A 230686-nucleotide genomic window follows, 5' to 3' on the forward strand; every position below is an offset into this window, starting at 1 on the left:
CTGCGGCGGGAGTGGCTTTTGCCGGTGTGACGGTCATGGCTGTCTCGGAAAGGGGTGCCTCCGATCTGGCGGGGAATAGTCTGGCTTTTCTGATGACTTTGGGGTTTGGCGCCTCGATCGTCATTTCCAGGCGGTGGCCCGAACAGGACACGATCTTCGTCACGGCGATTGCCAGCACCATCTGCGCGGTTGCGTGCTTCGCCGTCGTGTGGTCGCAGCCAGCAGCTCTCTCTGCGCCCCACCTCGGGCAGATGGGGCTTCTGTTGCTGTTCAGTCTGAGCACGCAAAGTCTGAGCTACATATTTTTTCTGGTCGGCAGCCGGCATGTCCCCTCTTCCGATGCAGGACTGATGGCGCTGGGAGATGTCGGGCTGGCACCCTTGTGGGTGTGGCTGGCCTTTTCAGAAAAGCCCGGCACACCGGCGCTGGTCGGCGGCCTTATCGTGATGCTGTCCGTGGGGGGCTATCTGGTGTTGCAACGGGCTCGACCGCCTGTTCCTGCCATGCCCGTGGGATGAAAGAGGGTTTTTTCACCAGCTTTCTGCTGGCGATCTGCTGCGCCTTTTGTACGTTCTGATGCTTGCGGCCAGTATAACCAGTCCGTTTCAATCCGGAAGAATACACACGGGAGGCTCAGCCCCCGGGGTGTTTTCGCTGAGGGCCCTTTTGGGCATTGCTGGTCGCTTTAAAGAGCAAGCTCTTTCCGCGAGAATGTTAATTACCGGCTTGACTTTTTCTGGGCGCTTCGTAGTTCACTCCCTTCACCACCGTGAAGCTCTTCCGATCCCGAACAGGAATTTCCAAAAAGGCTTGCCGCAGAGAGTTTTTGAAAGAACCTCTAAAAGCCCGGAATTTCTCATGCGTTACGGAAACGGCAGCAGTGTTTTTGTCTATGGTCTAGCCCGATTTTTGCCTTTAGTCTCAGCTGTCGATTCGTATTTATCTTTTATTTTTCAATGAATTAATGGGCTATCGGCCTCCACATGGACCGCATACCATTGCCCCTGACTTGTGGACAAACAACTCGGTTTCCAAAGGCTCCGGCCTTTGGTGGGTTTCAGGGCAAAGCCCTGAGAAAGACGCCCGCACTTAACAACAACAGAGCCTTAGAAGCTGTTTCAAAAACTCTCTGCTGGCGATCCGACGCGCGTTTTCCTCGCTCCAATACTCATGGCCCGCATGGCCGCTTCGCTTCATTACTCAAAAAACCATGCTGGTCGCGCACACCCACAGCAACTGTCCCGCTCAGCAGAGAGCTTTTGAAACAGCTGCTTTTCTTTTTCATTCCGGCTGATCATGTCCTCAGGACGGTGTGTCTGCCCTCTGGCCCTCATGTCGTGAGAAAAAGCGATCCAGATCGTGCTGCTGCGGGGGCTGGCCGGTAAAGATTTCGACGTAGCTGGGGATACGTTTCAGGCGATTGGCGACATCTTCCTTTGTCTGTCGGGAAATATAGCCGATCTGGACAAGGTAGAGCGCATGCGCCCGCACATCGGCGTCGGTTTCGCTGAAGTCGAAACGGCGGAACATTTCGACAAGCGACTGGAGCCTCCGGGTATCGGCGGCATCCACTTCCTGAAAGATCTCGGGGGACTGCAAGGCCCAGCTGCGCACGGCGAATTCGAAGCGGGAGTCGAACAGGTTTCCGTCTATCCAGCAATCGAACACATTCAGCGTGGCTTCGACGATCGTTGCCGCGTAGGCGGAAGCCTGTTTCACGATACTGCCAGTGTTTTTCTCGCGCCAGCGGGAGATGAGCGCATCGAGAAGTTCTTCCCGGTCTTTGAAGAACCAGTAGAAGCTGGTGCGTGACAGATTCAGTTTATTGGCGAGTGGCAGGATTTTCACGGCATCGATGCCGCTTTCCAGCAGGGCTTCGCAGGCAGCATCGATCCAGAGTTCGGGTGAGCCCCGTCTGGCTCCTTCGGCGGCACTTGTCGTCATTCCTGCAGCACCTTTTTCCTTCTGCTTTGTCACGCGCAAATCCGGTTCGCACCCTCGCGCTGGAGGTATCATATCCCACAATGCGCGTATCTGTAGAACGGGCAGCCAGCAGTGGTTCTGAAATCCTGTGCTGCTATGGACTCAGGCCCATGTCGGGCGATGTTTGTGCATTGGGTTCCGGTGAGATCAAGCTGCGTGGCGCGGCAATCTGGATTCTGAAAAATCCTGTTAGCATAGTCTGTTTTCGATTTTCACGATGACAGAAGTAGCTGTCTCCGGTAGCCTGCGCCTTGATGCCGGAGACAGGGATCTGTTCTCAGAGATCCTTGGCGATCCGCAGGCCATCATAAATGGCCGCGTGGGTGTTGCGCGCCGCGACGGCGTCTCCGATGCGGAAGAGTTGGAACGATCCTTCAGGATTACGCACCACGGACTGCGGTTCGCCGCCGGTCAGCTGAGCGTGCGAGATTTCGCCAAGATTGACGGATTCCAGCTTGAGATCGAAATACAGTTCGTCGAGGGGCAGTGTGCCGTGATTGATGACCACCTGATCCACTCTGCGCTTCTTGTCCACGCCGCCATAATCACTGCCGACGGTGACGATCAGAGCGTTGCCGTCCTTCTCGACGGAGCGGATGCGGTAGGTGACGGTGAATGTCACATCCTCTTTCTGCAGGGAGCGCATGTAGGGGACGAGGTTCATGGCCATGACTTCCGGCGCGAACGAGCGGTCCGGTGTCATGATTTCGACTTTGGCTCCGGTGATGGCGATGATTTCCGCGGCCTGAAGGGCGGCATGGTCACCCGCATCGTCAAAGATGAGCACGTTTGAACCGGGTTTGACGTCGCCTGCGATGATGTCCCACGAGGAGACGACGAGTTCGTTACCGCTGGAGAGGATTTCGGTGTGCGGCATCCCGCCGGTCGCGATGATGACCACGTCGGGGTTTTCGGCTTTTACCGTTTCGGCTTCCGCCCATGTGTTGAAATGGAAGGTGACGCCGTGCTTCTCGCACTGGCTCATGCGCCAGTCGATGATGCTGATCATCTCGCGTCGGCGGGGGCTGCGTGCGGTCAGGCGGATCTGGCCGCCCGGCTTATCGGCCAGTTCGAAGACAACCACCTCGTGACCGCGCTCGGAGGCGACGCGGGCGGCTTCCAGACCGGCTGGTCCGGCACCGACGATGACGACTTTGCGACGCCTGTCCGCTTTCCGGATGGTTTGCGGCATGGTCAGTTCGCGACCGGTGGCCGCGTTGTGGATACAGAAGGCGGCGCCCCCCTGATAGATACGGTCAAGGCAGTAGTTCGCGCCGACGCAGGGGCGGATATCTTCTTCGCGTTTCTCCATGATTTTGCGCACGAGGTGTGGGTCGGTCATGTGCGCGCGGGTCATGCCGATCAGGTCCACCTTTCCGGCGGCGATCGCGTGCCGGGCTGTTGCGACATCCGGGATTTTGGCGGCGTGGAAGGTCGGGAAGCTGGTGGCGGCGCGCACTTCACCGGCGAAGTCGAGATGGGGCGCGTTGGGCATGCCCTGAATCGGGATTACATCGGTCAGGCCCGGATCGGTGTCGATATGTCCGCGCACCACGTTCAGGAAGTCGATGAGGCCGCTTTCCGTCAGCTTGCGTGAAATCTGCAGCCCTTCTTCCTTGCCGATGCCGCCTTCGAGCATCTCGTCGCCGGTATAGCGGATACCGACGATGTAATCGGGGCCGACACGTTTGCGGATTTCCTTCAACACATCGAAGGTAAATCTCATGCGGTTGTCGAGGGAGCCGCCGTAGGGGCCATCGAGTTCGTTGGTGAGCGGAGACCAGAACTGGTCCATCAGGTGGCCGTAAGCCTGGAGTTCGATGCCGTCCATGCCTGCGGCTTTCATCCGTTCGGCGGCGTCGGCGTAGTCTTTAATGATGCGCTCGATATCCCAGTCTTCCGTTTTTTTCGGGAAGGCGCGATGGGCTGCTTCGCGGTGGTGGGACGGAGCGACGACGGGCAGCCAGAATTCCTTATCCCAGCGGGTGCGTCGTCCGAGATGGGTGAGTTGGATCATCACGGCCGCGCCCTGTTCGTGCACAGCGTCTGTCAGGTCTTTCATCCACGGAACAATCTCGTCTTTATAGACAAGGAGATTGTTGAACACGGGTGGACTGTCTTTCGAGACGGCGGCCGATCCGGCGGTCATGGTCATGGCGACGCCGCCTTTGGCGCGCTCCACATGATAGGCGCGGTAACGCTCCTTCGGCATCCCCTCTTCCGGATAGGCCGGCTCATGCGCCGTGACGATGATTCTGTTTCGTAACGTCAGGTTCTTGAGCTTGTAGGGCTGAAGAAGAGGGTCATTGGACATGGCGCACTCCAGATCCGGCGGGTTCGAATCGCGCATTACCGCTGTACACAAGTGTCATCTTAACGTTCATATTAGAACGCTAATTCGACATCTGTGAATATGTTTTTTTATCGTAACGTTTTGGGGTGCACGATGGATTTCTTCAGGCCATTTCGGACCATACCGGCGGAGCAAACCCCTTCTGTCCGTTATGATATCCTGTTTTCAGAAAAGGATATTTACGAGTGGTGACGAGAACTTTCCCGTGGACCAGCTACGATGACAGGCGAAGAAACGTGCAGGCAGGAGGGGTGTTTTGCGCGCCGGTTGGGGAAAATATTTCCCCATGCACCGGTTGTTGAGGGCTGTGCGCCTTGCGAGAGAGCGGGGATAAAGACGGCGTTACATTGGCGCACGACGGAACGCGGAGGCGCACGGTGGGCCCCCGAGGCGAGTTAGGCTGCTTTTCTGAGTTTGCCCTGTCGCGAAGACGGACGAATCAGCACGAGAGATATGCAGGATGAGCCCGGACCGTTTGTGTCAGGCGTCCACGCGAGGAGGTGGCGGAGACGTGGGCGACAGAAGCCGGATAATGCCGTCGAGAATCGCGTCCGGAGACGGGGGACAACCGGGAATGGCGCAATCCACGGATGCCTGTGCCTGCAACCCGCCCAGCACCGCGTAGTTTCTGGAAAAAGGACCACCGTCGATGGCGCAGGCTCCCACCGCCAGCAGGCCCTTGGGTTGCGGCATGGTTTCCCATGCCGCTTTCACCACGGGCGCCATCATGCGGGAACAGCATCCTGTCACCAGCAGCATGTCGGCGGTGCGCGGCGAATCGGCGAAGGTGACACCGGCTTCGGCCAGCCCGTAATTGCCGGTCATGAGGGCTTCCACCTCGAGCCCGCAGGCCTCGCAGCCGCCGCTGTCTACATGAAAGAAGACCAGCGGTGTGCGGGACACGACCGGCGGCAGCGCGGGGCCGGACGGCGCGAGAAGAGAAGTGAACAACGCACGCATCAAAACGGTGGGCATCGTGACTCCCTCCCAGTTGTCCTGTCACGGAAACGGGGTGACAGCCTGTTCATTCTTACAGGTCGACGGCCGTGGCTGAAACACCGAATGAGCACCGCACACCATCAAATTCGGGAAGCGCGCATCCTGAGAGGGTGATTTCCTGCACGTCCTGCAAGACGGCGGCAGGATCTGCAATGAAGGAATGCGCCACCTGTCCGTCTTTCAGGATCACCACATGGCAGATGAGACCGTGCGGCCCTTCCACTGCGGCATAGCCTTCGCGGCGATCCATCGGCGTGCTGAGGGGGGCGAGCAGATTCAAGTCGGGGGCATCGCTTCTGGCGGCAAGCATGTCGCCGAGGGCCGCGATCATGCGCAGGCTTTCGGCGATATCCTCGAAGCGTATCCGGTTGCGGGTGGCGGCGTCGCCGTCCGTGGCGACGGGTGTGCGTATTCGCAGGGCGCTGTAGCTGTCCATCGCCTGCCTGACGTCCGCACCGCGTCCGGCGGCGCGGCCGACCGGGCCGCTGAGGGACAGATCGGCGGCCAGAGCGCGGGAGACGACGCCCTTGCCGGCAAGACCGGAAGAGAGCGGTGCGCAGGCCTGCCAGCAATCGCGGATGCGGGGAAAATCGGTCGCGCCGAACGCGGCGATTTCATCGCAGAGGGAGGCGAGCGCTTCCAGCACCATGCTGTCGCCGAGCAGGTCGCCCCCTGACAGGGCGAGGGTCACGCCACCGGGGGCGATGCAGTCCATCAGCAGGCGGCGTCCCAGTGTCGCTCCGCACACCCGCGACAGGGTTTCCCGCGCCCGATAGAGTCGCGTGGCGACGGGATCGGCCCCGGTGGCGCGGGCTGTCCGGGCCAGACAGGTGAGATGGGTATAGATGCGTTCGATTTCGCAGAGCAGGGCACGGATATGATCCGCTGCGGGTGAAATCTCCGTGCCTGTCGCCTTTTCGACGGCGGCGCTGAAGGCCCACTGGTGAGCGACCGCTGACAGGGCGCTGATCCGTCCGGCCAGTTCCGTGGCGCGGGTGAGCGTGACGCCGGCCATGCGTGAGGCCAGTCCCCGATGGGCAAAGCCGGTCAGTGTATCGACCGTGCGCACGCGCCCTTCCGCCACGCCGAGACGCATATGGATCGGGCTTTCAGGTCCGCCGGTGGCGGGACCGCGCGTGGCGAGCATGCCCTGTGCGGCGACGAGCGGATCGGGCGGCGGAAATTCCGGCATTCCAGTCGTGGTTGTGGCGGGCGGCGGCCGTTCGGTGAGTGGCGCGGTCACGGACCATGCACCGCGATCGACCAGAGGGCGGGCGTCGGATGCGTCCATCGCCTCCACGCCCCAGAGGTCGCGAATCATGCGTTCGAAGGGAGATGCTGCCCGACGGACGGCGGAGAACCCCCGGTAGCGCGGGCCGTCGAGGAGGTGAGAGGCCATGAGAGGCCGAAGGGCGGCCTCCGTTCCGGGCACGCCGTCACTGAACAGGGCGTGGACCATCGGGCCGTCACACCACAGGCCAAGAAAGATTGTGCTCTGGTCGTCCCGCAACTGTTCGACGAGGTCGTACCACGCGCTTTCGCCGAGCAGGAAGCGCCAGGGCGTGTCGGTTTTCTCACCGGCACGGATTGTCTTTCTGGCTGACGGCGCTTCGGGCTCCTGTGGCACCAGCGCGCCGCCGAAGAGGATGGGGGGGATGTTCATGAGCGGGGCTCGGGGGTGCCTGAATGAATGGGCGTCGGTTGGGTGTTCGGGCGGCTCGCCGGCACGCGGGATGGGGCAACGCGGGCTGGCGCATGGTGGGTGGCGATGAGACGGGAGACGGGACGCAGGGCCGGAAGGGCGGCGGCGATCAGCAGCAGGGTGAGCGGGAGGGATATGCCCGCCACCAGCGTCACGGCGCACAGCAGGGCGCAGAAACCGGGCAGAAGCAGCAGCCAGCGGGAAATGACGGTGGCTTTCGCGGACGTGGCAGGAGTGCCTGCGAGCCATGGGGTGGCGAGCAGTGGCCCGAGCAGGGCGAGGTCGGCGACCAGCGGATGGATAACACCTGCGGCGATGGCGGCGAGACCGAGGCTGGCCTGCGCGATGGCGTCGATCTGTCCGGCGCGAGAAAGGCGCAGGCGGAGCGTGGCCACGACCAGCGTTGCCAGCCCCAGGACAAAGAGCGTGCCTCGAAACGCGAACATGGTGGGAGGTGGCAACGGGAATGTTGCGAGAAGGGCCGCGACGGCCAGTGTCGCTGTCGCGGCGCGCAGCAGTTCCGGCGCGTTACCTGGGCGGGATGGGGACGGGTTGCCTCGGGAAAGTGCGGCGGGAAACAGGCCCGCGAGCAGGCAGAACCCGAGAGCGGCGAGGATGCCCTCTACGGTCAGGTTGGGGTGGAGGAAGCCGCTGAACACCAGCAGCGCGCCGGTTGCGGTGCGGCGGAGGGTGTTCCAGCCATTCTGGCCACGACCGGCGCCCGTATCGAGCAGGATCACTGCGAGGATAGGGGCCGAGAGCAGCATCCCTGCCCGCGCGACCGGTTCTTCCAGCAGCATGGCGAGGGACAGGAGGCCGGTTGTCCAGAACGGCACGGTGTCGCGGGCGACGAGGGCGCGGTCTTCCTCGGGCTGGGGCGGGGCGAAGCACTGCGAGACCAGTCCGGCATGAAGCAGCAGGCAGCCGATGGTGGCCAGTGGCATTTCGACCATCCAGCCGAATTCGACGCCTTCCGCTGCCGTGGCGCTGAGATAGAGCGACAGCGGCACGTTGAGGGCACTCAGGGTGAAGGACACCACGGAGAAATTGGCCGCAAGCTGGGTAAAGCGGGTGCGTGCGTCTTCCTCGCCGGTTCGGGCATCAGGCGCGAAGATGGCGATGATCGCACCGGCGAGAAACGGCCAGACGAGGCTGAGGAACAGGACGATGTCGGCAGTGATGAGCATCAGCGCGTCTCCCTGCCCTGCTCTGCGCTTCCCGGTCCTGTGGTCTCCGGCTCCACGACGCCCTCAGCAGTGCCTTCTGGCACCAGGCTTTCCTGCCTCGTTCCGCCCTGACGTGCGCTTCCCGGCACCGGAGCTTCCACCGGTGCTTTCATGCGCAGCAAAGAGAGGCGGCTTGCCAGCCATGTGCCTGCTCCTGCCAGCAGCAGGACGCACGCGCCGATCAGCCACCCGGCGTAAGGCGTGCGGATGTTGGCGGCGGTCAGGAGCAGTCCGTTGCAGGCGGTGAGAAGACCCGCGAACTGGTATCGGACGCCGGAGCGGAGGGACAGCGTGACGAGGCCGATGAAGGTCACGGCGAGAGCAACGGTGACGACGGCGGCATCCATCGGCACGAAGGGCACGGCGAGGATGGCAGGCGGCTGGAGCAGGTCCTCTGACGGCAGACTGAGGCTGGCGGCGACGAGCATGACGAGCGAGAGAGCCAGTGCGCTGGCGATGCGGGGGCGGCCTGCGGTGTCCTCGGTATAGCGGCTCAGCCACCATGCGGGCGCGACGGAGACGGTCAGCGCGGTGATGGCGGTGAACAGGATGACGGGAGGCAATGGCGTGCTGGCGCTGTGGCGCAGCAGGACGATGGAGAGCGCCGTGAGGATGCCGAGCGCGGGCGTGGCGGCGAGGCCAGCGAGAATGGTGAACAGGGCCAGCAGGGGCAACAGGGCAAGAGCGAGCGTCATGGTCTGGCGGTCTCCCGCGCAGGACCGTCCGCCTCCGCGCTGTCTGCAGGCTGGCCGGTTTCTGTCGGCATGAGGCGGGCTGCGGTCAGCAGTTGCAGGGCCAGCAAGGCAAGCAAAAGAGCTGCCGCTCCCCGGAGACGCGTGCTGGTGGCGGAGCCGATGACGAAGGCGCGGCCAGCGGCCAGCATTGTTCCGAGCAGAAAGCAGCGGACGAGCCAGCAGACCAGTCCAAGCAGGAAGGCGCCCGTGCCGCTGAGCACGGTCGGGCTGGCCGCGATCCGGGCCAGAGAGCCGGGCCATATCAGATCGCCCGCGAGGGTGAGCCATGTCAGCGCCACGATATCGCGGGTCAGCATCAGGAGGGCATCGTCGCTGCTCTGCCCATCCGCTTCGGTGTCCGCGCGTGGGGCGGGATCGACAGCAGCGAGGAGCGCGGCACCGGCAAGCACGAAAGGCGCGCCATTGACGAGCGGGTTGCTGTGACTGAGGTCGGCGAGCACGGCGGCGAGCGTGGTTGTCGCACCGGCGCTGAACAGCAGGGCCGTGATGAGAAAGAGCGTCGGCAACACCAGCGCCATAGTGACGGCGCGACCAAAGGCAGCGGCAGAGGCTTCGGCGGGTTGCGTCAGGGCGGGCAGAAGGCAGCCGGTGCGGGCAAGCACCAGAAGCAGAGCGATCAACGTGAGGTCGGACCATGACGCGGTGATGAGTCCGAGACTGAAGGCCGGGACGAGGAGGGCCGCGCAGAGAGAGGCCGCGAGTGAAAACGGGGCGACGACAGGTGTGAGGAACTGGCCGATCAGCGGCGGTGCGTCGCTGTGGTGAACGGGAGGGAGCGTGCCCCACAGGCGGGAGATGGCGAACCAGCGGCGCAGGACGGGGGGCGCGGCGATACCGGATGCGCGGGCCGAGAGGAAGCTGCGAAAGCCGCTCAGAAAGGGCGCGAGGAGGATGACGGCGAGCAGTTGCAGTCCCGTGAGGAGGATGGCGAGAGCTATCTGGGAGAATGTCATGACGGGAGAACCGTCAGACAGAGGGCGAGCGCTGCGAGAACGAGGACGAGGGCTGCGCCGTAATCCGCGAGGGGCGTGGCAAGGGCGATGAGGGTGCGGAGGCGGCGCAGGGTACGGCCCGTCCTGTGGCGCAGCCCGGCTCTCCGCCAGAATGGGAGGGTGCGAACTGGAAACAGCACCGCCTTCAGGCTGGAGGGGGCCATGTCCAGTCCGGACCAGATGAGGGGTTCACCGAACGGAAGGTGCGGTTCGCGGGTCGGCAGACCGCCGAGCCAGGGCACGGTTTCACCGGCGGTGATGCCGGGGAGGATGTCACGTCGGGCGGGCGTGGAGGAGCGTCGGGCGCGAATGGCCTGTTCCTGCAACAGGCGGATGGCCAGCAGGATGAGCAGCAGCAGGACCGTCACGCCGAGCGGCATCCACGATGAAAGACCATCGGGGCCGACGAGGGTGAAAAGAGGCGGTCGGGGCGCATCGGTTTCGCCGCCTGTCAGCCGCGTCAGGAAAGGCGTCGTGAGGCGGAGCACACCGCCCGGCACGCAGGCGGTGAGACAGGCGAACAGCAGTGTTCCGAGAACCGGGAACAGGGCGATCCATGTGGCGTCCGGGCAGGCCGCCATGCGGGGACTGCGGGCGCTTCCGAGCAGCAGCAGCGCGGTCAGCCGGAGTACGGCGAGGCCCGACAGCGCGACGATCACCCCGAGGCCCAGCAGAAAGGTCAGGGATGGCAGGGCGGCAGTGAAGCCGTCCGGCAGCAGGCCGAGCGCTGTCTCGACGAGCAGCCACAGGACGGAGAATCCACCGGTCGGAGGCAGGAGCGTCAGGGCCAGCAGGGCAACGGCGAGCAGTCCGGACAGGCGCGGTGCGAAGAGGATCAGGCCGCCGAGGCGACCGAGATGGTCGGACCCAGCGCCTTCCGTGACCAGTCCGCCCGCGCAGAGAAAGGCGGCGGCGATGGGCCAGAGAGTGATGAGGTCGAGGGTCAGGACGCTGGCAGCGGCGTGGGCTGTCAGGATGGAGCCTTCGGTCATGGCGAGCATGAGCAGGCCGAGCGCCATGATGGCGAGGGCGACTGGCAGCATGGCGAGACCGGCGATGGCGCGACTGCCCCGCGGCGTGGTCAGGGCGATGGCGATCCGGCACAGGGCGAGGCACATGCCGCCGCCCAGCAGGAGGGCTGTCATACCGGGTGTGGCGATGGTCTCGGGGCGCAGGAGGGCGCGGCAGAGCACCAGCACGCCGCAGCCTGCTTCCAGCAACGGGGCGACGGCGCAATCAGGGGTGCGGCGTCCCTCCCCTGTGGCGCACAGGAGGGCGGCCATCACGGCCATCCACGGTGACGATGCGGGCAGCGGGCCGGGCGCGCAGGCGGCGGCGAACAGGAGGGCGCGCAGGCATCCGGCGGCTGCGTTCCGGCGACCGGGCAAGGCGAGCATGAGGGCGGTGCTGCCTGTGACCATCAGGGAGGCGGGATGATCGGCGAGGGCCGCGAGGCAGGCGGCGGCGGATGCGAGCGGCAGGCGACCGCCGGGGCGCACCCAGCGCTCGGCGCAACAGCCGATGGTGGCGAAGACGATCAGGAAGAGGCTACCAGCGGAATCGAATCTGAAGCCGGGAATGGAGAAGCCCGTGGCTGAGTGGCTTTCGCTCCACGGCAGGGCCGCGAAGGCACAGGCCGCCGCGACCAGCCAGACGCTCTGGCAGGCGAGGCGCTGCTGGCCCGGCGGCAGGCCGATCCATCGCTCAGGCGTGGCCGAAAGCGCGCCCGCGAGAAGGACGGGCAACAGGATGAAAAGCGTCAGGATGGGAGAATGTCCTGGCTGGCTGGGTTCATACTTTCTTCATCGCCCAGGGCGGCGCGGCCTTGCCGGGGGCGGCGCGCTTACCAACCCACGGTTCCAGCTCAGTGAAGCTGCGGACCTTCACAGCGCCGGGCCAGAGCAGGCCCTGCGTGGCGCTGAACACGACGGCCTGACGCAAACCGAGCTTCGCACCGCCATCGGGGTATTTCTGGAGCGTGACGCCCAGTCCTCTGCCCAGAACGGGAAGCTGGTCGATCGGGAAGACAAGCAAACGCTTCTCGCCGCCATAGACCGCGACGTGATCGCCCTGCGCAGGGATGCAGAGGCGCGCGCTTTCGTCGCCCTTGAGGTTGAGAACCTGCCGCCCGCCTCGTTTTTCGGCGGCGAAATCGGCATCGGCCACGATCATGCCGCGCCCGACGCTGGAGGCGACAAGACGTTTCGTGCCCTCCTCGATGACGAACACGGAGAGAATGCTCTCGTCATTGGTGAGATCCATCAGCAGGCGCACGGGCTGGCCGTCTCCGCGCCCGCGCGGAAGGTCACCGGCGTTGACGGTGAAGGCGCGACCGTCCGTGGCGAAGAAGCAGACGCGATCCGTGCTCTGGCAGGGCAGCGCGAGGCGCAGGCTGTCGCCTTCCTTGAACTTCTGGGCGCTGGCGTCGATGCCGTGCCCTTTTATGGCGCGGACCCAGCCCTGTTCCGAAAGGATCATGGTCAGCGGTTCGCGCTCGACGAGCGTGGCGGCGGAGAGGTCGATGGGCGCAGGAGGCGCACCGAGCGTGCTGCGGCGTGCGCCAAGCGGTCCGGAACCGAAGTTCTTGCCGATCTCCTTCACCTCGGCGGCGATGCGGGACCAGCGGAGCGTCTGGTCGGCCAGCAGGGTGCGGAGCGTGTCGCGTTCGGCGGCGAGCGCGTCGTGTTCCTTGCGGATCTCAATTTCTTCCAGCCTCCGCAGGCTGCGCAGACGCATGTTGAGGACGGCTTCGGCCTGCATGTCCGTGAGGCTGAAGGTCTGCATCAGGCTGACTTTGGCGTCGTCTTCCTCGCGGATGATGCGGATCACCTCGTCGAGATTGAGATACACGGCGAGGAAGCCTGCGAGGATTTCGATGCGTTTTTCAACGGCGGCGAGGCGATGGGCGCTCCGGCGTTCCAGCACCACGAGGCGGTGGTCGAGCCATGCCTGCAACACGGACCGCAGATCGAGCACGCCGGGGGCGCGGTCCGGGCCGATGACGTTCATGTTGAGCGAGAATCGGCTTTCGAGCTGGGTGGCCCTGAACAGCGTCTCCATCAGCACTTCCGGCGCGATGGTGCGGTTTTTCGGCTCCAGCACGAGGCGGATGTCGGCGGAACTTTCGTCGCGGATATCGGCTAACAGGGGCAGTTTCTTCTGCACCAGCAGATCGGCGATCTGCTCGATCAGGCGGGATTTCTGCACCTGATAGGGGATCTCGGTGACCACCACCTGCCATGTGCCGAAACGTCCCTGCTCGACCTGCCAGCGGGACCGGATGCGGAAGCCGCCGCGTCCGGTCTCGTAGGCCTTCAGGATGGCGTCCGAATCCTCGACGATGATGCCGCCGGTGGGGAAATCCGGGCCGGGCATATGCTGGAGCAGGTCGGCGTTGGTCGCATCGCGGTTGCGGATCAGCAGCAGGGCGGCGGCGCAGATTTCACCGGCATTGTGCGGCGGAATGCTTGTGGCCATGCCGACGGCGATGCCCGCTGCGCCGTTGGCCAGCAGATTCGGGAAGGCGGCAGGCAGCACGATCGGCTCGGCGTCCTCACCGTCATAGGTGGGACGGAAATCGACGGCATCGTCGTTGATGCCTTCGAGCAGCGCCTGCGCCACCTTGGTGAGCCGGGCTTCGGTATATCGCATGGCAGCGGCGTTATCGCCGTCCACGGAGCCGAAATTGCCCTGCCCTTCCACGAGCGGGAATCGGACGGCGAAGTCCTGCGCGAGCCGCACGAGGGCCTCGTAGACCGAGGCATCGCCGTGTGGATGGTATTTACCGATCACGTCACCGACGACGCGTGCACACTTTTTAAACCCGGATGCGGGATCAAGGCGAAGCTGGTGCATGGCAAAGACGAGGCGTCTGTGCACTGGCTTGAGACCGTCCCGCACATCCGGCAACGAGCGGGACATGATGGTGGACAGTGCGTAAGCCAGATACCGCTCGCTCAATGCGTCGGCGAGCCGGGTGTCCTCAATATGGCCTTCGAACGTGTCACTCATGTCCTGTGTCCTCCGTCGTGCGCACCAATAACGGAGACACAGACTTTGGCCAACGTCCTGACCGGTTTTTCACGCAGTCCGACACTTCGCCTTGCCTCCCTGATGGCCGCGCTCGGCGGTCTTGCTGCCTGTTCACCGGCTGATCGCTACCTCCGGACCGGTGAACAACTCGCTTACAGCGGCTTCACGGCGCATGCGGCAGACACGACGGCCCGCTACGAGATGATGAATCTTCTGCCCGCCGGCATGATGACCTATCGCCCGACCAGCACGGGGCCGGTCTATCTGTATGCCGACCGCATCGGTTGCGGGTGTGTCTACATGGGCGGTCAGGCCGCGTTCATGGACTACAAGAGCAAGACTCTGACCGGAGTTCCCAGTCAGGCCGCGATGACGGCGGAAATCAACCAGCATCCCGGCTGGGACTGGACCGTGTGGTCGAGCAATGCCGATCCGGGACCGAACCAGCCCAAACACATGATCGGCGCGGAATGGTGACCGTTTAGCAGTTCTCTAACCGTCGCAGACGTGGCCCGGATCGCCAGAGTTCCAGTCGTGGCGCGCTCAGGAGACCGCTTTTCTCGCGTCGTTCTCCTTCCACGACAGGATGATCCTTGTAGAATCGTCCTGCTGCAGTGCCTCGCCAGACCAATTCCAGCAAGCCTGCGGGGAGTGTCACCCCCGCGGGTAATGCGAAGGCGGTCTGATCGGTCAGGCTGATCCCGCATGGAAGATCATTGAGGTGACAGGCCAGAGCTCCTCTGACGTCCGGGATCACCAGATACCAGCGATAATGGAGGTCCGATGGTCTGTCGCATGCACCGGTTTCGCCGGGTTGCGGGAGGATGGAACAGGTCGTTTTGGTCCGGTCTATTGTTCCCAGATCGAGTCTGTATGTCCCCTGCCCTTCGGTTCCCATGCCCTGCTCTTCCAGCGACATCCCGGTCTGGACAGGCTGCCAGCCATTGCGCGGATCTTCCGTGAATTGCCAGCCTTCCGAAAGGCTCACCGTGGGCGCATTCGGGAAGGGCATCCATTCCTGCACGCCGTCCAGTTTCCCTGTTGCGGGATCGTTGTCGGCCGGTGCGCTTTCTTGCCATTCAAGACAAAGCATTTCATGCGGGCGCATTCGGATGGCGGCGGTCTCTCCGGCGGCCAGTGTTCCCCATGAGCGTCCTGTCCAGTTGAGGGGGCCATCCTCCCTGCCAGCCTCTGCGGGGACGGGTTCCCATGCTTTCAGGTGCCGGGGATTTTCAGAGACTCCAAGCACAAGGTCACGCCACCGGCCGGTTTCATTCTGAACAGCCAGCCGGGCGCGTGCGCCCCCATCGGCAGTGTCGGACAGGCGATGCCAGGTGATGCGACCGCCGAGGGGAGGCTTCTGCTTTGCATGAACCGCGATGTTTTCGGGCTGGTCTGGCGGCGAGAGGCACGCGACGTTTCGAAGCGTCGCGGCAAGACGCCATGCCTCCGCGCCGATGGTCTCTTCGGACACACCCCGCAGCATGTTTTCCAGTGCCGTTCTATTGGTGGAGAACTCGATGTTGTCCGGGGTTTCCTGTCCGCAAAGTGGCACTAATGGCCGCTCTTTTATGGTGCTGGTCAGAATTTCGCACCCCCTCCGGGCACCGAAGGCCGACAAAGTGGTGAAGCTTGCCGCATGTTCAAGCCACCCTGCACCCGGCAGGATGACGGTCGTAATCCCGGCCTCGATCTGACCTTGCTGCAACTGGCTTTCGTCGATGATGACAAAAGGACAGCCTGCTTCATCCAGAGCCTGCGCCCATGCTCCGAATATACGCGCCGAGGCGGCATCGACCGGACCTGCCCACAGATCGGCCAGCGGATACAGGAGTGCGACAGTACGGACCGGGACGCCATCTTCCAAAAACTTTGAAACCTGCAAAAGCTCGTTTGAAAGAAGGGCCATATGCTCCCACCATGGCTGTAGATTGAAGCCGGGTGGAAAATCCTGACGGGGGTCGAACATTCCTGCTGGTGTTCTGTTCACGACGCCGGGGAGGTAGAGCGCGTGCAGCAATATACGCCGCGCGCCGCACAGGAGATGTCGCAGGGACTGTGTACGGAGGCGTGCGGGCGTGAGATCCCACTGCCCCAGCAGAGACGCCCGCCCTGCTTCGCGTCCGGTAGAGTATTGTTCGACCGTGCAGCGTGAGCGTCCGTTCGCCCGTGCGACTGAGTCGCCGAGGATCACTGAGAGCTGAGGCACATAGTCTGCGGCATCGACCGTGGTTGACTTACGGTAACGGTCCACGCCGAAGTGATCTGTTCCCGGCATCACGCGCGGGTCCATTCCTCCGAGCCCTTTGCGGGGTGACCATGCTCCGACATGCGGCAGCAGTTCGTGTCCGCTCAGCCCCACTCCATGTTCCCGGCACCACCGTGACAGCGTTCCGAAAAATGCTTCATGCATGCGCGATGAGTAGAGTCTGAAAAACTCAAGACGCAGACGCGAGGAGTCTTCGTCTTCTTCCTCCGCAAGAGCGGCAAGATGGCGCAGGCTCAGCCCGCGCGTCAATAAACTCTCGTCCCAGAGAATGCTGTTGCCGACAAAACCGCATCGCTCGGTCCAGTCCTGAAAACCGGCATAGGGGTGATCGAAGAAAAACCCTTCCGCAGTAGGCAGTGTTTCAAGAAGTGGGCCATAGACCTTATCGGCGAAGCGTTCCGCCATTTCTGGCAGAAGATAGTTCACCAGCCGTGATTGCAGGCTTCGGGCGGAGACGAGAAGCGTGATGCTTTCACCGGATACTGTTGCGGCATGCCGCTTGGGATCGCTCGGGTTCCTATCCTGCGCCTCCTCTCCAAACCACGCAGTCACCGTGCAACCCGCTTCACCCGGTTCCACGATCAGGTCGCGTGGAGACAGCACCTCGCCATTCCGCACAAAGCCCTCGACCTGCCACTCTCCCCACCTGGCATGCCCTTCTTCCTGACACCACAAGGCTCCTTCCGGTCCGAGAAAATCGAGGAAACTGGAATGTATGGAAGAAATCGTGAAAACATGCGCCTCACCTTTCGGTGCGGCTCTTCCCTTGCACCAGAAGAGATGGCGTTCGCGCAGATGATCGGCCCCTGCGACGGTCGTTCCGCCGCCATGCCCGGACATCCAGTTATATTCGTCATAAATTTCGATGGAGAGGCCAAGAGCCTGCGCCTGCCTGCCTACGAACGCGCACCGGGCCAGATAATCGGATGAAAGATAGTCACCAAGCGGCATCGACAGCCGGGCCTGCACCAGAAGACAGCCGAGACCAGCGCGCGCCGCCGATTCAAGAACGTCCTGACATTCCTGCTCATCGGGCAGATAATGCCAGAACCAGAAGGCGGCCGGGCGGAACTCGTTGTCTCCGTGCATATTCAGTCAGAGCCTCGGGTATATCCATGATGTTCAGAAGAGGGAGAAAGCCAGACCTGAATCCCGGAGGCGCCTTTTTCCAGAACGATCTCTGCCCCGCGCGGGCCGTCGGAAACGGTCAGGTCGCTGCCAGCCGAAACCGCCCGAACGACGGATGATGGGTGAACATTACCCAGAACAAGCCGACCTTCTTTTTCAGCATCATGCCGTGAAAACTGCAGAGAGATAAAAGTGTTTTCGATGCGGATCTGTGAAACGCGGCCTTGACGGGTCCATCCCAGAAGCAAGCGCCCCTCGCGTTCGATGCGCGCTTCTTCCTCGGTCATATGCAGGGTGATGGGTCCAACCGGACTTGTAACCGGCCCCAGTCGACCTGCCGTGCCGTTCCACGACACGCACCACCCATGCCAGGGGCTCATTTCCATGACATCCGATACCCCGATCAGCGGCAGCATGGCTCCCCATGACAGGAAGAGGTCTGTATCCGCCTGATCGTCGGCCAGACCGGTATCGGCGTTGTAGTTTTCTCCTGATATTCTCTTCTCTTTCCAGGAGAGATCGAACAGATCCATGCTGCTGTCAGCAAGTGACGTTGCGGCCCGATCCAGACCGTAACGCCGCAGTCCCTGCCACACGAAGTAATTCACGTTGGGCCAGATCCGCCCCCGCCAGTAAACATTGTCATGAAACGCAGGATCGTTGCGGCTGACATTCGGCAGCATGAAACGCCCGCCAAATACATCCGGGTCCATCAGGAGTGCGACCAGCTGCTCCGCCTGCTGTTCTGTCGCCGCGCCACAGATCAGGGGATAAAGTGATGTGGGACCAATGCTTTTTACAAACGTTCCCAGACCACGTTGTCGGTTGGCGAAGACATCCCGTTCCGTATCCCACAGGACTTCGGAGATGGCGCGTCGCCCCGCATCCGCCAGTGCATCGAAACGTGTGGCTTCATCCGGGCGCCCCAGTGCACGCGCCATGTTGGCCAGCATTTCGGCATCAAGTGTCAGGCAACAGTTCAATCCGAGGTCAACGGTGGACAGGCAACGTGCCTTAGGATCGTAGATGGCCTCGTCATGAGTTGGCGAATTGTCCATGCCCGTTTCATTGCATGCACCAAAGCGTGTGCCCTGATAAAGCCCATCTCCCACGTCCGATGTGCCACATGAGACCAGTCCGGTGCCGTCGGGATCGCGCATAGTGCGCCACCAGTCGTGGTTACGGACGAGATCTTCGTAGGTCCGGTCAAGCACGCTCAGTTCGCCCGTGCGCAGATAGATCATCCACATCATGAACGCGCCATTCGGCGCCTGTGTGCGATCGACCCATGCATCGTTCGACGTTACGATGCAGGCGAAATTCCCTTGTGGCGTAGCACTTGCCATCGAAACATCGATGTTTTCGCGTGATACGATCCGATCGAACAGAGAGGTCATCAGGGCCGCATAGGTCTGGTCGTTCCACCAGACGGCGAATGTTCCCAGATTCCACAGGCGACTGACGCAGGTATAACTACGGTGGTTCAGCCCATCATACAGGGTATTCCATGCCATGACGTCACGCACTGCATCGAGCGCTCCTGCGTGACGCCCTTCCTGTGTGGGCAGCATGGCAAGATCTGTGCTTTTACGAAGCGCAGCCTCTGCAAGGGTCACGGCCAGTTCTTCACTATCTGCGACAACAGCAGCGAAGCGGCAGGATGGCATCATTTCAAGATTAAAACGCAGTGCCAGAACCGGAGCTTCCACACCCCGACTTCCCTTGTAGAAATAACCATTTGTCTCGAAGTCGTCCTGAACCTCTTCCAGTGTTTCATGGGCAGTGACCTGAACGGGGGCTGTGTCCGGACGGAGCGCGACGATACGGCCCTTGATCGAAACGAGGGCTTCAGTGCCGGTCCAGCGCACCTTGCTGCCATCATCGGCAGACAGGCAGAGCGACACCCAGTAACGCAGGCCCCATTCGCCGCTTCTGGTGAGTTTCCATTCCCCCACCACTGCACGAGGTTCCGGTTTGGAACAGGAAAAGTCGATACCAGTTCCTGCAAAGTTCGTCGAAAACTCGACAAGGCTTCCATCCATCGCATGACGACCGAATGTCATGTCTTTTCCGCCAGCCAGCGTGGTGGCGGCTTTCAGTTTCGTCGAATAGAGGATCGGGGTTATGCGCACACCCAACGGCAGGAACACCATCGCGGCCGGGTGGTCGGACCATGTATTCCATGCGCGCGCCATGGGCATGTTTCCGTTAATCAGCATGGTTATTTTCCACTCACCCAGTTCTGCCGATCCGCGCCAGTGCGGTCACAAGTCCGTCGATTTGTGGTTCATGGCTCAGGCTCCATGACAATGTATCGTAAATTCCAAGAAACGACTGACGTCCTCGTGCCAGAAGATCGGCTGCATCCGATTGACTCATGGCCTCTTCACACACCAGCCACTCTACGAGACTCTCTTCAGCTCCGGCGAGTTCGAGGACTGCACTCATTGGTGTTTCAGGCGTCACCAATGGCGCATCCATTGTCAGAAGATCTGGCATAACTGTCGTGCTCAGCCTGATGTCGCGTGAGGATGCACCGACATCAATCATGATAGGGCTGTCTGAAAGCTGCCAGTCCTGCTGCAGGATATCGAAATAGGCAAAATCACGGAAGGAAAGAGTCAGTTCGATCCGGCGTCTTTCCCCTGCTTCCAGAGACATGCTGCCAAATTCACGCAAAACCCGCAGAGGGTATGTCATCCGCTGCTCACGTTTTCCTGTATCATGGCGGTGCACGTAGAGTTGCCATACTTCCCGCCCGGCGACTGTCCCCTCATTGGCAATGGAAAAGCTTATCTTGACTGTTTGTTCGCGGCCCTCTCCACTCTGCTCCATGGCCAAGTCATTATAAGAAAACTTTGTGTAGGACAGGCCAAATCCGAATGGGTAGGCTGGTTCCACTTTCCTGCGATCAAACCAGCGATAGCCGACAAAGATGCCCTCCCGATACAGATGCTGCCCCTGTTCACCGGGCCATCCCAGAGCAGCCGGACAGTCTTCCTCGTGCTGAGGCCAGCTTGTCGTCAGTTTTCCTGATGGACACCGATCACCAGACAGAAGCGCCGTGATGGCCTGCCCGAACCCCTGCCCGGCATAACCCGCGAGCATTATGGCTGCTGCATCGTTGCGCCAGGGCAACAGCACTGCATCCGGTGCGATCACCACCGCAATCGCATCCACATCGCCTTTCCGCAGACGCGCCATCAACGCATCATGGGCAGGAAGCAAAGAGAGGTTTTTCCGGTCCGCATCCTCTCCCGATTCTGCCTTTGGGGCGCTGACAAAAACAACAACCGTTTCCGCCAGAGAGGCCAGTTTCACGGCTTCTTTTTCGCGTTCGATCGATGCCGTGCCATCTTCCATCCAGCCCGGTGCATACCAGATTTCGCGTTCAGGAAAGCGCTCACGCAGGCAGGCCAGGGGTTCGTCTACCCGCCATGCCGTCACGGCAGCACTGCCCGCCCCCTGTATCTGGGGCAGAAGTGCATCTGTCCCCACCACGAGAACTGCACCGCCTTCGTCTTTCAGAGGCAGAATACCGTCTTCATTCCGCAACAGCACGCAGCCTTCTGCCGCCCCCCGCACTGCCAGCGCATGATGGGACGGATAATCCGGAACAGGAGCAGCCTCTTCCGTCTTACGCGCCTCATCGATACGCACGATAAGTTCCAGCATCCGTCGGCATGATTCATCGACTGACGCCATCGGCACTGTCCCGGCGGCAAGGGCATTGGCCAATCTGGTCTGCCGCGCTTTGCTCAGGGGCATATCAAGATCGCAGCCTGCCAGCAAAGCCGCCGGGCGATCACGAATGGCATGCCAGTCGGATACCACCAGCCCGTCGTACCCCCATTGATGACGCAATACATCATTGAGCAACCACGGGTATTCCGAAGCCTGCTGGCCATTGAGGCGATTATAGGCTGTCATGACCGTCCATGGATCAGACTTTTTTATGACGCGCTCGAATACTGCCAGATAGACCTCCCGCAACGCCCGCTCTTCCACCACCGAATTCATTGTAATCCGCTCGGTTTCGGAGTTGTTGCAGGCCAGATGTTTGAGCGAGGCCGCCACACCACAGCTTTGCAGACCCCGAATGAATCCCGCGGCCATATCAGCGGACAGGACCGGATCTTCGCTGTAATACTCGAAGCTTCGTCCGGCGAGTGGCATGCGCCGGATGTTCACTCCCGGCCCCAGCAACACGTCCACGCCGCGTGCACGGCATTCCTTTGCGAGTGCGCACCCGACCTCATGCATGAACGCCTGATTCCAGCTTGCCGCCAGAACCGACGCGGCAGGGAAACAGGTGGCGGGATAACTTGCCCCCAGCAGGGCTGTTCCCGTTTGCTCGGTCTTGCGGCCGGTCTCCACCAGCGCGAAAAAAGCGTCGGTGTCATCTTCTGTTGGCGCCGACGTTTCAGGAGGACGCACCACCCGAAGACCGTTTGAACCATCCGCCATGCGAAGAGAGCGAACTTCAAGCCGTTCGATTGCCTGGGTATGAAACAATCCGGCTCCGGAAATGAGAGCCAGTTTTTCCAGCAGGGTCATTTCCGTCAGAGTGCGCTCTATCCATCCGGTCATTGTTTCAATCCTCTGGAATGATTAGGGCTTCTGCCGAGTTGCTCATCGTTGTCGCTGCTGACACCGGGGGATAAAGCTGGATCACAATGATCGACAGCAACCCGACGCAGAATGGAACGCCCAAAAAACCGAACGTGATTGCGTGTCTGGCGGCTTCGCTCTGGATCGCCGCATGGCCGTCGTAACCACCCCATGCAAGAAGCGCCGCGACCAGGAATCCGCCAAGAGCCCACGCACTTTTTCCGGCAAAGCTGTTCATCGAATACGCAATTCCTGCGGCGCGCACACCTGTCAGCACGGCTCCGATATCGATCGCTTCGGCCAGCATCGTGTAAAATACGGGGAGCGCTATTCCATCGAAAAAGCATACCAGTCCGAATAATCCTATCAAAAGCCACGCAGTGTTCGGTGCCATCCAGAACAGGATAAGACCCGTCATGGAGCAGGCATATCCCAGCGTGATCGCAGGTTTCCAGCCGAGACGGGGGGCCACGAATGACGATACGAACACGCCCGTGGCCTTTGTCACGCCCATGACTGAAATCAGCAGGCCACCAAAGGCTGCATCACGCCCCAGAACATGCTCGGCATAATAAATTGCAAAACCATAGAAAGATGTAAGATCGATATAAAACAGGCTGAGTGCGAGGGTAACCACGACCCATGCCCGGTTTTGCAGCAGAGACCGCAGTGTCACCTTCAGGGGCAGCCTGTCCGGAGCCAGCGCTATGCGCTCACGACAGACCCATGAAGGCACCATGGCCACCACAGCGCCTGCGGCGGCAACCAGCCCGATACCGGCCATATATCCGAAATGGGCAATGGCTGGCGGCACGAGGCTGCCCACCAGAAAGGTTCCGAGGGTCGCGCCGACCATGCGATAGGTTGAGAGTGACAGGCGGTCATCTGACCGTTCGCTCATTGTATTTGGAAGAAGTCCATATGGAACAATGAAGAACGAAAATATGATACCCATTGCCAGATAACTGACCCAGGCCCAGATGAGTTCACCGGTAGCACCGGAGAATGGACGAGCGAAACAGGCGCAAAGAGAGAGGGCCAGCGGCACGGCAAACCAGTGCACGTAAGGCATGACGCGCCCGGAGAACAGCCCGCGCCGGTCGATAATCAACCCCACCACCGGATCGGAAAAACTGTGCACGATCCGCGCCACGAGCATCAGCATGGCGAGTTGTCCTGCCGCCATGCCCACGACATCGGTATAAAAATGAATCAGATAGGAGCCGGTGATTCCAAACATCCCGTTGCCGACGAGATCACCTAGACCGAAAGCCATTCGCTCCTTCAGCGGCAGACTGTGTTTCCCCCCACCCGGCCGCTTGCCGTCGGCTTCAGTCATCCCAGTTCACCCTGCTCAATATCCCGCCATCTTCTGGCCCAGACGCACTCACACGAAGCCTTTATGGGCGCCAGGACCATGAGCCACTCTCTCCACAACCATGCATCAGTTTACCTTGTTCTGGCAGTGGAAAAGATAAATCAGAAATCCGCCCTGACACCACCAAAGAACTGCCTTGGCGCACCGACCACAAGAGACTGGTAGTCGCCGGACAATGGATTACCGCCATCGTCTCCCGCCATGATCAGATATTTCTGACCTGTCAGATTGGTGATATTGAACGTCAGTTGAAGATTGGCTGCTGGCCCGATACGCCCGAAATCATACCGCGCTCCAAAATTGACTAGCCAATACGTTGGCAGTTTCGTGTCGTTGGTATAGCTGAAGTAACGTGTGCCGATGTAAGAGGCATCTATGTGAAAATCGGCTTTTCCCCACTGATAATCAGCAGATGATTTATACATAAACACAGGATAGTTTACGACATGCTTTCCCTGAACGGCATAGGTCACCCCCTCCTCCGTCACATTATTATCATATGTGGAGTGATTATAGCTGACGGAGTTGAAAATACTCAAATTCTTTAGAGGACGGATCGTCACTGATGAGTCGACACCGTTCATTGTCACGCCGCCCAGATTGGTGACCGTGGTTTGGGGATTCTGCTGACTTCCAGCAACCATCGCGCCCAGACGGTTCGAGAAATCGACGTGATAACCACTCACGCCTGCGTCCACATAATGACTATTAAAGCGGTATCCGACCGAATAAGCCCAGTTGGATTCAGGCTTGAGAGTTTTGCGAGCCAGATCGAACGCAGCCTGCGAAACAGCAAAGGGTGAGGCAGAGAGGTGGTAACCGCTCTCAGGATAAGCACGCATGTTGCGCGACACATCGAAATACAGTTCGTGATGGGATAAAAACCGCCAGTTAGCACTGAAATGCGGCAGAAAAGCCCCGAAAGTTGTAAGTCCGACACCACCTGCCAGAGCATCCGTTCCGGTGTAGGGCTCGTAGTTTCCGGTTTCAGAAACATGTGTTGTGCTCAGCATGGATTTGAAACCAGCATGCAACGACAGATTGTCGATCGGCCTGTAAGTATCCTCAATGAATGTCTGAAACGTATTCGTATTGTAAGTCTGCCCCCAGAGATGCGCAAAAGCATCCCGCCATTTACGGAACGGGTTAGGGGTGATTGTTTCTCCGTCGGCGAGGACAGGATCGTTATAGGCATACATGTTCGAAATATATTTATTGTTTTCATACCACAGGCCTGCGCGGATATGGTGTCGGGCCACATCATATGTAACTGCCGAAGTCAGGCCATACCTGTGAATTGCCGGCTGTTTAACAATTTCTGAAAGTGGCGCGCCATTGGCCGATGCCAGCCAGGGGCTGCTCCACTGCGTCGCAGCTTCCTGTCCGTGGCCATACACGACACTATCCCAATAAAGTTTGGGAGCCATTTTGAAATGAAAATTCAGGCCGCCGAGATAATCCGTTGTGGTTGTCGTACCAGCATAATACGCAACGTCTTTTGGGTCGCTGGTCAGGTTTTCGCCGTGTTTATAAATACCCTGCGCGATCTGATAAGCACGACGGTAGTCCGGGTATGTATTCGAAACGTTATAGCCGAGAACACGAACCATCTCGAGTGATTCAGCCTGGTAATTGTATTGCGACAGATCAGAGTAGTCAAAGAACAGAGACACCCGACTTTCTTCGCGTATCGGCTGCACGAGTTTGAAGTTCACCTGCTGCAGGAACTGATCTCCCTGCCCCTTCCAAAGCTGCGTGTCGTTACGCATGTATGAGGCGTAAAACTTCGTACCAGAGCTATTCAGTTTACCACTGTCAAAACGTATAAACGTGTGCACCGATCCATTGCTTCCTCCTGTCTGGGCAAGTGTTCCACCCAGCTTGTCTTTCGGATCGGATGAGTAAATCCGGATAGCGCCCCCGAGACTATTTGTACTCGGCATATCAAGCGCACCGGCGCCCTGGGAAACATCCATGCTTCCAACATTTTCCGAGGAGATCGCCTCGACCGTATTCAGTCCGTTGTAGTTACGGTAGACTGATTCACCCAGCGGAATACCATCAAGAGCGAAACCGATCTGGTTCTGTGAAAACCCATGCATATAAAGTTTTACGCCACCGGTATCCACGCCCTGCGGATCATCCGATTGAAAAAGGATACCCGGCTGTCTTTCAAGAATTTTCAAAACCGATGTTCCTGCAACGGCTGATTTAAATTCTTTTGATGAGATAACAGTCGTAGATCCCCTCGTCACATGCCTGGCCGCCCTCACCGACATCCCCTCGACAGCACCCGCCATGACATGCGTGCGGGCTGCTTTCGCTTTCGTCGATTTACTGGGGACAGCCTGTACCTGCGCCATCGAAGAATCAGTTACTTTTGGTTTATGGGCATGTACGGACTGCGCGGCTGCTACGGATGTGCCGCTCAGAAACGTAACACTGGCCAGCAAGGAAACTCGTTTCATTTTCCACTCCGGAAGAGGATAAATGCACACCAGAAAGCGTTAGATAATAGTGACTTACAGGCAAAGGAGGTTTTACCAGAAGCTATGCGCTTTGGATATGGGTCCATCCGGCTGACTGCAACCCATAGCTACCAATCCCATTACGGATTCGCAATAATAAAATCGCGTGCACACCCCTTATTTGAAACTTCAGGCCCCACCAAATATAAAATCTTGTTGTTTTTGCTGCATTTTCTGCTGAAAAAAACATGCCCATGCGCACCGAGGTGGATCAGCGTCATGCGCTAACAGTCTGCGCTGCGCTTACCTCCTCGGGACAAGAGGCACTCCCGCCTACCCCTGTCCGAACCAAATCATTTTATAGCTGAAATATACAAGTACTTTCTGGCATTATGCTTTTTCGGCAGCAGACACTCCGCATTACCGACAGAGAAAAAGAACATTTTGTCATGAGTACGCGATATTCATTCACACCAAGATAAAACATCGCAATCAGGTGACGCACGAGAGACATTCAGCGTGTCAAACGGTCTATCGCATGAGTGCGAACCACCAAGATCAGACAACCCATTTCGGAAAGAATAAGATATAATTTTCATGATATTTTCCTTCATCTCTGGAATTTACCATGCAAAAACAGGAGACTTTGATATCCGTTGAACCGACACAAAGGCTTCTTTCCATGACGCTGAACCATAATCTGCCCGGTTCACTGCAGCCATTCGCACAGAAATTACAGGCCGTACGCAAGGCTGAAAGTGCCCCCATTTCGTCTCTTGCCGCTTCTCTCGTACCTGAGACGAAAGAGGCAGCCTATGCTGTGCAAAACTTTGTCGCATCTTCCATGGGTCCCGTGAAAGGTTGGAAGGTGGGAGCAAGTGACGCGCTCGCAGAACCCTCGGCAGCCCCTCTGCATGGAGAGACGCTGTTCAGCGATGGCGCGGTGATCGCGGCTGACTTCTTCCGCCATCGGGGCGTAGAGGTCGAGTTTGCCTACCGGTTTGATCGCGCAGTTGGCGCGGACATCACCCGCGAGACCGTGCTTGCAGCGGTGGGCAGCGTGCATCCGGCCATAGAGATTGTGGATACGCGTTTCGCCCAGCCTGCCTCGCAGGCACCGCTGGCGCATATGGCGGACCAGCAGAGTCATGGCGCATTGATTCTGGGGCCAGCTTTTACCGACTGGACGGCGTTTGATCCCTCCCATGAGCATTTTGTGATGCGGGTGGATCACCGCCGTGTTTCGGAACAGGTGGGCGGCAACGCAGCCGGAGATCTCTCACGTCTGCTTGTATGGCTGGCGGGACATGCAGCCGCCCGCGGCATGCCGATTGAGGCGGGCACTGTGGTGACGACCGGATCGCTGTCGGGGGCATTTTTCGTGCCGCACCGGACACATGTGAACGTGCGGTTCTACACGCTGGGTGAAGTGTCAGTGTTTCTGGCGTGAGAGGTTCACTCAGCCTGAAGTGACTGCACCATATCGGCCAGCCTGATCCGGGCTGCGGGCAGCGACCGGTGAATCGGGCCGAACACATCTCGCGTAAGAAAATGGCCTGTCAGGCGGAGACCGTCGCGCCATTCATCAGGTGTGCCTGTTGCTTCGGCAGTCAGCAGGAAAGGCGGTAGGGGCAGCAGCCGGTCGGCCCATGCGCCTGCCCCCGCCCCCGAGACGGCGCGTCCTGTTCGGGGAGAGACATAGATCAGGTCTTCGGTCTGACCGGTGACGGCACAGCAGGACACATCCAGCGCGAAGCCGAGATCACGGAGCAGGATCGTTTCCCAGCGGATGACGATGGATATTTCACTGGCGACGTCTGTGGTGCCGAGCATAGCCAGCACCTGTGCGCTGTCCTGACACAGGCCGGGATACGGCTCGCTCTCCGCGAGGGCGCTGTCGGCCACGGCGCAAAGAGAGGTCAGGCACGCGAGACTTTCCCGCGAGGACAGGGCGCGGGCGGCGTTCGGGGCCGCCAGTTCGCCTGCGACGGTGCCCAACTGACCGGGAACGCGGGCACGCCAGTGGGCCTGCACGAGGTTTCCGGGCTGCCATGTTGCGGCGTTACGGCGACCGAAGCCGCCCTTCACCAGCCCGTGCGTGACACCCTGAGCGGGTGAGAAGAGATGCACGAGCGCGTCCGCCTCTCCGAACAGGACGGCAGACAGAACAAGGGCGGGTGCTTCCCATTCAAGGGATGCCCCGCCCTCCTTCATTTCCGAACGATCCGGACCTTAGCCGCCTGCGGCCTTGGCGACTTCACTGGCGAAATCGTTTTCTTCCTTCTCGATGCCTTCGCCGAGCTGGAAGCGGTCGAAACCGATCAGCTTGACGCCAGCCTTGTCAAGAACGGCCTTCACGCGGCTCTCGCCGTCATGCACCCAGACCTGCTCCAGAAGAACGACTTCCTCGTAGAACTTGCGGATACGGCCGTCGATCATCTTCTCGACGATGGCTTCCGGCTTACCCGAGGCCAGAGCCTGCTCCTTGAGCACGGTGCGCTCACGCGCAACGGCTTCCGGATCAATGCTGCTCACATCGAGGGAGGCCGGACGGGTGGCTGCGATGTGCATGCCAACCTGACGGCCCAGCGCTTCGATGGCGTCGCTCTCGGACGGTGCTTCGATAGCGGCGAGAACGCCGATCTTCCCGAGGCCCGGCTTCAGGGCGCCGTGGATGTAGGTGGCGACAACGCCGGACGGCACTTCCAGAACGCGGGCACGACGGATCGACATGTTCTCGCCGATCGTGGCGATCAGATGCGTCAGTTCGTCGGCAACCGTGCGGCCAGAGGCAACCACAGCAGCCTTGATCTTCTCGAGATCGTCACCGACCTTGAGGGCTGCCTTGGCGATGTCCTCGACGAAACCCTGGAAGGCTTCATTACGGGCAACGAAGTCGGTCTCGGCGTTAACCTCGACCATCGCGGCGCGCTTACCTTCGGAAACGACACCGACGAGACCTTCGGCCGTCACACGCCCGGACTTCTTCGCAGCGGCGGCGAGACCCTTCTTGCGCAGCCAGTCAATGGCGGTTTCGATATCGCCGGCGGTCTCGTTCAGCGCCTTCTTGCAGTCCATCATGCCTGCACCGGTCTTCTCGCGAAGCTCTTTTACGAGCGCAGCTGTGATTTCCGCCATGATTCTCTCTCCACAATAGCAGCAAGCACGTCACCCTGCGGGACGTGCTTGCTGTCTTTTTTCAGGGGAGGTCTGCCAGCTTACGCCAGCAGGTCTCCTTATCCCTTGATCAGCCAGCCTCGGCAGGAGCCGGAGCGGGTTCCGCCGCCGGAGCCGGGGCTGGAGCTGCTTCAGCAGCCGTTTCCGTTGCCACGACTTCGGTGACCGGAAGCTCTTCGGCAGCGCCGATGTCACGACCCGATGCGCTCATCTCGGCGGAGATGCCATCCAGCACAGCGCCGGAGATGAGGTTGCAATACAGCTCGATCGCACGAATGGCGTCATCGTTACCCGGAATTGGGTAGGTCACGCCCTCGGGGTTCGAGTTGCTGTCGAGGATGGCGACGACGGGGATGCCGAGCTTCGTGGCTTCCTCAATCGCGAGCTTCTCTTTCGTCGTGTCGATGACGAACAGGATGTCGGGCAGGCCGCCCATGTCCTTGATGCCGCCGAGTGAACGATCAAGCTTATCCTTCGTGCGGGTCAGCTCGAGGATTTCTTTCTTCGTCAGACCCTGCGTCTCACCGTTCAGCATCTCTTCGATCTGGCGAAGGCGCTTGATGGAGCCCGTAATGGTCTTCCAGTTCGTCAGCATGCCGCCGAGCCAGCGATGGTTGACGTAATACTGGCCGCAACGCTGAGCGGCTTCGGCAACCATATCGGACGCGGCGCGCTTCGTGCCGACGAACAGCACACGACCACCACCGGCGACGGTGTCACGGACAACCTTCAGGGCGCGATCCAGCAGGACGACGGTCTGCTGCAGATCGATGATGTGGACCTGATTGCGGATGCCGAACAGATACGGCGCCATCCGCGGGTTCCAGCGGCGGGTGTGGTGACCAAAGTGGACGCCAGCCTCAAGGAGCTGACGCAGTGTGAAATCGGGCATCGCCATGATGCAAAATCCTTGCGTTCCGGTTGTTCCTCCGCAGCGCGCCAAATCCGTGAAAACGGACACCAGTGCGGACGCTGCGTGTGAAGTCCTGTGTCACGTGACTCAGGCAAGGCGGGGTATGGCTATTTTCCGGGAGAAAATCAACCCCGGCCTGCTTTCGGGCGGGGTGACCAGAGCAGGCGGTCAGGCTTCGGATGTTTCCGTAAGACCGCAGCGCACGAGCAGTTCGCGCAGGTTACGCACGACAGGGAACACCTCGACATTGTGGTCGCCGCCGAGTTCTTCCCAGGCTTTCTGCTCCATTTCCACGATTTCCTTGTCCTCAAGGAAAATGCGGTTGGTGAAGATGCCCAGAACCGGCCACGCGATATCGAGCAGGAATTTCCATTTCGGGCGCATGACCGAGAGCAGGCCGTAGCTCTGGGTAATCATCTCGTCCTTGCCGAGCGGGACATAGGCCACCCACAGATCCATGACGAGATCGCCGTCCTTGTCGCGGATTTCGAGCGTCTGGTACGGATAGGTCGTGCGGATCGTGACGATCTCCTCGATCGGCTGATCCTTCACGTCGATACTCTTGTCGTGCTTACCGAAGATCAGCCGCTCGGCCAGAGGCTGGTCACCGCCCTTGCGGGCGAAGCTATAGCGGGCCTCGACAAAATTCTCGCCCTTGTCCTGTCCGAGGAAACGGGCGGTGATCTGGCCCATCTGCTTCCGGTGCAGGAACTGATGGTTCATGTCCATCAGGTTCTCATGCATGAACGAATAGTGACAATTGACCAGCGGATCGAAATGGCGAGTCTTGAAGGCGGGATTTTCGGACTGGCAGGGCACCGGCACGGGGATTTTTTCCGCCAGTTCCGGATCACCGGGGAAAATGAACACCAGCCCCCCTCTTTCCCGGCAGGGATAGGTCTTCACGCCCCGCCCAACGCCGGGTCGGTTCAGGTAAGGCACCGTGACGCAGGAGCCTTTCCGGTCGAACGACCAGCCGTGATAGCAGCAGCGCACGACGTCACCATCGACGCGTCCCTTGCTGAGCGGCACCTGCCGGTGGGCGCAGCGATCTTCCAGCGCATAGATCGGCGCTCCGTTATCGGGCCGCACGATGACGATGGGGTCGCCTGCGAACCGGGTGCCGAACGCTTTGCCCGTTTTCACTTTTTCGGACCAGGCGACGGGATACCAGAAGTCGCGGTTCAGTTTGACGCGGCGCAGATCGGGCCCGGTGGGCTTGTAGAGATCGCTCGTGACGGCGGGAATGTCTCGCCCGTCCTTTCGGGGGACTTCCACCTTCTGCTCGTCCTGGCTCTCCTGCTGCGTCAACATATCGCGTTCTCTCCCGTCGCACTCAAAACACGGCAAACGCCATGCGGTTGCCGTATCCGTCGGAGATGACCAGTTACCCGGTTTCCCCTGACAGCACACACTTACATAAGGAAAAGAATCGAATCATGATGAGACAAAGGCAAGCCACAGGCGTGCATGGCAGTCCGGCCACGCTGGCTCGATGCCTTGATCTGCCTCAAGCCGGTGCGTGGAGGCTGGCGGCCCTTACTCCGGGTCCGACGAAAGGCCGTAGATTGTGTATTGCTGCAGCATGTGAGCGGTAGGGTACTGGTCAATGACCGTTCCACTGCTGTTGTAGGTTTCCACCACCACGATGCCCAGCGCGGGATTGATGTGAGACGCCGGATTGACGACGGGCGGGGCGTTCAGCCCTGTGGCTGTCGCCGATGCCTTTGTAGAGGTGAGCGTCTGGCTGGCGCTTGCCTGTGCGGCGTTTGTGCTGGCGGTGAGGCCCGTAACGGAGGGGGTATTGCCTGAAACAATAGTCGAGATATCCATCACACATCTCCGCGGACACTCTAGGATAAGACCTCTTCTGTTTCATTTTTTAGACAAAAATGCAACCAAAAGTTGCATCACGATATCTCGATACCCGCCACGCCTGAAACGGTCTTGAGGGCCTGCCCCACCACCGGGCTGATGCGGTAGCCGTGACGCAGACGCATCTCGATCTCCTGCGTGTCGGAAATACGAGGCAGCAGGATGACTTTCCCGCGCCCCCCCTGCTGTCGGGAGAGGATGGCCTGAAGGCCGCTGATGGCCTCGACGCTTTCCACCCAGACCCGCATCTCGCCACCCGACTGATTGGCCATTTCCTCCAGTTCCGCCACATCGCTGGCGGTGATGCGGAGGGCCTCGCCTTCAAGTTTCAAGTCGGCGGTGACTAGCACAGCTCGACCCGCGACGAGGATTTCCCGCACGCGGCCGAGCACTTCAGAGAACAGTGTGACCTCGCAACTGCCGCTGGCGTCGGACAGGCGCAACCATGCCATCTTGCTGCCGCTGCGGGTCGGGCGTTCCTTGCGATCCACCACGCAGCCCGCGATCTTCACGCGCGTCACGCCGCCTTCTGCCGCCGTCATGAGGTTGGACATCGGCACGACGCCGAGGCGACGCATCAGCGGGCGATAGGAATCGAGCGGATGACCGGTCATGTGGAAGCCGATCGCATCTGCTTCGTACGACAGTTTTTCGAACTCGGGCCAGTCGGACTCTCTGGACAACAGAAGCGGTTCAGGCTCGGCGCCCCCACCGAACAGGCCGCCTTGCCCACTACTCACTTCCTGCACCCGGGCATGGGCGCGCTTGAGGATCGTCTCGATGGCGCTGAACACGCGGGCCCGGTTCGGTTCCATCGCATCGAAGGCGCCAGCGCGGGCGAGATTTTCAAGCTGCATCTTGTTGAGGTTTTTCGGGTCCACGCGGGCGCAGAAATCCGCCAGATCACGAAACGCCTTGTCACCACGCGCCTGCATCAGTCCCTGCATGGCGGCGAAGCCGACCTTTTTCACGGCAGCCAGCGCGTAGCGGATGGCGAGCGTGTCGTCCTCCTGCTTTTCGACCTTGAAATCCGCATCCGATTTATTGATGTCGGGCGGCAGGACGCGGATGCCAAGACGCTCGGCTTCCTGACGCAGGGCGGCGAGCTTGTCGGTCCGTTCCCGCGCAAGAGACATGCAGGCCGCGAGGAAGGAAACCGGGTAGTTCGCCTTCATCCATGCGGTTTGATACGACACCAGCGCGTAGGCTGCCGCATGAGATTTATTGAAGCCGTAATCGGCAAACTTCGCCATAAGGTCGAAGACTTCGACGGCCTTGTCTTTGGGGATGCCGCGTCCTGTCGCGCCCTCCGTGAAGATTTCCCGCTGCGTGTCCATCTCGGAGCGGATCTTCTTGCCCATCGCGCGACGAAGGAGGTCGGCTGAGCCTAGGCTGTACCCTCCCATCTTCTGGGCGATCTGCATGACCTGTTCCTGATAGACCATGATGCCATAGGTCTCTTCCAGGATCTCGCGGATTTCCTCGTGCGGCGGCTCCCAGGCCTCTCCGTGCTTACGGCGGCAGTAATCGGGGATGTTAGCCATTGGGCCCGGACGGTAGAGCGCCACGGCGGCGATGAGGTCTTCCAGCCGGGTCGGGCGCATCTGCTTGAGGACGTCCCTCATGCCCGCGCCTTCGAACTGGAACACGCCCGCCGTGTCGCCACGCGCCAGCATTTCGTAAGTCCGCTTGTCGTCGAGCGGAATTTTCGCCAGATCGACCTCGATGCCGAGGCCCTTCAGGAAACGCACGCCGCGCTGAAGGATGGTCAGCGTGGTCAGGCCGAGGAAGTCGAACTTCACCAGCCCGGCCTGCTCGACATATTTCATATTGAACTGCGTGACGAGCATGTCGCTCTTCGGATCACGATAAAGCGGCACAAGATCGACAAGTTTCCGATCGCCGATCACGACGCCCGCGGCATGGGTAGAAGCGTGGCGATACAGTCCCTCAAGCTGCTGCCCGATCTCCATCAGACGGCGCAACGCCTCGTCCGTGTCACGCATTTCCTGAAGTTTCGGCTCGCCGTCTATGGCTTCCTTCAGGGTTGTCGGTTTTGCCGGGTTATTGGGGATCAGTTCCGCAACCCGGTTGACCATGCCATATGGCAGACCAAGCACACGGCCGACGTCACGGACGGCAGCTCGTGCCTGCAACTTTCCGAAGGTGATGATCTGCGCCACCCGATCGCCACCATATTCACGGCGAACATAGGAAATCACCTCGTCGCGGCGGTCCTGACAGAAATCGATATCGAAGTCAGGCATCGAGACGCGTTCCGGGTTGAGGAAGCGTTCGAACAGCAGGTTGAAGGGGAGCGGATCGATGTCGGTGATGGTCAGCGCGTACGCGACGAGCGAGCCTGCGCCAGAACCACGCCCCGGCCCCACGGGGATGTCATGCGACTTGGCCCACTGGATGAAGTCCGCAACGATCAGGAAGTAACCCGGAAATCCCATGCGGGAGATGATGTCGAGTTCGAATTCCAGACGCTCTGAGTAGGTGGCGCGGGTTTTCTCGTCGGCGCTGATGGCGGCGAGCCGGTGCTGCAACCCTTCACGGGCCATGGCGCGGACGGTTTCGTCCTCGTTCGAGCCTTCATGGACCTTTGGACAAACCGGCAGCAGCGGCTTACGGGTTTCGACCTTGATGGCGCAGCTTTTCGCTATAGCGAGCGTGTTGTCGCAGGCGTCCGGCAGGTCGGCGAACAGTTGCCGCATGGCGGAGGGTGGCTTGAACCAGCACTCAGGCGAGACGCGCCACCGGTCCTTTTCCGCCATTGTCCGGCTCTGCGCGATGCAGATCAGCGCGTCGTGCGCTTCGTGCATGGCGCGGGTGGGAAAGAAGCACTCGTTGGTGGCGACGATGGGCAGGCGCATCCTGTCGGCCAGCGCCAGCACGCCGGGTTCGACGGCTTCTTCGATGGACAGGCCGAACCGGTTGAGTTCCACGACGAGGTTGTCCCCGAACGCTTCGTGCAGGCGTGCGAGCCATGTTTCCGCCTGCTCCTGCTGCCCTTCCGCCAGCATCTGGTAGAGCGGGCCGCGTATGCCGCCGGTGAGCAGGAACAGGCCTTTGCTGCGTTCGCAGAGCAGGTCGAGATTGACGGAGGGATCGGCGGCATCGCCTTCGAGGAATCCTGCCGAGGAGAGGAACTGGAGGTTGGCGAGACCTTCGGCATCGCGGGCCAGCAGGACGATGGGCTCGGATGTGGCGGAAGGCCGGTCGTCACGCGGCGGCAGGCCGATCTGGCATCCCATGATCGGCTGCACGCCCTTCCCGGAGCAGTATTGCGAGAATTCGAGGCCGCCGAAGAGGTTGCCGGTGTCGGTTATGGCGACGGCGGGCATGTCCATGCCTCGGGCGAGGGCGACCAGTTCCGGGATTCGGATGGCGCCCTGACTGAGGGAATAGGCGGAGTGGACGCGGAGATGGACGAAATCGGCGTGCGGCATGGGCGGGACGATAGCACACAGGCTGGGGTGGTGGGGAGCGGTGGATTTAAAGGGGATTATGGGGTTGCGGGTCTGTCAGGTCATCGACCGGGAAGGCAGGCGGACCTTTCAGGGACAGAACAAAAAATGGACATGCGAGGCAGAAATATTCCTGCCTAGAGTCACCTGATGTGAAGACACAAAACCCCAACTGTGAATGGATAATATTTATATCCAATACTATCCATTTACAGGTATTGTCACAACCGCTCCCGGATTACTGGACGTCTTTGATAACTCAAGGAGTATCTGAAGCATCGTAAAGGCTAGCTTGCTGTCATAATCGTTTTTCTGAATCCAGAAATATTTGTCGTCATAGAAAGTATCAACAAAGGTGTTATCCGGTTTTTGGTTCCCCACCAGAATCGTGACAATAGGTTTTGTTTCTCTCCCGACCAGTATTATGGAAGGCAATGTCTCGCCAGAGGCTATATCATCCTGGGGAATATTGATCTGGTAGGCGATCTGTCCAAGAACACCCAATATTGTTCGTGTAAGAAGATGGATTTGTCCTGGAGCGGCCTCTCCGGCACCGTAGATGACTTCCACGCGATTGTCATTTTGAGGCATATCAAAAAAATGACGGGTTTCATAAACGATATCTGAAAGATAAGGGTCTTTTGTCGAGGAGATGGTTAGAAATACCCGGTCTATGGGTGGCCGCTTTCCTGTTACTTCCGGGCTGTGTTCAAGCTGAATACCGAGAAGTCCTGCGATCTGCAGCAGTCGGAGATCATGGATCAGCTGGAAGAATTCAGGCGATCCTTTCCCTACATCGCCCCCGATAGCGCCAGCATTATTGATGGCATTGACAGACTGAACAGCCAGACGAAACAGGACATCAATGGGCAGCCCGCCCATGGCAAGTGGTAACAGGCTTCCCGGCGGCAGGGGGCGGAGAAAGCTCTGGGCATAGGCATCCCCGGAAACGGGCTGAAACGTGAAGGTGGGGCTTTCCTGCAACTGCATGGATGTTCCACCCGTCGGCCTTACGGGAATGGCTCCGGACGTAACGCCTATATTGAAGCCTCTCTGGAGCTGGTAGCCCGCAATCAACTGTGTCGTATCCAGAAAACTCGGCGTATCCGCATAGCGCAGGCGAACGACATTCAGCAAAGTCTGCTGTTTGCCAGAGTCACTGACGGCTCGGGAATAATCATTTCCATCCTGCCGCAAATTCTGGGGACCGAGGTGATAGCACCCCCCCAAACTCAGCAGGGCGCACAGAGACAAGCGACTGAATAAACGCTTTGCTCTCCGCCGGTCATTCATACGATGCTTCATTCCCATATTATGCAGTAATATCATTGTGTATTAATCGCCTTGTCTCAAATACAAAAAATACATTAAGAGAAAACCAATCTGCCCTTCGCTTCTTTCTTCCACGGTCAATGGAATATCTCTCATTGCCTATCCCGTCCACGCTGCATACAGGCAGTCGGACAGCTCTATCAACAGTCCTGCTGGGGCCAGACTCACCTTGAACGGATATTTAATCCCGGTGGCAAGCTGTTCTATTTAATAATATTTCCATGCAGGCTCTGAATATCATTTCTTGCGCCTGTCGTGGTTTGATCTGCCTACCCCTCTCCCTCGCCAGTGGCAGCCCGGTCAGTCTGCGTTTTGTCGCTGGCTATCGGTCAGGACCACCAACGGGAGTTACATCCCCTACAGGCCGGAAGGCTGAACCTGTGTAGCGAGATTTCCTCCCGTCCCTTTCAATGATCCTCACGGGGCAACACGCTGACTCCCGTCAGCAGCGCAGCGTCTCCCGATCTGCATTAGATGAGTCCGAAACGGAACTTCTTGATTTCCACTATGACGATCATCACGCACGAATAAAAAACTCACCGAAGAGACCGTGCACTTTCGTCGCGCTCCAGAAGCTGGGGACCATCGTTCCGGACTGAATTGACGACGGCGCTTACCGGGTAGCATTCCAGCGTGTCGCTTGTTTCAGGACGCAGGAGAGCTTGAGCGTCACGAGTTTCGCCCCCCAGCCAGAGAGGCCAGTCTGCTTGCCTCACGGCGACAGGCATCCGGTCGTGGATGGGCCGCATGAGCGCATCGGCCTGCGTGGTGATGATGAGAAACGTCCGAATCAGTTCGCCCTCGTGCTCCCAGCTTTCCCATAGACCTGCGAGTGCAATCGCCCCGCCACCCTTGTGACGGAACGCCCAGGGTTGTTTGGGAGAAGAGCCGCGCTGCCACTCATAATAGGCTGAGGCTGGGACAAGAGCGCGACGAGCAGCGAAAGCTGAACGAAACATTGGGGATGAAGCAACCGTTTCCGCGCGGGCATTGATCGGCTGTCGTCCGACTTCCTTCGACCAGTGCGGGATAAGTCCCCATTGCAAAAGATCAAGATGACACTGTCCGGTTTCGTGCCTCAGCCGCACGATCGGGGCTTTTTGCGAGGGAGCGATGTTCCAAGATGGCTCCCAGTTGGGGAGCGGTCCGGTTGTGCCGAACAGTTCCCGCATCAGGTCCACGGGCATGGCATTGGCGAAGCGCCCACACATGCGCTGTCTCCGCTTGAAAAGTCTTTCCCCTTCCCTGCTCCGTTTTCCGACAACCTTCAAGAACTATCGGAGAAAAGCGGCAGGAGGGTCTTCCTCCTGCCGTAAGCGGGAAAGTTCTGTCAGTTCTGCTTCGGGCAGAACAGCACGCGCAGGGACCGGACACCCTGCGCGCCGTGAATCAGCACGCCTTCGATATCCGCCGTCGCTGATGGCCCCGTCTGAAAAACAGCGTAATTATGCTCACGAAATTCCGGACGACGGTAGGCATTGTGCAGGTTGGCCACGATCTGCGCAGGATCAAGCAGCACAATCAGATGCTGCGGCAGATAACCAGCCGTGTTGACGATCAGCTCGTCATCCGTGAGGCAGAGGGAGCCTGTTTCGGCTACACCAAAAGCCGCCCGAACCACGCCGATTTCCACGTCAGACAGTGAACGCGGGTCCATGTCCGGAAGGATCTGCCGGATCTGAAGCGACGGATCGCCATGCAGTTCCGGGACACAGGTGGCGATGATGCCCTTCCCTGCCACGGCAGAACGCAATGCCGAGAGGGAGTCGAGGCCCTGCGGGTCGAGAACCGCCCCCCCCATCTTGACGAGCATCTCAGAAAAAGCGGGCACCAGATCGGAGGGCGCTTTTTCATCGAAAAGCGGCACCTCCGGCAGCGGCGGCTGAATGTTCGGACGGTTGGCGCGGATGGCGGCGAAGATGGCCGCGCGGCTGTCTGTGCTGCTCATCACTTCTTCTTCCCGTTCACGCCGCGAGTGCGCTTATACCACTGATGGAATGTTTCCTTTGGTATGTGAGGCATTTCACGACCACGAGTCCACGTGTTCATCTTGTTGTAGATGACGAAGCGCGGCAGATACCGCAGGGCGCTGTCGGCCATCGGCAGGCTGGCGCGATACAGCTTTGGCGACGCCAGAAGCATCCCGGCGGCTTTCATCATGGTCTTCTTGAAGGCGGGGATTTCGTGAGTCTCGGCGAGAACCTGACGCCAGCTTGCGATCTGCTCGTGAATATTGATCTTCACCGGGCAGACATTCGTGCAGCTTCCGTTCATGGTCGAAGAGAACGGCAATGTCGAATATTTGTGGCGGTTGAAGGTCGGGTCGATAATGAGGCCGATGGGACCAGCGTAAGTCGCGCCGTAGCTGAGACCACCGGAACGGCGGAACACCGGACAGGTGTTCATGCACGCGCCGCAACGGATGCATTTCAGCGAGGTCCAGAACTTTTCCATGCCGAGACGTTCGGTCCGGCCATTATCGACAATGACGATGTGCATCTCGGCGCCACGACGCGGACCGCGAAAATGCGAGGTGTACTGGGTTATCGGCGAACCGAGAGCGCTGCGGGACAGCATCCGCACGAACACGGCGAGCGTGTTCAGGTTCGGGATGATCTTCTCGATGCCTACGGAGACGATATGCAGGCCGGTAGTGTTGGCCGACAGATCGGCGTTGCCTTCATTGGTGCACACGACGACCGAGCCTGTTTCGGCCACGGCGAAGTTACACCCGGTCATGCCTGCATCGGCGTTCAGGATCAGCGGTCGCGTATGCTCGCGCTGCTGCTCGGTCAGATAGCTGACATCCGAATTATTCGGATCAGAACCGATGGTTTTCGAGAACACCTCGGCCACGTCTGTCCGCAGTTTGTGGACGGCGGGCACGACGACGTGGCTTGGATTCTCGTTGTCGAGCTGCTGGATACGCTCGCCGAGATCGGTTTCGACGACGTCCACACCCGCTTCGGCCATCGCTTCGCGGAAGCCGCACTCCTCGGTGAGCATGGACTTGCTCTTGATGAGGCGTTTGGCGTTCTTCGAGCGCAGGATTCCGGCCACGATGCTGTTGTGCTCGGCGGCATCTTTCGCCCAGCGGACCTTGACGCCATTGGCCGTGGCGTTCTTCTCGAACTGCTCAAGATAGGTATCGAGATGCGTCAGCGTGTGCGTCTTGATGTCGGAGGCGAGTTGGCGAAGCTCTTCCCACTCTTCGATCGTATCCTTCTGGCGATCGCGCTTCTGTCGCAGATCCCACAGGCGCTGGTCGTGCATGGCCAGATGCTCGGGCGCGGCCATGAAGCGCTTCGCGGCTTCTTCCTGATCGATCGGACGGTTGCCCCGGACGACCGCGCCTCGTGGCTGCGGTTCCGGCCCACGCGGCGGCATGGTGACGGAGGCGCCCGCGCCGTGCGTCAGGCTGGCGGGGGCACCATCGTTCGTGCGGCCTGCAGGCGTGGTCGGCGCGTCCTGATGCTCGAGACTCATACCGGCTCTCCGTTCAGGATCTGCGCGATGTGGATGTATTTCGTCGGCAGATTGAGGCGTTTCGCACAGCCTTCCTGATGCATCATGCAGGAACTGTCGGACGACGTGACGTATTCCGCACCGGCGCGCGCCTGATCGCGGGCCTTGTCCTGCCCCATGCGGGCGGAGATGGCTTCCTCGAACACTGAGAACGTGCCGCCGAAGCCGCAGCATTCATCCGGGCGGGTGATATCGACCAGTTCCAGCCCCTTCACCATGCCGAGCAGGTCACGCGGCTTGGAGAATGTCTTCTCACGGAGTTCGGTCATGCTGGCGATGTTCAGGCCGCGCAGGGCGTTGCAGTTATTGTGCAGCGCAACCTTGTGCGGGAACTCGGCCCACGGGAACCCGTCCACCTTCAGCACGTCGTGGAGAAATTCGACAAGTTCGTAGGTCTGTGTGCGGACATGCTTCACGTCATCGGTCTGCTCGACGGCGTCGAAATTGTTGCGGACGTGGTTCACGCAACTGCCGGATGGTCCGACGATGTAGTCGTAATCCTTGAAGTTGCGAACGAAGAGTTCCTCCGTCGCCTTCGATTCCTTGTGGCAGCCGGTATTGGTCATCGGCTGGCCGCAGCAGGTCTGGTCGAACGGATAATCGACCTCGCACCCGAAGCGCTCCAGCAGTTCCAGAGTCGCCTGCCCGACCTCGGGGTGAAACGCATCGACGTAACACGGAACAAACAACCCAACTCGCATGAACGCTTCCTCGTAGTGGCGGGGACCGGTCTGGCCGATCTCCCTCCGTCATTTCATGGTGCCCGGAATGCCCTGATCTCACAGGACTGTCGAGGCCAGAACCTGTCTTTGCGGGCCGACCTTCCAGCGGCCCGGAAACCGGAAGGGAAGCAGGGTGTGGCTGACCCGCTTTTGCTGTCAAATCACTAAAACAGGCCGACTGTTCCGTGAGTTTCCATCCAGACGACTTCGCCCCGACCTGAGGCCGGGGCGAGCCGTTCACTGAGCGGGTATGGCTCAGTTTTTCTGGGCAGGACGGCTGTTGGCCTTGGCGACCTTCTTGCCCCACTGGACCAGCATGTCGGTGCAGTCCTCGGTGGCAATGTGACACTCGATGAAGGTCGGGCCTTTCTTGTTGGCCTTGGCTTTCTCGATGGCGTCCGCCAGTTCCGCGCCGGTATGGGCATGCAGACCGAGACCGTGACCGTCCTCGGCGTTAAACGCCTTGATGAGACCGGCATAGTCCCAGTTCTTGATGTAGTTGTACGGGCCGTCATGGATCTTGATCTCGATGACGTAGCCACGGTTGTTCACGAGGAACACGATGACCGGCACTTCATACCGGATCATCTGCGCGACTTCCTGCGCCGTAAGCTGGAAGGAACCGTCACCAACCATCAGGATATGCTGACGGTCGGGTGAACCGATCGCATTGCCGAGAGCCGCCGGAACCGACCAGCCGATGGAGCCCCACTGCATTTCCGTCTCGACACGTGCGCCGCTGGGAAGGTTCATGCGGACGGCATTGAACCAGCTATCGCCGGTCTCGGCGGTGATGGTGGTGTTGCCATCGACCATGGCGTTGATCTGGCGCGTCATTTCGTCGTTGGTCAGCGGCACCGTCGGAGCAGTTTCCGGAATCCCGACCGGCGTGTAGGTCGTATTCTCGACCGTAGCCGGACGGCTCGGGGCCTTCTCGGACAGGGCGGCAATGAATGCCCCAAGGTGGAAGCCGGTGAAGCTCTGGCCGTCAACCGTGACTTCGGCGATATCGGCGATCAGGGCCTGCGATGCGGGTGGCTTCGACTGCCAGCCCACCGTTGCATAATCATTGAAGATCGGGGCGAGGCAGATCACGCCATCGGCCTTCTCGACGAGTTCCTGAGCGCCGGGGGAACTGACTTCACCCCAGTAAACGCCACGGAACGCCTTGTGTCCTTCGGGGAAGAAGCTCTTGGCTGCGCTCATCACTGTAACGGCACACCCGATACGATCGGCGAGCGCCACGATCGGTTCCAGTGAGCCTAGCGTGCGGACACGGCTGCCCACGAGGATGACGACGTTCTTGCGTGTTTCGATGAACGTGCAGGCGGCCTTCACGGCGGCGGTGAGGCTGGCCTTGTCGGGTGCCGTTTCGGCCAGCAGGCTGCCGACTGATGCCGGACGAACGCACTCGGCGGAGGCCAGATTGCACGGGATTTCAATGTAGCAGGGCTTGCGCGTGCGCAGCGCCGTGCGGATGGCGTGGTCGATCTGTGATGGTGCGTTCTCGGCAGACAGGATCACTTCCGTCGCACAGGTGACCTGACGGAAGATTTCGGCCTGATAGCCGTAGTTCGAGTTACCGATCGTATGATGCAGGATGTGGCCGGAGCCCTGATCGTTGGTGTTCGGGCCACCGGAGACGAAAATCACCGGCAGGCTCTCGGCATAGGCGGAGCCGATGGCGTTAATGGCTGACAGCGCGCCGACATTGAAGGTGACGACCATGGCCGCAGCACCGTTGGCGCGGGCGTAACCCTCAGCCGTGTAGCCGCAGTTCAGCTCGTTGCAGCTATAGAGCTGTTTCGTGGACCCTTCTTCAAGAAGCTGGTCGAGCAGGACGAGGTTGAAGTCTCCGGCGACGGCGAAATGGTCTTTCAGGCCGATCTGGCCCAGACGCTCGGAAAGGTAATGGCCGACGGTATATGGCTTGGTCATGGAAACGCCCCTTTTCAGGAAATGCCGGGATCGGTCCGGCTGCCTGGTTGGGCTTACTGTGATCTCTTGCTTTTCCAGTGACCACTATATGGAAACACCGCAATCCATATCTCTGAGATATGGGTCACGGTGTTTTTGCAGGATAATCTGGAACGCTCAGACCTTGTTCACGGAAGCGTCATAGATCTTGTTGATCATCTTGCTGAGTGTGGCGTCGAACTCCGCATCCGAGCTACCGGCCTGAAGACCGGCGAGCAGGGCGCGGGAGAAGCTGGCGATCATGCCGTGGTTCTGCTTAAGGCGCGTGCAGGCCTCATCGAGCGGGTAACCGCCCGAGAGGGCGACGAGGCGCTCCATGCGCGGGTGCTTGACGATATCGGCATACAGGTCGGCCACTTCGGGAATCGTGACTTTCAGCATGACCTTGTAGTCGCCCGGCATGGTGTCGAGCGCCTTCAGGACTTCGTCACGGAGAATGGCTTCGGCACCCTTCTTGTCCGGGCTCTTCACCAGTACTTCCGGCTCGAGGATCGGCACCAGACCGTGGGAGGCGACCTGATGGCCGATCTCGAACTGCTGCTTCACGATGGCGGCGATGGCTTCGGGGTTCGGCAGGTTGATGACCGAGCGCTCTTTCGTGCCATAGATGCCGAGTTTCGCGGCGCGGGCGAGGAGCGTGTCGAGACCCGGATTCGGCTTCATCAGACGGACGCCGTTCACTTCGTCCTCAAGACCTTTGTCGATCTTGAGGAACGGCACCACGCCGCGATCTTCCCACAGATAGGCCGGAACCGACTTGCCTTTGGCCTCGCCGTCCATCGTGCGCTCGAAAAGGATCGCGCCGATGACCTTGTCGCCGGAGAAGCTGGGAGCGGTGATGATCCGGACGCGCATCTCGTGGATGAGACGGAACATATCCTCGTCCGACGAATAGGCGGTCTCGGGGACGCCGTAAGCCTTGAGGGCGCCGGGGGTCGAGCCGCCGCTCTGGTCGAGCGCCGCGATGAAGCCAGCCTTTTCCGATATCTGGCTTTTCATACGGTCGATGGACATTTTTCTACCCTTTATTGCTTCAACCTATGGTGCGCGCCTGGGAACGCACATGCAGCCGACCTCGAACTCGCCCCCGCCCTGCGCCGCAATGACGGGAATGCCGTTTCCGCCCTGCCCGGTTCATCAGCCCCGTGTGTGGCGGAGTCTCCGGAGAACGGAAATCCGTGTGGCCCAAATCCAGACTGCGCGACATTTACACGCTGCGACCGGATCCGCCACCTCCGCTTTGAGAAGAGCATGTGAAAAAAATTGGAAACGCCAGCATTGCGGCATTTCCCGTCACTTCGATGGCAGCATGAGGTCGGTCAGGGCGGCGGAGGGCTGGGTCTCCGGCATCAGCATGGGTGGTTTTTTCGGGATGAGCCGCCAGCCCACCACCAGCAGTATGACAAAGACGGGGCTCGCCGCGATCGTGATGGTTCCGGCCGGATAATCGCACCCTATCAGCACGAGGACGCCGCCGAGAAAGACCAGCGTGATATAGGATGTGAACGGCGCACCGGGCATTTTGTAGGTGGGGGCTGGAAATTCGCCTCGTGCCACGGCCCGGCGGTAGGCGATCTGGCTCATCAGGATGATGGCCCATGTAGCGATGATGCCGATGGCGGCGAAGCTGAGGACGATTTCGAAGATTTCCTGCGGCACGACGTAATTCAGGGCGACGCCGACGAGATAGAACGCCACCGTCAGCAGGATTCCGGCATAAGGCACGGAGTGGCTGTTCATCGCCGCCAGAAAGCGTGGGGCCGAGCCGCCGAGTGCGAGGGCACGGAGCACGCGGCTGGTGGAATAGACGCCGGAATTCAGGCTGGAAAGCGCGGCAGTGAGCACGATGAGGTTCATCACGCTGTCGGCGTAGGGCACGCCGAGCGCGTTGAAGAAGGTCACGAACGGACTCTCGCCGGCATGATAGGCGGTCCAGGGCAGCAGGCAGACGAGCAGCACCACGGACCCGATATAGAAGATGGCGATGCGCCAGATGACGCTGTTGATGGCGCGGGGCAGGATCTCGCGGGGATTTTCGCACTCCCCGGCCGCTGTGCCGATGAGTTCGATCCCCGAATAGGCGAAGACGACCCCCTGTGTGATGGCGAGTGCGGCGAACACACCATGTGGAAAGAAGCCGCCATTGTCGGTGATGAGATGAAATCCTGTCTCGTGGCCACCGACCGGCATGCCGCTGCCGAGGATGACGGTTCCTGCGATGAGGAACACGATCAGGGCCAGCACCTTGATGAGCGAGAACCAGAACTCCATCTCGCCGAAATATTTCACGCCGATGAGGTTCATGCCTGTGACGACGCACAGCGCCGCGAGGGCGAGCACCCACTGGGGCACGGGCGCGAAGGCGCTCCAGAAATGCATGTAGAGTGCTACGGCCGTGATATCGGCGATGCCGGTCATGGCCCAGTTGAGGAAGGAGGTCCAACCGGCGACGTAAGCGGCCTTGTCGCCAAGAAACTCGCGGGCGTAGGACACGAAGCTGCCGCTGCTCGGGCGATGCATGGCGAGTTCGCCGAGTGCGCGCAGGATAAGGAAGGCGAAGACCCCGCAGACGGCATAGACGATGGCGAGCGACGGCCCCCCAACCTGAAGGCGGCTGCCAGCGCCGAGGAAGAGACCGGTCCCGATGCAGCCGCCGATGGCGATCATCTGCATCTGCCTGCGACCAAGACCCTTGTGATATCCTTCGTCGGTGACGTTACCTGCGGGAGATGTAATGCTCATTCCGTCCTTGATCCGCCTTCTCCGTAAGGATGTCCGTTATCCATAATGGTTCGGAAACGAAATGTTGTCCATGCAAAATAGGGAGCCCGTTTCGAGGACTTCTCTTCTCGCAACCGGGCAGTGGCAGCGAACGGTTGGTAGATTTTGATGCCCGTGATGTGACGAGCGCATTCCACGAAGCGGGCGATGTGGGAACGTTTTCCTGCTTCCTGCGCTATCCGCACATCAGAGATGGAAAGACGCTGACTTTTACTTATCAGGCCAGAGGCGGAACACCCTTGTCAGACGTGAGCCGTTCGCCTCGTCCTGTGCGCTATACCTTCCCGCAACTCCATGTCCGGTTGCCATATCATCGAGCGCCTCCCTCAAGACATGCTTGTTGCGCCTCCCCACCAACGTCGTGGGGTGTTCCGGCACTTTCGAAAGGCAGCCTTGTGATGAGCCGCCGTGATGGTCGGCAGCCAGAGGCCTCGCATCGTAGTGAGCTTCTCGATTGCAGCAACCGGGGGCAGCGCGTTTTGGGCTGCTTTCAAGACACCCTGCATTTCTCTGGCTCATGGAAGCACCAGAAGAAGCTGTTTCATTCCTCATTCTTCCGTCAGAGGGAAGGAAACATTTGACGATCACTCAAACGGAACATAACATGAACACATCATGAAACGCACCTTCTCCGAAAGACTGGCGATTCTGTCTGACGCCGCCAAATACGATGCGTCCTGCGCCTCGAGCGGCTCGGATCGGCGCGGGGCTGCCAAAGGAAAGGAAAAGGGGCTGGGATCAACCGAGCGGAGTGGCATCTGCCACACATGGACGCCAGACGGGCGCTGTGTCTCGCTGCTCAAGATCCTGATGACGAATTTCTGCATCTATGACTGCGCCTACTGCATCAATCGCGTATCCTCCGGAGTGGAACGGGCGCGCTTCTCGGTTGAGGAAATTGTCTGGCTGACGCTGGAGTTTTACAGACGCAACTATATCGAGGGACTCTTCCTGTCCTCCGGCATCATCCGGTCTTCCGATTATACGATGGAAGAGATGGTTCGGATCGCGAAGGTTCTCCGACTGGACAAGGGATTTCGCGGATATATCCACCTCAAGGCGATCCCGGACGCCTCTCCAGAGCTTCTGGCCGAAGCCGGGCTTTATGCGGACCGCCTTTCCATCAATGTCGAGATGCCGACTGAGCGCGGACTGAACCAGTATGCGCCGGAAAAAGATGCTGCCGGCATCCGGTCGGCCATGGGGCATATGCGCCAGCGCATGGATGCCGCGAAGGAAAAAGCACCTTCAGGAAAGCGGCCAGCACGGTTCGCGCCGGGTGGACAAAGCACCCAGATGATCGTGGGCGCCGATGCGGCGACGGATCAGGATATTCTGTCGAGCAGTTCCGCACTTTATTCGGATTATCGGCTGAGGCGGGTCTATTACTCGGCGTTCAGCCCCATCCCACATGCGTCCGAGGCACTTCCGGCGCAGCGCCCTCCTCTCCTCCGCGAGCATCGGCTGTATCAGGCGGACTGGCTTTTCCGTTTCTATGGGTTTCAGTTTCAGGAAATCACGGAATCGCGTCCAGACGGAATGCTGGATCTGGATGTTGATCCCAAGCTGTCATGGGCGCTGGACAACCGGCATGTCTTTCCGGTGGAAGTGAACCGGGCACCGCGTGAACTGCTGCTTCGTGTTCCCGGTCTTGGCCCCCGCTCGGTGACGGCATTGCTTTCGGCCCGTCGGCACAAGCTCATCCGGCTGGATGATCTGGAGCGGCTGCGCGTGAGTTTACGGAAAGTAAGGCCGTTCATCACCACCCCGGACTGGAAACCGGTGAAACTTCTGGATCGTCTGGATCTGAAGGCCCTGTTCGCACCGCCACCAAAGCAGCTTTCCCTGCTGTGAAGGAGTATCGCGTTTCACTCCCGGCCGATGCGTCCTTCGCGCTCTGGCGGGATCATGCGCGGGCATTTCTGGGGGCTGGCGTTCCGCCGTCTCTGGTGATCTGGGAATGCCCATCCGGACAAGATGATCTGTTTTCCATGTCTGAAACACCGTTATTGCCGGTTCGCGCCAGCGGAGGCCGCGTGACGCGCGACTGCCTGCATCTGCTGGAGACGGTCCTGTGCCATGAAAGTGTGGAGCGGTTCGATCTGGCTTATCGCATCCTCTGGCGCAGCAGGACGGAACGGGCGCTGCTGCGCACAGTCACCGATCCGGACATGATTCTGGCCCGACGGATGTGCCATCAGATCCGGCATGACGTTCACAAGATGAAAGCCTTTGTGCGGTTCCGGGAAAGAACGCCGGAGGGCAGCAATACGCGGCATTTCGTGGCGTGGTTCGAGCCGGAACACCATGTGCTAGAGCGTGTTGCGTCCTTTTTCGCACGGCGGTTCACGGACATGAACTGGATCATCCTCACACCCCGAGGTTCCATCGGCTGGGATGGCGAGACGTGCGTGGTCACGCGGGAGATCTGCTCACGGGAGATCGTGGAGGATGAGACGGAAGCTTTGTGGAAGACCTATTACCGCTCGATTTTCAATCCTGCGCGCGTAAAAGTGAAGGCCATGCGGTCCGAAATGTCGCCGAAATACTGGAAAAATCTGCCGGAGACCGAGCTGATTCCGGAAATGCTGGCGGAGGCGGCAAGGAAAGTCTGGTGAGGGTGGGCAGCCGGAAGGTTATGGAATAACATTGAACACAAATGCCTGATGATCTTACCACTTCCCCGCTCTCGTTTCCGGCTGATATCGAGGCGCTTCTTACGCGTGCGGAGGCGCTGTGCGTAAAGCGGCACGTAAAGCTGACAGCGCTGCGACGGCAGATTCTGGGCCTGATGCTTGAAGCAAAGGCGCCGCTCGGAGCGTATGATCTTTTACAACGGTTGCAGGCCGTTCAGGGGAATGCCGCGCCGCCGACCGTTTACCGCACGCTGGAATTCCTGATGGAGTTCGGGCTGATCCACAAGATCGAACGGCTTTCGGCATTTGTCCCCTGCACGCATACGCTGGGACGGTCCCCCTGCCACGATCATGATGCGGACTGCATTCACGCCAGCCAGTTCCTGATCTGTCGCACCTGCTCCAGTGTGACGGAACTGGAAGATCCGGCCATTCTGTCGGCGATCAAAGCTGCCTCAAAAGACGCGGGATTCAGAATTCACCACTCGACTGTCGAGGTGGAAGGTCTCTGCAGCCGGTGCGCCGCGGCTGCCGCCTGAGGCAGGCTGGGCTCTCCAGATTGTTGCCTGTTTTGCGGGAAGGCACGGCGAGTAAAGAGTTGCGGTTACCAATACTTTACAGAATTAGGAGGCTTTTCGCCTCCGTTTTTCTGAAAAACGATGCGCAGGGGAACACATAACGCTCCCCTGCGCTGTCCTTACAGTCCGAGAGAGGCCTTGACCGCTGGCAAAGCCGTTGCGCCGTCAAGAGTCGTGACCCCGTCGAGCCATTTGTCCAGAACTTCCGGGTGGGTTTTAAGCCAGTCCTTTGTCGCTTTGGCAGGCTGGGTGTGCGTATCGGCGATTGTCGTCATCATCTCGTTTTCCTGAGCGATGCTGAAATTCAGCTGCTTGAGAAAATGAGCGACATTCGGACATTTCGCTGCATAGCCACTGGCGGCAATCGTGTTGACGGTGGCGGACGCACCGAACTGTTTGTCGCCGCCACTCAGATAAGTCAGATGGAAACGCATGTTCATGGGATGCGGCTCCCATGCGAGGAACACAATCGGTTTCTGTGCGGAGATGGCGCGGGAAACCTGGGACAGCATCCCCTGCTCGCTGCTCTCGTTCAGGTGGAATTTCCCGAGGCTGAAATCATTGCTCTTGATCATGCCGAGAACGATCTTGTTGCCGTCGTTTCCGGACTCGATGCCATAGATCGTATTGTTGAGCTTGGAACCCCAGCCTGCGATGTCCTTGAAGTCAGTCAGACCTGCTTTCGAGACGTAATCAGGCACAGCGAGCGTGTAGCGCGCGCCGGACAGACTTTCACTCAGCCGCTCCACCTTGCCGCGCTTGAGATAGGGATCGATGTAGGAAGCGCCAGAGGGTTCCCAGTCGCTGAGGAACACGTCCAATTGATGATTTTCGAGGGACAGATAAGCGACCGAGAGCGTGACCATCGTCAGCTTCGTCTTGTAACCCATACCGGCGAGAACGTTCATGGCGACGCCATTGGTCACGGCGGCGTCGGACCAGCCGACATCGCCGAAGCGTACCATCTGACAGGATGCAGGGTCCGCAGCCTGAGCGGGCAGAACCCGCAGGCCGAGACCAAGGAAAACCATCGAGGCGAGAAGTTTCTTCTTCATACCTTTATACATCCTTTTTCGATTGGCGCCCTGTCGTAAGCAAGTATGAAACCAGCTCCGCCCATTACGCAATAACAACAACCTCATATCAGGCCGCCTACTCCTGCCCGGACAGGCGGCGGGAAACCGTTCACGCGCGTCTCATGCCGCGCGAACAACTCCTGTAATTGCGGCGATCATGTCTTCATCGTCGCACAATCCGACGATCTGCCCGGCGTCCGTGATCAGGACCGGCATGCCGCTTTTCTGACGCAGCACCGCGACCGTGTTCAGGGTAGCGGAGGACGGCACGCAATAAACATGCCCGGGCACCACGGAGAGCAGGTCTACCTCCCCAATTTCCGGATTTTCGAGGGCGATTTCCAGCCCGTCCGCATTACGGATCGTGGCTGTCAGCGGATTGAAGAAATAATGCCCCCGGACATCCAGCTGGATGTTGTCGCTGTCCCAGCGCGGACAGGCGTCGAGCGGACGCATGACGCTGGCGGCGTTGATCAGCGGCAGCGGATTCATGTGCCGCACGAAGTCGCGGACATAATCATTCACCGGCGAGGAGATGATTTCCTGTGGGGAACCGGCCTGAATAATCCTCCCCTCGCGCATGATGGCGATATGACTGCCGATGCGCAGGGCTTCGTCGATATCGTGGCTGACAAACAGGATGGTTTTCCGAAGGCGCTTCTGGAGGTCGAGCAGTTCGTCCTGCAGCTTGCGACGGATCAGCGGGTCGAGGGCGGAAAACGGCTCATCCATGAGGAGGATGTCGGCGTCGGTGGCAAAGGCGCGGGCCAGCCCGACACGCTGCTGCATACCGCCGGACAGTTCCGAGACATACGAGTTCGCCCAGCGGTTGAGGCCGACGAGTTCGAGCTTCTCATCGGCGATCTTGCGGCGGGCATTCGGTGTAAAGCCGCGAAGTTCCAGACCGAAGGCGACATTTTCGCGAACCGTGCGCCAGGGAAGCAGCCCGAACTGCTGGAACACCATGGTGACGCGCGTGCGGCGCATGTCACGCAGCGTCTCATCGTCGCAGGAGGCGACATCGACGAAGGCCGTGCCGTTGCCGATCTCCACACTGCCGCGTGTCACACGGTTGAGGCGATTAGCGGCGCGCAGGAGGGTGGACTTTCCCGAACCCGACAGACCCATCAGAACGCTGATTTCACCACGGTGAATCTCGAGACTGGCGTTCGCCACACCGACGGTCACACCGAGCTCGGAGGCGATCTGCTCGCGGGTCCCTCCTTCGTCGAGACGTTTGACGGCCTGTGCCAGAGCGGTCTGTGAATTATGGCGATGAAAGAGGATATCGACATTGCGGAACGCGAGGGCAGCACTTCCGGTACGGGGGGCCGTCGTGGGGGTTTCCATCGTGACGTCCTCGCTCAATGGGTTTTCTTACGGCAGAGCCGGTCGAGAATGATGGCGACCAGCACGATGGCGAGGCCGGATTCAAACCCGGTGTCGATCTGAACCGTGTTCAGGGCGCGGACGACAGGAACACCTAGTCCACCGGCACCGACGAGGGCGGCGATGACCACCATCGACAGGCTGAGCATGATGCACTGGCTGAGGCCCTCGCGGATCATCGGCAGGGCGGCGGGCACCTCCACTTTCCACAGGCGCTGGCGGGGTGTGGCCCCGAACGCGTCCCCCGCTTCGAGCAGGGCGCGCGGCACGGAGGAAATGCCGAGCTGGGTCATGCGGATCGGGGCTGGAATGGCGAACACGACGGTCGAAATGGTGCCGGGAACGGTGCCGAGGCCGAACAGGATCAGGGTCGGAATGAGATAAACGAAGGTGGGCAGGGTCTGCATCAGGTCGAGCACGGGATGCAGACCCCGGGCAAGCCAGGGGCGGTGCGCGGAGGCGATGCCGATGGGCACGCCGATGAGCATGCAGGTGACGGTGGAGAAGAAGATAAGCGACAGGGTCGCCATCGTATCTTCCCAGTAACCCTGATTGATGATGAACAGCAGTCCGAAGGCGACGAGGGCGCATGGCGCGATGGCCCGTTTCCAGAACCAGACGCCGACGGTGAGAAGTGCTACGAACAGGACGGATGGAATGGAAATCAGCAGATTAGTGAACCCGTCGGCGCATGAGCCGATCACGTCGCTGAGAGCGTTGAAGAACCCCTGGCAGTGATCTCTGATCCAGTCGACAGCGGAGGACGCGGCCGCGCCCACAGGAATTTTATGTGAGGTAATCCATTCTTCGACGCCGTTCATTGCTTTCACTTCACGATCTGGAAATTTCGGGCCTGGCCAGGGCGAGCGATAGAGCCGTGTGAATCTTTGTGACCGCCGCGACTTCCGGAACAGGCAAGCGATGCTGACATCCGGGTCTCCCCTCCACTTTCAGTTCGATATCGCAACATGTCCAGCATCTGTTTCGAAATAGCCGCCTCATTCGCCTGTCGGAAATCAGCAGATATGGATGATGCGAGAGTTCATTTCGGCCATGACCCCAGACCGCCTTCATCATTGCGGGTCTGGAACAGACAAGAATTGATTTATTCCGACATCGGATTGGATAGAGACGCCTTTTCGAACAGAATGAGCACTCAGGACATTGAATGAGCGGTCAATTTCCACTCACTTGATCTGAGGACTATATTTTTTCTTATAAAAACACGCTTATCCGCCAGAAACTCTTCCGCTTGACGGCAGTTGCATTTCTGTGGACATTTCTTTTCCGTTTCGACATAAGCGCCCCGTTAAATGGTCATTCAATGCCTTGTCCGGAGCAAATGATGCAGCCTCCCACCCCTTCCGCCATGACCCGACTGGATGATGACCGACGTCGCAGTTTCGTGTCCGCAACATTGTCGGTACTGGCCGATCACGGATATGTGGGCGCGACGCTGGCGCGGATCGCGGAACGCGCAGATGTGTCTCCGAGCCTGCTGGTTCATTATTTCGGCGATAAGGATACGCTGCTCGCCACCGCGTTCTGGTTCCTCTCCGAATCGTTACGCGGTGAAATCCTGAATCGCTTTTCAACCGCTCACACGCCGCGCGAGCGTTTGCAGGCGGTGATCGATTCCCTGCTTGCCCGCGACCAGTTCCAGCAGGAGGAAGGTGCAACCTGGCTTTCCTTCTGGGGGCAGGTTCCTTACGTGCCGACGCTGAAGCGCATCCAGCGGATCTACCAGAAGCGGATGCTGTCCAATCTTTCCCATGACCTGAAGGCGCTCCTGCCCGGTCGGAATGTTTATTCCCTCGCCACCTCCATCGCGGCGCTGATCGACGGCACATGGCTGCGGGCGGCACTGTCGGAATGGGAAGAAGCGGACAGCGCGGGCGCACGGGCGCAGGTCACGGCCTTTCTGGACAGCCAGATCGCGTTGTATCAGGCCAGCCTGCCTGCTCCGTCCATTCAGAAGGGTGCGCAGGAAATCTGCTCCAACTGGATCAATGGTCGCGCTGCCCCGTCGGGCGGCCCCCGGTTCGAGACACGCAATCCAGCGACCGGTGAGGTTCTGGCTGAAGTTGAGATCGCCGGTGAGACGGAACATACCGCTGCCGTTGAGAGCGCGAAGCGCGGGCAGAAGATCTGGGCACGGATGACCGGCACCGAGCGTGGACGTATTCTGCGCAAGGCTGCGGATCTTTTGCGGCGTGACAACGATATTCTTGCACGCATTGAAACGCTGGACACCGGCAAGCCGATTGCCGAGACGACGACGGTGGATATTCTCTCCGGTGCGGATGCGCTCGAATATTTCGGCTCCGTTGCCTGCACGATCAATGGCGAGGCGATTGATCTGGGCGAGCAGGCCTTTGCCTATACACGCCGTGAACCTCTCGGTGTGACGGCAGGCATCGGCGCGTGGAACTATCCGATCCAGATCGCCTGCTGGAAGTCCGCTCCGGCGCTGGCCTGCGGCAATGCAATGATCTTCAAGAGTTCGGAGATGACACCGCTGACATCCGTGCGTCTGGCCGAGATATATCGCGAGGCGGGTGTGCCGGACGGTGTGTTCAATGTGCTGCACGGCGCAGGAGAGGTCGGCCGTCGTCTCTGCGCCGATCCGGATATTCGCAAAGTCAGCCTTACGGGTTCGGTCTCCACCGGCAAGGCGGTGATGCGCGAAGCCGCCAATACGCTGAAATATGTCACGCTGGAACTGGGAGGGAAATCTCCCCTCATTATCTTTGACGATGCTGACGTGGACAACGCTGTGTCCGCTGCCCTGCTTGCAAACTTCTATTCAGGTGGTGAAATCTGCTCGAATGGCACACGGGTTTTCGTGCAGTCCGGCATCCGTGACCGGTTCCTTGCCGAACTGAAGCGGCGCGTCGAGGCGATGAAAATTGGTGATCCGCTGGCGATGGATACAGATGTGGGAGCGCTCATCAGCGCGCCGCATCTGGAAAAAGTCATGTCATATGTTGAAAGTGGAATTGCCGAAGGGGCCCAGCTCCTGACAGGTGGTCAGCGCGTGACCGAAGGTGCATTCGGCAAGGGCGCGTTCATGCAGCCGACAATCTTTGTCGGTTGCAATGACGACATGAAGATCGCGCGTGAGGAAATCTTCGGTCCTGTCATGACGGTTCTCGATTTCCGGGATGAGGAAGAGGTCATTGCCCGCGCCAATGCCACCGAGTTCGGGCTGGCGGCTGGCGTGTTCACGAACAACCTTGCACGTGGGCACCGTGTCGTGGCGGCACTGGAAGCCGGGACATGCTGGATCAATCAGTACAACATCACGCCGATCGAAATGCCGTTCGGTGGCTACAAACAGTCCGGGCTGGGTCGTGAAAACAGTCAGGCGGCGCTTGAACATTACACGCAACTCAAGAGCGTTTACGTGGCGCTCGGCAATGTTGAATCGCCTTACTGAGGAGGCAGGCCATGGAACAGGAATTTGATTATATCGTCGTCGGGGCCGGGTCTGCCGGGTGCGTTCTGGCCAATCGCCTGACGGAAGATGGTAAAAACACCGTGCTGCTGCTGGAGTTTGGTGGCAGCGACAAGTCGATCATCGTTCAAATGCCGACGGCGCTGGCGATGCCGATGCATTCCAAACGTTTCAACTGGTTTTACGAAAGCGAGCCCGAGCCGCATCTTGACGGTCGACGCATGTTCACGCCGCGCGGCAAGGGGCTGGGCGGTTCCTCCTCCATCAACGGCATGGTGTATGTGCGCGGCAATGCGCTCGACTTTGAAGACTGGGTGAAAGAGGGAGCGGCTGGCTGGTCCTACGCCGATGTTCTGCCCTACTTCAAAAAAGCCGAGTCCTGCACGGAAGGCGATGACGTCTATCGTGGCCGCACCGGCCCGCTGCACACCCAGTATGGCACGGTGGACAATCCGCTTCATGCGGCATGGCTGAAGGCGGGCTATCAGGCCGGATATCCGGTCACGCACGACTATAACGGCTATCAGCAGGAAGGCTTCGACAAGATGAGCATGACCGTCAAGGACGGTCGGCGCTGGAATACAGCCAATGCTTATCTGCGGCCTGTGATGCACCGGAAGAATCTGGACGTGCATCAGCAGGCGCGCGCGACGAAGATCCTGTTCGAGGGCAAGCGGGCGGTTGGGGTTTCCTACGCGCGTGGGAGCAAAGAGTGTGTGGCCCGCGCGCGCAAGGAAGTCATTCTCTGCGGTGGTTCAATCAATTCGCCGCAGCTCCTGCTGCTTTCTGGAATCGGTCCTGCCGATCAGCTTCGGGCGCTCGGCATTCCCGTGATTGCGGACCGGCCCGGCGTGGGCGAGAATTTGCAGGATCATCTGGAATTTTACTTTCAGATCGCCTGCAAGAAACCGATCACGCTCTATTCAGCCATGAGTCCGCTGGCGAAGCTGAAAATCGGGCTGCGCTGGATTCTACGGAAAGATGGTCTTGGGGCCACGAACCATTTCGAGAGCTGTGGGTTCATCCGGAGCAAGGCAAGCGTTCCCTACCCGGACATTCAGTTCCATTTCCTGCCGCTGGCCGTGACGTATGACGGCAAGGGACTGGCATCGGGTCACGGTTATCAGGCACATGTCGGTCCGATGCGCTCCAAGAGCCGCGGGCATGTTCGGCTGAAATCGACAAATCCTGCGGACAAGCCGGCCATTCTCTTCAACTATCTGAGCCATCCTGATGACTGGGAGGAAATGCGCGCCTGCGTGCGGCTGACGCGCGAACTTTTCAATCAGGAAGCGTTCCAGCCTTTCCACGGCAATGAATTGCAGCCCGGCGAAGACTGCACGTCGGACGAGCAGATCGACACCTTCATCCGCCAGAAGGTGGAAAGCGCTCTACACCCGTCATGCACCTGCAAAATGGGTGCCGTGGACGATCCGATGGCCGTGGTTGATCCGCAAACGCGGGTGATCGGTGTGGAAGGTCTGCGTGTGGTGGATTCTTCCATCATGCCGCGTGTCACCAATGGTAATCTGAATGCGCCGACGACGATGATTGCGGAAAAGGCTGCCGATCACATCCTCGGTCGGCCTATGCTGACGCCATCGCATGCACCGTATTACGTCGCTCCACACTGGGAGACCCGGCAACGCTGAGGAGGCCGGTCCTCATGAGAATGGGAAATCCGATGTCATGTCTGTGACGATTGAGACAATCAGCGATGAACGTCTTCTTGGGGTTGTCCCTGATCTCGCACGGTTGCGGATCACGGTCTTCCGTGAGTGGCCATATCTCTATGACGGCAACCTCACCTATGAGGAAGATTATCTGCGTGCCTACATGCAGAGTCCGGGCACGGCGGTTATCGTCGCACGAGATGGCGACAGGGTTGTCGGTGCCTCGACATGCCTGCCCCTGAAAGACGAGATGGACTGCATCCGCGCGCCCTTCGAAGAACGCGGGCTCTCGATGGACGATTTCTTTTACTTTGGGGAATCCGTCCTGCAGGAGGCGTATCGTGGACAGGGTATCGGTGTGCGTTTCTTTGAGGAGCGCGAGCGTCATGCACGCTCCGCGAGCGCTGCACCGTTTGCCGTATTCTGCGCTGTGCGACGCTGGAAAACCGATCCGCGGCGCCCAGAGAACGCGAAATCGCTGGTGGATTTCTGGGCGAAACGTGGCTTCTCTCCCCTGCCCGACGTCTTCTGTCATCTCGACTGGAAAGAACCGGGTATTGTTGGCGAGCGGGATCACATGCTCGATTTCCACATCAAGTCACTCAATGGCGCCCCGATCCCGGAGGCGCTGCTACCAAAGGAACAGGCCGGATGAGCACTTCTCTTCGTCTTGGCGTGCTGGCATGGGAAGTTGCGAAAATCGACTCTCTCGAAGAGTATGCGGCACATCTTGATCGGCTGGTGGCCGAAGGGGCGGCGCAGGCAGACCTGCTGCTGATGCCGGAATATTCCTGCATGGAAGCCGCTGCCGCCATCACGAAGGAACCCGATCCCTCTGCCGAGCTGGATGCGATCTGTCTGCACAGTGATGCGCTTCTCACGATCATGCGGGATGCTGCGAAGAAGCATGCCGTCTGGATGATGCCGGGGACGTTACCGCGCCCGGAGGCGGCGGGAGTGCGCAATCGCGCGCCGTTGATCGCGCCGGATGGGTCCGTGGCGTTTCAGGACAAGCACGTCATGACACGGTTCGAGAACGAGTCATGGGGTGTGAAGGCAGGCAATCCGCCGGGCGTGTTCGAGACGCCCTGGGGTCTGATCGGAACGTCCGTCTGCTATGATTCGGAATTTCCGATGCTGGCACGGGCTCAGGTCGAAGTGGGGGCATGGCTCATACTTGTCCCGACCTGCACGGATTCCATGCATGGTTTCAATCGTGTGAAGATTTCGGCGCAGGCGCGAGCGCTGGAAAACCAGTGTTTCGTAGCGGTTTCCCCCACTGTAGGGGAGGCCCCCTGGCTGGCCACGCTGGATGAGAATCATGGTTGTGCGGGGATTTACGGGCCGGTGGATCGAGGATTTCCGGCTGACGGCGTGATCGCAGAAGGAAAGCTTGATACTGGCGGCTGGATCTTCGCTACACTCGATCAGGCTTCTCTCCATGAGGTGCGTAAGAACGGCGCAGTCCGTAACTGTCGTGACTGGCCGGTCACTGTGCCGCCTGCCGAAAAGAACGCTTTTTCGGGAGCCTGACGATTCCCGCGTTTCCGGGCAAGGAGACGTCGCAAATATGAAAGTATCGCACGGCGTCTTTCCCTTATGATTTCATGAAATGCCGGGAGCACGGGAATGAAGCCCTGTCTTTCCGGCTTCCCAACTCTGGTCTGAGGCACGGTAAGAATCATGAGCGCAGATACATTGAAGAGTTTTTTCCAGTCCCCGCTGAGTGTTATTGATCCGGAGGTATTCTCTGCGATTGAGAGCGAGTTTGAGCGTCAGCGCGACGGGATTGAGCTGATTGCCTCGGAGAACATGGTGTCGGAGGCTGTTCTGCAGGCTCAGGGCAGCGTTCTGACCAACAAATACGCCGAGGGCTATCCGGGCCGTCGCTACTATGGCGGCTGCTCCGAGGTCGACAAGGTCGAAGTTCTCGCCATCGAGCGCGCGAAACAGATGTTCAGCGTGGGCTTTGCCAACGTGCAGCCGCATTCGGGCGCCAACGCCAACCAGGCGGCGTTCATGGCCGTCGTGACGCCGGGCGACACGGTGCTGGGCATGAGCCTCGCCGCCGGTGGTCACCTGACGCACGGTGCGGCTCCGAACTATTCCGGCAAGTGGTTCAACGCCGTGCAGTATGGCGTGCGCAAGCAGGACGGCTATCTCGATTATGACGAGATGGAAGCCCTCGCCCGTGAGCACAAGCCGAAGCTGATCGTCGCCGGCAGCTCGGCCTATCCGCGGATCATCGATTTTGCTCGTTTCCGCAAGATCGCTGACGAGGTCGGCGCTTTCCTGATGGTGGACATGGCGCACTTCGCCGGTCTGGTAGCGGCTGGTCTTTATCCGAGCCCGATCCCGCATGCCGACATCGTCACCACGACGACGCACAAGACTCTCCGCGGTCCGCGTGGCGGCCTGATCCTGACCAACAGCGAAGTGCTGGCGAAAAAGATCAACTCCGCCGTGTTCCCCGGTCTACAGGGTGGACCGCTGATGCACGTGATCGCTGCCAAGGCCGTCGCGTTCGGCGAGGCGTTGCAGCCGGAGTTCGCCGAGTATCAGAAAGCTGTCGCGGCGAACGCGAAGGTGCTGGGCGAAGTGCTCGTCGAGCGCGGTTTCGACCTCGTGACGGGTGGCACGGACAGCCATCTGCTGCTGGTCGATCTGCGTCCGAAGAAGGTGACGGGCAAGATCGCGGAAAAGGCGCTGGAGCGTGCGGGTATCACGGCGAACAAGAACGCCGTGCCGTTCGATCCGGAGAAGCCTGCGATCACGTCCGGCATTCGTCTCGGCAGCCCGGCGGCGACGGCGCGTGGTTTTCGCGAGGCGGAGTTCCGTGCGGTCGGCGAGATGATCGACGAAGTGCTGACCGCGCTGGCGGCCTCTGGCGGCGAGGGCGATGCGGCTGTCGAGAACGCTGTCCACGAGCGCGTCAAGGCGCTCTGCACGCAGTTCCCTATCTATAATCAGTGATTCCCGTTTTCTGAGGACGCAAAAGAGTTTCAGGAGCATTCATGACACAGGCCGCGACCCGGACTCTGATCGAGTCCTATTACGCGACATTCAATGCGGGAAACCGAGACGATTTCCTTGCGCTACTTACGGAGGATGTTGCTCATGACATCAATCAGGGCGGCAGGGAGACGGGCAAGGCATCGTTCCGTACGTTTCTTGAGCGGATGGATCGTTGTTACAAAGAGACGATTGCCGACATCGTGGTGATGGTGAACGAGGACGGCACGCGCGCCGCCGCCGAGTTCATGGTGCACGGTCAGTATCTTTCGACTGATGACGGGCTGCCGGAAGCGAACGGTCAGACCTATCTCCTGCCTGCCGGTGCGTTCTTTACTGTGAGCGACGGCAAGGTGGCGCGCATCTCAAACTACTATAATCTTCCTGAGTGGGAGCGGCAGGTTACGACCTGACCAGACGGCGACGCCTTGCCACGAAGCGGGTGTCGCTTTTAGCCTAAAGTATGTCGTTTCTGAAATAGTCTCTGGGTGTTTCCAACCACGCCTCAAAATCTGTTTTGCCTCACCTTCGTTTCGTTATAGAAACACAATGACACGCGACCGGGAAACCGCCTCCGCATGTTTCAGAACGACTGGAGGTGCGCCATGATGCAACGACGACAGTCGAGCCCGCCGGAGACTCCCAGTCTTCGCGTTGGGATCATTCTTGCGGAAAACTTCACTCTTTCAGCGTTTTCCCTGCTCATCGACCATCTCCGGCTTGCGGCTGACAAGGAAGACAAGAGCCGTCCGATCCTGTGCAGCTGGCAGATCATGAACAGCCGACCGGAATCAATCCGCGCCAGTTGCGGTATTTCGGTGAGCCGCACCTCCGACCTGACCACCCCCACCGATTTCGATTACATCGCCGTTGTCGGTGGCCTCCTGCACGGGCGACGGCAGGTTGATGAAGTGACTCTTCGCTATCTCCAGAAGGCTGATGGGCTTGGCGTGCCGCTCATCGGGATCTGCACGGGAGCGTTCATCCTCTGTCGCGCCGGTGTCATGGAGGGGCGCACCTGCTGTGTGAGCTGGTATCACCGGCAGGATTTCATGGAAGAGTTTCCCGACCAGAAAGTCTGTAGCGAGGAAATGTATCTGGTGGATGGCGACCGCATCACCTGTTCCGGCGGTGGCGGGACGGCGGAATTGGCGCTGCATCTGATCGAGAAACATCTCAGCCGCCCTCTGGCCCGCAAAGCAAGCCACATTCTGCTCCTCGACCGGCCTCGCCGGGGTGATACGCCTTCTCTCCAGCCGCATCCGCCGCTCAGCGGGGAAATCGGCCGGGTTGTCGATCCGCGTGTGCGTCGGGCGATGATGGAAATGGAGCAGAACATGATTGATCCACTGCCCATCAGTGATGTTTCCAAGCGGCTTGGAATTTCCTCCCGTCAGCTCGAACGCCTATTCCAGTCGGTGCTCGGCATTCGTCCTGCCGTGTTTTACCGGATGATCCGGCTGCGTTATGCTCAGGCGCTGCTATCACAGGGCGAACTGTCGATCACGCAGGTGGCCATCGAGACGGGTTTTTCCGACTGCGCGCATTTCTCTCGACAATTCAAGACAATGTTTGGACATTCACCCAGCACCGTGCGCGGCCGCAACGAACGCGTCTCCGTCGCCTTGCAGCCGCTCCTGCCGCCACTTCAGGCCGGTGAACGGGCGGGCGTGCGCCTGTTTGAATCCCTGTAGAGCGATCATGTCTGGACTGTGCGTGAGCAGTGAGACACGAACAGGGATCGTTTCCGTGTCCTCCCGGCTGACCGTGTCGCGGTTTTATTCCTGACTTTCCACGCCGAAGGGAGTTGGGAAGTGGGACAGGCTGCCAAGGCGGCGTTCAAACGTGAAGCGGTTCGTCTGGGCCTGGGTTGCGGTCGGTTGCGTAAGGCCTATCACTCAGCCGTTGGGTATTTGCGTTCTTCGCACGCCCAGCATCGTGAGGTTTGTGTTTATATCCCGGTATCAGCCTCCCTGCCATCTGTTTGGAGGGAGTGACCGCGGACTTCAGGCCTGATGCAGACATCCTGTGTGTCTGCGCAAAAAATCATGGAGAATTTCTTCAAACCCTGAAAGCCGAATTACCATCGTGACAGTTCTGGATAACGCACCGTAACGTCGGATGCACCCGTCACCCAGCTACATCAGTGTCTTCTGTAATCCTCCAAGGCATCATGCAGCCCTGCAGTAGAAAATCCCTCTGAATCATAAGCAGATAGCAACAACAGTTACTCCACCGTCCCAGACAAAAACGAAAATACATACTGTTGGGGACGATCTCTCCTCAAAACGGAGTGTCACCGCTCTGGCGCTGCCATTTCACGGCATGCGAGCATTCAACTCCATATCGAGAGAATCTATCTCACCCTGCGTATACGCGGGACCCCACGCTGTCCTGCAGCGCGATCGCGCGGGTGGATACGACAGCTATACTGGAGCCACCCCACCATCTCAGGCCGGTCTTCTTGCGGTCTCGCCCCACGGCACTGAACTGAATTGAACGAGAATATCCGGCAGTTCCTATTGCCCAACTGGCTACTCGCCACCGCATGCAACTCCCTTATCGCGTCGTCTGAGGCCATCTGCTCTATAGGTCTCAGAAAAGTAGCACTTGGTTTTATTGAGAGGCTTTTATCTTTGACAGCCGCCTGTGTGGACAATTTGGGTACCCCCGATCGGTCAGAAATGCGGCTACACGCATGTGATCCGGTGAGGATGAAGCGATGTCAGACAAAAAGCATATTCATCCTGGACCGAGGGTATAATCGAGTGTTTTAGCGACCGAGGTGCCTGCAGGCTTGCATAGTTCGCCCTGAAATTCTGCTCAAAAAATTTTCTGTCCCAGTTGTGCTTACAACCTCATCCATTCATGCTCACCCTACGTTTCATTCATCTGCCGAAGTGTCCCACAACGGCATAATTTAGCGTCTATGATCGAAAAAAAAGTAGAATACACCGCCCGACTGCTCATAACGTTATGTTCCGACATCAGAACAATCGGCAGGTTCACGTGAAATTATCACAGTTTAAAGTTCTGACATTCGATTGCTACGGCACCCTGATCGACTGGGAAAGCGGTATCATTAACGCACTTCGTCCCCTGACGGATCGCGTGAGCCGCCCCCTGTCGCGGAACGAGATTCTTCAGGCCCATGCGCGCTATGAATCCCGTCAGCAAAAATGGACGCCGGGGCGCCCCTACCCTGCCATTCTTGCGAGTGTTTATCGACGTCTGGCGGAAGAATGGGGGGTGGCCTGCGGGGTTTCGGAGGCAGAGAATTATGGCGCATCCGTGCCGTCATGGCCAGCGTTTCCAGATTCAGCCGAGGCACTCGCCTACCTGAAACAGCATTTCAAACTCGTTATTCTCTCGAATGTTGATTTCCGGTCTTTTTCCGGCAGCAATACACGACTACAGGTGGAATTCGACGGCGTTTATACTGCAGAGGATGTTGGTTCTTATAAGCCTTCACCGCGTAATTTTGAGTATATGCTGGAGTATCTGGCGGATCTCGGGCTGGGGAAGGATGATATTCTTCATACCGCCGAGAGTCTTTTCCACGATCACTCGCCTGCAAACGGGTTCGGCCTCGCATCCTGCTGGATTTATCGCCGTCACGACCAGCAGGGTTTCGGCGCGACGATGGACCCCGGATCAATGCCCCGTATTGATTTTCAGTTCACATCGATGGCGGAGCTTGCCGAGGCGCATAAGCGGGAATGTGCTGAAGGCCTCTGATCTGTTGTCAGTGATACCAGACCACGAAGAGACTGACCGCCGGGTTCGGGCTATGCCCGGCCCCGGCAGGAAGCAGGAATATTCATGCGCCGGTCTTCCACAAAACCTTCTGGTTTATAAAGGTCTCTGACCTTTCGGAACCTGGGCAGAGTTCCAGATTTGTCTGTCCGCAGGTCCGTTTCTGCGGGGTCCATTTTCAGGTGTTGCATCCGTTATCCGGGAGTTTAGCCTGTGCGATCTTTCAGTATTATGGTGTTCATTCTTGCCTGTTCTTTCGCTGTTACTGCTCAGGCCGCAGTGCCTGATGCGTCGGCGATCCGTCGAGATGCGCGGGAGCAAATTCCTCCCTCGCTGATCGGAGCCTGGAAGCTCTCATCAGAGGAGTCACGCTTTCCGGAAGGGAAAGCACCCCGCATGCAGTATCGAATTTTCGACTATACGGAGCAGGGCATGCTGCTCGTCGATTATCTGACGATGACAACGAATGGCACGTTGACGTCCGGCAACTGGACGTCCGCCTTCGATGGCAGTTTCCGGCCTGAATATATGCGGCCTTACGGCGCCACACCGTTTGCGATGGTGCGGCTTGTGAAAACAGCCGATCACGCGCTGGATCTCGTTGCAATGAAGAACGGAGTGGTGTTTGAGACGGGACGCCTCGTGATCGCACCCGATGGAAAGACGCTGACTTTTACTTATCAGGCCGGAGGAAAGACCAGTGTTGCGGTCTATCACCCGTGGGATCTGATCCATTGAGCGCCCCCCCCTCAGACCGCAGGCACTCAGTGCTGAGCGGAGAGGACCGGGACCTTGGCATGGCGCGGCCGATAAACCGGCGCGATTTCATTCAGGGCGTGGCAGCGGCGGGAGCGACTCTTGCCATGACGTCTGGTGCCATGGCTCAGGAAACATCCCATCTGGAAAGTGATGTTTCCAATAACTATCCCCCCTTGCGGACTGGAATGCGCGGAATGCATCCGGGGGCGTTTGAGGCAGCTCATGCCCTGCGTGACGGAGCACCACAGCCGGTGCCGGTCAGCACAGGCGAGACTTATGATCTGGTGGTGGTCGGAGCAGGTCTGAGCGGACTTTCGGCGGCGTGGTATTATCGGCAGGCAGCTGGACCATCGGCGCGGATTCTGGTCCTCGACAATCACGATGATTTCGGTGGCCATGCAAAACGCAATGAGTTTGTCTTCAACGGTCGCAAGCTGGTGGCGACAGGTGGCTCTGCCTATATGGTGGCTCCCCGAAGCTGGACGCGCGATGCAATCGGTCTGATTGATGCTCTTGGCATAGACTGGCGCGCCGGAAAACAGCGGCACAGCGGAGCCGCGAAAGCGGCTGGTCTTCATCCCGGCGTGTTCTTCAACGAGGCGGTCTATGGTCGGGATATTCTGGTCCAAGACGGCAATCTGATGAAGCCGACGCATGAGTTTCTCGCGCGAACGCCTCTGCCACCTGCCCTGCAATCAGAGATTTTTCGGCTGACTCATGGAACGACTGATTATCTGCCCGGTCTGACAGTCGATCAGAAAATTGAGCGTCTCAGATCCATCAGCTACCGGACCTATCTGCTGGATGTTGCGAAATTTTCTCCGGAGATTCTGTCCTTCACGCAGGGAGTCTGGTGCCTTGGCAATGATATGGCCAGTGCCTGGCTTGCTCTTTTCCGTGGCAAGCCCGGGTTTGCAGGTCTTGGTCTCTCCATCCCGCAAGGCTCTCCTGAAAATCCCAAAGAAGAGGCTGAAGATTTCATTCTTCCCGCCGGCAACTCAGACATTGCGCGACTGATTGTCCGCTCGCTGATCCCCGATGCACTGGTGGCAGGATCCTGGGAGAGCGTGGAGGGCGCGCGGGTCGATTACGGGACACTGGACAGGACAGGTTCTCCGACGCGCATCCGGCTCAGCAGTATTGTTGTGAATGCGCGGCATCTGGGGCCGAAGCCTCATCAGTTCGAGCCGGACGGGCGGGAGGTGGCGGTTTCCTATATGCAGGGAGGGAAATGCTGGTCAGTCAAAGCGCAGAATGTCGTGATGGCGGGGATGAACAACATGATCCCTTATATCTGCCCTGACATACCGGGCTCTCAGGCGACGGCGCTGCATACGGCGGTGCGGGCCTGCAACCAGGCAACGAATGTACTTTTTCGTAACTGGGAGGCTTTTGCGAAGCTGAAGACCGGCGGCATTATCTGTCCGAATGCTTTCTATGGCAGCATACTTCCTGAGTTACACTCCACTGTCGGGTCCGTTCAGGGTGTGCACGATCCGTCGCAGCCTGTGATCGTATCATTTGCGACGGCTGCGAATTCCGGGATTGCGGCCAATCCGACGATGATGAGTGAGTTGTTGCATGGAGCTGTGCCTCCTCCTGGCACAGCGATGGACGATCAGTTCCGGGCGATCCGGGCCGGTTTACTTCAGGCCCCTTTCTCGCAGTTTGAACGGGCTGTCAGGAAACAGGCGGCTGGAGCCCTTGCGGGAGGTGGTTTTGATCCGGCGCGTGACATTCTGGCGATAACGGTCAATCGCTGGCCGCATGGTTTTGCGACGGGGCGGAATGTACTGTTCGACCACACTGGGCCAGACGATCTGTCACCAACGATTATTGCGAAGCAGAAATTCGGACGCATCGCGATTGCGAATTCGGATTCTTCGGGAATTGGCATTGCGCAGACCGCGATTGATGAAGGATGCCGGGCTGTTCGGGATCTTCAGCCTCGTGTCTATGGCTATTACGAAACTGTGTAAGAGTGCATTCTGTTTCGTCGGACGAAGAGAGCGAACGGTTTTATATGGCGGCTCTTTTTGGGGGATAACGGAGTTTCATCCTCCTTCTGAGTAAAGGTGAACCAGGAGAAATTTATGTCGGAACAGATCTCTTTTGATGCTTTTCTTGCCGTGGATGTGCGTGTTGGCACAATCCTCAGTGTTGAGGCTTTTCCTGAGGCTCGCAAGCCCGCGTGGAAGTTGGAAATCGATCTCGGACCTGAGATCGGTGTTAAAAAATCCAGCGCTCAGATAACCGATCTGTATGCACCAGATGATCTGACGGGGTGCCAGGTTGCGTGCGTTGTTAATCTCGGGTCCCGCCGGATTGGTCCGTTCATGTCGGAAGTTCTGACGCTTGGTTTCCCCGATGCTGAGGGGCGCGTTGTGCTGGTGAAGCCCGACAAGGCGGTGCCGAACGGAAGCCGGTTGTTCTGAACTAGTGGTACGCCGGTGTACCCTAAGAGCACCTTTCGAAACCATGTTGTGAGGGTTCTGAAGCAGATAAGCGAGCCTGCGATCGGTTGTGAAGGCGAGGTGGATGTCGGCTCTACGTTCGTAGGGGACGGTGAGGCGTCGGAAACGGGGTATCCATGCGCAGGTGCATTCGACGACCCAGCGATGCTTTCCGAGATGGGTGCTGCTTTCGATGCCTTTGCGGGCGATCCTGCTCCTGATCCCGCGACTGGAGCATGTCAGCCAGCAGCGTCGATCGTCATAGCCCTTATCGGCGTGGAGCTTTCTGGGACGGCGGCGCGGTCGTCCTTTCTTCCCCCGGATGGAAGGCCGCGCATCCAGAAGGGGCTCAAGCATCCGGCTGACGTGGCCATTGGCACCGGATAGAAGGACAGTCAGCGGAACACCCAGTCGATCCGTGACGATGTGCCGCTTCGTGCCCGGTCTTCCGCGATATGTGGGGTTCGGACCAGTCGTTTCACCCCCCTTTTTGCCGCGACGGATGCACTATCCATGCAGGCCCGGCTCCAGTCGGTCGGCCTGATGGAGGCGGGTCAACATCGCACGATGCAAATCGTCCTATACGCCCGCCTGAGGCCCGTCTCGCAGGCGACGCCAGCATGTAATCCCGGAGCGGCATCTCATCTCGCGGGGGAGCATCTCTCATGGAATGCCGGTCAGAAGAACGACCACGCCCCCCCGTCAACGCAGAACGGGTGGAAATACTTGGTCATCCGCCTTTCGAGCGCGGGATAACAGGCAGGAGCGGTTCAATAACCACCCATAATTCAGCGGAAACAAGAGAGGAGGCCATGCAGCAGCCCCCCTCGTTCAGGACCTGATTACAAGGGGTTTTGAAAGGAGCTCTAAGTTTTCTGTGCTGCACCAACCGAAAACACCTCTTGCGAGGTGCCTTCTTCCAACAGGCGAAATACTGAAACCGTCTATCAAGCTCCTTCCTGCGCAGCTGGCAGACCTACGATCCGTTCCATTTTGACCGGTCCATTGCAGAGTATCCGGTAAGACGGGATACAGAACAGCAACAGAACTCCTCCCAGCACACTGGCTGTACCGGCAACCAGTGCAATAGATGTGCCGATGCTCGCGGCCGAATGAAACACCTTGTCATTCAGGGCGCCGATCAGAAGAGACCCTCCCGACAATCCGCCTATGGCGTTGCAAAACAGCATGGCAGCGGAAAAGCGCGCCCGCATGGTGGCCGGCACCGCAATTTGCAGAACTGTCGCTGATGGGGGCATGGGGAAAGATGCAAAGAAGAAGGCTACGGAAAAAGTGACTATGGCCAGATGAGTGTCCATCGTGGTCACGCTAATGACAAGCGGTATGCTGGCGGCAAAAGCAGCACCACTCGCCACAAGTTGTGGTGCATACCAGATGCCGCGCTTCGTCAGGATGTCAATAAGACGTCCACTTGTGAAAGCCCCACCGCAGCCTGCAACGATAACAATCAGCCCCAAGGTCAAACCCAGGTCGGTATGCGACATATGATGGACGCGCATCATCTGTGCGGGCATCCAGCTGAAGAGGGAGAAGAGGGTTACAGCCAAGAGCGTATACCCAAGCATATGCAGACTGAAGAAGGTGCTGTGGCTTCTGAAGAATGAAATCGCCACTGAAACTGGCACAGGTCTCAAGGGCACTTTGCGGGATGAAGGCTCATGCACCGTCAGGGCTATGATGATGCCAAGCAAGATTCCGGGCAACCCAACCACCATGAAACAGACCTGCCAGGCGTGCAGGGTGACGAAATGGTGGTGCTGCACGAATGCCAGCAACCAGCCTCCAAACAGGAAGGCACATCCGGATCCGAGGAAAGACCCCAGAAAGAAGAACGCCAATGTGCCAGCCAGTCGTTCACGGGGCACGACATCCGCAATGTAGGAGTAGACCGCGGGGGCGAGGGCTGCCTCTCCCAAGCCTACGATTACCCGGCATAGAAAAAGTGACCAGAAGCTGTTGCAGAGACCGCAGGCCATAGTTGCAAGGCTCCACAGGATCACGCCCCCTACGATGATGGGTGGACGTGGATACCGGTCACTCATGCTGGCGAGAGGGAACCCAAGAATGGCGTACAGCAGCGAAAATGCCAGACCATTGAGGCAGGCAAACTGCGTATCACTCAGGAAAAGGTCTGATTGTATGGGACCGATCAGCAATGCAAGAATCTGTCGATCGATGTACGACAGGAGATAGGCAACCATGAAAAGGCACATGGTATTCATTTGCCTCACGCGCGTCATTTCGTTGCTCCGCAACTGCTGGGACATGCGCCTTTCGGATCGCATGTCATTGCATTCAGGACTTCCTGATGGTGTGTCAGGAAGAATAAGGAAAAAAGATTCAACTGCATGCACACCCCTGCAACGGGCATTCCTCAAGGGGGCATGGGATGGCGTTGAAAGTGATGAGGCAAGGAAAGCTTGTCTGGCGACCCGATGATCCCATCAGCGCCCTCTTGCACACGGTCCAATCCTGAGAGACCACAATACCCAGAGCATGGCCTCACTCCCGATGTGATCTACCCAACGGGCGCAATAGTACGCCCCATGCGATCGCCCCGATCTATCACCATAAATTTAATGATCTATTTCATGTGATATTGAGCCTACATGGCGTTTTGTAACGGATGCAGAAGTGTTTCTGCGACGATATGATTGCTACATCGCAATGGGCCAGATTCGAAAGCGCCCTGTCAACCGATTTCATGGAAAGCCGCTAAAGGAATCAGTAAAATATTCAGATATCTTCTTTTTATAAAACAACTATTTTAATTTAATTCGGTTTATTCAGTTTTTTCCAACCGATGATTCGATCATTTCCATCCCGATAGATCGACGGGAAATGCACGGGAAAGAAGCAAAAAACCGACCCAAAAGCACATACCCGCACGTTTTTTGTGCATTCTCGAAACGAAAATAATATAATTCCTACATAGATGATTTTTCTGTTGAAATTTCCTCTAATTACGATCCTATAATGAACCATCGAGGCACACCCCTCTGCCGTGCCTCTCATTGCGAGATGAGAATGAAGTTGTGCCTGAGACGAATTGGAGGAAGACGATGACGAACCGGCCTGCTTTTCCTTCACGTACAGCGGCTCATCTCAATCCAGATACCTGAAAGCTGCGTTTCTCCGGATATTTCTGGATTATCTCGTTGCCAAATCGAAACCAAACCCCTGTCCCCGTCCGTCATAACAACATCGCGTGGAGCTTTTCCCTACATGCAGCATCGCTTCACAGCTCACGGAGCTTCCAGTTTCGTCATTGCCGTCTGCAGTCTCATGTTCGTTCTTGAAAGTCATGCAGCCGTGGCGCAGGAGCCGGTCTCGTCAACCCGACTGAAGGCTATTACCGGCACGTCGGCTTCGATCCCTCCGGTGCAGCCCCCCCTGCCCTCACCAGCCACCAATGAACAATTGCGTCATCAGGATCTGACCGTGCACGGCAAGGCACGCATCATGGATGACAGTGATTCCATGTCTGCCCCCAACAACATCAGCACAAAGATCATGCCTGCGGTTCCGGTGGCCGTGGAGGAGAACAAGCCCAAGAAAGGGTTTTTCCATGATGTTCTCACGCCCCTGAAAGAGCACGGAATCACGTTCCATGCACTGATTCTGGACAATTTTGTCAGCAATGTTGTCGGTGGCGTAAAGCCCGGCACACGCCTCCAGAATGCACTGGGCGTCATTCAGACCCAGATCAATCTCGAAAAGCTTCTCGGCTGGAAGGGCGCACAGATCAATTTCGGGGAGGATATCTTCTTCCTGCGCAACAACGACAACAACTGGTCGCAGCAGGTGGGAGACAGCATCGTCGGGTATCAGCCCCCTCATCTGTTCCGGGGCAACTATCTGAGTGAACTGACACTCGATCAGAAGCTTTTAAATAACAAGCTCGAAATAGAGGGCGGTCGCGCCAACATATCACGTTATTTTCTTGTCCCGAACTGCAACCAGATCCTGACCTGCTTCAAGGATGTGTGGTCCCAGGATGCCGGTATCAGTACGTTTGTCTATGCTACATGGTCCGGACACATAGTGTACCATTTCACCCCGTCGTGGTATTTTCAGGCTGCCGCAACAGAAGTGAATAAGACCGTCTATTTCACGAACGGATGGGAATGGGACACGCAGGGTGCCAGCGGGGCTACCGGTGTGGGTGAAGTGGGCTACAATCGGGGCTTCGACAAAACGGCTTATCCGTCGATGTTCGAATTCCTCGGGTTCTACAATTCGTCAACCGTCACAGATCCGATCAAAACGGTGGCTGGTACGTCGCAGCTCTATGACAAAAGCTCACCCGCCCAGACGCATACGGGAATGTCGGGCATCTTCTTCAGTGGTCAGCAATATGTCTGGCGCAAGGACCACGGCACTTCACGCAATCCGCATGGGATGGCTCTTGCCGTGTATGGTGGCGCGGGTTCCGGCTTCCAGACCTATGCGCCAGTACAAGCCGAAGCCTATCTGGGAGCTTTCGTGCAGGCTCCATTCGCCTCACATCCGCTGGACAGCTACGGCATCCAGCTGCATTGGACCAAACTCGGCTCCCGTGAGGAACAGTTTCTGGCGGAAGCAAACAAGCTGAGCGGAGGAGACGGCAAGCGTCCCAACGCTGCTCATCTCGTGGTTGACGTTCACGCCCACACCTTTCTCTTTCCCAATGTAGCGCTCGAACCCAGCCTCCAATATGTGATCAACCCGAACACATATTACGCCCCCATGACCCGAGAGCATCCTCATAATGCCCTTGAGGTGGGCGCCACGTTGTTCGTCTATCTCGACAAGATGCTGGCATTCCCATGAGGAAAGGTGGAATGACTGGCATCGGACTATTGAGATCTCCGCTGGCATTGTCGGAATGGATGATGGCCAGATGAAGCGTGAACCGCGCATCTGTATCGCGGGGATGGGGGCAATCGGGAGCCTGCTTGCAGCCTCCCTGTCCTCACGGTCGGCAAATCTGTCTCTGGTTGCGCGCGGAGAGACACTCCGCACGCTTCAGCAGAACGGACTGACGTGCCGAAAAGGCGGCCAGGTGGCGACGTTCCGTGTTTCGGCGGATGTCCGTGCACCGGACGAGATTCAGGACGTCATTCTTCTTGCCGGGAAGGCTCATCATCTACCGGATCTTGTCCAGATGATCCAACATGCTGTGGGGCCCCAAACATGTGTGATCCCCGTGGTCAACGGCGCACCGTGGTGGTTGCTGCCCCAACTCGGGATCGGATCTAAAGCCGTCGCGAGTGTCAACAGTATCCTTGATCCCGAAAACAGACTGTCCGCTCTGCCTCTGACCAGCATCGTGGGATGTGTGGCCTATGCTTTTGCAAGAGTGGAAAAGCCCGGCGAAGTGTCTGTCGAAGGCCCTTCGCGCTTCGTGATCGGGGATGCTGTTGGGGGAACCAACACTCATGCCAGAACCGTCATGGGCTGGCTGGGCGAAAAGGACGCGCTGTTCCAGATTTCTTCTGACATGAAAACAGAGGTCTGGAACAAGCTGTCGCTCAATGTCGCGACCAACTTCCTGTCGGTTCTCTGCGAAACCACCCTTCAGGAGCTGGTGACAGATGCAGCGATCAGACCACTGGTGACTCAGTGCCTGTCGGAAATTCTGATGCTGGGACAAGCCTGTTCCATCGAAGGACTTTTCCCGGTCACGAGAAGCATGGAGATCATCGGCGCGGGCGGGACTCACGCCACCTCCATGCTGCAGGACTTTCGTGCAGGACGCCCTCTGGAACTGGCAGCGCTTGGTGATGTCATCACCGCGCTGGGCCGACACAAAGGGGTGTCCCTGCCGACGATCGAAACCCTTCTGGGTTTGACGCGGTATGCCTCGACCAGACGCAACACGACACATACGAAAGGAACACTCCATGTCCATTGAGCAGCAGAATGCAGAGAAACGCCTGCGTATCCAGCTCGCAGAGTGTTATCATCTGATCGATTATTACGGCTGGACGGAAATGATCTTCAATCATATTTCCGTACGACTGCCCGGCGAGCCTCGGCGTTATCTGGTGAACGCATTTGGACTGAATTACGATGAAGTGACACCGGACAACCTGCTGGTTGTGGATGCGGACGGTCAGTTACTGAGCAACGCCGAGGATAAGCCCAATCCGGCCGGCTTTGCTCTGCATGGTTCCATTCACAGCGCGCGGGATGACATCCACTGTATCATTCACACCCACACGAATGCCGTCTGTGCTGTCGCGATGAAAAAGGATGGTTTCAGCTACGACAATTTCTATGGGGCGCAGCTTTTCGGCCGGGTCGGCTATCATGATTTCGAAGGCATCACGCTCTATGATGACGAGCGGCCACGCATGCTCGACAGTCTTGGACAGAAACATGTCCTCGTCCTCCGCAACCACGGTATTGCCGTTGGGGAAAGCGATGTGGCACGCACCTTCTTTCTGCTCTGGGTGGTGCAGCGTGCTGCCGAGATCCAGTGCCAGACAGGAATGATTCCGGGGGCTGACATCGTGTTGCCTGACACGATCCGGCAGCGCTGCTCGGAAGATGCACAATCCGTGATGACCCATTCCAGTGCGGCCCAGAAGATGTTTGATGCAGCGGTCAGGAAGCTGCGCAAGGAACGCGGTCCCTTGTGGAAAGGTGATGAGGGCTGCGTATAACCGGCTACCCCGCCGTCTGACCAGCCGACGGTTCTCGTGCGGGAAGAGGGGCGCATCTGTGAGAAAACGCGTCCCTCACCAAACGGACATACCCTACCCGATCATAGGGCTGAGACCGCGGATGCAGTCTCAGCTTATTTTATGTCAGCAGAGCAGACCGCTCAGGTCGGACTGCTTTACACATTTTCTCGCGTGATGGTGGTCAAATGACGTCGGCTCATGGGCCGGTCATGTCAGTCCTTCCCCTGCCCCGCCACCGCTGGCTCACCAAACGGGGATACGGCGCATCAGTAAAACATATCCGGGGACGTTCATCTCTCAGGACCTTCTGCCGTCTCGCTGTGGAGGGCATGTAACCCAGAATTATCAGAAAAAGGCGATCAGAACCGTTTACCGCGATCAGTAAAGATTATGATAGATCTTGCGTGACGCTACCAGAAGACTCTGTATTTCAGTATCTTCGAAGTCATGGAATGCCCGCTCGAAGATGAGGGAGGCAATAGACCTTACATCTGCGAAGATCTGGCGCCCTTTATCGGTCAACTGAACCTCGGTCACGCGACCATCACTCTCGGAAACGGCCGTGCTGATCAGGTCTTCACTCTCCATGCGGTAGATCAGTTTGGTCATCGTGGAGATACGAATGACGGCGAGATCCGCGATGTGGCTTATCGGGGCACGATCGTGCTCATGCAGAATCGCCAGGACACGCCAGCGCGAGACATCCATCCCGACGCGCTTGAGGTGCCCGTCCATACGCATCTGGTACAGACCAACCAGCCGGGCAAGATGAAAGAAGGGGGAGGCTTCCGCCGAAAAGAGGGGATCGCGTGGGTCTGCGCTGCGCCATACCTTGCTGCTTCGTCTTCTGACCACGGGCTGCCCTCTTCTGGATCGCTCAACCCCCTAGCTTGTTTGCAGGGGGCTGTGAAGCATCTTTATGTGAAGCGTATCCGGGGCCGCACGACCGGAGCAGACGCGACGTCCTCCAGCCAGGCAGAGCGGGAACGTCCTGTTTTCCAGCTATTTTCCTGCTGAAGAGGGCATCCGCCTTTTCATTTGCCACCATGTCGGTGGTGATCGGCTGCTGTCCATGTGACAGACATCTGCCGGATGATCTGCTTTTTACGGTCAGGAAGAAGGTGCGATATCCATCTGGAGATCAGGGTTGTAAGCAAGGGCTTCGATCCATGTGCGGATGTCCGCGGGCCGTTCGACCTGAGCCATGCCGTTCCTGAAGATGAAATCGGCCAGCCTGACGGCAGAGGTCATGGAAACGTCGATGATGTCGGTCTGCGGCGGGAAAAGGCGACCTCGCTCGCGTGTCACCTCGTTCACCTGATCGGCCAGCGCGCGTGCCGTCTCGATGATCAGATCGTCCGTAATCAGCTTCGGGCGGGTGGCATAGACCGCAAGAGCGAGGCCAGGGAAGATGTAGAAGTTGTTCGCCTGACCCGGATAGAAAATCCTGCCGTCCAGCTCCACGTTGGGGAACTGGATGCCGCCAGCGAACAGCGCCCGACCGTCTGACCACCGATACGCCTGCTCGGCCGTGCATTCGGCATTGGTCTGCGGCAATGACAGCGAGAAAATGATCGGACGCTCGTTCAGGGTCGCCATCTCACGGATGACCGCCTCATTGAAGGCACCCCCGACGGTCGAGACACCCACCAGCACCGTGGGCTTCACGCGGCGGATGGTGGCCAGCAGATCCTTCGTGGGAGCGGCTTCGCGCGCAAAACGCCGCTGCTCCGGCAGCAGATCGGTGCGTGAGGACTCCAGCAGGCCGTCCACGTCCATCAGCGTGATGCGTGCACAGGCCTCCTCCTCGCTCAGTCCTTCAAGCTTCATCGCCGAGATCAGGATGTCCGCCGTTCCCAGCCCCGAAGACCCGGCACCGAGGAACAGATAGCGCTGGTCGGAGAGCGTCTCCTCCCTGATCTTCATGGCTGTGAAGAGCCCCGCCAGTGTCACCGCGCCAGTGCCCTGAATGTCGTCATTGTAACTCAGCACGCGGTCACGATATTTCGCGAGGTAGCGCAGCGCGTCCGTACCCTTCCAGTCCTCGAAATGCAGGCAGCAGGCGGGGAAAACCTCCTGCACGGCCGAGACGAACTCTTCCACGAAGGCGTCGAGTTCTTCCTGCGGGGGCGGCTCGCGACGGAGGCCCAGATAGAGCGGATCGGCGCGCAGGGCGGCGTTGGTGGTGCCTATATCGAGCTGGATCGGAAGCAGCGAGCGTGGCGGAACCGAACCGCAGACCGTGTAGAGCTGCAACTTGCCGATGGGGATGCCCATGCCGTTCACCCCGATATCGCCAAGCCCGAGGATACGGCCTCCGGTGGTGACGCAGATCGTGCGCACGTCGGACACCGGCCAGTTGCGCAGGACTTCGGCGATGCGACCGCGCATTTCGAGGGTGATGTACATACCGCGCGGACGGCGATAGATATGGCTGAACAGTTTGCAGGCCCGCGCCAGAGTGGGCGCGTAGATAATCGGCACGAAGCGGGCCGGATCTGAGCGCAGGACCTTGTAGAACAGCGTCTCGTTCTGATCGACCAGCGAGTTCAGGTAGATATAGCGTTCGAGATCATCAGGTTTGACCTCCACATGACGCAGTGACCGCTCGACCTGACGATCCAGCGTCTCAACCTGCGACGGCAGAAGTCCTTCCAGACCAAGGTCGCGGCGTTCCTCCTGCGTGAAGCCGGTCCCGTGATTGACCTCCCCGTCATTGAGAAGGGCCATGCCTCGCACTGATGATTTCAAAATCGTCATGAATTCCGTATCTCCATCGCGTGGCATGTTCGGGTCGGCAACCTGTCTCTGGCCCCACTGCTTTTTGGTCTCTCCCTGCCCCGATCACGGCCTTACGCATCGGAACAGGGAGAGGCGTTTATCAGGGCAGGAAGGTTTCCTGCAGGTAGTTCCAGAGCAGTTTCTCACCCGTACTGTCGGGGACGAACAGAGCGCCGGACCAGCGTTCCGTGCGGGTATCGCCCTGTGTCTGCTCCTCGCGGTAGGTGACAAGCAGACTGTTTCCAAGGCTGGCCTGAATGTTCACGTCGTGAATCTTCATCACGAGACCGGGGCGTGAGCCGTGCAGTGACGGAAGTACGCCCGCGAAGGCATCGCGCCCGATGGGACGACCTGCGGCCCCCACCATGCGGAAATCAGGGGTGAAATGCTCAAGAAGTGCCTGCGGATCGTTGGTTCCTTCGCCACAGAACCAGTTTTGAAGAAGCACGTGCAGTTCAACGATTTCGGCCGAAGCGGCAGATTTCGGATCGGTCATGAGAATGTTCCTTTGTTCAGGCGGGCGATCAGGGGTTCATCAGGACCGAACGCGTCGGAACGCTTTCGGCCCAGCCGGAGGTCAGTGGTGCGATAAAGACGTTTTCCGTGCGTGTCCGTGCAATCTTCCAGACACCGTCTTCCTTGCGGAAAAGATTGTTGAGACGACTGGATCGCAGCAGGGAGCGGCCATCGCTGAAAATCCACGGCTGACAATGCACCCATTGTCCATCAGCCGTGTCTCCATGGACGTGGATCTGCTCGGAGGTGAGGTAATGCACGTTGAGCAAAAGTGCCGGGTCCCGTTTCTCTCCCCAGAAGCTCTCGAAATGACGACGGATGGCGGCCTTGCCAACGCATTGTCCGAACTGACCGGTGTAGTATTCTCCCACACCCTCCCAGATCGCGTCTTCCGTATAGAGATCCATGATCCGATCGACCCGCTGAGCATCATCAACATTCCCGATTTCCGGGCATGGTGTGTCGCACAGGAACATGTAGCGGGCCTGAAGACGGCGCACGGCCGCTTCTCCTTCCAGATCCGCGATACGCCGTTCAAGAGAGGCGACCAGACCTGCCAGCGATGCGTTATCCACCATTTCGATCTCCGTTGTCGTATCCGGGGCGTCAGACATGCACTGAAGGGACAGGGCGTGAGGGCAGCACCGTTTCGGCCCAGGCGGCCTGATCAAGCAGAGTCTCATCCTCTCCAAGCGGTGCGAGGAGCTGCACACCCACCGGCAGGCCATGCAGACCGGTCAGGCCCGGTAGGGTGACAGTCGGGAGCCGCAACAATGTCCACAGGCGGCTGAAGAGCGGGCTTCCCGTGCCTTCGGACAGGAGAGGAGCCACATCGGGAGCGGCGGGGGCCAGAACAGCCGTCCCGGACGGCACAAGGGCAGCAAAGCGGGACCGCAGTTCTTCCGCACGTGCCAACGCATTCCGATAGGTGGCGTAATCGATACGCTGCCCTGCTTCCAGAAGTCCGGTGATCTGCTCGCTCAGTTGCGCACGCCGCTGCGTGAATTCCCACGCGAGAGCCTGCGAGGCTTCATAGCTCATGATCGTGATATGCAGGCTGGCGGCATCCGAAAAAACGGACAGATCAAGCTCCACGACTTCTACATGCGCCCCGAACAGGCGAGCGGCCTCTTCCACGGCATGGCGCGTGCCTTCCCCGGCCTCGTTCCAGTGCGGCGTGCGGCACAGCGCGATGCGTGTCGGCACCGTGGGTGTGAGGTGGCTCGTTGTGGCGACTGGCCCCTTAAGGACGGCGTCAGCCCGGGCCGCAGTGGCGACATCGCGGGTGATGGTGCCCAGCGTATCGAACGAGGGCGCCAGACTCTTGATGCCGGCCGCTGCGTAACGTCCGTAGCTCGGCTTGAAGCCGACCGTGCCGCAATAGGATGCGGGGCGTGTCAGGGAAGCCGCCGTCTGGGAAGCGAGACCGATATCGATCATGCCTGCCGCGACTGCCGCCGCCGACCCGCTGGAAGAGCCGCCCGGTGTGCGGGTGACATCATGCGGGTTGACGGTTGGACCAGCCCGGAAGAAGGCGAATTCGGTCGTGACCGTCTTACCTACGCAGACCGCACCGGCATTGCGGAGCTGGGTCACACAGGCAGCATCGCCCCGACTGTGGTTTCCCGCATAGATCGGGGAGCCATGCTCCGTGGTGTATCCCACCGTATCGATGATGTCCTTCACCCCGACACTCAGTCCGTTCAGCGGCCCCTCGGGTGCCTGCTCGGCCTCCGTCCGGATACGCACCGGGTCATAGGTCGTAAAGGCCCGGACCGTGCTTTCACAGGTCTCAATGCGCTTCAGGAGAGCAGTCGCGGTATCCATCGGGGAGTTGGTCACGTGTCACCTCATGAGTATCGGAAGATGGTCAGGCGGCGAGATCGAAGGCGCCCTTGAAATACAGCAGCGGGAGCGTGGACTCTTCCGTGTGCATGGTGACGCTCACGGGGCGGGCGAGAAAGATCTCGTGCGTGCCGCCACGCAGGGTTTCCACGACTTCGACCCCGATCTGGACAAGCGCATCACGCACAAAGAACAGACCATCCTCATGCCATTCGCATTTTTCCTCGAAGGATTTTCCATCAGCTTTGCCCGCGAAATGAAAAGCGAGGTCCTGCTGCGTGCTATTGAGAATGCTCAGGCCAAAACGACCGGTTGCCTCAATGGCGCTACAGGTTGCGCTTTTGTTGTGCAGGCACACCAGAAGGGTGAGAGGATCGAGGGACACCGAACTCAGGGCGCTGATCGTGGCGCCGCGGTCACCGTCCGTACCACGCGCCGTCACGACGGCAACACCGGTCGCAAAATGGGACATGGCGCGACGGAAAATATCAGGGGTGACGGTGGTCATTAGTCTCTCCAAGCCATGCAGGCGCTTGCCCGCGTCATCTTTACGCCGCCATCGGCACGATGACGGCTGCATTGCACGGTGGGTTGGCGATGTCAGATATCGACAACCAGAAGGGGAGTTTTGGAGCGCGAGCAGCAGAGTGCGATCTGATCGGTCCGTTCATCTTCCGTGAGGTATTCGTCGCGGTGTTCGGCTTCACCTTCCAGCACACTGACGACGCAGGTGCCGCAGATGCCCTGCTCGCAGCTCAGAGTAACCTTCACGCCCGCCTTGCCAAGGGCGGTGGCGATGGACTCATCCGCGCCCACCTCCACGCGCACGCCGGATTTGGCGGCCAGCACGGTGAACCCCTCTCCGCCTGTGACAGGCTGGGCTGAAAAGGCTTCACGGTGAAGGAGGCTGTCCGGATAGCCGAGCTTGTGTCCGGCTTCGAACACGGCATCCATCAGCCCGATCGGCCCGCAGGTATAGACATGCGCCACTGCATTGGCCGCTGTCGGCTTCAGAGCCGCCTCCAGATCGAAGCGGGCGGTATCCTTGCTGCTGCGGTCGTGAACGATCACTGAATCTGCGAACGGCATTTCGGCCAGAAGGGTGGCGAAGACCGGATTGCGCGCCACGTAATGAAGCGTGAAGGCGCGCTTGCGGTCGTACAGTTCGTAAGCCATCGCGATGAGCGGTGTGACACCAATTCCGCCGCCGACCAGAATGGTGTGCTCACCTTCCGGGGCCAGCGGGAAGAGGTTGCGCGGCAGGCCGATGGTCATCGCCTGACCGGGGCTTACCTGATCATGCACCGCCTGCGAACCGCCGCGCGAAGCAGCCTCACGCAGCACGGCAAGACGGTAACAGGACCGGTCGGCTGGATCGCCGCACAGGGAGTACTGTCTTACCAGACCGTCACCCAGGAACAGATCGACATGCGCCCCGGCTTCCCATGCGGGAAGAGGAGAACCGTCTTCGGAGATCAGCGAAAAGGAGAGGACATCACCGAGATGTTCGGCGGTGCCTACCTTGACGGACAGAGTCTGTCCCGAGGGTGTGCTGGCATTCATCGCATATAGAGCCCACAGTTGATGTCGATGATGGAACCCGTGATGGAGCCGGCGTCCGGACGGGCAAGCTCCGCTACCATCCGGGCAACGGTCACGGGGCTACCCGGCTGTCCGGTCGGCAGGCTGGCCATGGCACGACGGGCGTTTTCCTCGCCGATGGTTTCCGCCACGGAAGGAAGGTCGAGCGGACCCGGTGCAATGGCGTTCACTGTGATGCCGTGCGGCGCCAGATCGCGGGCAAATACCTTGGTCAGCGTGTGCACGCCTCCCTTGGAAGCCGCATAATGCGCGCCCGTTGCCGTGCCACCGTTTTCACCGGCCAGAGAGCCGATGTTGACGATGCGTCCGCCGATGTCCCGCGCCCGCAGACGCCGTGCGAAACGCTGGCATCCGAGGAAGGTGCCTCGCAGGTTCACAGCCATGATGGCATCGAAGGTTGCGATGTCGATGTCCAGCACCTTCTCCGCCTTCATGACGGCGGCGTTATTCACCAGAAGCCAGGGGAGGCCGAGGCGTGCCTCGACCGCATCCAGCGCCGTCTCCATGGCCTGTTCCGATGAAACATCCAGAGCCACACCCATGGAGTCCGGACCCAGCTCGGCCGCGATGGCACATGCCGCCGTCTCATCGAGGTCGGCGATGGCGACGCGATAGCCTTCGGAGGCCAGATGCCGCGCGATGCTGGCACCCAGCCCTCTGGCTCCGCCTGTGACGAGGGCGACGGGCTTCAAAGGATGTAACTCACGGCCGTAAGCGCTTCAGTGGAGGTCAGAAGACGGACGATCTTGCGATCGATCTTCAGCACCCCATCGGTGCGGACCAGCCGGAAGGTGACATTGGCCGAGTAGTAACGCTCACGTCCCTGACGCAGCTCCGTCAGCATCTGCGCACATCGCAGCGTGCAGCTCTCAGCATTGCTTTCCAGCATACGATAGCGGGCCTGCAGGCGAACCGTTTTGGCTGGTGGGGCTGCCGAAATGGCACGACCACTCAGCAGACGCTCGACCCGTTTTTCACGCATTTCTGCATTGTCATAGGCATAGTTCAGAGTCTTTTCGAACTCTTCCGTGTCCGGATCGATCGGAACCACATAGATGCCGTTGGGCGTGTAGAGCGACAACCACTCCTTGAAGTCGCCATGATCCAGCATGTCGGCCTCAAGTGTGATCATCTCGATGGCTTCGTTGAGGGTAATGCTCATTCCCCGTTCTCCGCTCTGACGGTTTTGCCTGTCATATCGACCAGCCACTGCCTGTAAGCTGCGCGCATACCCGTTTCCGCGCTTACGTCACTGAACAGGTTTCCATCCTCACGCTGCGCTTCATGGCCAAGACCACGATTGAGCAGGATCGAGATGTCGCGCCCGGCCAGCGAGCCGCGCTGCACACGATCCCATGCCTCGGAATCATCCGGTGTCCCGAAGCCCATTGGTCCCTGAAAATGCTCATGCAGACGCAGGCGCATTTCGTTTGCGAGCTCTGGACCACCATCCATGCCGATCGCGACATGACGGATTTCCGTTTCCATGACCGCTAGCGGGCGCAGCACCCGGAAGAAGGCCATTGAACAGGCCAGATTGGGGAAGAGGTTCAGGTTGAAGCCTGATCCACCCACGGCACGCACGATGCGACGCACCTGCTCGTCCGGATAATCCTTCGCCAGTTCGTCAGCGAGTTCCTGAAAACGCTCGGGAATAGGTGCTTCAAGGTTCTCGTCCAGATCGACCAGATCGGGGATCATCACCATGACGGAGTGACCATGCCCGAGATCCTCGACGTAGCCATTGCCTTCCACGAAATCGAAGGTGTTCTGCGTCTCGCTGTCCACGGAATCCAAAAAGGATTTGTGCACGATCGGGAAGTGATAAGCATCCGTCGTGTTTTCGAGCTGAATTTTCCAGTTACCTGGGAACGTGAACTTGTGTTCGCCCATGGTTTTGATCGGCCAGCCTGCGCCCTGCTTCATGAACAGGTCGATCCATGGCTTTGTGCGACCGAGCCACGCATCCAGCGACATGATGTCATGATCGAAGCTTGCAAAGATCAGGCCATTATATTCTTCGACGCGCAGCGAGATGAGCGGATAATTGCTCTTGTCGAGCTGACCCGTATAGCCTTCCTGAAAAGGAACGCCACGCAGAGCGCCGTCGAGACCATAGGCCCAGCCGTGATAAGGGCAGACGAAGCTGGCCGCCTTACCTTTCTTGTGCTCACACACCGTCGCGCCACGATGACGGCACCGGTTGAGCATGACGTGGACTTCACCCTTGCGGTCACGTGAAACGATGACCGGGTGTTGCCCTATGAACGTCGTGATGTAGTTGCCGGATTCGGGAAGATCGCTGCGGTGAGCGACCCAGATCCAGTTGTGCATGAAAATGCGATCCATTTCCATGTCGAACAGATCGGGGTTGCTATAAATCGAACCATCCGCGCTATCCTCGTTTACGAGAGTGGTCGGGTCCGGAAGAATGTCCATCTGTCTGATCCTTGCTCTTCGTGATCTGGTGTCGTGACAGCGTCAGCTGATCAGGGATAACCGGGGCGGCCACCGCGGCCGAACATGACTTTGCCGGCTGCTTCGTAATTTCCGCGCGCCATGAAGGCGTGCTGCGCCACCACCGCACAATCCTGGAAACAGCGCCCAAGAATGTGGTCGGTCTGGACAGCCGCTATGCCACCAAGCGTGAAACACATCCGCGCGACGTCGAAAGCGGTCTGCGCTCCGTTTGTTGCGGCAAGGCGCACACGATTGGCTTCCGCTTCGGAAATCACCTGACCTGCACAGAGATTGCCCCACACGTCCCGCGTCGTTTCATAGAAGAAAGAACGTGCGGCAGAAAGCTGTGCCTCAGCCTCACCGGCGACCTGCTGCACATGCGCCCGATCGGCCATGGTCGGTGCGCCAGTGATGGAACGACGGCCTGCCGCCATCTGCTTGACTTCCTCAAGGGCGCGCCGCGCACATCCAAGGCCCACGACAGTCAGCACCTGAGCGGCAAGCCCGAGCGATGGATAAGAATAGATCGGCATGTCGAGGTTGGGCGTGCCGCCACGAATGAAGGTCCATTCCGCTGGCACGAATACGTCCTCCACAACCACATCGTGACTGCCGGTGGCGGCCAGACCGATGGTGTTCCACGTCTCATCGATGCGCACGGCGGAAGCGGGCATCACGGCTGTCCGGGGCAATCCGCCCTCCTCGCCTTCAACGGCAATGCCGACACCGATAAGGGATGCGCCGGGGCAACCACTGGCATAGGGCCACCGGCCGTTGACGATAAAACCGCCATCGACGACTTTTGCCTTCTGGGGCGGAAAGATCGCACCCGCAAAAACCACATCCGGGTCTTTGGCATAAAGAGTTTCGAGCGTGCTAATGGGAAGCGCTGCGAGATAGGTGGCCGAAACGCCGAAACTTGCGACCCAGCCAGCCGAGGCATCAGCCTGCGCGATGGCTTCGACCAGTTCCAGAAATTCCATCGGCGTTGCTTCGAGGCCCCCGAAACGCTGCGCCACAAGAGCGCGATACACGCCGATCTTCTGGAATTTCTCGATGATGGTCTGGGGCACCCGTCTGAGGGCCCGATATTCGAGGGCGTCTTTCCGGATCGTGGCCAGCGTCTCTTCAAGAACGCCGCCAGCCAGAAACGCCTCTGCGACCCGCGGGGTGTCATTCAGCATGTGTTCGTGCCTGATCTGTTGCGGGAGCAGAGCGTCTGCTCCTCGGTTTCATCAGGGACGCCTCTGTGATCGGGGGGCATCCACCCCTTTTCGTCTATCGGCGATTCATATCCTTTTCAAGTAATTTTTCTATCTTTCTTCCTTCGAAACGATATCCGTGAATTCCGCTTATTTCTGAAGGAAAATACGGGGTGAGACGTCAGAATGACCGATCATCCCCTGACGGCCGGACAGGCTGGACGATTGTGGGCGGGAATGGGAGCAGGCCCGTCCTTACCAGTGCCCGTTATCCCATCGATAGCCGACTCTGGAATCGACCCGGCCCCAGTCCCCTCCGAGTCTACCGCCCCCCTGATTCGAGGCCGAAGAAAGCCATTTTTCCGTATTTCCGCGAAAGATTATGGAGAAACATCGGCACCGAAAAGGCAGCCGCGAAACAGGCCGCCCTCCCTACCGCTCACGGGCGCGGCATCACCATCAAGGCTCCTATGATTCGATTTCGTAATATTTAAACGATATTTCGCTTGAATAGGACACAATCAGACGATAGCGTCATTTCGTATCCGATATGATGATCGTCTCCGGATGGAATGTGGCAGGGCTGGTCTCCGGCATACATCCCGATACGAAGAAAGGTAATGCCGTGACAGAGACGTCCGTACTGCCGCAAGTGCAGGAATTTGTCAGTCGCCAGCACCAGCTCTACATTGATGGTCAATGGGTGGAGCCCGCCGGGCAGAGTCGCCTCAACGTCTTCAACCCGGCCACAGGCGAGTGCATCGGTTCCGTGCCGGATGCGTCGCCAGAAGATGTCGATCGCGCGGTAACGTCCGCGCATCGTGCTTTCAAGTCCGGTGCATGGAGCGCACTCTCTCCCTGCGCACGTGAGCGCGTCCTTCTTCGGCTGGCTGATCTTGTCGAGCGGGATGCTGAGATCCTTGCCCAGCTGGAAACCCTTGAACAGGGAAAATCTCTCGTCCTGTCACGGATTCTCGAATCCGGAGGCGCCCAGAACTGGATCCGTTATGTCGCGGGTCTGTCCACGAAGATCACTGGACAGAGTCTCGATGTGTCGATCCCGTTGCCTCCGGGAGCGCGCTACACAAGCTTTACACGCAAGACGCCCGTGGGTGTGGTCGCCGGAATCGTGCCCTGGAATTTTCCGCTCGTGATTGCCGTCTGGAAAGTGCTTCCGGCTCTGGCCGCAGGGTGCTGTGTGGTCGCCAAGCCAGCCGAAACCACGCCACTGACTCTGCTTTACCTCGCCCGCCTTGCAACCGAAGCTGGTGTGCCGGACGGTGTGTTCAACGTCATCACGGGTTCGGGTGGCGTTGCGGGAGATGCACTCGTCCGCCATCCCGATATCGCGAAAGTCAGCTTCACCGGATCGACCCCGGTTGGAAAGCGCATCGCAGAAATCTGTGCGTCCCGACTGGCACGAGTGTCCCTGGAACTCGGCGGCAAAAATCCGGCTATTGTCCTGGCCGATGCGGATGTCGAGCAGGTGGTCTCGGGTCTCGCCCTCGCAGGCTTCCTCAATCAGGGGCAGGTCTGCGCGGCCTGTTCACGCGTTTATGTCGAAGCGCCCCTGTTCGACAAAGTGGCGGCTGGCCTTCAGGCTGCACTGTCCTCAATGCGGATCGGTCCGGGCTTTGACGAAACGGCGCAGATAAATCCGCTGGCCTCCGCTGCTCATCAGCGCAAGGTGAAAGGCTACCTGCAGACCGCCATCGACAACGGAGCCGAAATCCTCTGGGGACAGGAAATTCCTGAAGGTAACGGCTACTATGTCAGACCGGCTGTCGTACTGAACCCCGATGACTCCCTGCCGCTGGTCCGGGAGGAAATCTTTGGGCCGGTCATGACCCTGACACGCGTCGAAAATGTGGAAGAGGCGTTGAGCCGAGCCAATGACTGCCGTTTCGGTCTGGCCGCCAGCGTCTGGACCTCCAGTCTTTCACACGCGATGGACCTGCCGCCCCACCTCGAAGCAGGTACCGTATGGGTAAACTCACACGTCATGATCGATCCAAATCTTCCCTTTGGAGGCATGAAGGAATCTGGGATTGGCAAGGATTTCGGCACTGAATGGCTCGACGCATTCACCGAAACCAAGGCGATCTGCATCCGGCACTGATGGGAATGGGAAACAAGATGATGCGGTTTGACCAGATCACACTGACCCGACGGTTTCTTCTTGCGGCGAGTGCGGCCCTGTCCCTTCTGGCAGGGAGTGCTGCGAAGGCCGACAGCGTGCCGGACAGTGACTGGCCTCAGCATGGCCGAACAGCCGCGGAACTGCGCTACAGCCCTCTGACGCAGATCAACACGTCCAATGTCAAACGACTTGGCCTTGCCTGGTATCAGGATTTCGACACATTCCGTGGTCAGGAAGGGACTCCGCTTGTCATTGATGGCGTGATGTATCTCACAACCAACTGGAGCAAGGTGGAAGCGGTCAGGGCGGCCACAGGCGAAGTCCTGTGGCGTTATGATCCGCGTGTGCCGGGTGATGTGGCGGTGCGTGGGTGCTGTGATACCGTCAATCGTGGAGCGGCCTACTGGAAAGGCAAAGTCTTTGTCGGCACATTCGACGGTCGACTGATTGCGCTGGATGCAAAGACCGGAAAGCTCGCCTGGAGCGTCAATACCATTCCGCAGGATGCAAACCTGGGAAATATCCGATCCTACACGATCGATGGAGCACCGCGCATAGCGAAGGGTACGGTCATCATCGGCAATGGCGGGGCTGAATTCGGTGTGCGTGGTTTCGTTTCGGGCTTTGATGCAGAAACAGGTTCTCTCAAATGGCGCTTTTATACGGTGCCTGCACCGGGCAACCGTCCCGATGGTGCGGTATCCGATGAACCGCTGAGCAAACTTGCCTATCATACATGGAGCCCGACCGGTGCATGGACCCATTCCGGCGGTGGCGGAACGGTATGGGATTCGATCGTCTATGATCCTGAAACCGATCTTGTATTCCTTGGCGTCGGAAATGGATCTCCCTGGAACTATCAGGTGCGCTCGAACGGAGTGGGTAACAACCTGTTTCTTGGCAGCATCGTAGCTATTCGACCTGAAACAGGCGAATATGTCTGGCATTTTCAGGAAACGCCGAACGATCAGTGGGATTTTACTGCCTCCCAGCCGATGATGCTTCTCGACCTCGTCATCAATGGCAAAAAGCGCCACCTCCTCGCTCAGGCACCCAAGAATGGTTTCTTCTATCTTCTTGATGCCCGCACGGGAGAATTTGTTTCCGCCATTCCCTACACCAATCTGAACTGGGCAAGTGGAGTCGATCCAAAGACAGGTCGTCCGAAGATCGTGCCTGAAGCAATGTGGTCTCTCACTGGTCAGACATGGATGGGTATTCCGGGTTCTCTGGGTGGCCACAACTGGGCACCCATGGCCTATAGCCCGAAGACCGGATATGTCTATATTCCCGCTCAGGAATTACCAGAACCGTTCAAAGCCGAAAAGAATTTCAAGCTGCGCTCCATGGGAGTCAATCTCGGCATCGATATGGCCGGACTTCCCGATGATCCGCACGTGGTGGAGGCGGTAGGCAGCAGCCTGAAGGGCTGGCTGGAAGCCTGGGACCCTGCGACCGGAAAGGTTGCTTTTACCGTTCCGCATGAGACGCCTTGGAATGGTGGCGTTCTCGCTACCGCAGGCGATCTCGTATTTCAGGGCCTCGCGACAGGGGCGTTCGAAGCATATGACGCGCGGACCGGTTCAAAACTCTACCATTTCGATGCTCACAGCGGCATCGTGGCGCCCCCCGTCTCATATGAGGTGAATGGTCATCAATATGTGGCCGTGGAAGTCGGATGGGGGGGCGCTTTCCCCCTTATGGGCGGCGCACTGGCACGGCATCGGAATACGACGATCAATCATTCCCGCCTGCTTGTCTTCGCTCTTGATGGCCATGTCGATCTGCCCGTCGAGACACATAATACACAGATGCCATTCCGAGCCACGCAGCCATTCGATGCAGAGCGGGCCACTAAGGGTTATGATCTGTATCAGCACTATTGCCTTGCCTGTCATGGCGACAATGCTGTGGCTGGAGGTGTTCTGCCGGATCTCCGCTATTCGGGTGCGCTGGAAGACCCTACAGGTTTCTACAACATTGTCGGACGTGGTGCTCTGAGCAACTATGGAATGGTAAGTTTTTCTTCCAGTCTCAAGGAAACCGAAATCGAGGATATCCGGAACTTTCTTATCAAACGCTCGCAGGGTCCTCACGCTGAGAGCGCACCAGATGCCGGCCAGAAGAAAGCTTCTCAATAGGGCGTCAGTTCAGTCGTTCTGTTCTGCTTTCTGGCTTATGTTATCTGACACTATGCGATATCTGGTCTCGGATATGCGGAGAGACAGAAGGATACGACAGACGGTTTGATCGGCGGTCAGGAAAGTTGATAAAGGACTTCCCTGCCGCTCGTGAGGACCATGTCGGCAGATAACTGACTATTTGTAAAAACCGTTCTCCATTAGAGCCGAGTTTCCATCCCGCAGCTTGACCTTCTCGTCCAGCTGCGGCGACAGGAAGAACGTTCATAAACGGCTGCGCCGTGGCGTGAACGTGATATCGTCCTGCTTATCCCCTAAGAGGCTGTTTCAAAAGCTCTCTGGTGAGCGCGACCGCCCCAGAGGATGTGCGTGACTGGCGTGGGTTTTTGAGCACTGAAGCGAAGCGGCCATGCGGGTCGTGAGCATCGGAGCGTGGAAAAGGCGCGCCGAATTGCCCGCAGAGGGCTTTTGAAACAGCCTCTAAGAGAAAAACTACCGAATCAACTGAAAAAAACTTATCACTTTATAAAAAGACAAACGAAATCGGATGGCTTTCCTGAAGGCTGAGGTAGTTCAGAGGCCTCACAACGCGCTACGGCAAACAGCCATTGGAAACCCATTTTACTGAACGACAGAAAACCTATGAAGATCATCCGCAAACAGCAACTTGCCTCCTTAAATTCCTGATAGACCAATGAGAAAGTCTGCTTTCTTTCCCACGCATTATCAGATCGTGCCCGGCAAAATCTGATTGGAAAGATTGTGGATACACATGTCCAGAAATGCCGAAACCCGCAACGGAAGACGCTGGCCGGTTATGGTGAAAAGCCCATAGATCAGCGGCGCACATTCATCTTCAAGTCCCAGGTAAGCCAGTGGTTTACCATCAAGGGCGTGCTGGTTTCGCGGCCTGGCATTCCCCAGTCCAAATCCTTCCCCTCGGGCGGCCAGACTACGGATCACGTCCATACTTGGATAATGCCCGGTGATGCGTGGTGTAATGCCCGCAGACGAAAAGAGTTGGAGGAAGTAATCACGCGAGAATGGCAGGTCAAGAAGAAGAAAAGGTTCGTCGGCAAGATCCTGCAACCTGATCTGACCCGTGGCAGCCAGAGGATGGTCGATCGAAGTGAAGACGTAGGGAGGGAGAGCCGACAGTGGCTGAAAACTGATCGCCGGGGGCATCGTCATGTTGTAGCCGATCATGACCGAAACCTCGCCATCGCACAGTTTCTCCGTCAACTCTTCGTGATGGCCGGCGATGACACGCAGACGGGCCTCAGGATAGGCTGCGGAAAAGCTCTGGATGAGATCGGGCGCCAGCAGGGGAAAGAGTGTGGTCATGCAGCCGACAGCAACCTCACCCTGCACACGACCCAGCATGCCATTGAGCGAACCGCCAAGTTCCTGCGCGTGGAAGAGGAGTGTGCGGGCTTCCTCCAGCACCATCCGGCCCTCCGGGGTGAGGGACAGCCCCTGCGCGTGATGGCGGATAAACAGAGAGACGCCGAATATGCTTTCCAGATGCGCGATCGCGGCCGAGATGGCCGGTTGTGAGATCGGGATCTGACGGGACGCCTGTACGATGGAACCCGTCTCGGCCGTGGCGACGAAATACTCGATCTGTCGCAGGGAGAACTTCACTTTGGGCAACTCCTCGTGGATGGCGGAGCCTGTCCGCTTTCCTGAGGATAGTGCCGTATCAGGCTTCAAGGTGAAATGGCTCCCTTTCAAACCCCGATTTGCGCTCAGACCAGCGTGTCCACAATCCGCTCCACAAACTGCACGCCAGCCTCCAACTCTTCCGGCAGGATGAACTCGTCCGCCTTGTGGGCGCGGTCGATGGAGCCGGGTCCACAGACCACAACCGGCATGTCCAGATATTCACTGAACAGCCCCCCCTCTGTCCCGAATCCTATGCGTAAGGGCGTATTGTCACCCGTGAGCTGCATGATCGCGTGCAGGAAGGGAGCATCGTCAGGCGTATGCAGCCCAGGATAGGTATTGAGTGTCTCGATCTCAATGCGGGCATGGGGGCGTTCTGCGCCGAGATGGTCGGCTTCCTGCCGCAGCCGGTCGAGCCAGGGCCCCGCAACTACGCCCGGTAACAGACGCATCTCGAACTGGACCTCGCACAGATCGGGCACGATGTTGAGCGCCACCCCACCCCGGATCAGCCCGATCTGCATGGTGCTGAAAGGCACCTCGTAGCTCTCGTCCTGCGCGCCGGTATTCTTCAGTTCTTCCTGAAGGCTTTCAATGACTTTCACCATGTCGGCTGCGAGCAGGATCGCATTGCAGCCACGGGAAGGATTGGCCGAATGAGCGGCAAGGCCATGGCAGGTGATTTGCGCAGCAAGTTTACCCTTGTGCCCCGAGACCACCCGCAGGCCTGTCGGCTCTCCAATCACACAGCCTTTTGCCCGAAAGCCATTGGCGGCCAGATCGCGCAACAGCGTGTGCACGCCGACACATCCAATCTCCTCGTCATGGGAGATCGCCAGATGCAGAGGGGCCCGAAGGTTCGTCTGGCCAGCAGCATACCGCGCCGCCATCAACATGCAGGCGAGAAATCCCTTCATGTCACTGCTGCCGCGACCGTACAGCTTCCCGTCGCGCGGAGTCAGAACAAAGGGATCGGTCGTCCAGGGCTGTCCTTCCACCGGCACCACGTCGCTGTGGGCGGACAGCACAATGCCGTCCGGGCTGTCCGGGCCAATACTAGCAAAAAGATTGAAACGTCCGGCCTGCTCTCCCGGAACCCGACGGCATCGTGCACCGAGAGACAGCAGGAACATTTCGACCCAGTCGATAAGTTCGGCGTTCTCTGTGCGGCAGACCGTCGGGAACGCGACCAGCCGCGCGAGAATATCCCGGGCGGACAGGTCGTGCGCTTCGGTCACGCGACCTCCGAGAGGATCATGTCGGAGGCCTTGTCCCCGATCATCATCGTCGGTGCGTTGGTATTGCCGCTGATGAGGGTGGGCATGATGGACGTATCGGCCACACGCAGCCCTTTCAGGCCACGCACTTTCAGTTCCGGCGTGACCACGCTGGCATCATCAGATCCCATGCGGCAGGTGCCTGAAGGATGGAACACAGTGCTGGCGGAGGCGCGGAGATAGTCCATCAGTTGAGCATCCGTCTGGAGATCCGCCGTGGGGGCCATTTCCTTGCCCCTTATGGCGTCGAACGCGGGGGCCCGCAGGATACGGCGCGCGAGTTTCACGCCCTCCAGAAGCACGAGCGCATCGCGGTCGTCCGAGAGGAAGTTGAAGTCGATCTCCGGGTTGCGGCTACCGTCGCGCATCAGGCGGATGCTGCCCCGACTGTGGGGACGCAGCACGCAGGTGTGCAGTGCGAAACCATGCCCCCATTCGAACAGACGCCCGCGATGGCTGCGGTAGCCCGGCACAAAGTGAAACTGAACGTCCGGCACGCCTTCGGCATACCGGGTGGAGGCGAAGCCACCGGCTTCCACGTAATTGGTGGTCAGCCAACCTTTGCCCCGAAGCAGGAATTGCAGGGGAGAAGGCAGGATGGAGCCGAGTGCGGAGCGCGAGAACCCAAGCGTCGTGGCCGAGTCCGAACGGACAGTCACCAGCCCGTCGATGTGATCCTGAAGATTGCGGCCGACTTCCGGCACGTCAGCCACTACCGGCACACCTGCTTCCAGCAGTTCGCCGCCATTGCCAATGCCCGACGCCATGAGGAGATGGGGCGAACCGATGGCCCCTGCTGCAAGAATCGTCTCCCTGTGGGCGCGGAGGACATGGAACTGCCCGTTCCGCTCCACCGTGACGCCCTGCACCTGACTGCCATCGCTCACGAGCGAAACCACGCGGCAGCCTGTCAGGACATGCAGGTTCGGGCGCGAACGCACAGGCGCGACAAAGGCGCGGTAGGCGCTCAGGCGTTTGCCATCCTTCTGCGTCACGTCATAGACGCCCACGCCGTCCAGCCTGGCCCCGTTGAAGTCGCTGTTCTCCTTCAGCCCCACTTCCTCGGCAGCCTTGATGAACAGGCGCGACACCCCGAGAGGATCGCGCGGCTGATTCACCATCAGCTCGCCGCCCGTGCCGTGAAAATGCGGGTCCTGATGCAGGCGATTGTCTTCCTCGCGCATGAAGTATTTCAGCACGGAGTCATAGCCCCAGCCAGCGCATCCCATCGCTTCCCAGCCATCATAATCCGAGCGCGCGCCACGAATGTAGATCATGCTGTTCATGGACGAAGAGCCGCCCAGCATCCGGCCACGCGGCACGTGCAGGCACCGGTTATCGAGATGCGTCTGGGGCGTGGAGTAATACTGGTAGGTGTATTTCCTGCTCTTGTAGAGCGAGATGGTGCCAGCGGGCACATGGATGCGCGGGGTGTTGTCGGGGCCACCGGCTTCCAGCAGTGCCACACGCAGATTACTGCGTGCGCTCAGGCGGTTGGCGAGCACGCAGCCCGCCGCTCCCGCGCCCACGACAATGAAATCGAACTCGGTGGGAAAATCGTCCTGTTCGCTCATCAGCCGGCACTCTTCATGACAGGGGTTGTGTGACGTTCGTTACGCATCATCCAGACATAGAAGACGGTCACGAAGACCAGCCCCACGATCCACGAAATGTCGGCACCCCCCAGCATGGTGGCCACCGGGCCGGTGTAGAGGCCGTTCGAGACGAAGGGAATCTGGACGAGAATGCCGAAGACATAGGCGATCAGCGCGGGCCAGCAGTAGCGGCCATAGATGCCGCCATCGGCACGGAAAAAAGATGCGACGTCATATTCGCCGTGTCGGATCAGATAGAAATCCGCGAGGTTGATCGCGGTCCACGGCACCATCACATAAAGCAGCAGGAGGATGAAGTTCGTGTATTCCTCCATGAAGTTCGCTTCCGCGCCCAGCGCTATGATGAGCGAGAGGCTGGCCAGTACGATGGCCGTCCCCGCACGTCCCACGTGGGTCGCCTTCCATGACGGCACGATGGTCTGCACGACGGTGATGGCCGACAATGCGCCGCAATAAAGGTTCATCGCGTTGGTGGAGGCGATGCCCAGCGACAGAACGGGCACGATGAAGAACGCCAGCGGTCCGACCTGCGTTGTCAGTGTCGCCACCACATCGCCGCCTCCGGCGATCACACCGAGGAGGGCACCGAGAATCATGGGAAACAAAGAGCCGAGAACGCAGCCCCAGTAACTCGCCATGAAGGCCGGACGGCTGCCGGTGCCGGGCGGGAGATAGCGCGAGTAGTCCGACACATAAGGCGCGTAGGCGATCTGCCAGAGCGCCGCAGTGGACAGGCCGCCAAGAAATCCCGACATGGTGAACGTGCCGTGGGAAAGAGTCGCGGAAGACACGCCGTTGACCAGCAGGATCCATACAAAGCACAGGGCGAGAGCAAGGCCGGAGACGACGGTCATCAGTCGCGTATAGGCATGGATCAGGTCATGGCCGTAGATGGTGGCGATCAGGCTGACGAGACCGAGCAGCACGACGCACGCCTTCTCGGGCAGGAAGGTCGCCACCGTGTGCAGCGACTGACCGCCCAGCACGAGATTGGAAGCGAAGAACCCCACATACATCACCACCACGAGGCAGATGACCGCCATGGCCCCCATGGAGCCGAACTGGCCACGCGTCTGCACCATCTGCGGCACGCCGAGCTGTGGCCCCTGAGCTGCGTGCAGCGCCATGAACAGGCCGCCGATCATGTTGCCCAGCACGGCCGAGAGCATGGCAGGCCAGAACGGCAGGCCGAACACGGTCGTGGCAAGTGCGCCGGTGATGATGGTCAGCATCATGATGTTGGAGCCGAACCACACGGTGAACAGATCGCGCGGGCGTCCGTGCCGCTGGTCGAGCGGGATCTGATAGATGGTGTGGGCCTCTGGCCCGCGTGCCGTGGCGGCATCGGTCATTGGGCGGTTCCTTCCTGTGGCGTCAGCCAGCGGGAGCGTATCTGTTGACAGGTAGTTCGTGTTGAAATCGTAACATTACAGGTCGCGAAAACCCCGCCTGTACCATCGACGGGCGGGGTCTGTGCGTTAGCGTTATTCGCGTTCAGCGATGACATCGACCTCGACCAGCCATTCCGGACGGGCGAGAGCCACGATCACAAGCCCGGTGAAGACCGGGAACACACCCTTCATGCGGCGCCCCAGCACCCGGTAGATGACCTCACGGTGGCGGATGTCGGTGAGATAGACCGTGACCTTGCAGATATCGGTGAGTTTCCCCCCTGCCTCGGTCAGCAGCATCTCGATGTTGTCCATGACCTTCTCGGCCTGCGCCGCCGGATCGCCCACGCCCACGTTTTCACGCGTGTCGAGATCCTGTGGCACCTGACCGCGCAGATAGATCGTGTTGCGGGTGATGACGGCTTGGCAGAGATCGTTGTCGAGCTCCTGCTCCGGATAGGTGTCCTTCGTGTTGAAGGGGCGAAGGCGGATGTGGGCCATGATCTGTGTCTCCCTGTGTAGGCTGTGATGCGGCCCGGTGACGTTTCACGCACCGGAGCGAGTGGTCCTGCGCGAACGGGGACGGGTCTGCCAGCTTTGGAAATGTTCGAACATTTCCAGCATTCTTCCCGAATGATCCTGTTGCGATTATGAAACGAGCAGAGCTTTCAGAAAAAGAAATTATTTCTGACGTTCTGCCTCTGAAAAGCTGATGTCAGTAGTGAACCCAGATGGTTTTCAGTGCTGTGTATTTGTCGAAGCTGTGCAGCGAGAGATCCCGCCCGAAGCCGGACTGCTTCATGCCGCCGAAGGGCGTCATGGGCGAGAGCGCATCCACCGTGTTGACCGAGACGGTGCCCACATGCAGTCGATCAGACAGATCGAGCGCCCGGCCGATGTCGCGCGTCCAGACGGATGCGGCCAGTCCGTAAGGCGTGTCATGCGCCAGCCTGATGGCCTCCTCCTCGTCACGGAAGGTCTGGATCGCCAGCACCGGACCGAAAATCTCTTCCTGCACGATACGCGCATCCGAGGGCACGTCCGCGAAGACGGTGGGCTGAATGAAGGCGTCCGAAGCTCCGATCGTCACGCGGTTGCCACCAGCGACAAGGCGACTGTTCTCACGCCCCGAAGCGAGAAACTCCGCGACCCGCGTAGTGTGGCGCGCATCGACCATCGCGCCCATCCGGGTGGCCGGATCAAGGGGATTGCCGGGGATGATGGCCTCGGCACGCATCCGCATTCGCTCGATCATCTCCTCGGCGACAGCTTCATGCACCAGCATCCGCGAATTGGCGGAGCAGACCTCGCCCTGATTGAAGAAAATGCCGAATGCGGCCTTGTCAGCCGCAGTATCCAGATCGGCATCGGGGAAGATCAGGTTCGGGCTTTTGCCCCCGGTTTCGAGCCAGACCTGCTTCATGTTGCTCTCGCCAGCATAGCGCATGAACAGCTTGCCCACGTCGGTCGAACCGGTGAAGACGAGGCAGTCCACATCCTCATGGCGCCCGAGCGCCTGTCCGGCTTCTTCCCCAAATCCCGGCACCACGTTCAGGACGCCATCGGGAAGTCCGGCTTCCGCAGCGAGTTCGGCCAGACGGAGCGCTGAGAGTGGCGATTGTTCGGCAGGTTTCAGCACCACCGAGTTTCCGGCGGCGAGTGCGGGTGCAAGCTTCCAGATCGCCATGTCGAGCGGGAAGTTCCACGGCACCACGGCGCCGACGACACCCAGTGGAATGCGACGGATCATCGCCACATCGCGGCCGCCTGTGGGAGCGACCTCGTCATAGAGTTTGTCGATAGCTTCCGCGTGCCACTGAAGGAAGTGGGCCGAGCCGGGGACGTCCACGTTTACCGTCTCGAAAATCGGCTTGCCCATATCGAGCGTGTCGAGCAGCGCGAATTCCTCAAGATTCTCCCGAATGAGCGCAGCAAGGCGGAGCAGTGTTTCCTTACGGTCCGTCGGGGTGAGGCGCGACCAGCGCCCATCTTCGAACGCCGCGCGAGCCGCCTTCACGGCACGGTCGATGTCCGCCGCGTCCCCACGCGCCACTGCGGTCAGAGTGTCCGCAGTGGCCGGATTAATGCTTTCAAAGCACCGCCCCGATGCCGACGGACTAAAACGCCCGTCAATCCAGCATTGATTGCGAAAAGTCAGGCTGGCAGCACGCTGCGTGTAATGGGAGAGGCTTTTCATTGCTTCCCCGCGTGCGATGGGCGGTAGGCCATGTAGCTGCGCTGCTTGGCGATATGGTCCGCGACGTATTTCGCGTCATGCCAAACGCCCCAGATGAACGACGAGCCACGACGTGTCTGCCAGGGCAGGCCAAGGAAATACACGCCCGGCTCGGAGGACACGCCACGCTGATGATGTGGATGCCCATTTTCATCCAGCGCCTCGACCTTCAGCCAGCCATAATCCACACCGAACCCGGTAGCCCAGATGATGGTACTGATACCGGCTTTTTTCAGGTCCAGTTCGAGCGTGGGATGCTTCACGCAGTCCGGATCCGGGAGGAAGGCACGTGCAGCAGGTTCTTCGGGAAGGTCAAGACCATTTCTGGTGACATACGAATCTGCTTCACCAAGAAGAGAGAGGTAGTTCGCATCTCCCTTCGCGATGTTTTCGGCCAGATCGGGAGCGAAACTCAACACGCCGTCGCGGAACGTCTCGGTGCGTCCGAGCAGCGTCATGCCTTCTGCGGCAAGACTGCGGAAATCGACGGTGTGCCCACCGTTTGCGCCACTGACAGCAATCGTTGTGTGTTCCACACCCGGTGTTGCCTCTGCATCCCATTTGTTGAGAACACCAAGCCACCACACGAAATCACGGCCGCGATAGCTGCGGGGCGGACGGTCATGCGGTCCAACGGAAATATAGACTTTCCGGCCATTGCGCATCAGTTCCTCGGCAATCTGCGCGCCGGACGACCCTGCGCCGACGACAAGGACCGCGCCTTCGGGAAGCTGAGCAGGGTTTCGGTAAGCAGCAGAGTGAATCTGCGTAAAACCCGCACTGTCCGGCACGACGGGGGGAATGACCGGAATCTGGAAGGGACCGGTGGCGGCGACGACACATTCGGTCTCGATCACCCCCTCGGAGGTTTCGACGCGAAAGCCGGTCTGCCCCTCTTTGCGGCGCACATCCCTGACTTCCACACCACAGCGGACCGGTGCATCGATCTTCTGCGCGTAGGCCGCGAGATAATCCGCAACTCTTTCCTTGGGCACGAAATCATCCGGGCCATCTCCGGAAAAAGCCAGTCCGGGGAAGCGATCATGCCATGCAGGACCATTTGCGACCAGAGAATCCCAGCGACAGCTGCGCCACCGTTCAGCCACCCGGCTACGCTCCAGCACCAGATGCGGAATACCATAGGCATGCAGGTGCTCGCTCATGGCGATACCGGCCTGCCCGGCCCCCACCACGAGGACTTCGGTTTTCTCGACGGGCATGGCCGTCTCCTTTTTTCATGGCCACAATCAAATGTGGCGAAATGATCTGATATCGAGACAAAAAATATGGACGCCGCCGCTTCGGCCGAAGCACCGGTCAGGCGGGTAAGGCGCTATTCGTCGCCAGGGACACCATAAGACGGTGCATCTGTCGGATTGAGGCAGCGGGTGACGTAGTCGTGCATCTGCGGCTCCCAAACGGACCAGAGCCCATGCAGGCGCGTAACGGGATCAGCTTCCTCGTCCACCCGGAGATCCGCCAGCGGCCAAGCTTCCCGATCGACCACCAGCAGGCCAGCGGACCGTATGGGGCCGGCTTCTCCACCCGCCTGAACGCCTGCCTGCATGGCCTTCACGACCCGCAGGCCAAGTTCCATGTCCGGGTCGGACTGCTCGAAGCTGCGCACGATTGCTTCCGGCACATCCGCAGAGGCGAGAAGATTTCCGGCGGAGGCTGCATTGATGCCCTGAAAATCCGCGTTGGTCCCGAGGGATTTTTCACCGGACCACAGGGCTGTCCGGCCTTCCCTGTCGATCAGGCTCATCTGGCGATAGGACGGAAAGGTGCAGTTGCGGACAATGATGTCACGCGCTTCCGCCGCCGATGCACCGGCTTCCATGAGGTCGAGGGCCCATGGGCCAAGACGCGGGTCGGTGACGTTCTGTGTGGTGACGGCGCCCACGCCTGCCCGTGCAAAGGCGCAACGAGCTGCAACGGCAGGAGAGGAGGAGGAGACAGCGACGGCGAACTGGCCACTGCGAGAACAACGCGCAACGATGGAAAAGGTCATGGCTTCGATGTCTCTCTGCAGGAAAAACGTCTTCAGTCCGGGAAGGAGTTCCGACTGTGAGAATACGGTAACATTGTTGTTCTGATACCGTAACATGGACTTTCTGGGGCTCTGCTTCTGTTTTCCTGACGCTTTAACGCAGCAAAGATCAGAGAAACCGGCGCCTGTTTTACAGACCCGAAAGAGGGACGTGTCCCAGTTTATCCGGACCTTTAATTGGCTGTTTCAGAAGCTTTCTGCCAGCGAGCTGACGCACGCTTCCTGCGCTCCGGTGCTCACGGCCCCGTTCGGCTTCAGTGTTCAAAAACCCACGACAGCCTGATGGACGACTACCGATGACACTCAGATCGCAGCAGAACGACGCCAGCATGCGTTCCGCCCTGTCTGCGTGCGAAGCCCGACCAGAGATAAGGTTGATTGAAGGGATGCGCCTCAGGGTTGCGGGGTCATGCAGACCCAGTTGCCCGTTGCCCCATAGTTTTTGAATTTTCCATTTGTATCAACGAAAAATAACATCCCATGGAATCCAATAACTTATAAATGAAATATAAACATTTTGCTTTCACTGTGCGACGCAGCGTGAGGGCCAATACGCAAAAAAACATTGCTGATTTTTATCCAAAAAATGACATTCAAAAAGGATTTTCTGTGTTCAATATGAAAAGCGTATTTGCCTTCATGGCGCTTTTTGCCCTGGCTGGCTGCGCGCAGCACCAGAATGAGATGCTGGATCGGAATCTTTCGATCGTTGATATTGAAATGCAGAATGGCGAAGTGGATACCGCCATCCAGAAGCTCAAGGAACTCAACAGGGACTATCCGAACAATCAGGATGTCATCCTGCGGCTCGCGGAAGTGCACCGGATGACCGGAAAGAATCTGGCAGCCGTGGAATTTTACAAGAAAGCCCTGAAAATCGATCCGAATTTTCGCGCTGCATGGATGGGCCTGTCAAAGATATATCTCCAGCAGAAACCGGAAACGTCACTCTCCATTCTGGAAAATCTGGTAAAGCTTTATCCTGCCGATCCCGAAGTCGTGGATGATTATGGCGTGGCCCTGGACCTGAATGGCCGTTATGCCGATGCCCAGAATGCATACAGGAGAGCGATCAGTCTGGATCCGAGCATGGTGGGGCCGGAAATCAATCTTGGCCTGTCGCTCGGTCTGACGGGTCATGTCGCTCAGGGACTGGCGCTGATCAGACCGTATGCCATCGCCTCGGATGCCTCTCAGCGAACACGGGAAAACTATGCACTTCTGCTCATCGCCTGCGGAAAAAATGACGAGGCCCGGGCGGTCCTGCAAACCTACATGAGCGAAAACAAGACCGAGGGAACGGTGGAGAGGCTCTCCGAGTTCTGGCAGAAACATGCGGTGGTGAAGAACTGAACATCTGCGTCAGGCTCAGCCGCCCTGTTGCCTCTTCCGGATGACGCGCCTTCTTTTTAGAACTCACATTTTGGGCAGACGGCTTACTGTTCCTCGCGTGAGCGTCCCCAATGAATGAGGTATGCTCTTGAGGAGGGTCGTCACGTTTTCGTGAGGCCACCTCTCTACTGGCGGTGGTCTCTCATAGGTGTCGATTTCGCTGTCCTCGCCCGCCCCACACCGCCGTTTCGCCCTTGCGTGTGTGTCTGGCTTACGTCAAACCAAGCCTTTAGCTCTAATGGTCGGTCATGGGGATTTCCGAGGCTGGCCTATCTTGCGCTGTTAACGGCAAGGGCCTGAAGACCTTACACATGATCTCCCTTCTCATCGGCCGACTTATCGTCCTCTGCGCCAAGCGCGCCTATCTCGTCATCGCCCTGTTCATGTTGCTCGCTGGAGTGTCGGTCTGGGTCAGTGTCACCCATTTGGGCGTGACCACGGACACGGACAAGATGCTGTCCGGCAAGCTGGCGTGGAAAAAACGTTCCGACATGCTGGGGGCCCTGTTTCCGCAGAAGGACAATCTCCTGGTCGCGGTGATCGAGGCTGATCTGCCGGAAGAAGGTCGCGCTACGGCGCGGGCGCTGGCGGCTAAGCTCGCCGACGACCACGAGCATTTCAATTACGTGCGCCTTCCGGACGACACCCCCTACCTCAACCGTAATGGCCTGATGTTCCTCGATGCGAAATCGCTGTCGAAGGTGCTGGATGACACGATCGCGGCACAGCCATTTCTCGGGGCTCTCGCGGCCGACCCTTCGGCACGCGGCCTGTTTGACTCGCTCGGACTGATCGCCGAGGGCGTAAAGCGCGGACAGGCCAATCTTGGGGGATTCCAGACGGCGCTGAATGGCTTTGCCGACAATCTGCAGGCGGCCGCGGACGGCCACCCCACACCGCTCTCATGGCAGCGACTGCTGGCGGGCAACCTGACGGATCTTGCCGGGCGTTACCAGTTTGTCGTCACCCAGCCCAAGCTGGATTACGGTTCCTTCCAGCCGGGTGGCGGCGCTTCGGCGTCGATGCGCGCGGCAATGAAGGATCTCGAATATGTCCGTTCGGGGAATGTACATATCTATATGACGGGCGAAGTTCAGATTGATGACGAGGAATTCGCCACGGTCGCGGACGGCATGGTCATCGGACTCCTCGGCTCTCTGGCGCTGGTCACATTGTGGCTGACACTCGCTGTTCACACATGGCGCGTGATCGTTCCCATCGTGATCACACTGATCACGGGCCTGCTGCTGACAACCGGCTTTGCCGCAGTGGCTGTGGGCACGCTGAACCTGATCTCGGTGGCTTTCGCGATCCTGTTCGTGGGCATCGCCGTGGATTTCGCCATCCAGTTTTCCGTGCGTCTGCGGGGACAGCATCCGACGCAGACCGGAGAAGCGGGTCTGGAAGAAGCGCTGTTCAAGACCGGTGAAGAAACGGGCCATCAGATTCTGGTGGCGGCGCTAGCGACGGCGGCGGGTTTCCTCGCCTTCACACCCACGGCCTTTTTGGGGGTGGCGGAACTTGGCCTGATCGCTGGCGTGGGCATGCTCGTGGCGTTCGTCTGCACGCTCGTGCTGCTCCCCGCACTGCTCCGTGTCTTTCGTCCGCGGGTCGATCATCCCCATGCGGGCTATGTGTTCATGGAGCCGGTAGACCGCATGATCCGTCACTGGCGTAAGCCGCTGCTCGCCGTGTTTGCGATCCTTGCGGTCACCGGTGCGGCGCTAATTCCGGGCCTGAAGTTCGACGGGGATCCGCTCCACACGAAAGACCCAAAGTCCGAAGGCATGAAGACGCTGCATCTTCTGATGGCCAATCCGGTCTCCTCGCCTTACAGCGCGGAGTATCTGGCCCCGAACCTTGATGCGGCGAAGGCGATGGCTGACCGGGCTGCAAAACTGCCTGGCGTGCATGATGCGATGTGGCTTGGTTCCTATGTGCCTGAGGATCAGGACACAAAACTGGCGTTGATTCAGGATGCAGCGCAGATCCTGCTGCCGGGTCTCGTCGTGCAGACGAGGCGGCCGGCACCCGATGCGGCTGCGGTGAAAGCCTCCGCAGGGACCGCCGCCGCCGCTCTCGGTGGCATTCTGGACGGGCTGGCCGCAAACGATCCGCTGCGCCGGATTCAGGCGGCGCTGGCCAGACTGGCGAATGCGCCCGATGCACTGGCCATGCAGACGAATGATACGCTTGTCCGCTTCCTTCCAGCGCAGCTTGACACATTGAAAGATGTGCTGTCTGCGCAGCCGGTGACCATCAAGGACGTACCGGATGTCATTCGCCGGGATTATCTTCTGCCTGACGGACGGGCTCTGGTGGAGATTCACCCCAGCGGTCTGATGTCCAGCACCAACGCGCTGCATCGCTTCGTTAAAACGGTTCAGCCGCTCTCCCCCGAGGTCGCGGGATCGGCGGTGGATATCGTGGAAAGTGCGAAGACCATCGTGGGGGCATTCCGCACGGCAGCGATTTCGGCGATCGTGATGATTGCCATCATCCTGTTCATCGCCCTGCGCAAAATTCTCGACGTGGGACTGGTTCTCGCCCCCCTGCTGCTATCGGCGCTGATGACTGTCATCCTGATCGATGCCGTACCGGAGACGCTGAATTTCGCCAACATCATCGCCCTGCCGCTGCTGCTGGGTGTGGGCGTGTCATTCAACATCTATTTCGTGATGAACTGGCGCGACGGAGTAAAATTCCCGCTGGCATCGCCGACGGCGCGGGCAGTCCTGTTCTCCGCCCTGACGACGGGAACGGCCTTCGGATCGCTGGCTCTTTCGCATCATCCCGGCACGGCGAGCATGGGCCGACTGCTGCTGCTTTCTCTTGGTTGCACGCTGCTGGCGACCCTCGTGTTCGTCCCTGCCCTGCTGCCGAAGCGGGCCATCGACGCGGAGTAAGAACAACCGCCTGAGTTGACGACTTATAAAACGCGGAGGCTCAGGTCTCCGCGTTTTTTTGTAAAATGGTCACAACTCCACTCTATTCCTGCCCGGATGACTCTCGCGCTCCGGTTCGGTCATGCCTTGTATGGAAAGGCAGAGGAAATGGGATGGATCAACGGCTCCCCTGAAAACAGGCGATGGTTTCATGTTCAACAGGAGCGGCAGCCAGAAAACACCCTCTTTGCAACTGGTCACTCCAGGTCGAACGAGGAGCCGCTGTTTCATCCAGTGCTGAATGTGAAGGAGCACAAGTCTGAAGCGGCCACAATCAGGATGAAGGGAGCACTTCTTGCTCAACCGGTCATGAAGGCTCTCATTACCGAGGGGTCTCTTCCCCTCACCTCCGTTCCCAGCTTGATCGCTTCTGAAACGGGTCTATTCCCCATGAGGTCGCCCAAGAATGTCGGCCACCCTGATCATCTGCGAGAGCCGGTGATCTGTTTCAGAGCATTTTGGTCACCCCGCACAGGCAGAAAAGCCCAAACAAGAAGAGGCTGTTTCAAAAGTTCTCTGCTGGCGCTTCGATGCTCCCGACCCACACGGCTGTTTCGGTTCAGTGCTCAAAAACCCACACGGTCACGCATACCCTCAAGGGCGGTCGCGTTCAGCAGAGAGCTTTTGCAACAGCCTCTAAAACTTTCTCTCATGGTGGCTGTGCTCAGCCTCTGGCCCACGGCAGGCATGGCTCAGGCCGTCAATCTGGAGGCGCGTCACCTCCCCTATGACGGACCATGCGAAGATGTGTCGCATGCCCTCAAACCGGACGAACCGAGCACGCCGGATACCGCGCAGGCAAACAAACGCTGGTGGAACGGGGCGATGGCCGCGGGCGGGATACCGCCCTATCACATCCAGTACGACCACTACCGCATCATCGATGAGTTCTTCGATGCCTGCCACACGGCGTCCCGCAAGCCGGTCAAGGATATCATGCACGATATCGGGGTGCTTCACCGGTGGATCATTCCAGACCTGCCTCCTTCCTGAGCGGAGAAAGGCAAACGAAAACAGGCCCTTCCTTTCGGAAGAGCCTGCTTGCTGTCTCACATTCCATTCCCGTTGCGAACGGGCGGACTGTCTTCAGTGAAGGAGCGTGCGGCGGACGGCGACATGCCAGCCGTCGATCATGGTCTTGCGAATGCCGTTTTCCATCTGTGGCTCGAACACGGAACCACGCTGCCACTCGGACGCGACCTCTTCCAGATCGTTCCATAGACCGACACCGATCCCTGCGAGGAAGGCCGCGCCAAGGGCTGTCGTCTCGATCTGCTTCGGGCGCTCGACCTTGGCCTGCAGCATGTCGGAGAGGAACTGGCAGAACCAGTCATTGGCCGCCATGCCACCGTCGATGCGGAGCGTGTCGGCGGTGCCGCCGCCGTCCTGCGTCATCGCCGCGACGAGGTCGAGCGTCTGGAAGGCAACGGACTCCAGCGCAGCACGGGCGATGTGCGCCTCGGTCGCATCGAGTGTCAGGCCGCAGATCAGACCGCGTGCGGTCGGATCCCAGTGCGGTGCGCCGAGACCGACGAAACCGGGCACCATGTAGACGCCATGGCTGTGCGGGATTCGTGTCGCCATGTCATCGGTCTGGGAGGCATGGGTGATGAGGTGCAGACCATCACGCAGCCACTTGATCGCAGCGCCCGCCACGAAGATTGAACCTTCCAGCGCATAGGCGGTCTTGCCTTTTACGCGGTAGGCGATGGTGGTGAGCATACGGTTCTGGGAGATGACCGGCTTCTCGCCCGTATTGAGCAGCACGAAGCAGCCTGTGCCGTATGTGGCCTTCGCCATGCCCGGCTTGAAGCAGGTCTGGCCGACGATGGCGGCCTGCTGATCCCCCGCGATCCCCGCGATGGGAACGGCGCGCCCGAACAGATCCGGAGAGCTTTCGCCGAAGATTCCGCTGCTGTCCTTCACTTCCGGCAGCAGGGATTCGGGAATGTTGAACAGCTCAAGCAGTTCTGGATCCCACTGCTGACGATGGATGTCGAAGAGCAGGGTGCGGGAGGCGTTGGTGACGTCGGTCGCATGGACCTTGCCGCCGGTCAGGCGCCAGAGCAGGAAGCAGTCGATGGTCCCGAAGGCCAGCTCGCCCTTTTCCGCGCGGGCGCGGGCGCCTTCCACGTTATCGAGAATCCACGCCAGCTTGGTGGCGGAAAAATAGGGATCGAGCAGCAGGCCGGTACGGCTGGAGACCAGCTCTTCCTTGCCCTGCTTCTTCAGTTCGGCGCACAGCTTGGCAGTACGGCGATCCTGCCAGACGATGGCGTTATTGATCGCCTTGCCGGTCGCGCGTTCCCACACGACGATGGTCTCGCGCTGGTTGGTGATGCCGATGGCCGCGATCCGTTCCACGCCGCCGGAGCGTTCCACGGCCAGTTGTGCCGTGGTTTTCGCGTCCCGCCAGATGTCTTCAGGGTCGTGTTCCACCCAGCCCTGATCCGGATAATATTGCGGAAACTCCTGTCTCGCGACTGAGATTTCCTGACCGTGCATATCAAAAACTATGCTGCGGGTGGAGGTGGTGCCCTGGTCGATAGCCAGGATACGATCCTGTTTGGTCATGACGGCTGCTTGCTCCCTGGCAGTCAGACGGGTGTTTTAGTCGAGGAATCCGTCAGAACGGCTCTCGGCATGAAAGGCTGGATCAGGCTCCGATAGAGACCTGCTCCGAGGAGACCACCACAGATCGGCCCCATAATGGGAACCCACCAGTAGTTGCCGGGCGAAGGCAGCGCCTGCGGTCCCCACCCGGCGAGATAACAGAACAGGCGCGGCCCGAAATCACGGGCCGGGTTGATCGCCCACGCGTCGAGATAGCCTGCTGACGCACCGATGGCGGCGACGAGCAGGCCGATGATGAGCGCCCCTGAATTGGCCTGGGGCGCCATCGTGTTGTGTTCGCAGGTGATGGCGAAAATGCCGAACACCAGCAACCCGGTGAGGATGATCTCCACGAGAAAGGCATGCATCGGCGTGACGAATTCACCCGGATGCGTGAAGAACACGCCCGCCGCCGCACCGTCATGCAGCCGATCCATCCCATGCGCCAGCGCATAGTGATCGATCACCGGCGAGAACAGCGCATAGACCACGGCGGCTCCGAGGAACCCGCCCGTAACCTGCGCCACCCAGTAGGGAACCACCTTCGCCCACGAGAACCCGCGGAACGTGGCGAGCGCCAGCGTCACCGCCGGATTGGCGTGTGTGCCGGAGACCGCCCCCGTCACGTAGATGGCGATCGTGACACCCAGTCCCCACACGATGCAGACGCCCCAGTAGGCCGTCTTGTAAGGGCTGGGATCATAGAGGGTGTACATGGCCGCAACGGAATCACCCAGCAGGATGATGATGAAAACGGCCACACATTCGGCGATCAGTTCGCCGAGTAATCTCTGTTGGGTTGTCATGGTGCTCCATCAGTCGTTAACCGACTTTTGTTTTTATGTATGCAGCCACACGTTGGCGCTGTTCTTCGGTCATGTGAAGACCAGTTTTGGTACGGCGCCAGAGCACATCGTCTCCGGTGCGCGCCCATTCGTTCGCGATGAGGTAGTCCACCTCGCTCGCGGTCATGCCGTGACCGAAATCCTCACCCATGTCGGCGAAGGATTTCGCGGTTCCGACAACATCGTAAGCCCGCATCCCGTAGAGGCGCATCAGGCGCCACGCGAACGGCAGGGACAGGAACGGCGCGGCATCACGGAAGCGATTCAGTGCGGCCTCGAAACCGCCGGTCCCGAGGTCGCCACCGGGCAGGGCGGCATCGGCGGTCCAGGAATACCCACCCACGGCAGGCAGGACCGGGGCGAGCTTTTCCAGCGCGTGCTCGGCCAGTTTACGGAATGTCGTGATTTTGCCACCAAAGATCGAAAGCAGGGGCGCTCCGTCCGTGGTGTCGAGATCAAGCACGTAGTCGCGGGTGACGGCTGAGGCATTGGCTGCGGCATCGTCATAGAGCGGACGCAGACCGGCATAGCTCCACACCACGTCGGACGGCTTCACGTTCTCCTTGAAGTAGCGGCTCACGCTTTCGCAGAGATAGCTGATCTCGTCCTGAGAGATCTCGACCAGTCCCGGCTCGTCCTTCCACGTCACATCGGTGGTGCCGATCAGTGTGAAACGCTGCTCATAGGGAATGGCGAACACGATGCGATTATCGGGGTTCTGGAAAATGTAACACTGAGGGCCGTCGAAGATCTGAGGCACGACAATGTGACTGCCCTTCACCAGCCGCACGGACTTGGAGTTCGGCAGTTCGAGCTGATTCGCCAGCAGGCGCGCGACCCACGGACCGGCGGCATTGACGAGTCCCCGCGCACGAACGGTCGTCGTGCCACCTTTCGCCATGTCCTCGATCTCCGCTTCCCAGAGACCGTCCACGCGGCGCGCTCCCGTCATGCGGGTGCGGGTGCGGATGTCGGCGCCACGGTTGGCGGCGTCCATGGCGTTCAGCACGACAAGACGGCTGTCCTGCACCCAGCCGTCGGAATAGACGAAGCCCTTCTTGTAGCGATCCTGAAGCGGCTTGCCCGCCGAATGCTCGCGCAGGTTGATGCCGCGCGACTTCGGAAGCTTCATGTTGGGAGCGAGGTGGTCGTAGAGAAACAGACCGAGCTTGACCATCCACGCCGGACGCTGTTCCGGCGTGTGGGGCAGGACGAAACGCAGCGGCCACATGATGTGTGGAGCGATCCCGAGGAGGCGGTCACGCTCGATCAGCGCCTCACGCACGAGACGGAACTCGTAATATTCGAGGTAGCGGAGGCCGCCGTGGATCAGCTTGGTGCTGGAGGATGATGTGTAGCTGGCGAGGTCATCCTGCTCGACGAGCAGCACGGATGCGCCCCGTCCTGCCGCATCACGCGCGATACCGGTGCCGTTCACGCCGCCGCCCACGATCAGCAGGTCATATACGGTGGTGGTGTCGCCGGAAACTGCCATCTCTATCGGTCCGTCTGTTGTTCGTACAATGAATTGCGGACTTTCGTATCCGAACATTCATCTCTTTGACAATGCCCTTCTGTGTCGCAATTTCGGCAGGATGAAGGCATTGACGTCGATTTCACTCTAAACAGGATGTTCGTTTCCGAACATCTGCGTTCGCAATCACCAGCTCGACACCGTTTTCCTCAAGCATGTCGCAAATGCTCTGCGGAGGTGTTCTGTCCGTGAAAAACGCCGAAACCCCGGCAATGTTTCCAGCCCTCACCAGCGGACGACGCCCAAACTTCGTGTGATCGGCCAGCAGGAACACCTTGCGGGAATTGGCGCGAATGAGTTCGGAGGCGCGAATTTCCTCCTGATCGTAATCCAGCAGCGTGCCGTCTTCATCAATGCCGCTGATGCCGATCACGCCGTAATCGGCACGGTATCGCTCCAGCATCGACAGGGAATCGGGACCGAGAATCCCGCCATCGCGCATCCTGACGGTCCCGCCGGTGACGACAACGCGGCAGTCCTCGCTCCCGGCGAGCAGAGAGGCGACGTGCAGATTGTTGGTGATGACCTGCAACCCCTTGTGGGCGGCGAGCGCGCGGGCGAAGGCTTCCGTGGTCGTGCCGATATTCACAAATAAGGACGCACCATCGGGAATAGCGGCGGCGGCCAGTTCGCCGATGGCGTCCTTCTCGCGGCGATTGCGGATCTGCCGCTGGGAATAGGCGATGTTCTCCACCGAAGACGGCGCGCTGGCTCCCCCATGATGGCGGATCACCTCACCGGCGGCATCCAGAGTGCGGATATCGCGGCGGATGGTCTGCACGGCCACGTCGAAGAGCCGGGCGAGATCTTCATTGGCGACATAGCCCTGCCTGCGCACGGCAGCGATGATCGCCTGCTGGCGGATCTGCGTCTGCGTGGCGGGCATTGCCCTTACCGCCCCGGCACAAGGGTTTCGAGCACTTCCAGAACCGCTTCGCCGTAGCGACCCAGCTTCGAGCCGCCGACACCTTTCACGTCACCGAGTTCATCCAGCGTGCCGGGACATTCCAGAGCAATGTCACGCAGGGTTGCATCGTGGAAGATGACGTAGGGCGGGATTTCCTGCTCGCGCGCCTCGGCAAGACGCCAGCGTTTGAGGGCGTTGAAGCGTTCGCGGGCATCCTCGGTGAGCTGGTCGGCGATGGACTCGCCCTGCCCCGCCGACCGGCTGCCCTTGCCTGCCGCCACGATAGCATCCTCGCGCAGACGCACCTCATCCTCACCACGCAGGATCGGTCGGGCGACCTCCTCGTTAAGCCGCAGGCCACCATGTTCGTCACCGGTGATCAGGGCGCCCTTCGCGATGAGCTGCCGCACGACGCTGCGCCAGAAATTCTCTGTTTTGTCCTTGCCTATTCCCCATACGGAGAGGCGGTCATGTCCGGTGCGGGAGATGTTATCGGAGGTCTTGCCCCGCAGCACGGCGATGACATGCAGCGCGCCATAACGCTGACCGGTGCGATAGATGGCCGACAGCAGCATGCGCGCAGCCTGCGTGCCGTCGAAGGTCGGGACCGGATGCAGGCAGTTATCGCAGTGACCGCAGGGCTCCAGCAGGGTCTCGCCGAAGCAGGCAAGCAGCGCACGGGTGCGGCAGGACGTGCTTTCCGTGAAGGAGATCATCGCTTCCAGACGCGCACGCATGATGCGTTTTTCGCTGTCGGGCGCCGTGGACTGGTCGAGCCAGTAGCGGGCGCGGCTCATGTCCTCGCCGCCATAGAGCAGCAACACGTCCGATGGCAGGCCGTCACGTCCGGCGCGACCGATCTGCTGGTAATAGGCTTCCGGCGAGGACGGCATGTCGAGATGGATCACGGTCCGCACGTCGGGGCGGTCAATGCCCATGCCGAAGGCGATGGTGGCGACCATGACGATGGGTTCGCCGGAGCGGAACCTGTGCAGGGACCCACGTTTTTCAGCCGGAGACAGGCCTGCGTGGTAGGCGCAGGCGGGAAAACCGCGCTCGCGAAGAGAAGCGGCCATGCGTTCGGTACGGGCACGGGAACCGCAATAGACGATGCAGGCATCGTTGCGATGAGGTTCCAGCGCCTCCACGAGTTGCTTCATCTCGCCGCCCTTGGGGCGTGCCGCGATCATCAGGTTGGCACGATGGAAGCTGGCGGACAGAACCTCCGCCTCCGGCATACCGAGTGCCGTGAGGATGTCATTGCGTGTGCGCTGATCGGCGGTCGCGGTCAGGGCAATACGCGGCACGCCGGGGAAATGCTCGGGCAGTGTCTGGAGCGCACGATATTCCGGACGAAACTCATGGCCCCATGCGGAAATGCAGTGGGCTTCGTCGATGGCGATGACGGAGATCTGCTGACGGGAAAGGCGGTCGAGCGTACCAGGCGACAGCAGCCGTTCGGGCGAAACATAGAGCAGGTCGATGCGACCGTTGAACAGGTCGCTACGGATGCGGGATGCTTCGTCGCTCTCCAGTTCCGAGTGCAGGGCGGCAGCGTTGACGCCGAGCTGACGCAGGGCGGCGACCTGATCGTCCATCAGCGCGATCAGGGGGGAGACCACAAGCCCCATGCCGGGACGGCAGAGCGCGGGCACCTGATAACACACGCTCTTGCCGCCGCCCGTGGGCATGAGCACGAGCGTATCCTCACCGGCCATGACGCGTTCAACGGCCTGTTCCTGCAAGCCGCGAAAGGCGGGGAAGCCAAAAACGCGGTGCAGCACCTCGCGCGGCGTCAGGCCGACAAAGCGGTCACGTCCACCGGATGTCTCGCCGGGAGGCGGACACTCTTCGTCGGGTCCCGGAGGAGGATGCCGTTCCAGCATAATGGGGCGTTACGGCGTCAGCAGTTCGATCTCGACGCGACGCGCGCCCACGACACCTTCGGCGTTGGAGGGCGGACGGGTTGTCTGCCGGATGCGGGTTTCCGAAACGCCGTCTGCGACGAGCTGCTGGGTGACGGTTTTGGCCCGCTGCGTCGCCAGCAGGGCATCGGCGGAGAGATCGCTGTTCTGGTGAGCATAGCCTTCGACCGCCACGATCCGGTCAGGATGCTTGGTCGCACGCTCGGCCACTCTGGCCACCACGGCCTGCGCCGACTCATTCAGATCGGATGCGCCCTGCCCGAAGAAGACGACATACTGGCGTCCGCTACTCCCATTGCCAGCGCAGGCGGCCAGCGTGCAGAGACCGAGAACAGAAAGCAGACGACGCATGACAGACTCCTTGAGAGACAATGGCTTCGTCCTAGCCTGTTCCGGCTGACGCGCCCGGTTTCGTGGTGCCTCCGTTGGGAGGGCAGGTCAATAACCGGGCACGGCGCAGCTCTGCGAAGCGGACAGCCGTGACCGGACCGGTTCAGCCCTGTGCTGAAAATGGCACAGCATGACCGCCTGACAGGCGCCACGCGTGGTCGAGCTGTTCCACGCCGGTCAGGCGATGGGCGATCAGGATCACTGTGCGCCCCTGAGCCACGCGGTTGAGGGTGAGAAAGAAGTCCTGCTCGGTCTGGGCGTCGAGACCGGTTGCCGGTTCGTCCAGCACGAGGATGGGGGCATCGGACAGCAATGTCCGGGCCAGCGCGATGCGTCGTCCCTGGCCGCCTGAAACCTTCACGCCCGCCTCGCCAAGCCACGTATCCAGCCCTTCCGGCAGCTTGCGGATGAAGTCGCCGATCGCGGCCTCATCCAGTGCCTTCCAGAGTGCCTCTTCACTGGCTTCAGGCGCACCGAGCAGCAGGTTGTTGCGGATCGTGTCGTCGAACAGATGCGTCGCCTGCGAGAGCCATGCGATGTGCCGTCTCAGCCATGTATCGGGAAGAGAGGCGATATCCTGCCCTCCCAGCAGCACGCGACCCGATTGCGGGAAGGTTGCTTTCAGCAGCAGGGCGGCAAGCGTTGATTTGCCCGCCCCGGACGGTCCGAGCAGGGCAATGCGGCTGCCTGCCGCGATGTCGAGAGAGAAATCCTCGAACACGGCGGGACGATCCGGACGCCAGCGGAAGCCCACATGCTCGAAGTGGATATCGAACACGGTCGGCATGACGTTCGCGGGTGACGGCACGGGCAGCGACGGCTGCGGATGTTCGTCCGCGATCGCCACGATTCGGCGCGCGGCGGCTCCCATGTTTCCCGCCAGCATACCAGCCCGTGTAAGGCCGGAGACGCCCTCAAAAGCGGCAAGTGTCAGGAACATCAGGCCCACGCCCTGCACGGCGGGAATGCGGTCGAATCCGACACCGGCGATGGCGGCGAGCATAAGCAGGAGCGCCGTCTGGGTGCAAAGCTGCGACAGCGCGCCGACAAAGGCCATACGACGGGACAGCTGTGCCTGTCGTGCCAGCAGCCGTCCGTTGGCCGCGTTCACGTGATCCAGCACTCGGGAGCCTGCGCCGAAGGCACGGATCTCACGCATTCCGCTGACAAGATCGAGAACGTCCACACGGAGGGACGCCTGCGCGTGATTCAAGCCACCTCCTTCCTTGCGGCTGAGGCGGGCGGCGGCAAGGGGGAGGATCAGGGCGGAAGCGGCGAACAGGATACCGATCAGCACGCCGAGCAGACCGTTGACGTTCATGACGACGATCATGAGCACCGGGAAGGTGAGGCAAGCGCCCGCGAGCGGCAGGAGTAGCCGGAGGTAGAGACCGTCCAGTGTTTCGACGTCGGAAACCAGCCGGGACAGCAGGTCGCCTGCGCGACGGAAACCGAGCCCGGCAGCGGCGCCTTTTGCCAGTGACCTGAAGAACCACACGCGTAGGGTGGCGAGAGCGCGGAACATCGCGTCGTGGGCGTAGAGCCGTTCGGCATAGCGCAGACCGATGCGGCTGAGACCCAGCACACGCAGCGCCGTGGTGGTGACAAGCACCATGCCCAGCGCGGCCCCTGCGAAGCGCAGACCGGCGCTGCTCATCAGCGCCAGACCTGCGAGGACGGCGAGGAGCGACAGAAGAAGTCCGACGATCAGCCGTGCGGCATGGGGCCGCCAGACTTCGACGATCCTGATCAGGGCATCGCGGTCGGCACGCTCACGGGCGGCGGAATCACGCGGAGCCGTATCCCGGGGGGCCGGATTGCGGGCCGTAAGATCGCGGGGAGCGGAGGCGGTCATGCCCTCTCTCCTTTCACTGGAACCCGGCACATTGAAACAGGACGCATCATGCCGCTCCCTGTCGGGCGGCGACGCGCCCCTGCAGCAGATCGACGCGCTGACCCCGGAACATGTGGACGGCGGTCGAATGGCTAGCGAGGATCACCGTGCGGTTGCGCGCCAGTTGCTGGAGGCTTTCGAACACATCGGCCTCCGTCACCGGATCGAGATAGGCCGTCGGTTCATCCAGCAGGAGGACGGGCGTATTTTTCAGATAGGCGCGGGCGATGGCGACGCGCTGGGCCTGACCGCCGGACAGGCCGAAACCGCCTTCGCCGATCATTGTTTCAAGGCCATCCGGCAATGCCGTCAGGAAGTTATCAACGGCAGCGGCGCGCAGGGCGGCGGCAAGGTCTTCCTGACTGGCATCCGGTTTGGCGAACAGGATGTTTTCGCGCAGTGAACCGGCGAACAGAACCGGACGCTGGCCAATCCACGAAATCAGGGACGAACGCGCCTCTGGCGCAATGGACTGCATATCGACGCCGTTGAAGGTGATGCGTCCGTCGGTCGGCTGGATGAAGCCGAGCAGCAGTTCCATGATCGTGGACTTACCCGACCCGGAGGGGCCGACAAGCACGAGGGTTTCGCCTGCGCGGGCGGTGAATGAGACGTGTTCGAGCGCCGTGCCCCGGGCCTCGTCCCATGTGAAGGAGACATCTTCGAAGGCGATGGTGATCGCCTCTCCACGGAGGGTGCGGACATGCTCCGTCACGCCTGTTTCCGGAACTTCGGGTAGCGCGAGAATGTCCTCGGCGGCGCCCTGCACCAGTGCGCGGTCCTGATAGGCCAGCGCAAGCCCCCGGAAGGGCGCGAAGAATTCCGGCACGATGAGCAGTGCGAAAAGGCTGTCCGTCACCAGTGCACGGAAGGAGGCGGCGTCCGTTGTATGGATGGCTTGCTGCGCATGCCGTCCATCGCTGAGGGCAATGAGGATCAGGGCGAGGATCATCGCAAAGTCGATGGAGGCGGATGACAGGAAGGCCACGCGCAGGACCTTCATGGTCCTCCGGCGCAGATCATCGGCAGCCTGCGCCAGACGGGCGGCTTCCTCGTCGGCACGTCCGGCGAGCACGATGGTCGCAATGCCGCGCATCCGGTCGAGGAACCGCGATTGCAGGCGCGTCATCGCAAGGAACTGCTTGCGGGAAGCGACAGCGGCTCCGATGCCGAACAGCGCCTGAGCAAACGGCACGGTAGCGCCACAGAGGGCAAGGATGAGGGCCGCGCGGGGCTGCACGAGAGCGGTCAGCACGACCAGCACGGCGGGGGCTGCGATCCAAAGGACGGAGGCCGGAGCCCATCGGGCGAAATAGCCGTCAAGCGCCTCGATCCGGTCGACGGCGAGCGCTGCGAGTGCACCGCTATGGGCGTGACGCAGGACGGCGGGCCCTGTGCCGACGATCGAGCCGAGCACCTCGTTTCGCAGGCGGCTCCGCGCCTTGCGTCCGGCGGTGGCCGAGGCATTCTCGCTGGTGAAATTGATGGCTGTGCGCAGGATCGCGGCGACCGCGAACCCTGCGAGTGGCCACAAAGGGATCGGCACGCCGGCTCCGTGACCGTCAGGAGTCACGAAGTCCGTCAGCGTCGGACCCAGAATATTGGCCATGCACCAGAACTGCGCCGCTCCTGTCAGACAGGAGACGATGCCTAGGATAATGGATGGACGCGCGGCGCGCAGGCCAAGGCGGGCCTGCGCTCGGGTCCAGGCCTTGATGGCTGCCTTGCTCTCGCTCATGCCGCCCCTATACCGGAGCGCATCGCGATGAAACAGGGGGCTTCTGACGACTCAGCCTCGCGCGGCAGGAATTGGAGACATGGCGACAACGGATGGTTTCGCATGGCTTGCACTGCTCCCGGACGTCGCCGGCTCTCTGGGCCACTGGATGATGCATCGGGTTCCCTGCTCTTCTTCAATATGGAACTCCCCCCCTATCTGCCTGACGAAACCCCGTATGAGCTGAAGCCCGAGCCCATCTCCGGACCCGGCGGGGCGTGTGGCGGAAATGCCTATCCCATTATCTTCAATGATCAGGCGAATCCTGCCACCGGTCCGCGACAGCGAAACGCGCACCCTGCCACGGCGATCCCCAGGGAAGGCATAGTTCAGGGCGTTCGAAACAGCTTCGGCGATGATCATCACCACAGGTGTCGCGGCATTTGGCTCAATGACAACACCGCCCGCGTCCCTCTCCATTTCCACGCGGCAACGGACATCATCGGGGACACCACGACTCAGTTGCTCGCATAACACGGGCAGGAACTGCTCCATGTCGAGCCCTTCCAGTTCAGCACCCTCGTAAAGGTAATGATGAAGCATGGAGAGGGTCTGCACGCGGTCGCGGGCGAGCAGCAGAGCAGCACGTGTCACGTCGGCCGGGGTCCGGTTGGCCTGAAGGCTCAGCAGGGAGCCGATGATCTGGAGGTTGTTCTTCACCCGGTGGTGGATTTCGGCCATCAGTTGTCGCTGGTGGTCGATTGCTACATCCAGTTCCCGCTCTCGCCGGGCCAGCCGTCCGGTCGCAGTATCGAATGCCGTGGCGAGTTGCCTGAACTCAAGCGGCATGGGTCCTTCGATGCTCCTGTCGAAAGAACCCGTATTCACCCATCCCTCCACGGCATCCGTCAGATGTCGAAGGGGCTGGATGACAAGCCGCCGTCCCGCCACGACCACACCGGCCAGCCCTGCGGCGAGCAGGATGACCACCATGACGATCCAGCCACACAGCATCCAGAGGGCGCGTCGTTCCTCCGGCAGCAGCTTTGCCTCCACCAGCACGGCGCCCTGTCCGGGAATGCGGTCATAGGTATAGGCCTGACTGCCCATGCGGAGGGATACGACCGTTTGCGAGGCGCTTCGCTTGTCCTGATTGAGCCGATCAAGCAAGGCGGGAGGCGGTGTCTGGCCGCCACAATCCGGACAGACCGGGGCCATGGTCCCGTCCGGTGCGATAAACCATATGGTCAGGGCATCGGATGGCAGGCCACCGCCCCCGTTGGGAGAGGGGAAGGAGTCATCCAGCCCGTCGCTTTTCCATCGGAAGGGCTGGATGGCCACCAGTGCACGCGGCGATCCGACGCGGTTTTCTTTTGCGATTGTTCTGATGACCCGCAGATATGCCAGGCCATTTTCAATCTGCAGAAGAACCGGTTCCATGCCGGGATCGACGACATTTCGGGGATGACCGCATTTCACATGAGGAAATTTGGAGGGTGCGGAGACGGCTTCATCAATGCCGCCCTGCTCGTTGATGACGGCCAGAAGGCAGTACCGCGTATCGCTGGCCGACTGGGCGAGAAGCAGGAGACGCCGCATCGAGTCGATATCGGAAGCCTGCCCGATCGTATCCAGCATGGCGGCGGCGCGCTGGCTGTCCTGTCTGAGTTGCACGACAAGCTGCGACAGGACCGCTTCGCTGCGGCGCGTGCTGGATTCTTCCAGCCGCACATAATCCTGCCAGATGAGAATAGCCCCCAAAGCGGCGATGGGCAGGACGGACCCGAGGATGACGGTTGCCATCCGACTCCTTACAGAATCGAAATGGTCCCCGATACGACCCACCCATGGCGATAAAAAACGGCCTGTTTCCATGCCTGCACCGTCTTTATCCGCAGCCATATCGTGCTCTGTCAGGAGGCTTGATTACATTGATAGACCGGATACAGCGACGTCACTCCGCCTGACCATTCCACTTCCATCCTGCACAATGCTGTCCGGCGCGCGACGAAGTTCACCCGAAGGAAACAAAGGCGGAACTTCAGTCCTCGTCGTCGTTTTCTTCGAGAAGCCGCAACAGTTCTTCGGGAATAGGCTCTTTGGCGACATCGTCGAAAAGCTGATGAAGTCCACGCTTCAGCCAGATATCGAACGCGTCCTCCTCCTGCTTGCAGCCCTTCCGTGCAGAGCTAGGCTTTCGCTCTCTGGCTGACATCGACAACAACCCCGGTGGATATTCACTCATTTCCGGGCGCGATGCCGGGAAGCAATGATTGACCATACCTATCCCAGCTTACCAGTTCTTCCTATGGGAGGCGTGCCCGAAAATTTCAGACCCGCCCAGCGTTTGCCGCGACACCAGCCGCACCACCCTGCTTGCGGCGATCACTCACCTGCTGACGCAGAGCAGTCGCCTGCTGACGGAGACGATCATCAGCGGGCAGATCACCGGTCATCCACGCTTCCAGTTGGCGACGCGCACGGAACACGCGGCTTTTCGCCGTACCCACGGCGCACCCTGTCGCTTCTGCGAGTTCCTGATAGCTCATGCCCTGCAGAACGACGAGAACCAGCGCCTCGCGCTGGTCGGACGGCAGACGGGCGAGTGCGAATGCCAGATCCTTCACCGCCAGACGGTCTTCATGAGAAGCCTTCGTCGCCAGCATATCGCCTGGGAGATCGTCGATATCCATCGTGACCTTACGGCGACGCAGGTCGGAGATGAAACGGTTGCGGAGGATACGGTGCATCCATGCCGCGAAATTGGTTCCGGGGATAAAACTGTTCTGCGCGCCAAGGGCGTTGCACACGGCATCCTGCACCAGATCTTCTGCCTGCGCGCGGTTACGGGTCAACGCCAGAGCCTGCACACGCAGCTTGGGCAGGATTCCGATGACCTGAGACTGAAAGGTGTCTGCCATTGTTTTTCTCCCTTTTTCACTAGCTCAATGAATGGGGACACACATTCGTTGCATGCCGATCCGTTTTTATTGATCACGAAAAAGAGAGGTTGCCTGACATTGGTGCCGCGATTGGAGGGGTGGCGGACAGGGCTCAGGAACTGAGCCGCCTCCCATGAGAGTGGTGGTATGAGAGGCTGTTTTAAAAGCTCTCGGCTGGCGATCCAGCATGCGTTTTCCGCACTCGGATGCTTACCACCCGTAGGGCCGCTTCGCTTCAATCCTCAACAACACACGCCGGGGACTCTCGCTCGGCAGAGAGCTTTTGAAGCAGCCTCCAAGAAAGGTCAGACGCGGGAACAGGCCGCGCCGACCCGAAAATGCCTCAGAGCGTGAGGCTGAACGCCATACTGAACACGGCGACATTCTTGAACACCGTCGTGCCGCCGGGACGCTGGATATACTGGAAATCCGGTTGCACCGAGAAACCCGGAATGACCTGCGTGGTGTAGAAAAACTCGTAAATATTCTCGTGGGACTGGACACCGTAAGGCGTTCCGAAATTCGCGGCGACGAAGGGCACGCCCGCGGCGACGGCGGCTTTTTCGGCGCGGATGGCCGATCGGCTGAACTCGGCCCACTGGAAGGAAAACCCGACCATATCCTTGGGTCGGCCCCAATAGTGCCCCGTATCCATGATGGCTGCGACCGCGCGCTGCTTCATGGCAGAGGTTTGTCCAGAGGCGTAGCTGTACTGTGCACCGAGAACCACACCGTTCATCGGCCCCTCGCCATGACGGATCAGCATCTGATCAAGCATCACCCACGCCGAGGTCTGTCCGCTCTGCATGCGGGCCGGCTGACCGGAACTGATCCAGGCGTTGCCGTGGATATCGGAATAGAGATCCTTATAGCTCGAATTGTCATACAGGCCGCCGAGCTTGTAGTGGCCGATCAGGTGGTCACGCCCGAACTCGGGGATCCAGCCGATTTCTGCATGTGTGGAAAGTTTCCCGAGACCTTCCTGTCCCCATGCCCATCCGGAAATACCGCCGTTATACGAATGAGGAGAGACGGCGAAGAGGCCTCCCATGACGTAGAAATGGCGTGTCGGCATCAGGCGCAGGACCGTGCCTATATTGCCGGACGGCCAGTCGCGACCGCCATTGAGATATTTCGTCGGGGTGATGTTTCCGCACATCCAGACGTTCATGAACGAGCAGGTCCAGGGCGAGTTGTCGAAGAACGTGCCCGGCGGAATCCAGCCCACCGAAAGATCCACCTTGTTGTGGAACATGGACTTTTCAAAATAGGTCCAGACAAGATGTGCGACCACGTTGCCACGGGCGCCGTAGATCTGCTGGGCCTGATTGGCGTTATCGCCATACAGGGCACTCAGATTGCGGCCGTGTCCGTTCACCGCCAGCATATGCAGCCAGAGATTGTTCGACCAATCGCCTGCGCCGAGAATTTTTTTCCAGTCGATATCAAGCGTGACACCAACCTGCCCCGCATCCGTCACAGCATGGGCCTTGCCGCCGACAGGGTTGCCGGAAAGACTTTCATAGACATTCGCAGCGACATAGACGCCGCGCTTCTGCAGCCAGGGCTGGATGCCACCCCATGTGCCGAAAACGTGATTGGTGCCATAAGGGGGGCCGAATGACGGGGGGCCGTACGGGGCCTGAATAAAGCCCGGAATGGCGTGATAGAGCGGGACGATCTCCTGATTTTCACCCAGCATTGCCGGATCGGAGACGTCGGGCGACGAATCGTCAAAGATTCCCGACTTGCTTTGAGTGGCTGACTGCTTTTGCGCCACCGCGTTCTGAATTGCGCCAGCGAACGCAAACCACGCAAGCACGACACCTACGCTACGCAGAACAATTTTTTTGCTGAAACAGGCAGTAAGCCCGGCAATCAACGAAGCGATAGGGCGGAGCATTGTTTTTCCTTAATTATTGAGAGCGCGCGCTGTTCCGACACGTCAAACACATCACAGCCCTCAACGTTCCTCAAAAGAATGAGGTTCGGTGCTCGCGCTCTAAGGAAATGTCATAATACGTAGGGTTTTCTATGTATAGTGCCCGAAAAAGAAGCGTTCTCACTGTGTCCCGGACGCCACGAAATGACTTTTATACTTTTCACGAAAACGAAATGTTCAATACATTAAATCGACATCGACAATAAATACATTGAAAAAGAAAAACTCAAACTGAATTTATAAAATCAATTCAACAAAATACAGAACAACCTACAACAAACGCATCAGAAATCGCACTCTTCACGACCAGCATGAGTCCAGTGGAATAAAGAAATTCACCGTGTGACGTCTTTTATGGTCAGCGGAATCCCGGCGACACACAGCGTCACACGGTCCGCCTGAGCCGCGATTGCCTGATGCAGCCGTCCGGCTTCGTCCCTGAAACGGCGCGCCAGAGCATTTTCAGGCACGATTCCGAGCCCAACTTCATTGCCGACCAGAACCGTGAGGGCTTTTCGACGCGACAGGACCATTTGAAGCGTAGCGGTTTGGGGCTGAATGTCGTACTCCTCCAGCAGAAGGTTCGTCAGCCACAGTGTCAGGCAATCGATCAGGACGGGTCTGTCACCAGCAGTTTCCAGCGCAGCGGACAGGTCGAGCGGCTCCTCGATCGTCTGCCATCCTTCCCCGCGATCCACCTGATGCAGGGCGATGCGCTCCCGCATCTCGTCATCCCATGCGCGCCCGGTGGCAATATAGACCCACGACGGGGCGGAACACGCCTTCACCACGCCTTCAGCATAGCGGCTCTTGCCGGATCGGGCTCCACCCAGAACAAGCTCGATCATTGCTCTTCCCTCCCGGACGCGGCATGTGACACCCCATGCCCCAGCCCACTTTTACCGACCTCGACGGTCTTCGTGCCCTGTGTCTTTCGCCTCTGCCGTGTGATGCGGCAGCTATGCGCCATATCGCCGACCGCGAGGCGCTGCTGACCAAACCACCCGGCAGCCTCGGAAGGCTCGAAGAGCTGACCCGCTGGCTCGGAGAATGGCAGCACCGTTCCGAACCGCGCCTCGACCATGTGCAATGCATTGTCTTCGCGGGCAACCATGGTGTCGTGGCGCAGGGCGTTTCGGCATGGCCCGCTGAAGTGACGGCGCTGATGGTGCGCAATTTCCAGACCGGTGGCGCGGCCATCAACCAGCTTGCGCGCGTCGCCGATGCGACACTGGTGGTCCTCCCGCTGGAAGAACTGCGTCCGACCCAAGATTTCACCCTGCAGCCCGCCATGACGGAGGAGACATTCCTGCGTGTCGTACAAACCGGTTTCGCGGCGGTCGATCCGGCTGCGGACCTGCTATGCCTTGGCGAAATGGGCATTGGCAACACCACGCCCGCAGCCGCGCTTGCAGCAGCACTGTTCGGAGGCACGGGACAGGACTGGGCAGGACCGGGCGCGGGCAGCGACGATGCCGGGATGGCCAGAAAAGTCGAGGTGATCGACCGGGGGCTTGAACGTCACAGCGCTCTCCTCTGCGATCCGCTGAAAGCGGCGCAATGTCTCGGTGGGCACGAGCTGGCCGCCATGATGGGAGCAACACTCGCCGCGCGGATGCACCATATCCCCGTGCTGCTGGACGGGTTCGTCTGCACCGCCGCCGCCGCCGCCCTGCACGCGCTGCACAACGACGGGCTGAAGCATTGTCGGGTCGCACACTGTTCGGCCGAACCGGGCCATGCGCGCCTGAGCCAGAGGCTGGGGCAGAAGCCACTGCTTGATTTTGGCTTGCGGCTTGGAGAAGGATCGGGCGCGGCGCTGGCTGTTCCGCTGCTCCGCGCGGCGCTGGCTTGCCATCTGGGCATGCACACCTTCGCCGAGGCCGGAATTGGTGGCTGACAGATCCCGGCCGTCCGCGCTTACCCGTGTAGCAGCCGATCTTCTGGCCGCGCTCGGCCTGTTCACGCGCCTGCCGCTGGAATGGCTGGAACGGATAGCAGCCCCTGTCGACCTCCGTCGTTCAATCTGGGTATGGCCTCTGGTCGGCATTGCTGTCGGGCTTGTGACGGCTGTTGTGGCAACACTTGGGCTGGCGTGGAATCTGCCTCCCCTTGTCGCTGCGATCTGCGCGGTGATGACACAGCTTCTCATGACGGGCGGCCTGCATGAGGATGGTCTCGCTGACAGCGCCGACGGCCTCGGTGGAGGTCGCACAGCGGAACGACGGCTGGAGATCATGCGCGATAGCCGGATCGGGTCTTACGGTGCGCTGGCTCTGGGCACCTGCGTCGCGTTGAGGGTCGCGTGCATTGCGACACTCCCCCCCGCGGCGCTCATCTGCTGCCTCGCCCTATCGGGCGGTCTGGCGCGGACCTCCCTGCTCGTCGTGATGCGCTGGACGCCTCCGGCACGGCGCGACGGGATGGCGGCGGCGCTCTTTCCCCTGCCCGTCCGGCTGACAGGCATGACACTCTTCGCCGTGGCGTTGGTCACTCTTCTGGTCCTGCCTTCGCAGGAGGGCGCGGTGGTACTGATGGCGGCCCTGCTGGCGACACTTCTGCTCCGCCGCACTGCGATGCGAAGTATTGGTGGATTTACGGGCGATATTCTGGGAGCCGCCGCCGTGCTGTCGGAACTCGCGGCCCTGCTGGTGATGGTGTCTTTCGCGCGCTGATGCGGTGCGCCTTCAGGCGAGGTCGATAACGTCCACTTCCCCCTGCCTGATAGGTTTTACGGAAAGATCGACCGCCTCTCCTTTGGCCAGAGCCGACAGCACCCGCAGCGGTCCGCCATGTGAGAGAATGACGAACGGCTCGTCGGTCGGACACTCCATCCAGAATGCCTGCACACGCTCGATCAGTTTCTCGCCGCTTTCTCCTCCCGGCGGCACGAATCCGGTCAGGTCGGCAGCCCATTCATCAAGCGCCGCGTGAGAGATATCGGACCATTTGCAGCCTTCCCAGGCTCCGAAACTGATCTCGCGCAAACGGTCGTCCAGACGCAGGCTGCCACCGGCAAGCGCAATCGCTCTTTCGGCGGGCACGCGACACCGCATGAGAGGGGACGTGACGATCAGACGGATCTCGTGGTCCCGCATCCGTGTGGCCAGCCGGGCAGCAAAGGCTTCCCATCCGACCGCCAGCGGAACATCACTCAGGCCGTAACAGAGCCCGGACGCCACCGCGACAGCCGGGTGACGGGCGAGGCAGACGACGCGCACGACTGGCCGGAACGACGATCAGAAACGCGAGAGCGGCATTTCGAGATGGTGCCCCGGCTTCGAGTCGTTCATCGTGAGAACGCCGAAATTATCGGACTCCAGTCGGAAAGTGACTGTCGTCTCCTTCTCCGTGCCGGACCATACATTGCCCGTCGTATGCGCGAGCGAGAATGTTTCCTGACCCGATTTCTGCAGTTCATGCGGAAGGTGGAGGATGATACGGCTGGCGGGACCGGCAGCGCGGTTTGCCACGATCGTGACCGGCGCCATACCCATGGAACTCCAGCTTCCGGAAAGGAACGATGCGGGGCGGATCGGGGTCTTGGCGGTGCTCTGGGCGGTTTTGGTGTGATCAGCCGCCTGCACGGGAGACTGAACCAGCAGAGAGATGCCGCAGGCCGCCACGGCGAGAGCGGGGAAAAGACGAGCATTCATTGGGGAGGGTTCCTGTTTCTTGTGACAATAACAGGCCGCCCATGCCGTCGTCACGGGAGGTCTTGTGAGGGGCAGATGTGCCTCACTGGCAACCGTCCGTCCACCGCCCTCCCGATCACTGACGTGCGTGCGTTATTGCGGGATGGGATGAAACAGGCCGGGTGTCCCCTGATCGGTGTCTACACGCTGACCGGTCCGGTCCACCCGGAGGGTAAACAGCTTCGGCAGCGAGCCGTCCGGGTTGGGGCACGATCCGGAATGTTTCTGCATCACGTCGATCAGGGTGCCCGTGGGCGGTGAATCGCCATTCACGACGAACAGCAGGCAGTCGGGGCGATCGCCGGTCATGCCGTTATGGGTGACGGTGAGGCGCAGGTGCTGGACGAGCGACGTGTCATCGAACCAACTTGTCTGCTTGAACGTATAACGGTCCAGCAGGCGGTCCATCATGCCTGATTTCGCGAGCACGATCATGAGCATGCTGAGCGGAAGGACCAGAATCAGCCGACGCATGATGTGCTGTCTCAGGGTGCGTCCCTTGAACGGGCCGCTGGAAAAACGGCGCGGGCCGTTCGGCGAACCGGGAGGAGCGTCAGCAGGCATCAGTCAGTTCTTTCCAGACGAAATCGTTGCGTGCGAGCAGGTCGTCGGCCGATTTCGGCCCCCGGCTTCCTGCGGGATAGGTTTCCAGTGGACGGATATTAGCCGCCCAGCCGTTGAGGATCGGTTCCACCCAGTGCCACGACGCCTCCACTTCGTCACGGCGGATGAATGAGACCTGATCGCCGCGCACGGCGGCCATCAGCAGATCCTCATAGGAATCAGGGTAGCGGGTGTTGAAGGCTTTTTCATAGCTCACGTCCAGTGAGGCTTCCCTCAGGCAGAACTGCTCCGTGGACGGGTCCTTGCTGGACAGGGACAGGGAAATACCTTCATTCGGCTGGATTCGAATCACAAGCCTCCCGGGTTCCGGTTTGTCCGGGAAGATGGCCCAGGGCTGCGGACGAAACTGCACGATGACCGTGGTTTCCTTTTGCGCCAGGCGTTTGCCGGTGCGGATGTAAAACGGCACGCCAGCCCAGCGGGCCGTCCGGATTTCGGCCCGGATGGCGAGATAGGTCTCGGTAGTGCTTTCCCCGTCCTCAAGATCGTCCAGATAGCTCCCGACCGTCGTGCCGTCGACTTCTCCTGCGGCATATTGCGCGCGCACGGTATCGGTGCGGATCATGTCGTCCGTCATCGGCCGGAGCGCGCGCAGAATCTTCAATTTTTCGTCGCGAAGAACGGTGGGAGCAATCGCGGTCGGCGGCTCCATCGCCACGAAGCTCAGCACCTGCAACAGGTGATTCTGCACCATGTCCCGCAGCGCGCCCGCCGTATCGTAATAAGACCCGCGCTGGCCCACGCCGACAGTCTCGGACGCGGTGATCTGCACATGCGCGATGGAATCGGCATTCCAGATCCGCTCGATGATCGGGTTGGCAAAGCGGAGGGCAAGGATGTTCTGGACGGTCTGCTTGCCGAGATAATGGTCGATGCGGAAGATCTGGTTTTCCCGAAAATGCTGCCCCACGCCGTCATTGATTGCCGTGGCGGAGGCAAGATCGGTGCCGATCGGTTTTTCGAGGACGATCCGCGTGGTGTCCGTGATGAGGCTGTTATGCGCGATGGCATCGGCAGTCGGCACATAGAGCTTCGGCGCGGTGGCGAGGTAGAACACGCGGGGGCGACCTTTTTCCGTCTTGAGCAGGCTGCTCAGGGCGCTCCAGTCCGCGTTTTGCTCCGTCATGTCGAGCGGCACATAATGCAGCAGCCTGAGGAAAGCCTCCGCCTTTGAGGCGTCATAGGTCTCTGCCGCAACAAAGGCTTTCAGCGCCTCCGCCGCTTTCGTGCGGTACTCCTCGGAGGACAACGGAGAACGCGCCGTGCCGATGATTTTCGTCGTGCCGTCGATCTGGTCGCCCCGGAATCGCTCATAAAACGCCGGAAGAAGCTTGCGCATCGTCAGGTCGCCTGTGGCGCCGACGATCACGAAATCGAATCCGAAGGGGGAGGATTCCTGATCTCCTCCCGATATTTCTTCGGCTGACAAACGAATATTCTCCCGGTTTTCAGCCATTGCGATCTCCATTGCGCATCGGGAATGCTTCATAGTCTCGCATGCCTCTTCACGCAAAAACATCACACGGTCCGGATGGTTCGCCGGGAGGCGGGAAACGATTCCTCGATTGACCCGAAAGCGGTCGCCGGGATAATCCCGCCCCTCGACCCTCCGGCGCTCAGGCCGCAGGGCAAAAGATATTGCGTGATATGGAGAACGATGTGACGTCTCAGGATGACGATCCGGCCGTTGGTGGCATTGCGGCTGACCGCCTTCGCAGCATCATCGAGCGCGTCGAGCGTCTGGAAGAGGAGCGCAAGGCTCTCGCTGGCGATATCAAGGACATTTTCACCGAGGCGAAATCCGCCGGTTTCGATGTAAAAGTGATCCGCCAGATCATTCGCCTTCGCAAGCAGGAGCCCGCTGAGGTTGAAGAGCAGGAGACGCTGCTCGATATCTATCGTCGCGCTCTTGGCATGTAACCGGGGCCGAACAGGTAAAAATCTTCCCGGCCGCCCCCCTTCTGGCGGTGCAGGGCGAGATGGGTGATGATGAGGCGATCTGGCGCCCGCCTCGACCTTCCCGGGTCGCACGCGGCGTCAGGGCGTTCTTTCGGAGCGTTTGTCGGATATGTCTCTCGCAATTCCTGACTGGCTGCCTCTTTGGGCCCAGTTTCTCATTCTGGGAATCGGGCTCGTCATTCTGGTGGCGTTCCTGCTGATGCCTTTCGCCGTTTACGGTGTGAAAGGCCGCCTCAGCGAGATCGAACTTCAGCTTGAAGACGTTCGTGCAGACCTGCGCGTCATCACCATGCGGCTGGGTGCTCTGACGTCCGAAGCAGCCGAGAAGCCTCGCAAAGTGGTTTCAGCGCCGAAAACGGAATGGACGCCCCCTCCCGCGCCCGAGCAGGCCGCCGAGCCGGAGTTCCGGGCGCAGCCGCCACGACCGCGTGCGACGGGTCTGGCTCCTTCTCCCCTTCTGCCGCCGGACATACTGGAAATGCCTTCCAGTGTGGAACCACCGAAAGCGGCCGAACCCGACCAGAAACCGGATATCCCGCAAACACCGGAAACAGCACCTCGTGTTTTTCCGGCTAAGCGGATGGATACCAGCGGTGGTCCCGTCCCTGTTCCGAGAGTATCGGATGCCTACGAACCGGGACCGGTGCGACCGCCTGAACTGCGCGCCACACGTCCCGACGCCCCTCCGGCGAGTGATACAGGGTCAGGAGCAGGCGGACGCATGCCCTGGCACAATGCTCCGAAAGCACCGGATAACAGCCGCGAGTCCGACGAAGAGGAACCACGCGGCCGGGTGCCTGACGACAAGGCTGGCCGCCCTGACCGTACGGAACCGGTTCTGCGCTGGCCTTCCCGTCCGACCGAATAAGAAGCTGCTACGGAGTGCTACCCGACACACTCCGTAGCCCAGAACGCAGCCTTACTTGCTGTCTGCGGGCGCTTTCTGCTCCGAACTGGCCGCCTCCTGCGCCCGCAGGAAGTCCTTGAGTGCTTCGTCGGCCTTTCCAACATGAACTTCCAGACGGACATACATATTGCCCGCCTCCTGCTTGGCGGTAGCCTTTACGCCGCGCCCCTTCAGACGCAGGACTGAACCCGTGTCCGAATCCGGCGGAACATTCATCCGCACCGTACCGGACGGCGTGGGAACCGGGATCGAACCGCCGAGTATGACGGTTTTCAGGTCGACCGGCAGGGTCTGACGCAGATCGCGACCCTCTCGCGTGTAATGCGGATCGGGCGTGACGGTCACCGTAATCAGCGCGTCGCCAGGCGGCCCGCCCTGCACGCCTTCACCGCCCTTGCCACGAAGCCGCAGCACCTGCTCGCTTTCGATGCCCGGCGGAATGGTCACGTCCAGCATCGAACCACCGGGGAGCGATACGCGGGACTTGGTTCCGAGCACTGAATCGGCGAAGGACACCGTCAGATTACAGGCACGGTCCGGCCCCGGCTGCGGGCCGCTCGGACGACGGGCGCCGCGATTGCCGAACATGCCGCCAAACATGTCGCTGAGATCGTCGGGGGAAAAGCCGCCCGCACCACCTCCGCCCCGCTGGAAGCCACCCGCGCCCGCGCCGAAATCACGGTATCCGCCATGAGCGCCATAGCCCGGAGGAGCACGCTCCTGCCCGGTCTCGTCGATTTCGCCGCGATCGTAGCGCCCGCGCTGGGTCTCGTCGGACAGGAGATCATTCGCCATACTGATGGCCTTGAATTTCTCTTCCGCCGCCTTATCGTCGGGATTGAGATCCGGATGATATTTCTTGGCCTGATTACGATAGGCCTTGCGGATATCATCCTGACTCGCCGTTCGCGCGACACCCAGTATCTGATATGGATCGCCTGCGCTCACTCACCTTCTCCTTCTGGCGTGGTCACACCGAAACTTTCCGTCTCCAGCAGATCGAGCAGCACGGCAACCGTGACGTCCGCAGCGATACCGTTCTTTTCCCCCTCCGCAACCAGTGCGTTGAGACGGGGTTTCAGGAACATCGCCGCAGGGCCTTCGGTCGCCATTTTTCTGCTCCATAGTGCCGGAGCGGCGGATGGCCACACCGTAAAATTTTACAAAGACCGGTTCCGGGCCGCCGCATGACGCACCCGCACCGATCATCTGCGCGCAGACCGTGCATGTCTCCCATCGGACAACATGCCTCACAATCTGCACGCCCTTTATGAAAATAATGGGAACGCGTCCCCGCCGGGTCAATGGCAGGAACGGACAAGTCATTCAGAGGGCTGGTCTTTCGGTCATTTTTTTTCCATTGAGGGGCTTTCCGACAAGCCGGACACTTCTCCCCAAGCCCTAGCCTCCCGCAAGGAGCCTGATGCAGCCCGCTCTTACCGTCCTCGCCCTGCTTGCCATGACGGCGCTGACCGGCATCGTCGGGCGGATTCTGCCCGTCCGCGTTCCCCTCCCGCTCCTGCAGATCGCCGCGGGAACGCTTGTGAGCCTGATAGGCTTCGATGTTCCGCTCTCTTCGGATCTGTTCCTTCTGCTGCTGATGCCCCCGCTGCTGTTCATGGATGCCTATCGCATTTCCATGCGCGAGTTCGGGGAATTGCGGACCGTCATCCTGTCGCTGGCGATCGGTCTGGTGATTTTCAGCACGGTCGGGGGCGGCTACGCCATCCACTGGATCATGCCTGCCATTCTTCCGGCGGCGGGCATGGCGCTCGCCGCCGCCCTGTCCCCGACAGACGCGGTTTCTGTTGGCAGCTTCCTCGCCACGGCACAGGCACCGGCGAGAATCGTGCAGATCCTTGGCGGCGAGGCGCTCCTGAATGACGCCTCCGGGCTCGTCTGCTTCAAATTCGCGGTCGCCGCCGCGACTACGGGCCTGTTCTCGCTCAAGGCGGCATCCAGCAACTTCGTCTACGTCTCGCTGGGCGGCGTGCTGATCGGGGTCTGCGTGGGCTGGCTGTTCGCCCGGATGGAAATGCTGCTCATCCGGCGCGGATACGATGATCCGTCGAGCCATATCCTGATGTCGACAATGATGCCTTACGTCATCTACCTCACCGCCGATTCCGTGCACTGTTCCGGCATTCTTGCCGCCGTCGCGGGCGGCATCGCCATCAGGCTGAGCGGTGTAATGGCCGAGACGCAGATCGAGACCCGCCTGCGTGCGACCATGCTGTGGGACCAGATCACCACGACCTTCAACGGGCTGGTGTTCATCATCCTCGGCCAGCAGCTTCCCGGTCAGGTCAGTCAGGCAGCCAACATTATCCGGTCGGAAGGCCTGTCCCCGTGGGTGCTGCCGCTTGCCATGGTGGGCCTACAGGTGGCGATGAGTCTGCTACGGGCCGTCTGGATCGCGACAAACGGCTCGCTGTTCTACCTGCTCGGAAAGCTGACGCATCATCCGCAGGCGATGCCCACATGGCGCGGCGTTCTGGTGCTGACGCTGGCTGGCACGCGCGGCGCGATCACGCTAGCGGCCATCATCTCCCTGCCTTCCGAGAGCGAGATGCCCGGTCGGACCGTACTCGTCGTGCTGGCGACCGGCGTCATCATCATCTCTCTCCTGCTGGCGACGTTCGGATTGCCATGGGCGCTGAAACTTCTGCCCCGTCATGAAGGGGAGACACCGGCGCAGCGTGAACTGACGGAAACGCGGATTGCCCTTACCCGCTCGGCCATCGCAGCGCTTCAGGCCGAGCAGGCGCGGCGTCCGCCCACGGCGGCTCGTGGCAATGACGCCGTTACCCTGCTCATGAGCGAGTTCAGTGACCGGCTGGGACGTCTGGATACGAGGGGAGACGATCCGGAGGGCAAGCGCTCGGGCAGCGTACAGCGCAAACGCGAGGAACTGGCCCTGCGGCTCCGTATCCTGCGGCTTCAGCGGAACGTGCTTCGTAATTTGCTGCAGGACCAGAACATCAACGATGTGACCGAGCGGGCGATCGGGCGGCAACTCGATTTTCAGGAGCAGGAACTGCAGATGGAAGCCGGTGATCTGCCGCGTCTGCCGGACGCGCCGTCTGACGCCTCGCTGATTACGGCTGATCCGACCGGCAGGATCGGGAAGGCCGCTCAGACTGACCCAAGTGCCGCGCCAGCACCGGTGAAGGAAGCTGCGGAACAGGCCGTCACTCCTTCTGTTTCCACACCGGAAACATGAGCGGCGCCTCCGAAGGCTGAAACGCAAAAAGGCGGCCTTCTCATAGGCACCCGGCTTTTTCCTGAGTCTGTTCCCGTCAAAGAGGAGGTTCACTCCTGCGGCGTAGCGGGCGGCACAGCAAATTTCGGCCTGGGCACATTGAGCACGATGTACAGTTCCTTCAGGCGCGCTCACTCAACAGTGCCAGCTGAAAGAAGACAAGGGGAAGAAAGAAACGGTCGATCCAATTCCTACAGAGAAGCTTTCGATGAGTGAGAATATTAAAGAAGGCAAAGCCCCGCCCACATGCGAAACAGCCTGATCGATTAATTTGTCTATTCCATGAACAGATTTCATCTGTCTGTTAGAGAGTTGTCGAAAAATAAAAATTTATCTCTTATTCTCTAAAATTTTATTTCACCCCTGCCGGACTTTTAAATAGTTGCAAAGGTATTTTACACTCCATCCACTACATATATATAGATTTAATAACTTCACTGTTATTTTGTTGAGCGAATTAATCATTTATTTTTATTTTTATACAAAACGAATGAAGATCAAAACACTCAAGCCCAATACGGGATCTTGAGAGCAAATAAAGGGTGACACAGTGGTAAAAAAAATTATTCTCTCAGTGAGTCTATGTTTTTTTCTTAGTGCCTGCGTACAATCTCATGCTGACTTCCTTGACGACAGAACAGCTATAATTTCCGGGAGAGGAACCGCTTTCGATGATTCAGCAGGAGTTAGACACGAGATATATCTAAAAGCAGCCAAGCTAGCTGAAAAACACGGCTATCAATATTTTATGATAATTGAAGATCATCGCGGCATCAGTCGTTCATATTGGACTCAGCCTGCCCAAACCGTTTCATCAGGAAGCGTAAGTGCTTACGGCAATACAGCATATTATAACGGATCAAGTGTCACTACTCCTGCCTCCACAACAGAATTTCATAAACCAATAGAAGAAACGACAGTAAAATTTTATCATGAAGGTGAAATTGACCCCGCCACCCCCAATCTTTGGGATGCCCGCAGAGTTCTGGCCGCAAATAAGAGTTCTGAGTAAGAAAATATTTGGAATTATAACAATCTTATTTAACACAAAAATATAGATATATAGAACTTGAGCGCAAACTATACTTTCTGCGCTTCTTGTGGTTTTACAATTTCTCTAACCAATCTGCCAATGTCCGGCTTTCAAAAAAAACACCTCTCAAATACCACAACCACAAAAAAAGCCGGGAACAAATCTGTTCCCGGCTTCCTAACTTACCCCTCTACAAAAACACTACAGCCTCACTCCTCCGTCGCCGCATCGGTTTTCACGACGACCTTCGGCTTGGGCAGGTTGAGCGCGAGGGACAGTTCTTTCAGACGCGCAGGCTCGACGGTAGACGGAGCCCCCATCATCAGATCCTCGCCCTGCTGGTTCAGCGGGAAGAGAATGACCTCGCGGATGTTCGGCTCGTCGGCCAGCAGCATGACCATGCGATCCACGCCGGGTGCTGCGCCACCATGCGGCGGTGCGCCGAAGCGGAAAGCGTTGAGCATGCCGCCGAACTGCTCCTCGACCACGCTCTCCGGATAACCGGCGATCTCAAAGGCGCGGATCATCAGGTCCGGCAGGTGGTTACGGATCGCGCCGGATGACAGCTCGATGCCGTTGCAGACGATGTCGTACTGGAAGGCATTGATCTCGAGCGGGTTCTTCGTGTTGAGCCCCTCAAGACCACCCTGCGGCATGGAGAACGGGTTGTGGGAGAAGTCGATCTGCCCGCTTTCCTCGTTCATCTCATACATCGGGAAATCGACGATCCAGCAGAAGCGGAACTCGCCTTCTTCGATCAACTCCAGTTCCGTGGCGACACGTGTGCGCACGAGCCCCGAGAACTTCGCAACCTCGTCGCCCTTGCCTGCGGCAAAGAACACGGCGTCACCAGCTTTGAGACCCAGCTTCTCACGGATGGCGATCACCCGATCGGCTTCGAGATTCTTGGCGATCGGCCCCTTGCCGCCTTCCTCGTCGAACTGGATATAGCCGAGGCCACCAGCGCCGCTCTCGCGCGCCCAGTTGTTCAGCTTGTCGAAGAAGCCACGCGGTTTCGGGCCTGCACCGGGAGCCGGAATGGCGCGGATTTCACCACCGGAAGCCGCGATCTTGGCAAACAGGCCAAAGGACGAACCCGCAAACTGTTCGGTGACGTTGGCGATCTTCAGCGGGTTACGCAGGTCGGGCTTGTCGGAGCCATAGACCGCCATCGCTTCAGCGTAAGGAATACGCGGGAACGGCGCGGGCGTGACGGCGCGGCCATTGCTGAACTCGCGGAACACGCCTTCCATGACTGGCTCAAGCGTGGCGAATACTTCTTCCTGCGTGGCGAAGGCCATCTCGAAATCGAGCTGGTAGAACTCGCCAGGGCTGCGGTCGGCACGGGCAGCCTCGTCACGGAAGCAGGGGGCGATCTGGAAATACCGGTCGAAACCCGCAACCATGGCAAGTTGCTTGAACTGCTGCGGAGCCTGCGGGAGCGCATAGAACTTGCCAGGATGCAGACGGGACGGCACGAGGAAGTCACGCGCGCCTTCCGGCGAAGAGGCCGTGAGGATCGGTGTCTGGAACTCGGTGAAGCCCTGCTCGATCATGCGGCGGCGCAGGCTGGCGATGATTTTGGAACGCAGCAGAATGTTGCGGTGGATCTTATCCCGGCGCAGATCGAGATAGCGGTATTTGAGACGTAGCTCTTCGCCGTAATGCTCGTTGCCTGCCACCTGAAGCGGCAGCACGGCGGCAGCGGACTGCACCGTGAACTCTTTCGCCCGCAGTTCGATGTCGCCGGTCGGCAGGTTCGGGTTGCGGGTTGCGTCCTCACGCAGCACGACCTCGCCCGTCACGGTAATGACGCTCTCGACGCGGGTTTCCTCGGCCACGGGCATGACAGGGGATTCAGCGGGGATGACGATCTGCGTCAGGCCGTCCTGATCGCGCAGATCGATGAACAGCAGGCCACCGTGATCGCGCTTGCTGTGAACCCAGCCGGACAGGCGCACAGTCTTCCCGGCGTCTTCGGCCCGGAGGGCGGCGCAGCTATGAGTGCGATACGGATGCATGATGGTGTCCTGCCCGGCTGAAAGCGAAACGGAAGCGGGTCGGGACTGCCCGGCCACCGGACGCGTGGTGGAGAATCAGGGGCGGAGGAAGCCGCCCGCAGGCTGTTCTGTCAAGTCTGGAGAGGCGTCCGCCCCGTGAAGCATGGACACGGCCGCCTGCTTTCGACTGAACGCAGAACTGTCGAAAGCAGGCATGGCAGTGGGCCAGATTCGACGCTAAAAGCATCAGTTCTTTTTTGCTTCCCTTCCCTGCTTCAGGCTGTCCGCCATGTCCGAAACCCCGCTTTCCCCCGCTTTCCGCGCCAAGACTGTGCTGTCCCACCTGCGCGAGACAATGTCCGCACAGGTCAGCACGGTTGAATCCGTGCGCGTGGAACACAGCCACGGCGAGGCGCTGGATGCCGCTTGCCTGCCCGTTGCTGTGGTGTTCGCGGAAAGCACAGCGGATGTTTCCACGGTTCTGCGGCTCTGCCACGAACATCGCGTGCCGGTTGTCGCGTTCGGGGCGGGCACGTCTGTCGAAGGCCATGTCACACCGCCGGAACACGGGATCAGCCTTGATCTCTCCCGCATGAAGGAGATCGTGCAGTTCAATGCCGAGGATCTGGACTGCCGGGTGCAGGCCGGGCTGACGCGACAGGAACTGAACCTCCGCATCCGGGATTCCGGCCTGTTTTTCCCCGTCGATCCCGGTGGTGAGGCCACGCTGGGCGGCATGTGCGCCACCCGCGCCTCCGGCACCGCCGCCGTGAAATACGGGACGATGAAGGAAAACGTGCTGGGCCTGACCGTCGTGCTGGCGACCGGGGAGGTCATCCGCACAGGTGGGCGCGTCCGCAAGTCTTCCACAGGCTACGACCTGACATCGCTGTTCGTGGGATCGGAAGGCACGCTCGGGATCATCACCGAGATCCAGTTGCGTCTTTACGGATTGCCGGAAGCCATTGCCGCCGCTGTCTGCCAGTTCGAAACGGTGGACGATGCCGTCCGTACCGCCGTCGAATTGATCCAGTATGGGATTCCCGTCGCCCGTGTCGAACTGGCCGACGAGGTGCAGATGGCGGCCTGCATCGCTTATTCCCATCTGGATGAACTGCGGCCGTTGCCCACCCTGTTTTTCGAGTTTTCCGGCGGTCCTGCAGCCGTCCGCGAGCAGGTCGAGGCCACGGAGGGCATCGCCCGCGAGAACCGGGGGCTCGGCTTTACATGGGCCGACACACCGGAAGAGCGGAGCCGCTTGTGGAAGGCGCGCCACAATGCCTACTGGGCCGCTCGGGCCATCGACCACACGGCGCTGGTCATTTCCACTGACTGTATCGTGCCGATCTCGCGGCTTGCGGAACTGATCGACGGCGTGCGTCAGGACGTCGCCGTCTCCGGCCTCCGTGCGGCAATGGTCGGGCATGTCGGCGACGGCAATTTTCACACGCTCATCCTCACCGACCCCACACCCGAGGGCCGGAGACGGCTGCTCGATCTGGACCGTCAGATCGTCGGGCGGGCTCTGGCGCTCGGTGGCTCATGCAGCGGCGAACATGGGGTGGGCATCGGCAAGCAGGAATTTCTGGAAGCCGAGCATGGTGCGGGCGCGCTCAGTGTCATGCGGGCGCTCAAACAGACGATGGACCCCCATGACATCCTCAATCCCCGCAAGCTGTTGCCACCGGGCGAGGTCTATCGGGGTTGATGATACCGACCGCCACGCAAGCCAGCGCCACGCTGGAGGAGATATTCCGCTGGAGACGGGACGTGCGGCATTTCCGTCCCGAACCCGTGGATGAAGCGACGCTCGACGATCTTCTCCGATCCGCGAGCATGGCGCCTTCCGTTGGGCTGAGTGAACCCTGGCGCTTTCTGTCCGTGGATGAGCCTGGTCGGCGGGATGCGGTGCGGGCCATTTTCGCCAGTTGTCAGGCGGCTGCACTGACCGAACGCGCAGGTCAGGACGCAGCGCTCTATGCCCGACTGAAACTGGCGGGGCTGGATGATGCGCCCCACCAGATTGCAGTTTTTTCGGTCGAAAATCCCGAGCAGGGGCGCGGCCTTGGCCGGGGGACCATGCCCGACACGACCGTGTGGTCCACCGTCATGGCGGTCCATAATTTCTGGCTGGCCGCCGCCGCTCGCGGGATTGGGGTGGGATGGGTTTCCATCCTTGAGGCGGAGGCTGTCCGGCTGACGCTCGACGTCCCGACCTCATGGCGTTTCGTGGCGTATCTGTGCGTCGGCTATCCCGTCGAACGCAGTGACACGCCGGAACTGGAGCGGCTGGGATGGGAGCAACGACAGGCAGCGTGCCGGGAGTGGGTCAGACGGTGACGCCGTCGCCTGTCACCGCTTCCTGAGCTTTCCACCGAACCGGTTCACGATCTCCCGGAACATCTCCGGCCGGAAGACGGCCAGCAGCGCCGGGTAAAGCACACATGTAACGACGCCGATCACCATGCATTCCATGAAATCGTTGCCATGGAACAGGCTTGTCTGGGCGAGGAACATGCCCGCCCCGACAGAGATGCAGGCGAAGAGCAGCGGCAGGAAATAGAACTCCGCCACCGTTGCAAACGGCACGCCCGCGCCGATCATCACCATGTATGACATCGCCGGCGGCCAGATGAAATAATACACGGCAACGGCCAGCGCGACGCCCATGACATCATCCAGATAAGCGCCGATGCCCACCATGATGTAAAAAAGAGGCAGCGCGATGAACTGGTAGCGGCAGGAACGGGTGAACTCCCGTCGCGCACTCAGAAGCGATCCGGTGATCCAGCTGATGGCGTCGAACGGCAGGCCGATGCTGAGGATGACCACGTAAGGGACCGCAGGCATCCAGCGCTCGCCGAACAGCAGATGCAGCCCCGGTTTCGCCAGTCCGGCCTGCAGAAAGCAGAACGGCATGACGAGATATCCAAGCAGGCGGCAGGCGCGCACGACGGCGTCGATCTGACGGGCCGGCTCGTTACGAAAGTGCGTGAGTGCCGGGAACACGACGTTGCTGACATTTCCTGCCAGCATACGGACGGGCTGGGCGGCGAAACGGAAAGCGAAGAAGTAGTAGCCGACCGTCATCTTCGAAGCGATCAGGCCGAGGACGATGTAATCGCCCTGATTGATGAACTCGATGCAGGTGCGGCTCAGCAGGATGAGCGTGCTGTTCCCCAGCAGGTACCGGGCCTGCACTTTGCGATACCGCCCTTTGGTGAAGGGAGCGGCCCGTTTCCACAACCAGGCGGTGCGCAGGACGGCGACCACGGAATAAGGGATGGCAAAGGCGTAGGCCCCGGTCCCCATTGCCGCGAGGATGATGGTCAGCACCTGCAACGCCACGATTTCGAACGTGTTGCAGGCGGCGAGAAACCGGAAATCCATTTGCGCCCGGATTTTCACCGCCGACACGGTTCCGAGCGCACGCAAAGGTGTGGACAGCGCAATGGCGACGATAAGGCCGACGAGACTGGGGGAGTGGTACCAGTGGGCGGCAAAAGGCGCGAGAACGAACATGGCGAACATGCCGATCACGCTGACGCCGAGGCACATCCAGAAAGCGAGCGGCTCCCACCGCGTCATGGTTTTCTGACGCTGGAGAAGGACATCATCGATTCCGAAGCCGATGAGCGAATTGGCGATCGTGGTAACGGTCAGCGCGAGGCCGATCGCTCCGAAATCTTCCGGCAGCAGCAGTCTCGCCAGAACGAGCTGCGAGATAAAACCGACTCCGCGTGAGGCAAGGCTCTGAACGACGAGCCAGAGGAAGCCGCTGGTCGCGGCTTTCCCGACTCCGGAGGGTGCTGAGGTGTTTGACGTCATGATGCGGAACGATCCCCCATCGGAATACATCCAGCCTTTTTAGACGTCATCAGCTCCCGCCCCCTTTACCACGCAGCGCAAGTCACCACGTTTCAGGCTGTCACGGAAGCCCTTTTCCCCACCTGACGTGTCCTCGCTCTGAAAACGGGCCTCAGCGATCCATTTTCAGAGCGGCGAGGAACGCGCTCTGCGGAATTTCGACCTTGCCGAACTGCCGCATCCGCTTCTTGCCCTCTTTCTGCTTCTCCAGCAGCTTGCGCTTACGGGAGATATCGCCGCCGTAGCACTTCGCCGTCACGTCCTTGGACAGCGCGCCGATGGTCTCACGAGCGATCACGCGGGCGCCGATAGCGGCCTGAATGGCGATCTTGAAGAGCTGACGGGGAATCAGGTCCTTGAGACGGGCGCAGATGGCGCGCCCCCGGCTCTCGGCGGCGGCACGGTGAGCGATGAAGGACAGCGCGTCCACCGGCTCCTGATTGACGAGAATGGAGATCCGCACGAGGTCGCTCTCCTCGTAGCCATCCATCTGATAGTCGAAACTGGCGTAGCCGCGCGTCAGGGACTTCAGGCGATCATAGAAATCGAACACCACTTCATTGAGCGGCAGGCGGTAGATCGCCATCGCACGGTTGCCGACATAGGTGAGATCAACCTGCACACCACGTCGTTCGGTGCAGAGCGTCAGCACCGCCCCGAGATATTCGTCGGGCACCATGATCGTGGCCTTGATCCAGGGCTCTTCGATATATTCGATCTTCAGAGGGTCCGGCATGTCGGCCGGGTTGTGCAGATCCTCTTCCGTGCCGTCATTCATCTTCAGGTGATAGACAACGGACGGGGCGGTCGCGATCAGGTCGAGATCGAACTCGCGGGACAGGCGCTCCTGAATGATCTCAAGATGCAGCAGCCCGAGGAAACCGCAGCGGAACCCGAAGCCGAGGGCGGCGGACGTCTCGGCCTCATAATGGAACGAAGCATCGTTCAGACGCAGCTTGCCGAGGCTGTCACGCAACTTGTCGAAATCGTCGGAATTGACCGGAAAGAGACCACACCACACCACCGGAATGGACGGTTTGAAGCCCGCAAGCGGCGCGGCTGCGGGCTTGCGGTCGTCGGTGATGGTGTCACCCACGTTACAGTCGGCGACGGTCTTGATGGCAGCGTTGATGTAACCCATCTCACCCGGCCCGAGATCATCCACCGGGACCATGCGCGGCGCGAACACCCCGACCTGATCGACCAGATGAGTCACACCCGAGGACATCATGCGGATGCGCATGCCTCTCTTCAGGCGGCCTTCCTTGATGCGGACGAGGATGATGACGCCGAGATAGGCGTCGTACCAACTGTCCACCAGCATCGCCTTGAGCGGCAGGTCAGCGTCACCCGTCGGCGGTGGCAGACGTGTGACGACGGCTTCCAGCACACCTTCGATGTTAATCCCGGTCTTGGCCGAGATTTCCACGGCATTCTCGGCGTCAATGCCGATGACTTCCTCGATCTGTGCCTTGACCCGCTCCGGCTCGGCAGCGGGAAGGTCGATCTTGTTGAGAACCGGCACGATTTCGTGATTGGCATCGATGGCTTGATAGACATTGGCCAGCGTCTGCGCTTCCACGCCCTGCGATGCATCCACGACCAGCAGAGAACCTTCGCAGGCGGCAAGCGAGCGGCTGACTTCGTAGGCAAAGTCAACGTGACCCGGCGTGTCCATCAGGTTCAGGATATAGGTCTTGCCGTCTTTGGCCGGATAGGTCAGGCGCACGGTCTGCGCCTTGATGGTGATGCCGCGCTCGCGCTCCAGCTCCATGCTGTCGAGGACCTGATTGGTCATCTCGCGGGCGGTCAACGCACCGCATGCCTGTATCATCCGATCGGCAAGGGTCGATTTGCCGTGGTCGATGTGGGCGATGATCGAGAAGTTGCGGATCAGAGAAAGAGGCGTATCGGTCATGCCCGCTCCATAGGGGATAAAGCTGTAAAAGTCAGCACGGGAAACACGTGAAAAACTGCTGCCTGCGTGGAGTGCGGACGGTCTCGCCTCCTGCTCCGTGCCGCGCTACAGTCGGGGCATGGTTGATCAGGCTCCCCTTCCCTTCCCGCATGCCCGCTCCTTCGCTCCAGCCGCGCAGCTGCCCGAGAGCAGTGTCACGATGGAACAGAACGGAAAAGACATCCCGCCGCGCTGGGATCTGTCGGATCTCTATACGAATGCCGACTCGCCAGCGGTGAAGGCGGATCTGGAACGTGCCGCCGAGGAAGCAAAGGCGTTTTCCGACCGCTACAAGGGCCGCGTTCCCGCACTGTCCGGCGACGAACTGGCAGCCGCCATCGAGACCTGCCAGTCCATCAACGAAATTCTGGGTCGGCTCGGGTCCTACGCCTCGCTTTCCTTCTCGGCGGACATGACCGACCCCAATACGGGCAAATTCAGCCAGTTCGTGCGCGAGACGCTCTCCGACATCTCCACGAACCTGCTGTTCTTCACGCTGGAACTGAATCTGATCGAAGAGGATGCGCTTGCGGCGAAAATCGCCGAATCCTCCGCCCTCGCGCGCTGGCAGCCATTCCTCCACGATCACCGCATGTTCCGCCCGCACCAACTGTCCGACGAGATCGAGCAGGTGCTGCTTGAGAAGTCCGTCACGGGTGCCTCGGCATGGTGCCGCCTATTCGACGAGCAGATGAGTGCGCTCCGCGTACCGCTTGAAGGCCGTGAGATGACGCTGGGCGAGGCGCTTAACCTGATGTCGGACCCGAACCGGGCGCGCAGGGAGACTGCCGGCAAGGCCGTCGGGGCCGTTCTGCAAACCAACATCAAGCTGTTTTCGCTGATCACCAACACACTGGCGAAAGATAAAGCCGTCTCGGACAAGATGCGGCATTACCCGCGTCCTGAATCCTATCGCAACGTCGCGAACATGGTTGAAGACGACGTGGTGGACGCTCTGGTGTCAGCGGTCGTGGAGGATTTTCCGCGTCTCTCGCACCGTTATTACGGGCTGAAAGCAAAGTGGCTCGGGCTTGAGAAGCTGGAGCACTGGGACCGCAACGCACCGCTGCCCGGCATGCGCGAGAAAGAAATTCCGTGGTCCGACGCGAAATCCATCGTGCGGCATGCCTATGAAGGCTTCGATCCCTCTCTGGGCGCGATTGTCGGCGAATTCCTCGACAAACCATGGATCGACGCGGCTCCCGTGCCCGGCAAGTCATCCGGCGCTTTCGCACACCCGGTCGTGCCGTCGGTGCATCCCTACATCCTGATGAACTATCGTGGCCGCACCCGCGACGTCATGACGCTGGCGCACGAACTCGGTCACGGCATCCACCAGAAGCTGGCGGCGAAGCAGGGCTACTTCATGTCCTCGACGCCCCTCACGCTTGCCGAGACGGCCAGTGTGTTCGGGGAGATGCTGACCTTCCAGTATCTGCTCGATGCCGAGAAAGACCCCACGCAGAAGCGCCTCCTGCTCGCCTCCAAGGTAGAGGACATGCTGAACACGGTCGTGCGCCAGATCGCGTTCTACCGTTTCGAGAGCCGCGTGCATCATGCGCGCCGTGACGGCGAGTTGCTGCCGGAGCAGATCGGGGCGATCTGGCGCGACGTGCAGGTGGAAAGCCTTGGTCCGGTGTTCAACTTCACACCGGAATACGATGCTTACTGGTCTTATGTGCCCCACTTCGTGCACACGCCGTTCTATGTCTATGCCTATGCGTTTGGAGACTGCCTCGTGAACGCCCTCTATGGTGTCTATCAGCAGGGGGCTCCCGGCTTCCGCGAGAATTATCACGCGATGCTAGAAGCGGGCGGCACGAAACGCCATCGTGAACTGCTGGCGCCCTTCGGGCTGGATGCCAGCGATCCGGGGTTCTGGCGCAAGGGACTGGACGTGATTTCAGGATTTATCGATCAGCTTGAGGTGGCCTGACCCATGGCGGAAAAGGATCTCGACACCACCGGCCTATTTGGCGAATTTCGCCGCATGGTCCGCACGACCGGCACAGTGGGTGGCATCGCGGCCCGCCTTGCCGGACATAGACTGGGCCTCAAGGGCGACGGCGCGGCGCATGCGGAGGACCTGAAAGGGGTTCTGGGTGGCCTGAAAGGACCGCTGATGAAGGCCGCCCAGCTGCTCGCGACGATTCCGGGAGCCCTTCCGGACGAATACGCCACGGAACTGGCGGAACTTCAGTCGAATGCCCCGCCGATGGGCTGGAGCTTCGTGCGCCGACGCATGGCTGCGGAACTGGGGCCGGACTGGCAGAAGAATTTCCGCGAATTCGGACGCGAAGCGGCAGCGGCGGCCAGCCTCGGGCAGGTCCACAAGGGTGTCCTGCAGAATGGCGAGGTTGTGGCCTGCAAACTGCAATATCCCGATATGACCACCACCGTGGAAGCGGACCTCAAGCAGTTCCGCATGGCGATGAGCGTCTATCACAAGCTCGATAACGCCATCAAACAGGATGAGGTGATCGAGGAACTGACGGACCGGCTGCGCGAGGAGCTGGACTACAAGCGCGAAGCCGCCAACATCAAGCTCTATGGCCTCATGCTGAAGGATTCCGCCCTCGTCACCGTGCCCAAAACGGTGGATGCCCTCTGCACGCGGCGACTGCTGACCATGGAGTGGGTGAACGGCCGCGGACTTCAGAAAATTCTCGATACCAACCCGACGCAGGAAGAGCGGAACGACATGGCGCGCGCGCTGTTCGAGGCGTGGTATGTGCCCTTCTACCGCTATGGCGTGATCCACGGCGATCCCCACATGGGCAACTACACGGTGCGGGACGATCTGGGGCTCAACCTGCTTGATTTCGGCACGATCCGCGTCTTCCGGCCGCGTCTGGTGCGCGGGGTGATCGAGTTGTGCGAGGCGCTCCGGCAGAATGATGATGACCGGGCCGCCGACGCTTACAAGATGTGGGGTTTCACCAACATTTCGCACGAGACGGTCAAGGTTCTGAACGAGTGGGCGCGTTTCCTTTACGGCCCGCTGATGGAAGACCGGGTGCGCACGATCAACGAGGATGTCGAGACGGTCTTCGGACGCGACATCGCGGGCCGCGTCCATACCGGTCTCCAGCGCACCGGGGGCGTCAAGCCTCCCCGCGAATTCGTGCTGGTGGACCGCTCGGCGATCGGGCTGGGCTCCGTGTTCATGCGTCTGGGCGCGAAGCTGAACTGGTACCGGCTGTTTCAGGACCTGATCAAGGATTTCGACGAAGATACGCTCGCCGCCCGCCAACAGGAGGCTCTCAAGGCCGCAGGACTGGATCGGATGGCCTGACCTAATTCTTTCCCGCCAGCCATGAATTGAAAGACTGGCGGGGACGTCTTTTCTGCCAGACTGACGTTGCTTCGTCGGGGGACCTCTTCTTACTCAGGCGATCCCGACAAAAACATGATGGACCGGAGACAGTTTGTTTCCCCCATCAGCCGGAGAACAGCGTCATGTCCGCCACGACCTCGCTTCATTTCGTCACACTCCTCGGCAGTCTGAGGAAAGCGTCTTTCAACGCAGCGGTGGCCCGTGCGCTGCCCGATCTGGCCCCCGAAGGCGTGATGGTTTCACCACTGGGCTCCATCAGGGATTTTCCACACTACGATGCCGATGAACAGGACAAGGGGTTTCCCGCTCCCGTCCTACAAATGGCCGAGCAGATTGCCGCAGCCGACGGGCTCATCATCGTGACACCGGAATATAATTACTCCGTTCCGGGGACGCTGAAGAACGCCATCGACTGGCTTTCGCGCCTGTCCCCGCAACCGCTCGCCGGGAAGCCGGTAGCGATTCAGACGGCATCGCCCGGCATGATCGGCGGTGCACGCGCCCAGTATCATCTGCGCCAGAGTCTGGTGTTTCTGGATGCTTTTGTTCTGAACAGGCCCGAAGTGATGATCGGCCAGTGCGCACAGAAGATAAATCCCGACACGCTGGAACTGACCGATGCCGGAACCCGTGAGTTCCTGACACGGCAGATGGGAGCGCTGGCAGTGCTGGCACGAAAACTTCGCAGCTAACGCGCACCGCCAACGCACTCTGCCGAAGCATTTCCACGATACATATGAAAAACGCGGCACTGAGGCCGCATTTTTCATGGGTAAATCAGTCTTCCATTTCCGCGTTGAGCTTTTTCAGCTTTTCCGTCAGTGCATGGACTTTACCCGGATCGTTTTTATGTGCTTCGGCCAGTTCGCGCTGAATTTCCTTCAGGCGATGCTCCAGCGTCTGCTGCGACGGCACTTCATGAGAATGCTCGGTCATCGGTTTATTTCTCCCGAGTCAGGATCTGGCGCGCGAGCACCGAGATTTCCTTTGCCTCAATGCCTTCCGGATTGTGAAGAGCCTTCTTGGCAATGATTTTCTGTTCTTCCGTCGCGCCCTCGGCACCCTTCAGAACGAAATCCGCCAGCTTCTCCACTTCCTGCTTTGTGAGCAGTTTGGGCTGACGCTCCGCTTTTTCCGCGAGGTGCTGCAACGCCGATGTTTCATGCGGCAAGGGATCGTGTGACATGGAAACTCCCATCAACAGGCCTGCCGCTTTCATGCGGCAGGCTTTCTGAAGATGTTGGTACGATCAGGGAGTTTTCAATGCATCCTGCGGCTTTTCATCGCAATAACTCTTATGCGCGGAAAAACCGGGGGAGTTTCGTAGTGCTCTTAGCTGCGCTTGCGCGAAGAGCTTTTGGTCGGATCCACGGGACGACGCGGCTTGGACGGACGGGAACCCGGCGTACGACCACGGGGTGAAGGTGCTTCACTTCCCGAAGGTGCCTTGGCAGGTTCGATCGTGATCTCGTCCGCATCGGCTGCGGAGGCGCACTCAGCGAAACGCGTGGCTTTATCCCCCGCGATCTCGACGAGGGTGTAGGTCGGAGCGATACGGATCGCGCCGATATCCTTTTTCGTGATGCCGCCCAGACGGCAGATGACCGGAACCAGCCACTTCGGATCGGCCTTGTCGGCGCGCCCGACGGAAAGCTTGAACCAGCTTCCGCCTTCCATCTCGCGGCTGCGCTCGCGTGGTTCCCTCGGCTCTCTTGGCTCCCGCGTCCGCTCGCGCGACGGACCCGCGTCACGGCTGCTGCTTCCCGGCGTAATCGCGCGCACGCCTACAGGCTGCGGAAGCGATTTGTTCCAGAGGAACACCAGCGCGGCGGCCAGCTGTTCCGGTGTCTTTTCAGCCACCAGACGCTCGACGAGAGGCTTCTCTCCCGTGACGGACTCGCGGGTCAGCGCTTCGCTGGTCAGCAGACGCTCGGTGTCGGCCTCACGAATGGCGTCCTGCGTCGGGACAGTATTCCATGCGACATCCACGCCGGCGGCCTGCATCAGGCGGTCGGCCTGGCGCTTCTTGGAAGGCACGGTGACGAGCACGCATACGCCCTTGCGTCCGGCTCGACCCGTACGACCCGAGCGATGCAGCAGCGTAGCAGGGCTACCCGGCAGGCTGGCATGGATCACCAGTCCGAGCGACGGCACATCAATGCCACGTGCAGCGACATCGGTGGCGACGCAGACGCGGGCCAGACCGTTGCGCAGGCTCTCGATGGCGCGGCTACGCTCGTTCTGACCCAGTTCACCGGAAATGGCGACAGAGGAGAAGCCATGCCCCACGAGGGCGGCCTGTAACTGACGCACACCCTCACGGGTATGGCAGAACACCATCGCGCAGGGGCTTTCGATCAGACGCAGCACGTTGATGATCGCGCCGATCGTGTCACTCTGATCGGCAAGAATGGCGCGGTATTCGATATCGGTGTGCGGCGCGTTGTCGCCGACCGTGTCGATGCGCAGGGCATCGCGCTGATAACGCTGGGCAAGACGCGCGATCTCGCGGGCAATCGTCGCAGAAAAGAGAAAACTGCGACGGGTCGGCGGCGTGGCGTCGAGCATCGTCTCCAGCTCTTCGCGGAAGCCGAGGTCGAGCATCTCGTCGGCCTCGTCCAGCACCGCAACCTTAAGGCCGGACAGGTTCAGGTTTTTGCGCGACAGGTGATCGCACAGACGCCCCGGCGTGCCGACAACGATGTGGCAGCCCATTGCCAGAGCGCGCGCTTCCTGGCGTGGCTCCATACCGCCAACGCAGGACACGATGCGTGCCCCCGTGCCAGCGTAGAGCCATACAAGCTCATTCTTCACCTGCAACGCCAGTTCGCGTGTCGGTGCAATGACCAGCGCCAGCGGGGTCGGAGCGGGAAGGGCCTTGCCCTCTGCATCGAGAAGCTCGCTCGCCATGGCGAGGCCGAAGGCAACTGTCTTGCCCGAACCGGTGCGAGCCGACACCAGCAGGTCCCGTCCTCGCGCATTGTCGGCCAGGACTGCCTCCTGCACAGGCGTCGGCTCCTGATAGCCGCGTTCGGCGAGGGCGTGCGCAAGTGTGGGAACGGTGTCCGGAAAAGGCATGGTCGAGATTGGTCCTGGAACGGGAGGTCGGAAGCCGGACATAGAGAGAAACGCGGGAAAAGGCTAGATCAGCCTTTATAAAAAATGGCGCTCCCCGGTGAGGAACGCCATTTCACCCCGCGATGAACCGGATTACTGGAAGGGAAGATACCGGAAATCGAAAAATAGCTGGCTTTCGGAAGTATGTGGCCGCCCACCTACGCCCTGCCACGCCTGCACACGGCTATAGGCAATTTGCGCGCCCGCTTCCACGGTGCCGTAACGCCCCTTGAGGAAGCGCCACCAGGCCCCGATCGTCCCTTCCATCACATTGTGGATGTTACCCGTGCACGGGAGGGATGACAGCTCGATGTTACAACCTGCGTTGGACGACAGCGGATTACCGTAGCCCAGAGCCGAGCCACCCACATCGGAATAGCTGCGTCCTGCCCACTGGGTTCCGAAATAACCATAGATATCAAAGCGGTTGTTAGGGTGTGCGATGACGCCCGCAGTCCCCTGCGCGGAAAACAGCGGCTCCGGCTTGCCCTGTGCGCTGACGGTCGCATCCGGCAGCAGTACCGAGCCATAACGGCCGATGCCATAACCCGCCAGACCGGCGATACGGACCTCGACCTTGTGTGGGATGACAGGCAGAATCATGGAGCCCCCGCCACCCCCGCTCGGCGTGGTATAGTTGCGGCCGCCACCGGTCCATGAGACCCGGTCATGCGCAAAATGGGCGATCCCTTCGATTTCGTAATGGCCCCATTTCGGGTCATACGCGATCTTGGCGATCACATCCGGGGCAATTTCGTTCGAGAACGGAGCACTGTTCGTCAGGCCGGTGCCGTCCTTGTTGATTGTCGCCACATGACCATTCGGCAGCACGACACGCTCGTCACCATCGGTGGTAAAGCCCGTCGTGTCATACAGCGTCTGCGGGTTTTCGAGCGAAAGACCGACCCAGAGTTTATGCTGGAAGAAATCCTTGGTGATGCGGACCTGCCACTGACGCGCCCAGGTCTGTCCTGCCAGCATGGCGGCGTCGATGGTTTCCGGCAGGCTCTCCTGACGGGGCACAATGCCGATACGACCGGGGGTCAGCATGCTCCACGCCTGACCGGCGAGGAAATGAAAGTTTTCCTTGCTGTTGTCATAGACGAGATAGGCCTGCCGGAGACGCGGCGAATAGCTGTTGCTTTCGTAGGCGTTGGTCGTGGCGGCACCTGCACCGAAATCGGTCTCGAAAAAGCCGGAAATCGTTTCGTACTGATCGATGTTACCCTTCATCATCAGGGACAGACGACTGTAACGCGCGGCGCCTTCGAAGCTGTTCGTATGATAGTTCGGGCTGTTGCGGTATGGCAGGCCCGACCACAGGGTAAAGGTTCCCGATGACATCTGACGATTCTGCAGGACGGTTGCCGCATCGACGAAACCGCCCAGCGCGATCGTGACGGGTCCCATGTGGAAGACGCCGTGATCGCCGACGGCGCCTGCCGACTGGGCACCCGCCGTTTCACGCGGGTGCGGCCCGACACCGTTTTCCGCCGTGTGCACGATGATGTCCTCGGCCCGGTGAGCCGTCACGGTTTTGAACGTCGGCTGATCGTCGGTCACGAAATTTGGACGCACTTCCGGGTTATGGGCATGCGCCGTCGGGCTTCCGAGGTTGATCTCCTCTTCTTCCTGCGGCTCGACATGCTGCCATTTCTCACCGTTCGCCACGGCGATTTTCTGGCGTGTCGTCTTGCTCAGGCTTGCATGAGAGGAGGACGCCCCGAGTGTCGTTTTTTTAACGACAAGCTGCTTCTGCAAACCGACGAGAGCCTTCGTCAGCTGCGCCTGCTGCTCCTGAATGCGCGCGATCTGCTTTTCCATGAGCTCAAGCGATTCGCTCTGGTCGTCAGCAAAAGCCGCGAACGGAAAAAGAGCTGTTCCCGCACACAGAGCGAGCACATACGAGCATCTGGTCCGGCGGAGAAACGTCGGGCGTTGTGGCATGGGGCGGGAAGCGTCCGTTTATGAAAGAAACTTTAAGACAAAACATTGCTGTTTCAAGAGATCTAATAATAATTTGACGAGAAATTGTCATTCAATTTTTTTTTAAAAAAGGTAGCAAAACAGCCTCAGATGTCTCTGTTTTTCAAGAAAACCGTGTGTTTCACCGGGTTTTGGCATACATATCACACATGATGACATTTTTTCAGAAGATGCATGGATTGGGGAATGATTTCGTCATCATGGACGAGCGGACCGCCGCCCTTCCCCTGACACCAGCACGAATCGCCGCCCTCGCCGACCGCAGACGTGGCATCGGCTGCGACCAGTTTGTCACCCTCTCCGCCCCGACCAAACCGGAAGCGTCTGTATCTGTGCGTTTTTTCAATCCCGATGGCAGCGAGGCAGGAGCCTGCGGCAATGCCTCCCGCTGCATCGCCAGCCTGATCGGGCAGGAAACAGCGGTCGATACCCTGACCTTCGAGACACGCGGCGGCCTGCTGAAAGCCAGTGTGCTGTCCCGGACGGAAACCGGCGGCGCTGTCGTCACAGTGGATATGGGCCGTCCCGCAACCGACTGGCAGGCTGTGCCGCTTGCACGGGAGACCGATACCCTGCGTCTTCCCCTGCAGGGCGAACCCGCAGCACTCTCCATGGGCAATCCGCACGCGACCTTCTTTGTCGAGGATCTGGCCGAAGCCGAACGCGGTCCAGCCCTGGAAGTCGATCCGCTGTTCCCCGACCGCGCCAATATCGGATTTGCCCGGATCGATGCACCCGACCGGATGCGGCTGCGTGTCTGGGAACGCGGCGCGGGCTTCACGCTGGCCTGTGGTTCCGGCGCCTGTGCAGCCGTGGTGAATGCCGCGCGACGCGGGCTGGGCGCACGCCGGATGACGGTTGAGGTTGACGGCGGGGAGATGGGTATCGCATGGGAGGCAAACGATCATGTGCTGATGACCGGACCCGCCCAGCTTGCCTTTAAGGGGTCCGTCGACCTCGAGGCCTATCCAAAATGACCGACACCCCTCCGGAACTGCCGGTCGCCCCCACGCAAGGCGTGGACATTCTGACCTTCGGCTGCCGTCTCAACACCTATGAGAGCGAGGTGATGCGCGGCCACGCGGCGACGCTGGAAGATGTCATCATCGTCAATACCTGCGCCGTCACCAATGAAGCCGAGCGGCAGGCGCGGCAGGCCATTCGCCGCGCCCATCGTGAACGTCCGGGCGCACGCATTGTCGTGACCGGCTGTGCGGCGCAGATCAATCCGGATCGTTGGGCTGCGATCCCCGGCGTGACACGGGTGCTGGGCAACGAAGACAAGCTGAAGGCGGAAAGCTGGAGCCTGCCCGCCCTGAGCGCCGGCAATGCCGTCTCCGACATCATGGCGGCGAAGGAAACGGCGGCGCATCTGGTCACGGAATTCGCCGGACGCACCCGTGCCTTCGTGCAGGTGCAGCAGGGGTGCGACCATCGCTGCACTTTCTGCATCATCCCTTACGGACGCGGCCCCTCACGCTCCGTGCCGGTGGGCGTTGTGGTGGAGCAGGTGCGCGCTCTTGTTGCCGCAGGGTATCGCGAGGTCGTCCTGACCGGCGTGGACATCACCTCGTGGGGCGATGATCTGCCCGGCACGCCACAACTCGGACAGCTCTGCCGACGCCTGCTGGCGCTCGTGCCGGAACTGGAGCGGTTGCGGCTGTCCTCCGTCGATCCCGTGGAGATCGACGACGACATCTGGCGGCTTCTGGAAAACGAACCCCGTTTTATGCCGTATCTGCACCTGTCATTGCAGGCAGGTTCGGACATGATCCTCAAGCGCATGAAGCGGCGGCATCTGGTGGCGGACGCTGCATCCGTCATTGAACGTGCACGGTCGATCCGGCCGGAGATCGGCCTCGGTGCCGACCTGATCGCCGGGTTCCCGACCGAGGATGACGCGCTGTTCGAGGAAACCCTGTCCTTCCTTGAGCAGGCCGCTCTCCCCTATCTGCATGTCTTTCCCTACAGCGCCCGTCCGGGAACGCCCGCGGCGAAGATGCCAGCCGTGCCTGTCGTCGAGCGTAAGGCCCGCGCCGCCCGGGTCCGGGCGGTCGGAGAGCAGTCGGCCCGGACCTATTTCAACAGTCTGCTCGGGCGCGAATTGCGCGTGCTGATGGAAACGGCGAACAGCGGCCACAGCGAGGAATTTGCCCCCGTCAGGCTGGCGCAGGGCCAGTCGGAGATGGGGCGCATCGAGGTCCTGCGTGCGGTAGCGGTTGACGCAGGCGGTCTGGTGGCGGAGATCGTGTGACATGGCACTCGGATTCTTCTCCCGTCTCAAGCAGGGGCTCTCGCGCTCCACCCAGAAACTCAGCGGCGTCTTCACCAAGCGAAAGCTCGATGAAGCAGCGCTTGAAGATCTGGAAGAGCACCTCATCGCGGCCGATCTCGGCCCCGAAGTCGCAGAACGTGTAATCGAGTCCTTCCGCAAGACCCGTTTCGGGGCGGAAGTGACGGACGATGAAATCCGCACCACGCTGGCCGACGAGATTGCCCGCGTTCTGGAACCTGTCGCCATTCCTTTCGAGCCGGACCCGGCGCTCAAGCCGCATGTCGTGCTGATGGTGGGTGTGAACGGCAGCGGCAAGACGACGACCATTGGCAAGATGGGTCGTTATTTCAGCGAGCAGGGCAAGAAAGTCATCATGGTAGCGGGAGATACGTTCCGCGCCGCCGCTGTGGAGCAGCTTCAGATCTGGGGTGAACGCACCAATGTGCCCGTGATCTCGGGCAAGCCCGGTGCTGACGCTGCCGGTCTCGCCTTTGAGGCCCTCAAGCGCGGTAAGGCGGAAGATGCCGACCTGCTACTGATCGACACGGCCGGCCGCCTCCACAACAAGGGCGCTCTGATGGAGGAGCTCGCGAAGATCATCCGCGTGATGAAAAAATTCGACGAGACCGCGCCGCATTCCGTCATTCTCGTTCTGGATGCCACGACTGGGCAGAACGCCGTCGAACAGGTGCGCGTCTTCCGTGAACTGGTGAACGTGACGGGCCTGATCGTGACCAAGCTGGACGGGTCCGCCCGCGGCGGCATCGTGGTGGCGCTGGCGAACCAGTTCAAGCTGCCGATCCATGCTGTTGGGGTGGGAGAGAAAGCAGAAGATCTGCGGCCTTTCTCAGCGCAGGAATTCGCGCGGGGGCTTGTGGGGCGAGCGGATATTTCAACCACGACCGAAGAGGTTTCCGAGGAAGAGAGCAGCCTTCAACCATAGGTGCTTTCTTCTCCTCAACCGCTGGTTTCTGAGGATTCAGAGACGAAAACGTTGCATAATCGACACAGACCGAGACAAACAGACACGCTCCCTGCGTTTGCCTGCGAATCCTGTTGTCTGGCATAAAATCGACAGACAGCATTATATAAGCGTCTCCGATTAACGGATTCCCCACGAAATCTCTGGTCATTTTCCAGCACGCCCCGTTTCTGGAACAGGAAGGGAACTGAAAGTGCAGAAGCGTAAACTCTCCCTTATTTTTCTTGCCGTTACTTGCATAATCAGTTCGGTCGGCAATGCTCACGCCGCCATCAACCTGTTTGCGGCTCAACCCGGGGCGTCCGAATTTGAACAATGGTGGCGGAGCATCACGCTGGCCGGTCGGATTGATGGCGGCATCATGGCTAATCCGGCGCGTCCCGATAATGGTATCAATTTTGGCGATTTCATTGGCGACCACGCCAATCAGGTCCAGCTCAACCAGTTTGCCCTGACCCTCGCACGGGCGATTGACACTACAAGCAACGATTACAGTTTCGGATTCACCCTCGAAGCCAGTTATGGCTCGGATTCACGGTACTACCATCTGCTGGGCATTTCCGACCGTGCCTTCAATGCGCGGTATCAGATCATTCCCTCGCACGCCCAAGTGGATGCACATCTGCCCTGGCTGACGAAACTGGGTATCGACATGCACGCCGGCATTCTGCAGGCACCCATGGGACCCGAAGCGTTCGATCCGAATGCCCGTCCCTTCTACACGTTCAGCTATACCGGTCAGTATTCGGTGCCTTTCCAGCATATCGGCATGATGACCACGATCCATGTGACGCCGATGATCGACGTGCTGACGGGCATCGATACTGGTAACCAGACAACATTTGGCAACAGCGACAACAACAACAAACCTGCCGGTTATGCGGGCATCGCACTGAACAATCTTGCCGATGGCAAGCTGACCATTACGGAACTCAGCCGTTTCGGGCCGGAAGATTCCCGTCTCGTTCTTGGGCGCGAAGCCAATAGTGCTATGCGGTTCTGGAATGATATTCTGGCCGTTTATAAGGTAACGCCCACCATAACCGTCACGGGCGAGTTCAATTACCTCCATGATGATGGCCTCCGTGCTGACACGGAAAGTTTTGTCTCTTATCTGTCTTGGAACTTTGCCAAGAACTTCACCTTCAACTATCGCGGGGAAATCTATCGCGACAATACCGGTCAGATGGTGGTCAATTTTCTCACTAACGAAGGCTACATGAACGGTATCGCTGGACGGTCAACTCCGACCGAGAGTGCTCCGCCAACCACATATGGCGCGATGACACTGGGCGTAACCTACAGGACATCGCTTGCAAAAGACCTTGGGTATTTCGCCATTCGTCCGGAAATCAGGTTTGATCGTTCTCTGAATGGGACCACACCGTTCAACGATGAACGCAACAGTGGCATGTTCACTTTTGGCGGTGATGCCATGATCGGTTTCTGAAAAAGAAAAAGACGCAACAGTGAAAACTGTTGTGTCTCTTCAATGAGGCCTCCCTGCCAGATGAGCCGATCTCCCGCGTGGCTTTGGCTGCGGGAATAGGCGTCTCAATCACATATAACTGGCGAGAGTCATCCCTTTCATGTCCGCTATAAGCGTGTAGGACGCCTCCAGCTGCTCCTGAACCGTTGTGGTCTGAACCGAGATGGCAGCGAGATCGCTACTGCTCAGTTCTTTCACGTTCGAGAGCTGGGAAGTCAGCATCACGCTCATTGTCGAAAGTGAGCTTGACTGATTCGTCAGCGAGTTCTGGGTGATTCCCAGCGAGCCTTCCTCGTCGGTCAACTGGGTGGAAATCGTGGATGTCGATGACTGGAGCTGCGACACCAGATCCGAAAAATTCGAACTTGAGGTGTCGGCGCTCCCAAGGGAGGCCACGATCATCAGGTTTCGCATCAGATCCCGGATCGTCGAGCCTGTGGTCGTGGTGGAGTCCCCCGTGCTGGAGCCCTCCGTTGCCACCACCCCAACACTGATGGTCGTCGACTGCCCGATAACGGCTTTGCTTGCCAGCGATTGTGCTGAAACAGGATCGGTGGAAAGAGCCGAAGAAAATACGGAAAGATCGGATGTCGTGCCGGAACTGTCCGTATAAGTCGCGCCGCTTGAAGCATACTGAGTCGCGTCCGCGAAAACCGCCGACGCGCCAAGCGTATCCAACTGGCTGACGGCGCTCGACGTTGCCGTGGCAAGTTCACTCGTCGCCAGTCCACTCGCATCGGTCACCGGAGCAGTCTGGGAATCCTGTCCCGCGAAAACATATCCAGTGCCACTGCTGGTATTGAGATACGTGCCCAGTTCCGAAAGCGCTGACTGGGCGCTTGCGACAATGGTGCTCAGTTCACTTTGCCCAAGGGTTCCTGAAAGAGAAACGAGATTGGTGGAAAGCGTTGTCGCAATGGAGGAGATCTGGGTCAGCGCCGTCTGGGTCGTATCCAGAGACGTCTGAGCGCTGGAAATAGATGACTGCCAGCTTGAGACCGCCGTTATTTGCGGATCCAGACTTAATGCCTGGGCACGGTCATCGCCCAGCCCGACATAGGTGCTGGACTTCATGCCACTGGATGTCTCATCTGCGAGAGCTGTTTGCTGCTGCGTCAGGTTCTGGACTGCCTGCTGCAAAATATAGGCTGTGCCACTTGAACCGTACAGACCGACTGATGTGCTCATGACTGTTACACCGCATCCAGAAGGGCCGTGAACATGGATTGCACGGCGGTTATGATTTTTGCATTGGCTGTATAGGCGTTTTGCAAGGCGATAACTTTTGACATCTCGTTGTCCACATCCACACCCGACACGTTGGATACGCTTGTTGTCAGTGTGGTCTGAACAGAGGTCGCGGTTGTCAGATTAGACGATGCCGTCGAAGCCACGGAAGCCTGCGAGGACGTCAGCGCCGTCGCCAGATTGGCCAGGGTCTGACTACCGCTATAACCGGTCGAGATGGTCCCGTTCACCCCCAGACCGGAACTCGGCGCGGCCGGTGTGCCACTTCCCAGCGCTGTGGTCAGGAGCGATTCAGCCAATGTCGTCGAACCATCTTCTGAAAGAGAGGACGGATCGGATGAAAGTGAAGAACTGACCTGAATTGTGCTGGCGAAACCCACAATCCCGTCTGGCGTGCCCTCAGTCGTGCTGGAACTGGGGATTACCCCGGAACTGTCGGTGAAAAGGTCGATACCTGCAGAACTGAATCTGTCGGCCAGAGTATAAGCGAAAGAATCGAGCTGCGCCTGCATTGTCGGATAAGTGGTGTCCCGCAACTGGATGTTGGCACCGAGACTTCCGCCCGTGAGGTCCGAAGTCAGGTCCGTCGTGCTTCCCACCAGCGTAATCGCCGGAATATCACTGGAAGAGGATGAAGACGTCTCGGAGGACGTAGCCGCAAGAGTGATGTCTTCTGTCGTGAGGGGCCATGTCGATGACGCTTCCAGCGTGCTCGAAGAGTCGGACGGATAGGTCGAGGTGGCGTTATTTTCGCTGTCCGTGGGATAGGTCGGCAGCTGTGTGCCATTGGCCGTCTTGACCAGCATGTCCCCTTTTGATGTCTCGGTATAAGACACGGAGATATAGGACGACAGGTCGGACATGGCAGCAGAACGCTGATTTTCCAGATCGGCAGTACTGACTCCCTGAGCCTGCAATGTCATGATCTTTTTGGACAGCACGCCGATCGTCGTCAGGTCCGTATTGACCGACGATACTTCGGTAACAATGGAATCCTCAGCCGACTGTCTCTGCGTCTGGTAAGCGGAAGAAAGCGTATTGATCGTGGAGGCGAGCGTCGATGCATCCGAGACGACAGTGCTTCGTGCCGTTGAATCGGTCGGCGAGGAAATCAGGGATGTAATCGCATCCGAAATATTGCCGACTTCGTCTGTCAATGAGCCCGTTGAGCCTGAATCCGAACTCGTCGTCCCCTGCAAGGCCGTAATAGCGGAGAGCGAGTTGTCTTCCACCGTCAGACCGGACACCTCGGCGTTCTGTGTGTAAAGACTGGCCTGAAGGGCAGCATTCACATTTCGCGTGGTGAGGCCAATGGAAACACCCGAACCCGTTCCTGCGGTATCCTTGGCGTTCAGGTTCGCATTTTCCGACACATAGCCAGTTGTGCTTGCGTTGGAGACATTCTGCGAAACGACGCCAAGGGCGTACTGGGTACCCTCCAGCCCGCTGGTGGCAATTGACAGGGCGTTGTTCAGATCCATGACCCAGAACTCCAGAAAAACCCCGCCACTTCCATGAATATGGTCAGGGCGCACCACGCCCGGCAGTTTTGCCGGAGTGGCGCCTTTTATTGAACCGGACGTGGCTTCCGATCTTTTTTCAGACTGCCACGCTCAGATGAAAAACAGGTTAAGAACCTATTACTGGATCATTGCGATCGTTGACTGAAGCAGACTGTTCGCGGTCGTGATGACCTTTGTATTCGCCGTGTAAGCTTCCTGCGCAACGATCAGGCTCGACAGGTCCGACGTCAGATCCGTGGTGGAGGATTCCGTCGAGGAGGTTTCAAGCGTGCCCGTGCCGTTTGCACCGACGACACCCGTCGTCGCGGACCCGGAAGCCGCCGTCGCGACGTACGACTGCCCGTCGACAGCCATCAGGCCATCAGCATTTTTGAAGGATGACAGAGCAATCTTACCAACAAGCTGCGTGTCGCCATTGCTGAAGGTCGCCATGACGGAGCCATCACTCTCCATGGAAATCCCTTCATAAGTCGCGGAGGTTGCGCTGTCGCTTGTGAGGGTGGGCGTCGTGGAGTTCTCGGTGGCGGTCGTGGTGCCGGAAGAGCTGCCGATCGTGCCGATATTCAGATCTACCGTCTGGCCCGCTGCGCCATTGGTGTAGGAAAGGGTGATCGGAAGAGTGGCCGTCGATCCTGTGGTGCTGTTGAGCACATTACCGCTGGAATCCTTCACATCCAGAATATTGCCGCTGGAATCGAAGTCGACCGTATAGGAAGAACTATCGCTGGCGACCGCCATGGTTGAATCCGTCGAGGATGCCGCATTGGCGACCGTGACAGTGGAACTATAGGTGGTGGTTCCGTCTGTGGCGGTTGACGATGTCAGGGCTGACCAGTCCACGCTGAGCGAATGCGCCTGCGAGGTGGAATCATACACCGTCTGTGTCATGTCGGTCGCGGCGGAAGAAGAAAGTCCGCCAGTCTGCGTCAGCGTCGTCGTTTCCGTGGGACGGAACGTGACGTTGGAGACATTGAGCTGCGTCAGCTGATCGCTCAGGGTGCCCGTGGTGGAATCAGCCATATATCCGTCGAGATAATAGCCGGAAGTATTGACGAGGTAACCGTTCTTATCTTCGGAGAAATCACCGTTTCGCGTGTAATACTGCTGATCGGAGAAGCTTTCCGTGCCGGAAGTGGCTTGCCCGGATGCTTCCGACACGTCAAAGAAGCCATTGCCGGAAATGGCCAGCGCAAGAGAGTTCGTGCTGGTTGAAATGGTGCCCTGCGCCTGCGTCTGCGTGGTCGTCACGGCGCCGACGCCGTCAGAGACGGCCTGCCCACTGGAATAGGAAGAAAGGTTGTTAGAAACATAATCCTGAAAAGAGGTGTCTGAAGCCTTGTAACCGACCGTCTGGCTGTTCGCGATATTATTACTGAGATTGGTAAAAGCCGTTGACTGGGCATTCATACCCGCATCGGCGGTCGTCAGGGCATTGAAAATCGACATGGATCACTCCTAAAGGGGGCCCCGGCAGCACGGATGCCGACGACCTCAACACCCCATAGACATGCACGAAGCGTGCCAGACCGTGCCGTATAACGATTTTTTTTCGAATGCCGGAAAAGCTTCGGAAAATCATGGGCTTTTTTCTTTCTTGCTTTCTCAGCATCCCCGCAAGGACAGCCACCTGAAACAAGGATGGTAAAAACAGACCCGGCATATAATGCCTGCACGGCACATTTGACCGGCATCCGGCACCCTTTTCAACGACGGACGGTGTCATTCCGCTCAATGGGGAAAGAAGAAATTTGATACCCTGAGCGAGGCAAATGCACGTCTTTCCGGCCCGGAAGACCACTCAGCCAATTCCTTATAACACGTTTAAAAACCTATGATTATTTACAACATCCTCATAATCGTCCGGCATGATGCCCTGACCGTCGGACACCATAAGCGCCTTGTCACAGGCATTTCGCTGAATGTTGGCCCGAAACTTGCATGCTCTACGGGCATATCATTCGGTTGGGTTTAGTCATGGCAAATTTGCTGACATCGCGTCTTACTGAAAATCAATCGGGAGGGACAAACGTCGCTGCCCAGTCTTCAGCCAGCACGAAAAACCGTGACCCACAGTCATCCACTGGCAGCACGGCACAGACAACCTCAGGCAGAAGCTCATTCAGTACGGTCCTGACGCAGCGGATCGCGGCAAGTCAGAAAACCGATCCTAAAAAGCAGGCCAGCGCGACGGCCACCGACAAAACATCCGCAACCACGGCCTCCCAGGTCACGGCCGCAAACACGAGCAGCCAAACGAACGTCACGTCGGACCCAACCGCCACAACCGACGCCACCGATGTGACGACCACGCAAAATACGACGACTGATCCGGTTCAACTGGCAGCGACAGTAGAAGACGGAAGCATGACGCTCACGCGACAGACAGCAGGCGCACATAACAAGGGCATGACAGATCTTTCGAATTCCGATGACGATTCATCGGATGATGACGAAACCACTCTGGCGGTCGCTTCTCCGCTGACCCTTGAGTTTGCGGCACTGTTTGCCCAGTCGTCCGTTGCCACCCCCTCGTCTTCGGTTACACCCTCCTCAACGCCCAGTGACGGCATCGCCATAGCCTCGGTGTCCGCCGCCGGTGCGACAGGGGCCGCCAGCACCTTCGCTGCCCTTGCCGCGAATACCAGTGCTGACAGTAGTACCGCGACAGACCAGAATACTTCTTCTGAGAGCGCCACCGAACCCACAGCAGCCTCTTCCACAAACACTGCCGCCACCACACAGAGTGCGACCGCCACAACGTCCGCAAATGACCAGTCCCTTCTGAATGTGATGATGGCTGTTCCCGATGCGACTTCGATTTCCGGCGCTTTCAGCACGGCAGCCCAAGCCGCTTCATCAGGCGTTGCGCCGGGCGTGTCTTCCACTCCCATCGTGACAATGGGCACCCCTCAGGCGACGGGAGATGCGACGGCAGCCATCCCGACGAATGCCAGTTCGAATACCGCCGACGCGGCGTCCACCACTTCAACGCCCGTGGCCACCTCCGCACCGACCAACACCGCTCTGGCCGCACAGATTGCCATGACCTCTCTTGGAGGCACGGCTCCGTTCCCACAGATCAGCGGCGCGAATGACTCCACACCTCTTTCCAGCATTGCTGGAACGCAAGTGACTGAAGGCAGCCTCTCTTCTGCCGCCTCCTCGGGGAGTGACACCAGCCAGACCGGCATGCCGTCCATCACGGCTGCTTGCTTTCCGGCGACCAACGGTGACGCATCCATGCAGGCGCAGCAGCTTTCCCAACTCTCGTCCACTGCCTCGCAGCCTGTCACCACCACCACGGCCAGCAACTCCGTCGCATCCACCGTCGCAACGCCCCTCAACGCCACCCCGTCTTCCGACTCAACGGCTTCCACAGAGACAACGGCTTCGACCCTCCTCGCCGCGGCTTCGGCATTTCAGCAGCCTTTGACAGCCCAGAACGCTTTTTCCGCGCAACAGGCCGGACAGACAACGAATGGCCGGACGGATGGCAACCGGATCTCCGCAAGCGACGGCCAGAAGGCTACCAGCGACACAACCCTCTCACCTGGTTCCGCACAGCCTCAGCAGGCCACCACAGCCATCGCTTCGACCAATGCCGGATCATCTAAAACATCCGACCAGGACACTTCTGACGAGCCGGGGCTGAAGGATCAGGCAGCGGAGAAGCAGACAGACAGCACCGGCGCTACGGTCGGTTCTTCCTCATTTGCACAACAGGCGTTGCTCTCCGAACAGAAGACAGCAACGCCTGAGGCCACAACAGTTCAGACATCCACCACAACCGCAGCAAACCACCCGACTACAACGGCAACATCCTCCGCAGCGTCGAGCACGACCGATACCAGCTCTACGGCCCTGAATCTCACGGTCTCGCTGCAGGATGACCAGAATCCTGTACAGGTCACCATCGACCGTTCCGGCGATTCTTCCGGCCTCAGCATCCATATCGGCACCGATGAGCAGACGACGCTGAACGATCTGAACACCCATCAGCACGAACTGCTCAATGCGCTCGAAAATGCCGGCATCTCAACGGCAGATTCACAGATCTCATTCGGTCTCACCGACAACTCCTCCGGCTTCTCCTCCTCGCAGCAGGGGGGCCAGGATCACGCCTTCCAGAATGACGGGACAGCCTCCAGTGGCGGTTCTTCAGACTTTGCAAATGCTTTTGGCGGTACACTGTCGGGTAACAGTGATGGAAACGGCACGCAGGGTGACGGAGGCTTACGCTCCCGGACAATGACGGCGTCCACCATCACCCGGACGATGGATGAGACAAGTGACACGACCTATGCCGGTCCCGTCGGGCGGACGGGCTCCGTAAACATCACAGCCTGAAAGAGCAGACCATGACGACAACCACCTCACTTCTTTCGACCGCTGAGACAGCAGCGAAGTCGTCCGCCACGACCAACGCCGCGTCGATCAGTTCGGCCTCCACGACAACGACGACAACCAGCACCAGCGCCCTGTCGTCACTGTCTAGCAATTTCAGTACGTTCCTGACGCTGCTCACCACCCAGCTGCAGAATCAGGATCCCAGCAGCCCGATGAGCAGCGACACCTTTACCTCCGAACTGGCTCAGTTCGCAGGTGTGGAACAGCAGGTGGCCACCAACACTAACCTGACCACTCTCATCTCCCTCACCGAAGACGGTCAGCAGTCGAGTGACATGTCGCTCGTGGGCAAAACGGCGACGGCCAGCACGACGCAGCTTCCTCTTCAGAACGGAAGCAGTTCGATCTCGTTCAACACGACCAGCGCGGAATCGATCGCCATCGCGGTTACGGACAGTTCCGGCAATGTCGTCAAAACGGCCGAGCTCACGTCGAGTGCGGGGGCCAATACCTGGACGTGGGACGGCACGAACACCAGCGGCACGCAACTGGCGGATGGTTCCTACAATGTCGCCGTGGAAACAGAGGACGGCAGTGGCAACACCTCCACTGTTCCCTTTACCGTTACCGGCACCGTCACGGGCATCAGCAACAACAGCGGCACCATCTACGTCAAGATGGGCAGCTCTCTTATCGATATGGCGGATGTCACATCCTTTACGGACGCGTCATCCACGACGAGCAGCAGTTCGACTACATCAAGTGCGACAAGCACAAGCAGCGCGTCCACATCCACGACGAGCTGATCCTCGTCTCCTCCACCGGATTTTCCTTGTCCCTGTCATGCAAGGGACACGGAAAGTCCACACTCTCTCAACCCGTCACGCTCCGACAAAAGCGAGTTTACGGCCAACACATTCAGGTCGGGTCAGTCCTCTCCGAGCACCGCTTTCGCCCGGCGGACGACAGTCGCATATTCATCGTCCGTCAACTCTCCGCGATGGTGAAATTCGCTGGCACGGGCGAGAGCGTCGCGGGCATGGGCATCGTCAGGAATGGGATAGCGGCGCCCCGGTAGAGCAAACGCACTGTCAGGCAATGCCTCACGTTCGGCAGTAGTCAGTCTCGACATGGCGGTCTTCCTCCCTGCGTCTTCTTACCCTCCCTGACGGGCAATGACGCTTTCAGATCATGAATATGGGACGACTGGTTCTGAAATCCAGATCAGCAGCAAAGACTAATGTTTTCCAACAATAGCGTATGGTCTTTGCCGCATCACGATCTTTCATTCTCGGCGGAAAATTCCGCTTCCCCAATTTCAGCCAGATCGGCCATGGCCGCACCGGCGCTCTGGGTGGGGATATCGGACGCTCCGATTTCACTGGCCTGCGCTGCCATGACAGCGGGTTTCGAAGCCGCCAGATCAGCCACCACCCGGAAGGCCGTGACAATGGCCACGCTGCCGAACAGGACGCTGCCAAGCGCCTGACCGACCTGAACGCCAAGAGCACCAAATGACGCTCCGTAGGAGACGAACGGCATTGTGCCCAGCGTTGCCCGGCCCCAGTTGAAGAGGGTCGAATAGAGCGGGTGACCCAGATTATTGAACGCCGTGTTCGCCACGAACAGCATGCCGATAAAGAGATAACCGGCTACCGTCCATGTGCAGAACAGGTGAACCAGTGCCGCTCCGTCTCCCTGAAGATTGAATCCCTCCACCAGCAGCGTCTGGCTGGCCGCGAGCAAGGCCCATGTGCAGACGACACAGACTGAGGAAACCTTCAGGGACGCGATCAGGACTTCCCTCACCCGGTCCATCTGGCCCGCGCCGAGATTCTGCGAGATGATCGGCCCTACGGCTCCGGTAAGGGCGAACACGAAGGAAAAGGCGACGACGACGATGCGCTCAACCGCCGTCTGGCCACTGACTGCTTCCAGACCGAACCGCGCCATGTGCGCGGTGACATAAGCTCCCCCCACGGGTGTCGCCAGATTGGTCAGTATGGCTGGCAGCGCAATGCGCCACACACCGCGACTGTCACTGGCAATAGCGCCGAGCTTCGGCCAGCTCAGCATACCGTGTGCACTGGCCCCGTGCACACCGAGCAACAGCATGGCGAACCGTGACAGAACGGCACTGATCGCGGCTCCCATCAGTCCCTCATGCATGCCAAGGATCAGGACCGGATCGAGAAGAGCCGTCAGGATGGCGCCTCCCAGCGTGACGTTCATGGAGCGTTTTGCATCGCCCACTGCCCGCATGAGCGCCGATGCGGACATGCCGAGGGAAACCAGCGGCAGGAAGGGAGATGTGATGTAGAGATAGAGCGCTGCCTGATTCAGGGCTTCTCCGGATGCGCCGAGCAGTTCGAGAATGGGCCGGGCAAGGAATGCCGTCAGCAGACCCACGAGCATGGTCAGGACGAAGCTCGTAAAGAGGAATGACGAAGCGATACGACGGCCACGATAAAACTGGCCGCTCCCGATCTCACGCCCGATGGATGCGCCCAGCCCGATCGTCAGACCGATGGAGACGGCGATCTGGATTCCACCAACCGCTCCGGCGAAACCGATAGCCGCCGTCAGCGCGGCATCTCCAAGATGCGCGACGTAGATCATGTTCAGCATGTCCACGGCGAACACCGCCATCAGTCCGATGGCGCCTGTTCCGGACATGACGAGGACATGCTTCATGATGCTGCCCGACACGAAGCACGCTTTTTTGTGTCGCGGCGGTCGTCTTCCGCTCATTCAGATCCCGTTTGCCGGACAGAAAACCGGCAAATCCTCCCGTTCCGACTGAGTATGGCATGACTGAAAGGCGGCGCGAATGCCGTTCCCTGATCAAATCGCGAATTTGGAGTCTTCGCATCCTGCATTTGTGATTGCAGGTGTGTGTTTCACATACAGGCTGCCGACGGACACTCCCGTCTGATCATCGCATCCTGCTCAAGGGCGTTCCACGCTCGCGCGACCAGTTTCTCCACAGCAGATGCAGCGTGGCCATCGCCGCAGGCCCCAGAAACAGTCCCAGAAGCCCCCACGTTTCGGCCCCTCCGACAATGCCCAGAAGCACCCACAGGAAGGGAAGCTTCGTGCTGCCGCCGATCAGGCTTGGCCGCACGAAATGATCCGCCGTGAAAATCACGATCGCGCCAATGGCAAACACGGTGACTGCCGCCATCGTGCCGCCATCGACCAGCAGGAAGGTCGAGGCGAGAGCGACTGGAATCATCGCGCAGAACGGGATCATCGCGGCGATGGCGGTGGCGCCTCCCAGCAGCGTCGGGTGCGGCACGCCGGTGAAGAAATAGACCAGCCCCATGATGATGCCTTCACCCACCCCGACGAGAACCAGGCCCGCCACCGTGCCGTGGATCGAGGCGATGATCTGGTGGCCGATGATCTCCCCACGACGACCGAAGGCACGGCGGGATGCCACAGTGCATTCACGCATAATCTTGTCGCCATCCTTGTAGAGGAAGAACAGCGTGAGGATGGAAAAGAAGAACAGGGTGCCGCGATGCACCACCTGCGAACCGACCGTTCTGGTCATCGCCAGTCCACGGGCGTCGAAGGAGCTGAAAAACTCGGCAGCGGCGCTGGGGTCTGAAAGATGGTTGCCCCACCATTTGCTGACCGCGCCACTGGCGAAAGGCAGACGCTCCACCCATGCCGGAACCGGCACACCGGAGTTACGCGCGTGCTTCATCAGTTCGAGCACGTTCTGTGCCTCGTTAGCGGCCTCGATCCCCACGAACAGCATGGGGATAAGAAACATGAGCGCCATGGCCGCCGTGCACAAAAGCGGCAGAAGCGGTCCTTTCGCCAAAGCCGGGCAGCGGAGTTGTATCTTGCGATAGAGCGGCCATGTCGCCACGGCGAACACGACACCCCACGCCAGCGCTCCCAGAAAACCATGCACCGTGTAGACGGAGACCGCGACGATGGCGAGGGCGAGGAACTCCCTCGCTTTCCACTGCGCCCGCCATGCGGCCTGCCACTGGTCAGGGGAGGCATTGTCCGTGGGATAGGACGTCAGGGGAGCCGAACACGCCGGACGGAGAGGATCTTCGTCAGGCTGCGTCTGACCGGGCTGGGGCATCGGGTATTCTCTCAAGCAGAACCTTCAATCGGGCGCATCCCGGACTCTATAGACCAGAAGGACGACGGCGCACGCATCATGCCGCGTTTCGGGTGCGCGCCTCGGCCCAGATGGCGAAGGCGTGGATCAGCGCCGCCTCGTCCAGCGCCTTGAACCGGCCGGACGCACCGCCGTGTCCCGCTTCCATGTTGATCCGCAGAAGCAGGGGATTGTCGGACGTAGAATACTCCCTGAGCCGGGCAATCCACTTCGCAGGCTCCCAGTAGGTGACGCGAGGATCGGTCAGGCCGCCAATGGCGAACACTGCGGGATAGGGAGTGGCCGTGATCCGGTCATAGGGAGAATAACCGGCGATGCGGTCATAGGCTTTTTCGTCGGTCAGTGGGTTGCCCCATTCCGGCCATTCCGGAGGCGTGAGCGGCAGGCTTTCGTCTGACATCGTGTTCAGCACATCGACAAACGGCACAACCGCAACGATGCCCGCGAACAGATCGGGGCGCATGTTGGTGATCGCCCCCATCAGCATGCCGCCCGCCGAACGACCGTCCGCGACGATACGGCCGGCATCCGTCCAGCCTTCGGCAATCAGGTGGTCTGCACAGGCGATGAAATCCGTGAAGGTGTTGGTCTTGTGCTCGCCCCGACCGCCAAGGAACCAGTTCCAGCCTTTTTCCGAGCCTCCGCGAATATGCGCGATGGCATAGACCCACCCCCGATCCACCAGACTGAGCGTGCGCGTCGAAAAGGTTGGATCAATCGAATGTCCGTAAGAGCCGTAGCCATAGAGCAGCAGCGGCGCTGACTGGTTTTCGGGCGTGTCGCGGTGCCAGAGCAGCGTAATTGGCACCAGTTCGCCATCGGGCGCTTTCGCCATCAGCCGTCTGGTGCGGTAATGCTCGGGATCGTGGCCGGATGGCACGTCCTGCATTTTCAGCAGATGTCGTTCGCGCGTCGCCATGTCATAGGCGAACCACTGTCGGGGAGTGGTTGGCGACTGGTAGGAATAGCGGAGTTCTGTCGTGGCGAACTCATAAGCGCCATCAAGGGAAAGCGTGTAAGCCTCCTCGTCGGTGGCAAGCTGATGCCGTTCCCCTGCCCTGTTCTCGATTTCAATGACGATGTTGGCGTTGACGCGCTCGGTCCATACGAGATGATCGGCGAAGCAGATCGCGGCGGTGAGGTAGTGGCCCGGCTGGTGCGGGACGTGTTCACCCCACGCGGCACGGTCGCCCAGAGCATCGTCACGCACCACCATCAGCTTGAAGTCGGTGGCCCCGTCGGCATTTGTCCGGACGATAAAGCGGTCACCCCAGTGGGACAGTTCGTACATCACCCCTTTTTCGCGGGGCGCGACACAGACCGGCGATGTCTCGGGGGTAGCTGCGGGAATGACCCAGTTTTCAGACGTGTCATGGTCGTTGGTGCTGATGACGATCCACTTGCCCGACCGCGCGGCGCTGACGCCGACGAAGAAACCGGCGTCGGCTTCCTCATAAACCAGCACGTCGGGACCACCGGAGAGAGTGCGGCGGAAGATCTTCACCGGACGACCGTGTTCGTCACGATACGTCCAGAAGATATGCTGCGAGTCCGGGGAAAAGGTAAAATCGCCTGAGCAGTTGCTGATCTCGACCGGCAGCATGTCGCCAGTCGTCGTATCCCGGACAAGGATCGTGTAAATTTCCGAACCCTGCGTGTCCTCGGCCCACGCGAACAGGCGATGGTCAGGGCTGTGGGTGGCGCCGCGGGCGGCATAATAGGACAGGTCCTTCGCGCTCAGGTCGGCGTCAAGCAGCACCTCCTCGCTTTCCGGATGACCTTCCTTATGGCGCACATAGCGCGGCTGCTGCGCACCGGATTCGTACCGCATGCCGTAGCGCCAGGAACCGTGGGGCAGCGGCGGAAACGAGTCGTCTTCCTTCAGCCGCCCCTTCATTTCCGCGACGAGGGTGGCCTGCAAATCGGTCGTGGAAGCCAGAATGGCGTCGGAATAGGCGTTTTCCGCACGAAGATGGTCGGCGATATCCTGACGCAGAAGGGCCGGGTCACGCAGGACCGCCTGCCAGTTGTCGTCCTTCATCCACGCGTAATCGTCCACGCGGGTGCGGCCAAGCTGCTCGATGCGGCGAGGGTCCTTGTGGGCAACAGGCGGGAGAAGAGTCTTGGACATGCAAATGGCCTTCCAGTGGCTACCGGAAGGCCATTCTTGCACAGGATGGTGCAACGGACACAACCCTATGCGCGGGGCCTATTCGCCGACCCTGACTATACGGAAGCGTTCAGGAATTCTTCAGTGCCTGCTCTTCTTCGGCGCGGGTGCCGAATGGCACTTCCTGCCTGTCATCCTGCTCGTCCATGCTGCCACCGAGATTGCCAAGATTTTCCTGAATCTTCGCGTCTTCGACAGGCTCACCGTTCGGGCCGAGGGGCACAGGAGACTCAACCGGGATTTCCCCGGCATCCGGGTTGATTTCCATCCCGATCAGGTCGGTAGCGGCTTCCATGTAGCCTTCGGGGCCACAGGTGGGCTTGCCGTCGGCAATCCACATTTCCTTCGCCTTGGCCAGAATACTGGCTGTACGCTTCGGTGAGTCTTCCAGTGGATTTTCCATTTTTCACTCCTCAAGCAGTCGTCGCCCGTTCAGGACGAAAGCATATCCCTGCCGGAACGACGCCTCATGCAGCGTGGTTTCAGCATAGCCCCTATATAGGCACGCAACGGAAGAAACGCATATTCAGGCGGTCGTCGCATGGCATGGCGTTTTTCAAGGCGCCGGATTGCAGTGCACCTGATGGATCGTATTGATCCGGGCCTCAAGTTCCGGCGTGAAGGCGACATCGACAGACCCGAGAATGGTCTCCAGCTGCGCGATACTTGTCGCACCGATGATGTTTGACGTCACGAAGCAGCGGGACGTGACGAACGCCACGGCCAGTTGCACCGGATCAACACCGATATCCTGAGCCAGCGCCAGATAAGCCCGGATGGCCTCGTCCACGCCGGGTTTCTCATAACGCTGCCCGCGATTGAACAGGGTTGTCCGCGCACCCGGAGGACGCGCGCCGTCGAGATATTTTCCGGTGAGGTACCCCTGTGCCAGCGGCGAATAGGCCAGCAGTCCGACCTTCTCCCGGATGGCCATCTCGGCCAGACCCAGTTCAAATGTCCTGTTGATCAGGTTGTAGGCGTTCTGGATCGACACCACACGCGGTGCGCCGGTGCGGGATACTTCGAGGCATTTCGCCACACCCCACGGCGTCTCGTTGGACAGGCCGACATGGCGGATCTTGCCTTCCGCCACGAGGTCGCCCAGCACCCCGAGCGTCTCTTCCAGCGGCACCTCGTTATCTTCGCCCGGCTGGACATAGGTCGTGCCGCCACCACCGAAGAGGTTCACGCGCCTGTCCGGCCAGTGGAGCTGGTACAGATCGACGTAATCCGTGCCGAGACGGCGCAGGGACCCTTCCAGCGCATAGCGGATCTGACGCGGACTCAGGCGTGTTTCCTCACCGCCGGGACGGTACCAGGGATTTGTGCCCCGGCCCACGACCTTTGTGGCAAGGATGATCCGGTCGCGTTTTCCGGTGTTGGCCAGCCAGCTTCCGACGATCCGTTCCGTCGCGCCATAGGTCTCGGCCCGTGGCGGAATGGAATACAGTTCTGCCGTATCGATGAAGTTGATGCCACGATCCAGAGCAAGATCGAGCTGCGCATGTCCCTCGGCTTCGGTATTCTGCTGCCCGAACGTCATCGTCCCGAGACAGATCTCGCTGACCATGATCCCCGTGCGACCGAGTTCACGTTGTCTCATGCTGGTGGCTCCTGTTCCGGCGATATCGCGACAGGCAGATAAGCCGCGTTATGCGGCGCCCTGCAAGAGAGGAGAGCGCCCTTCAGACGGGTTTCATGCTGGCGGCAACCGTCTTTCTTCTTTCCGGCTGGATGGATGGGTCGTAGAATTGGCATATCTCCACTCAGCTCTTTCCCATTAATTCACTCTTTCGTTATCGCAGGCGACCGCAAATGAAGCTGGCCGACCCGCTGACGAGGAACGGGTGGGGTGGACAGACAGCATTACCAACGGTGGGCGAAGACAAGCGCCCGATTGTGTCTTTCGCTGTCCGTGGCGGGCCTTCCTCTGGTTGGCTTTCCCCATCTTGCGCACGCGGATAGCACCGCCGAGATCGCTCAGCTGCGCACGATAGTGTTCCAGCTTCAGGCGCAGGTGCGGGAACTCCAGAAAAACCGGAAACCGACACGGGAAGAACCGTCTCGATCCATGCGGGCGGCACAGGGCCGCAGCCTGAAGCGGCCGCCTGCTCGCGTAGCCGCCACTTCGCCCGACGTGACGCCTATCCTGCCGGTTACCACCGCAGGTCCCGCACGAACGGGACAGGATCTGACGGGAGCGATGCTTATCGATGGCAAACCGGTGCCTGCCCTTTCGGCGGATGCCGTTCCGGATAGCGTCGCACTGGAACCGGAAACGGTCCGCAGCATAAATCTCTCATCGTCCAGCCCGACAGCCCTGACCCAGACCGAAGTGGACAGCCTGCCGCCCATCTTCAAGATCGGCGGTGTTTCCGTGCGACTGGGCGGTTTCGTGGATATGTCCAACATCTACCGCGACAAGAACCTGACCGCCGGACCCGCCACGCCGTGGGGTTCCTTTCCCTATTCGGGCAACCCCAACGCCCATGCCTCGGAATATCGTCCGACCGCCCAGCTCAGCCGCTTCAGCCTTCTGATCGAAGGGAAACCGGCGAAAGGCGTCACGGTCGAAGCCTATGTGGAAAGCGATTTCGGCGGCTCGGGCAGCAACTCCAACGCGGTGCAGACCAACAGTTATGTACCCAGGATGCGGCAGGCCTATCTGGCTGCCGACGACCGCGAGTTCGGGCTGCACTTTCTCGCAGGACAGGCGTGGAGTCTGGCGACTGGCTACACCAACACGCTCCTGCGTCGTCACGAGCAGTTGCCGCCTGTGGTGGACAGCAACCTCATTCCCGGCGTGACGTTCACGCGCGTGCCGCAGATCCGTCTCATCAAGGACTTCAACCGCAAATGGTGGCTCGGTCTCTCCGTCGAGACACCGCAGGCCACACTCGGATTCGACGATTCCACCCTTGTCTCGGGCGATGCTATCCCCGCTGCTGCCGGACAGAGCGCCGGGCCTCACGTGGTCTATAACAGCACCGGCTCCGGCATGCTTGACCCGGAAGCGCATTACAGCATGGATGTCGCGCCCGACATCGTACTCAAGGGTGCGGTCGATACATCCATGGGACATTATGAACTCTATGGACTGGCGCGCTGGTTCCGCACGGTGGTCATCGACGGCAGCGGCGCCAGCGGAAAAGCGCACTCACGGGTCGCGCTCGGAGGAGGCGTTGGCGGGTCGATGGTCGTCCCGCTGCTTTCTTCGGGGAAAATCCAGTTCGTGGGAGATGTTCTCGCGGGCAAGGGCATCGGTCGCTACGGCCCGAGTCAGCTTCCGGACATGACGTTGAGCAGTTCCGGGGCACCTGCCCCTCTGAAGGAAATCATCGGCTCGGTCGGTCTGATCGGTCATCCGACCAAAAACCTCCTGCTCTACACGTATGGTGGCGTGGAAGCAGCGCATCGTTCGGTCTATGACGGCGCTGACGGCAACTATTACGGTTATGGCTCGCCGACCACCAACCTCGCGGGCTGTGCCATCATGCTCGGCACCTGCAATGCGGAGACACGGGCACTGGCCTCTTTCACCATGGGTGGATGGTGGCATCTTCTGGATGGCCGCTACGGCAGCGTCATGGCGGGGCTACAATATACTTACGTGCGGAAATTCGCTTTTCGGGGCTTGGACAATGCTGGCGCTGTGACGTGCCCCACAGCGAATGGCAATACTGTGTTCGTGACGTTCCGGTATTATCCGTTCCAGAACTGAAGGCAGCAAGACGTTCAGGGAAAAGTGCTGTTCTTTGGTTGTCCAAGGTCTTTTGCAGGGAATTATTGCCCGGCGCAGGACTAGGGGCCCACCCCAACCGTGACGGTATTTCCGCCCCGCTTCTTGCTTTCATACATGGCAAGATCGGCAATTTTCAGAAGTTTGGATGTATCTGTGGCTCCCTGTTCACAGAACGCAATGCCCACGCTTGCCGAGGACCGCAATTCATATCCCTCGAACAGAAGCGGCGGCTCAAGAGCATGGCAGAATGATTCCGCCAGCCGAAGAGCTTCGTTGCGGTGGTGCAGGCCGGTAAGACAGGCAGTGAACTCATCCCCTCCCAGCCGCGCGATCACGCAGCCCGGATGGGATTCCACGCATCTGGAAAAGCGGTGTGCCGCCTCTGTCAGAAGCATATCGCCTGCCGAATGTCCGAAACGGTCATTGATCTGCTTGAAATCATCAAGGTCGATGAGACAGACTGCTGGCGGGACGGTCGGCACGGTCCAGGCCTGAACCGTTTCCTTCAGGGTCTTGTGAAAACTGGTCCGGTTGGGAAGCCCCGTAAGCGGATCGTGGGAGGCATCATGCAGGAGCTGTTTCTGCGCCTGCTCGCGTTCCATGACGCGCGCGATATGGCCTCCGACATTCATGCACAGGCCGACCACCGGCTCCTCGGCCTTTACTTCCGCGCAGGAGAAGAACACCAGCAGCGCACGCACTGACCCGTTGGCAATGACAGGAAAGCCGAGCGCATGGGCCAGCGTCGCCGGCACGTCATCGCTTTGGGTGCATCGCCAGCTGAGGATTTTTTGTTCGCTCGTGATCTCCGCAGCAATGCCACCCGCATCGAACAGTCCGGAAACGCGGCAGGCCATGAGAGCGTTTGCACAGGTTTCCGGCGTCTCCGGACAGCACAGATGCGGGCTGGCAACACTGATATCGCCCTCATCCTGCAGGAAGGCGATTCCACAACTCATGCCGAGACCTCTGCACGTTTCGAGCAGCGTAACTTCGATGACACGGTTTGCGGAAGACGTGGTGTTCGCACAACTGACTATGGTTTCCAGCAGTTGCTGCTGGGCATTGCGCCGATAGAGTTCGCGGAGGCCACGCTCCGCGATCGCCTCCGCTTCCCGGCGGATTTTTCGCTCACGTTCGAGACGCCGGACTGCCACTTCATACAGCTTGCGATAATCGTCTGATGAATGTCCGGCGTCGCTGGCCATCAGGTGTCCAGCCATCGAATAATCATATCGTTTTCCTGCGGCGATCCGGCTGGAAAACGTTCGACGGACACTTTTTCATTCCATTCCCCCGCCGCACCGATCACGAAACCGTGCGCAAGGTCCAGAAGCTTTCTGGAGGAACGATACGTCATCCGGACGGCTTCATCGGACTCGTCCTGAAAGCGGAAATAAGGGCAGCACGCCCCTGAATACAGCTTCATCACTTCCGGATGGATGATGGTGTTGACCGACAGGACAAAAGCTTTTGACGAATGGAACGGCGCGAACAGTTCGGGATAAAAAGATTTCAGAAGTGGCATGGCCGTTTCCCCGAACCAGCGAAGCACATCCTGTTCCGGCACGCCAAGCCGGGCTGCCGCGGCTGTCACGATCGCCTGAATGTCACCGTCGGGATAATCTCCCAGAGAGGAATAGACACCGTCCAGACCGGTCTCATCCAGAAGGATATCCCATGTCTCGGCACCATAACATCCGGAGATGGCATCTTCGAGCAGATTGAAAACGACGCCCTTCATCAGACTCCCGATCAGAATGAATTACATTGCTGATAAGTTTGGCACTCTTAATGCTCACATCTGGTTAAGAACATCTTTTCAAAAACACGTCAGTGCAATCGGCATACCATGAATGCACATCAGCCTCGTTTCACGAGACCCCTGATACTGGGCGAGAGAACTTACTCCTCCGGCCCCAGATGCCGCATCCCCCGTTCCGCAGCCAGTTGGGTCTGCCGTTCGCGGTCTGCATAACGGCGACGCTGCTCTTCCGTCCGTTCATCATGACAGGCCGGACAACTCACACCTTCCTCGTAGAGAGGGGAGGCTTTGTCGTTCTCGCTGACCGGGCGACGACAGGCATGGCAGACACCGTACCGGCCCTGTTCCAGACCGTGCTTCACGGTGACGCGCTGGTCGAAGACAAAGCACTCACCGTCCCACAGGCTCTCACTTTCGGGGATCGTCTCAAGGTATTTCAGAATACCACCCTTGAGATGATAGACTTCTTCCACGCCTTCGGCTTTTGCGAAGGCGGTGGATTTTTCGCAGCGTATTCCGCCGGTGCAGAACATCGCCACTTTCGGACTGCGGCCCTGCACGACCAGTTCGTCACGCTTGGCGCGAAACCAGTCCGGAAACTCGCGAAACGTCGCAATCTCAGGGTCGAGGGCACCGCGGAACGTCCCGACCGCGACTTCATAATCATTGCGTGTGTCGATGACGATCGTGTCCGGATCAGCGATCAGGGCATTCCAATCGGCGGCCTCGACATAAGAGCCGACAATGGCGAGAGGATCGACCCCCGGCACGCCCATGGTGACGATCTCTTTTTTCACGCGCACCTTCATCCGCATGAAAGGCAGTTCCGTCGCACGAGACTCCTTCACCTCGATCCCGGCGCATCCCGGCAAAGCGCGAATATGATCCAGCACCTTGCCGATGGCCTCATCGCTGCCTGCGATGGTGCCGTTGATCCCTTCTCCAGCCATCAGAAGGATGCCCCGCACGCCAAGCGAGCAGCACAGCTTCGCCAGTGGCATACGGATCGCCTCGCAATCCTCGAAAGGCGTAAAGCGGTAAAGGGCGACAACCCTGACAGGAAGGTTCTGGTCAGACATGGGTGTTCATCGTTTCGGAATAAGCCTTGAGCACATCCTGCGTGGGACCATCCATCCGCACGCTCCCCGCCTCAAGCCAGATGATCCGGGTGCACCATTCTTCGAGGATCGAGAGCGAGTGCGATGTTATGACAAGAATATCCGCGCCGTTCACCACGCCGGCAAGCCGGGTCAGCGCCTTGTCCTGAAACCGCGCGTCACCGGCCATGAACCATTCATCCATCAGCAGGATCTGCGGCGCGATGGCCGTCGCGAGACCGAAGCCCAGACGGATGGCCATGCCGGACGAATAAAGCTTCACGGGCAGGTCCATGAAGTCGCCCAGTTCGGCGAACGTCTCCACGTCGTGCTCCAGCGCCTTCAGTTGCGCTGACCGCAGCGCCTTGTGCTGGGCCTGAAGATAGATGTTCTCGCGCCCGGTAAGAGCGGGATTCATCCCCGAATTGGTGTCGATCAGCGTCTCGACCGATCCCCGCACCATCACCATTCCCGGTTTCGCGAGATAGATACCGCCCAGCACCCGGAGCAGCGTGGACTTGCCCGCGCCGTTGTGACCGACCAGCCCGACCCGTTCGCCAGCCCGGATGGTCAGCGAGACATCGTGGAGCGCCCTCACCTCGACCACACCGGGCGTGTCCTCGCTCATTCGCACGTCACCGCCGGTAAGACCGGCTTTCCGGGTCGCAAGAGGTCGTTTGACCTTGCCGAACAGGCTTTTCTTGAGGGAGCGCGCGCCTCCGTGAAAGATCGGAAAGCTGAGCGTGAGATGGTTCAGCCGGATGAAAGCCGGTTCGGCGCTAGATACAGCGGAGGAAGGCCGCATCGGAACGGAAGAAGCACTGGTCACGCGGTCAGATCCAGAAGGCGAGCTGAGCCCGCGAGCGCGAGAAGACGAGCAGGCTGGAGAACCAGAGCAGGACACTCAGCCCGATTGCCGTGCACCAGACAGGCAGGGACGGCATCTCTCCGGTCAGCGGCTGCCGCACAATCTCAAGCAGGGAATAGAATGGATTGAAAATCAGCCACCATCCTTTTGCGCCAAGCTGCTTTCCGCTCCAGATGATCGGCGTGATGTAGAACGCGACCTGCACGATGCTGGCGACGATGGGCGGAATATCGCGGAACCGCGCGGCCACGGAGCCCAGCAGGAGACAGAATGCGAAGGCGTTCAGCGCCCAGACCGCCAGCCCCGGCAGTGCCAGCAGCGCGACAGGCCCCGGCAGGAGGCCGAAGATCGCATACACGCCGATGGGCACGACGATATTGTAGCCGAATACGACGCAGTTCCGCACCAGCACACGCAGTGCCTGCACGGAAAACGGCAGGCGTGTGGCGCGGATGGAACTTGCCGCGCTGATGAAGCAGTTGCAGGCATCCTGCGTGACACCGGCGATGCCGATCTGCCAGAGGATCATCGAGATCGACAGATACGGCAGGTAATCTTTCAGGACGATGTGGAAGAGCCTACTGTAGATCATGCCCATCGAGCCGATCATCACCGCCGTTCCAAGCGTGAGCCATAGCGGCCCCACCCGCGAACCACGGAACTGGAGGCGTATATCGAGCCAGCCCAGCGACAGGGCGAGACGCCAGAGTCGGAGCCCTTCCGCGATGTCATCCAGCGCCAGTAGCATCCGTGAGCGATGCACCAGCGGCATGAGGGGAGGCTCCGGCAGGTTGGAGCCGATGTCTCTTTTATCCGCCGTCCCTGTAGTGACGACACTCCCCTCCCCATCCGTCGGCGGCGATGCGACGATGAGATCCCCGCTGACGGGTGACACTGGAAGGGTATGGCCGGTCGTGGCGTTCATGATCTGATCGGGTAGCCCATCCTCCCTGCCAGCGGCAACTCTTCCCGCATGCCGCCGTCCCGATGTTTCCACGACTCCATCAACGCCACGATGGCGTCACAATTTGGCGCCACAGCGGGTCAGTTGGTGATGCGACGACGCCAGAACGCCGAAAATCGCGTGCATCCTGTGACGTTGGAGGATATTCCTCTCTTCCGGGATGAAGAGGACAACAGGGAGACATGCCTTGCGGACGGGGATGGATACATCAATGCACCAGGCGCCTGAGCCTTCCCCGCTGAAACACCGGCCGCCCTTTCCCTCCCCGACGGCTCTGAAAACAGTCTGGCAGGCGAGCCGTCCCGCGCGGTTACCCGCCATTCTTGGCTTGCTGGCGCTTCTCTCGGCCTGTGCCGGAGAGGGTCCGCAGTCCGACATGCAGATTCCCATCGCGCAGGAAGAGGCGCGCTATCGCGCCCATGCGAAATCCTATTATGCGCCGCCGGGATCGTCCGATGATCCGTGGGGGCCTTACATTGCCGAAGCCTCGCAGCGATTCGATGTGCCGGAAATCTGGATTCGCAGCGTCATCCAGCGTGAGTCCGGCGGCAGGCTGTATCATAACGGCGATCTTGTAACGTCCGCGCCCGGCGCGATGGGGCTGATGCAGCTCATGCCGCCGACCTATGACGCGATGCGAGACCAGAACAATCTCGGTGGCGATCCTTACGATCCGCACGACAACGTCCTCGCCGGCACCGCCTATATTCGCCAGATGTACGACATCTATGGCTCACCGGGATTCCTTGCCGCCTACAATGCGGGGCCGGGTCGTCTGGAGGATTTCATCTCGCGTAGCCGCACGCTGCCGCGCGAGACACGCAACTATGTTGCCGCCATTGGACGCGAGATCGCGGGTATCTACCCGAACAACCGCTCTCAGGCCGATCTTCTCGTAGCCAGCCATACATCAGGCCAGAACGCGGCCTACGCGGCGGCGGCGATGCCGTCAGGCACCTCGACGAACGTGCGCAATGCCTGGGCACAGAAGGGCTCGGGCACAACAGCGCAACCGGTTGAAGTGGCCGAAGCTCCCGGCACAGCGGAAGACGACACGACGCCCGTCAGTGTAGCGCCCGCTTACACACGGCAGTATGCTCCGGTTTCCCACTCCGCCGAATCGCCGCAGTCGGTCAATGCCGTGTGGGAAGCCCGCCTCAAATCGGAGGGCGACACCTCCGGTTCGACAGCCTCCGAAGAAGCGGTCCCAGTGAGCACGGCGGCTCCTTCGCAACCGGTCGTGATCAACGACAGCGCCATTCCTTCCCGTCCGTCACGCGTTCGGAACAGCGGTTTCTCGCTGACATCTCAGGCTGCGGCCGCCACCCCTTCACGAAGCATCGTGCATTCGCGGGACAATTCGGCCTCTGCGGCGGCCATGGCGGGAACACGTAACTGGGGCATTCAGGTCGGTGCGTTCAGCTCGCCGTCTCTTGCGCAGGCGGCCACGAGCCGCGCCCGGTCACGGGCCAGCAGCGACCTTTCGACAGCCCGAACGCAGATTGCCAGCGTGCGGGTGCAGCGGGGCCAGCTTTATCGCGCCCGCCTGACTGGGCTTTCCCGCTCCGAAGCGGTCGCTGCATGCCAGAGACTGGATGGCGGCGTCTCCAACTGTGTCGTTGTATCGCCGGAAGGCATCTGACATCCTGTTTCTCAAGCGGTGGCAGCTTCCCTGCCGCCACGTGAGAGGCGCTTACGAGATGACATTCTTCCGCTTTCTGGCGATCGGTCTTTTGACGGGAACAGTCATGGCGGATCAGGCCCATGCGGCACTGCCGGTCCACAGTCAGGCTCCCTCTTTCACTCTTCCGGCCAGCCTCGGCGGCAACACGTTCAGCTTCTCACTGACGGACGCCCTGAAAAAGGGACCGGTGGTTCTTTACTTCTATCCGGCGGCGTTTACGCCCGGCTGCACGATCGAGGCGCATGATTTTGCCGAAGCCATGGACCAGTTTCATGCACTCGGCGCGACCGTCATCGGTGTTTCAATGGACAAGATTGCGACCCTGAAGAAATTCTCGACCAGCGAGTGCAGGAGCCGTTTCGCGGTCGCGGCCGATACGAACGGCGCGGTTGCCACGCAGTATGATGCACGGACGCCTGACGCCACATACGCGGCGCGCATATCCTATGTGATCACTCCCGACGACCGGATCATCATGAGTTACGAGGACCGCAAGTCGGACAAGCATGTGGAGAAGGCGCTTGCGGCTCTCCAGACATGGAGACAGACACACCCTGAATAAAGGGCTGTTTCAAAAGCGCTCTTTTGGCAATCCGACGGGCGCTTTCCGCGCTCCAATGCTTACGGCCCGCACAGCCGCTTCACTTCAGTGCTCACAAACCCACGCCGGTCGCGCCCACCCTCAGGGACAGTCGCACTCAGCCGAGAGCTTTTGAAACAGCCTCTAAAGGGAAAGCTCCGTCAGCTTGTTGCCCATTTGATTTTTGTGAGAAACCACTCCAGCTCAAGCACACTCGCCAGACGTCGGCCTTCCGGGGTATCGATCATCTGCCCTCTGGCCGGGCTGGCCGGTTCGATCAGTCCCCACTGAACAAGATCCGTTCGGATCTTTTTGTCATCGTACTCATAGCCTTCAGACAGGACCGTTCGGAGACGCTTCACGATTGTCGCCAGAAGCCGCAGATCGGCGGCATGGCGCGCCAGCATCTCTTCGCGAACCTGAGTGACGGCAGCAGAGACCGCGCGCGGCACCTCGTTTTGCGGCACGAGCGGCGTGATGCTGTAACCCAGACCGCCATAACGGGCCGGATCATCCGTGGTGATCCATTTCTCCCGTCCTGAGGCTTCCACCAGCCACGCTTCCACCTTGACCTTGACGGCAGGCATCGGCGCTCCATCCAGACCGGCGGACAGGCTTTCAGCCTCCCCCCCTGCGACCAGCAGCGGTCTTTCTTCGGGGCTCTCAGGCATATCCATGCTCGACAGGGCGCTGCTCCTTTGCGGACCACTCACCGGGAACAGGCTACCGCGTCCGTTTGTTCATAATTTGGTAAACGATTCTTCTTTTCGAGCATGGGCTCCTGTCCGTCTACCCTAACAGGAACACCCAGACCGGTATTTTCAGCTACCCAAACCCATCAGACAGTAGTCTTTGTCTAACAAAAAGGCGATTCAGCCCCACTTCATACCGGTTGAGTGAGGGTGGTCAGCATGATGAGTCTCAGCCTCATTACGGCAAGAAACATGATGACTGCGCGTCATGGTCCTCAGACGACCAGTCGCGGCAGGATCGCCTCCAGCCTCAGACGCCCGGAAGCCGTCGCCCTCAGACCGCCCTGCGGAAGATGCTCAAGGTAGCCTTCCTCAAGACAGAGCCTCAGCGTGTCCGCATCAATCGCATCCATCAGGCGGCAGCCGGTTCTTTGCTCAAACAGCGTGGCATCGACACCTTCCGTCAGGCGAAGACCCATCAGCAGCATTTCACGGGACCGGTCCAGCAGGCTGAGCGCTTCCGCGCTGGTTTCGCCTGAGCCGCTACGCTCAACCTTTTCAGCCCAGATTTCGGGTGCGCGATGCCTGCGCGTCGCCAGCAACTGCCTGTCGATCGTCAGGCGGCCATGCGCACCGGGACCGATCCCGAGATAATCGCCGTAACGCCAGTAAGTGAGATTATGGCGGCTTTCCGCGCCCGGAACGGCATAGTTGGAGACCTCGTACCCCGACAGCCCGTGACGGGCGGCCACGTCCGCCGTATCCGCATACAGTTCAGCCGACAGATCCTCGTCGGGCAACACCAGTTTGCCCTGCCGGAAAAGCCCTTCGAACTTCGTCCCCTGTTCGATGGTCAGCTGATAGAGCGAGATGTGGTCCGCCACGAGATCAAGCGCCTGACCCAGTTCCGCCTTCCACTCTTCCCGTGACTGACCCGGCCGCGCATAGATCAGATCGAAGGTGACACGGGGAAACAGGCCGCGCGCCAGTTCGAGGGCGTGTATGGCCTGCCCGGACGAATGCTCCCGCCCCAGCATGGCCAGCGCATCGTCGCGCAGTGACTGCACACCCAGCGAGACACGGTTCACTCCCGCCTCGCGAAAACCCCGTAGCCGACCGATCTCAACGCTTGTGGGGTTGGCTTCCAGCGTAATCTCGATATCGGGGGCGGCCTCGAACAGAGCGCGGGCATCGGCGATCAGAGCCGCCACGCCGTCAGGCGGCATCAGGGATGGTGTGCCTCCCCCGAAAAAGATGGAGGTCAGCCGCCGACGCCCGAGACGCACCGCTTCGTGCGCCAGTTCCATCCGGAGCGCTGCAATGAAGCGTTCGGACGGAATCCGTTCCCTCACATGGCTGTTGAAATCGCAGTACGGGCATTTCGCCAGACAGAACGGCCAGTGGATATAAAGCGCCAAAGCCTCTCCGCAGGACGGAGAGGCTTTCTGGTCGGCGAAGGAAAGGGTTTTATCCACGGCTCCTCAGATGGCGACCTTCACGCCAAGTTCTACGACGCGGTCCATCGGGATGCGGAAGAATTCCGTGGCAGGCGTCGCATTGCGGGCCATGAACATGAAGAGCGCCATGCGCCAGCGCGCCATCTTCGGCACCGAAGAGCGTGCAATCAGCTCCCGGGAGATGAAGAAGGATGCCTGCGTCGGGTCGAAATCGACGCCGTTCGCCTTCAGGTCTTCCAGTGCGCGCGGGATGTTAGGCGTTTCCATGAAGCCGTAGCTCAGGACCACGCGATAGATGTCGTGCGCCAGTTCTTCCACCAGCACACGGTGGCCGCGATCGGCCTCCGGCTGATCCAGATTCTGGATGGTCACGAACAGAACATGGTCGTGCAGCACCTTGTTGTGCTTGAGGTTGTGCAGCAGGCAGGGTGGTACGAAATCCGGTGTCGCGGTCAGAAAGACGGCCATGCCGGGCACACGGATGGTGCGAGACTGCGGCAGACGGGCAATGAAGGACCCCATCGGCAGGCTGTCCTGTCCCTGACGGGCGATGATGAGACTGCGACCGCGCTTCCATGTCGTCATCATCAGCGTGAGGACGCAACCGAGCATCAGCGGCACCCAGCCACCATCCGGGATCTTGAGGGCATTGGCCGAGAAAAATATCGCGTCGATGAGCATGAGCGGAATGAACGTGGCGTAGACCGCCTGCGCCGACCAGTGAAAATGCTTGCGAAAAACGATGAAGCACAGGCCTGTCGTGCAGATGAATGTGCCGGTGACCGCGATACCGTAAGCGGCGGCCAGTGCGTCTGAACTGCGGAACGCCACCACCAGCAAGAGCGCACCGACCATCAGGAAGCGGTTGAAGTCAGGGAGATAGATCTGCCCCTCTTCTTCAGCGTTCGTATGCACGATCCGCATACGCGGCAGGTAGCCAAGCTGAATGAGCTGGCGACAGACCTGAAAGCCTCCGGAAATTCCGGCCTGACTGGCGATGACGGTCGCGAAGGTGGCGAGGATCACCAGCGGAACCTGCATCGCCTGCGGCGCGAGCATGAAGAACGGATTGGCCAGTGCGGTCGGATCGCTCATCACCAGCGCGCCCTGACCGAAATAGTTCAGCACCAGCATCGGCAGCACGAAGAACAGCCACGCATAGCGGATCGGCTGCCGCCCGAAATGGCCCATGTCGGCGTAAAGCGCCTCGGCACCGGTCACGCACAACACGACCGACCCCAGCGCCATGAAGGACACCGTGCCATGATGAAAGACGAAAAGGATCGCGTAGAGCGGTGAAATGGCCAGCAGGACGCCGGGGTGATGCATCACCTCGAGAAATCCCATCAGGCCCAGCGAGCCGAACCAGAGCAGCATGACCGGCCCGAAGATCGCGCCCACCTTGCCGGTTCCGAGCCATTGCACGCTGAACAGCCCGATGATGACGGCAATCGCCATCGGGATGACGAAATCATGCGCGCCGGGGAGGCTGACCTCCACACCTTCGATGGCGGAGAGAACCGAGATGGCCGGCGTGATGATGCCGTCACCAAAAAACAGACAGGCGCCGACGATACCGACCAGACCAATGATAATCCGCATCCGCGTGTCGGTCGTCACACGCTGGGCCAGGGAGGTGAGCGCCAGAATACCGCCCTCACCATTATGGTCGGCCCGCATGACCAGCAGCACGTATTTGACGGTGACGACGATGACCAGCGTCCAGAAGATCAGGCTCTCGATCCCGAGGATCTCGGAGTTCTGGATCGGATGGTGACCTGAGACGACTTCGATGGTGGAGCGCAGAGCGTAAAGCGGGCTCGTTCCGATATCGCCATAAACGACACCGAGCACACCCAGCAGAGCAGCGAAACCGACGGGTGGCGCCTCATGCTGTGGCTGGTCCGCGCCGAATTCGGTGATTTTGGACTGCCTGGATGCCGCCGGACCATGCGGGCCTCCGGGCGCATCGGGAGAAGACGCCGCACCGTGATCGGTCGACGATGTCTCATTTCCAGTCATGCTTCGCGTTACACTCCTTCGCGCGGCACCTTGGTCTCGCCATGAGCCGCCCGCGCCATCGGAAAATTCTGCCAGAGACTTACCGGTTCGGATCAGGTGCCCGCAAGTCCTGCGGGACGGTGACCGAAGATGGCTGTCCCCACACGTACGAGCGTTGCACCCTCGGCAATGGCCTGTGGGAAGTCCGCCGACATGCCCATTGATCGCACGGAAAGACCATGCTCGTCAGCAAGAGCCGTGAGGAAACGGAAATGCGGACAGGGGTCCTCGCCAGCGGGCGGGATGCACATCAGCCCCCTCAGCTTGCTCCCGAAGCGGGCGACGCTTGCCCGGATGAAAGCATCGGCTTCCTCACGGGGAACACCGAATTTCTGCGGCTCGTCACCCGTGTTCACCTCGATCAGCAGATCGGGCAGCCGCCCTTCCTGATCCGCGGCCCTGAGCAAAGCATCCGAGAGGGGAGCACGGTCGAGGCTCTCGATCATGTCCGCGATGCGTACGGCGTCACGCGCCTTGTTGGTCTGCAAACCACCGATGAGATGCAACCTGAGATCGGGGTAGCGCTCCCGGAGTTGCGGAAACTTGGACATCGCTTCCTGCACGCGGTTCTCACCGAACACGCGCTGCCCGGCCGCGAGCGCCGCCTCAACCGCTTCGAGCGGGTGGAATTTCGAGACGGCCACCAGCGTGACGGTTTCCGGCTTTCTGCCTGCGTCGCGGGCTGCCTGCGCGATCTGCTCACGCACGGCTGCCAGTGCGCTGGCGATCTCTCCGTGCCCGGTTCCGGCGCTTGCCACGCCAGATTGTGAATCAGTCATGTCCCGCACATTGCTCCTTTGTGACCTACCGTCAAAATGTCGCACTCCGAAGACACCACACGCTCACAAACAGTAACAACGTGAGCAATTAACACGCCTTTCCCAGAGTGTTATCTGTCGCGTGGAAAGAAGGCTGACACCCCATGCAGGTATTCTCACCCAGAAAGCAGGTGATTGTCGTACTCGGCGCACGCAGCGGCACGTCTGCCCTGAGCGGGGCATTGTCCCTGCTGGGCGCAGGATTACCACAGAACCTCATGCTGGCGAACTGGGCCAATCCGAAAGGATATTTCGAACCGCAGGACATTGCCGCCCTGCATGACGAAATTCTCGCCTCGGTCGGCAGTTCATGGTCGGACTGGCGCGTGTTTCCGAAGGACTGGTTCCAGTCCGCTGCCGCAGAGCACTACGCCACGAAGCTGACGGTGATGTTCCTCAATGATTACCAGAACGCTGAGGGCGTCTGTATTCTCAAGGAACCCCGGATATGTCGCCTGCTGCCGCTGTGGGAGACCGTGTTCCGGACGGCCAATGTCATGCCGCTCTACTGCTTCATCGACCGCGCACCGGCCGAAGTGGCGGCTTCGCTTGCCGCCCGTGACGGTTCGACGATCGAACAGGGGCTACTCTATTACATCCGCAACCATATTGAGTCGGAGCAGGACACGCGCGACGCCCCCCGCGCCTTTGTCAGCTATGATGCACTGCTTGACGACTGGCGCGCCGTCATCGGCAGGGCCGGACGTGAACTGGATATTCCTTTCCCTCTGCACGGAGCCGCCGCCGCCGAAGTGGACGGTTTTCTTGAGCGCGGCCTGCGACATCAGACAGTAACCGTCACGCATGACCGGAACTGGATCGAGGCGCTCGCGGACACCATCCATCATGCCTTCACGCTGCTGGCGGACGATCCATCCGATCCCGTCGCTCTGGCCATGATGGATCATGCCCGCGTTGTTTTCGCGATGCGGGAAGAAGAACTCACCCAGCAGGCAACGGCCTAATCCAGCCTGCGCCCCTCCCCCATGCCGAAGGCGAGGTAATGATAGAACGCCTTCATGCCTGAGGCCGTGACGTCAGGATAAAGGGCAAGGTAAGCCGCAGCCTCGAACGGTCGCGACTGTTCAACGCGGCCATTCTTCACCTGCACCAGTTCCACCAGATCGTGCGGCTCATCCGGCTGCGCCACCGTTTCCGTGCCGAAAAAATTATTACGTACGCCCAGAGCGCGGAAATGGTTCAGAACGCCGGGAAAACGGAAATACACGCCATCCGCCGCGAACCGGGCGTGATAATCAGCTTCCGTCATGAAAAAATAATCGACGAGGTGATGACCGGGGCCGTCGTAATTCCGGAGTGCCGCCCTGTCGGCCACGTTCACCCGGTCGCCAAGCTTTCGTTCCGCATGCTTGAGCAGCATTGGAAAAGGTTTGTGGTGCATGTGCAGATAGGCCAGCCGGGTTTCGATCACACCCTCCGCCATGCGTGAGGTGATGGCGTGATAACCGAGGTCCACGTCGCCCACCGTTCCCTTTGCGACGAACCGCTTGGGAAAATCCATCGGCATGAAGCAGCCCGGCACACCCGGCACGTTTCCCGGATTGAAACGCAGTTGCATGGGGCGTTGCTCGTCCCTCAGTTCGTTGAGAGCGGCATGAATATCGGCTCTGGAACAACTGAAGCCGTTATCGGTGTAAACAGCGAGAAATTCATCGCAATCGACCGGAATGGCGAAGTCGTAATCGCTCGTCGCATCCCAGAAGGTGATGATCTGACGGGCATATTCCCCTTTCGCTTCGAAGTCCGAAGCCCGGCGCTGTTCGAGGTCGGTCGGCCTGCCCAGCCCGCGAAAGATGCGGACGCCAGCCTGTTCATATTGCTCCAGCGTTGCCAGCACGGACGGTTCAATGGAGCCGTTATCCAGCACGACAAGATTCTCGAAACCGAAGAGATAGCCGTAATGACGCAGCCATGGCTCCAGCAGCAGCGTTTCGTCCCGCTGCATCATCACGCATTTCACCCGCGCCATCCGCGCACCATCCCGATCATCCGCGTCGCAACGCCCACTCCAGCCAACACCGGCACCCTGACCTGCACCGGTTAAGACTCTCTTCCGCACCCGTTCGGGTTCCGGTTTTGGCGGCATCCCTACTCTATGGTAAATGCCGCAGCGACCACCCCTGAAGGCCGCCCTTCGCGGCCCTGGCCCGGCGTTACGCCGGACGACCCGGAGTATCAGATGAAAGCCGACCGGACCACGGATCTTCCTGCGAACGCCCCTGTCACCACTGGCGCGCCGACGCATGCGGGTCATCATCCGGATGACATGCTGGTGCTCGCCCTGCCCAAAGGCCGCATTCTCAAGAGCGCCGGACCGTTGCTGAAGAAGGCAGGGATCATCCCTTCGCCGGACTGTCTCGATGAGAGCAGTCGTCGCCTGCGATTCTCGACCAACGATCCGAAACTGGATGTTGTGCGCGTGCGCTCCTTCGACGTTGCAACCTTCGTAGCACAGGGCGGCGCGCATCTGGGGATCTGTGGCGCGGACGTGATGATGGAGTTCGACTATCCGGAACTCTACGCGCCACTCGATCTCGGGATCGGCGGCTGCCGGGTTTCCGTCGCAAGCCCCGCTGCCGATGACCCGGACGAGGACTGGACGCGCTATTCGGAAGTGCGCGTCGCCACGAAATATCCGTCCCTCACACGTCGTCATTTCGCGGCACGCGGCGTCAATGCCGACATCGTGCATCTGCATGGCGCGATGGAACTGGCCCCGATGCTCGGCCTGTCACGCGTGATCGTCGATCTGGTGGACACCGGTTCGACGCTGCGCGCCAATGGGCTGCGCGAGGTGGAAACCATCGCCCACATCACGAGTCGCCTTGTAGTGAACCGTACCGTGCTGAAGACTCGCCCGCAGGAAATCGCCGGGCTTATCGCCCGTTTCCGCGATGCCGTCACCGCTGCCTGATTCACGGCCAGAGACAAGAGCCCAGATACAAGAGCTGAGACACAGAGAGCATCATGAAACGCCTCGACACACGCTCCGCCGACTTTGAACCCGGTTTCGTCGCCCTCCTTGCCGACCGTGAGACGGAAAGCGGGCGGGTGGACAAGCCTGTCGCCGCCATCCTTGAAGATGTGCGCACCCGTGGCGATGCCGCCGTCTGCGAACTGACCGCCAAATTCGATCGTCTGGACCTGACGCCTGAGCGGATGTCCATCACGGCGGACGAAATTGAAGCTGAGACAGCCCGCGTTCCACAGGATCAGATGGCGGCGCTGGACGTCGCGGCGACCCGCATAGAAGCCTTCCATCGCGCTCAGTTGCCGAAGGACATGGAGTTCACCGACGCCGACGGCGTGACGCTCGGCCAGCGCTGGAACGCACTCGACGCGGTGGGCCTGTATGTTCCGGGCGGCAAGGCAGCCTACCCCTCCTCCGTGCTGATGAACGCCATTCCCGCCCGCGTCGCGGGCGTGGAACGTCTCGCCATGTGCGTGCCGACGCCCGATGGCATACTGAATCCACTGGTGCTGGCAGCGGCCAGACGCGCGGGCGTGACCGAGATTTACCGTATCGGTGGCGCGCAGGCTGTCGGGGCGATGGCTTTCGGCACAGCGACCATCCGCGCGGTGGACCGCATCGTCGGCCCCGGCAACGCCTATGTCGCGGAGGCCAAGCGACAGGTGTTCGGGCGCGTTGGCATCGACAGCATCGCCGGGCCCTCCGAGGTTGTGGTGGTGGCGGACAACCGGAACAATCCACGTCTGGTGGCGCTCGACCTGATGGCGCAGGCCGAGCATGACGAGCTGGCACAGTCGATTCTCATCACCGACGATTGTACGTTTGGGGATGCCGTCGCATCCGCCATCGACACCGAACTGAAGACGCTGACCCGTTCAGCCATCGCCTCCGCGAGCTGGCGCGATTTCGGCGCGATCATCGTCGTCGCCGACTGGACGGAAGCCACGAAGCTGGTGGACCGGATTGCACCGGAGCATCTTGAACTGATGCTGGACGATCCCAGGTCAGTGTTCGCGAAGGTAAGGCACGCCGGAGCGGCTTTTCTCGGCCGTTTCTGCCCCGAAGCCGTGGGCGATTATGTCGGCGGTCCGAACCATGTGCTGCCGACATCGCGGACGGCCCGGTTCGCCTCCGGCCTGTCGGTCTATGACTTTCTCAAGCGGACGACCTACATCGCCGCTGACCGGGAAGCTCTGGAAAAAATCGGTCCTGCGGGGGTTACACTGGCCAACGCGGAAGGTCTGGAAGCGCACGCACTCAGCATTTCGGCGCGCCTCAACAATTCCTGACACAGCAACACTCAGCCAGAACTTGACCGGGAGGCATGGGCGCGGCCATAAGACCGCCCTTGGCCTGCGGGTTCATTACAAGAAAGACGACACCATATGATAAGTGGAAGCCACGATGTCTAAAGAGGACATGATCGAGTTCAGCGGAACTGTTACGGAGCTGCTGCCTAACGCCATGTTCCGCGTCAAGCTCGACAACGAGCACATGATCCTCGCCCACACGAGCGGAAAGATGCGCAAGAATCGTATCCGCGTGCTGGCTGGCGACCGTGTGAGCGTGGAGATGACGCCGTATGACCTGAGCAAGGGTCGCATCACCTTCCGCTTCAAGTAAGACCGCGTGCCGGGACTTTCTGACAGCCCGGACAGCGGACCGGAGAGCGGGATCCTGCCTCCTCGCCTGATCCTTGCTTCCGCTTCTCCCCGACGGCTTGCTCTTCTGGAGCAGATCGGGCTGAAGCCGGATCGCATCGAGACCCCAGACATCGATGAAACGCCTGCAAAGGGCGAACTGCCGCGCCCTTATGCCGAACGACTGGCGCGGGAGAAGGCCGCCGTCGTGGCAGCACGCACGCAGGAACCGGCACTGATTCTCGCTGCCGACACGGTCGTTTCATTAGGACGCCGCATCCTGCCGAAAGCCGAGGACCGCAAGACCGCCGAGTCGTGCCTCCGGCTGCTTTCCGGACGACGCCACACCGTCATCACCGCCGTTGTCATCCAGCCGAGCGCTGTCTGGACGGCTGGCACCACGGCACTCCGTGTGGTGGAGACAGCCGTCGCCTTCTCCCGTCTGACGGATGCACAGATTCTGGGGCTGCTCGACGGCGGCGACTGGGAAGGCAAGGCTGGCGGCTACGCGCTTCAGGGGCAGGCCGCGTCCTGCATCCGCTTCGTGTCCGGCAGTCCTTCCGCCGTGATCGGCCTTCCCCTCTTCGAGACGGCGCAACTCCTGCGCGGCCAGAAAGGCCCGTGGCTGCCGTGAAAGGCACGCTGCGGGTCGCCTGCTCTCCCGGCGAGGCTCGGATTGCGATCTTCGAACAGGGCGAGTTGCTGGATTTCGGCATCTGGACGCCGGGTTTTTCCGATCATCTGGGCGACGTATCCGTCGGGCGCGTCACGGCCCTGGTCCCAGCTCTTGGTGGCGCTTTCGTCAATATCGGTCTGAATGAGGCCGGTTTTCTGCCAGTGCGCGAAAATGAACCGCCGCTTCACGAAGGTGAGGCTGTGGTGGTCAGGCTGATCCGCTGCGGTATGAGCGGCAAAGGTCCGCGCCTGAAACGGGAGCATGATATTCCGGCTCCCGCTGGCGATATAGGACTCCTGACTGCTGGCCCCTCTCCTCTTGAAGATATGGCGAAGCGATGGGACGGAGAGATTCTGGTCGATGCGCCCGCGTTCACGGCCCGCATCCCCAGCGCTCTGCGTGAACGGGTTCGTCTCGTGTCGAACGCGTGGGACGATGAAATTCATGATGCGGTCGATATGCTGCAAGCACCGGAAATTGCGCTGCCCGGCGGAATGACCGCGACCATCACCCCCACCCCGGCGCTGGTCGCCATCGACATGGATACGGCGGCCGCATCCTCGGCACAGGGCCTGAAGCAGACAACCCAGTTCGCTCTCAACCGTACAGCCTTACCCGCACTCGTGCGACAGATCTGTCTGCGAAACCTGTCAGGAGCCATCCTGATTGATCCGGCGGGGCTCTCCACACGCAAGAGGCAGGCGTTACGCGAGTCCGTGGACCTGGCGCTGAAAGCTGACCCGCTGAGAGCCCGCTGCCTCGGCATCACTGAGCTTGGGCTGGTGGAGATTGTGCGCTCGCGGATACGTCCGCCACTGCACGAAATCATGGGGAGCCCGCATGGGCGTGCCATGGCAGCCCTGCGTGACGTTGTGGCCTGCTGTGCGGGGCAGCCTTCGGTTCGCCCGGCGCTTGATGTGGGGCCGGGGCTGGTCGATGCTTTTTCGGTGGATTCGCTTGCTGTCGCAGATGTGAGCGTATGGTGCGGCTATCCGCTGAGCCTGCGGAGTAATCCGGCTCTTCCTTCGCTATCATGGAGCGTTGTCAGTGGCTGACGTCCCCACTTGCCCGATCTGTGGAAAACCGACAGTCACGGCTTTCCGACCCTTCTGCTCCCGGCGGTGCGCCAGCATCGATCTGGGGCGCTGGTTTTCCGAGGATTATCGGGTTCCCTCCGAGCCTTCCGACGAGTCGACAGAAAATTCTGTGGAAGAAGATGACCTCCCTGCTTGATCTTCTTTTCAAGCCGCGTTAAATGCTCCCCACACCAGACAGCAATGACTGCTGGACCGGTGCCCAAGTAGCTCAGTTGGTAGAGCATGCGACTGAAAATCGCAGTGTCACTGGTTCGATCCCGGTCTTGGGCACCACTTAAACACCCCAAATAAAATACAAAACCCCTTAGCTTATAAATACTTGGGTTAATCTGCCTGTTATTCCAACACGGTACTCAGGCAGAATATTTATGGCAGTAAAATAAAACAATATACATTTATATTGTTCCTGATTATTTGCCGCTGTCAATAATTCCCAATTTCATTCTGGTGCAGGGACAAGTTATTCTTGTCGCCCTCAAACTCGATCACATTCCTGTCAAAATTTAATATCATTGATTCAAAAAAAATAATTAGGAACTTTTTTGCTCTTACATCATAATAATCGCCACTTGTATCGCGAGAGGCGGCAGTAACCTGATCATGAAGCACAACGCCGTCCCCAAAAGTGTCTTTCGTGAAAGACGCTTCGTGATCGTACTCAACCTCATCCGCGACATCATTGAACGAAAGGGATTCTGTAGAATCGTCGATTTAGGCGGGACACCGGATTACTGGCTCAACTTCGCCGAATTCCAGAATCTGTCAGCCGTTTCCATCTCGATCGTCAATCGGGACTTTTATCCCAACACGGATCCCCGGATACAATTTGCAGTCGGAGACGCCACAAACATGGCGTCTTATGCCGACAACAGCTTCGATCTGGTTCATTCGAACAGCGTGATTGAGCATGTCGGTTCATGGAAGGCCATGAAGGACATGGCCCGTGAAGTCAGAAGACTCGCGCCTGTTTATTATGTACAGACACCGAATTTCTGGTTTCCTTACGAATTTCATTCAAAATGTATCGGGTTTCACTGGTTGCCCAAAGCAATACGCATGCAACTGGTCATGAACTTTGCCTGTGGGTATTATCCACGCGCCAAGACCCGTGCAGAAGCTCTCGGCTATGTCGAGGATGCTGATTGCCTGAGCCACCATCAGATGCGCTCCCTCTTCCCGGATGCCCGCATCCTGGGGGAACGTTTTTTTGGTCTCAATAAAAGCTGGATGGCAATACGAAGCCCCGCAGCGTGACGCTTACACCGCAGGCTTTGCAATCTCGTTCGCGGGAAACAGCACCAGAAAACAGGCACCCCGGTCCGGATGGCCGGGATCAGCATCCAGAATCCTGAGTTCAGCGTTATGAAGACGCAGAATTGAGGCTACCAGACTAAGACCGAGACCGCTGCCGCGAATGTGCCGACTTTTATCCGACCGGTAAAACCGCGTCAGAACGGCGTCGCGCTCATCCGGATGAATCCCGATGCCGGTGTCCATGACCGCCACGAAGGGGTGGGCATCGCTCACGCCGACAGAGACCCGAACCCGCCCCCCTTCAGGCGTAAACTTGATCGCATTATCGACAAGATTGGCCAGCATCTCGATCAGAAGGTCACGGTCACCGCGTGTGTTCACCGACACATCTGATTCCGGAAAGAGCAGTTCCACACCTTCGCTTTCCGCAATCGGTTCGTAGAGATCGATGATGTCGCGCGTCAGGGCTGCAAGATCGATCGACGTGAAGGCATCCCGCCCCTTGCTGTTGTCGATCTCCGCCAGCCGCAACAGCGCCGTGATGATGGCAAAGCACTGATCGAGATTGTCGAGTGCCCGTCCGATGGCGATTTGAAGTGTTTCAGCCGAGGCGCCCTGCGGTCCCGACACGGCGCGCTCCAGTCCGGCCCTGACACGGGCGAGCGGCGTACGCAGATCGTGCGCGATATCGTTGCCGACATTTCCCATGTCGCGCATGAGTTGCTCAAGCCGGTCAAGCATCCGGTTCACGCTGGCGGCCAGACGCTGCAATTCGTCCTGTTGCGTCCCGGTGGGCAGACGCTCGTGAATATCGCCCCGCATGATCCGGTCTATGGCTTCGTGCATGTCCTTCACACGAGCAAGAGCGCGATGGCTGAGCCACGTCCCCGCGAACAGGGCGAAGAGCACGATCGGCACGAGCGTAGTCAGCGAGGCGCGCCTGAGCATCAGTTTCTGCTCGTTCAGAAAATGCAGGCTCCGACCAAGCACGAGAACGCGGCTGTCAGGCATCCGGGCGGCAAGAAACCGCAAAGTGTAAGGGGCCCCTTCTTCCGGCTCCATGACGACATTGTGCAGTTGCCCGTCAGCAACCAGCCCTTCCGGCCAGACATGCAGTTCTCCCGTCACGGGCTGGTGCGAAGCGGTAAAAATCCCTGCCTCATTCACGACCAGTCGCAAATCATCGGTCGAACGCTCGCGGATGACGTAATCCAGATGCTCAGGCGACATGGCCAGAAGAAGCTGCATCTCCCGGTCCAGCACCTGACCGGAACGCCGAAACTCCAGTGTCGTCATCTGGCTGTACATCAGACAGAACTGAACCGCGATCGCCCCCAGCATCGCCAGCGCGAACGCCAGACCGAGTTTGAAGCGGGCCGTCCTGAACAGTGCAAAACGATCGCTGACCGGCATCAGGACGGATTCACTCTGGCGCCTGAAGCGTGAATCCGGCTCCGCGGATACTGTGGATCAGCACCGCTTCCCCGGCAACATCGACCTTGCGGCGCAACTTGCCGATATGCACATCGACCAGATTTGTCTGCGGCGTGAAACGATAGTTCCAGACCTCTTCAAGCAACATCGCACGGGTGAGCACCTGCCCCGGACGGCGCATGAGATATTCCAGCAGACGAAACTCACGCGGCAACAGCTCGATCTCACGCTCGCCACGCATGACGGTACGGTCGATGAGATCCATGCTCAGCGGCCCAACCCGCAACACAGTCTGGCGACTGTCATCAGGACGACGCAGAAGCGCCTCGATGCGGGCAACCAGTTCCTCCATGGCGAAAGGCTTGGTCAGATAATCGTCGCCACCTGCTTTCAGGCCACTGACCCGATCATCGACCGCCCCGAGAGCCGACAGAACCAGAACCGGCGTACGGACACCCTGCCCGCGCATGGTTTCGATCAGCGAGAGACCGTCCATCCCCGGCAGCATGCGGTCAACAACCATCACATTATGGGTGCCGGAACAGGCCTGCTCCAGTCCCGTGTCACCTGTTTCCGCAAGCGTCACCGCGAAGTTGCGGCTTTCCAGTTCTCCGACGATCTCGACGGCAATGTCCCTGTCGTCCTCGACGAGAAGAACACGGATTTCGTCCAAACCTGTTGCGGTACCGGCCATATCAGTCATGCCTCCATCGATGCCCCGGCGTCCTGGACACGACCATTAAAATCCCTTTCATGGAGACGCATCCGTACGCTGCGGAAGGCCCCATGCACATGATATCGTCTCTTCATGTGAAGCGGGTTTATGGTCCACCCTCCCCTGACGACGGAGCACGGATTCTTATAAAGCGGCTGAGGCCGCCACGGGATGAGTAAGAAAAAAAGCGGCCCTCACGGCATCGTCAAGGATACCATCCCTTCCACTGGCCTGCCTCTCTGGTCGGGACACGATCCCGGGAAATGGAACGGGTTACGGGATCGTTACTACCCGGAACTCGACCATAACGGCACGCCCGTCAATGAGTTGCTTTCAGCCTGAATAACGGTCCGCTCGCACTGCTTTTCAGCACACACGACACACACTGTGAGCGGATTGACGTGCTGGCGCATGCCCCGCGCCAGCGTGTGAAATACGCCTCCCCACCATGCGTCAGACACACTCGCCTCAGAGCGTGGGCGCGTTGAACGTGTCGCAATGGCCGATATCCCCATAGGTCAGACCGCGCCGGAACCATGTGACACGCTGTGCGGATGTGCCATGCGTGAAGCTGTCCGGCACCACATACCCCTGCGCCTGTTTCTCCAGCCGGTCGTCGCCCACGGCAGCGGCGGCGTTCAAACCCTGCTCGACATCGCCGGTCTGGAGGATGCTTTTCGCGTCATTGGCACGCTTCGCCCACACGCCTGCGAAACAGTCCGCCTGAAGTTCCACCCGGACCGACAGGCTGCTGGCGCCACTCTGGCCGGTCCCGCCCTCGCGATTCACCTGCTGCATGATGCCAAGTTCGTTCTGGACGTGATGTCCGACTTCGTGCGCCACGACGTAGGCGCGAGCAAAATCGCCACCCGCGCCGAGACGATCCTGCAATTCCTTGAAAAAACCGAGATCCAGATAAACCTTCTGGTCCGCCGGACAATAAAACGGTCCAACCGAGGTCTGCGCATAACCGCAGGCGGAATTTGCGCCGCCAGAGAAGAGCACCAGATGCGGATCGTGATACGTGCGGCCCATCTGCTGGAAATAACTGCTCCACACGTCCTCTGTTGAGGCGAGAATGCGGGAAATGAACTGCTTCTGCGCGTCGTCCTGTGGTGAGGGCGCCTGCGCCACCGTCTGACTGCTGCCGCTGTCCGTCGTTCCGCCACCTTGCAGCAGGTTCAGAACGACCTGTGGATCAACCCCGAAATAGAGCGCGCCAAGCACCAGAATCACGCCCCCGATCCCGCCGATGCGCAGCGGCATGCGACCGCCGCCACCGCTCTGCCCACGGATATCCTCGATGTTGTTGCTCTCGCGTTCGTCGTCCAGACGCATGGGGGGATCCTGTCGGTTCTGGTTTTCTTTCCGATGCACATAGCATTTATTCGCGAAGTGGGGGAGGCAGGCAGAACGGCTGCTTTTTTATGCCAGGCGAGCAGGTATCTGATCCTCTTTTTCCTCGGGAACAGTGCGGACGCGCGACCCGTCACAAATATTTTCCAGAACAGAACCGGCCTGACTGCGTTCTCATGAGAATCAATGCTCCAGCGCGTCCATGCAGACGACGCGAAAGGACTGCTTTTCATGATTGTCGTGCACCATCTCGAAAACTCACGCTCGCAGCGGATACTCTGGCTGCTTGAAGAACTCGGCGTGCCTTACGAAATCAAGTTTTACAAACGTGACCCGGAGACCATGCTGGCCCCTCCGGAGTTGCGTAAGATCCACCCGCTCGGCAAGTCGCCCATCCTCACGGACGGAGGTGTCACACTCGCCGAAAGCGGTGCCATCATCGAATATCTGCTCGATCACTATGGAGAAGGACGTCTGCGTCCTCTCGCAGGAACTCCAGACTATCGAAGCTTTATTTACTGGCTGCATTATGCCGAAGGATCGGCCATGCCGCCGCTGGTCATGAAGCTGATTTTCGGCATGCTGCCTCGACGTGTCCCCTTCCTGCTTCGCCCTTTTGCAGCTCTCATCTCGAAAGGGGTGCAGGAGAAGCTACTGGATCCAGAAATTCAGCGTCACAGGGAGTTCTGGGAACATTCCCTCGCTGCAACGGGATGGTTCGCGGGACCGGACTTCACCGCGGCGGACATCCAGATGAGTTTTCCGCTGGAAATCACAGGCACGAGAACGGATACCGTGTTGCATCTTCCGCATGTAACGGCCTTTCTGCACCGTATCCATGAACGCGCGGCCTGGCGCAGAGCGCTTCAAAAAGGAGGGCCTTATGTCTATTCCGGAGCGTGAGAGCCGGGAAGTAACAGGCTGGTCTGCTGGAGAACGGAACCCGGCAGCCTGAGCCGAGACGAAGCACATCATTTCCGGAAGTGCGCCCGGCTCACAGGGCTCCTTCCGGGGTTAATTGCGGGAAGAAGGCGGCATGTCGTGGTCGTCCATGCCCGCTCCACCACCGATACCCATATCCGCACCGCCCTGCATGCCGCCCCCACCGCCACCTGTTTTTTCCGGACCTTCCTTTTTGCCCTCTTCTTTTCCACGACCACCCGAAGCCTGCACGCGCGCAGGCCCTTGCATCGGAATAAGAACATCCTCGGGAATTGGCTCCAGATCCAGAGCCTTGCGTATGAAATTGCGCAGTGAGACGACCAGATCGTGAGTATGCACGAGTTGTCCTGACACAAGCTCCTGTGCCGCATGTTCGGCCAGCCGGACATGCTCCTCCGTGCCAAGAAGAATGATATCCGAGAGGGCAGCTTCCACCGCATCACGGATACGGCGCATCCGTTCAGACCCGGCCGGCATATCGACATCCATGTTGGTGAGGAGGTCTTCCGCAGGAAGGCCCTCTGGCTGCCCCCGGAGTTCCCGACGATGCCGCGGATCGACAGCCAGATCGCCCGTGAAAGAGCCGCCAAGAGTCCGGTAGGCTGCAATCAGAGTGCGCAGCCGCTCGTTGATCTGGCGATTCATCCGTTCACGTCGCTGCTGGATGGTCACCATCATCAGCAGCCTGATGCCCACGCCGGTCAGGGTGATCAGCGACAGCCCGAGCATGGTGATCAGAAGACTGCGCCACGAGCTGAAATCGAGATTACGCAATTTTGACCTCTTGTTCAGGGAGTGAGCAACCGTGACTGATCGGGATACCCCAAGAGTCCGTCGCCTGACGTAACAAGCCTGCCCTTGTGATGATGCTCATGTCCATAAGCCACGTTCCCGCCCGTGTCAGAGACTTCGGGGCACGTTTTCAGAAAATAATTTACAGGCCCTTCTGCCGTCCGGGAGGCAAGCGGCGCTTGCGCCACCAGATCATCACCCCGGTCACTGTGAGCACGCAGACTGCAAGCCCGGAGATGCAAATGACGATACGACCGGCGAGTCCGGCAATCTCGCCACTGTGCCAGGGAAACTGCAACTGCAGAACCAGATTTCCCAAAGCGCCCTTGCCGGGAATTTCTCCACTGATGATACGGCCTGTCTTCATATCGACCGTGATCAGCGGGCTTCCCAGTCCCGTAGGCACTGCACCGCTGTTACTGAAAAGATAGAACGTCGCGGTCGATCCATCCGGCGCCAGCAGCACGGCGGCCGGTCGCGCATGAACTCCCTGCGACTGCACAAAAGCGGCGGCGATGCTTTCAGCCTCATCGATTATGACTGCATGGAGCGGTGTCTGCGGCTGCTCTGGTGGCTCGGACGAATCTGTTGGCAGGACAGCCCTAACGACGGGTTCGAAGACCTCATCGCCAAGCGCGAGCGCCACGCCGCTGATCGCTATCCCCAGCAGAATGACCCAAAGCCAGAGCGAAATGGCCCGATGAAGATCGAATGTGAGCCTGATGAATGAGCGCCCGAACGCAATCGTCCAGGCTTTCCCCCATCGTTCCCAGAAATCCTTTTTCCATGCGGCAGGATGCAATGGAAAGGTGAGGATCAGGCCGACGAGGCAATCGACTGTCCACAGGATCGCGGAAAGTCCGAGTATCCATGAACCGGTCTTTCCGAGATCAAGAGAATAATGAACCCGATACAGGAAGGGCATCAGGGCACGGCGATTGAAACAGCATCCTTCGGCTGGCCGAAGACCCTGAATAAATCCGCTGGAGGGATCGAGAAAGATTTCGTTCTGAAGAGGGCTTTCCTCGTCGGAAGGGTCACTGGAGGAAAAAGCCTCGATGGATCGTCCCGGTTGGGGGCGGTACATCAGGACGGCAATCGGTTCGGAGGGTCTCTGCTCCTTCAGACGCGCAAGAAGGGCCGAGAGGGGAAGAAGATGATCGGGATGCGCGGCCTGAAAGAGATCCGGATTGAGAGCGGCGTCGATTTCATCCTGAAAAGCGCAGATGCTACCCGTCAAACCGGCGATGAACAGGACAAGGGACAGAATCAGGCCGCTGTAGCGGTGCATGAGCACCAGCCTCGGACGAACGGTTTTCAGGATCGGGACAGCCATTACGCGTGGCTTGCCATATCTATCAAAACCGGGCAACAGGGGTTAATAATACTCATTTGCATATTCCATACCTGCATGCGGGAATGCCATCGTTCTGATGAGCAGGGGAGCATTCCGCTGATTTTGACCGTTACGGCCCTCGTTCTGGCCTTTCGCTGATATCCGGATGTTGTTTCTCCGCTCCTTTATTGATAATCATTCTTAAAAATAGCAGGAAGAGCAGATATCGCCGCAATCTCGCGGGGCTGCCGGAGTAAGCATCAGGGAAACTTCACGCTGTGGTGTCCAACGATCACCTTCTGGAAGCCTACCTCGCGAACCGATCGCGTTTTGTTTCTCTCGTGACCTCCATGGTCGGATGCGCGGCCCATGCGGAGGACATCGTTCAGGACGCGTTTATCCAGATTATTTCCGCAAAAAAGCAGGGCGTCATCGTTTTCAGTCCGATTGCCTATCTGACTACGATCATTCGTCGCCTCGCCCTCGACCATATGCGGTCCTCGCGTCGACAAATTCCCACGGAGATCGATCACTTCCTGCTGGCCGACACGGGGGCGGAGTCATTTTCACCGGAAGCGCAGGCTGGCCATAGAGAGGAACTGGACGCGGTTGCAGATATCCTCGCCGCCCTGCCCCCACGCACCCGACGCGCATTCGAGATGTATCGGATCGGGGGCTACAAGCTTCAGGAAATAGCAACCGTTCTCGGGGTTTCCACCACACGGGTCCACAAGATGATTCAGATCGCGCTGGTGGCCTGCGCGGCGGCTCTCCCAGATATGGAGCCGTAAAGATTTTTGCTTTAACGTTGAAAAATAGGTCTCTGCCTCGTCCCTGTTCTGCGGCACGCGTGCAACGCCTTTGTCGCGGGACGTCAGGGAGTGAGATCCGATGAAAACATCACGGACACAGGAAGGCGGAAACGTCATGCGGGAGGCAGCCGCATGGAAAATCCGGCTGCATGAAGATCCCCACAACGACGTTTTAAAGACGCGATTCGAGGAGTGGAGAGCCCTCGACACGCGGCATGACCGAGCCTGGCACAGGATAGAGAGAGCTTGGAACGTGACAGGAGAACTGTCCGCCACCGCAACACTCCCAGCCTCCCCGCCTGTCCTGTCATTGCGGCCCCCCGCCCCTCCACGCCAGACCTTCTGGAGAAACCCCTTCCGGCTCGCGGCATGCGCCATGGTTCCGGCTCTGGCCTGTGCAATCGCATTCGCTGCGCCGGATCTCCTGATCCGCTTGCAGGCCGATTACTACACGAAAACGGGCGAGACCCGCACGGTCGCCCTGCCCGACGGATCATCCGTCATTCTTGCGGCACGCTCCGCCATTGCGCTGCATTATTCAGGCAAAGAACGCGGCATCACGCTGCTGGCAGGCGAAGCTTTCTTTACCGTCCTTCATGACGAGAAGAGGGGATTTTCTGTCCAGGCAGCCAGTGTAACCACCAGTGACATCGGCACCGCTTTCGATATCCGGATGGCTGGCCCTCATGTGGCCGTGGCTGTCAGGGAAGGCGTTGTGAGCGTGTCACGAAGAGACAACAGCAGTGTCGGCCTTCATCTTACAGCGGGCCAGCAGTGGACCCTCAATCAGCAGAACGGACAAACGGAGCGTACGGACATCGATGCGGAAACGGTTGGTTCATGGAGCTCAGGTCATCTGGAACTGAGCGGGCTGACTCTCTCGGAAGCCGTCGAGGAACTGGGGCGATATTACCCCGGGATCGTCCTGACGCACGGTCTTGAAGGGGACAAAACCCCTATGGGCGGCGTGTATGACCTTCACCATCCGAAGGAAGCACTGGCAGCCATCTGCGCTCTGCATGGGGGACGGCTCATATCCCTCCCGGCAGGCTTCGTGCTTGCTGTCGCAGGTCAAAGCCACTCCTGACGCGACCTCGGCAGGGCAAAATTTTGCCGCTGCCCGGCAAACCGATCCTTCCCCGACACCCAGACACACGAAAAATTCCGTTGGCCCGTTAAAAAACAGACGTCCCGGACGACATAGCAATGCGCGAATGCAATTCGTTTGCATCGTCTGATAACCGTTCGTCCGTGGGACCAAACCATGCTCTGTGTTTTCTCGCCACGCCATTGCCAGATCGTTCGGCATTTCAGGAGCGCTCTTCTTTGCCGCTCCTCTCTCCTTATGTTCGCAGCATGGCCGCTTGCGGTGCATCCCGCCGTAGCAGCAGACGCTGACAGTGCACCGGCCACCGCCTTGCAGACCCAGCACTTTAATATTCCTTCCCAACCTCTGGCGCGGGCCCTCGCGACTTTCGGCGTGCAGACAGGCACGCAGATCGCTTTTGACAGCGCGACGGTTGCCGGGGCGAAATCCGGTGCTGTGAACGGTCAGATGACCAGTGAGCAGGCCCTCTCCGGCCTTCTTGCGGGAACGAACATCGGCTATCAGAAAATCGGAAGCCACTCGGTTTCGCTCCACAAACTTTCTGCCATCACCCTTGCTCCCGTACGCGTGAATGGAACGCTGGTTCATTCGCAAAAAGATCAGATGGAAGCCGGACGGGCGGAAGAGATTGCCGTTCTGGGACTGACGCACCGTGCCGGGCTCGTGCCCAAAAACTCGAGCGCCGCCACAAAGACCGACACCCCGCTGATCGAAACGCCGGAATCGGTGTCCGTCATCACACGCGCGCAACTCGATCAGCAGAATGCACGCACGATCGCCGAGGCGCTGCGTTACAGCGCGGGTGTCTCCGGCGATGTTGCGTCAGGCTATACGACCCGGTTCGATATGGTCGAAATCCGAGGATTTCAGGGAGCGGCGGGAGCCGACGAGTTTGTCGACAATCTGCGCCTGTTCAACGGCGCCTATTATGCAACGCAGCAGATCGACCCCTATCTGCTGGAGCGCATTGATATCCTGAAAGGGCCGCCTTCCGTATTGTATGGCCAGTCCAATCCGGGAGGGGCCATCGTCCTGACGACGAAGCAGCCAACCGCCACACCCATTCATTCCGTTTCAATCGAGGGGGGGACCTATGGGTATGTGCGTGGCACAGCGGACTTTGCCGGCCGGATCGATAAGGATGGAAAATGGCTCTATCGGATCGCCGCGACCGGAACGACATCCGGAACGCAGGATCTGCATACCCGTAACGAGCGTGTGGGTATCCTTCCGTCCCTGACATGGGCCCCTAATGATCGGCTGACCATGACCCTGTCGGGCTTCTGGCAGCGCGATCCGCGTGGAGGCAATTTCGATACAGCCCCATTGCAGGGCACTATTCTTCCCAATCCGAACGGCAAGATATCCCGTCATTTCTATCCGGGAGACCCGGATTTCGAGACTTATAGCCGAACGCAGAAATCCGTTAATTATCATATGGATTACAAGATTTCCTCTAACTGGACCTTCAAGTCGTTAGCCCGCTATGCGAACGTTTACGCTAATTTCAAGCAGATTTCGTCAGGAGGCATGCTCGACGCCGACGATCGCACGCTTGAACGCGAAGCTTATGCATCCAAAGAACATTACGATACGGTGACGGTCGAAGAGCAGATTCTGGGTCATTTCATGACGGGGCCAGTCAAACATCAGGTCATTGTGGGAGGGAACTGGCAGAATCTCCGTGATTCAGCGAACCTTTACGAAGGCGATGCCTCATCGCTGGATGTGTTCTCCCCCACATATGGGCAGGCCGTACCGAACCTTTCCCTCGTGACAATACAGAGCATCACCACAAATCAGGAGGGTGTTTACGGCGAGGACCAGATGACTTGGGGCAAACTGCACGTGCAGGGCGGCGTGCGTCACGACTGGTCACGCATCGATACCCGCGATGCGATCGACGACGGCAGTTTCAATCAGTCCGATCAGGCGACGACATGGCGCGCCGGCATCCTCTACGCATTTGATGTGGGTCTTTCACCCTACTTCCATTATGCGGAATCCTTCCAGCCGACGAACTCCCTCTCGTTCAGCGGAACGCCTTTCAAACCAACGCGCGGCAAGCAGTTCGAAGTCGGCCTGAAATATCAGCCGCGCCACTTCAACGGCTTCTTCACCGTAGCGCTGTATGATCTCAAGCAGAGCAATGTTCTGGTTACTGATCCGGAGCATCTCGACTTCTACACTCAGGCTGGCGGCATACGGTCTCGCGGCATCGAGGTGGAAGCCCATGTCGATCTCACGCGCAATCTGAACATTGTCGCCGCCTATACCTATCAGGACGTAGCCTATACCAAAAGTAGTGGCGCAGGTCTCGCGGGAGAGCGCCCCACCTCTGTCCCGAAGCAGACTTTTTCCATCTGGGGACATTATGATTTCCACAATGGTCCGGTGCGAGGCTTAGGCTTTGGCGTCGGCGTGCGTTATAACGGGAACACGCTTGTCGATAATACGCTTGAATATGTCACGCCGAGCTACACACTTGTGGATGCTCAGGCCCAGTACGCATTCGACACGATGGTTCCAAGTCTGAAGGGACTGCTTTTTCAGGTGACCGCTCAAAATCTTCTGAACAAGCGTTACTATCCCGGATGCGCATCCGCGGATACGGGCTGCTATATCGGTGCCAACCGGAACGTCATCGGGAAGGTTACCTATAACTGGTAATCTTCCTTCAGATTATCACTACTTGTCCCCTCTCATCATCGAAGCATCCAGAGACATGGGGAAGGCGTTTCCCTTCCCTTACAGCAGCACTTCCTCGTCACCTTCATCCGCCGTATCCAGACTCCGCAACTGCCGCGTCACCACCCGGGTACGGCGGCGGGCATCCTCAATAGTGGAGCTCATCGTCTGGGCATTACGCGAGAGTTTTTCCAGAACACCATCCATCTTCAGCATTTCCTGACGGGTCGCCCCGAGCAGACGCGCGATGGTGTCCGTGCGCTCTTCGAGGGAGAGCGTGACGTAACCAAGATGGATGGTCCGCAGCAGGGCCGGCATCAGGGACGGCCCCATGACCAGCACGCGACAGGTGCGACCGATTTCGTCAATCAGGCCGGGCGCGCGGGCGATTTCCGCATAGAGCCCGTCGGTGGGGAGATACAGCACGGCGAATTCCACCGTTTCCGGTGGCACGATATATTTGGAGGCAATCTTCTTCGCCTCCATCTTGAGTGTAGCCTCAAGGGAACGGCGGGCGACACGCTCCCCGTCCTTGTCATCGCGAGCGCAAGCGTCGAGCAGCCGCTCATAAGCCTCGGTCGGAAACTTGCTGTCGATGGAAAGAACCGGCGGATTCGGTCCACGCACAGGCATCTTCACAACAAATTCAACCACCTCCCTGCCCTGCCCCAGACGGCGGTTGGCCTCGAACGTGCCGGGAGGCAGAACGTCCTCGAGAATGGCCCGGAGCTGCGCCTCCCCCCACCCGCCGCGTGTCTTGACGTTGCCGAACAGCCGCTTGAGATCACCGATCTGCGCCGTCATGGCTGAAACTTCGCCCATGGCCTTCTGCATCGCGGAGAATTGTTCCAGCACACGCTGGAAAGATGTCTGCATCTGCTGTTCCACGGCTGCATGAAGCTGCTCCGTCACCGCACTGCGGATCGTGGCCAACTGCCGGGCGCTGGTCTCCGCCATTTCACGCAGAGCTTCGGACTGGGCGGCACGGGCTTCCGCCTGCTCGCGACCGAGGGAACCGGAAAGATGAGCAACACGTTCCATCAGTTCGGCTCGCATGTGCTCGACACGTCCGAGGAGGGCGCGCTCAGTGTCAGCCAGACGGCTGCGCTGCTGCTCCCCTTCCCGTTCCACCAGCACATAAAGCTGCGCAAGCAGATCCGAGTCCCCTCCGGCCCGTGCCGGACCACGCCGACGCAGCAGAAGAAAGAGCAGCAAAACGACAATCATGCAGGCCAGCAACAAAATTCCGGTCAGCAGGCCGTATTCGGAGGGACCGGACGATACTGGAGACATGGGGCACTTTCAGAAGACTCTGTCTGCCTTGCTCTATCAAATAAGAACAAAACAGGAAAGTTTAACGGATTTGGCGAGAAACGTTCCGCCTGTTATCGCTTTCTTCTGACGGGCGTCCGTCTATGGGCGGACAGTAAACAACAACAATATTCTCCCCGCATCGTTCAAGGCATACGATAATGACCGATACGTCTTCCTCATCGCCTCGCCGTCCGCTCTGGAAAAGCCTGTATGTTCAGGTGCTTGTCGCGGTGACGGGCGGCGTCCTCCTCGGTTATTTCGATCCCGGACTGGGCGCCGCCATGCGCCCGCTGGGCGACGGTTTCATCAAGCTGGTGAAGATGGTCATCGCCCCCGTCATTTTCCTGACGGTTTCAACCGGCATTGCTGGAATGGGCAATCTCGGAAAAGCGGGCCGTATCGGCGCGAAGGCGATGGGCTATTTCCTGTTCTTCTCCACTCTCGCGCTCGCGGTGGGCATGGTCATTGCCAATGTCGTGCAGCCGGGCGCCGGAATGCATGTGGATGTGCATTCGCTCGATGCCGCCAGCGTGGTGGGCTACGTGGAAAAGGCGAAGGAGCACTCCTTTTCCGACTTCCTGCTTCAGATCATCCCGACCACGACGGCGAGCGCCTTCACCTCCGGCGAGATCCTGCAGGTTCTGTTCGTAGCGATCGTGTTCGGGATCAGCCTTTCCCAGATGGGGCCGCGGGGCGAACCGGTGCTGAAACTGTTCCGGCAACTGACCGAACTGGTGTTCGGCGTTGTGCGTATCGTGATGCTGGCTGCTCCCATCGGCGCGTTTGGCGCAATGGCGTTCACCATCGGCAGGTTCGGGATCGGCTCGGTCATCAGCCTGATCTGGCTCGTGGCGACTTTCTACTTCACGTCTGCCCTGTTCATCCTTCTGGTGCTCGGCCTTGTCGCGCGGGTGTGCGGATTCTCGATTATTCGTCTGCTTCGTTATCTGCGCGAGGAACTGCTCATCGTTCTGGGCACCAGTTCGTCTGAGTCCGCGCTGCCTACCCTCATGGCCAAGCTGGAAGCCGCCGGATGCGACCGACCGATTGTCGGTCTTGTCGTTCCGATGGGCTATTCCTTCAACCTTGATGGTACCAACATCTACATGACGATCGCCGCATTGTTTGTGGCGCAGGCGACGGACGTGCATCTGGGCTTCGGTGAGCAACTGGCGCTGCTGCTGGTAGCGATGGTGAGTTCGAAAGGCGCTGCTGGCGTGACGGGTGCGGGGTTCGTGACACTGGCGGCGACATTATCCGTCGTGCCGTCAATTCCAGTGGCGGGCATGGCGCTGATACTGGGCGTCGACAAGTTCATGTCAGAATGCCGGTCGCTCACGAACATCATCGGCAATGCGGTGGCGACGATCGTGGTGGCCCGCTGGGAAGGGGCTCTGGACAAGAGCAAGCTGGATGACGCGCTGGCAGGGCGTCTGCCGCCACTGGAGCTCCAGACCACTCCCATGGAACTGCCCGAAAATGAGGCGATCCCGGACGAATTCGGACATGGCTTTCACTGACGGCTTTTGTCAAACTCTTGCGGATTTTTCTCTCTCAAGAGTTTGACCAGAAAAAAATACCCGCATGTTACTGAGTCGCCGAATAAGTAACTAACCAGTTAAATATAAACTGCCCTCCAAGGCGGCGGGTTTTCTACTGATATTCTATAGAAACTGGCGAATTTCTTTCCCTCCGGCCCGTTTCGCGTTTGCGGCTCTGTCTGCATTGCCCGTGGCAAATCCGTCACATCGTTCTACTTCCAGATATCCACACGTTTTCTCGATGTGACGAAACATAAATATGCGTGCAGCGTATATATTGTCTGACATGCGTGTAGCGCATGATTCCGGTGACGTTAGGCAATAAAAAAATGAAAAACAAAAACTTCGCCACAAACGCCGCTTATCTTTCGGGAAAGAGAACACGACCGCTTGTGAGCCTGATGGCCCTGTCGTCGGTGGCCGCTGTCGCGCCCTGTACTTTCATGGCACTCGCCCGCGCGGAGACCGCTCCGAACGCGAGCATAAACCAGCATTCGCAAATTCCTCAGGAGTATCGCCCGTCAGCGGCTTCCACACCCGCCCCAGTCAAACCAGCGGGCTTCTGGGACAAGGCCCGGCTGTTGCCCTCACTCCAGTCACGCCCTGAAAACTACGCCCAGCCGCAAACGCTCAATCTGCCACTCAACGAGCCCGCCGCACTGGTGCATCAGGGCCCATGGGGCATCTTCAATTCGAACGCGGGAGCCGCGTCGGGCTGGGGCACCGTGGGGTATTATGCGGTGGAACGCTGGGCGGAAGACTGGTCCAATCTGCGTGACAAGAAAAACCGCATCGACATCATGGATCCCCTCAAATACATCCCCCTGAACGACAGTGGTTCCATTTACCTGACGTTCAGTGGCAACTTCCGGCAGCATAATTTCTACGACCAGCGCGCTGGTTTCGGGCAGACGAAGAAAGACCCTGCCTACCGCCAGAACATGCGCTGGAATCTGGGTGCCGATCTTCATCTGGGCGAACATGTCCGCCTTTATGGTGAACTGATGAGCGGTCAGGCGGGGGGAATCAACTATTACGGGTATAACAACGGTCGCTGGCGCAGCAACCTCGATGCACAGCAGGCGTTTGTCGAAATAAAAGGCCATCTTCTCAACGCCAAGATGGGCGTCATGATCGGTCGTATGGCCTTCCTTGATGCGCCTCCGTATTTCACGGCAGGCTCCGTATATCCGACCATTCCCTATTCCTGGAACGGTGTGCGGGCTTACTCTTTCTGGAAAAATTTCCGGGTGGATGTATTTGACCTGACGCTGACCAACTGGCCGCTGGAAAACGTACCGTTCCACGATCAGGTGGGCTACAAGACGCGGCTCTTCGGTGCCTACACGTCCTATGCTGTGCCATCCTTCACGTTCCTGGGAAAGAAAAGCCAGATCTTCGTCGATACTTACTATCTTGGCTTTCTTCTTGCCTCGGCGCAGATCGCGAAGCAAACCGGCTCGATCAGTGGCTCCACGCACCGTGACACACCCGGCATGCGCGTGTGGGGCAATGCCGGACCCATCGAATTCTCGGCAGGCGGTTCATGGCAGGGAGGATATTTCAACGCGGCCGATCATGGTCCGTCGCGACCGGTTAGCGCCTATTCGTTCAATGCACAGCTATCCTGGCGTTTCGCGAAATGGTGGGGGCGTCCCGCCATCGGCATTCAGGCCGACGACGTTTCAGGCGGCAACTACAACAAGAGCCAGACAAGTTCATGGGGCAGCTACATGTCCCCCTTCGTGCCCTCGGCCTACTATCTCGACATGAGCACCTATCTGGGTAACCAGAACCTGATCGATGTCGGCCCGATCCTGACGATGGCTCCCACATCCAATACGACCCTGCTGATGAAAGTGCCGGTCGTGTGGCGCAACAGCACGAACGATGCGATTTATTCCAACCCGACAGCTCCCTACGGGCTGCGCCCCCACGGTGGCTATACAGCAACGCTTCCCCAGGCCAGCTTCGCCTGGCGCGCCACCCGCCACATCACCCTGAGTATCGACGGAGAATATATCTTCGCAGGCAAAGCACTGATCAGCGCAGGCGCATCTTCCGGTGCTTATGTGCAGAGCAACCTTGATCTTACTTTCTGAACGTGTTTTCGAAACGCGAGGTCGATAACCTCGCGTTTTCCACCGGCCTCTCAGTTTCGGAACGGTATCATTCTTCATGACGACATCACGTGCCGACCAGATGACAAACCTTCAAAGACTGGTCGGCATCTTTTCCGGATCAGCTGGCAACCTGCTCGAATATTTCGACTGGTATGTCTATTCCGCCTTCGCCCTCTATTTCGCGCACGCCTTCTTTCCCGGCCAGAACCATACGGCGGAGCTTCTGAACACCGCCGCTGTCTTCGCCGTGGGTTTCCTCATGCGCCCGGTCGGCGGCTGGCTGATGGGCGTGGTCGCCGATCGCTACGGACGCAAGCGGGGACTGACGCTTTCCGTCGCCGCCATGTGCGCAGGCTCCCTCGCCATCGCGCTGTGCCCCACATATGCCCGGATCGGTCTTGCCGCTCCCGTCATTCTGGTGCTGGCGCGTCTGGTGCAGGGCCTCAGCCTTGGTGGGGAATACGGCGCCTCCGCGACCTATATCGCTGAAGTATCACGCCCGGAAACACGCGGGTTCTGGTCGGGCTTTCTCTATGTGACGCTCATCATGGGGCAACTCGGCGCAATGGCCGTGCTGCTGCTCATGCAATATGTCTTTCTCACGCCGGAACAGATCAACGACTGGGGATGGCGTATCCCGTTCTTCCTCGGCGCGGCCGGTGCCCTGCTGATCTTCTGGCTCCGGCGCAACATGCATGAGAGCACCGCCTTCCAAACTGTCGACAAGAAGCGCGAAACCGGCGGCCTGCGGGTTTTGTTGCGCTACAGGCGAGCGGTCCTGACGGTAGTAGGACTCACGCTGGGCGGCACGGTCGTTTTCTATACCTATACGATCTACATGCAGAAATTCCTCGCCAACTCACTGGGGTTTGGCAAGGAACAGGCGACGCTGATTTCCTCCGCCTCCCTTGTGGTTTTCGCCCTCGTGCAACCGCTTTTCGGGGCGCTCTCCGACCGTGTGGGGCGCAAGCCGCTGCTGGTGACCTTCGGCGTCCTCGGCACGCTGGGAACGGTGCCTCTCATGAGTCTGCTGGCCAGCGCCCGTTCGGGCTTCGTCGCTTTTGCGCTCATCTCGCTCGCACTCCTGATCGCCTCCGGCTACACGTCCATCAACGCCATTGTGAAGGCTGAGCTTTTCCCGACACGTATCCGGGCGCTGGGTGTCGCTTTTCCCTATGCGGTGACGGTATCGCTGTTCGGCGGCACGGCGGAATACATCGCCCTGTGGTGCAAGCAGGCGGGCCACGAGGGATGGTTCGCATGGTATGTTTCCGCATGCGCCTGCTGCACCCTGATCACGGCGCTGACCCTCCCTTCCGGTGACACAAGGCTGTCCGGAGAGAGCTAGACGCGTTCGGCATTGGCTTGACCGTGCGATTGCGTCATGGTGCGGGCCACTTTCCTCGTTTGCAGGAGCCGCCTCGTGAAGAAACACGCCCACATCGCCCTTGAATCGCTACTGTCCCGCGCCTCCACCGATGCGCTGGCCGAGCCGGCTCCCAAGGGCGACGAACTGGAAACGATCCTGTCCGCCGTGATGCGGGCCCCCGATCACGGTAAACTCCGCCCCTGGCGTCTGCTGGTCGTGCAAGGTGACGCCCGCGTGAAGCTGGCCGAAAAGATCGTCGCCAGCATGAAGCGGCTCGATCCGGAACCCGATCAGAAGAAGATGGACAAGCGTTACAAACGCTTTTCCACCATGCCGATGACCATCGTGCTTGGCATGCATCTGCGTCCCGATGACAAGAAGATTCCCCTGATCGAGCAGGAACTTGCCGTTGGCGCGGCGGGCATGAACCTGCTGAACGCGCTGCATGCCGCAGGCTATGGCGCGGTCTGGGTGTCGGGGGAGGTGACCTACGATCCCGTGCTGGCAGCCGAACTCGGCTTCCTGGCTCCCCATGCGCTCGCCGGTTTCTTTTTCGTGGGCACGCCCGAAAAGGAGGATCGTGAACCGAAGCGCCGTTCGGTCATGCCCTATGTCGTTGACTGGACCGGCGGCCCTGTTTCTTTCGAAGCCGACAAGGACTAAGGACTGGCGCCATGAGCACCGTTCCCGATCATGATGTAACGATTGCAGGTGGCGGCCCCGTCGGGCTGGCTGCGGCTCTGGCGCTGCAGGAGGCGGGCCTTTCGGTCGCCGTTCTGGAACGCGCACCGGCGTCCGTCTGGTCCGAACCGCCTTTCGACGGTCGGGAAATCGCGCTCACCTATCATGCCCGGATGCTGCTTGAACGGCTGGGCGCGTGGAAACACATCCCCGAAAGCGTGATCTGTCCTCTTAGGGAAGCGCGGATCGAGACAGGCCAGCACAATCATCCCCTGATCTTCGAAGCGGATCGTCCTGCCGGCGCAGAAAATGCGCCGCTTGGCTGGCTGGTATCCAACAACATGATTCGTCGCGGGCTCTATGCCGAGGCTTCGGAAAAGACCGGCATCAGGCTGATCCCCGAGGCTGTTGTCGACACTGTCCGGCAGGATGGGGACACTGCGGTCGTTCACTATAATGGTGGCGAGCGGGCACGGACCCGACTGGTGATCGGTGCAGACGGACGATTCTCACCCACGCGCCGCCGGGCTGGTATTGGCGCCGTCATTCACGATTTCGAACGTGTAATGATGGTCTGCCGCATGGCGCATGACCTGCCCCATCACAATGTTGCCCTCCAGTGGTTCGGTGAAGGGCAGACGGTCGCGTTGCTGCCTGTCAACGGCCACGCTTCCTCTCTGGTCCTCACGCTGCCCGCTGAAGAAATTCAGCGGTTGATGCACGCTGAGCAGGGCGCGTTCAATACCGAGATCATGCAGCGTGTCGGCAACCGGCTCGGGGCGATGCGGCTGGTCAGTTCGCGTCACGCCTATCCGCTGAAATGCGTTTATGCCCACCGGTTCGCAGCAAGACGCCTGGCGCTTCTGGGCGACGCCGCCGTGGGCATGCATCCGATCACGGCACACGGCTTCAATCTTGGCCTGCGTGGTGCGGAGACGCTCGCGAGCGAGGTGAACGCTGCCTTCGAGCGGGGACAGGATATCGGTTCGGGGGACGTTCTGCGTCGGTTCGAGCGACGGCACAGAGCGGCGACCATGCCTTTATTCGCCGCCACGAATGGCATCGCAACACTCTACACACGGGACGCCGGGCCCTTCCGGCTGCTGAGGCGTGTTGGCCTGCGTGTCGCGGATGCCCTGCCGCCTTTCAAGGCCGCAGTCACCGCTATGCTGATGGATCGCCCTCCCGTGATGGATGGCGGCCGCCGCTAAAAGCGGAGAAACAGCAAACGGACCACCCGACTCTTCCGGGAGAAACGGTTTATCAATTTTTGCCCGGCAGTGTGTCTCTTCAAAGGAGAGTGCTGCCGGATGGACAACCCGACCTATATCGCGCTGTCACGCATGGATGCCCAGCAACGCGCCATGAGCGTGCTGGCGAACAATCTCGCCAATACTTCCACCGTCGGCTTCAAGGCCGGTCATCTGCAGTTCGCTGATTATCTCGCGCAGGTGAAAGGTGAAAGTGGCGCTTCCGGCACCGACACGGAAGCCTATGTGCAGGACCGCGCAACATACAGTGATTTCACGCAGGGCGCGCTCCAGCAGACGGGGAATGCGCTCGACATCGCCATCACGGGTGAAGGCTTCTTCTCCGTCATGACTCGTGACGGCGTTCGCCTGACACGCAATGGGCGCTTCCAGCGTCTTTCGGACGGACAAGTGACGGACGCTGCTGGCAATGCACTTCTCGACCGTACCGGGCAGCCCGTCACGTTGCGTCCCGAAGACCGGACGATCAGCCTCGCCTCCGACGGCACACTCTCCACTGAAAACGGCGTCGCTGCCGAAATCGGCCTTGTCCGTGTGCAGAACAATTACGATCTGCACGCTGAAGGCAACGAACTCTTTCGTGCCACCACGCCGACCACGCAGATGGACACGAAGGAACTCCGGCAAGGCATGCTGGAAGGCAGCAACGTCAATTCCATGACGGAAATGACAAATCTCGTTCAGTTGCAACGGGATTTCCAGATTACTGCCAATCTTATCGAAAGCGAGGCGACCCGTCGCCAGAACGCCGTCGACAAGATTACGCAGACCCAATCCTGATCTGACACAGACGAAAGCTTACCGACATGATGCGTTCTCTCGACATCGCCGGCACCGGCATGCAGGCCCAGCAGACGAATGTGGAGGTCATCGCCAACAACATCGCCAACATGACCACGACGGGCTTCAAACGTCGCCGACCCGAATTTCAGGACCTGATCTATCAGGATCTGCGTCGAGTCGGAACGATGAGCTCCGATAGCGGCACGCTCGTTCCGGCAGGCGCTCAGGTGGGACTCGGCGTACGCACGGCGGGCATCTACCGCATCAACGATCAGGGAACGTTGGAGCAGACGAGCAACAGTCTTGATCTCGCGATCGAAGGCAGCGGCTATTTTCAGGTCACGCTGCCATCCGGTGAGTATGCCTATACCCGTGACGGCACGTTCTCTCTCTCCGACACGGGTATGATGGTCACCGCCGATGGTTATCCGGTGAGCCCCGGCATCACCATTCCCAACAATGCGGAAAGCATCACCGTCGACCAGACGGGTCAGGTGCAGGTGACGGTCTCCGGCCAGACGCAATCCACCGTTGTGGGTCAGCTCCAGATGGCGACCTTTCAGAACGAGAACGGTCTCGCCGCAATGGGTCAGAACCTGTTCACCGAAACGCAGTCGTCGGGCAACGCCATCACCGGCACCGGCCAGAGCGTGGGTTTCGGCAGTGTTCGGCAGGGGTACGTGGAAGAATCGAACGTCAACGTGGTGACGGAAATCACCGATCTGATCACGGCCCAGCGTGCTTACGAAATGAACAGCAAGGTCATCACCGCGTCGGATGACATGCTGCAGACATTGTCCGCGTTGAAATGAACCGACTGAGACTCCGTCTTTTTCTGGCCTCGTGCCTTATTGGGGGGAGCATCGTTTCGCTTCCCCTCAATGCAGCCACCCTTCGCCACGCGAGTGTCCTGCATCATCCTCAGGTGCGTCTTTCGGATCTTTTCAACGGTCTGGCGCCCGATCAGGATTGCGATATCGGTCCCGCCCCGGCCCCCGGGCAGAACATTGTCATCGGGGCGGCTCAATTACAGGCCATCGCCCAGCAATACGGCGTTGACTGGGCCGATATTTCCGACATGGCACAGGCAACCGTTACCCGCGCCAGCCATACCATTTCGCAGGACGAGATCATGCCTCTGATCATCGCAGGACTGCGGGACAGGGGCATTACAGACAGTGCAACGATTGAACTTTCGACATTTTCCGGTCCGACGGTAGCGGCTGACCTGACGACCCGGCCGCAACTGACCAATATCGTTTATGATGCGTCCCATGGGCGATTTTCGGCATTCTTTTCAGTCGCTTCCGCCGATACCACGCAATCATTCAGAGCCGATGGAACGGTCAGTTCCCATGTGGAAGTCGTAACGGCCAGTCACGATCTGACTGCCGGCCAGACTATCGAAGCGGCTGACCTCGAACTCACGTCTCTCGACTCACGCTCAGTGCCCGTAAAAGCCATTCTGGACCCGGCCGATATCACAGGCCACGCCGTCCGCCGGGCGATCAGCGCCCATACACCTCTGACACCCGAAATGACGGCACGGGTAACTGTGGTGGACAAAGGAGCACCGGTGGTCCTCGACCTGTCCTCCACCGGCCTTCATCTCACCGCATCCGGTGTTGCTCTTGATGCTGGCGCATTGGGAGAGCGGATTCACGTCCTGAACCCGCTCTCCAAAATGGTGGTCGTGGGTGAGATTATCGACAGAAGCCGTGTTGCCGTTTCTCCTGGCAGTTCCCCCATGGCCGCAGATGCACGGGAACTCCGGGCCGCCGGGGTCAGATCACAAAAGAATATCTAGAAACTTGTTGATTGGATCAATGTTTTTTCATGAGACATTCATTGCCTCTCATTGCTTTGCTTGCCCTGACTGGCTGTAACGGCGGGATCGGGAGCCTCAGCGAAATTGGTCATCCGCCTGCGATGACCCGGACACAGGACCCTACCCGTGACACTGCCTATCGTCCCGTGACCATGCCGATGCCACCACTCCAGCCGCCTCCTGCAGAGGAGGCCAGCCTCTGGAGGCCGGGAAGCCGTGCTTTCTTCAAAGACCAGCGCGCGGCTCAGGTGGGTGATCTGGTGACGATCATCGTGGATATCACCGACAATGCCACCATGGTTGACAATACCAGCGCGAGTGGAACCGGAAGCGAGTCCATGGGGATGCCCAGCATTTTCGGCTTTCATGGCAAAGCACTGTCACACCTGACCAGCAGCAGCGCCTTTTCAACGTCCAGCAACAACAGCAACACGGCGGCAGGCCGAATCAGCCGCAATGAAACTGTGACCGTCCGCGTTGCCGGAACGATCACGCAGGTTCTCCCTAACGGCAATTTCGTGGTTGTTGGCCGACAGGAAGTGCGCGTGAACAGTGAATTGCGTGAACTTCAGGTGACTGGTGTTGTAAGGCCACAGGATATCACCGCAGACAATACTGTTACCCATGACCGCATGGCAGAGGCCCGCATCTCTTACGGCGGACGAGGACAGCTCTCGATCCTGCAGACCCCGCGATATGGTCAGCAACTTTTCGATGCCATCGCACCATTCTGATGGCTAGCTGCCTGGCTAGAAAAGGGAATTTCGGAAAAATGATGGAAGCTTGTATCGTTTAGCGGCTGTTTCAAAAGCTCTATGCTGGCGAGCCAATGCTCGTTTACCCCGCTTCGATGCTTACGGCCTGAAATGATATTTGCGAGCGGCATCAAAAAACGCTCGTAAATATCGACATACCCCACGAAGGGCGTCCGATAAGAAAGAGCTTCTGGAAACTGATCTCAGTCTCTGAAGTCTCTCCACTTCAGAATATGTCGGTTTTCAGAATGGTGGATCTCAAACATCCATTGACGCAGGTTCCTCCGGTAGCGGCCTATTCCTGAGTGAAGCTTTGCATTTCCAAAAAAAGCTTGAATGCTTATCAGTCAGCCGACGACTTCGAATCTTCTAGTCACAGGCACCCGGATAATGGCTCGTTTCTATGGCCCTACGGGTTTTCATAAAACAATCGGGGCATCGGGGCATCGGGGCATCGGGGCATCGGGGCATCGGGGCATCGGGGCATCGGGGCATCGGGGCATCGGGGCATCGGGGCATCGGGGCATCGGGGCATCGGGGCACAGCAACCGAGAAAACACTATTTCCGCAACAAGCTTCGCGCCTCAAAACCATTCAAAGTGTTTCGAGGAGGCACACCTCATCCGCCAGCAAGCCCTCTGACAAAACAGCAGAATTCCACGCCAAAAAATAAATTTATATGCCTTACATCACACGCAAAATAGGTTTTTCAGGACTTTCCTTCTTCCGCCTGAAGTGGCGAAACCTGTTCAAGGTAGTTTTCCGTCAGAATAGACGAAGGAGCAGGTTGCTCCGTCCAGACCCCTGCCTCTCCCCTGTTTGCGAAACATAATTTCCATAAAAAAACCGGCCATAAAGGCCGGTTTTTCTTTGAAACGATCAAAGGGCAGATCAGGCGGATTTCGCCATGATCTCCTCGGCCACGTTGCGCGGCACGGGATCGTAATGGTGGAACTGCATCGTGAAGGATGCGCGTCCCTTCGTCATCGAACGCAGGTGCGAGATATAGCCGAACATTTCCTTCAGCGGCACCTGAGCGCGAACCATCACGGTCGAACCAGCCGTTTCCTGACTCTGGATCATGCCACGACGACGATTAAGATCGCCCACAACGTCACCAACGTGATCGTTCGGGGTCGTCACTTCCACGTCCATGATCGGCTCAAGGATCACCGGACCGGCGCTTTTCATGCCTTCACGGAAGCAGGCCTTTGCCGCGATTTCGAACGCCAGAGCGGACGAATCAACGTCATGGTACTTACCATCGAGCAGCGTGAACTTGAAGTCCACCGTCGGGAAGCCCGCAAGCACACCACTGGAAGACTGAACGCGAATGCCCTTTTCGACGGCCGGGATATATTCCCGTGGAACCGTACCACCGACAACCTTGTTCTCGAACACGATGCCTTCGTTACGTTCCTGCGGCGCAAACTGGATCTTCACTTCAGCGAACTGACCCGAACCACCAGACTGCTTCTTATGTGTGTAGGTCTCAATGTGCGTCTTCGTGATCGTCTCACGATAAGCCACCTGGGGAGCGCCAACATTCGCTTCCACACTATACTCACGACGCAGACGGTCGATGATGATGTCGAGATGCAACTCGCCCATACCGGACAGAATGGTCTGACCCGTTTCCTGATCGGTCTTCAGACGCAGGGAAGGATCTTCACCGGCCAGCTTCTGCAGAGCCAGCGTCATCTTCTCGACGGCGTCCTTCGTCTTCGGCTCGACAGAGATGTCGATAACCGGGACCGGGAAGCTCATACGCTCCAGAATGACCGGATCTGCGCCATCAGCCAGCGTATCACCCGTCTGCGTGTCTTTCAGACCCACGAACGCGGCAATGTCACCAGCGTGAACTTCGGACAGTTCTTCGCGCTTGTCGGCATGCATCTGGTAGATACGACCGATACGTTCCTTGTGGCCCTTAGTCGTGTTGAGGATGGTGTCACCCGTCTTCAGCACGCCACGATAAACGCGGACGAAGGTCAGTGTGCCGTATTTGTCGTTGATGATCTTGAACGCAAGACCAGCGAACTTGCCATCCGGATCAACCGGGATGATCGGCAGCTTCTTGTCGTCAGACTCTTCCTCACCTTCCGGCGGAGCGCAACGGATGCCCTCAACGTCGTTAGGAGCAGGCAGGTAGTCGATCACGGCATCGAGAAGCGGCTGAACGCCCTTGTTCTTGAAGGCCGTACCACAGAGGACCGGACGGAACTCACCGGAGATCGTGCCCTTCTTGATGCAACGCTTCAGGGTCTCGACAGAAACGTCACCCTTCTCGAAATACTCTTCCATGGCATCGTTATCGACAGCCAGAGCCGTGTCGAGGAGGTTCTGGCGCGCTTCAGCCGCCTTTTCCTTCAGATCAGCCGGAATTTCTTCATCGTGGAATTTTGCGCCAAGCTCGCCGCCTTCCCACACAATCGCCTTCATCTCGACCAGGTCGACAACACCGATGAAGTTTTCCTCTGTGCCGATCGGCAACTGCAGGGGAATCGCGATGATATCGAGCTTCTCCTTCAGGGTGCTGAAGGCATAGTAGAAGTCGGCGCCGGTACGATCGAGCTTGTTGATGAAGATGACGCGCGGAACGTTGTAGCGGTCAGCGAGACGCCAGTTGGTCTCGGACTGCGGCTGCACGCCGGCCACACCTTCGATGATGAAGATGGCGCCATCGAGCACACGGAGCGAGCGGTTCACTTCGATGTTGAAGTCGATGTGGCCCGGAGTGTCGATGATGTTGATGCGGTGGTCATCCCACACGCAGGTCACAGCAGCGGAGGTAATCGTGATGCCGCGCTCACGCTCCTGCGCCATGTAATCGGTCGTGGTGTTGCCCTCGTGGACCTCGCCGATCTTATGGGACACGCCTGTGTAATACAGGATGCGCTCGGTCGTCGTGGTCTTGCCCGCGTCAATGTGCGCGGTAATCCCGATATTACGGATTTTCGAGAGTTCGGACTGGGCTGACACGGGGCTTCTCCGGGAAACGGCTGGGCCAGGATTTCAGACAGGAGCGCAAAACACACGAGGCGCGGCAGAAGAATCCTGCCCGCGCCTTCTGACCCTGTCGAACGCGGCCTGCGTTCCGGCGGGTTGTGCAATCACGCTGTCCCCGCATGCGCGGGGGCGATCAGGCGCTGGTCATTCTGGCATGACCAGCAGCGAATCAGGCAGCAGCAGCCTGTTTCTTGCCCTGTGCGCGCAGAATACGACGCTTGAGCACCAGAGACTCTGGTGTCAGGCTGCGATTCGGCGTGCCGAGCAGATAGGCATCGAGACCGCCATTGTGCTCGATCGTGCGCAGGCCACGCGTCGTGACACGCATGGAAATCGGCGCACCGAGAATGTCGGAAAGAACCGACGCTTCCTGCAGGTTCGGCAGGAAACGGCGGCGGGACTTATTATTGGCGTGGCTGACATTGTTGCCCGTCAGCACACCCTTGCCAGTGATCTCGCAACGGCGGGACATCGGTTTATCCTCGGTCAAAAAACAGGAACACGGGCCGAGGCAAAAGCCCGGCTCTCATCCTTGTGCAATCAGGCGCGGCTTATGACGGAGGCACGCCCGCCCGTCAAGCAAACAGTGGCGAAAAGCGGTGTTCCCTGCATATTTTGCATGGATTCAGGAAAGACGCCGCCGCATTTCATACCGTTCGGAAGGTCTCAGGCGCTCCCAGACCGGCGGGACTTTTCAGCATCATCCAGCTCCCCCGACCGGACGCTCTGCACGGCGCTCTCGAGAATACGCAGGATCGTCTCACGGTCCATCGTCCGTGACAGCAGCCCCAGCGAGCCGCCAAGCAGGGCTGAGGCCACGGCCAGAGGCGCATGATTTTCATCAAGCAAATGGTCGATGGCGTGTTCGATGACCATGGCGCACTTCGTCAGCTCCTCGGAAACCTGCTCCATCTGGGGACCATCCGCGGGGGACTGTGTGTTGTCGCTCATTTTCGTTCTCCTTTATTCGCCCGGGCAGCGCCGCGAGCGGATTACCTCTGTCATACGGCGCCGGATATCTCAGACATCCTGCAAAGAGCCATGCGCCCTGGAAACGGACTCGGCCTCCAGAACCGGTTCGGACGGCGCGGAATCCTGCGCTGCCCACATCGCGGCATACAGGCCGTTACGGGCGATCAGATCAGCGTGGCATCCGCGCTCCTGAACCAGACCATTGCCCAGCACCAGTATTTCGTCTGCCTCGACAATGGTTGAAAGACGGTGGGCGATCACGACTGTGGTACGTTCAGCCGACACGGCCCGCAGGGCGGACTGGATTTCGCGCTCCGTATGCGTATCGAGGGCGCTGGTCGCCTCATCGAGAATCAGCAGGCGCGGATCTTTCAGGATCGTCCGGGCGATGGCCACACGCTGTTTCTCGCCACCTGAAAGCTTCAGCCCCCGTTCGCCGACGCGGGTGTTGTAACCCTCCGGCAGCGACAGGATGAAGTCATGGATGCGGGCGAGCCTTGCGGCCTGCTCGATGTCCGCCGGAGACGCCCCCAGACGCCCGTAGGCGATGTTGTAGCCGATCGTGTCGTTGAACAGCACCGTGTCCTGCGGCACCACGCCTATGGCGGCGCGCAGGTCAGACTGACGGTAATCCCGGACATCATGCCCGTCGATCATCACCTGACCGGAAGACGTATCGTAAAAACGAAACAGCAGGCGGCTGATGGTGGATTTCCCTGCCCCGGTCGGTCCGACAATGGCGACCATTCCCCCCGGCGACACCGAGAAACTGACACCGTGCAAAATCTCTCGGTCCTTGCGGTAGCCGAAATGAACGTCGCGAAACTCCACACTCACCGGAGGAGCGTCTTTCAGGTGTGCGGCGATGGGCAGTGGATTCGCGGGGTCGGCGACCTCCACGTTTTCATCCAGCAGCCCGAGCATATGCTCCAGATCGACCAGCGAATTGCGGATCGACGAATAGATCGAGCCGAGGAAGTTCAGCGGCGCGTAAAGCTGGAGCAGGTAGGTGTTGATCAGCACGAACTGCCCGACGGTCAGATGCCCCGCCGCCACGTCGTGTCCCGCGAGCAGCATGACCAGCGTGAGAGCCAGACCGATGATGGCGGCCTGCCCGAAATTCAGCGCACTCAGGGAATATTGCGTGTGGATGGCAGCGCGGGCGTAGCGTGTCTGGGCATCGCCATAGCGCGTTGCCTCGTGGGCCTCATTGCCGAAATACTTGACCGTCTCGTAGTTCAGCAGGCTGTCGAGTGCCTTGCCCGAAGCTTCGCTGTTGATGTCGTTCATCGTGCGGCGAATACCGATTCGCCATGAGGTGAACGCGAACGTGAACAGGACATATCCGACGACCGCGCCGAAGATCAGGGCGGCATAACGCCAGTCGAACACTCGCCAGATCAGGCCGATGACGAGAACGGCTTCCAGCAGTGTCGGCAGGATGACCAGCCCCATGCGCAGCAGGGTTTCCACGCCCTCGGTGCCGCGCTCGATCGCACGCGTGACGCCACCGGAGCGCCGGTCGAGGTGAAAGCGCAGCGAGAGGTCGTGCATATGCTCGAAGCTGGTCAGGGCCGCGTCACGGGCGACGCGGTAGCGCACGGGGGCGAACACAGCATCACGCAGTTCGTTGAACGCGGCAGCGACAAGCCGCACAAGGCCATAGCCGATGATGAGCATGACCGGCATGGCCGCGATGCCAAGCGGATGCGAAAGATCGTCAATGACGCGGCTGTAGACCCACGGCACCGCTACCGTGGCCAGCTTTGCGGCCACGAGCAGCAATGCCACACCCGTGACACGCAGACGCAGTTTCGGATCGTTGCGGGGCCAGAGATAGGGCAGCAGACGGGAGAGGGTCACTCCGGCGGGTTTGGCCGGGCGCGAATTGGTTTGGGAAGGCGGACTCATCGTATCGGATGTGGCACGTTATCGCCGTTTTGCAACCCTGCGAGCGCATGAATGCGGTTTGGCGCAGGACATTGTCAGCCCTCGCCGCGCCCCGTAGGAGGGAAAGGACCGGACCATTTTCCCGGCTCCAGCCTTTCGGCACCTTTCGGATGAGCGCCATGCACCCAAGTTCCCCACAACCGTTTCCGCGGACTGCTCCGGGAGAGTCCGCCATGAACGGCTTCATGCGCCATATCGAAGCCTGCAACACGGCGATCCTGCCCGGAGACCGACGCGTATTCCGCATCGAGGGTGAGGTGGTCGGCTATGTCGATCCGCGAATCGCTCCCTCTCTTGAGGCGATGGGCCTCGCGGATGCCGATGGTTTCTCACTGAACGCGCCCGAGCGACTGGAAGCCATCGGCGAGGAACTGGCGAGGCAGGGGCTTTATCGCACGCACAACGAGCTTTTCGACGTATGGGGCGCAGACGGTGAGCCACCGCTGGGACGCATCGATCGGGGCGCCCTGCCGCTGTTCGGCTTCATTGGTGTTGGCGTCCATCTCAACGGGCTTGTGCGCAGGGAAGACGGACTGCATCTCTGGATCGGTCGACGGGCGCGCGACAAACGGCTCGACCCCGGCAAGCTGGATCATCTCGTGGCGGGGGGTGTTCCCGCCGGTCTTACGCCCGATGTCGCCATTCTCAAGGAAGCGGAAGAAGAAGCGAGCCTTCCGGCGGACGTGGTGCGTCGGGGCGCGAAAAAGGTCGGGGTGCTTCACTATGCGCTGGAACGCGCTGAAGGGCTGCGCCGGGATCGGCTGATTTGTTACGACCTGCTGCTGCCGGACAGTTTCCAGCCTGTTCCGGCCGACGGCGAAGTGGAGGAATTCCTGCTTCTCCCCATCGCCGAGATTTTTCGGCTGGTTCGGGACACGGATGAATTCAAGTTCAACGTCAATCTGGTGTTGATCGATCTCTTCCTGCGGGAGGGTTTGATTGATGAACGGTCCGAGGCTGGTGAGGCTCTGCGACAGGGACTTCAGGGTGACAGTGCAGTCACTTCAGCGTGAAACGAGGAGCGGCCTTTGCTGTGGCGGGTCTGCTGGAACTGGTTTTATCCGGATGTCAGACCGTCCCGCCGTCTCCTGCCCTGCCTGCATCATGCGCAGCGCTCGCTGCAAAGGCCTCCGTGCAGATCACGCTGATGTTTGGTCTGACCACGCCGGAACATCAGGCGATCAGGGAGCAGGACTGGCAGGATTTCCTGCAACGGGACGTCAGTTCGCGCTTCCCGATGGGCCTGACGGTGTTGTCAGGAGAAGGGAAATGGCGACCGGATGAGGCTTCTCCGACTGAGAGTGAACCCTCCCGTCTGGTATGGATCGTTACCGCCGACACACCGGATCTTCCGGTGCGTATTGGGGCCATTCGCCGGGCGTATCGGACACGGTTTCACCAGCAATCCGTCGGAGTGAGTCTGACCCGCGCCTGCTCGGCATTCTGATCGGGAGGGCTTCACCTGCGTTGGGGCTGACACACGAGAAGAGTAGAGCCAAGGTTCCATCCTTATCCCCGCAAAGGGTCGCACACCTTTGGAAGTTGACTTATTGCGCAAGAGACGGGGGCAAAAAGGCCGGAGGTCACTTCCGGGGCCGGGCAGAGACTGGGCTTTCTGTCTGACGGTGCAATCTTTGTTCAGGTCGCTATGACACGGTCCCGCAAAACCGGACGGCCTCACCGTTCGTATCGAACCGTCGAAACCACGCATGTCCTGTCTGAAATGGGCCGCATAAAGAGCTGAAAGCAGCCCCTCACAACCCGCTGTAGCGAAGGACCACGAACCGTCCCACCTGTCGACGCACGGAGGGTGGCCCGAAAGTGCGCAGGACGGCAGCCTCGTCATAGGTCTCGGTGGGCGTTGGAACCAGAACGAAGAAGGGTCGCCCCTTCAGGATGTCGAACGTCATGTGCTCATGAATATGCTGGAACGGGCCTATGTGGCCGCTGCCATCCGTAATGGCAGGGAGCACCGTAATCCTGCCGCCTGATCCCATTTCATAAATGAGGGAAGCCCACCACGATCCGATCCCCAGCGATGGCTCTTCCCTCAGGAGATCCTCAAGAAGCGGTCCGTCATCTGCATGCAGAAACCCCGGTACAGGCCGGGCAATCATCTGGGCATCAGCTCTCACCGTCAGCACCAGCGTCACGGCTGCCAACGCAAGAACCAATTTGCGTCCGGCACATGTCAGGGCCAGCACCATGCTCAAGGCAGCCCAGCCCGGAAAGAGATAACGCACCGTGGCGATGGAAAACCCTTCGCTGGAGACACGGTCGCTCAGAAGTAGACTTGCAACGTCACAGAATGCAGCAAGCAGCAGCAATTCGACGAACGGGTCCTTTCCATGCGCCACAGTGCTGGGTTTTCCTCCCTGTGGTCCTTTGCACAATCCCCTCAGGCAGAGCCCGAAGAGGCCAAGACGCAGGCAAGAGAGGAGCCCGTCTCTCATGGAGTGCCCGAACGGGTCCCCTCCGCAGGTGAGGAGAATGTCATGCAGGACGGTCGAAATCGTCCCGCCAAGATCCTGCCATGCCACGAACTGCATACTGATCGGTTCGACAAGAAACCCACCCGTCGCCTGATTGAGCGACAGCAGCACCGGAGCCAGAGCCGCGACGCACAGCGTAACGGTGGCCAGAATCGAGGCGCGTTGCCATTCGCCCTGCCCTTGTCCCAGCCGGTAACCGCAGAAAAGTAGGATCGGCAGGGTGCCCGTCACCTGCAGGAGAGGATCTCCCAGGATACCGAGCCCCAGCAGAAGGCCGCCTGCCGCAAGATATCCTCGCCGCCCCGTCTGCAGATACCGGGCGGCATGATGCAGTGCCCATACGCCATAGATGACGGTGGCGAGATGAATGGCGGACAGCGTGACGAAAGAGGCTGTCGGGGTGGGGAGAAGAGGAATGGCGAACAGGACAAGAATGAGCAGCGTGGCGCCCCAGCGCTGCCCCGCTGAGATGAACCTCATTCTTACGAGTGCCAGCAGGGACGCCACCAGAGTCGTCCAGATGATGGCGGGCTGAAGCATCAGCAGGCGGGGGCTGATGGGGGAGTGTCCGAATGCACTCCAGGCCGCAGACAATATGCCAGCAAGTGGAATTTCGGAGGTCCAGACGTTGGGCGCGGTCAGAGCCCATCCATGCAGGCGCCAGTTGCCGTGGATGAAGGCGTTGCCCGCGAGAAAATAACCGACCTGATCGGACGTGTGCGGCCAGTACCAGTTCACGTGCTCGCATAGCGCGCAGAAGACACAGGCCACCACGCACCACAACACGGCGGGCCTGAGAGCGAAACGCCTCACGGCTTCTTCAGGTCCATCGTCTCTTAGGGGACCAGAACGGTGGCCGTCGCCGTGCACGCGATGCCTTCCTCACGACCCGTGAAACCGAGGCGTTCGGAGGTCGTGGCCTTGACCGAGATGCGGTTGACATCGACCTGAAGCAGGGAAGCGAGACGCTCGCGCATGGCCTGTGCATGCGGACCGATCTTCGGGCGCTCACAGATCAGGGTGAGATCGGCGTTGACCAGCATCCCGCCCTTTTTCCGGATCAGTTCGCCCGCATGAATGAGGAAGCGGGCGCTGTCCGCGTCCTTCCATTCGTTCTGGCTGGGCGGGAAGTGCCGGCCGATGTCACCCTCTGCGAGAGCCCCATAGATGGCGTCGCACAACGCATGGATGCCGACATCGGCATCGGAGTGACCGGCGAGGCCCCGCTCGTGCGGAACCGTGATGCCGCACATGATGAGGGGACGGCCTTCCGCGAAGGCATGGACATCGTAGCCGAAGCCGGTGCGGGGAAGCAGGGTGGGGCCAATCAGGCGTTCGAGGCGCACCAGATCCTCCTCGTAGGTCAGCTTGATGTTATCTTCGGAACCAGTTGTCAGGGCGACACTGAAACCGGCGGATTCGAGCAGGAGGGCGTCATCGGTGGCCGTGGAATCGCCGGATGTCCGCGCGGCCCGGTGAAGATCGAGCAGAATGCTGAACCGGAAACCCTGCGGAGTCTGGGCACGGAACAGGTCCTTGCGTGGTACAGTCTCCGTGATGACACCGCCCTCGCCCCTCTTGAGCGTATCGGCGACAGGCACTGCGGGAATCGCACCCGGATGATCCTTTAGCGCCGTGAGAACGCCTTCAATCAGGGCGGCAGACACATAGGGCCGGGCACCATCATGCACCAGCACGACATCGGGACGATCCGCTTCAGGCAGGGCGGCAAGCGCCTCCAGCCCGGCGAGAACGCTGTCCTGACGTTCCTTGCCTCCGGCCACAGGCTGCAGGGTCGGGAGCCCCTCCAGCGCTTCGGTCAGCGACGCAGTGTCACCAACCGGCTGAATGAGCGCGACATGAGGCGCCAGCGCCTCAGCGGCGTGGCGAATGACGGGACGACCGGCCAGCGTGATGAACTGCTTGGCGGTGGTGGAGCCGGTGGCGGCGGCATAACGGCTGCCGGACCCGGCCGCGAGGAGAATGGCTGCGACACGCATGATGGCGCAGGAATGGGCGGAGGCGCGGCGCACGTCAAGCCGGTTCAGCCAGCGGGAAGAAGGGAGTCCTGCTGCCGGGGCCGTTCAGTGGCCCGGGCAAGCTCTCAATGAGAGGTCTGCCCCAGACCCACGGCATAACGGAAACCACCCCCATCAGCAGGGCCGAGCCGTGTCAGTTCCGGCCGGTGAGCCGCCATTTCCACGGCGGTCTCAGGCAGGTCGATGCAGACCGTTGCCGTTCCCATGCAAGGAGCGAACCTCCAGCCGGGCGCAGCATCGGGCGTGATGCCGCCCTGCCCCCGCACGTAGTCGACGAGGATATCGCGATTGCGTTTCGGGGCGGTCAGCAGGACATGCCCTGCCCCGGTTCCCGGAAAATGGCCGCCACCTGAAGCGCGGTAATTGTTGGTCACCACGGCAAAAACCTGTTCGTCATCGACAGGCTGGCCATCCAGATGAAGATTGCTGATCCGATGAGCGGACGAGTCGATGAGAGTGCCGCAGTCCGCATATCGCCGTGGCCGGGTGATATCGACGTCATAGGTCAGCAATCCGGAAACGGTATCCCCCATCACGACGTCGAATGTGTAGACGGGAGAGGCCGGATCAAGCAGCTTTTGTGGCTCGGCACACTCCGGCACGATGCGATTGAAAATCGTGACGGCGCGTTCCAGCCATTCACGCAGTTCCGCTCCGCTACAGCGCACGATGCTGAGAATATTGGCGAAGGGATAGATGCTCGCCAGATCCCGCATGGTCAGCGGCCCTGCCGGAATGTTGACGAACATATCCGACGCCGCGCAACCCACGTGAAACGGCGATGCGGCGGACAGAAGCGGCAGGTGTGCCCATTCGGTGTGGGCCAGCAGCTTGTGGGCGTAGGCCAGTTGCGCCGCATTGACGAGAGACAGGCAGGGGTCCGGGCCGAGGAAGGTGAACCAGTTGCTGAGCGAGGCTGTCGTTTCGCCGACAGGCTCGTTCATCCACGCGATCGTCGCTTCATGCTCGGGCTGAACGGCTGCCGCCACGGCCTCGTCATCGGACACAAGCGGTTCAACCTTTCCCCCCTCGCGTCGGCAGACAGGTCGGACCTCCGTGTGAAAACGCTCACATGACCATCCCTCGGCCCCCTGACGGAGCGTCAGGTCGATGACGCCAAGATGACTGCCCCAGAAGCCGGGCATGACAGCGGGCTTGCCGTGCAGCGTACCCGCCTTGCAATCGACGCCGGGCAGGTCCGCATGCCCCGGTCCGGGAAAGACATGATGGGTGTGCCCAAGCAGCAGTGCGTCGATTTCCGGGAGTTCCGCGAGATAGAGGGCGGCATTCTCATCGCCCCCCTGACGTGGCACCGCCGAGATGCCGCAGTGACACAGGGCGATCAGCACATCGCAGCGCTTGCGAAGAGTGGGCAGAATTTCGCGGGCGGCATCCACCATGTCGGTGACGACCAGCCGGTCGGCAACATGCACCGCATCCCACACCATGACCTGCGGTGGCAGGAAGCCGACGACGCCGATCCGCAGCGTATGCGGATGTCCCCGGTCATCAAGCATCTCCCGCTCCATCACAACTGACTCGGGCAGCAGTGAAGAACCGTCCTTCAGCTTCAGGTTGCTGCACAACACGGGAAAATCGGCGTCTTTCAGGATGTCGCCGAGAAAAGACAGCCCGTAATTGAATTCATGGTTTCCAAGAGTGGTCGCGTCATAGCGGAGCAAATTCATGGCGCGGATCATGGGGTGTGCCGCGCCATCGGATGTGACGGCCTCCTGCCGGGCTGCCATGAAATCGCCCATGGGCGACCCCTGACAGGCGTCGCCGTTATCGAACAGCAGGCAGTTGGGAACTTCCGCACGGGCACGACGAATCAGCGATGCAACCCGGCTCAGGCCAAGGGATGGATCTTCCTGCGCACGATAATAATCCCACCCGCGCAGGAACATATGCAGGTCGGACGTCTCCAGCAGACGGAGAGACACGCACGCGCCTGCCTCCCTCGTCTTCTGCTCGCTGTCTGTTTCGGGCCGTTCCATCAATGCGCCCTTAACGGGTGCCCTTCAGGCGATGCAGGCACACCTCCCGGCTGCTTTTCGGGGGAATCAGACCTCGGCCTCCAGCATGATGCGGGTCACATCCCCAGCCCAGGGGCCGTTATAACGTTCCAGCCAGCGTTCAGCCTGCGTCGGCGCGCCACCCGCCAGAGCCTGCAACGGCGCAAGCAGGGCGGATTCATCCACACCGGCATCATTGCGAAAGCCACGAGCCCGCAACCCCTGCGTAGCGATCTCCACCATGCGGGCCGCGACATCGCGCACCGTGCCGGCTCCGAACGGCGTGTTCAGGGCGCGGGCCGGAACGTCGCCACGCAGCGTGCGATATTCGTCCCAGCTATAGTCGCGGATGAGACTGTCCGCAGCGGCAAGGGCGGCATCATCGTACAGCAGCCCCACCCAGAGAGCCGACTGGGCCAGCATCATGTCCGCCGAACCGGCATCCGCACCACGCATTTCAAGGAACGTCTTGAGACGCACATCGGGAAACAGCGTGGTGAGATGGTCTTCGAAATCGCCGATGGTGGGGGTCAGTCCCTCCAGCCCGTCCTGCCGGTCGCCCGCGAGCCACCCCCGGAAGGAGCGGCCAGCCACGTCGATCAGCCTGCCGTCACGGACGACGAAATACATCGGCACATCGAGCGCCCATTCGACGTATTTTTCGAACCCGAAATCCTCATCGAAACAGACGGGCGGCATGCCGGAACGGGCATTGTCGGTGTCGGTCCAGATGCGGGCACGGTTGGAGAGCCAGCCGTTGGGCTTGCCTTCATAGAAGGGCGAATTGGCGAACAGCGCCGTGGCCACCGGCTGAAGCGCGAGGGAGACGCGCATCTTGCGGACCATGTCGACTTCCGAGGCGAAGTCGAGATTGACCTGCACGGTGCAGGTCCGCTGCATCATGTCGAGACCCAGCGTGCCGACTTTCGGCATGTAGGCCCGCATGATGGCGTAGCGGCTCTTCGGCATCCATGGCTGGGAAGCCCGGGTGGCGAACGGGTGGAAACCGAGGGGCGAGAACCCCAGCCCGAGCGGGCGGGCGGCTTTTCGGGTCGCCACGAAATGGCGGTCCAGCTCATCCTTCGTCTCGTGCAGGCTGGCCAGCGGCGTGCCGGAAAGCTCGAACTGGCCAGCGGGTTCGAGAGAGATCGCTGCGCCCTTGTCGAGATCCGTTCCCTTCAGGCCGATGACCGCCGGACCATCCATGATCGGCTGCCAGCTTCCCTGCTCTTCCATGCCTTTCAACAGCGCAGCGATGCCCTCATGCTCATAGTCAGGCGATGAGAAGGCGGGACGATCAGCATTCGCGGCTTCCGGGCGGACAAAGCCGAACTTTTCGTGCTCGGTGCCTATGCGCCAGCTATCACGCGGTTTGCAGCCAGACGCCAGCACCTCCACAAGCTCGCTGGTGGACGTAATGGGGCGGGCGTCCTGCTCGGCTGGATTGGACATCGGGCTTCAGGTTTCCACTCAGGGAGGCCGCGCAGCGACGGGACGCGGGCAGACGAAGCAGCCCGCGCACCATATCTGTCTGCCTCAAACGTTTCGAAGCTGGGAATCGAACAGGGTAAGCCCGGCGGCGACGGCTGTCTCGGCGCGCAGAACCCTGTTTCCCAGAGTTATGGAGGTAACAAACGGACGAGCACGGGTGACGTCAAGCTCTCCGTCGCTGAAACCACCTTCAGGTCCGATCATAAGGCCGTCTCCGGCCTGTGCTCCGGCAAAGGGCGAAAGCGGGAAGGACTCGCTCGCCCCGTGGCTTTCGGCGCGCTCCGCGAGTCGCTCCACAGCAACAAAAAGACGTTTTTCCGCAGGCCATGCACCGAGAAAGTCAGCAAACCGAATGGGCGTCGCGATTTCGGGAACGATCAGACGCTCGCACTGTTCCGCCGCCTCAGTGGCAATCGATTCGAGCCTTGCCTCGTTGACGCGCTGCCCCACGGTCCGTTCGGTGAGCAATGGCACAAAGCGGGTAACGCCAAGCTCCGTTCCCATCCTGACGACTAGATCGGTCGCATCGCGCTTGAGGAGAGCGAATGCCAGCACGCAGCCCGGCTCCGGAGCGGGTGTCCGCAACTGTTCGAGGCAGCTGAAACTCCCCTTGTCCTTTTTTATGGAAGCTATGCGGGCCAGCCACTCTCCGTCGCGCCCGTTGAACAGACGCACCTCGTCTCCTTCGCCGCGCCGCAGCACCGTCCCCAGATAGCGAGCCTGATCGGGGGCCATCGGCAGGGTCATGCTGCCTGCCAGCGGCTGATCGGGCTGGAGATAAAGGCGCGGCAGGGTGTGAGGGGCTGGCATGGCCGGGGCTTTCAGAACAGCGGAATGATCCGGAACGGGCGAGCGCCGGGCATTGACCCGAACCGGTCCGCACCGCATCAATCGGCGCGGTTTCGGCGGGATCAGCCCGCTGGTCAAGTCTAGCAAGAGAGATTGCAGTGTCAGGCACCGTCACTCCGCATACGGACATTCGCAGCACCGGCTGGATTTCCCGCCTTCCTTCTTCCCTGCGTCCTTATGCATTGCTGGCGCGCCTCGACCGGCCGATCGGCACATGGCTGCTGTTCCTGCCCGGCGCATGGGGCATCTTGCTGCCCGGTGCCGATGGCCATATCCCACCGATGGAGCGTGTCCGTCTGCTGGTGCTGTTCGCCATCGGCAGTCTGGTGATGCGTTCGGCGGGCTGCGTCGTGAACGATATGTGGGATCGCGACATCGACCGCCAGGTCGCCCGGACGGCGGATCGCCCGCTCGCGGCCGGCACGCTGCGCATGCGACATGCTGTAGCATTCCTGTTTCTTCTGTTGATGATCGGGCTGGTCATTCTTCTTCAGCTCAATCCGCTCACCCGCCTGCTTGGCGCGTCCTCACTCATTCTGGTGGCGCTTTATCCGCTCGCCAAACGATTCACGTGGTGGCCGCAACTGGTGATGGGTTTCACCTTCGGGTTTGGCGCGCCCATGGGATATGCGGCTGTGACCGACCGCTGCGACGGCACGCAGATCTTTCTCTATGCCGCGACCATTGTCTGGCAACTCGGCTTCGACACCATTTACGGCTTTCAGGACATGGATGACGACGCCCGGATCGGCGTGAAATCCACATCCCGTCTCTGGCAGGGGCAAGCCCGCGCCTTCATCGGAGCCTGTTACGCAATGGCGGCTGCACTCCTCCTCACGGCTGGCGTTTTTGCTCACACGGGCATTGGTTTCTATGTCGTGGCTGCTGCCTGCATTGTCTGGCTGCTGCGGCAGGCCGCCATGGTGAACCCTCAGGACCCCCGTCTTTGTCTCGCCCAGTTTCGTGCCAACAGAGACATTGGAATCGGAGTCGCAGTGGCCTGTCTGGCCGGTCTCATTTTTTGAAATGCGATAATGCAAGGGTCGGGAAGAAAAAACATGCCGGTCCCTCGCCCTGTAACGGTTCACAACGTATTCCAACGGAAACCCCGAAGCCTCTTATTTTTATTGATTTTTATTGCAATCGTTACACCGCAGTGAGCCCATTAGGTAATCGGACCGAATAAGTCTTATATTTCAGTCCATTACAGTAGCATCGCGCTTTTCAGAACTAGTCATCCCAGTAGACGATGCTCCCGTTTTTGATGGCTGTGTATCATTTTTGATTTATTTTATCATAAATAAAAACATATTATTCGACACAACAAATCTCTAATAGAACAATAAAATCTGAAACAAACGATTTTAAATATAAATACAAAATATAAAAATAGAGCACTTATTATCGCAACACACACCTTATCGTTAATACAACGTCAAATCTCGCCTTCGTTTTTCAGTTGGTATCGCAATAATGGAGACGTTCACCCGGCATCAAAAGAAAGAGAGTATTTAATGCCTCGCGCACTGACATGGTCTTCAGAGCAAGATGAAAAACTTTCGTTTCTCCTTAATAAAAAGAAGATGACACTAAGAAGCGCTGCAAAACTATTGGGTGTAAGCAGAAGTTTCATTCACAGACGATCACAGAAAATGCAAAGAGACGTGCATTTCCGCACCTGCAGCACCATGCGTGAAGAAGCTGGCTTTGAACCGCTGGCTGCTGGTCACCCGATCAGCTGGAAAGCCATCCAGATCCGACGCCCGTCACGCATGTATTCCTCCAACACGGACATCCTTGAATTTGCCGATGCCGCCTGAAGTCTGGACAGCCAAACTCATCCGATAGATCAGACTGTCAGGCCAGATCCTGAACAGACCCGTACGGGTGAACACCTGAAATATTTCACTATTCCGCAATATCGAGAAAACGGATGCCACACTACCGTGGCATCCGTGCCCATGTTTTGGCATATGTCTCGGAACATGCCCGACCACAGGTTCGGCGGGCCTCCGTCCGGCAGCAGCTCCCTAACGGGTCTATGTCGACCGAACTCCGTTGCGGAACTGTGTCATGCCTTCTTCCACGCCGCCTCTTTCTTCCGAACAGGAAGACACGAAAAACAGTACCTTCAAGATGCTAGGGCTTTCGCCTGCCCTGCTTACCGTCGTCAAAAACGCAGGCATGAAAGATCCGACCCCCATCCAGAACGCGGCCATTCCTCCGCTGCTGGCCGGGAGTGACGCTGAAATTCTGGCTCCCACCGGCACAGGGAAAACCGCCTGCTACCTGCTGCCGCTGCTCGCCCACCTTCAGAAAAGAAAAAAGCTGGTCGGACTCATCATCGTGCCGACGCGGGAACTGGCGCGGCAGGTCACTGCAATGGGTCAGACACTCGCCCCCTCACCATCTTTCTATCCTTTCGCCGTCTACGGCGGAGCAAAGGATGACAGCGCGGAAGACGACATCCCGCCCCCCGATGTCCGAGTGATCGTGGCCACGCCGGGGCGCCTTCTGGATCTGTTCCGCTCTGAATGGCTGGAGCCGACGTTGTGCCGCTTCGTAGTCCTTGATGAAGGCGACCGCCTCATGGCGGGGGAGTTCCGCGAGGAAATGCAGGATATTCTGGCCCTGCTGCCGAGAGACCGCCAGACCGTCCTCGTATCCGCCACCGGGTCAGCGGAAACCATGACGGCCGCCCAGGACTTCCTCTACAAACCGGTACGGATCGAACCGGAACGCAACATCCGGCCTTCCATCCGGCAGGCGATCCTGTTCGTCGACCGGCAGGACAAGCCCGCCGCCGCCGAGGCGCTTCTCCGCCGTCATAACGACCGCAGCACCATTGTCTTCGCAACCACCCGCGATGAAGTGGACCTCCTGACGCGCCATCTCCGCAAGCGCGGCCTTAAGGTGGTGGGGCTGCATGGTGGCCTGACCCAGCCCGCCAGAAACGCCTCGATCGAAGCCTTCACGAAGGGAACCGCGACCGCCCTCGTGGCGACCGATATCGCTGCCCGTGGCCTCGACATCGAACAGGTTGGGCAAGTGATCAACATCTCCCCGCCCGAGCAGCCGGACACCTATCTCCACCGGATCGGGCGCACGGGCCGGGCCGGGCGCATGGGCTGGGCTGCGACGCTGTGCGCTGCCGATGAACGCAAGACGATGCGGAAAATCGAAACCGCGCTGGGCCTCAAGCTTGCGGTGCTGCCAGTTCCGGACGTTACAGAGAATAAGACGGCGAAAAATCCAGCGGACCGTCGCCGCCGTTAAAACAGCTCATCAGTCGGCAGCGCCGCGATCCCATGAGGGGATCAGACGGCTAGCGGTGGCCACGCTGTCCGCACTGACTGTTTCGAAGAACGGGATTTCCGCCATAATCCTGACCTGCCCATGCTCTTCGATCGCAGCCCGATTGCCGGGGTTTGGCGGCCCGTTCAGAATCACACCGGCCACGCCGATGCCCCGCTCACGCAGTGCGGCGAGACTGAGCAGTGTGTGATTGACGGTCCCCAGCCCGCTGCGGGCAACCAGCACCACGGGCAACCCGAACCGTGCGATCAGATCAATCATCAGCAGATCGGCGGTCACCGGCACATCCAGTCCACCAGCCCCTTCGACAACGAGCGGCCGATCCGGCTGTTCCATCGGCAGGAGCAGTCGGGACACATCAACCTCCCGCCCCTCAGCGGCGGCGGCGGCCTGTGGCGACAGGGGGGCCAGAAACGTGTCGGCAGGCGGCAGGATTTGATCGGGGGCAGCGCCTGCAAGATGAGTGACTGCTGGCGTGTCACCCTCTTCTTCCGCCAGCCCGGTCTGAAGCGGCTTCCAGTACAACGCTTCCCATGCGCGTGTCAGGCAGGCGGAAGTGAAAGTCTTGCCGACACTGGTATCCGTTCCGGTCACGAAAACGCCCGCCCGTGGGGGAGCACGGAACAGGCCGAAGGCGATATCCCATGTCAATGCCCCCCCGCCCTCATCGAAATGACCGATGACACGCCGTAACATTGGAACGCTCAGCGGACGCCCACCCTCTGCTGGCGTGGTCGCCCCGATCCGGCGCAGCCCGCGCAGAAAAGTCAGACCGCCCTCGGTCTGCTCCAGCATGGTCTCGAATGCCCAGTGCGCCGAGGGTTCATGGAAAAGCTGAACACGGTCTCCCCGCGGCCACCCTTTCAGAAGAGCAGACCGATTGGGATAAGTGCGGATATTGGCGGTGACACCGTGCGCCTCATGCGCCTCCCGCCACTCGCGGAAACTGTCCTCGGCCAGTGTCGATGCCGCCAGCAGGCCGCCGCGAGCCAGCAAGGCTGCAAGAGCAGAGAGTGCGCGATCAGGCGGATCGATCCACTGGAGAGCGAGATTGCCGCAGATGAGATCAAACGCCTTCCCATTCAGTTCTGGACAGTCCTGCGGCGCGGCGGCGTCCATCCGGACGAACCGCACGCTATCACCACAACGGGCATGTGCCCGTCCCAGCATGTCCGGCGCGAGATCCGTGGCAATGATTTCGGCCTCCGGCCAGCGGGCATGCAGCAGTTCCGTGAAAGCCCCGGTTCCACAGCCGAACTCCAGAATGCGGGCCGGAA

The 230686-nt window shown here is 59.7% G+C and carries 185 protein-coding genes, 1 tRNA gene and 1 pseudogene (2 of these 187 running past the window's edge); 74 read left to right on the plus strand and 113 right to left on the minus strand.

Annotation, left to right across the window (positions count from 1 at the left end; all coding sequences use genetic code 11):
- Window positions 1–518, plus strand: partial view of a DMT family transporter gene (locus GOB81_RS00760; RefSeq protein WP_173568466.1) — the 3' portion only. The gene continues 436 nt to the left of window position 1, outside the view; 518 of the gene's 954 nt are visible here — the last part of the coding sequence; its start codon lies off the left edge, out of view; its stop codon occupies window positions 516–518.
- A 148-nt stretch (window positions 519–666) separates the two neighbouring features.
- Window positions 667–960, plus strand: a complete 294-nt coding sequence (locus GOB81_RS00765; RefSeq protein WP_173568467.1) for a hypothetical protein — start codon at window positions 667–669, stop codon at window positions 958–960.
- A gap of 342 nt (window positions 961–1302) precedes the next feature.
- Here the strand turns inward: GOB81_RS00765 and GOB81_RS00770 are convergent, their stop codons facing one another.
- The 9 genes from GOB81_RS00770 to parC form a co-directional block, all read right to left on the minus strand.
- Window positions 1303–1944, minus strand: coding sequence for a TetR/AcrR family transcriptional regulator (locus tag GOB81_RS00770; protein ID WP_173568468.1), 642 nt, complete (start codon window positions 1942–1944; stop codon window positions 1303–1305).
- A 316-nt stretch (window positions 1945–2260) separates the two neighbouring features.
- Complete coding sequence (locus GOB81_RS00775) at window positions 2261–4297, minus strand: NADH:flavin oxidoreductase (protein WP_173568469.1); 2037 nt, start codon at window positions 4295–4297, stop codon at window positions 2261–2263.
- Window positions 4298–4816: 519 nt separating this feature from the next.
- Complete coding sequence (locus GOB81_RS00780; protein ID WP_173568470.1) at window positions 4817–5311, minus strand: NADH-quinone oxidoreductase subunit B family protein; 495 nt, start codon at window positions 5309–5311, stop codon at window positions 4817–4819.
- A gap of 55 nt (window positions 5312–5366) precedes the next feature.
- Window positions 5367–6998, minus strand: a complete 1632-nt coding sequence (locus GOB81_RS00785) for an NADH-quinone oxidoreductase subunit D-related protein (RefSeq protein WP_173568471.1) — start codon at window positions 6996–6998, stop codon at window positions 5367–5369.
- A complete protein-coding gene (locus GOB81_RS00790; RefSeq protein ID WP_173568472.1) occupies window positions 6995–8224 on the minus strand; it encodes a hypothetical protein in 1230 nt (409 codons plus the stop codon). The genes GOB81_RS00785 and GOB81_RS00790 overlap by 4 nt, the downstream gene beginning before the upstream one ends.
- Window positions 8224–8958 (minus strand): hypothetical protein, encoded by a 735-nt coding sequence (locus GOB81_RS00795; RefSeq protein ID WP_242009959.1) that lies wholly within the window; start codon window positions 8956–8958, stop codon window positions 8224–8226. The genes GOB81_RS00790 and GOB81_RS00795 overlap by 1 nt, the downstream gene beginning before the upstream one ends.
- Window positions 8955–9971 carry a hypothetical protein gene (locus GOB81_RS00800; RefSeq protein WP_173568473.1) on the minus strand — a complete coding sequence of 339 codons (1017 nt, stop codon included), beginning with the start codon at window positions 9969–9971 and terminating at the stop codon, window positions 8955–8957. The genes GOB81_RS00795 and GOB81_RS00800 overlap by 4 nt, the downstream gene beginning before the upstream one ends.
- Window positions 9968–11755 carry a hypothetical protein gene (locus tag GOB81_RS00805; protein ID WP_173568474.1) on the minus strand — a complete coding sequence of 596 codons (1788 nt, stop codon included), beginning with the start codon at window positions 11753–11755 and terminating at the stop codon, window positions 9968–9970. The genes GOB81_RS00800 and GOB81_RS00805 overlap by 4 nt, the downstream gene beginning before the upstream one ends.
- Window positions 11756–11801: 46 nt before the next feature.
- Complete coding sequence (gene parC / locus GOB81_RS00810; RefSeq protein WP_173568475.1) at window positions 11802–14021, minus strand: DNA topoisomerase IV subunit A; 2220 nt, start codon at window positions 14019–14021, stop codon at window positions 11802–11804.
- A gap of 45 nt (window positions 14022–14066) precedes the next feature.
- Between parC and GOB81_RS00815 the strand changes: the two genes are divergently transcribed.
- Window positions 14067–14519 (plus strand): phenylacetate--CoA ligase family protein, encoded by a 453-nt coding sequence (locus GOB81_RS00815; protein WP_173568476.1) that lies wholly within the window; start codon window positions 14067–14069, stop codon window positions 14517–14519.
- 4 nt (window positions 14520–14523) lie between these two features.
- Here the strand turns inward: GOB81_RS00815 and GOB81_RS00820 are convergent, their stop codons facing one another.
- From GOB81_RS00820 to GOB81_RS00840, 5 genes are all read right to left on the minus strand, one after another.
- A complete protein-coding gene (locus GOB81_RS00820) occupies window positions 14524–17400 on the minus strand; it encodes a hypothetical protein (RefSeq protein ID WP_173568477.1) in 2877 nt (958 codons plus the stop codon).
- Between the two features lie 2 nt (window positions 17401–17402).
- Window positions 17403–19658, minus strand: a complete 2256-nt coding sequence (locus GOB81_RS00825; RefSeq protein WP_173568478.1) for an MGH1-like glycoside hydrolase domain-containing protein — start codon at window positions 19656–19658, stop codon at window positions 17403–17405.
- Window positions 19659–19671: 13 nt separating this feature from the next.
- Complete coding sequence (locus tag GOB81_RS00830; protein WP_173568479.1) at window positions 19672–22029, minus strand: beta-glucosidase family protein; 2358 nt, start codon at window positions 22027–22029, stop codon at window positions 19672–19674.
- Between the two features lie 4 nt (window positions 22030–22033).
- Window positions 22034–23389: an MFS transporter gene (locus tag GOB81_RS00835; protein WP_173568480.1), complete on the minus strand. Its 1356-nt coding sequence runs from the start codon at window positions 23387–23389 to the stop codon at window positions 22034–22036.
- Window positions 23390–23529: 140 nt separating this feature from the next.
- The gene (locus GOB81_RS00840) at window positions 23530–25896 is read right to left on the minus strand and encodes a TonB-dependent receptor (protein ID WP_173568481.1); all 2367 of its coding nucleotides are present in this window, start codon (window positions 25894–25896) and stop codon (window positions 23530–23532) included.
- A gap of 682 nt (window positions 25897–26578) precedes the next feature.
- Here GOB81_RS00840 and GOB81_RS00845 point away from each other — a divergent pair.
- Window positions 26579–27346, plus strand: coding sequence for a 2-keto-4-pentenoate hydratase (locus tag GOB81_RS00845; protein WP_173568482.1), 768 nt, complete (start codon window positions 26579–26581; stop codon window positions 27344–27346).
- Between the two features lie 5 nt (window positions 27347–27351).
- Here the strand turns inward: GOB81_RS00845 and recO are convergent, their stop codons facing one another.
- From recO to GOB81_RS00915, 14 genes are all read right to left on the minus strand, one after another.
- Entirely contained in the window at window positions 27352–28110 is a 759-nt protein-coding gene (gene recO / locus GOB81_RS00850; protein ID WP_173568483.1) for a DNA repair protein RecO, read from the minus strand.
- Window positions 28111–28128: 18 nt separating this feature from the next.
- Complete coding sequence (tsf, locus tag GOB81_RS00855) at window positions 28129–29034, minus strand: translation elongation factor Ts (protein ID WP_173568484.1); 906 nt, start codon at window positions 29032–29034, stop codon at window positions 28129–28131.
- A gap of 109 nt (window positions 29035–29143) precedes the next feature.
- Entirely contained in the window at window positions 29144–29971 is an 828-nt protein-coding gene (gene rpsB / locus GOB81_RS00860; RefSeq protein WP_173568485.1) for a 30S ribosomal protein S2, read from the minus strand.
- A 183-nt stretch (window positions 29972–30154) separates the two neighbouring features.
- Window positions 30155–31300 carry an aromatic ring-hydroxylating oxygenase subunit alpha gene (locus tag GOB81_RS00865; protein ID WP_173568486.1) on the minus strand — a complete coding sequence of 382 codons (1146 nt, stop codon included), beginning with the start codon at window positions 31298–31300 and terminating at the stop codon, window positions 30155–30157.
- A 225-nt stretch (window positions 31301–31525) separates the two neighbouring features.
- Entirely contained in the window at window positions 31526–31819 is a 294-nt protein-coding gene (locus tag GOB81_RS00870) for a hypothetical protein (RefSeq protein ID WP_173568487.1), read from the minus strand.
- A 77-nt stretch (window positions 31820–31896) separates the two neighbouring features.
- Window positions 31897–35316: a DNA polymerase III subunit alpha gene (dnaE, locus tag GOB81_RS00875; RefSeq protein ID WP_173568488.1), complete on the minus strand. Its 3420-nt coding sequence runs from the start codon at window positions 35314–35316 to the stop codon at window positions 31897–31899.
- 219 nt (window positions 35317–35535) lie between these two features.
- Complete coding sequence (locus tag GOB81_RS00880) at window positions 35536–36663, minus strand: hypothetical protein (protein ID WP_242009960.1); 1128 nt, start codon at window positions 36661–36663, stop codon at window positions 35536–35538.
- 539 nt (window positions 36664–37202) lie between these two features.
- Window positions 37203–37877 carry an SOS response-associated peptidase gene (locus tag GOB81_RS00885; RefSeq protein ID WP_173568489.1) on the minus strand — a complete coding sequence of 225 codons (675 nt, stop codon included), beginning with the start codon at window positions 37875–37877 and terminating at the stop codon, window positions 37203–37205.
- A 119-nt stretch (window positions 37878–37996) separates the two neighbouring features.
- A complete protein-coding gene (locus tag GOB81_RS00890; protein WP_173568490.1) occupies window positions 37997–38614 on the minus strand; it encodes a LutC/YkgG family protein in 618 nt (205 codons plus the stop codon).
- Window positions 38614–40053: a lactate utilization protein B gene (locus GOB81_RS00895; RefSeq protein ID WP_198912096.1), complete on the minus strand. Its 1440-nt coding sequence runs from the start codon at window positions 40051–40053 to the stop codon at window positions 38614–38616. The genes GOB81_RS00890 and GOB81_RS00895 overlap by 1 nt, the downstream gene beginning before the upstream one ends.
- A 95-nt stretch (window positions 40054–40148) precedes the next feature.
- On the minus strand, window positions 40149–40892 hold the full coding sequence (locus tag GOB81_RS00900; protein WP_173568492.1) for a (Fe-S)-binding protein: 744 nt from the start codon (window positions 40890–40892) through the stop codon (window positions 40149–40151).
- Window positions 40893–41168: 276 nt separating this feature from the next.
- A complete protein-coding gene (locus tag GOB81_RS00905; RefSeq protein WP_173568493.1) occupies window positions 41169–42851 on the minus strand; it encodes an alpha-keto acid decarboxylase family protein in 1683 nt (560 codons plus the stop codon).
- 156 nt (window positions 42852–43007) lie between these two features.
- Entirely contained in the window at window positions 43008–43904 is an 897-nt protein-coding gene (locus GOB81_RS00910; protein WP_173568494.1) for a fructose bisphosphate aldolase, read from the minus strand.
- Window positions 43905–44183: 279 nt separating this feature from the next.
- Window positions 44184–45632 carry an amino acid permease gene (locus GOB81_RS00915; RefSeq protein WP_173568495.1) on the minus strand — a complete coding sequence of 483 codons (1449 nt, stop codon included), beginning with the start codon at window positions 45630–45632 and terminating at the stop codon, window positions 44184–44186.
- A gap of 654 nt (window positions 45633–46286) precedes the next feature.
- On the opposite strand from GOB81_RS00915, the gene GOB81_RS00920 reads away from it, so the two are divergent.
- The 3 genes from GOB81_RS00920 to GOB81_RS00930 are packed head-to-tail and all read left to right on the plus strand — an operon-like array spanning window position 46287 to window position 48846.
- Window positions 46287–47525, plus strand: coding sequence for a putative DNA modification/repair radical SAM protein (locus GOB81_RS00920; RefSeq protein ID WP_173568496.1), 1239 nt, complete (start codon window positions 46287–46289; stop codon window positions 47523–47525).
- Window positions 47522–48289, plus strand: a complete 768-nt coding sequence (locus GOB81_RS00925; RefSeq protein ID WP_173568497.1) for a TIGR03915 family putative DNA repair protein — start codon at window positions 47522–47524, stop codon at window positions 48287–48289. The genes GOB81_RS00920 and GOB81_RS00925 overlap by 4 nt, the downstream gene beginning before the upstream one ends.
- A 41-nt stretch (window positions 48290–48330) precedes the next feature.
- Window positions 48331–48846, plus strand: a complete 516-nt coding sequence (locus GOB81_RS00930; protein ID WP_173568498.1) for a Fur family transcriptional regulator — start codon at window positions 48331–48333, stop codon at window positions 48844–48846.
- A 158-nt stretch (window positions 48847–49004) separates the two neighbouring features.
- On the opposite strand, the gene choX is transcribed toward GOB81_RS00930, so the two are convergent.
- The 3 genes from choX to choW all read right to left on the minus strand — a co-directional run bounded on the left by choX (window position 49005) and on the right by choW (window position 52171).
- Window positions 49005–49940, minus strand: coding sequence for a choline ABC transporter substrate-binding protein (choX, locus tag GOB81_RS00935; protein ID WP_173568499.1), 936 nt, complete (start codon window positions 49938–49940; stop codon window positions 49005–49007).
- 141 nt (window positions 49941–50081) lie between these two features.
- Entirely contained in the window at window positions 50082–51329 is a 1248-nt protein-coding gene (choV, locus tag GOB81_RS00940) for a choline ABC transporter ATP-binding protein (RefSeq protein WP_242009961.1), read from the minus strand.
- On the minus strand, window positions 51326–52171 hold the full coding sequence (gene choW / locus GOB81_RS00945) for a choline ABC transporter permease subunit (RefSeq protein WP_173568500.1): 846 nt from the start codon (window positions 52169–52171) through the stop codon (window positions 51326–51328). The genes choV and choW overlap by 4 nt, the downstream gene beginning before the upstream one ends.
- A gap of 521 nt (window positions 52172–52692) precedes the next feature.
- Here choW and betB point away from each other — a divergent pair.
- From betB to GOB81_RS01000, 11 genes are all read left to right on the plus strand, one after another.
- Window positions 52693–54789 (plus strand): betaine-aldehyde dehydrogenase, encoded by a 2097-nt coding sequence (gene betB, locus GOB81_RS00950; RefSeq protein WP_173568501.1) that lies wholly within the window; start codon window positions 52693–52695, stop codon window positions 54787–54789.
- Window positions 54790–54800: 11 nt separating this feature from the next.
- Entirely contained in the window at window positions 54801–56459 is a 1659-nt protein-coding gene (gene betA, locus GOB81_RS00955; protein WP_173568502.1) for a choline dehydrogenase, read from the plus strand.
- Window positions 56460–56496: 37 nt separating this feature from the next.
- A complete protein-coding gene (locus tag GOB81_RS00960) occupies window positions 56497–57135 on the plus strand; it encodes a GNAT family N-acetyltransferase (protein ID WP_173568503.1) in 639 nt (212 codons plus the stop codon).
- The gene (locus GOB81_RS00965) at window positions 57132–58013 is read left to right on the plus strand and encodes a carbon-nitrogen hydrolase family protein (protein ID WP_173568504.1); all 882 of its coding nucleotides are present in this window, start codon (window positions 57132–57134) and stop codon (window positions 58011–58013) included. Before GOB81_RS00960 ends, GOB81_RS00965 begins: the two co-directional genes overlap by 4 nt.
- Window positions 58014–58163: 150 nt before the next feature.
- Window positions 58164–59453 (plus strand): serine hydroxymethyltransferase, encoded by a 1290-nt coding sequence (glyA, locus tag GOB81_RS00970; protein WP_173568505.1) that lies wholly within the window; start codon window positions 58164–58166, stop codon window positions 59451–59453.
- 41 nt (window positions 59454–59494) lie between these two features.
- Complete coding sequence (locus GOB81_RS00975) at window positions 59495–59905, plus strand: ketosteroid isomerase-related protein (RefSeq protein WP_173568506.1); 411 nt, start codon at window positions 59495–59497, stop codon at window positions 59903–59905.
- Window positions 59906–60097: 192 nt separating this feature from the next.
- Window positions 60098–61186: a GlxA family transcriptional regulator gene (locus GOB81_RS00980; protein WP_173568507.1), complete on the plus strand. Its 1089-nt coding sequence runs from the start codon at window positions 60098–60100 to the stop codon at window positions 61184–61186.
- Between the two features lie 1315 nt (window positions 61187–62501).
- A complete protein-coding gene (locus tag GOB81_RS00985) occupies window positions 62502–63230 on the plus strand; it encodes a haloacid dehalogenase type II (RefSeq protein ID WP_173568508.1) in 729 nt (242 codons plus the stop codon).
- 414 nt (window positions 63231–63644) lie between these two features.
- Window positions 63645–63986: a hypothetical protein gene (locus GOB81_RS00990; protein ID WP_173568509.1), complete on the plus strand. Its 342-nt coding sequence runs from the start codon at window positions 63645–63647 to the stop codon at window positions 63984–63986.
- A 59-nt stretch (window positions 63987–64045) separates the two neighbouring features.
- Entirely contained in the window at window positions 64046–65986 is a 1941-nt protein-coding gene (locus tag GOB81_RS00995) for an NAD(P)-binding protein (RefSeq protein ID WP_173568510.1), read from the plus strand.
- 114 nt (window positions 65987–66100) lie between these two features.
- Window positions 66101–66442: a tRNA-binding protein gene (locus GOB81_RS01000; protein WP_173568511.1), complete on the plus strand. Its 342-nt coding sequence runs from the start codon at window positions 66101–66103 to the stop codon at window positions 66440–66442.
- A gap of 84 nt (window positions 66443–66526) precedes the next feature.
- Here the strand turns inward: GOB81_RS01000 and GOB81_RS01005 are convergent.
- Together GOB81_RS01005 and GOB81_RS01010 are read right to left on the minus strand one after the other, a co-directional pair.
- Window positions 66527–67274: pseudogene (locus GOB81_RS01005) on the minus strand (IS5 family transposase); the annotation flags it as partial.
- Between the two features lie 133 nt (window positions 67275–67407).
- Window positions 67408–68703 carry a spinster family MFS transporter gene (locus tag GOB81_RS01010; protein ID WP_242009962.1) on the minus strand — a complete coding sequence of 432 codons (1296 nt, stop codon included), beginning with the start codon at window positions 68701–68703 and terminating at the stop codon, window positions 67408–67410.
- 1003 nt (window positions 68704–69706) lie between these two features.
- On the opposite strand from GOB81_RS01010, the gene GOB81_RS01015 reads away from it, so the two are divergent.
- The 3 genes from GOB81_RS01015 (at window position 69707) to GOB81_RS01025 (ending at window position 73131) form a co-directional block, all read left to right on the plus strand.
- Window positions 69707–71293, plus strand: a complete 1587-nt coding sequence (locus tag GOB81_RS01015) for a carbohydrate porin (protein ID WP_242009963.1) — start codon at window positions 69707–69709, stop codon at window positions 71291–71293.
- Between the two features lie 70 nt (window positions 71294–71363).
- Window positions 71364–72377 (plus strand): ketopantoate reductase family protein, encoded by a 1014-nt coding sequence (locus GOB81_RS01020; protein WP_173568512.1) that lies wholly within the window; start codon window positions 71364–71366, stop codon window positions 72375–72377.
- Entirely contained in the window at window positions 72367–73131 is a 765-nt protein-coding gene (locus GOB81_RS01025) for a class II aldolase/adducin family protein (protein ID WP_173568513.1), read from the plus strand. Before GOB81_RS01020 ends, GOB81_RS01025 begins: the two co-directional genes overlap by 11 nt.
- Window positions 73132–73530: 399 nt before the next feature.
- On the opposite strand, the gene GOB81_RS01030 is transcribed toward GOB81_RS01025, so the two are convergent.
- The 11 genes from GOB81_RS01030 to GOB81_RS01080 all read right to left on the minus strand — a co-directional run bounded on the left by GOB81_RS01030 (window position 73531) and on the right by GOB81_RS01080 (window position 83540).
- On the minus strand, window positions 73531–74007 hold the full coding sequence (locus GOB81_RS01030; protein WP_173568514.1) for a MarR family transcriptional regulator: 477 nt from the start codon (window positions 74005–74007) through the stop codon (window positions 73531–73533).
- 255 nt (window positions 74008–74262) lie between these two features.
- Window positions 74263–75912 carry an NAD-dependent malic enzyme gene (locus GOB81_RS01035; protein ID WP_173568515.1) on the minus strand — a complete coding sequence of 550 codons (1650 nt, stop codon included), beginning with the start codon at window positions 75910–75912 and terminating at the stop codon, window positions 74263–74265.
- Window positions 75913–76033: 121 nt separating this feature from the next.
- Entirely contained in the window at window positions 76034–76429 is a 396-nt protein-coding gene (locus GOB81_RS01040) for a DUF4440 domain-containing protein (protein ID WP_173568516.1), read from the minus strand.
- Between the two features lie 28 nt (window positions 76430–76457).
- A complete protein-coding gene (locus tag GOB81_RS01045; protein ID WP_173568517.1) occupies window positions 76458–77027 on the minus strand; it encodes a nuclear transport factor 2 family protein in 570 nt (189 codons plus the stop codon).
- Window positions 77028–77055: 28 nt separating this feature from the next.
- On the minus strand, window positions 77056–78291 hold the full coding sequence (locus GOB81_RS01050) for an amidase (RefSeq protein ID WP_338421280.1): 1236 nt from the start codon (window positions 78289–78291) through the stop codon (window positions 77056–77058).
- Between the two features lie 28 nt (window positions 78292–78319).
- Window positions 78320–78802, minus strand: a complete 483-nt coding sequence (locus GOB81_RS01055) for a flavin reductase family protein (protein ID WP_173568518.1) — start codon at window positions 78800–78802, stop codon at window positions 78320–78322.
- A gap of 92 nt (window positions 78803–78894) precedes the next feature.
- Window positions 78895–79857, minus strand: coding sequence for a PDR/VanB family oxidoreductase (locus tag GOB81_RS01060; protein WP_173568519.1), 963 nt, complete (start codon window positions 79855–79857; stop codon window positions 78895–78897).
- A complete protein-coding gene (locus GOB81_RS01065) occupies window positions 79854–80588 on the minus strand; it encodes an SDR family NAD(P)-dependent oxidoreductase (RefSeq protein ID WP_173568520.1) in 735 nt (244 codons plus the stop codon). The genes GOB81_RS01060 and GOB81_RS01065 overlap by 4 nt, the downstream gene beginning before the upstream one ends.
- Complete coding sequence (locus tag GOB81_RS01070; protein WP_173568521.1) at window positions 80585–81058, minus strand: aromatic-ring-hydroxylating dioxygenase subunit beta; 474 nt, start codon at window positions 81056–81058, stop codon at window positions 80585–80587. The genes GOB81_RS01065 and GOB81_RS01070 overlap by 4 nt, the downstream gene beginning before the upstream one ends.
- Window positions 81055–82335, minus strand: a complete 1281-nt coding sequence (locus tag GOB81_RS01075; protein ID WP_173568522.1) for an aromatic ring-hydroxylating oxygenase subunit alpha — start codon at window positions 82333–82335, stop codon at window positions 81055–81057. Before GOB81_RS01075 ends, GOB81_RS01070 begins: the two co-directional genes overlap by 4 nt.
- A gap of 50 nt (window positions 82336–82385) precedes the next feature.
- Complete coding sequence (locus GOB81_RS01080) at window positions 82386–83540, minus strand: acyl-CoA dehydrogenase family protein (protein ID WP_173568523.1); 1155 nt, start codon at window positions 83538–83540, stop codon at window positions 82386–82388.
- 568 nt (window positions 83541–84108) lie between these two features.
- On the opposite strand from GOB81_RS01080, the gene GOB81_RS01085 reads away from it, so the two are divergent.
- The gene (locus GOB81_RS01085; RefSeq protein WP_242009964.1) at window positions 84109–85677 is read left to right on the plus strand and encodes an aldehyde dehydrogenase family protein; all 1569 of its coding nucleotides are present in this window, start codon (window positions 84109–84111) and stop codon (window positions 85675–85677) included.
- 20 nt (window positions 85678–85697) lie between these two features.
- Window positions 85698–87839, plus strand: coding sequence for a PQQ-dependent dehydrogenase, methanol/ethanol family (locus tag GOB81_RS01090; protein WP_173568706.1), 2142 nt, complete (start codon window positions 85698–85700; stop codon window positions 87837–87839).
- A 726-nt stretch (window positions 87840–88565) separates the two neighbouring features.
- Here GOB81_RS01090 and GOB81_RS01095 read toward each other — a convergent pair.
- The 8 genes from GOB81_RS01095 to GOB81_RS01130 all read right to left on the minus strand — a co-directional run bounded on the left by GOB81_RS01095 (window position 88566) and on the right by GOB81_RS01130 (window position 98035).
- The gene (locus GOB81_RS01095; protein WP_173568707.1) at window positions 88566–89483 is read right to left on the minus strand and encodes a LysR substrate-binding domain-containing protein; all 918 of its coding nucleotides are present in this window, start codon (window positions 89481–89483) and stop codon (window positions 88566–88568) included.
- Between the two features lie 104 nt (window positions 89484–89587).
- On the minus strand, window positions 89588–90742 hold the full coding sequence (gene argE, locus GOB81_RS01100; protein ID WP_173568524.1) for an acetylornithine deacetylase: 1155 nt from the start codon (window positions 90740–90742) through the stop codon (window positions 89588–89590).
- Window positions 90739–92355 carry a GMC family oxidoreductase gene (locus tag GOB81_RS01105; RefSeq protein ID WP_173568525.1) on the minus strand — a complete coding sequence of 539 codons (1617 nt, stop codon included), beginning with the start codon at window positions 92353–92355 and terminating at the stop codon, window positions 90739–90741. Before GOB81_RS01105 ends, argE begins: the two co-directional genes overlap by 4 nt.
- A complete protein-coding gene (locus GOB81_RS01110) occupies window positions 92355–93749 on the minus strand; it encodes a purine-cytosine permease family protein (RefSeq protein WP_173568526.1) in 1395 nt (464 codons plus the stop codon). Before GOB81_RS01110 ends, GOB81_RS01105 begins: the two co-directional genes overlap by 1 nt.
- Window positions 93750–93881: 132 nt before the next feature.
- Window positions 93882–94289, minus strand: a complete 408-nt coding sequence (locus tag GOB81_RS01115; protein WP_173568527.1) for a RidA family protein — start codon at window positions 94287–94289, stop codon at window positions 93882–93884.
- 214 nt (window positions 94290–94503) lie between these two features.
- Window positions 94504–95985, minus strand: a complete 1482-nt coding sequence (locus GOB81_RS01120) for an aldehyde dehydrogenase (RefSeq protein ID WP_173568528.1) — start codon at window positions 95983–95985, stop codon at window positions 94504–94506.
- Window positions 95982–97244: a flavin-containing monooxygenase gene (locus GOB81_RS01125; protein WP_173568529.1), complete on the minus strand. Its 1263-nt coding sequence runs from the start codon at window positions 97242–97244 to the stop codon at window positions 95982–95984. The genes GOB81_RS01120 and GOB81_RS01125 overlap by 4 nt, the downstream gene beginning before the upstream one ends.
- A 113-nt stretch (window positions 97245–97357) precedes the next feature.
- The gene (locus GOB81_RS01130; RefSeq protein WP_198912095.1) at window positions 97358–98035 is read right to left on the minus strand and encodes a DUF1028 domain-containing protein; all 678 of its coding nucleotides are present in this window, start codon (window positions 98033–98035) and stop codon (window positions 97358–97360) included.
- Window positions 98036–98692: 657 nt separating this feature from the next.
- On the opposite strand from GOB81_RS01130, the gene GOB81_RS01135 reads away from it, so the two are divergent.
- The 3 genes from GOB81_RS01135 (at window position 98693) to GOB81_RS01145 (ending at window position 103404) form a co-directional block, all read left to right on the plus strand.
- Window positions 98693–99427, plus strand: coding sequence for a tetratricopeptide repeat protein (locus tag GOB81_RS01135; protein WP_173568531.1), 735 nt, complete (start codon window positions 98693–98695; stop codon window positions 99425–99427).
- A 350-nt stretch (window positions 99428–99777) separates the two neighbouring features.
- The gene (locus GOB81_RS01140; protein ID WP_173568532.1) at window positions 99778–102372 is read left to right on the plus strand and encodes an MMPL family transporter; all 2595 of its coding nucleotides are present in this window, start codon (window positions 99778–99780) and stop codon (window positions 102370–102372) included.
- A gap of 663 nt (window positions 102373–103035) precedes the next feature.
- Window positions 103036–103404: a hypothetical protein gene (locus tag GOB81_RS01145; RefSeq protein WP_242009966.1), complete on the plus strand. Its 369-nt coding sequence runs from the start codon at window positions 103036–103038 to the stop codon at window positions 103402–103404.
- Between the two features lie 93 nt (window positions 103405–103497).
- Here the strand turns inward: GOB81_RS01145 and glpK are convergent, their stop codons facing one another.
- The 13 genes from glpK to cobU all read right to left on the minus strand — a co-directional run bounded on the left by glpK (window position 103498) and on the right by cobU (window position 119968).
- On the minus strand, window positions 103498–104985 hold the full coding sequence (gene glpK / locus GOB81_RS01150) for a glycerol kinase GlpK (RefSeq protein WP_173568533.1): 1488 nt from the start codon (window positions 104983–104985) through the stop codon (window positions 103498–103500).
- Between the two features lie 23 nt (window positions 104986–105008).
- Complete coding sequence (locus GOB81_RS01155) at window positions 105009–105830, minus strand: MIP/aquaporin family protein (protein WP_173568534.1); 822 nt, start codon at window positions 105828–105830, stop codon at window positions 105009–105011.
- Window positions 105831–105846: 16 nt separating this feature from the next.
- Entirely contained in the window at window positions 105847–107364 is a 1518-nt protein-coding gene (glpD, locus tag GOB81_RS01160; RefSeq protein ID WP_173568535.1) for a glycerol-3-phosphate dehydrogenase, read from the minus strand.
- Window positions 107365–107485: 121 nt separating this feature from the next.
- Window positions 107486–108289, minus strand: coding sequence for a DeoR/GlpR family DNA-binding transcription regulator (locus GOB81_RS01165; protein WP_173568536.1), 804 nt, complete (start codon window positions 108287–108289; stop codon window positions 107486–107488).
- A 5-nt stretch (window positions 108290–108294) separates the two neighbouring features.
- Window positions 108295–110196 carry a DNA helicase RecQ gene (recQ, locus tag GOB81_RS01170; RefSeq protein WP_173568537.1) on the minus strand — a complete coding sequence of 634 codons (1902 nt, stop codon included), beginning with the start codon at window positions 110194–110196 and terminating at the stop codon, window positions 108295–108297.
- A 9-nt stretch (window positions 110197–110205) separates the two neighbouring features.
- Window positions 110206–110586 carry an OmpA family protein gene (locus GOB81_RS01175; RefSeq protein WP_173568538.1) on the minus strand — a complete coding sequence of 127 codons (381 nt, stop codon included), beginning with the start codon at window positions 110584–110586 and terminating at the stop codon, window positions 110206–110208.
- Window positions 110587–110728: 142 nt separating this feature from the next.
- Window positions 110729–112480 (minus strand): thiol reductant ABC exporter subunit CydC, encoded by a 1752-nt coding sequence (gene cydC, locus GOB81_RS01180; protein WP_173568539.1) that lies wholly within the window; start codon window positions 112478–112480, stop codon window positions 110729–110731.
- A gap of 46 nt (window positions 112481–112526) precedes the next feature.
- Window positions 112527–114257, minus strand: a complete 1731-nt coding sequence (cydD, locus tag GOB81_RS01185) for a thiol reductant ABC exporter subunit CydD (protein ID WP_173568540.1) — start codon at window positions 114255–114257, stop codon at window positions 112527–112529.
- 51 nt (window positions 114258–114308) lie between these two features.
- Window positions 114309–116039: a sensor histidine kinase gene (locus GOB81_RS01190; RefSeq protein ID WP_173568541.1), complete on the minus strand. Its 1731-nt coding sequence runs from the start codon at window positions 116037–116039 to the stop codon at window positions 114309–114311.
- Between the two features lie 238 nt (window positions 116040–116277).
- The gene (locus GOB81_RS01195; RefSeq protein ID WP_242009996.1) at window positions 116278–116517 is read right to left on the minus strand and encodes a NepR family anti-sigma factor; all 240 of its coding nucleotides are present in this window, start codon (window positions 116515–116517) and stop codon (window positions 116278–116280) included.
- Window positions 116518–116566: 49 nt separating this feature from the next.
- Window positions 116567–117157, minus strand: coding sequence for a sigma-70 family RNA polymerase sigma factor (locus tag GOB81_RS01200; protein ID WP_173568542.1), 591 nt, complete (start codon window positions 117155–117157; stop codon window positions 116567–116569).
- 364 nt (window positions 117158–117521) lie between these two features.
- On the minus strand, window positions 117522–119081 hold the full coding sequence (locus tag GOB81_RS01205; RefSeq protein WP_173568543.1) for a carbohydrate porin: 1560 nt from the start codon (window positions 119079–119081) through the stop codon (window positions 117522–117524).
- Window positions 119082–119455: 374 nt separating this feature from the next.
- A complete protein-coding gene (gene cobU, locus GOB81_RS01210) occupies window positions 119456–119968 on the minus strand; it encodes a bifunctional adenosylcobinamide kinase/adenosylcobinamide-phosphate guanylyltransferase (RefSeq protein ID WP_173568544.1) in 513 nt (170 codons plus the stop codon).
- Window positions 119969–120003: 35 nt separating this feature from the next.
- On the opposite strand from cobU, the gene cobT reads away from it, so the two are divergent.
- Window positions 120004–121020: a nicotinate-nucleotide--dimethylbenzimidazole phosphoribosyltransferase gene (cobT, locus tag GOB81_RS01215; RefSeq protein ID WP_173568545.1), complete on the plus strand. Its 1017-nt coding sequence runs from the start codon at window positions 120004–120006 to the stop codon at window positions 121018–121020.
- On the plus strand, window positions 121013–121795 hold the full coding sequence (gene cobS, locus GOB81_RS01220; protein ID WP_338421281.1) for an adenosylcobinamide-GDP ribazoletransferase: 783 nt from the start codon (window positions 121013–121015) through the stop codon (window positions 121793–121795). Before cobT ends, cobS begins: the two co-directional genes overlap by 8 nt.
- Before the next feature lie 12 nt (window positions 121796–121807).
- Here cobS and GOB81_RS01225 read toward each other — a convergent pair whose 3' ends face one another.
- The 4 genes from GOB81_RS01225 to zwf form a co-directional block, all read right to left on the minus strand.
- Entirely contained in the window at window positions 121808–122341 is a 534-nt protein-coding gene (locus tag GOB81_RS01225) for a histidine phosphatase family protein (protein WP_173568547.1), read from the minus strand.
- An 18-nt stretch (window positions 122342–122359) separates the two neighbouring features.
- The gene (locus tag GOB81_RS01230) at window positions 122360–122776 is read right to left on the minus strand and encodes a hypothetical protein (protein WP_173568548.1); all 417 of its coding nucleotides are present in this window, start codon (window positions 122774–122776) and stop codon (window positions 122360–122362) included.
- A 132-nt stretch (window positions 122777–122908) separates the two neighbouring features.
- Window positions 122909–123379, minus strand: coding sequence for a hypothetical protein (locus GOB81_RS01235; RefSeq protein ID WP_173568549.1), 471 nt, complete (start codon window positions 123377–123379; stop codon window positions 122909–122911).
- A complete protein-coding gene (gene zwf / locus GOB81_RS01240) occupies window positions 123369–124895 on the minus strand; it encodes a glucose-6-phosphate dehydrogenase (RefSeq protein ID WP_173568550.1) in 1527 nt (508 codons plus the stop codon). The genes GOB81_RS01235 and zwf overlap by 11 nt, the downstream gene beginning before the upstream one ends.
- A gap of 191 nt (window positions 124896–125086) precedes the next feature.
- On the opposite strand from zwf, the gene GOB81_RS01245 reads away from it, so the two are divergent.
- Both GOB81_RS01245 and GOB81_RS01250 read left to right on the plus strand, forming a co-directional pair.
- Window positions 125087–125359 (plus strand): DUF2312 domain-containing protein, encoded by a 273-nt coding sequence (locus tag GOB81_RS01245; RefSeq protein WP_173568551.1) that lies wholly within the window; start codon window positions 125087–125089, stop codon window positions 125357–125359.
- Between the two features lie 148 nt (window positions 125360–125507).
- Window positions 125508–126266, plus strand: a complete 759-nt coding sequence (locus GOB81_RS01250) for a hypothetical protein (RefSeq protein ID WP_173568552.1) — start codon at window positions 125508–125510, stop codon at window positions 126264–126266.
- A 51-nt stretch (window positions 126267–126317) separates the two neighbouring features.
- Here GOB81_RS01250 and GOB81_RS01255 read toward each other — a convergent pair whose 3' ends face one another.
- Together GOB81_RS01255 and GOB81_RS01260 are read right to left on the minus strand one after the other, a co-directional pair.
- Window positions 126318–127253 (minus strand): DnaJ C-terminal domain-containing protein, encoded by a 936-nt coding sequence (locus GOB81_RS01255; protein WP_173568553.1) that lies wholly within the window; start codon window positions 127251–127253, stop codon window positions 126318–126320.
- Window positions 127250–127417: a hypothetical protein gene (locus tag GOB81_RS01260; protein WP_173568554.1), complete on the minus strand. Its 168-nt coding sequence runs from the start codon at window positions 127415–127417 to the stop codon at window positions 127250–127252. The genes GOB81_RS01255 and GOB81_RS01260 overlap by 4 nt, the downstream gene beginning before the upstream one ends.
- A 311-nt stretch (window positions 127418–127728) precedes the next feature.
- Here GOB81_RS01260 and GOB81_RS01265 point away from each other — a divergent pair, with 311 nt between their 5' ends.
- Both GOB81_RS01265 and GOB81_RS01270 read left to right on the plus strand, forming a co-directional pair.
- Complete coding sequence (locus tag GOB81_RS01265; protein WP_173568555.1) at window positions 127729–129528, plus strand: Na+/H+ antiporter; 1800 nt, start codon at window positions 127729–127731, stop codon at window positions 129526–129528.
- Window positions 129529–130117: 589 nt separating this feature from the next.
- Complete coding sequence (locus GOB81_RS01270) at window positions 130118–130579, plus strand: hypothetical protein (protein ID WP_173568556.1); 462 nt, start codon at window positions 130118–130120, stop codon at window positions 130577–130579.
- A gap of 230 nt (window positions 130580–130809) precedes the next feature.
- Here the strand turns inward: GOB81_RS01270 and aspS are convergent, their stop codons facing one another.
- Window positions 130810–132621, minus strand: a complete 1812-nt coding sequence (gene aspS / locus GOB81_RS01275; RefSeq protein WP_173568557.1) for an aspartate--tRNA ligase — start codon at window positions 132619–132621, stop codon at window positions 130810–130812.
- A gap of 268 nt (window positions 132622–132889) precedes the next feature.
- Here aspS and GOB81_RS01280 point away from each other — a divergent pair, with 268 nt between their 5' ends.
- Together GOB81_RS01280 and bluB are read left to right on the plus strand one after the other, a co-directional pair.
- Window positions 132890–134308: an FAD-binding oxidoreductase gene (locus GOB81_RS01280; protein WP_173568558.1), complete on the plus strand. Its 1419-nt coding sequence runs from the start codon at window positions 132890–132892 to the stop codon at window positions 134306–134308.
- Window positions 134308–134940 (plus strand): 5,6-dimethylbenzimidazole synthase, encoded by a 633-nt coding sequence (gene bluB / locus GOB81_RS01285; RefSeq protein ID WP_173568710.1) that lies wholly within the window; start codon window positions 134308–134310, stop codon window positions 134938–134940. The genes GOB81_RS01280 and bluB overlap by 1 nt, the downstream gene beginning before the upstream one ends.
- Before the next feature lie 12 nt (window positions 134941–134952).
- On the opposite strand, the gene GOB81_RS01290 is transcribed toward bluB, so the two are convergent.
- Together GOB81_RS01290 and lepA are read right to left on the minus strand one after the other, a co-directional pair.
- Complete coding sequence (locus GOB81_RS01290; protein WP_173568559.1) at window positions 134953–136428, minus strand: lipopolysaccharide biosynthesis protein; 1476 nt, start codon at window positions 136426–136428, stop codon at window positions 134953–134955.
- 151 nt (window positions 136429–136579) lie between these two features.
- The gene (lepA, locus tag GOB81_RS01295; protein ID WP_173568560.1) at window positions 136580–138385 is read right to left on the minus strand and encodes a translation elongation factor 4; all 1806 of its coding nucleotides are present in this window, start codon (window positions 138383–138385) and stop codon (window positions 136580–136582) included.
- A gap of 199 nt (window positions 138386–138584) precedes the next feature.
- On the opposite strand from lepA, the gene GOB81_RS01300 reads away from it, so the two are divergent.
- From GOB81_RS01300 to GOB81_RS01310, 3 genes are all read left to right on the plus strand, one after another.
- Window positions 138585–140360: a M3 family oligoendopeptidase gene (locus GOB81_RS01300; RefSeq protein ID WP_242009985.1), complete on the plus strand. Its 1776-nt coding sequence runs from the start codon at window positions 138585–138587 to the stop codon at window positions 140358–140360.
- Between the two features lie 3 nt (window positions 140361–140363).
- A complete protein-coding gene (locus GOB81_RS01305; protein ID WP_173568561.1) occupies window positions 140364–141719 on the plus strand; it encodes an ABC1 kinase family protein in 1356 nt (451 codons plus the stop codon).
- 164 nt (window positions 141720–141883) lie between these two features.
- Complete coding sequence (locus tag GOB81_RS01310) at window positions 141884–142453, plus strand: NADPH-dependent FMN reductase (RefSeq protein ID WP_173568562.1); 570 nt, start codon at window positions 141884–141886, stop codon at window positions 142451–142453.
- Window positions 142454–142538: 85 nt separating this feature from the next.
- Here the strand turns inward: GOB81_RS01310 and GOB81_RS01315 are convergent, their stop codons facing one another.
- The 4 genes from GOB81_RS01315 to GOB81_RS01330 all read right to left on the minus strand — a co-directional run bounded on the left by GOB81_RS01315 (window position 142539) and on the right by GOB81_RS01330 (window position 146825).
- Window positions 142539–142697, minus strand: coding sequence for a hypothetical protein (locus GOB81_RS01315; RefSeq protein ID WP_173568563.1), 159 nt, complete (start codon window positions 142695–142697; stop codon window positions 142539–142541).
- 4 nt (window positions 142698–142701) lie between these two features.
- Complete coding sequence (locus GOB81_RS01320) at window positions 142702–142947, minus strand: hypothetical protein (RefSeq protein WP_173568564.1); 246 nt, start codon at window positions 142945–142947, stop codon at window positions 142702–142704.
- A 146-nt stretch (window positions 142948–143093) separates the two neighbouring features.
- A complete protein-coding gene (locus GOB81_RS01325) occupies window positions 143094–144839 on the minus strand; it encodes a DEAD/DEAH box helicase (protein WP_173568565.1) in 1746 nt (581 codons plus the stop codon).
- 132 nt (window positions 144840–144971) lie between these two features.
- Complete coding sequence (locus GOB81_RS01330) at window positions 144972–146825, minus strand: hypothetical protein (protein ID WP_173568566.1); 1854 nt, start codon at window positions 146823–146825, stop codon at window positions 144972–144974.
- 188 nt (window positions 146826–147013) lie between these two features.
- On the opposite strand from GOB81_RS01330, the gene dapF reads away from it, so the two are divergent.
- The 4 genes from dapF (at window position 147014) to GOB81_RS01350 (ending at window position 151571) form a co-directional block, all read left to right on the plus strand.
- Complete coding sequence (gene dapF, locus GOB81_RS01335) at window positions 147014–147841, plus strand: diaminopimelate epimerase (RefSeq protein WP_173568567.1); 828 nt, start codon at window positions 147014–147016, stop codon at window positions 147839–147841.
- Window positions 147838–149118 (plus strand): tRNA (N(6)-L-threonylcarbamoyladenosine(37)-C(2))-methylthiotransferase MtaB, encoded by a 1281-nt coding sequence (gene mtaB / locus GOB81_RS01340; protein ID WP_173568568.1) that lies wholly within the window; start codon window positions 147838–147840, stop codon window positions 149116–149118. The genes dapF and mtaB overlap by 4 nt, the downstream gene beginning before the upstream one ends.
- A gap of 1 nt (window position 149119) precedes the next feature.
- Window positions 149120–150082, plus strand: coding sequence for a signal recognition particle-docking protein FtsY (gene ftsY / locus GOB81_RS01345; protein ID WP_173568569.1), 963 nt, complete (start codon window positions 149120–149122; stop codon window positions 150080–150082).
- A 232-nt stretch (window positions 150083–150314) separates the two neighbouring features.
- Window positions 150315–151571 carry an outer membrane beta-barrel protein gene (locus GOB81_RS01350; protein ID WP_408736887.1) on the plus strand — a complete coding sequence of 419 codons (1257 nt, stop codon included), beginning with the start codon at window positions 150315–150317 and terminating at the stop codon, window positions 151569–151571.
- Between the two features lie 108 nt (window positions 151572–151679).
- On the opposite strand, the gene GOB81_RS01355 is transcribed toward GOB81_RS01350, so the two are convergent.
- From GOB81_RS01355 to GOB81_RS01365, 3 genes are all read right to left on the minus strand, one after another.
- Complete coding sequence (locus tag GOB81_RS01355) at window positions 151680–152798, minus strand: flagellar biosynthesis protein FlgL (protein ID WP_173568570.1); 1119 nt, start codon at window positions 152796–152798, stop codon at window positions 151680–151682.
- Between the two features lie 5 nt (window positions 152799–152803).
- Window positions 152804–154339 carry a flagellar hook-associated protein FlgK gene (gene flgK, locus GOB81_RS01360; RefSeq protein ID WP_173568571.1) on the minus strand — a complete coding sequence of 512 codons (1536 nt, stop codon included), beginning with the start codon at window positions 154337–154339 and terminating at the stop codon, window positions 152804–152806.
- Window positions 154340–154498: 159 nt separating this feature from the next.
- Window positions 154499–155827, minus strand: a complete 1329-nt coding sequence (locus GOB81_RS01365) for a flagellar hook-basal body complex protein (protein ID WP_173568572.1) — start codon at window positions 155825–155827, stop codon at window positions 154499–154501.
- Between the two features lie 528 nt (window positions 155828–156355).
- Between GOB81_RS01365 and GOB81_RS01370 the strand changes: the two genes are divergently transcribed.
- Both GOB81_RS01370 and GOB81_RS01375 read left to right on the plus strand, forming a co-directional pair.
- Window positions 156356–158728, plus strand: coding sequence for a hypothetical protein (locus tag GOB81_RS01370; RefSeq protein ID WP_173568573.1), 2373 nt, complete (start codon window positions 156356–156358; stop codon window positions 158726–158728).
- 11 nt (window positions 158729–158739) lie between these two features.
- Window positions 158740–159534: a flagellar hook assembly protein FlgD gene (locus GOB81_RS01375; protein WP_173568574.1), complete on the plus strand. Its 795-nt coding sequence runs from the start codon at window positions 158740–158742 to the stop codon at window positions 159532–159534.
- A 122-nt stretch (window positions 159535–159656) separates the two neighbouring features.
- Here GOB81_RS01375 and GOB81_RS01380 read toward each other — a convergent pair whose 3' ends face one another.
- The 6 genes from GOB81_RS01380 to GOB81_RS01405 form a co-directional block, all read right to left on the minus strand.
- A complete protein-coding gene (locus tag GOB81_RS01380; protein ID WP_173568575.1) occupies window positions 159657–159860 on the minus strand; it encodes a hypothetical protein in 204 nt (67 codons plus the stop codon).
- 143 nt (window positions 159861–160003) lie between these two features.
- Window positions 160004–161422, minus strand: a complete 1419-nt coding sequence (locus tag GOB81_RS01385) for an MATE family efflux transporter (protein ID WP_242009967.1) — start codon at window positions 161420–161422, stop codon at window positions 160004–160006.
- A gap of 241 nt (window positions 161423–161663) precedes the next feature.
- Window positions 161664–162833 carry an AI-2E family transporter gene (locus tag GOB81_RS01390; protein ID WP_173568577.1) on the minus strand — a complete coding sequence of 390 codons (1170 nt, stop codon included), beginning with the start codon at window positions 162831–162833 and terminating at the stop codon, window positions 161664–161666.
- Between the two features lie 76 nt (window positions 162834–162909).
- Window positions 162910–165003 (minus strand): S9 family peptidase, encoded by a 2094-nt coding sequence (locus GOB81_RS01395; protein WP_173568578.1) that lies wholly within the window; start codon window positions 165001–165003, stop codon window positions 162910–162912.
- A 109-nt stretch (window positions 165004–165112) separates the two neighbouring features.
- Window positions 165113–165445 (minus strand): hypothetical protein, encoded by a 333-nt coding sequence (locus GOB81_RS01400; protein ID WP_173568579.1) that lies wholly within the window; start codon window positions 165443–165445, stop codon window positions 165113–165115.
- Window positions 165446–165598: 153 nt separating this feature from the next.
- On the minus strand, window positions 165599–166645 hold the full coding sequence (locus GOB81_RS01405; RefSeq protein WP_173568580.1) for an aldo/keto reductase: 1047 nt from the start codon (window positions 166643–166645) through the stop codon (window positions 165599–165601).
- Window positions 166646–166894: 249 nt separating this feature from the next.
- Here GOB81_RS01405 and GOB81_RS01410 point away from each other — a divergent pair, with 249 nt between their 5' ends.
- Entirely contained in the window at window positions 166895–168763 is a 1869-nt protein-coding gene (locus tag GOB81_RS01410; RefSeq protein ID WP_338421282.1) for a hypothetical protein, read from the plus strand.
- Window positions 168764–168843: 80 nt separating this feature from the next.
- Here the strand turns inward: GOB81_RS01410 and GOB81_RS01415 are convergent, their stop codons facing one another.
- From GOB81_RS01415 to GOB81_RS01435, 5 genes are all read right to left on the minus strand, one after another.
- Window positions 168844–170007, minus strand: a complete 1164-nt coding sequence (locus tag GOB81_RS01415; RefSeq protein ID WP_173568581.1) for a GGDEF domain-containing protein — start codon at window positions 170005–170007, stop codon at window positions 168844–168846.
- The gene (locus tag GOB81_RS01420) at window positions 169992–170528 is read right to left on the minus strand and encodes a heme NO-binding domain-containing protein (RefSeq protein ID WP_173568582.1); all 537 of its coding nucleotides are present in this window, start codon (window positions 170526–170528) and stop codon (window positions 169992–169994) included. Before GOB81_RS01420 ends, GOB81_RS01415 begins: the two co-directional genes overlap by 16 nt.
- Before the next feature lie 161 nt (window positions 170529–170689).
- Complete coding sequence (gene trhO / locus GOB81_RS01425; RefSeq protein ID WP_173568583.1) at window positions 170690–171628, minus strand: oxygen-dependent tRNA uridine(34) hydroxylase TrhO; 939 nt, start codon at window positions 171626–171628, stop codon at window positions 170690–170692.
- Window positions 171621–172451, minus strand: a complete 831-nt coding sequence (locus GOB81_RS01430) for an ABC transporter ATP-binding protein (RefSeq protein WP_173568714.1) — start codon at window positions 172449–172451, stop codon at window positions 171621–171623. Before GOB81_RS01430 ends, trhO begins: the two co-directional genes overlap by 8 nt.
- Before the next feature lie 28 nt (window positions 172452–172479).
- The gene (locus tag GOB81_RS01435) at window positions 172480–173511 is read right to left on the minus strand and encodes an ABC transporter permease (RefSeq protein ID WP_338421283.1); all 1032 of its coding nucleotides are present in this window, start codon (window positions 173509–173511) and stop codon (window positions 172480–172482) included.
- Between the two features lie 178 nt (window positions 173512–173689).
- Between GOB81_RS01435 and GOB81_RS01440 the strand changes: the two genes are divergently transcribed.
- Together GOB81_RS01440 and GOB81_RS01445 are read left to right on the plus strand one after the other, a co-directional pair.
- On the plus strand, window positions 173690–175120 hold the full coding sequence (locus tag GOB81_RS01440; RefSeq protein WP_173568584.1) for a transglycosylase SLT domain-containing protein: 1431 nt from the start codon (window positions 173690–173692) through the stop codon (window positions 175118–175120).
- A 58-nt stretch (window positions 175121–175178) separates the two neighbouring features.
- The gene (locus GOB81_RS01445; protein ID WP_173568585.1) at window positions 175179–175724 is read left to right on the plus strand and encodes a peroxiredoxin; all 546 of its coding nucleotides are present in this window, start codon (window positions 175179–175181) and stop codon (window positions 175722–175724) included.
- A 179-nt stretch (window positions 175725–175903) separates the two neighbouring features.
- Here the strand turns inward: GOB81_RS01445 and GOB81_RS01450 are convergent, their stop codons facing one another.
- The 4 genes from GOB81_RS01450 to GOB81_RS01465 form a co-directional block, all read right to left on the minus strand.
- A complete protein-coding gene (locus tag GOB81_RS01450; RefSeq protein ID WP_173568586.1) occupies window positions 175904–176413 on the minus strand; it encodes a hypothetical protein in 510 nt (169 codons plus the stop codon).
- A 296-nt stretch (window positions 176414–176709) separates the two neighbouring features.
- The gene (gene hemW / locus GOB81_RS01455) at window positions 176710–177909 is read right to left on the minus strand and encodes a radical SAM family heme chaperone HemW (protein WP_173568587.1); all 1200 of its coding nucleotides are present in this window, start codon (window positions 177907–177909) and stop codon (window positions 176710–176712) included.
- Between the two features lie 6 nt (window positions 177910–177915).
- A complete protein-coding gene (locus GOB81_RS01460; protein WP_173568588.1) occupies window positions 177916–179913 on the minus strand; it encodes a potassium transporter Kup in 1998 nt (665 codons plus the stop codon).
- 92 nt (window positions 179914–180005) lie between these two features.
- Complete coding sequence (locus GOB81_RS01465; RefSeq protein ID WP_173568589.1) at window positions 180006–180731, minus strand: YggS family pyridoxal phosphate-dependent enzyme; 726 nt, start codon at window positions 180729–180731, stop codon at window positions 180006–180008.
- A gap of 143 nt (window positions 180732–180874) precedes the next feature.
- On the opposite strand from GOB81_RS01465, the gene GOB81_RS01470 reads away from it, so the two are divergent.
- Window positions 180875–181735 (plus strand): sulfotransferase family protein, encoded by an 861-nt coding sequence (locus GOB81_RS01470; RefSeq protein ID WP_173568590.1) that lies wholly within the window; start codon window positions 180875–180877, stop codon window positions 181733–181735.
- Here the strand turns inward: GOB81_RS01470 and GOB81_RS01475 are convergent.
- The gene (locus GOB81_RS01475; protein ID WP_338421284.1) at window positions 181732–182850 is read right to left on the minus strand and encodes a glycosyltransferase family 2 protein; all 1119 of its coding nucleotides are present in this window, start codon (window positions 182848–182850) and stop codon (window positions 181732–181734) included. The genes GOB81_RS01470 and GOB81_RS01475 overlap by 4 nt on opposite strands.
- A gap of 120 nt (window positions 182851–182970) precedes the next feature.
- Here GOB81_RS01475 and hisG point away from each other — a divergent pair, with 120 nt between their 5' ends.
- The 8 genes from hisG (at window position 182971) to GOB81_RS01515 (ending at window position 188429) form a co-directional block, all read left to right on the plus strand.
- The gene (gene hisG, locus GOB81_RS01480) at window positions 182971–183705 is read left to right on the plus strand and encodes an ATP phosphoribosyltransferase (RefSeq protein WP_173568717.1); all 735 of its coding nucleotides are present in this window, start codon (window positions 182971–182973) and stop codon (window positions 183703–183705) included.
- Between the two features lie 53 nt (window positions 183706–183758).
- On the plus strand, window positions 183759–185051 hold the full coding sequence (gene hisD / locus GOB81_RS01485) for a histidinol dehydrogenase (RefSeq protein WP_173568591.1): 1293 nt from the start codon (window positions 183759–183761) through the stop codon (window positions 185049–185051).
- Between the two features lie 115 nt (window positions 185052–185166).
- Window positions 185167–185385, plus strand: a complete 219-nt coding sequence (infA, locus tag GOB81_RS01490) for a translation initiation factor IF-1 (RefSeq protein ID WP_010667149.1) — start codon at window positions 185167–185169, stop codon at window positions 185383–185385.
- A 6-nt stretch (window positions 185386–185391) separates the two neighbouring features.
- The gene (locus tag GOB81_RS01495) at window positions 185392–186036 is read left to right on the plus strand and encodes a Maf family protein (protein ID WP_338421285.1); all 645 of its coding nucleotides are present in this window, start codon (window positions 185392–185394) and stop codon (window positions 186034–186036) included.
- On the plus strand, window positions 186024–187133 hold the full coding sequence (locus GOB81_RS01500) for a ribonuclease E/G (protein ID WP_173568592.1): 1110 nt from the start codon (window positions 186024–186026) through the stop codon (window positions 187131–187133). The genes GOB81_RS01495 and GOB81_RS01500 overlap by 13 nt, the downstream gene beginning before the upstream one ends.
- On the plus strand, window positions 187126–187311 hold the full coding sequence (locus tag GOB81_RS01505; protein ID WP_173568593.1) for a DNA gyrase inhibitor YacG: 186 nt from the start codon (window positions 187126–187128) through the stop codon (window positions 187309–187311). Before GOB81_RS01500 ends, GOB81_RS01505 begins: the two co-directional genes overlap by 8 nt.
- Window positions 187312–187372: 61 nt before the next feature.
- A tRNA-Phe gene (locus tag GOB81_RS01510) sits at window positions 187373–187448 on the plus strand.
- Between the two features lie 327 nt (window positions 187449–187775).
- Window positions 187776–188429, plus strand: a complete 654-nt coding sequence (locus GOB81_RS01515) for a class I SAM-dependent methyltransferase (RefSeq protein ID WP_173568594.1) — start codon at window positions 187776–187778, stop codon at window positions 188427–188429.
- Between the two features lie 3 nt (window positions 188430–188432).
- Here GOB81_RS01515 and GOB81_RS01520 read toward each other — a convergent pair whose 3' ends face one another.
- Both GOB81_RS01520 and GOB81_RS01525 read right to left on the minus strand, forming a co-directional pair.
- Complete coding sequence (locus tag GOB81_RS01520) at window positions 188433–189842, minus strand: sensor histidine kinase (RefSeq protein ID WP_173568595.1); 1410 nt, start codon at window positions 189840–189842, stop codon at window positions 188433–188435.
- 10 nt (window positions 189843–189852) lie between these two features.
- Entirely contained in the window at window positions 189853–190566 is a 714-nt protein-coding gene (locus tag GOB81_RS01525; RefSeq protein WP_173568596.1) for a response regulator transcription factor, read from the minus strand.
- A gap of 183 nt (window positions 190567–190749) precedes the next feature.
- On the opposite strand from GOB81_RS01525, the gene GOB81_RS01530 reads away from it, so the two are divergent.
- Window positions 190750–190920, plus strand: a complete 171-nt coding sequence (locus GOB81_RS01530; RefSeq protein ID WP_173568597.1) for a DUF488 family protein — start codon at window positions 190750–190752, stop codon at window positions 190918–190920.
- A gap of 126 nt (window positions 190921–191046) precedes the next feature.
- Here the strand turns inward: GOB81_RS01530 and ypfJ are convergent, their stop codons facing one another.
- Window positions 191047–191916 carry a KPN_02809 family neutral zinc metallopeptidase gene (gene ypfJ / locus GOB81_RS01535; protein WP_173568598.1) on the minus strand — a complete coding sequence of 290 codons (870 nt, stop codon included), beginning with the start codon at window positions 191914–191916 and terminating at the stop codon, window positions 191047–191049.
- A gap of 249 nt (window positions 191917–192165) precedes the next feature.
- On the opposite strand from ypfJ, the gene GOB81_RS01540 reads away from it, so the two are divergent.
- Entirely contained in the window at window positions 192166–192837 is a 672-nt protein-coding gene (locus GOB81_RS01540; protein WP_173568719.1) for a glutathione S-transferase family protein, read from the plus strand.
- Between the two features lie 111 nt (window positions 192838–192948).
- Here GOB81_RS01540 and GOB81_RS01545 read toward each other — a convergent pair whose 3' ends face one another.
- Complete coding sequence (locus tag GOB81_RS01545; protein WP_173568599.1) at window positions 192949–193650, minus strand: hypothetical protein; 702 nt, start codon at window positions 193648–193650, stop codon at window positions 192949–192951.
- Between the two features lie 160 nt (window positions 193651–193810).
- Complete coding sequence (locus GOB81_RS01550; RefSeq protein WP_173568600.1) at window positions 193811–195004, minus strand: PepSY-associated TM helix domain-containing protein; 1194 nt, start codon at window positions 195002–195004, stop codon at window positions 193811–193813.
- 281 nt (window positions 195005–195285) lie between these two features.
- Here GOB81_RS01550 and GOB81_RS01555 point away from each other — a divergent pair, with 281 nt between their 5' ends.
- The 3 genes from GOB81_RS01555 (at window position 195286) to GOB81_RS01565 (ending at window position 199594) form a co-directional block, all read left to right on the plus strand.
- Entirely contained in the window at window positions 195286–195795 is a 510-nt protein-coding gene (locus GOB81_RS01555; protein WP_173568601.1) for a sigma-70 family RNA polymerase sigma factor, read from the plus strand.
- Window positions 195796–195895: 100 nt separating this feature from the next.
- Window positions 195896–196903: a FecR family protein gene (locus tag GOB81_RS01560; protein WP_173568602.1), complete on the plus strand. Its 1008-nt coding sequence runs from the start codon at window positions 195896–195898 to the stop codon at window positions 196901–196903.
- A 177-nt stretch (window positions 196904–197080) separates the two neighbouring features.
- Complete coding sequence (locus GOB81_RS01565) at window positions 197081–199594, plus strand: TonB-dependent siderophore receptor (protein ID WP_173568603.1); 2514 nt, start codon at window positions 197081–197083, stop codon at window positions 199592–199594.
- 78 nt (window positions 199595–199672) lie between these two features.
- On the opposite strand, the gene GOB81_RS01570 is transcribed toward GOB81_RS01565, so the two are convergent.
- On the minus strand, window positions 199673–200905 hold the full coding sequence (locus GOB81_RS01570; RefSeq protein ID WP_173568604.1) for a DNA recombination protein RmuC: 1233 nt from the start codon (window positions 200903–200905) through the stop codon (window positions 199673–199675).
- 179 nt (window positions 200906–201084) lie between these two features.
- Here GOB81_RS01570 and GOB81_RS01575 point away from each other — a divergent pair, with 179 nt between their 5' ends.
- The 9 genes from GOB81_RS01575 to flgH all read left to right on the plus strand — a co-directional run bounded on the left by GOB81_RS01575 (window position 201085) and on the right by flgH (window position 211256).
- A complete protein-coding gene (locus tag GOB81_RS01575) occupies window positions 201085–202446 on the plus strand; it encodes a dicarboxylate/amino acid:cation symporter (protein ID WP_173568605.1) in 1362 nt (453 codons plus the stop codon).
- A gap of 350 nt (window positions 202447–202796) precedes the next feature.
- Window positions 202797–204569, plus strand: a complete 1773-nt coding sequence (locus tag GOB81_RS01580; protein ID WP_242009968.1) for an alginate export family protein — start codon at window positions 202797–202799, stop codon at window positions 204567–204569.
- 100 nt (window positions 204570–204669) lie between these two features.
- The gene (locus GOB81_RS01585; protein ID WP_173568721.1) at window positions 204670–205938 is read left to right on the plus strand and encodes an MFS transporter; all 1269 of its coding nucleotides are present in this window, start codon (window positions 204670–204672) and stop codon (window positions 205936–205938) included.
- Window positions 205939–205974: 36 nt separating this feature from the next.
- Window positions 205975–206622 carry a nitroreductase family protein gene (locus tag GOB81_RS01590; protein ID WP_173568606.1) on the plus strand — a complete coding sequence of 216 codons (648 nt, stop codon included), beginning with the start codon at window positions 205975–205977 and terminating at the stop codon, window positions 206620–206622.
- 11 nt (window positions 206623–206633) lie between these two features.
- Window positions 206634–207851 carry a 5-demethoxyubiquinol-8 5-hydroxylase UbiM gene (gene ubiM, locus GOB81_RS01595; RefSeq protein ID WP_173568607.1) on the plus strand — a complete coding sequence of 406 codons (1218 nt, stop codon included), beginning with the start codon at window positions 206634–206636 and terminating at the stop codon, window positions 207849–207851.
- A gap of 99 nt (window positions 207852–207950) precedes the next feature.
- Window positions 207951–208691 (plus strand): flagellar basal-body rod protein FlgF, encoded by a 741-nt coding sequence (flgF, locus tag GOB81_RS01600; RefSeq protein WP_173568608.1) that lies wholly within the window; start codon window positions 207951–207953, stop codon window positions 208689–208691.
- A gap of 29 nt (window positions 208692–208720) precedes the next feature.
- On the plus strand, window positions 208721–209506 hold the full coding sequence (gene flgG / locus GOB81_RS01605; protein WP_173568722.1) for a flagellar basal-body rod protein FlgG: 786 nt from the start codon (window positions 208721–208723) through the stop codon (window positions 209504–209506).
- Window positions 209503–210501: a flagellar basal body P-ring formation chaperone FlgA gene (gene flgA / locus GOB81_RS01610; RefSeq protein ID WP_173568609.1), complete on the plus strand. Its 999-nt coding sequence runs from the start codon at window positions 209503–209505 to the stop codon at window positions 210499–210501. The genes flgG and flgA overlap by 4 nt, the downstream gene beginning before the upstream one ends.
- Before the next feature lie 29 nt (window positions 210502–210530).
- Window positions 210531–211256, plus strand: coding sequence for a flagellar basal body L-ring protein FlgH (gene flgH / locus GOB81_RS01615; RefSeq protein ID WP_173568610.1), 726 nt, complete (start codon window positions 210531–210533; stop codon window positions 211254–211256).
- Between the two features lie 912 nt (window positions 211257–212168).
- Here flgH and fusA read toward each other — a convergent pair.
- From fusA to GOB81_RS01635, 4 genes are all read right to left on the minus strand, one after another.
- Window positions 212169–214259: an elongation factor G gene (gene fusA, locus GOB81_RS01620; protein ID WP_173568611.1), complete on the minus strand. Its 2091-nt coding sequence runs from the start codon at window positions 214257–214259 to the stop codon at window positions 212169–212171.
- Between the two features lie 196 nt (window positions 214260–214455).
- A complete protein-coding gene (gene rpmB / locus GOB81_RS01625) occupies window positions 214456–214758 on the minus strand; it encodes a 50S ribosomal protein L28 (protein WP_173568612.1) in 303 nt (100 codons plus the stop codon).
- A gap of 194 nt (window positions 214759–214952) precedes the next feature.
- Window positions 214953–215237, minus strand: coding sequence for a hypothetical protein (locus tag GOB81_RS01630; RefSeq protein WP_173568613.1), 285 nt, complete (start codon window positions 215235–215237; stop codon window positions 214953–214955).
- A gap of 69 nt (window positions 215238–215306) precedes the next feature.
- Window positions 215307–217169 carry an ABCB family ABC transporter ATP-binding protein/permease gene (locus GOB81_RS01635; protein WP_194299737.1) on the minus strand — a complete coding sequence of 621 codons (1863 nt, stop codon included), beginning with the start codon at window positions 217167–217169 and terminating at the stop codon, window positions 215307–215309.
- 212 nt (window positions 217170–217381) lie between these two features.
- Here GOB81_RS01635 and GOB81_RS01640 point away from each other — a divergent pair, with 212 nt between their 5' ends.
- Window positions 217382–218221 (plus strand): NUDIX hydrolase, encoded by an 840-nt coding sequence (locus GOB81_RS01640; RefSeq protein WP_242009969.1) that lies wholly within the window; start codon window positions 217382–217384, stop codon window positions 218219–218221.
- 20 nt (window positions 218222–218241) lie between these two features.
- Window positions 218242–218655: a DUF3574 domain-containing protein gene (locus tag GOB81_RS01645; RefSeq protein WP_338421286.1), complete on the plus strand. Its 414-nt coding sequence runs from the start codon at window positions 218242–218244 to the stop codon at window positions 218653–218655.
- 307 nt (window positions 218656–218962) lie between these two features.
- Here the strand turns inward: GOB81_RS01645 and GOB81_RS01650 are convergent, their stop codons facing one another.
- The 5 genes from GOB81_RS01650 to GOB81_RS01670 all read right to left on the minus strand — a co-directional run bounded on the left by GOB81_RS01650 (window position 218963) and on the right by GOB81_RS01670 (window position 226055).
- Window positions 218963–220513, minus strand: coding sequence for a hypothetical protein (locus GOB81_RS01650; RefSeq protein WP_173568616.1), 1551 nt, complete (start codon window positions 220511–220513; stop codon window positions 218963–218965).
- Between the two features lie 23 nt (window positions 220514–220536).
- Entirely contained in the window at window positions 220537–221700 is a 1164-nt protein-coding gene (gene ispF / locus GOB81_RS01655; RefSeq protein WP_173568724.1) for a 2-C-methyl-D-erythritol 2,4-cyclodiphosphate synthase, read from the minus strand.
- Between the two features lie 104 nt (window positions 221701–221804).
- Window positions 221805–223736 (minus strand): bifunctional 2',3'-cyclic-nucleotide 2'-phosphodiesterase/3'-nucleotidase, encoded by a 1932-nt coding sequence (locus tag GOB81_RS01660; RefSeq protein ID WP_173568617.1) that lies wholly within the window; start codon window positions 223734–223736, stop codon window positions 221805–221807.
- 66 nt (window positions 223737–223802) lie between these two features.
- Complete coding sequence (locus GOB81_RS01665; RefSeq protein WP_173568618.1) at window positions 223803–225206, minus strand: glutamate--cysteine ligase; 1404 nt, start codon at window positions 225204–225206, stop codon at window positions 223803–223805.
- 84 nt (window positions 225207–225290) lie between these two features.
- The gene (locus tag GOB81_RS01670) at window positions 225291–226055 is read right to left on the minus strand and encodes a 16S rRNA (uracil(1498)-N(3))-methyltransferase (RefSeq protein ID WP_173568619.1); all 765 of its coding nucleotides are present in this window, start codon (window positions 226053–226055) and stop codon (window positions 225291–225293) included.
- Between the two features lie 137 nt (window positions 226056–226192).
- Between GOB81_RS01670 and ubiA the strand changes: the two genes are divergently transcribed.
- The 3 genes from ubiA to GOB81_RS01685 all read left to right on the plus strand — a co-directional run bounded on the left by ubiA (window position 226193) and on the right by GOB81_RS01685 (window position 229370).
- Window positions 226193–227119, plus strand: coding sequence for a 4-hydroxybenzoate octaprenyltransferase (ubiA, locus tag GOB81_RS01675; protein WP_408736888.1), 927 nt, complete (start codon window positions 226193–226195; stop codon window positions 227117–227119).
- Window positions 227120–227608: 489 nt separating this feature from the next.
- Complete coding sequence (locus GOB81_RS01680) at window positions 227609–227914, plus strand: hypothetical protein (protein ID WP_173568335.1); 306 nt, start codon at window positions 227609–227611, stop codon at window positions 227912–227914.
- Between the two features lie 253 nt (window positions 227915–228167).
- On the plus strand, window positions 228168–229370 hold the full coding sequence (locus GOB81_RS01685; protein WP_173568620.1) for a DEAD/DEAH box helicase: 1203 nt from the start codon (window positions 228168–228170) through the stop codon (window positions 229368–229370).
- A gap of 9 nt (window positions 229371–229379) precedes the next feature.
- Here GOB81_RS01685 and bioD read toward each other — a convergent pair whose 3' ends face one another.
- A protein-coding gene (bioD, locus tag GOB81_RS01690; protein ID WP_173568621.1) for a dethiobiotin synthase crosses the window boundary here: on the minus strand, window positions 229380–230686 show its 3' portion. Its footprint extends 166 nt past the window's final position; only the last 1307 of its 1473 coding nucleotides appear in the window; its start codon lies off the right edge, out of view; its stop codon occupies window positions 229380–229382.

Origin of the sequence: Acetobacter conturbans (genome assembly GCF_011516755.1) — a bacterium.
Taxonomy (GTDB): Bacteria; Pseudomonadota; Alphaproteobacteria; order Acetobacterales; family Acetobacteraceae; genus Acetobacter; species Acetobacter conturbans.

What these genes read in the sequence shown, in the direction of transcription:
- GOB81_RS00770 (WP_173568468.1), bottom strand. Translation starts at nt 1,944, where the DNA reads ATGACGACAAGTGCCGCCGAAGGAGCCAGACGGGGCTCACCCGAACTC.
- GOB81_RS00775 (WP_173568469.1), bottom strand. Translation starts at nt 4,297, where the DNA reads ATGTCCAATGACCCTCTTCTTCAGCCCTACAAGCTCAAGAACCTGACG.
- GOB81_RS00780 (WP_173568470.1), bottom strand. Translation starts at nt 5,311, where the DNA reads ATGCCCACCGTTTTGATGCGTGCGTTGTTCACTTCTCTTCTCGCGCCG.
- GOB81_RS00785 (WP_173568471.1), bottom strand. Translation starts at nt 6,998, where the DNA reads ATGAACATCCCCCCCATCCTCTTCGGCGGCGCGCTGGTGCCACAGGAG.
- GOB81_RS00790 (WP_173568472.1), bottom strand. Translation starts at nt 8,224, where the DNA reads ATGCTCATCACTGCCGACATCGTCCTGTTCCTCAGCCTCGTCTGGCCG.
- GOB81_RS00795 (WP_242009959.1), bottom strand. Translation starts at nt 8,958, where the DNA reads ATGACGCTCGCTCTTGCCCTGTTGCCCCTGCTGGCCCTGTTCACCATT.
- GOB81_RS00800 (WP_173568473.1), bottom strand. Translation starts at nt 9,971, where the DNA reads ATGACATTCTCCCAGATAGCTCTCGCCATCCTCCTCACGGGACTGCAA.
- parC (WP_173568475.1), bottom strand. Translation starts at nt 14,021, where the DNA reads ATGAGTGACACGTTCGAAGGCCATATTGAGGACACCCGGCTCGCCGAC.
- GOB81_RS00820 (WP_173568477.1), bottom strand. Translation starts at nt 17,400, where the DNA reads ATGCACGGAGACAACGAGTTCCGCCCGGCCGCCTTCTGGTTCTGGCAT.
- GOB81_RS00825 (WP_173568478.1), bottom strand. Translation starts at nt 19,658, where the DNA reads ATGCTGATTAACGGAAACATGCCCATGGCGCGCGCATGGAATACATGG.
- GOB81_RS00830 (WP_173568479.1), bottom strand. Translation starts at nt 22,029, where the DNA reads ATGACCGGATGGATAGAGCGCACTCTGACGGAAATGACCCTGCTGGAA.
- GOB81_RS00835 (WP_173568480.1), bottom strand. Translation starts at nt 23,389, where the DNA reads ATGACTGAAGCCGACGGCAAGCGGCCGGGTGGGGGGAAACACAGTCTG.
- GOB81_RS00840 (WP_173568481.1), bottom strand. Translation starts at nt 25,896, where the DNA reads ATGAAACGAGTTTCCTTGCTGGCCAGTGTTACGTTTCTGAGCGGCACA.
- GOB81_RS00845 (WP_173568482.1), top strand. Translation starts at nt 26,579, where the DNA reads ATGACGCTGAACCATAATCTGCCCGGTTCACTGCAGCCATTCGCACAG.
- recO (WP_173568483.1), bottom strand. Translation starts at nt 28,110, where the DNA reads ATGAAGGAGGGCGGGGCATCCCTTGAATGGGAAGCACCCGCCCTTGTT.
- tsf (WP_173568484.1), bottom strand. Translation starts at nt 29,034, where the DNA reads ATGGCGGAAATCACAGCTGCGCTCGTAAAAGAGCTTCGCGAGAAGACC.
- rpsB (WP_173568485.1), bottom strand. Translation starts at nt 29,971, where the DNA reads ATGGCGATGCCCGATTTCACACTGCGTCAGCTCCTTGAGGCTGGCGTC.
- GOB81_RS00865 (WP_173568486.1), bottom strand. Translation starts at nt 31,300, where the DNA reads ATGTTGACGCAGCAGGAGAGCCAGGACGAGCAGAAGGTGGAAGTCCCC.
- GOB81_RS00870 (WP_173568487.1), bottom strand. Translation starts at nt 31,819, where the DNA reads ATGGATATCTCGACTATTGTTTCAGGCAATACCCCCTCCGTTACGGGC.
- dnaE (WP_173568488.1), bottom strand. Translation starts at nt 35,316, where the DNA reads ATGCCGCACGCCGATTTCGTCCATCTCCGCGTCCACTCCGCCTATTCC.
- GOB81_RS00880 (WP_242009960.1), bottom strand. Translation starts at nt 36,663, where the DNA reads ATGATATTACTGCATAATATGGGAATGAAGCATCGTATGAATGACCGG.
- GOB81_RS00885 (WP_173568489.1), bottom strand. Translation starts at nt 37,877, where the DNA reads ATGTGTGGGCGCTTCGCCAATGCCATGCCCGTGGACCTGATGCGGGAA.
- GOB81_RS00890 (WP_173568490.1), bottom strand. Translation starts at nt 38,614, where the DNA reads ATGAGCAGCACAGACAGCCGCGCGGCCATCTTCGCCGCCATCCGCGCC.
- GOB81_RS00895 (WP_198912096.1), bottom strand. Translation starts at nt 40,053, where the DNA reads ATGCCGCCGCGTGGGCCGGAACCGCAGCCACGAGGCGCGGTCGTCCGG.
- GOB81_RS00900 (WP_173568492.1), bottom strand. Translation starts at nt 40,892, where the DNA reads ATGCGAGTTGGGTTGTTTGTTCCGTGTTACGTCGATGCGTTTCACCCC.
- GOB81_RS00905 (WP_173568493.1), bottom strand. Translation starts at nt 42,851, where the DNA reads ATGACCAAGCCATATACCGTCGGCCATTACCTTTCCGAGCGTCTGGGC.
- GOB81_RS00910 (WP_173568494.1), bottom strand. Translation starts at nt 43,904, where the DNA reads ATGTCCATCGACCGTATGAAAAGCCAGATATCGGAAAAGGCTGGCTTC.
- GOB81_RS00915 (WP_173568495.1), bottom strand. Translation starts at nt 45,632, where the DNA reads ATGAGCATTACATCTCCCGCAGGTAACGTCACCGACGAAGGATATCAC.
- GOB81_RS00920 (WP_173568496.1), top strand. Translation starts at nt 46,287, where the DNA reads ATGAAACGCACCTTCTCCGAAAGACTGGCGATTCTGTCTGACGCCGCC.
- GOB81_RS00930 (WP_173568498.1), top strand. Translation starts at nt 48,331, where the DNA reads ATGCCTGATGATCTTACCACTTCCCCGCTCTCGTTTCCGGCTGATATC.
- choX (WP_173568499.1), bottom strand. Translation starts at nt 49,940, where the DNA reads ATGAAGAAGAAACTTCTCGCCTCGATGGTTTTCCTTGGTCTCGGCCTG.
- choW (WP_173568500.1), bottom strand. Translation starts at nt 52,171, where the DNA reads ATGAACGGCGTCGAAGAATGGATTACCTCACATAAAATTCCTGTGGGC.
- betB (WP_173568501.1), top strand. Translation starts at nt 52,693, where the DNA reads ATGATGCAGCCTCCCACCCCTTCCGCCATGACCCGACTGGATGATGAC.
- betA (WP_173568502.1), top strand. Translation starts at nt 54,801, where the DNA reads ATGGAACAGGAATTTGATTATATCGTCGTCGGGGCCGGGTCTGCCGGG.
- GOB81_RS00960 (WP_173568503.1), top strand. Translation starts at nt 56,497, where the DNA reads ATGTCTGTGACGATTGAGACAATCAGCGATGAACGTCTTCTTGGGGTT.
- GOB81_RS00965 (WP_173568504.1), top strand. Translation starts at nt 57,132, where the DNA reads ATGAGCACTTCTCTTCGTCTTGGCGTGCTGGCATGGGAAGTTGCGAAA.
- glyA (WP_173568505.1), top strand. Translation starts at nt 58,164, where the DNA reads ATGAGCGCAGATACATTGAAGAGTTTTTTCCAGTCCCCGCTGAGTGTT.
- GOB81_RS00975 (WP_173568506.1), top strand. Translation starts at nt 59,495, where the DNA reads ATGACACAGGCCGCGACCCGGACTCTGATCGAGTCCTATTACGCGACA.
- GOB81_RS00980 (WP_173568507.1), top strand. Translation starts at nt 60,098, where the DNA reads ATGATGCAACGACGACAGTCGAGCCCGCCGGAGACTCCCAGTCTTCGC.
- GOB81_RS00990 (WP_173568509.1), top strand. Translation starts at nt 63,645, where the DNA reads ATGCAGTATCGAATTTTCGACTATACGGAGCAGGGCATGCTGCTCGTC.
- GOB81_RS00995 (WP_173568510.1), top strand. Translation starts at nt 64,046, where the DNA reads ATGGCGCGGCCGATAAACCGGCGCGATTTCATTCAGGGCGTGGCAGCG.
- GOB81_RS01000 (WP_173568511.1), top strand. Translation starts at nt 66,101, where the DNA reads ATGTCGGAACAGATCTCTTTTGATGCTTTTCTTGCCGTGGATGTGCGT.
- GOB81_RS01010 (WP_242009962.1), bottom strand. Translation starts at nt 68,703, where the DNA reads ATGAATACCATGTGCCTTTTCATGGTTGCCTATCTCCTGTCGTACATC.
- GOB81_RS01015 (WP_242009963.1), top strand. Translation starts at nt 69,707, where the DNA reads ATGCAGCATCGCTTCACAGCTCACGGAGCTTCCAGTTTCGTCATTGCC.
- GOB81_RS01020 (WP_173568512.1), top strand. Translation starts at nt 71,364, where the DNA reads ATGAAGCGTGAACCGCGCATCTGTATCGCGGGGATGGGGGCAATCGGG.
- GOB81_RS01025 (WP_173568513.1), top strand. Translation starts at nt 72,367, where the DNA reads ATGTCCATTGAGCAGCAGAATGCAGAGAAACGCCTGCGTATCCAGCTC.
- GOB81_RS01035 (WP_173568515.1), bottom strand. Translation starts at nt 75,912, where the DNA reads ATGACGATTTTGAAATCATCAGTGCGAGGCATGGCCCTTCTCAATGAC.
- GOB81_RS01040 (WP_173568516.1), bottom strand. Translation starts at nt 76,429, where the DNA reads ATGACCGATCCGAAATCTGCCGCTTCGGCCGAAATCGTTGAACTGCAC.
- GOB81_RS01045 (WP_173568517.1), bottom strand. Translation starts at nt 77,027, where the DNA reads ATGGTGGATAACGCATCGCTGGCAGGTCTGGTCGCCTCTCTTGAACGG.
- GOB81_RS01055 (WP_173568518.1), bottom strand. Translation starts at nt 78,802, where the DNA reads ATGACCACCGTCACCCCTGATATTTTCCGTCGCGCCATGTCCCATTTT.
- GOB81_RS01060 (WP_173568519.1), bottom strand. Translation starts at nt 79,857, where the DNA reads ATGAATGCCAGCACACCCTCGGGACAGACTCTGTCCGTCAAGGTAGGC.
- GOB81_RS01070 (WP_173568521.1), bottom strand. Translation starts at nt 81,058, where the DNA reads ATGAGCATTACCCTCAACGAAGCCATCGAGATGATCACACTTGAGGCC.
- GOB81_RS01075 (WP_173568522.1), bottom strand. Translation starts at nt 82,335, where the DNA reads ATGGACATTCTTCCGGACCCGACCACTCTCGTAAACGAGGATAGCGCG.
- GOB81_RS01080 (WP_173568523.1), bottom strand. Translation starts at nt 83,540, where the DNA reads ATGCTGAATGACACCCCGCGGGTCGCAGAGGCGTTTCTGGCTGGCGGC.
- GOB81_RS01085 (WP_242009964.1), top strand. Translation starts at nt 84,109, where the DNA reads ATGATGATCGTCTCCGGATGGAATGTGGCAGGGCTGGTCTCCGGCATA.
- GOB81_RS01090 (WP_173568706.1), top strand. Translation starts at nt 85,698, where the DNA reads ATGCGGTTTGACCAGATCACACTGACCCGACGGTTTCTTCTTGCGGCG.
- GOB81_RS01105 (WP_173568525.1), bottom strand. Translation starts at nt 92,355, where the DNA reads ATGAGCGAACAGGACGATTTTCCCACCGAGTTCGATTTCATTGTCGTG.
- GOB81_RS01110 (WP_173568526.1), bottom strand. Translation starts at nt 93,749, where the DNA reads ATGACCGATGCCGCCACGGCACGCGGGCCAGAGGCCCACACCATCTAT.
- GOB81_RS01115 (WP_173568527.1), bottom strand. Translation starts at nt 94,289, where the DNA reads ATGGCCCACATCCGCCTTCGCCCCTTCAACACGAAGGACACCTATCCG.
- GOB81_RS01120 (WP_173568528.1), bottom strand. Translation starts at nt 95,985, where the DNA reads ATGAAAAGCCTCTCCCATTACACGCAGCGTGCTGCCAGCCTGACTTTT.
- GOB81_RS01125 (WP_173568529.1), bottom strand. Translation starts at nt 97,244, where the DNA reads ATGCCCGTCGAGAAAACCGAAGTCCTCGTGGTGGGGGCCGGGCAGGCC.
- GOB81_RS01130 (WP_198912095.1), bottom strand. Translation starts at nt 98,035, where the DNA reads ATGACCTTTTCCATCGTTGCGCGTTGTTCTCGCAGTGGCCAGTTCGCC.
- GOB81_RS01135 (WP_173568531.1), top strand. Translation starts at nt 98,693, where the DNA reads ATGAAAAGCGTATTTGCCTTCATGGCGCTTTTTGCCCTGGCTGGCTGC.
- GOB81_RS01140 (WP_173568532.1), top strand. Translation starts at nt 99,778, where the DNA reads ATGATCTCCCTTCTCATCGGCCGACTTATCGTCCTCTGCGCCAAGCGC.
- glpK (WP_173568533.1), bottom strand. Translation starts at nt 104,985, where the DNA reads ATGACCAAACAGGATCGTATCCTGGCTATCGACCAGGGCACCACCTCC.
- GOB81_RS01155 (WP_173568534.1), bottom strand. Translation starts at nt 105,830, where the DNA reads ATGACAACCCAACAGAGATTACTCGGCGAACTGATCGCCGAATGTGTG.
- glpD (WP_173568535.1), bottom strand. Translation starts at nt 107,364, where the DNA reads ATGGCAGTTTCCGGCGACACCACCACCGTATATGACCTGCTGATCGTG.
- GOB81_RS01165 (WP_173568536.1), bottom strand. Translation starts at nt 108,289, where the DNA reads ATGCCCGCCACGCAGACGCAGATCCGCCAGCAGGCGATCATCGCTGCC.
- recQ (WP_173568537.1), bottom strand. Translation starts at nt 110,196, where the DNA reads ATGCTGGAACGGCATCCTCCTCCGGGACCCGACGAAGAGTGTCCGCCT.
- GOB81_RS01175 (WP_173568538.1), bottom strand. Translation starts at nt 110,586, where the DNA reads ATGCGTCGTCTGCTTTCTGTTCTCGGTCTCTGCACGCTGGCCGCCTGC.
- cydC (WP_173568539.1), bottom strand. Translation starts at nt 112,480, where the DNA reads ATGACCGCCTCCGCTCCCCGCGATCTTACGGCCCGCAATCCGGCCCCC.
- cydD (WP_173568540.1), bottom strand. Translation starts at nt 114,257, where the DNA reads ATGAGCGAGAGCAAGGCAGCCATCAAGGCCTGGACCCGAGCGCAGGCC.
- GOB81_RS01190 (WP_173568541.1), bottom strand. Translation starts at nt 116,039, where the DNA reads ATGGCAACCGTCATCCTCGGGTCCGTCCTGCCCATCGCCGCTTTGGGG.
- GOB81_RS01195 (WP_242009996.1), bottom strand. Translation starts at nt 116,517, where the DNA reads ATGGTCAATCATTGCTTCCCGGCATCGCGCCCGGAAATGAGTGAATAT.
- GOB81_RS01200 (WP_173568542.1), bottom strand. Translation starts at nt 117,157, where the DNA reads ATGGCAGACACCTTTCAGTCTCAGGTCATCGGAATCCTGCCCAAGCTG.
- GOB81_RS01205 (WP_173568543.1), bottom strand. Translation starts at nt 119,081, where the DNA reads ATGCTCCGCCCTATCGCTTCGTTGATTGCCGGGCTTACTGCCTGTTTC.
- cobU (WP_173568544.1), bottom strand. Translation starts at nt 119,968, where the DNA reads ATGATCGAGCTTGTTCTGGGTGGAGCCCGATCCGGCAAGAGCCGCTAT.
- cobT (WP_173568545.1), top strand. Translation starts at nt 120,004, where the DNA reads ATGCCCCAGCCCACTTTTACCGACCTCGACGGTCTTCGTGCCCTGTGT.
- GOB81_RS01230 (WP_173568548.1), bottom strand. Translation starts at nt 122,776, where the DNA reads ATGAATGCTCGTCTTTTCCCCGCTCTCGCCGTGGCGGCCTGCGGCATC.
- GOB81_RS01235 (WP_173568549.1), bottom strand. Translation starts at nt 123,379, where the DNA reads ATGCCTGCTGACGCTCCTCCCGGTTCGCCGAACGGCCCGCGCCGTTTT.
- zwf (WP_173568550.1), bottom strand. Translation starts at nt 124,895, where the DNA reads ATGGCTGAAAACCGGGAGAATATTCGTTTGTCAGCCGAAGAAATATCG.
- GOB81_RS01245 (WP_173568551.1), top strand. Translation starts at nt 125,087, where the DNA reads ATGGAGAACGATGTGACGTCTCAGGATGACGATCCGGCCGTTGGTGGC.
- GOB81_RS01250 (WP_173568552.1), top strand. Translation starts at nt 125,508, where the DNA reads ATGTCTCTCGCAATTCCTGACTGGCTGCCTCTTTGGGCCCAGTTTCTC.
- GOB81_RS01260 (WP_173568554.1), bottom strand. Translation starts at nt 127,417, where the DNA reads ATGGCGACCGAAGGCCCTGCGGCGATGTTCCTGAAACCCCGTCTCAAC.
- GOB81_RS01265 (WP_173568555.1), top strand. Translation starts at nt 127,729, where the DNA reads ATGCAGCCCGCTCTTACCGTCCTCGCCCTGCTTGCCATGACGGCGCTG.
- aspS (WP_173568557.1), bottom strand. Translation starts at nt 132,621, where the DNA reads ATGCATCCGTATCGCACTCATAGCTGCGCCGCCCTCCGGGCCGAAGAC.
- GOB81_RS01280 (WP_173568558.1), top strand. Translation starts at nt 132,890, where the DNA reads ATGTCCGAAACCCCGCTTTCCCCCGCTTTCCGCGCCAAGACTGTGCTG.
- bluB (WP_173568710.1), top strand. Translation starts at nt 134,308, where the DNA reads ATGATACCGACCGCCACGCAAGCCAGCGCCACGCTGGAGGAGATATTC.
- GOB81_RS01290 (WP_173568559.1), bottom strand. Translation starts at nt 136,428, where the DNA reads ATGACGTCAAACACCTCAGCACCCTCCGGAGTCGGGAAAGCCGCGACC.
- lepA (WP_173568560.1), bottom strand. Translation starts at nt 138,385, where the DNA reads ATGACCGATACGCCTCTTTCTCTGATCCGCAACTTCTCGATCATCGCC.
- GOB81_RS01300 (WP_242009985.1), top strand. Translation starts at nt 138,585, where the DNA reads ATGGAACAGAACGGAAAAGACATCCCGCCGCGCTGGGATCTGTCGGAT.
- GOB81_RS01305 (WP_173568561.1), top strand. Translation starts at nt 140,364, where the DNA reads ATGGCGGAAAAGGATCTCGACACCACCGGCCTATTTGGCGAATTTCGC.
- GOB81_RS01310 (WP_173568562.1), top strand. Translation starts at nt 141,884, where the DNA reads ATGTCCGCCACGACCTCGCTTCATTTCGTCACACTCCTCGGCAGTCTG.
- GOB81_RS01315 (WP_173568563.1), bottom strand. Translation starts at nt 142,697, where the DNA reads ATGACCGAGCATTCTCATGAAGTGCCGTCGCAGCAGACGCTGGAGCAT.
- GOB81_RS01320 (WP_173568564.1), bottom strand. Translation starts at nt 142,947, where the DNA reads ATGTCACACGATCCCTTGCCGCATGAAACATCGGCGTTGCAGCACCTC.
- GOB81_RS01325 (WP_173568565.1), bottom strand. Translation starts at nt 144,839, where the DNA reads ATGCCTTTTCCGGACACCGTTCCCACACTTGCGCACGCCCTCGCCGAA.
- GOB81_RS01330 (WP_173568566.1), bottom strand. Translation starts at nt 146,825, where the DNA reads ATGCCACAACGCCCGACGTTTCTCCGCCGGACCAGATGCTCGTATGTG.
- dapF (WP_173568567.1), top strand. Translation starts at nt 147,014, where the DNA reads ATGATGACATTTTTTCAGAAGATGCATGGATTGGGGAATGATTTCGTC.
- mtaB (WP_173568568.1), top strand. Translation starts at nt 147,838, where the DNA reads ATGACCGACACCCCTCCGGAACTGCCGGTCGCCCCCACGCAAGGCGTG.
- ftsY (WP_173568569.1), top strand. Translation starts at nt 149,120, where the DNA reads ATGGCACTCGGATTCTTCTCCCGTCTCAAGCAGGGGCTCTCGCGCTCC.
- GOB81_RS01355 (WP_173568570.1), bottom strand. Translation starts at nt 152,798, where the DNA reads ATGAGCACATCAGTCGGTCTGTACGGTTCAAGTGGCACAGCCTATATT.
- flgK (WP_173568571.1), bottom strand. Translation starts at nt 154,339, where the DNA reads ATGGATCTGAACAACGCCCTGTCAATTGCCACCAGCGGGCTGGAGGGT.
- GOB81_RS01365 (WP_173568572.1), bottom strand. Translation starts at nt 155,827, where the DNA reads ATGTCGATTTTCAATGCCCTGACGACCGCCGATGCGGGTATGAATGCC.
- GOB81_RS01370 (WP_173568573.1), top strand. Translation starts at nt 156,356, where the DNA reads ATGGCAAATTTGCTGACATCGCGTCTTACTGAAAATCAATCGGGAGGG.
- GOB81_RS01375 (WP_173568574.1), top strand. Translation starts at nt 158,740, where the DNA reads ATGACGACAACCACCTCACTTCTTTCGACCGCTGAGACAGCAGCGAAG.
- GOB81_RS01380 (WP_173568575.1), bottom strand. Translation starts at nt 159,860, where the DNA reads ATGTCGAGACTGACTACTGCCGAACGTGAGGCATTGCCTGACAGTGCG.
- GOB81_RS01385 (WP_242009967.1), bottom strand. Translation starts at nt 161,422, where the DNA reads ATGAAGCATGTCCTCGTCATGTCCGGAACAGGCGCCATCGGACTGATG.
- GOB81_RS01390 (WP_173568577.1), bottom strand. Translation starts at nt 162,833, where the DNA reads ATGCCCCAGCCCGGTCAGACGCAGCCTGACGAAGATCCTCTCCGTCCG.
- GOB81_RS01395 (WP_173568578.1), bottom strand. Translation starts at nt 165,003, where the DNA reads ATGTCCAAGACTCTTCTCCCGCCTGTTGCCCACAAGGACCCTCGCCGC.
- GOB81_RS01400 (WP_173568579.1), bottom strand. Translation starts at nt 165,445, where the DNA reads ATGGAAAATCCACTGGAAGACTCACCGAAGCGTACAGCCAGTATTCTG.
- GOB81_RS01405 (WP_173568580.1), bottom strand. Translation starts at nt 166,645, where the DNA reads ATGAGACAACGTGAACTCGGTCGCACGGGGATCATGGTCAGCGAGATC.
- GOB81_RS01415 (WP_173568581.1), bottom strand. Translation starts at nt 170,007, where the DNA reads ATGGCTGGACACCTGATGGCCAGCGACGCCGGACATTCATCAGACGAT.
- GOB81_RS01420 (WP_173568582.1), bottom strand. Translation starts at nt 170,528, where the DNA reads ATGAAGGGCGTCGTTTTCAATCTGCTCGAAGATGCCATCTCCGGATGT.
- trhO (WP_173568583.1), bottom strand. Translation starts at nt 171,628, where the DNA reads ATGTCTGACCAGAACCTTCCTGTCAGGGTTGTCGCCCTTTACCGCTTT.
- GOB81_RS01430 (WP_173568714.1), bottom strand. Translation starts at nt 172,451, where the DNA reads ATGCGGCCTTCCTCCGCTGTATCTAGCGCCGAACCGGCTTTCATCCGG.
- GOB81_RS01440 (WP_173568584.1), top strand. Translation starts at nt 173,690, where the DNA reads ATGCACCAGGCGCCTGAGCCTTCCCCGCTGAAACACCGGCCGCCCTTT.
- GOB81_RS01445 (WP_173568585.1), top strand. Translation starts at nt 175,179, where the DNA reads ATGACATTCTTCCGCTTTCTGGCGATCGGTCTTTTGACGGGAACAGTC.
- GOB81_RS01450 (WP_173568586.1), bottom strand. Translation starts at nt 176,413, where the DNA reads ATGCCTGAGAGCCCCGAAGAAAGACCGCTGCTGGTCGCAGGGGGGGAG.
- GOB81_RS01460 (WP_173568588.1), bottom strand. Translation starts at nt 179,913, where the DNA reads ATGACTGGAAATGAGACATCGTCGACCGATCACGGTGCGGCGTCTTCT.
- GOB81_RS01465 (WP_173568589.1), bottom strand. Translation starts at nt 180,731, where the DNA reads ATGACTGATTCACAATCTGGCGTGGCAAGCGCCGGAACCGGGCACGGA.
- GOB81_RS01470 (WP_173568590.1), top strand. Translation starts at nt 180,875, where the DNA reads ATGCAGGTATTCTCACCCAGAAAGCAGGTGATTGTCGTACTCGGCGCA.
- hisG (WP_173568717.1), top strand. Translation starts at nt 182,971, where the DNA reads ATGAAAGCCGACCGGACCACGGATCTTCCTGCGAACGCCCCTGTCACC.
- hisD (WP_173568591.1), top strand. Translation starts at nt 183,759, where the DNA reads ATGAAACGCCTCGACACACGCTCCGCCGACTTTGAACCCGGTTTCGTC.
- infA (WP_010667149.1), top strand. Translation starts at nt 185,167, where the DNA reads ATGTCTAAAGAGGACATGATCGAGTTCAGCGGAACTGTTACGGAGCTG.
- GOB81_RS01515 (WP_173568594.1), top strand. Translation starts at nt 187,776, where the DNA reads ATGAAGCACAACGCCGTCCCCAAAAGTGTCTTTCGTGAAAGACGCTTC.
- GOB81_RS01520 (WP_173568595.1), bottom strand. Translation starts at nt 189,842, where the DNA reads ATGCCGGTCAGCGATCGTTTTGCACTGTTCAGGACGGCCCGCTTCAAA.
- GOB81_RS01525 (WP_173568596.1), bottom strand. Translation starts at nt 190,566, where the DNA reads ATGACTGATATGGCCGGTACCGCAACAGGTTTGGACGAAATCCGTGTT.
- GOB81_RS01530 (WP_173568597.1), top strand. Translation starts at nt 190,750, where the DNA reads ATGAGTAAGAAAAAAAGCGGCCCTCACGGCATCGTCAAGGATACCATC.
- ypfJ (WP_173568598.1), bottom strand. Translation starts at nt 191,916, where the DNA reads ATGCGTCTGGACGACGAACGCGAGAGCAACAACATCGAGGATATCCGT.
- GOB81_RS01540 (WP_173568719.1), top strand. Translation starts at nt 192,166, where the DNA reads ATGATTGTCGTGCACCATCTCGAAAACTCACGCTCGCAGCGGATACTC.
- GOB81_RS01550 (WP_173568600.1), bottom strand. Translation starts at nt 195,004, where the DNA reads ATGGCTGTCCCGATCCTGAAAACCGTTCGTCCGAGGCTGGTGCTCATG.
- GOB81_RS01560 (WP_173568602.1), top strand. Translation starts at nt 195,896, where the DNA reads ATGAAAACATCACGGACACAGGAAGGCGGAAACGTCATGCGGGAGGCA.
- GOB81_RS01565 (WP_173568603.1), top strand. Translation starts at nt 197,081, where the DNA reads ATGCTCTGTGTTTTCTCGCCACGCCATTGCCAGATCGTTCGGCATTTC.
- GOB81_RS01570 (WP_173568604.1), bottom strand. Translation starts at nt 200,905, where the DNA reads ATGTCTCCAGTATCGTCCGGTCCCTCCGAATACGGCCTGCTGACCGGA.
- GOB81_RS01575 (WP_173568605.1), top strand. Translation starts at nt 201,085, where the DNA reads ATGACCGATACGTCTTCCTCATCGCCTCGCCGTCCGCTCTGGAAAAGC.
- GOB81_RS01580 (WP_242009968.1), top strand. Translation starts at nt 202,797, where the DNA reads ATGAAAAACAAAAACTTCGCCACAAACGCCGCTTATCTTTCGGGAAAG.
- GOB81_RS01585 (WP_173568721.1), top strand. Translation starts at nt 204,670, where the DNA reads ATGACAAACCTTCAAAGACTGGTCGGCATCTTTTCCGGATCAGCTGGC.
- GOB81_RS01590 (WP_173568606.1), top strand. Translation starts at nt 205,975, where the DNA reads ATGGTGCGGGCCACTTTCCTCGTTTGCAGGAGCCGCCTCGTGAAGAAA.
- ubiM (WP_173568607.1), top strand. Translation starts at nt 206,634, where the DNA reads ATGAGCACCGTTCCCGATCATGATGTAACGATTGCAGGTGGCGGCCCC.
- flgF (WP_173568608.1), top strand. Translation starts at nt 207,951, where the DNA reads ATGGACAACCCGACCTATATCGCGCTGTCACGCATGGATGCCCAGCAA.
- flgG (WP_173568722.1), top strand. Translation starts at nt 208,721, where the DNA reads ATGCGTTCTCTCGACATCGCCGGCACCGGCATGCAGGCCCAGCAGACG.
- flgA (WP_173568609.1), top strand. Translation starts at nt 209,503, where the DNA reads ATGAACCGACTGAGACTCCGTCTTTTTCTGGCCTCGTGCCTTATTGGG.
- flgH (WP_173568610.1), top strand. Translation starts at nt 210,531, where the DNA reads ATGAGACATTCATTGCCTCTCATTGCTTTGCTTGCCCTGACTGGCTGT.
- rpmB (WP_173568612.1), bottom strand. Translation starts at nt 214,758, where the DNA reads ATGTCCCGCCGTTGCGAGATCACTGGCAAGGGTGTGCTGACGGGCAAC.
- GOB81_RS01630 (WP_173568613.1), bottom strand. Translation starts at nt 215,237, where the DNA reads ATGAGCGACAACACACAGTCCCCCGCGGATGGTCCCCAGATGGAGCAG.
- GOB81_RS01635 (WP_194299737.1), bottom strand. Translation starts at nt 217,169, where the DNA reads ATGAGTCCGCCTTCCCAAACCAATTCGCGCCCGGCCAAACCCGCCGGA.
- GOB81_RS01640 (WP_242009969.1), top strand. Translation starts at nt 217,382, where the DNA reads ATGAACGGCTTCATGCGCCATATCGAAGCCTGCAACACGGCGATCCTG.
- ispF (WP_173568724.1), bottom strand. Translation starts at nt 221,700, where the DNA reads ATGCGTGTCGCAGCCATTCTCCTCGCGGCCGGGTCCGGCAGCCGTTAT.
- GOB81_RS01660 (WP_173568617.1), bottom strand. Translation starts at nt 223,736, where the DNA reads ATGGAACGGCCCGAAACAGACAGCGAGCAGAAGACGAGGGAGGCAGGC.
- GOB81_RS01665 (WP_173568618.1), bottom strand. Translation starts at nt 225,206, where the DNA reads ATGTCCAATCCAGCCGAGCAGGACGCCCGCCCCATTACGTCCACCAGC.
- GOB81_RS01670 (WP_173568619.1), bottom strand. Translation starts at nt 226,055, where the DNA reads ATGCCAGCCCCTCACACCCTGCCGCGCCTTTATCTCCAGCCCGATCAG.
- GOB81_RS01680 (WP_173568335.1), top strand. Translation starts at nt 227,609, where the DNA reads ATGCCTCGCGCACTGACATGGTCTTCAGAGCAAGATGAAAAACTTTCG.
- GOB81_RS01685 (WP_173568620.1), top strand. Translation starts at nt 228,168, where the DNA reads ATGCCTTCTTCCACGCCGCCTCTTTCTTCCGAACAGGAAGACACGAAA.